Raw genomic sequence first — 230686 nt, 5'->3', positions numbered from 1 at the left:
GTGAACCCGGACGTCCGGGCTGCAGTGCGCGCCCCGGACGGCCGCTGACGTGCTCATGGGTGGACGACCTCATGGGTGACCGACGCGCTGCTCAGCGCACCTCCGGAGCCCGGCTCGTGGCCGGCGCGCCCGTCCGGGCAGGCGTCCTCGCCGTGCTCCTCGCCGTGATCCTCATGGGGCTCCTCGCCGCGTGCGACGCCACCGCGGGTCCGGCCACGGCCACCCCGGCCGCCTCGTCGGCCGCTCCGGGCGAGGTCGACGCGCCCACCGCCGCACCCTCCGCGGCGGCGCCGCAGACGCCGGCACCCAGCACCGCCGCCGGAGCGGACGCAGCCGGCGGCCTGCTGGTGCGCACCGAGTCGCAGGCGGTCACCGCCTGGAGCGCGGCCACGGGAGAGGAGAAGCGACTCCTCGCGACGATCGCCCAGACCCCGCAGGCCGCCTGGGTGGGCGACTGGGTCGACGCCGGCGTGGCCCGTGACCAGGTCGCCCGGCTCACGTCGGCCGCCGCCGACTCGGGCACCACCGCGGTGCTCGTGGTGTACGCGATCCCGGGCCGCGACTGCGGGCTGCACTCCGCGGGCGGCGTCGCCGCCGACGCGTACGCGGCGTGGGTCGAGGCGGTGGCCGGCGGGATCGTCGGGCACCCCGTCGTCGTACTGGAACCCGACGCGCTCGCCCAGCTCGGCGACTGCGACGGCCAGGGCGACCGGGTCGCGCTCCTCGCCGCGGCCGCGCGCACCCTCGACGAGGCGGGCGCACGCGTCTACCTCGACGCCGGCCACAGCGGGTGGCTGCCCGTCGGCGAGGCGGTCGCGCGCATCCGCGCGGTCGGCACCGCGCACCTCGCGGGCTTCGCGCTCAACACGTCGAACTACCAGACCACCGCCGACGAGCGCGCGTACGGCGAGCAGGTCGCGGCGCAGCTCGACGGCCTGGGCTTCGTCGTCGACACCTCGCGCAACGGGAACGGCTCGAACGGCGAGTGGTGCAACGCGCGCGGTCGCGCGCTCGGCGAGGCGCCGCGGCTCGTCGACGACGGCACGGCGCTCGACGCGCTGCTGTGGGTCAAGTCTCCCGGCGAGTCCGACGGCACGTGCAACGGCGGGCCCGCCGCCGGGCAGTGGTGGCAGGAGATCGCCCTCGAGCTGGCGCGCAACGCGTCCTGACGTCGGTGCTCGGCCTCTCGTGCCGGGGGTCGGAAATGGAGCGGACGGGCGCGGGTGCGTCGGCCTACCGTCGGCGGTATGTCCTCCTCGCAGCGATGGCGTGTGGTGCGCGCCGACAAGGGTGCGGTGCTCGTCGTGCCCGACCTCGGCGTCCACGGACCCGCCCTCGCGGGGGTCGCCCCGGCACAGCCCGCCCCGACACAGCCCGCCCCGGCAGAGCCCGTGCGCGCGGCGCTCGCGCGCGACGGGCTCGCGGAGCACGACGAGGGGCGCGTCGTCCCCGCGGTCGGCGACTACGTCCAGCTCGACGACGCGGGCTGCGTCGCGCGGGTGCTGCCGCGCTCGTCGGCGCTCGTGCGGGACACCGCGGGCCGCACGTCGCTGACGCAGGTGCTCGCGGCGAACGTGGACGTCGTGCTCGTCGTGGAGCACCTGGACCCCGACCCGGACCTCGGGCGCGTCGAGCGGCTGCTGACCCTCGCGTGGCGCTCGGGCGCGACGCCGGTGGTGGTGCTGACCAAGGCGGACCTGGTCCCCGACCCGTGGGGGATGGCCGCTGACGTGCAGCGCGTCGCGCTCGGGGTCGACGTGCACGCGGTCACGGCGACCGCCGACGAGGGGCTGGGGCCGCTGCGCGCGGTGCTCACGCCGGGCACGACCCTCGTCGTGGTCGGACCCTCGGGAGCCGGCAAGTCGACGCTGGTCAACGCGCTCGCGGGCCGTGCGGCGATGCCGACCGGTGAGCGCCGCGCGGACGGCCGCGGCCGGCACACGACGACGCACCGGGAGCTGGTGCCGCTCGCGGGCGGCGCGGTGCTGATCGACACCCCGGGGCTGCGTGCGGTGGGTCTGGTGGCGGACGCCGAGGCGCTCGAGCACACGTTCGCGGACGTCGCCGCGCTGGCCGCCCGGTGCCGGTTCTCGGACTGCGCGCACCGGTCCGAGCCGGGGTGCGCGGTGCAGGCCGCGCTCGACTCGGGCGAGCTCGACGAGCGCCGGTTCGACAGCTGGCGCCGGCTCGAGCGTGAGGCGGCGTACCAGGAGCGGCGCGTGGACGTGCGGCTCGCGGCGGCCGAGCGCGCCCGCTGGAAGAAGCTCACGGCCGAGCACCGCCGCGGCCACCGCCCGGTGCCGCGGGCCTAGCCGGGGCGCCTCCCGCCCGGGCCGGTGCGGGCTGGCGAACGGGCGACGGACCTTGGGCCTACGGGCAGGAGCCCCGCGGTCGACCAGGCTGCTGCTCGTGTCGGAGCGCTCCCACACCGGCGGCGCCGGCGCGCGGACCGTCCCGACCCGGACCGAGATGGCGCGACGACAGGACGAGCGGTGACCGGCCTCTACCTCAGCACCCGGACGAAGGCGTACGCGGCCTGGCAGGCGTCGCACGGCGCGGACCGAGAGGCGCTCGAGCTGCTCGCGACGACCCCGCAGGCCACGTGGCTCGACGACCCGTCCGACCCGGACGCGACGCGCGAGCAGGTCCGCGAGCTCACCCGTGCCGCGCACGACGAGGGCAGCACGGCGGTCCTGGCGGTGTACGCGATCCCCGGCCGCGACTGCGGGCACTACTCCGCGGGCGGTGCCCCGGCGGAGCGGTACGGGCAGTGGGTGCGGGAGGTGGCCGCCGGCATCTGCGGTGCGCCGATCGTCGTGCTCGAGCCGGACGCGCTGCCGCAGCTCGGGGCCGGGGACCACCAGGGCGACCGCGTCGCGTACCTCGCGGACGCCGCGCAGGTGCTGCACGACGCCGGTGCGCGCGTCTACCTCGACGCGGGCCACTCGTCGTGGCTGACGCCGCGGGAGGTGGTGCGGCGCGTCGAGCTGGTGGGCACGCAGCACCTGACGGGCATCGCCCTGAACACCTCGAACTACCAGTGGACGGCCGACGAGCGCGGGTACGGCGAGGCGATCTGCGCCGAGCTGGACCTGCGGTTCGTCGTCGACACGTCCCGCAACGGCCGCGGGAGCGACGGGGAGTGGTGCAACGCGCGCGGCCGCGCGGTCGGTGACCTGCCGCGGCTGGTCGACGACGGCACGGCGTGCGACGCGCTGCTGTGGGTCAAGCCCCCGGGCGAGTCGGACGGCACCGGCAACGGCGGGCCGGCGGCCGGCGCGTGGTGGCAGGAGATCGCGCTCGAGCTCGTGCGCAACGCGACCTGAGCCGGGCCACCGGGCCGTGGCACCCGGCGGTGGGGGAGAATCGCGGGGTGCCTCCTCGCCGTCGAACCGATCCCGCCACGGGACGTGCGGCGCTCGCCGCGTGGCGAGCGGACCCCTCGTCGGTCCCGGACCGGCGCACGGCCGTGCGGTTCACGCTCGAGGAGCTCGCGGACGTCGCGCCCGGGCACACCGTCGAGGTGCGGGTGCCACCGGACGGTGCGGTGCAGGCCGTCGCAGGGCCGCGGCACACGCGCGGGACGCCGCCGAACGTCGTCGAGATGGACCCGCAGACGTGGCTCGAGCTCGCGACCGGCGCGCTGACGTGGGACGACGCGGTGCGCGACGCCCGGGTGCGCGCGTCGGGCGAGCGCGCGGACCTCGCGGACTGGCTGCCGCTCCAGGCGGCGCGCGAGCGCCCGGGCCGCTGACCGGCCCGGCGCGAGCCGGGACCCGCGGCGGGCTGACCTAGGATCGCGGGGTGTCGCACGACCCGCAGGACCCGCAGCGCCCCGACGAGCCCGCGTCGCCCCAGGGCGGTGACCCGGCCCCCTCGGAGGACGAGCTCGCGCGCCTCGCGGTGCCCGCGCGGGTGCGGCGGGCGCCCAAGTACGGGGTGTTCATCGTCGCGGGTGCGCTCGTCGGCGTCGTCGTCGGGCTGCTGCTCACGCTGTTCCTGGGTGCGGGCTCGGACGGCACGGGCTCGTCCGACGTGGCGTCGGGGACGGGCTTCATCTCGTTCCTCGACGGGCAGGGCTCGATCCGGCTGGTGATGGGGACCGCGGGTGCGGTCGTCGGCGGGTTCGTCGGCGGGGCGTTGGCGGTCCGCGCGGACCGGCGCAGCCGCGACCCGCTGGGCTGACCCGGGACCGGTCCCGTGCCGCGCGTCCGTGCTGCGGCGGGACGCGGCGCGGCTGACCTGCACTTAAACGATGTGGGCGACCGCCCGGTGTGGCCGGGGCGGGTGGACGTCGGGTTGCCTGGTCGCTACCGGCCCAGGGGCGTGCTCGCGCATCGACGTCGACGTCGACGCGCAGCGGCAGCGCACGTGCCGCAGCGTGTCCGCCGGACGCGCCCTGGGTCCGGTGCCCGTGTCCGCCAGTCCGAGGAGCATCCATGTCCGCCCGCAGAACCGCGTCCGCGCTGCTGACCGCCGCAGCGTTGTCCGTCACAGGCCTCACGGCCGTCGCGAGCACCGCGAGCGCAGCCGACGGCTGCCGCGTCGACTACACCGTCCAGAGCCAGTGGAACTCCGGGTTCCAGGGCGACGTCAAGATCACCAACCTGGGGTCCCCGCTCTCGTCGTGGACCGTCGCGTGGACGTTCCCGTCCTCGGGGCAGCGCGTCTCGCAGTCGTGGAACGCGAACGTCACGACGAGCGGCTCGCGCGTCTCCGCGTCGAGCATCGGCTGGAACGGCTCGCTCGGCACGGGTGCGTCGACCCAGTTCGGCTTCATCGGCTCGTTCACCGACTCGAACCCGGTGCCGACGTCGTTCACGGTCAACGGCGTGACGTGCACGGGCACCGTCACCCCGACGCAGGGCCCCACGCAGGGTCCGACCCAGGGCCCGACCCAGGGCCCGACGCAGGGACCGACCCAGGGCCCCACGCAGAACCCGCAGCCGTCGGGGGACCTGTACGTCGACACGGAGAACCAGTCGTACGCCGCCTGGCAGGCCGCGTCCGGCAGCACCAAGGACCTCCTGGCCAAGATCGCGCTGACCCCCCAGTCGGTGTGGATCGGCAACTGGAACAGCCCGTCGGTGTCGCAGCAGCAGATGCGTGACGCCACGAGCCGCGCCTCGGCCGCCGGCAAGACGGTCTCGGTCGTCATCTACGCGATCCCGGGCCGCGACTGCGGCTCGTACTCGGGCGGCGGCGTCGCCGAGAGCGAGTACGCGCAGTGGATCGACACGGTCGCGAGCGGCATCGTCGGCAAGCCGATCGTGATCCTCGAGCCGGACGCGCTCGCCCAGCTCGGTGACTGCGGCGGTCAGGGTGACCGCGTCGGCTTCCTGCGGTACGCGGCGAAGTCGCTCACGCAGGCCGGCGGCCGCGTCTACATCGACGCGGGCCACTCCGGCTGGCTGTCGGTGGACACCGCGGTGAACCGTCTGAACCAGATCGGCTTCCAGTACGCGGTGGGCTTCGCGCTCAACACGTCGAACTACCAGACGACGTCCGCGTCGCAGCAGTACGGCGAGCAGATCTCTCAGCGCCTCGGCGGCAAGGGCTACGTCATCGACACCTCGCGCAACGGCAACGGCTCGAACGGCGAGTGGTGCAACCCGCGCGGTCGCGCGCTCGGCGACAAGCCGCGCCTGGTGAACGACTCGACGGGCCTCGACGCCCTGCTGTGGGTCAAGCTGCCGGGTGAGTCGGACGGCACGTGCAACGGCGGCCCGGCCGCCGGCCAGTGGTGGCAGGACATGGCCCTGGAGCTCGCGCGCAACGCCAAGTGGTGACCACCTGACGACAGGTGAACGGGGGGCCATGCGTCCGCGGTCGGTGTGCGACCATGGACGCGTGGCCCCCCGCGCTGACGGACGACTGAACCACGACCTCCTCCCGGGCGAGAAAGGCCCCCAGGACGCCTGCGGCGTCTTCGGTGTCTGGGCACCGGGCGAGGAGGTCGCCAAGCTCACCTACTTCGGCCTCTACGCGCTGCAGCACCGCGGCCAGGAGTCCGCGGGCATCGCGACGAGCAACGGCAGCCAGCTCCTGGTCTACAAGGACATGGGCCTGGTCTCGCAGGTGTTCGACGAGACGGCCCTCAACGCCCTGCAGGGGCACATCGCCATCGGGCACGCGCGGTACTCCACCACCGGCGCGAGCAACTGGGAGAACGCCCAGCCGACGCTCGGCCCCACGGCCGCCGGCACCGTCGCGCTCGGCCACAACGGCAACCTGACGAACACCGCGGAGCTCGTCGAGCTCGTCGCGGAGCGGTACGGCAGCCAGCGGCGCGGCGAGCTCGCCCGCGGCAACACCACCGACACGGCGCTCATCACCGCGCTGCTCGCGGGGGACCCGGACCACACGCTCGAGGCCACCGCGCTCGAGGTCCTGCCGCGCCTGCGCGGCGCGTTCTCGCTCGTCTTCATGGACGAGCGCACGCTGTACGCGGCGCGTGACCCGCAGGGCGTGCGCCCGCTCGTGCTGGGCCGTCTGGAGCGCGGGTGGGTCGTGGCGTCGGAGACGCCGGCGCTCGACATCGTCGGCGCGAGCTTCGTGCGCGAGGTCGAGCCGGGCGAGTTCATCGCGATCGACTCCGACGGCCTGCGGTCGACGAAGTTCGCGACGCCCGAGCGCGCGGGCTGCATCTTCGAGTACGTGTACCTCGCGCGGCCGGACACCACGATCTCGGGCCGCTCGGTGCACGCCGCGCGCGTCGAGATGGGGCGTCGCCTCGCCGTCGAGCACCCGGTCGAGGCGGACCTCGTCATCCCGGTCCCCGAGTCGGGCACGCCCGCCGCGGTCGGCTACGCGCAGCAGTCGGGCATCCCGTTCGGGCAGGGCCTGACCAAGAACGCGTACGTGGGCCGCACGTTCATCCAGCCGTCGCAGACCCTGCGCCAGCTCGGCATCCGGCTCAAGCTCAACCCGCTGCGCGAGATCATCCGCGGCAAGCGGCTCGTCGTCGTCGACGACTCGATCGTGCGCGGGAACACCCAGCGCGCGCTCATCCGCATGCTGCGGGAGGCGGGTGCGGCCGAGGTGCACGTGCGGATCTCGTCGCCGCCCGTGAAGTGGCCCTGCTTCTACGGGATCGACTTCGCCAGCCGTGCCGAGCTCATCGCCAACGGCCTCACGCCCGACGAGATCGGCGCGTCGCTCGGAGCGGACTCCCTCGGCTACATCTCCGAGAGGTCCCTCATCGAGGCGACCGAGCAGCCCGCGAGCCAGCTGTGCACCGCGTGCTTCTCGGGCCGGTACCCCATCGAGCTCCCGTCGGCCGACCAGCTCGGCAAGCACCTGCTCGAGCAGAACGAGCTGCCCCTCGGTGCCCCCGAGGACGGCCTCGTCGCGATCATCCCGGGAGCGGGCGGCGCCACGGCGCTCGACCACCCCTGACCCCGCCGAACCCCGGCCGTCGCGCCGCGCCCCGCGCGTCCGCGGCCGACCCGACCACCCTTGGAGCGCCCGTGACCCAGCCCGACGAGAACGCCCCGCTGACGTACGCCGCGGCGGGCGTCGACACGGAGGCGGGCGACAAGGCCGTCGAGCTCATGAAGGACGCCGTGCGCGCGACGCACGGCCCGCGCGTCCTCGGCGGGGTCGGCGGTTTCGCGGGTCTGTACGACGCGAGCTTCCTCACGCGCTACCGCAAGCCGCTGCTCGCGACGTCGACCGACGGCGTGGGCACCAAGGTCGCGATCGCGCAGGCGCTCGACGTGCACCACACCATCGGATTCGACCTGGTGGGCATGGTCGTCGACGACATCGTGGTGGTCGGCGCCGAGCCGCTGTTCATGACCGACTACATCGCCACGGGCCGCGTGGTGCCGGAGCGGATCGCGGACGTCGTGCGCGGCATCGCGGACGCGTGCCGGGTCGCGGGCACCGCGCTCGTCGGTGGCGAGACCGCGGAGCACCCCGGCCTGCTGGCACCCGACGAGTACGACGTGGCGGGCGCCGCGACGGGCGTCGTCGAGGCCGACGAGCTGCTCGGCCCGGAGCGGGTGCGCGCGGGCGACGTGCTGGTGGCGTTCGCGTCGTCCGGCCTGCACTCCAACGGCTACTCGCTCGTGCGCGCGGTCGTGCGCCAGGCGGGCTGGGGCCTCGAGCGGCACGTCGACGAGCTGGGCCGCACCCTCGGCGAGGAGCTGCTCGAGCCGACGCGCGTGTACGCGTCCGACTGCCTGGCGATCGCCCGCCGTGCGGGCACGGCGGGGGTGCACGCGTTCAGCCACGTCACGGGCGGCGGGCTCGCGGCGAACGTCGCGCGCATCCTGCCGGCCGGGCTGGTCGCGGACGTCGACCGTGGCGGCTGGCTCGTGCCGCCGGTGTTCTCGATGGTGCAGAGGCTGGGTCAGGTGCCGTGGACGGACCTCGAGGGCACGCTCAACCTGGGCGTCGGCATGGTCGCGGTCGTCGCGGCCGACGCGGTCGACGGGGTCCTCGCGCACGCCGGCGAGGTCGGTCTGCCCGCGTGGGAGCTCGGGACCGTGCGCGCGGCCGGTGAGCGCGACGTCGTCGGTGCGCCCGGGTTCGTCTCCGGGACCAAGGGCGTCGAGGGCGGCGCCGTGAGCCTGACCGGGGAGTACCGCACCCGCTGACACGTCAACGGCGCTGCGGGGCTCACCCGCAGCGCCGTCAGCACGACTCGTGAGCACGACTCGTCGACGAGAGTCGACGACGAGACGCGTCGACGCGAGACGTCAGCGAAGGTCGACGACGAGAGTCGTCGACGAGACACACGTCAGCGGGAGTCGGAGGACGACGAGCGTGGCAGGTGCGCGCTCAGCGCCCCGGCACCGCGGGGGTCACCGCTCGTCGTCGAGCCAGCGGCGGTAGTCCTCGGGAGGCTCGTCCTCGGTGTCCAGCGCGGCCACACCGCGACGGTCCACGGGATCGTGGTTGCGAGACGCCAGCTCCTGCTCGAGGGCTCGGTAGTTGGTCTCCGGGCTGAAGTACTTCAGCTCCCGGGCCACCTTCGTCTGCTTAGCCTTCTGACGGCCGCGCCCCATGGCATCGACCCCCTCTAACGTGGAAGCGGGGCGGCACCGTGCTCACACGTGCGGCCCCGGGGTGCTGAATCGTCTGTTCGTGCCGTAACGCTACATGGAACTCAGTTGTTCCGGCCACTCACGGGAGGGCGACTCGCATCACGTTCACTCAGGGCGCACCGGTCCGACACCGTGTCGGGCGGAGCGCGGGGGCGGCGTCGTGCGCCCGCGTGCGACACCGGGCCCGGGGGCGCGCGGCGGCGCGGCCTTCCGGGGTCGAGACCGCCTCGTCTCGCATGGGCGAATCGCCCGGTTTAGTGTGGGTGATGCGGGCGCTGGCCTGCCGAGTCGTCGGATCCCAGGGCCGAGATGTACTATTTCGTAATGAAATCGTAGCCCGGAATGCGCTGCATGCCGGGTTCGCACATGCTAATGGTGCGGGCCGCGCGGACGTCGTCCGAACGGCATCCAGGTCCGTGCTGACACACCAGCCACCACACCGGTGGCCCCGGTGGGAGGGGAGTCCCACCCGGCCGCCCGTCCGCCAGGAGGCATCCGCATGACCGCCAAGCCCGCAACGTCCGAGAACCTGCTCACCCCGTCCGAGGTCGCAACCCTGTTCCGTGTCGACCCGAAGACCGTGACCCGCTGGGCCAAGGCCGGCAAGCTGTCGTCGATCCGCACCCTCGGCGGGCACCGCCGCTACCTCGAGTCCGAGGTGCAGGCCCTGCTCGAGGGGATCCCGCAGCAGCGGGTCTCCTGACACCGCCGGCGGGTCCGCACCCGCCGCAGCGACGAGGACCCCGGACGCGTGCCCGCGTCCGGGGTCCTCGTGCGTCGTCGGGCGTGACGCGCGGTCGTGCGCGTGCGCTCGTCGTGCGGGTGCCTGTCGTGCTGGTGCTCAGCGGCGGGCGAGCCGCAGCACCACGATCGCGGTCACGAACGCCACGCCCACCCCCACGCCGGCCAGCACCTTGCGGGCGTGCGCCCGGTCGGCCGGATCGGCCTCCGGGCTGGTCGCGTCGGACGCCAGCCGACGCGCGGTGGCGATCGCCGCGTCCGCCTGCGCGCGGGGTGCCAGGCGCGCGGTGAGCTCGTCGACGGTCGTGGCGAGCTGGTGCCGCGTCGCGGCGATGTCCGCCTCGACCGCGAGCATCGCGGGCGTCGTGAACCGCTCCGGTGTGCTCTTGTCGTCGCTCATCGGGCGTCTCCTTCCAGTGGCACGGTCCAGGGGCGCGGCGCGCTCACGACGCGGCGCCCTTGAGGGCGTCGACGTCCGCCTGCACGCTCGCGATGGCGGCCTGCGGGCTCGGCGGGGCGCCCTTCTTGACGGCCCTGAGCCCGACGAGCGCGAGCACCACCACCGCGACGAGCAGCAGGAGCGTCACGACGAGCGCGGCGACCCACAGGGGCATCCAGAGGTCCAGCACGATCACGAGCGTCATCAGGACCGCCGCGAGCAGGTAGAGCGCGAGCACGCCGGCGGCCGCGAGAAGCCCCGCACCCGCGCCCAGCAGCTTCGCGCGCTCGGCGATCTCGGTCTTGGCCAGCTGGATCTCGGCGCGCACCAGCCGCGAGGTCTGCTCGCTCAGGTCGCTCACGAGCTGACCGAGCGAACGCTGCCCCGGGGGATCCGCGTGCGTCGTCATGGTGTGCCTCTCCTCGTCGTGCGCGCCCGTCCCGCACGCGGTGCGTTCGGGGCCTTGTCGTCAGGCTCTCCAGTCTGGTGGCGGCCTCGTCGTGCCGCGAGGCGAGACGACCCGCCGTGCCGCGACGAGCCTCCGTCCCGCGACGACCCGCCGTGCCGACGCGTCAGTCGGCCCAGGGGTGGACCTGCTCGCCCGCGGGGTGCGTGGGCTCGCGGATCTGGGTGAGGTCGACCATGGGGGTCCGCGGCAGGTGGCTGCGGCCCCAGGCCGCGAAGCCGGCGGCCAGGAGCACGAGCGCGAGGCCGACGAGCAGCGCCGAGAGCCACGGCTCGACGACGTGCGCCAGGCCGATGACGGCGGCCGTGACGAACAGCGCGAGCCCGAGGAACGTGAGCACGGCGGCCGCCGCGAACGCGATCGCGGACGGGCGGACCTCGACGGCCCGCGTGCGGACGCTCGCGCTGACGGCGTCGATCTCGGCCTGGATCGACGCGCGCACGCGGTCCTCGGCCTGGCCGATCTTCTCGCGGGCGCGCTCGGCGATCGGCTCGGTGAGCCGGTCGAGCAGTCGGCGGCGTTCGGGGCCTGTCTCGCTGGTCACGGGCTCCTCCTCGCGGGGCACGGTGTGCCGCCAGCCTAGTCAGGAGGAGGGCCCGTGGGCCCGGATCACGCGCGCGTCGTCGCAGGTCGCGTCGGGGGTGGCCGCGCGGCTGCGGAGACGACGAAGCCCGCCAGGCTGCTCCCTGGCGGGCTTCGTGCGGTGGCTCCGACCGGCGTCGATCCGGTGACCTTTCGATTTTCAGTCGAACGCTCTACCAACTGAGCTACAGAGCCGTGAGGGCGTGCCCTCGAACGACGATGCCGGCCACGAGTGACCGGCATGTGTCGAGCGACCCCGACGGGACTTGAACCCGCGACCTCCGCCGTGACAGGGCGGCGCGCTAACCAACTGCGCTACGGGGCCTCGTGGTGAGACCTGTACTGCGTTTTCACCTGCACTTGCTCGTACCCCCAACGGGATTCGAACCCGTGCTACCGCCGTGAAAGGGCGGGGTCCTAGGCCGCTAGACGATGAGGGCGTCGCCCCTGACGTCGAGGCGTCGGTTGACCGTGGATGAGCATACGGGGTCACGGGCCGGATCCCCAAACCGGTTCGTGGGCGGGCTTGGTCACACCGGTCAGGGGGCAGGATGGGGTCGTGGTCGAGATGTCGCGCGAGGAGTTCGAGGACGCCGTCCGGGACGCGCTCGACGAGATCCCGCCGGAGCTCGCCGAGGTGATGGACAACGTCGTCGTGCTCGTCGAGGACGACCCGCCGCCCGGGGACGAGGACCTGCTGGGCCTGTACGAGGGTGTGCCGCTCACCGAGCGCACGCACCAGTGGGCCGCCGGGTCCCTGCCGGACCGCATCACGGTCTTCCGCAACCCGACGCTCGAGATCTGCGAGACGCGCGAGGACGTCGTGGAGGAGGTCGCCATCACGGTGGTGCACGAGGTCGCGCACCACTTCGGCATCGACGACGACCGGCTGCACGAGCTCGGCTGGGCGTAGATGGCCCGGCGCACCGGTCGGCCCTAGGGTCGGCGCATGAGGTCGGTGCAGGTCGGGGTGGTGATCCTGCCGCAGGAACGGTGGGCCACGCAGCGCGAGAAGTGGCGCCGCGCGCAGGAGATGGGGTTCGCGCACGCGTGGACCTACGACCACCTGGCGTGGCGCAGCCTGGCCGACGAGCCGTGGTTCGCGACCGTGCCGCTGCTCGCGGCCGCGGCCGAGGCGACCGACCGGATCGGGCTCGGCACGTTCGTCGCGTCCCCGAACTTCCGGCACCCCGTGCCGTTCGCCAAGGACGTGATGGGTCTCGACGACGTCTCGGGCGGGCGGTTCCTGCTCGGGGTCGGCGCCGGCGGCGAGGGGTTCGACGCGTCGGTGACGGGTCCGGCGCCGAGCCGGGGAGAGCGCACGCGCCGGTTCGAGGAGTTCGTCGGGCTGCTGGACACGCTGCTCACGCAGCCCGTTACCGAGCACGCGGGGGAGTTCTACACGGCGCACGACGCCCGCATGGTGCCCGGGACCCTCGCGCGGCCGCGCACGCCGTTCGTCGTCGCGGCCGCCGGTCCGCGCACCATGACGCTCGCGGCGCGGTACGGGCAGGGGTGGGTCACCTACGGTGCGGCGTACGCCACCGAGGACGTCGAGGACCAGCCCGCGCGGGCGCAGGAGCGCTGGTGGGCGGCGCTCGAGCAGCAGGTCGCGCAGTTCGACGAGATCGAGCGCGCGCACCGGCCCGGCGACGTGCCGCTGCGGCGGTACCTGAGCCTCGACGGCGCCCCCGTCTACTCGTTGACGTCCGCACAGCTCGCGGCCGAGGGGGTCGAGCGCGCGGCGGCACTCGGCTTCACGGACGTCGTGGTGCACTGGCCGCGCGCGCACGGCATCTACGCCGGGTCGGAGCGCGCGCTCGAGGAGCTCGCGGCGACGCTGCGCTGACGCGTCAGTGCGCCGTGCGGGCCTCCCAGGCGCTGCGCACCATGTCGTCGATCGTGTGCGTCATGCGCCAGCCGAGGTCGCGCGCCGCGAGCTCGCCCGACGCGACGATGCGTGCCGGGTCGCCCGCGCGCCGCTCGGTCACCTCGGGCGTGAAGTCGATGCCGGTGGCCGCGGCGACGGCGGTCATGATCTGGCGCACCGACAGCCCGTCACCCGAGCCCAGGTTGTAGACGCGCTCGAGCGCGCCGCCCTCGGCGAGCATGCGCGCGGCCGCGACGTGCGCGTCCGCGAGGTCCGCGACGTGGATGTAGTCGCGCACGCACGTGCCGTCGGGGGTGGGGTAGTCGTCGCCGCGGATCTGGGGCGTGCGGCCGGCGAGCAGGGCCTCGAACACCAGCGGGAACAGGTTGTGCGGGCTCGTGTCGTAGACGTCCGGGGTCCCGGAGCCGACGACGTTGAAGTACCGCAGGCTCGTGTGCTTGAGGCCGGTGGCACGGCCCTGGTCGCGCAGGAGCCACTCGCCCACGAGCTTGGACTCGCCGTAGGGCGACTCGGGCGTCGTCGGCGTGTCCTCGGTGACGAGCTCGACGTCGGGCGTGCCGAACACCGCGGCCGACGAGGAGTACACGATCGCGTCGACCCCCTGCTCGGCCATGACCTCGAGGAGCGTGAGCGTGCCCGCGACGTTCTGCCGGTAGGTGTGCAGGGGGCGGTCCACCGAGACGCCCGCGTACTTGAAGCCCGCGAGGTGCACGACGCCCTCGACGCCGTGCCGCGCGAGCGTGTCGGCGACGACGTCCGCGTCGTCGACCGAGCCGCGCACGAAGGGGACGCCCGCCGGGACGAACTCCTCGTGGCCGCTGGACAGGTCGTCCAGCACGACGGGCTCGAGCCCGACCTTCGTGAAGGCGCGCACCACGTGCGCACCGATGTACCCCGCCCCGCCGGTCACCAACCACGTCATGCGTCCGAGGGTAGCCGTCCGGGCCGAGGGAAGCGACACAAGGTCGATCAGAAACCAACATCATCCGACAGGATCGCGCGGGCGGCTCGCGCATGATGCCACGGATGGGTGAACCTGCGGTGTTCGGATCTGATCGAACGCGCCCGGGCGAGAACGCCGAGAAGCGGCGCGTGTGACGAACCGGACGGCGGGAGGGCCCGCGGCGCGGACCGCCGGTGGCGCGGATGTCGGTGGCGGTCGCGATGATCGGGGCATGCCTCGCGAGCGTCCGGCCGTCGTCGGTGTCGTCGACACCGCGCAACGACGCGCGCGCCTCGCGCGTCGGCACGGGCTCGTCGAGCCGCTGCCCGACCTGCACGCCGCGGTCCGGGCGCTCGTCGTGCTGCACGGCACCGACGCGTCCGGCCCGTACCTGGCCGCGTGGGCCCGGGTGCCGGGGTTCGCGACGAGCGACCTCGACGACGCCCTGTACCGCGACCGCACGGTCGTCCGGCAGCTCGCCATGCGCCGCACGCTGTGGGTGGCCGGCACCGACCTGCTGCCCGCGCTCGTCGCGTCGCCGGGGGCGCGGGTCGCCGGCGCCGAGCGGCGCCGGCTGCTCAAGGAGCTCGCGCAGGACGGCCGCTACCCCGACCCGCAGGGGACGCTGACGCGCGCCGAGGCCGGCGTGCTCGCGGCGCTCGCGGACGGCCGCTCGCGGACCGCGGCGGAGCTGCGCGACGAGGTCCCCGAGGCCGGTGGTGTGTTCCGGGCCGCCGGCGGCACCCGGTGGGCGCAGGAGCTGGCGGTCATGCCGCGGCTGCTGACGATCCTCGGCGCGAGCGGGCTCGTCGTCCGCGCCGAGAACCGCGGCGGGTGGACCGTGTCCCGGCCCTCGTGGGCGCTCGCCGAGCGATGGCTGGGCGGCCCGCTCGTGCTGCCCGACGCGGCCGCCGCGCACACCGAGGTCGTGGCGCGCTGGCTGCGGGCGTTCGGGCCCGGGACCGAGCGGGACCTGCAGTGGTGGCTCGGCTCGACCCTGACCGCGGTGCGCCGCTCGCTCGCGGACGTGGGCGCGGTCCCGGTCGGGCTCGAGGGGAGCCAGGACGTGGGGTGGCTGCTGCCGGACGACCTCGAGCCGGTCGAGCCCGCCGGGCCGTGGGCGGCGCTCCTGCCGGCGCTGGACCCGACCACGATGGGCTGGGCCGCACGCGACTGGTACCTGGGACCGCACGCGAGGCAGGTGGTCGACGCGGTCGGCAACGCCGGGCCGACCGTGTGGGTCGACGGGCGCGTCGTCGGGGCGTGGTCCGCGAGCAGCGGGACGGTCGAGGTGGCGCTGCTCGAGGACGTGCCCACGCCCGCCCGCGCCGCGATCGCCGACGAGGTCGAGCGCCTCACCGCGTGGCTCGCGGGCGGCACCGTGTCGCCCACCTTCCCGTCGCCGCTGTTCGGCGGCCGGCGTCACGCGCCCGAGCCGGCGGCGGCCGCCTCGTCGGCCGTGCCCGCCGCACCGCGGGGCTGAGGTCGGCCCGGTGGTGGAGCAGCTGTCCCGGCGCGACGCGAGGTGGATCGCCGTGCGGGCGCAGGACCCGGTGGACGGGGAACCGTGGGACAGCGAGGTGCGCGGCGCGGTGCACGCGCAGCTCAGGGACCTCGGGGAGTGGTTGGGGCTGCGGATCGAGCGGTGACGGGTCATGGTGGTCGTCACACGGTCGGGTGACGACAAACCCTCCAGATCGTGCGCGCGTGTGCCGAACAACGACGTGAACCCACTCGCGAGGAGACCCTCCCATGCGCTTCCGGACGCGTACCTCGAGCCTCGGTGCGCTCGGCACCGCCGCGGTCGTCGCGGCCGCCGTGATCGGTGCCGCACCCGCGACCGCCTCGACCATCGACCCGCCCCCGCCGTCGCTCACGCGCGCGGCGGAACGTGCGGCGGCCACGAGCGACGCCGCGAGCGAGAAGCGCCTCGACGCGGCCGCGGCCGTGCCGGACGACCTCACGACGCGGCGCACCGCGAGCGGACGCGTGCTCGCCCTCCCGCTCGTCGACGAGTCGTACGCGCTGACCTCCGCGTGGGGTGCTCGGTGCATCCCCGTCAAGGGTGCGTCCACGTTCCACTACGGGCTGGACATGGGCACGGGCGACAAGAAGCCGATCTACGCGGTCGCGAGCGGCGTCGTCACCCACGTCGTGCCGCCGACGAAGGGTGCCGCGGGCTACCTGACGGTGAAGTCCGAGATCGAGGGCGTGCCGACGTGGATCGCGTACGTGCACCCGTGGGACCCGGGCAAGTACGTCAAGGTGGGTACCAAGGTGAAGGTCGGCAACCGCATCGCCGAGGTCGGCGCCTCCGGCCCCGCGACCGGGCCGCACCTGCACCTCGAGGTGTGGCAGAACGCGTTCTACGGCTCGGGCACGTCGGTCGACCCGAAGACGTGGTTGTCCGGCTTCAAGCTGCCGGTGGTGGACCGCGCGACCGCGGACAACACGCAGCCGGCGCCGACGCGCTGCTACTACTACCCGACGACGAGGCTCAACCTGCGCGCCGGTCCGTCGGTCGGCAACACGCTCCTCGCGACGCTCAAGCCGAACACGCGCATGCTCAACACGCCGGGCATCAAGCGCAACGGCTTCATCCCGGTGACGGTCGCGCTCGACGGTGCGCGCGTGCGCGGCTGGGTGCACACCGACTACATCTCGCAGGTGAAGACCTACCACCTCACGGTCGACGCGACCGTGCGCGCCGCCGCGAACGCGCAGGCCAAGGCGCTGTTCCTGGGCAAGAAGGGCACGCCGGTGAGCATCAAGGAGGCCTCCGGCGGGTGGCGCAAGGTGATCATCAAGGGCACCACGGGCTGGGTGCCGCGCACGTCGGTCGGCGCCGGGCTCGGGTGACGCCCGTGCCGCAGGCCGCGCCGCGCGGCCGGCCCGGTCACCCGGGCGCTCACCGTGCGTACTGGCCGTACCCCGTCAGGTACGCGCTGGTGGCGGCCTTCGCGGTGCAGCCGGTGACCGACCCGGTGTAGCCGATGCGGCCCGTGGTGGCGTTGCGCTGCTTGACCAGCGACTCGCCCGGGGCCTCGTGGTAGGACTTCGAGTAGCCCGCGAACAGGTTGCGCTTGACCGAGACGAGGTCGTGGCGCTCGAGCTCCCACGTCTTGACCGCGGCGTCGTACGACGTGCGGGTCGCGGGCTGGTTGGCGATGAGGTTGCGCCACAGCGAGACGTCCTGCGCGGCGACCCCGACCGTCACGCCGGCCGCGCCGCCGAGCATCGTGTTGTACCGGATCGTCACGTGGCGCGGGCTGTCCTGCCAGGTGTCCCACGTCGACGCCGAGGCCTTGATCTGCGCGCCGTTCGGGGCGGCCGCGAGAAGGTTGCGCTCGATCATGCCGCCGCTCGAGTAGATGCCGGCCATCAGGTAGATGTTGTGGTCCATGCCGTGCGCGTGCGTCCCGTTGTTCGTGCGGATGCAGTTGTAGGCGATGGTGTAGTCGTTCGGTCCGGCGGCGCGCTGCGTCGAGGGTGACGCGCCCCGCGCGCCGGGCGTCACCATGAGGTTGGCCGTCTCGCGCGAGCCGCTGACCTCGTTGTTCGTGAACACCCAGCCCGTCCCGCCCTGGATGTGCACGACCGCCTGACCGCGGCCCTGGATGGTGCGGTTGTACGTGAAGTGGATCCCGCGGACCGTCCAGTGGCTCGCGTTCTTGAGCTGGAGCGTGCCGTTCAGCTCGACGCGCTCGCCCGGCTGGCTCTGCAGCTCGATGGGCTTGGTCGCGGTGCCCACGGCGGCGCCGTAGCCCGCCGCCTCGCGGTACGTCCCGCCGCGCACGACGATGACGTCGCCCGGGCGGCCCGCGCGGATCGCCGCGGTGATCGTGCGCAGCGGGCGTGACCTCGTCGCGGCCGGGCACGTCGCCTGGTCGCGGGAGTTCTTGCGCAGGCACACGTGCCGGTCGACCGTCTTGGTGCCCCACGACGTGGCGTACGTGTACGTGTCGGAACCGTTGGTGGCGACGTACATCGTGCGGGCGCCGGAGGTGGCCTTCGCGACGACCTTCGAGCGCACGCCGTAGTACGGGTCGGACGTCGCCGCGGTCGCGGTCGTCGCGGGGAGCGCAACGAGCGTCCCGACGAGCGCGGCGACGAGCGTCCCTGCCGTGAGCAGGCGGCGGCCGGTGGTGCTCGGCCGGGTGCGCGGCGGGCGGCGCATCTCGGTGGTGGCGGGCATCGCGTCTCCTCGTCGTCCCGGTCCGGCGCGCTCGTCGGACCGGTGCGTGCCGCTCGGCGAGGCTAACCCCGGGCCGGGAACGTTCGAAGGGCTGCGCGGACAGGACGTCCGCGACGTGCCGGACGAACCGGGGCGAGCCGGGACGGACCGACCGCAGCGACCGAGGGTGAGGTTGCGCCCGGCACCCCGGGGCGTCCACCAGGCGGACGCCCCGGGTCGTCCCGGCGGACGGCTCAGGTCACGCGGTGCGGGCGCGTGCGCCCCGAGGCGCGGGACGCGGTGCGCCGGGAGAGGGCGGGGTCCGTCACCGCGCGTGCGGCTTGGTGGCGCGGACGACCGCGCTGTGCATGCCGTCGGCGACGGCGTGGGTGAAGCGGACCTCGGCGTCGTGGAAGCCCGCGGCCGCGAGCCCCTCGAGGTACTCGGCGCGCGAGAGCGCACCGGCGATGCAGCCGACGTACGAGCCCCGCTCGGCCCGGTCGTCGGGCGACAGGTGGTCCTCGGCGACGACGTCGGAGATGCCCAGCCGGCCGCCGGGTGCGAGCACGCGGAACGCCTCGGCGAGCACCGCGGGCTTGTCCGGGGACAGGTTGACCACGCAGTTGGAGATGACCACGTCGACGCTGGCGTCGTCGAGCGGCAGGTCCTCGATGACGCCCTTGCGGAACTCGACGTTCGTCGCACCCGCCTTGGCCGCGTTGGCGCGGGCCAGGTCGAGCATCTCGTCGGTCATGTCGACGCCGTAGGCGAAGCCCGTGGGGCCGACGCGGCGGGCCGAGAGCAGCACGTCGATGCCGCCGCCCGAGCCCAGGTCGAGCACGCGCTCGCCCTCGCGCAGCTCGGCGACGAGCAGCGGGTTGCCGCAGCCGAGCGAGGCGGCCAGCGCCTCGGCGGGGATGCTCGCGGCGTCGTCCGCGCCGTAGAGGCCGGCCCCGAACCGCTCGTCGACGAGCGCGTCCGTGCCGCACCCGCCGCCGCAGCAGCCGGCGTCTGCGGTCGCGGACGGGGCGCTCTGGACGGCGGCCTGTGCGTAGCGGGCCCGGACCTGCTCGCGGATGTCCTGCATGATGACTCCTCCAGACATTGATGGGTGTCGATGGCAGGAGCGTCGCGCAGATATCGACCAGTGTCAATATCGACCGTTGTCGATGCGTGAGGCATGATGGGGGCGTGCCTCTCGAGCTGCTCCCCGTGACCGCCGCACCGTCGGCCGCGTGCTGCACGCCGGCGCGCGGACCGGTCCTCAGCGCCCAGGACGCGGAGGGCGTCGCGCGCACCCTCAAGGCGCTCGCGGACCCCGCCCGCCTCCGGCTGCTGTCGATCCTCGCGGCGCACGACGAGGGCGGGGCGTGCGTGTGCGACCTGACCGAGCCCGTCGGGCTCACGCAGCCGACGGTCTCCCACCACCTCAAGGTGCTCACCGAGGCGGGCCTCGTGACGCGGGAGAAGCGCGGGGTGTGGGCGTACTACGCGCTCGTGCCGGGAGCGGTCGACGCGATCGCCTCGCACCTGGCGACCCACCTGACCCCCCGCCCCCCGGCCTGACGACACCGTCCGCCGACACCGCCCCCCCACCGCACACCGCGCACCGCCCCCGCACCAACCCGCCGAGCGCGCACGCTCCGGCGCGAGTGCGGACGCCGTTCGTGCGCGGTCGCGTGCCACCGTGCGCGCTCGGCGGGGTAGCGCTTGCCCGATGGGAACGGGTCCGGGCGGTCCGAACCGTTTCATCGGTGAAGACGAGGCTTCCCTGAGGGGCGAGCGCACGCGATGTTAAGGCTCACATCGCGCGGAGACCGGGTCTGCGCGACACCGCGACCGGGCCGCATCCCGGGGCGCGGTCGACCTCGCACCTGACTCGAAGGAGAGCAGCATGAGATCACGCGTCCAGGGGCCGGCCCACCGGGCCAGGCGGTCCGAGCGGGGGCGCCGGCGTCTGCGTTGGGTGTCGACGGTCGTCGCCGGCGTCACCGCAGCGTCGGCGGGCGTCCTTGCGCTCGTCGTCGCACCCGCCGCCACGGCCGCGACGGTGGACACCAACGCGTCCTACGTCCTGGTCAACCGCGGCAGCGGCAAGGCCCTCGACGTCTACAACCTGTCGATGGCCGACGGCGCCCGCATCGCGCAGTGGACGCGCAACGACGGCGCGCAGCAGCAGTGGCAGTTCGTCGACTCCGGCAATGGCTACTACCGGCTGAAGTCGAAGCTGTCGGGCAAGGTGCTCGACGTCTACAACTGGTCGACGGCCGACGGCGGCGCGATCGTCCAGTACGCCGACTACAACCAGACCAACCAGCAGTTCCGTCTGCAGGACACGTCGAACGGCTACGTCTCGCTGATCAGCCGGCACTCCGGCAAGGCCGTCGAGGTGCAGGGCGCCTCCACCGCCGACGGCGCGAACGTCGTCCAGTACGCGAACTGGGGCGGGAACAACCAGCAGTGGCAGCTGGTGCGCGTGGGCTCGTCGCCGACGACGAACCCGACCACGAACCCCACGACGAACCCGACCCAGAACCCGGGCACGTGCGAACTGCCGTCGTCGTACCGCTGGTCGTCCACGGGTGCGCTGGCGCAGCCGCGTTCGGGGTGGGCGTCGCTGAAGGACTTCACGGTCGCGCCGTACAACGGCCAGCAGCTCGTCTACGCCACGACGCACGACTTCGGCAGCTCGTGGGGCTCGATGAACTTCGGGCTGTTCTCGAGCTACTCGCAGATGGGCTCCGTGAGCCAGAACCAGATGCCGTTCTCGGCGGTCGCCCCCTCGCTGTTCTACTTCGCGCCCAAGAACATCTGGGTGCTCGCGTACCAGTGGGGCGGCCCGGCGTTCTCGTACCGCACGTCGACCAACCCGGCCAACGTGAACAGCTGGTCGTCCGCCCAGACGCTGTTCTCGGGCAGCATCTCCGGCTCGGGCACCGGCCCGATCGACCAGGCCGTGATCGGCGACAGCCAGAACATGTACCTGTTCTTCGCCGGTGACAACGGCAAGATCTACCGCGCCTCGATGCCGATCGGGAACTTCCCCGGGTCGTTCGGCTCGTCGTCGACCGTCGTCATGAGCGACACGACGAACAACCTGTTCGAGGCCGTGCAGGTCTACAAGCTCCAGGGCCAGAACAAGTGGCTCATGATCGTCGAGGCCATCGGCTCGCAGGGCCGGTACTTCCGGTCCTTCACGACGACGAACCTGGGCGGCTCCTGGACGCCGCAGGCGACCAGCGAGTCCAACCCGTTCGCGGGCAAGGCGAACAGCGGTGCCACGTGGACGAACGACATCAGCCACGGTGAGCTGCTGCGCACCAGTGCGGACCAGACCAACACGGTCGACCCGTGCAACCTGCGGCTGCTCTACCAGGGCCGCAGCCCGAGCTCCGGCGGCGACTACGGCCAGCTGCCGTACCGCCCGGGCCTGCTGACCCTCCAGCGGTAGTCCCTCCAGGCGGGCCTGGCTGGACCCGCCCTGAGGCGCCCGCCTCGCGCCACCGCTCCCGGCTCTGCCGGGCTGGCGCGAGGCGGGCGCCTCGGCGTCCCTGCCGCACGCTCGGTGCCCGCCGACGCTCGGGCCGGTCTCGGGCGGCGAATCGATTCGGCGGCGTCCACCCCCTTCGGGGGCGCTCCTCGCCGGTGCAATGTGAAGGCTCACATCCGTGGTTCGACCGGTGGTGGGACGGCACCGTGGCCGTCTCCCGACCACCGGGACGGCCCGTGTCCATCAGACCGAGGAGCGTCCAATGACCACCCGTACCAGGTCCACCCGGGCGGCAGCCGCGCTGCTGTCCGCCGCCACGCTCGTGATCGGCGGCCTCACCGTCGCGGCGAGCTCCGCGACCGCGGCCGAGGGATGCCGCGTCGACTACACCGTCCAGAACCAGTGGCCCGGCGGGTTCCAGGGTGACGTCAAGGTCACCAACCTCGGTTCGGCGATCTCGTCGTGGAAGGTCACGTGGACGTGGCCGTCCTCCGACCAGAAGATCCAGCAGGCATGGAACGCCGACGTCACCTCGTCGGGCTCGCAGGTGTCCGCCTCCAGCGTCAGCTGGAACGGCGCGCTCGGCACCGGCGCCAGCGCCTCGTTCGGCTTCCTCGGCAGCGCCGGCTCGTCGAACCCCGCGCCGACGAGCTTCGCCGTCAACGGCGTCGCGTGCACCGGCACCGTCCCGACGCAGACCCCGACGCAGACCCCGACGCAGACCCCGACGCAGACGCCCACGCAGACCCCCACGCCGACCCCGACACCCACCCCGACGCAGACCCCGCCCCCCACCACGTGCCAGCTGCCGTCGTCGTACCGCTGGTCGTCCACGGGCGCGTTGGCGCAGCCGCGTTCGGGGTGGGCGTCGCTGAAGGACTTCACGGTCGCGCCGTACAACGGCCAGCAGCTCGTCTACGCCACGACGCACGACTTCGGCAGCTCGTGGGGCTCGATGAACTTCGGGCTGTTCACCGAGTACTCGCAGATGGCCTCGGCCAGCCAGAACCCGATGCCGTTCAGCGCGGTCGCGCCGTCGCTGTTCTACTTCGCGCCCAAGAACACCTGGGTCCTGGCCTACCAGTGGGGCGGTCCCGCGTTCTCCTACCGGACGTCGTCGAACCCGGCGAACGTCAACAGCTGGTCGTCGGCGCAGACGCTGTTCTCGGGCAGCATCTCCAACTCCGGGACGGGCCCGATCGACCATGCGCTGATCGGCGACGACCGGAACATGTACCTGTTCTTCGCCGGTGACAACGGCCGGATCTACCGGGCGTCGATGCCGATCGGGAACTTCCCCGGCAGCTTCGGGTCGAACTACACGACGATCATGACCGACTCGACGAACAACCTGTTCGAGGCCGTACAGGTCTACAAGCTCCAGGGCCAGCAGCGGTACCTCATGATCGTCGAGGCCATCGGCAGCCAGGGGCGCTACTTCCGGTCCTTCACGGCGACCGACCTGGGCGGGTCCTGGACCCCGCAGGCGGCGTCCGAGTCGAACCCGTTCGCGGGCAAGGCGAACAGCGGTGCCACGTGGACGAACGACATCAGCCACGGTGAGCTGCTGCGCACCAGCGCGGACCAGACCATGACGGTCGACCCGTGCAACCTGCGCCTGCTCTACCAGGGCCGCAGCCCGAGCTCGGGCGGCGACTACGGCTTGCTGCCGTACCGCCCGGGCCTGCTCACGCTCCAGCGCTGACCACCTGGCGCTGCACCGGCGCCCCACCTGGACCGCCCCGTACCGCTCGGCCACGACCTCTTCCCTGGTCGACGCGGTGCGGGGCGGTCCGCCCGTCGGGGGACCGGTCAGGCGGTCGCCGGGACGAAGACAACCGCCTTGTCGCGGTACATGAGGGCCCCGTACTCGTTCACGGCGACGAACGAGCCCGGCACGTCGACGGTCACGTCCTCGCCGGTGCGCCCGTCGAGCACGACGCTCGCGCCGGGCACGCGCCCGTACACGTGACCGCCGAAGACCACGGGGCGCTCGACCGCGACGCGCCCGTCGGTCGGCAGGGTCCACAGCGGCTCGAGCGTGCGGGGGTCGAGCGCGCGCAGCCCGCCGCCGACGTCGTACAGCAGGTCGCCGTCCCGCACCGGCCGCTCGAGCGTGACGTCCAGGTCCCGCACGACCTCTCCCGTGCGGGGGTCGATCACGGCGGTCCACGGGTCCGCGCCCGTGTACGGGCCGGCGGTCACGACGAGGCCCTCGTCGGTCGCCAGCGCCGCGGCCGACGAGACCGCCGTCGCCACCTCGTCGCCGCCGCTCCACAGGACGTCGCCGGTCGTCGGGTCGAGACCGAGGAGCTGCGGGTATCCCGGACCGTCGCCGCCCTCGGGGACCTCCGCGACGACGAGCACCGCGTCGGCCGTCACCGCCTGCACCGTGCCCGGGCGGGACCACAGCACGGTTCCGTCCACGGCGGACAGCGCCGCGGCCTGGCCCGCCGCGCTCACGACCACGCGCTCGTCGTCGACCGCCTCCACCCGGACCGGCCCGGACTCGGCGAGCACGGTGTCCTCGTCGTCGACCTGGGCGTCCCACACCGGTTCCCCGCTCGCGGCGGTGACGGCGAGGACCTCGAACGCGTCCCGAGCGGCGGTCGTGCCCGAGCCGGGGACGTGCACGGGCAGGACGGCGTAGAGCGTCGCGCCGTCGTCGCTCGGCACCGGGGCTCCCGGCCGGCGGTCGCTGTAGAACACGTCGGCGGGAGCGTCGTCGGGCGCGTGCGGGAAGCGTGTCTCCCACGCCGTGCCGCCGGTGGCGAGGTCGACCGCGCCGACGCTGGTCGCGGTGACGCCGAACGCCGTCGGGCCGGACAGCAGGAAGCCGCTGGTGAAGTCGCCCGCGACGTTCGCCTCGAGTGCGGGGAGCGTGACGGGCACGGGGTCGCCCTCGAAGCGGGTCGGCGAGTCGAACGTGCGCAGCGTGATCGGGGCGGGCGTCGGCGTCGTGCGCGCCGTCGTCTGCGAGGTGGCGGGTGCGGACGGTTCCGGCGACGCGGTGCACGCCGCGGTCGCCAGGACCAGTGCGACGAGACCGGCGGTGCCCAGTTTGTGGTGATTCACGCGCGTGACTATGGCATGTCCCGTGACGCGGCGGCGCCGGCGCCCGGAATGCGCCCGGCCCCCACCGCCGACTGCGCACGTCCCGACTCGACCGCGCACGCTCGACGTGAGCAGTCGCGTCGGAACGTCCGCGCTCGCGCGGGTGGGGTGGGATGTGGCCCAGGTCGGGAGTGCCGGTGCCCGGGTCAGAGGGGCTTCTTGAAGAAGACGGCGGAGTCCTCGTAGCCGAGGGCGGTGTAGAAGTCCCCTGCACGGCGGCTCGCGAGGGCGAGGTAGGCGGCGCCGGACCGGTGCGCCCAGTGCTCGGCGTGGCGCATGAGCTCGCGCCCGACGCCCGACCTGCGGTGGGGCTCGACGACCATGACCTCCTCGACCCAGGCGACCGGGCCGTTGGCGAGGAACGTCAGATGGCGGTGGGCGAGCAGGTACCCGACGACCTGGCCCTCGGACTCGGCGACCACGACGAGCGCGTCGGGGACGTCGCGCAGGTGCTGCCAGGTCGTGTCGAACGACTCCCGGCGCGGGGTGAACGACGTCGCGAAGTCGCGGGCGAGGGGCCAGACGTGGTCGGCGTCGTCGGGCCGCGCGGCGCGGACGAGCAGGGTGTCGGGCACCGACGCAGTCTCCGGGTGCGCGCGCAGGCGCGGCAAGGGGTTTGCGCGGTCGTCGTCGGGACAGGGGAAGGCCTCCGGGGCGCGCGGTGCACGTGCGCGCCCCGGAGGCTCGGGTGAGTCAGACCCAGGTGGTCCAGTCGGACTTGCGGATCAGGCAGTGCACGCCCTTGACGGCGTCGACGACCTGGCTGACCTCGAAGTCGCCCGCCGCGGACAGGTACGCCAGCGCCACGGAGCGCGGGACACCGAACCGGCCGTGCAGGAACGCCACCGCGTTGCGCACGGCCTGGCGCATCGCCTCGTCGAGATCGGGGTCCATGCCGGTCGGGATCCAGTGGGTCGCGGTCTCGACGACGGGTGTGCGCACGCCGCCGAGGACCCCGGGCAGCTGCGCCGCAGGGATCACGCTGAGGCGGACCGTCGCGCGCAGCGACGCCTCGAGCGCGGTCAGCGCGACCTCGCCGTTGCCCTGAGCGAAGTGCGGGTCACCCGCGTAGAACAGGGCACCGTCGACCGACACCGGGAGGAAGAGCGTGGCGCCCACCCCGGCGTGCTTGATGTCGATGTTGCCGCCGTGCTCACCCGGCGGGACGGACGGGACGGGGTCGCTCGTCGCGGAGGCCGTGCCCATGAGGCCGAGGAACGGGTCGAGCGCGAACTGCACGGTGCGCCCGGAACCCGCGTCGATGAGCCCGACGTCGTACCCGTCGCGCGCCTCGACCCACGAGAAGTGGCTGACCGTGCCGTCGCTGACCATCGCGTCGACGTGCCGCGTGGGCGTCGAGTCCTGGTCCTCCGGGAACTCGCCGGCGAGCGCGCCGAACCCGTGCCGGTTGGACACGAACCCGTAGGGCACGCGGTAGGTGAGGTCGAGGACGTCGACGCGCAGCACGTCGCCGGGCCGCGCGCCGGCGACCGCGATCGGGCCGGTCACGACGTGCGGGCCGTCCTCGGCGGTGTTCACCAGACCGCTCGCGGCGATCTCGATCGCGTCGTCGAGCACGTCCACGTCGCCGAACTGGCGGATGTAGCGGGCGGGGTCCCGGCCCTGGTCGCCGAGCAGACCCTCGTGGGAGAGGGTGTCGATGGTGACCGTGGCGCCGTCGGCCACGCCGAGCACGGGGGAGGACTCCGCGTTCGGGAGCCAGCCCCAGCGGACCTCGTCGGCCCGCGACGGCAGGTAGTGCTCACCGAGCACGGGCCCCTGGCCCGGCTGCAGCGTGGGGAAGCCCGTCAGGGTCGTCGTGCTCATGCCGCACCTCCAGCAATCCCGACCACGAGGTCGATCTCGACGAGCGCGCCGACGGCGAGCCCGGTGACGCCCACGCACGTGCGGCTGGGCAGGGGGTCGTCGAACCAGGTCCGGTACTCCGCGTTGAACGCGTCGTAGTCGTCGAAGTCCGTCAGGTAGGCGCGGACCATGAGCGTGTCGCTCAGCTCGGCGCCGGCTGCGCGGACCACGGCCTGCAGGTTCGACATGACCTGACGGGTCTGCTCGACGAGCCCGCCGGCGACGAGCTCGCCCGTCGCGGGGTCCGTCGGCATCTGACCCGTCACGAACAGCAGGTCGCCGAAGCGCACGGCGTGGCTGAACGGGCCGACCTGCGGCGGCACACCGGCCGACGCGGGGAAGACGTGGTGCGTGCGCTGCGTGCTGGTCGGGCTCGTCGCGCTCGTCGTGGTTGTGGTGCTCATCGTGCTCAGACCTCCGCCGAGTCCATCGCGTTGACGAAGCGACGCGTCGCCTCGACCTGCGGGTTGCCGATCACCTGGTCCGCCGTGCCCTGCTCGACGACGACCCCGCCGGCCATGAACACGACCCGGTCGGCCACCTCGCGCGCGAACCGCAGCTGGTGGGTGGCGATGATCATCGTGAGACCGCCCTGGCGGGCGAGGTTCTGGATGACCCCGAGGACCTCGGCGACGAGCTCGGGGTCGAGCGCGCTCGTCGGCTCGTCGAGCAGGAGGACCTTGGGGTTCGAGGCGAGCGCCCGGGCGATGCCGACGCGCTGCTGCTGGCCGCCGGACATGTGGCGGGGGAGGGCGTCGGCGCGGTGCGCCATGCCGACCTGCGCGAGCAGCTCGTCGGCGCGGGCGTCGGCGTCCTCGCGGGACCAGCCGTGCACCCAGCGCAGGGGAGCGGCGACGTTCTCCCGGGCGGACAGGTGGTGGAACAGGTTGAACTGCTGGAAGACCATCCCGACGCCCGCATCGACGCGCTGGCGGGCGACGTGCCGTTCGACGAGCTCGTCGCCGCGCTCGCCGTAGCCGATCGCGGTGCCGCCGACGAGCACCGAGCCACCGTCGAGGCCCTCGAGGTGGTTGATGCAGCGCAGCAGCGTGCTCTTGCCCGAGCCCGACGGGCCGAGCAGGGCGACGACCTCGCCCTGGCGGATGTTCAGGTCGATGCCGCGCAGCACCTCGTTCTCGCCGTAGGACTTGCGCAGGGCGAACGCCTCGATGAGCGCGTCGCCGAAGCTGCGCGGCGGCGGGTCCGCGTGGGTCAGGGGCGCGGGGGTGCCGATGCCGGTGTCCGTGCGGTCGGGAGCGCGGCGGGGGTCCGCGTCCACGCTCGTCGGGACCGCGGTCGCCGGGCGGCTGAGGCGGGCGAACCACGTCCGCAGCGACGCCTGCGCGGGGCGGTCCAGGTCCAGCGCGCGCTCGACCGCGAGCTGGACCAGCGTGAGCGCACCGGTCAGGACCAGGTACATCGCGGCGGTCGCGAAGTAGATCTCGAAGTAGTCGAACGTCGCCGACGCGAGCTGCTGCGTGCGCAGCGTCAGCTCGGGGACCGCGATGATCGACGCGAGCGCCGAGTTCTTCATCGTCGAGATCGCCTCGCTGCCCAGCGACGGCACGATCGACCGGAACGCCTGCGGGCCGACGACGCGCGCCATGAGCATCGCCGGGCGCATGCCCAGCGCGCGGCCCGCGGCGACCTGGCCCGGGTCGACGCCCTTGATGCCGGACCGGAAGATCTCGGCGAAGAACACGGCCTCGTTGAGGGCCAGCGCAAGGCCACCTGCCACGAGCGGGGTCAGGGTGATCCCCGCCCGTGGCAGGACCGAGAAGACGAAGACGAGCTGGAGGATCAGCGGCGTTCCCCGGTACAGGGTCACGTACGCCCGGGCGACCCAGGTCAGCGCCTTGAAGCGCGTGAGCTGCATCGCCGCGAGGAACAGTCCGAGGACCATGCCTCCGGCGAAGCCCATCCCCGTGAGCCGCAGCGTGAAGCTGATGCCCTCCAGCAGGTAGGGAAGGGTCAGGTAGTGCAGGAACTCGCTCATGATCGGCGCGCCCTCCAGTCGTCGTTCTCGGTGGCCTGGCGGAGGGTCAGCCGACGCTGAGGATCGAGGGCTCGGCCACGGCGTTCTCGTCGAGCTTCCACTTGGTGGCGAGCTCGGCCTGCAGCCCGGAGTTCTGGATCTCGAGGAGCGCGGCCTGGACGGCGTCGCGGAAGGCGTGGTCGCCCTGCAGCACGCCGATGCCGATCTCGTAGTCGAGCATCACGGTCTCGGCGGAGTCGAGCTCGTCCGGGTGCTCGGCGATGTAGCCCTTCACCGTGTTGATGTCGTTCATGTACGCGTCGGCGCGGCCGGCGAGGATCGCCTGCACGCAGTCGGCGCTGGAGTCGAAGAGGCTGACCGTGGGGGCCGGCAGGCCGGCCTTCTCGCACTCGGGGCCCATGGCCTCGACGAGCGGGACCTCGACGTAGCCCTTGTTCAGGGCGACCGTGGTGCCGCACACCGAGGTGTCGATGCCGGTGATGCCCTTGGGGTTGCCGGTGGTGACGAGGATGCCGTCGAACACCTTGGAGTAGCTGATGAAGTCGACGCCTCCCTGCGCGCGCTCCTCCGTGGCGTACAGGTTCGAGACGATCCAGTCGGCCTGGCCGCTCGCGACGGTCGGGATGAGCTCGGCGAAGCCGACGGGGATGTAGTCGACCTCGAAGCCGAGGCACGCGCCGATCGCCTCGCCCAGGTCGATGTCGAACCCGATGTACTGGTCCGGGTTCTCGGGGTCGATGACCTCGTAGCCCGGGGTGTGGGGGTTGAGCGCGTTGGTCTTGGTGGTCCCGACGAGGTCGGGGTTCGTCTCGCGGAGGTCGACGCATGCCGACGAGTCCGCGAGGGACTGGTAGGCGCCGGCCGCGGGGGCGGCGGTCGTGGCGTCGTCAGTCGCGGAGCTGGAGCTGGAGCAGGCGGACAGGGCGAGGAGCGCGGCGAGGGCGCCGCTGGCCAGACCTGCCGTGCGGAGGGACTTCGAGGGGAGCATCGCGCATGCCTTCCGGTCGCTGAGCGGGGCGGCGCGGACCCTCCACGGACGGCGGGATGCGACGCCGCCGTTGGTGTCGTCGGTCGGCTGGTCTGACCGATGGAGCAGGAACGTAGCCCCAGGTCGTCGGCACGATCCAGACAGTTCGGACGCGGTAACGCACTGTTTACGCGACCGACCCAGAGCGAAACATTGGTCAGACCATCTGACCGAGATGCTGCTACCGTGCCGCCCACGCAGATCCGCTGCGACGCACGACGCACACCCTTCAGGAGCACCCGTGCCGACGCCCGTCCCACCGCTCGCCCGCAGGTCGCCGACCATCTCCGTGACTCTGGCCGCCCACCTCGAGCGGCTCATCGCCACCGGCGAGCTCGCCCCCGGCCAGCGCCTCCCCGGCGAGCGCGAGCTCGCCGAGCAGCTCGCCGTCTCCCGCGCCACGCTGCGCGAGGCGATGTTCGAGCTCGAGTCGAAGCACCTCATCGAGCGCCGCCCCGGGAGGGGCACCGTCGTCGTCGAACCCTCCGCCGAGCAGCGCGACCTGCAGGAGCTCACCGCCGCCGCTCTGGGCGGCGCCGAGAACGCCGACGCCGCCGAGCTGCGCCTCGTCGTGGAACCCTCCGTCGCCGGGCTCGCCGCTCGCCGCGCCACGCCCGCGAACCTGCTCCAGCTCCAGGACGTGCTCGCAGCGTCCGAGCCGCCCCTGACCGCCGCGCGCTCCGTCGAGGTCGACCTCGAGTTCCACCTGCTGCTCGCGCAGGCCGCCCGCAACCCCCTGCTCGTCACGCTGCACGGCCTCATGACCGAGTGGACGCTGCCCGTGCGCCGCCGCTCCCACGCCACCAAGGCCGGCCGCGCGCACTCGCTCGCCGGGCACCGCGCGATCTACGCCGCCGTCGCCGCGCACGACGCCGAGGCCGCCACCGCCGCGATGCGCGAGCACCTCACCGACATCCACACGCTGCTCAAGGAGACCTGATGCGGCGCGCCACCACCGCCGGTCTGTTCACCACCGGCCTGCTCCTGCTCACCGCCGCGACCGGCGCCATCGACGCCGTCAGCTACCTCGCGCTCGACGGCGTGTTCACCGGCAACATGACCGGCAACGTGCTGTTCCTCGCGTTCGCGCTCGTCGGCGTGCCCGACATGCCGCTGCTCAACAACGCGCTCGCGCTCGTCGGGTTCGTCGTCGGCTCGATCCTCGGCGGACGTCTCGTGCGCCGCGGGCACCCCGTCGGGCTGCCCGTCCGCAGCGCGTGGCTGCTCGGGGGTGGCGCCGCGCTGATCGCCGTGCTCGTCGTCGTGTGGCTCGTGGTGGGCGACCTGACGCCGACCGGTCAGGCCGTGCTCACCGCGGTCCTCGCCGCGCTCATGGGCGCGCAGGTCGCCGCCGTGAAGCCCGTCGGGAACACCGACATCACGACCGTCGTCGTCACCAGCACGCTCGCCAACGTCTCCCGCGAGAGCCGCCTCGGCGGCGGGCGGCAGACCCCGGGCCAGTGGCGTGACCGGTCGCTCGCGGTCCTGTCCATGGGCGTGGGTGCCGCCATCGGCGCGGCCGTGCTGCGCGCGGCCGACGGGCCCGTCGCGCTCGCCGCCTCCGGTGTCCTGTTCACCGCCGGTGTCGCCGCGCTCCTCGTCGCCCGGCGCGACCAGCGGCGGCGTCCGCGCGGCAGTGCCGACGTCCCGACGAGCGCGCGGGCCGACGAAGCGCTCGTCGGCCCCTGACACGACCGGACCTGCCTCCGCGCGTCTCCGGCTCAGCGCGCCGCTGCGGACCGGTCGAGGTCGGCGTTCGTCGCGACGACGCAGGCGTCGACCACCGCGCGATACAGAGCACCCGTCACGGCGTCGTACCGGGCCTGCGCCTCGTCGTCCTGCATCCAGACGTCGTTCCACGAGCCCATGCCACCGAACACCCACGACCGCGCGGCCACGCCGAGGAGGTGTCGGGCCTCGGGCGTGACCGGCGGGCACGGCGCCATGTCCGCGTGGTAGGGGATCTCGGCGTGACCCGACCGGGCCTGCTCGAGAGCTCCCGCGAACCACGTGGCCCACGAGTCGAGGTCCTGCTCACGCGCCAGCGCCTCCGCCGCCTCCAGGACGGTCGTCAGGCCCGCAAGAGCGGTGCCGACCGGGGCCCGCTGCGGGGGTGCCACCCCCTCCGCCCACGAGCCGACCAGCCGCACGTCCCAGATCCGGCGGTCCGCCCGGTGGGCGTCCCCCACCTCCCAGCGCGGCACCCACACGCTGGAGCGGCGGCCCGTCGCCAGCACAGCCCACTGGCCGCCGTTGGCGAACGCCGCACCGACGTGCGGTGCGAGTGGCCCGCGCACCCGGTCGGGGGTCGCCAGCCACAGCCGCTCGACCCCCTGCTCCCGCAACCAGCGGAACCACGTCGCCCCGTCCATCGTCGCGTCGCGCTTCCACCGCCGCGGCGGCGGCTCGACCTGGAACGCGCCGACGAACTGGAACGTCGAGCTCGTCCGCTCCAGCTCCGGCGGCGGACCCGACGGGTCCGCGAGCCAGGCCGATCCGTGCAGCGCCAGGGCGATCACGTTCGCCAGCTCTCCGTTCACGGGTCAGACCGTATCCGCCGTTGTGGGCCCGGCGTGCGGTCTTCCGCGACCGCCGCGCGGCACCGCCCCGCGTCGGCCGAGGTACCCGCGGCGGGCGTTGCGGGCCCTCGACGACCGGCGAAGAGTGCCGACATGCCGCGGATGCACTTGCTCGAACGCCGCTTCGCCACCTTCCACCGCACCCCGCTGTCCATACGCAGCGCCATGGCGGTCATCGTCACCGCGACCGCCGCGAGCGTCATCCTCGGCGGCGTCCTGGTCCGTGTCCTCGCGCCCGAGGACTTCGACGACCTCGGCACCGCGATGTGGTGGGCGCTGCAGACGGTGACCACCGTCGGTTACGGGGACGTGATCCCCTCGAACGGCATCGGCAAGGTGCTCGGCGCGATCTTCATGCTCGAGGCCATCGCGTTCATCGCGATCGTCACCGCCGCGATCACGTCCAGCTTCGTCGAGCGCGCCCGTCACGAGCGCCTGGAGGCCGGCGTCACCGACGCCCCGACAGCGCAGATCATGGAGCAGCTCGCCGCGATCACCGCCGAGCTCGAGGCCCTGCGACGGGCGGTCGAGCACGAACAACGCCCATAGGGTCGGGCGGCATCGCGAGCCCCCATCTCCTCCGCCAGCGTGGTCGGCGCGTGCCGTATCGTCAGGGCGCAGACGCGGTGGGGCGGTGCCAGCCGTCGGGCATCGACAAGGTGCTGTCCGTACTCCGAGTCGTCGACCGGGGCCTCTAGCTCAACTGGCAGAGCAGCGGACTTTTAATCCGCGGGTTGTGGGTTCGATCCCCACGGGGCCCACTGAGGTGTCTGCGCAGGTCAGGGCCGCTATTGGGGGCTCGGTAGGAGGTCCCGCTGGGCGACCATCTGGGCTGCTAGTCCGCATCTAGTCCGCACTTGGATCGCAACGGCCGTCCGCGCATGGCCGGACGCTGGGAGTCGGCGGCACCAGAAGGGGGCTCGCCTTCGCGAGGTCGGTGCTTCACCCGCTTAGGAGACGGTTCCGTGCGGAGCGCCCTCCCCGCACCCGCACGGTCAACTCGCGCCACGGAGACCTGTCGTCCGACCAGTCCAGCCACATGCTCACGTCAGCGACGTCGTCGAACGGTTCGACGGCCCAGTGCACGTCCGGGCGCGGTGCACCCGAGGAGCCGTGTGGCAGTCGGCACGTGAGCACGAGCGCTGTGTGGTTGTTGCGTGCCACCTCACGTAGCCACCGGACGCCGGCCAGCCGCTGCTCTCGGGTGTGGCTCCAGTGCTCGGGGCGCCACATCTCGTCCCACGTGTCGAGTACAACCACGTCGGCGCGCTCGCAGTCACCGTCCCAGGAGTTGTCGCCGAGGTTCGGGAGCGGAAGCCACGAAGCCAGACGAGGCATTGCCAGCGAGGCCTGAGGTTCGGTCTGGCCGACGCGGCCTGCGATCTGCTGCGCCTGTCGCGCCAGGGAGCGGCTCGGGACGTGGCCGTTGGCGAGGATCACAGTGCCGCTCGCTCCAGCTGCGGTCGCGAGCCTCGTGGCGAGAGTCGTCACCCCGACGCCCGTCGCACCCAGGACCGTCCAGACGGAACCGGGTGCAACCCCGCCGGTCACCTGGTCGATCCACTCGACGCCCCTCGACAGCGAGGGTGGACCCGGGGACACGAGCAGTTCGTCGACGCTGTACGACAAGCCACCCGCGACCATGGGGCCGTCGAAGTGGAGGGACGTCACAGCGATGACCGTCCCACCGCCCGCCGACAGTTCACCCGATCAGCGGCACCGCCTCACCCCGGCCGCGGGGACGCTTGCGCCATGAACGCGCCCGCCTCGCCCCAGCGCCACGACGTGCCCGATGACTGGCCGGCGCTCGACGCCGCCGTCCGGTACCAAGCGATCGCCCAGGCACTCGAGGCACTCTCGGGGGAGTCGCGGGCCGGGGCGGTTCAGAGGCTCGTCTCCTACTATGCGGTGGACGGCAACTACGCGGGCGCCAGCTTCGCGACCCTCCCGCCGGTCCAGCCGAGCGCCATCACTGCCACCGACCTGCACGCCACGTCGCTGCTCAGTGTCGACGTGGGACCGGGAGCGACAAGACGACTGCTGAACCCGTCGCCCGATCGAGATCGCGCGGTCGCGGTGCTGGGCAACCTGCCCGAGATCAACCTCGCCGACGCCGGCGCGGAGGTTCTCATCTCGATGGAGGAGTTCTATCGCTGGGTGAAGGGCGCGCTCTCCTCGCCGGCCGCCAAGGACCCGAATCCGTGGGTCACGGCAAGCAAGGTGTGTGCGCGCAAGCGCCCGCATCTGTTCCCAGTTCGGGATCGGAACGTGTGCGCCTTCTTGGGGGTCTTGGGGCTGAAGGACTTCCGGCTGGACTGGCTCGTGTTCCGCGAACTCGTGCGGAGTCCTGATGTCGCGCAGGAACTCGCACTCCTGCCCGCCCGGGTGCTGGCGGCCGCGGGCGAGCGCGCCGTCGTGATCGACGAGTCACCCCTGAGGCTGCTCGATGCGGCGCTGTGGACCCACACGGTCTGGACGGACTAGCCAGCCCAGCGTTGCCCGACCCCTGGACGTCGCGCCGAGGCTGCGCGGCTCGCCTTCCTCAGCGGCTCGGACCCGAAGCGACTCCGGACCTGAGCCGCCTGGTCTGCCGAGAGCTGCCAGCGCGCGTAGGGGATGCTCTGCCACCCCTGCTCCCTCGGCCAGTGGCGGATGCGCCGCGCACTGACGCCGAGCTCGCGCGCCAGCTCGGTGGGGGTGACGGTCTGCTCCATGCAACGACGATACGGCGAGCCTCCCGAGGTGCGGCAGGGGTCGGCGGTGCCCTGCGGGCAGACTGCTGAGCAGCCAACAGCGGCCCATCGACCGACTGGATGGCGAACGGCGTCGCGCGGTCTGCGAGTCCTAGGCCGTTGGCTGCACCGACGGCGCTTCCAGCCGCTCCACATCTGCAATTACTTCAGCGACGGTCTGATAACGAAGCCCCAGGTCGTTGATCGCGCACTTGTGGATAATCCTTCCCACGTCATCGCTGGCCGGCGGCAGAGACTCTCGGCCCTTGAAGATGTACGCAAGGACCCAGGCAATCGTGTACACCTCGTTAACGACCGCGTAGTCCTTGAAGGACTCCAGCATCGGGTCGACGAGCGTACCCTTCATCTCGGTCTGCGTCCGCGTGAACTCTTTCGACTGATCCTTGACGAGGCCGAAGTCCGAGAGCTTAACCAGCACGGCGCCAGCGTCGAACACCTTCACAAGCACGTTCTGAAGGCTGATGTCGCGGTGCAGGAGGCCCTGGTGATGTAGGAAGTTGATGCCGTACAGGAACTGCAGGGCGATGCGCTTCCGAGCGGCGAAGGACAGAGTCGAGTTTTTCCGGCTGACGTACTCACGCAGCGTCGTGTCGCAGTACTCCATCCGGTACTCATTGAGCGTCGCGTCGTACCTGTAGACCTCCACCACGTACGGGTAGCTCAAGCCCTTAAGGACCTCATACTCCTGCTTGAACCGCTCAAGGTCCCGCCCACCAAGACCCCTCTTCGCTCGCTTCACCGCGAACTGGATGCCGTAGTCGGGATCAAGGTATGAGTACACGTGGGCATAGGAACCGCTCCCCACCATCTTGAGTGGCACCGGCTTCGGCTGCTTCTCAAGCCTGATGTTGGACGCTGCGTAAACGAAGACCGGGTCGTAGGTGACGACTCGAATTGGATCGAAGTCGTCCGGCACGTGACTTCCGCCGCTCGGCGATAGCCAGGGCCGGCACCGTTCCAGCGCGTCTTCATACGGGCCGATCAACTCGACCTCACGGCCAGAACGATTCAGAAGGTGAAGTTCGGCCTCGATGTCGTCTATGAGCGTCAGCAAGTCCCGGCTGTTGTCTGCCCAGTAGTGATGCGTGGACTTCGCGCGGCCATTGATAGCAGTGAAGTGGTCGTTCAGCCGCTTGTGGAGAACTGCGAACATGTGGCCCCACTCGGGGTCGTCGTACAAGCGGGCAAAGCTCCGCGCAGTCGGCAGGGCCTCGTACTTCTCCCGAAGGTCGGCCAGCATCAGCTCCATCGGGTCGGTCACCGCATCCCCCGCTCACTCAGGCGTCGCTCCTCGTCATGATCGCATCGCAGCCCGACATCGCAGGCGGCTTTGGATGACAAGCGCACGATCGAGGAGCCCGGACGGGTCGACGGGGGGTCTGCTGCACGGATTGGTGACAGCGGGTAGTCACGCGGCCTGGGCGGCCGGTGCGGTCATGATGATCTCGTACTCGATGGGGGTCAACCGGCCCAGGCGGTCCTGCCGGCGCCTGCGGTGGTAGGTGCGCTCGATCCAGGTGACGATCGCGATGCGGAGTTCCTCGCGCGTGGTCCAGGAGCGGCGGTCCAGGACGTTCTTCTGCAACAGCGAGAAGAAGCTCTCCATGGCGGCGTTGTCCCCGGCGGCGCCGACCCGGCCCATCGATCCGACCAGGTCGTGGCGGTGCAGAGCGCGGACGAACTTCCTTGATCGAAATTGACTGGGTTCAACCGGTCGATGCAACACCTGCCCGTTGGAGCGACCGTAGCTGCTCATCGAGGACCTCGGCCGGTGTTCTCCAGCCGAGGACCTTGCGGGGTCTGCTGTTGATCGCGGCCTGGACGGCCAGGAGGTCCTCGGCCGGCCAGCGGGACAGGTCGGTGCCCTTGGGGAAGTACTGGCGCAGCAGCCCGTTGGTGTTCTCGTTCGTGCCGCGCTGCCAGGGTGAGTGCGGGTCGGCGAAGTAGACGGCGATCCCGGTGTCGATCGTGAACTGCGCGTGGGCGGACAGCTCCTTGCCGCGGTCCCAAGTCAACGACCGCAACAGCTCGGACGGCATCGTGGTCATCGTCGCGGTCAGGGCGTCCTTCATCGCGATGGCGCCGTAGCCGCCAAGCGCGGGCCCGTTCTTGACCGGTGGGACTGTCCCGTAGCCCTCGAGACGTGGCAGGTGGACCAGCAGGGTGTAGCGGCTCGTGCGTTCTGTCGATGCCGCGTGAAGACTGACCCCCTGGCGCCGAGCGAATGTTGACCCCCCTTCGCTGAAGAGTGGAGGAGTGATCACTGTGGAGGACTGGGCTGAGATCCGTCGGCTGCATCGAGCTGAGGGGTTGGGGATCAAGACGATCGCGCGCCGGTTGGGTATCGCGCGGAACACGGTGCGGGTCGCGTTGGCCGCGCACGAGCCGCCGAAGTACCACCGCAAGCCTGCGGGTTCGGCGGTCGATGCGTTCGAGCCGGCGATCCGGGAGTTGCTCGGGCAGTTCCCGGACATGCCCGCGACGGTGATCGGTGAGCGGGTCGGGTGGACGGGCTCGTCTTCGGTGCTGCGGGCCCGGGTCGCGTTGCTGCGCCCGTTGTTCCGCGGCGCGGACCCCGCCGACCGCACGACGTATGCGGCCGGGCATATCGTGCAGTGCGACCTGTGGTTCCCGGCCAAGGTGATCCCCGACGGGGCCGGGGCGTGGATCGCGCCGCCGGTGCTGACGATGGTCGCGGCGTACTCCCGGTTCGTGATGGCGGTCATGCTGCCCTCGCGGCTGTCGGGGGACCTGCTGGCCGGGATGTGGCAGCTGCTGGCCGGTCTGGGTGCGGTGCCCAAGACGCTGGTCTGGGACAACGAGGCGGGCATCGGTCAGCACAAGCGCCTGACGTTGCCCGCCCGGACGTTCGCCGGGACGTTGGGGACGCGGATCTATCAGACCGCGGCCCGGGACCCGGAGGCCAAGGGCGTCGTCGAGCGAGCCAACCAGTACTTGCAGACCTCGTTCATGCCCGGGCGCTCGTTCACCGGCGGCGTCGACTTCAACGCCCAGCTCGCGGCGTGGCTGCCGCGCGCGAACGAGCGCAAGGTGCGGGCCACCGGCGCCCGCCCGGTCGACCTGCTCGGCGCGGACCTCGCCGCGATGGGGGCCCTGCCACCGGTCGCGCCGACGAGCGCCCCACCGCTGCGGGTGCGCCTGGCGCGGGACTACTACGTGCGGGTCGCGGGCAACGACTACTCGGTGGACCCGCAGGTCATCGGCCGGTTCGTGGACATCCATCCCGGGCTGGACCGGGTCATGGTCACGTGCGCGGGGCAGGTCGTGGCCGACCACGCCCGGTCCTGGGCGTCCCGGCAGGTCATCACCGACCCCGCGCACGTCGCCGCCGCCGCTGAGCTGCGGACCGCGTTCAAGGACCGCTGCGCCGCGACCCGCGGCCCCGTCACCGCGACGGACGTGGGCTTGCGGGAGTTGAGCGACTACGACGAGATGTTCGCGTTGCCCGTCCCCGCCCCGCGCCCGAACCTGCAGGTCGTGCGGTGAGCGCCACCGGCAAGGACACCGCCGGGCAGATCACGTTCTGCGCCCGTGAGCTCAAGACCCCCGTGATCGCCGACACGTTCGCGACCCTCGGCGACCAGGCCCGCACCGAGGGCTGGACCCACGAGGAATACCTCGCCGCCGTCCTGGGCCGCCAGGTCGCCTCCCGAACCGCGAACGGCACCCGGATGCGGATCTCGGCCGCGCACTTCCCCGCAGTCAAGACCCTGGAGGACTTCACCTTCGAACACCTGCCGGCCGCACCCCGGGACGTGATCGCGCACCTGGCCACGACCACGTTCGTGGCACGCCGAGAGAACGTCGTGCTGCTCGGGCCACCCGGGACCGGCAAGACCCACCTCGCGATCGCGATGGGCATCAAAGCCGCCGAAGCCGCGTTCCCCGTCGCGTTCGACTCCGCGAACGGCTGGCTGACCCGCCTGAGCGACGCCCACGAGCGCGGCAACCTCGAGCGCGAGCTACGCCGCCTGAACCGCTACCGGCTACTGATCATCGACGAGGTCGGCTACCTGCCGTTCGACCCAGCCGCAGCCGCCCTGTTCTTCCAGCTCATCGCGTCCCGCTACGAGACCGGGTCCGTGATCGTGACCTCGAACCTGCCCTTCTCCCGCTGGGGCGAGACCCTCGGCGACGACGTCGTCGCAGCCGCGACCATCGACCGCCTCGTCCATCACGCCCACGTCATCCCCCTGGACGGTGACTCCTACCGCACACGCGCCCACCGCAAGACCAAGTAGTCAAGACCATCAGGGGGGTCAAAGTTCAACCAGCACCAGGGGGTCAAGATTCGCCCGGCGTTGACACGTTCCACGACGGTGCCGATCGCGGACCGGTTCAGCCCGATCATCAAGTCGCCCTCCCAGTGCCCGGGCACTGCCCGGTCCTCGGCCTCGGCGGGCCGCTCGGCCAGGACGACGTCAGCCGTGACGTGCCCCTGGGGCCTGTTGCGGGCCCGCTCCCGGGGCTTGCGCAGCGCCCGGCCGGTCCGCAGGCAGGCCACCAGCTCGCGCTGCAGCGCCCCGCGTCCCTGGATGTAGAGCGCCTGGTAGATCGCCTCGTGGCTGATGCGCATGTCCTCATCGTCGGGGAAGTCGATGACCAGCCGCCGCGAGATCTGCTCCGGGCTCCAGGCCGTCGCCCACCGCCGGTCGCTGCGGTGCGGCTTGTTCAGGCCCTTCCAGGTCGTCGCCGGCCCTGCCGCCAGCGTCCCGTCCGGTCGGCGCAACTGGCCGCTCAGCCGGACCTGGACGTACTCCTGCAGACGAGCGTTGATGACGAGCTTGGCTGGCTTGGGGCGCCGGGCGGCGGTCTGCGCCTTCCACTGCGCGACCGTCGCCCGGTACTCGGGCTTGCCGCCCCGGGTCGCCGCGTTGCGTCGCAGCTCCCGCGAGATCGTCCCCGGATCACGCCCCAGCTCGCGGGCGATCGCGCGAACACCAAGCCCGCGCGCTTTGAGAAGTGCGAGCTCCTCGCGCTCGTGGAACGACAGGTAGCGGCCGGTCGGCTCGGCCAGCGGCAACGGCGCCATCCCGCCAGCGTGACGAAACCACCGCGACCCGACCGGCCACGACACACCAACCCCGGCCGCGGCCTCCTCGGAACTCTTGCCCGCCGCGATCAACCGCCAGAACTCCCGCTCCACATGCCGAGCGGGAATCGGCCGCCCCGGTGAACGCATCGCCGGTCGCAACGCCCGGTCCGCCTGCTGCTGCCGTCGCACCACCTGACACCTCCGTGATCACGAGGTGTTGCGACGACCGGTTGAGTCCGCCTTGGCTGCCGCGGTCCGAATGCACCACGCACCCGGCCACGTCACCGCGCCGGGCGATGGCGTTCTCCAGTGCGGTGACGGCGATCCGGGACTTCATCCGCGAGTCGATCGAGTACCCCACGATGCGGCCAGAGAACACGTCCTTGATCGCACAGAGGTACAGCTTGCCCTCAGCGGTCCGGTGCTCGGTCAGGTCGGTCAGCCACAGCCGGTTCGCCGCGGTCGCGGTGAAGACCCGCCCGACCAGGTCGTCATGGACCGGTGGACCGACCTTCGTGCCCTTGCCGCGGGCCTTCTTCTTGCCGAACACGCTCCACCACTGGTTGTCCGCGCAGATCCGCCACGCGGTCCGGGTGGACATGACCTGGCCGGCGTCGTGGGCCTCCTCGGCCAGGTATCGGTAGCCGAACTCCGGGTCGTCGCGGTGAGCGTCGAACAGCGCGTTCGCCCGGTACGCCTGCGTCAGTTCGGCGGGGGTGACGGGGTTGGCCAGCCACCGGTAGTAGGGCTGTCTGGCGAGCTTGAGGACCCGGCACGTCACCGCGACGGGGATCCCGTCGCCGGCGAGCTCACTCGCGAGCGGGTAGAGCCTTTTCCCGGCAGGTTCGCCTGGGACAGGTAGGCCGCCGCGCGGCGCAGGACCTCGTTCTCCTGCTCCAGCAGCCGGATCCGCTTGCGCGCCTCGCGCAGCTCAACGCCCTCGACCCGGCTGGTTCCGGGCCGCGCGCCGTCGTCGACGTCGGCCTGTCGCATCCACTTGAACAAGGTCATCGGGTGGACCCCGAAGTCCTTGGCGATCTGCTCCACGCTGACACCGGGCTCACGGTTGCGGGCCACACGAACCACGTCGTCACGGAACTCGCGAGGGTAGGGCTTGGGCACGGCAACATCCTCCCCGGCCGCCGCAAGGCAAGCCAGATCAGGTGTCACCTATCCGTGCAGCATGACGCGTTGGCCGTATGGCGACGGTTGGCTCGTCAGAGCGGTGCATCTTCATAGTCGAAGAAGGCTGCCCTCGGCAGAATCTGCCTCTCGCGAAGGCTCTTCTTGTCTGCGGCGCTCAAGCGCGCGACCTCTGCAGCGTCGTTCCAGTTGTCGCTGATGGCAGACACGAGATGGTCGATGATGTCCCGAGCTTGTGCCGCGCTGAGCCCGTAGGTCTCCGACTCGCGTACCAGGGCCGCAAAGTTGGACACCTTCGCGCCGTGGTCGCCTCGCCCGAAAGCCATCGCCTGCTCGAATGTGTCTCCGGACCTTTGCCCGGGCGCGAGGTCGTAGGCAGGGGTCAGCTCCAGGTGCCTCCCGTCCCAGAATGCGGCGTGATTCCGGGCGTGGTCATCGTTGTTGCTGATGGCGATGTTCATCGCGATGCGCCGGAAAAGCTCAGGCCCGGGCTGAGCCGCATCCTTCGCGTACAGACGAAGCACATCGAGGATCTGCGGGTAGGACACGTACCGCGCGTACATCTCGTCGGTCTGCGCCATCGTCAGACCGGATACCACGTGGCGCCGTCCTCCTGTGGCATCTCGGTCGAACCGCCGGACAAGAAGAACCTCTTTACCAAGAGACGACACGACCTTGCTCTCAGGAACGTTGATACCCGCCCTGCGCGCAAGCTCAAGCATCGCGCCTTCGGCGTTCACCACTGAGAACACGCGATCGTCTGATGACGCGAACTTCGCGAGCCACTGGCTCCCATCGTCACTGGTGAGGGTCGCCTTCGGCCGTGCGCCTCCCAGGCTTGTGCCATGTATCAGCGCGGCGTCGAGGCCCGCCGATAGTTCGCCGCCCTCGTCGAGGATGATGGCTGCCTTGTGCAGCTCATCGAGGGTCGCCGAGTCATCCCGCGGAACGTAGGTCTCGCGACTGGCTTGGAAGTCCAGTGCTCCGAAGCGATTCGAGCTGGAACTCAGCATGTAGTCGATTTCGCTGAGGGAGTTCGGTGTGGCACCTCGTCGGCGTTCGATGACACCCCGCCCCCACCTGTCGGGACTCCCGTCCCTGAGGACGCCCGCTATGGTCAATCCATCTGCCGGCTCCTGGATGCCGGGGCGCAGCGGAAGCTCCGGCGCGAACAGACTGATGGCATCCGGCCTCGATCGGTACCTCAGCGCGTAGATGAAAGTGAAGAGCGGCCCAGCCTGGTCCACCCTCCCGGCCAGGACGGGCTCGGTCTGGCCTGGCAGCCACGTCCAGACATAGAGATCCTCAGAAGTCGTCATCGATGGTTCCTGCCTTCGACCGGCGAACACGGCTTGGGAGCAGAGCGAGCATCTCCTCGCCGCGTCGACGACGGATTGCGATCTCGGAGCGGTCTTCGATACCGAAGAGGGGGATGCCGACGAGGTCGGCCAGATCCATCATCGTGCCGACGGCGGTGCCACGGTGGCCGGCCTCTGCGGAGAGGACGGTCTGCTCCGAGACGTTCGCGCGGGCCGCGAGATCCTTGGCCGTCCAGGCGCGGTCGAGCCGACCGCGCCTGATGAGCTGTCCCCACACGCTGAGGGCGTCCTGCACGTGCGGTCGCAACGGGACAGTGCGCTTCGCCATCACAGACCTCCTTAAAACATATCCAGACGCCTCTAGAGATGTTTTATCATAGCAGTGACGTCGGCTCGTGAAGTGTCTCCGCGGTGCGGACCCGGTCTGCCGGGCGCCCCTCCGACCTGAGGCCGAGGCCCCCAGGGCGCCTTCACGCACGCGTCAAGCGCTCATGCAGGAGAAGGCCTGGCGCACATCAGGTCGCCGCTTGAACACGACGACCACTCGGGCGGATCGCGACCCCCTCGGCCGCAAGCGCACGGCGCACCGTCTGCTGGCTGACACCAAAGCGCAACCCCACCTCCATGAGCGTCAAGCCTTCGGAGTACAACTCGCCCGCTTCGGCGAGGTGCCGTTCATCCAGGCCTCGCGTGCGGATCGGGACTGACCGGCGGACAAGGTGGGCGGGGCCCTACCCCCGGATCTTGGACACGGGGTGTGATTACGCAGCGGTGGGCAGCGTAGTGGCCCGGCGGGCCTCGTAGTTGGAGGGGGACAGACTGGGTTCAACCGGTCGATGCAACACCTGCCCGTTGGAGCGACCGTAGCTGCTCATCGAGGACCTCGGCCGGTGTTCTCCAGCCGAGGACCTTGCGGGGTCTGCTGTTGATCGCGGCCTGGACGGCCAGGAGGTCCTCGGCCGGCCAGCGGGACAGGTCGGTGCCCTTGGGGAAGTACTGGCGCAGCAGCCCGTTGGTGTTCTCGTTCGTGCCGCGCTGCCAGGGTGAGTGCGGGTCGGCGAAGTAGACGGCGATCCCGGTGTCGATCGTGAACTGCGCGTGGGCGGACAGCTCCTTGCCGCGGTCCCAAGTCAACGACCGCAACAGCTCGGACGGCATCGTGGTCATCGTCGCGGTCAGGGCGTCCTTCATCGCGATGGCGCCGTAGCCGCCAAGCGCGGGCCCGTTCTTGACCGGTGGGACTGTCCCGTAGCCCTCGAGACGTGGCAGGTGGACCAGCAGGGTGTAGCGGCTCGTGCGTTCCACGACGGTGCCGATCGCGGACCGGTTCAGCCCGATCATCAAGTCGCCCTCCCAGTGCCCGGGCACTGCCCGGTCCTCGGCCTCGGCGGGCCGCTCGGCCAGGACGACGTCAGCCGTGACGTGCCCCTGGGGCCTGTTGCGGGCCCGCTCCCGGGGCTTGCGCAGCGCCCGGCCGGTCCGCAGGCAGGCCACCAGCTCGCGCTGCAGCGCCCCGCGTCCCTGGATGTAGAGCGCCTGGTAGATCGCCTCGTGGCTGATGCGCATGTCCTCATCGTCGGGGAAGTCGATGACCAGCCGCCGCGAGATCTGCTCCGGGCTCCAGGCCGTCGCCCACCGCCGGTCGCTGCGGTGCGGCTTGTTCAGGCCCTTCCAGGTCGTCGCCGGCCCTGCCGCCAGCGTCCCGTCCGGTCGGCGCAACTGGCCGCTCAGCCGGACCTGGACGTACTCCTGCAGACGAGCGTTGATGACGAGCTTGGCTGGCTTGGGGCGCCGGGCGGCGGTCTGCGCCTTCCACTGCGCGACCGTCGCCCGGTACTCGGGCTTGCCGCCCCGGGTCGCCGCGTTGCGTCGCAGCTCCCGCGAGATCGTCCCCGGATCACGCCCCAGCTCGCGGGCGATCGCGCGAACACCAAGCCCGCGCGCTTTGAGAAGTGCGAGCTCCTCGCGCTCGTGGAACGACAGGTAGCGGCCGGTCGGCTCGGCCAGCGGCAACGGCGCCATCCCGCCAGCGTGACGAAACCACCGCGACCCGACCGGCCACGACACACCAACCCCGGCCGCGGCCTCCTCGGAACTCTTGCCCGCCGCGATCAACCGCCAGAACTCCCGCTCCACATGCCGAGCGGGAATCGGCCGCCCCGGTGAACGCATCGCCGGTCGCAACGCCCGGTCCGCCTGCTGCTGCCGTCGCACCACCTGACACCTCCGTGATCACGAGGTGTTGCGACGACCGGTTGAGTCCGCCCAGGTAGCCGCACCAGGAGTGACGGCGGCGGGTGTTGTAGCGGACGAGCCACGTGAAGACCTGTCGGCGGCAGGTCAGCTCGTCGGGCCAGCAGGCGGCGTCTTGGAGGACCTCGCGCTTGATCGTGGCGTTGAACGATTCCGCCAGTGCGTTGTCGGCCGAGGAGCCGACGGCGCCCATGGACTGGGTGAGACCGAGCTTGCGGCACAGCTTGGCGTAGGCCTTGGAGCAGTAGACCGACCCGTGGTCGCTGTGGAACACGGCGCCCTTGAGGCTGCCCCGGGTTGCGGCGGCGGCCTTCAGGGCGTCCTCGACCAGCTCGGTGCGCATGTGGTCGGCGATCGCCCAGCCGACGAGCCGTCGGCTGTAGCAGTCGATCACGGTCGCCAGGTACAGGTTCGTGCCGTCCGCGATCGGGAGGTAGGTGATGTCCCCGACGTAGCGCTCGTTGGGGCGCTCGGCGGTGAAGTCGCGGTTGACCAGGTCGGGGTACTTCTGTCCCGACGGCTCGGGGATCGTGGTCCGCGCCCGGCGCTTCTTCACATAGCCCCGGATGCCCTCGACCCGCATCACCCGCGCGACGCGCTTGTGGTTCACCCGCTCACCGCCAGGACCGCTGTCGCCGAGCTGAGCGTTGAGCTCGACGGTGATCCGCGGCGCGCCCTGGGTGTTGTCGACGGCATGAATGGCCCTGATCCGCTCGGCCAGCGCGGCGTCCGCGGCCGCCTTGGCTCCGCGGGCAGGGGCCGCCTTGAGCCAGGCGTAGTAGGACGAGCGCTCGATCTCGACGAGCTCGCACAGTCGCTTCACCTCGAAGGTGGTGGAGTTGTCGGCGACGAACTGGAAGCGACTCACCAGCGCGTCTCCCCGGCGAAATACTTGGCCGCCCGCTGCAGGATCTCCCGCTCGGTCGTGAGCTTGGTGGTCTCGACCTCGAGCTCGTTCACCCTGGCCTCGAGCCGGGCGATCTTCTGCTCCGGCGTCTCCCCGGCCGGCGCGGACGACCTCGCCGGGGACGTCTTGGACTGCAGCGGGCTGGAGGTCAACGTCCCGTCAGCGGCGGTCTTCTTGCCGGTCCCGTAGACCTCGAGCCAGTGCCGCAGCGTGCCGCGCACAATGCCGAGATCCTCGGCGATGCCGCGGACCGTGGCGCCCGGGATGGACTCGTACAAGTCGACAGCCTGACGACGGAACTCCTCGGAGTAGTTCTTCCTGGCCATGGTTCCTGAATCATCTCGCTTCCCCAGCAGATGCTGGATTCAGCGTGTCCAAGAACCGGGGTCAAGCCCCGCGGCCGCCGTGCGACGGTGCACGCCGAACCGTTCACCCAGTTCCACCAGTGTCGCGCCCGCCTCGTAGAGGGCCGCCAGCTCGTCCACCTGCGTCGGGTTCAGAAGGGTTTGAGTCATCCCAACTGCGCGCACCAGCCGCCCTCGCAAATCCACCACGGACGGCTCCAGCGGCCTCCGATCCCGTCGGTAGACTCCCCGCGACCTCCGAGAAGCCACCGTTTTCAAGGCCGAGCAAGGGTTCTCGAACTCTCTACGGAGGTCCACCTGACCTCGGGTTTTTCCTGTCCTTTGTTTCGAGTCACGACTCAGAGTCGCTCTCACCGCGATCGATGACCGCTGCGGGTGGAACCGCCCGGGAGGGTGAGCGCACCGCCCGCTGGCGACGTCAGGCGTGGCGCAAGCGCAGGGTGAGCGTGCGGGTCTGCGGCCGCAGAAGGTGGTCGGGCCACACGTCGGGACCGCAGGCCCGGGAGCCGAGCCCGTTCTGGGCGGCGTCGAGGTAGAGGTACGTGCGGCCGGTGTCGGGCAGCTCGTGCGGGTGACGCGCCGCGTCGAGCTGCTGCGCGGTGTGCCGGGTGAGCGTGAAACCGGGCCTGCGGCCGCTGGTGTCGGCCGCGGCGTCCACCTGGAGCCACGCGGCTCCGCCACGCGTGAGCGTGAGTGTGCGCAGGTCGCTGCGGTGGCCGCTCTCCTGAGGTCTGGAGTAGCGCTCCGTGAGGTCGTCGATCGCCGCCGCGAACCGGCCGACCCGGGCGGCGTGGCGGCTGTCCGGGTAGGACTCGCGCGGCCCGGTGCCGAACCAGGACGCGCCGTCGACGTCGCCCGGCAGGTCCAGGCGCAGGCCGATCCGGGGCCAGACCATGTCCCAGCCCCGGCTGGGCTCGATCTCGGCGCGCAGCCACAGTTCGTCGTCCACCAGGTGCCATCGCTCGTCGGTGACGACCGTGGCTGCCTGGTCCGCAGCGGACCAGCGGCGCCGGAGGTGCACCGTCTCGCGCGTGGTGCGGACGAGCTCGACCCGGGCGGTGAGGCGGTCGAGGCCCGCCGCGCGCCAGATCTGGTCGTAGGGGGGCGCGGGCACGCCGTTGCCGTTGTTCTCCCAGGGGTCGGCCAGGTCGTACGAGCCGCCGCCCTGGCCGCGGTCGTTGTCGGTCGGGCCTCGCCACAGCTCGAGCCGCGGCCCGGACACCGGCTGGCCCGCGAGGCGTACCAGGCGACCGTGCGCGAACTCGGCGGGCCCGAGGGTGAGGAGCTCGGCGGGTGCGGCCGCCACCTGCGCGGGCATCACGAGCCGTGGCGCGGTGAGGCCTGCACGCCGGGGGGTGAGGGCGTGCTGCGTGAATACGATGCCGTGCCCCGCGGGCGCCCAGGGGGTCGCCTCGCGCAGCTCGGCCTCGACGGTCAGCCAGACCTCGCCGGTGGTCGGCACGGCGAGCTCGGGGAGCGGGACGGTCGCGGTCGCACCGGCGGCGACGACGGCGTCGAGCACGCCGGTCGCGGTCGGGACGCCGTCGGCCTCGACCCGCCAGCGCAGGACCAGGTCGCTCGTGTCGGCGGCGTGCCGGCGGTTCGTCACAGTCAGCGCCAGGCCGCTCGCGTCGTCGGAACGGCCGATCACGGCCAGACGCACGGGCGCCACCACCTGCTTGTACTCGAACAGGCCGGGCGTCGGGGTCGAGTCGGGCAGGACCATGCCGTCCATCACGAAGTTGCCGTCGTGCACGACCTCGCCGAAGTCCCCGCCGTAGCCGAAGAACTCCGTGCCGTCGGCGGCGCGCGTGCGCACGCCGTGCTCACGCCACTCCCAGACGAACCCGCCGTGCAGCCGCGGGTGCTGCCAGACGAGGTCCTCGTACTGGTCGATCGCCCCGGGACCGTTGCCCATCGCGTGCACGTACTCGCACAGCAGGAACGGCTTGGTGCGCTGGCGGGCCGACTCCGCTGCGGTGCACCCGAGCAGCAGCGAGCGCGGGCCGTCGCTGCCGATCGCGGCGGTCTCCGGCACCGAGGAGTACATGCGCGAGTACACGTCGGTGTAGGCGCCGGTGTGGTCGCCCTCGTAGTGCACCGGGCGCTCGGGGTCGCGGGCGTGCACCCAGGAGGCCATCGCGGCCAGGTTCTGGCCCGTGCCGGACTCGTTGCCGAGCGACCAGATCACCACCGACGGGTGGTTCTTGTCCCGCTCGACGGTGCGTTCGATCCGGTCGAGGTACGCGTCTCGCCACGCCGGGTCGTCGCTCGGGTTGCCCGCCCAGCCGACGCGCTCGAAGCCGTGCGTCTCCAGGTCGCACTCGAGGATCACCCAGAAGCCGAGCTCGTCGGCGAGGTCGAGCAGGCGCGGGTGCGGCGGGGCGTGGCTGGTGCGGATCGCGTTCACGTTGAACCGCTTCATCAGGGCGAGGTCCTCGCGCGCCCACTCCTCGTCGAAGACGCGTCCGCGGTCGGGGTGGGTCTCGTGCCGGTTGACCCCGTGGAACACGACCCGTTCGCCGTTCACGAGGAACCGGTCGCCGTCGATGCGCACGGTGCGGAAGCCGAGGCGCAGCGAGAGAGTCTCGGCGGCGCTCGACACGGTCGCGCCGTACAGCCGGGGGACCTCGGCCGACCACGGCTCGACGGCGTCCACGCGCACCGGTGCGACGTCCGCGGGCGACGACCACTCGACGTCGACGCCGAGCTCGGGGACCCGCAGGGTGATCGGGTACGACTCGTCGGCCGCGGTCAGCTCCGCCGTGACGAGACCCGAGCCGTCCGGCTCGACGCCCGCCCGCAGCCACACGTCCTCGATGCCGCCGACCGGGCGCGCCTGCAGCGTGACGTCGCGGAAGATCCCGGGCAGCCACCACTGGTCCTGGTCCTCGAGGTAGCTCGCCGCGGACCACTGGTGCACGCGCACGACGAGGACGTTGGTACCGGGCCGCACGGCCGCGGTCACGTCGAGCTCCTGGGCGAGTCGGCTGCCGGACCCGACGCCGATCTCGGTGCCGTTGACCCACACCTTGTACCGGGACTCGACGCCCTCGAAGCGCAGCACCACCGCCTCGGCGTCGGACCACTCGTCCGGGACCTCGAAGCTGCGGCGGTAGTCACCAGTCGGGTTCTCGTCGGGCACGTGCGGCGGGTCGAGCGGGAACGGGTACTGCACGTTGGTGTAGATCGGCGCGCCGTGGGGTCCGCCCGCGGGCAGCACCCAGTGCGACGGCACGGGGATGGTGTCCCAGGCGCTGTCGTCGAACGACTCGAGGGCGACGTCCTCGATGCCCTCGCCCGCGGGGAGGACGCCGTGCCCACCTGGCTGCCCCGGTGCGCCGGGCAGCAGCCGGAAGCGCCAGTCGCCGCCCAGCGACAGGGTCGGGGCGTCGGTGTGCAGCCAGGAGCGCGGGCGGCGCCGCGCTCCGGTGCCCGGTCCGCGATCGGTGAGATATCCGGTCATGCCGTGACCGATCCTTCCATGAGGCCAGCGCGTCGGCGCCCGGCCTGGCCGAGCCCGCCGTTCAGGCCGAGGGTAACGGGGCCGGGCGGGGAGGCGTGCTGTCGCACGCGTGTGCGCGCGACGGGGCTCGACGTGAACGCGTGCGGGTCACGACGAGCACGACGGCGGCGGACGCGACGACCGTCACCACGTCGCCGGGGTCGGGCTGGATGACGACCGGGACGGGGGAGTCGGCGCCCGTGAGCAGCGCGTCGGCCGGGTAGCGGAGCCGGTGAACGACGGTGGCCTACACGTCGCGCGCGGGGTCCGAGAGCTTGACCGCGGCGAACGTGGACGCCGTGACGACCGCGGCGACCCAGGCCGACCGGGCAGTCGGCGGACGTCGCAGCAGGACGTCGCGAGCGGCGAGCAGGAGGAACGGGAAGAACGCCATCCCCGCGAGGTCCGAGAGCTTGCCGGTCACGACCCCGGGCGCGGCGGCCTTCAGGACGTGGTCGTTGAGCAGCAGCACGACGAGGCCCGTGAGGGCGACGGGGTGCAGGACGAGGTCGCCCCGCACGTGGTCGTCGGACCGCGCGGTGTTCGTCATGGTCGCGCGTGCGGAGACCGCGCGCCCTCGAAGCCGAGCTCGACCGAGACCGTGACGTCGGCGTCGTCGGCCGCGGTGCAGCCGGGGGCGTAGACGCTCACGTGGGCGGGGACGGTGCGGCCGTCGACGTCGAACGACCACGAGCCTGCGGTCCAGCCCTTCCCGCCCTCGTGCTCCTGCGGCCCGTAGAACGCGCTGACCTCGCCGTCGGCGGGCGGGTGGGGGCAGCCCTCGCGCGGGGGAGTGGTCGCCAGGGTCGCACCGGCGCCGACGAGGAGCGTCGCGACGACCGCCGCCGCGCGCCACCGCCGCCCTGCCCGGTCCGTGGTCATGGGGGCACGGTAGGAGGTGGAGTCGCAGGTCGGGTGCGGTGTGGCCGTACTGGCACCGTGTCGATGCGCGTTCGAGGCGCCGACCCGGACGAACCGGGCGTCGTCGTGATGTGCTGGGGGCGGCGACGGGAGGCCGGGTGGACGGGCGGGACTACTGGGACGGGCAGGCGGCGACGTACGACCGTGCGACGGCGTGGCTCGAGCCGCGCCTGCTGGCGCCCGCGCGGCGGTGGGTCGCGGAGCGTGTTGCTGCGGCTCGCGGAGGCCGGGCTCGACCTGGTGGAGCACGAGAGCAGCCGGTACCGCCTGGTGGAGCGGTTGGCGGCCCGCCGCGCGTGAGAGTGGGTCAGGCGGTCGTGGTGCTGTCGGCCGGGACGAGGACGGTGGAGAACAGTCGCCCTGGCGTGTGCCGGGGCGCGTCACCCGCACGGGGGGCGGTGAGCTCTCGACGGGCGCGCTTCGACCGGGGGACCTAGATTCCGGGTGTCGGACCGAGAGGTCTTCGCTCATCTGGAGGTTGACATGACCATTTCCGGGATCATCTCCGCGATCATCATCGGCCTGATCATCGGGGCGCTCGGGCGACTGTTCGCTCGGGGCAAGCAGGACATCCCGATCTGGCTCACGATCGTCGTCGGGATCGTCGCCGCGCTGATCGGCTCCCTCATCGCCGGGCTGCTGGGCGTCAAGGACACCGACGGCATCGACTGGATCGAGCTCATCATCCAGATCGTTCTCGCGGTGATCGGTGTCTCGATCGCCGCGAACATGCGTGGCCGCCGCTGACACCGGCGTGGTGAGACCCGCCCGGTGAGGGCGGGCACGGGAGAGCCCCGAGGACCGTAGGTCCCCGGGGCTCTCCCGTGTCGTCCTGCTAGGTGGTGGTCAGCTGCACGAGGCGCCGTTGAGCGTGAAGCCCGTCGGAGCGTTGTTCGTGCCGTTGTGCGCACCGTTGAAGCCGATGTCGGCGGTCTGGCCGGGGGCCAGCGAGCCGTTCCACGCGGCGTTCTTGGCGGTCACGGTCGAGCCGGACTGGCTCCAGTCGGCGCTCCAGCCCTGCTGCAGCGTCTGGCCGTTGGCGTACTGGAACGTCAGCGTCCAGCCGTTCAGCGCGGTCGTGCCGGTGTTGGTGACCCGGATCGACGCGGTGAAGCCGCTGTTCCAGCTCGACGCGTTGTACACGACCTTGCACGAGCCGGTCGTGGTGGTCGACTTCGTGGTGACCGACAGCGCGGAGGACGGCTGCGAGACGTTGCCCGCCGCGTCCTTGGCCCGCACGGTGTACGAGTACGCGGTCGCGGCGGTCAGGCCGGTGTCCGAGTACGTCGTGCCGGTCGAGGAGCCGACCTTGGTGTCACCGCGGTAGATGTCGTAGCCCGTCACGCCGACGTTGTCGGTCGAGGCGGTCCAGGACAGCACCACCGAGGTCTCCGTGACCGTGCCCGCCGTCAGGCCCGTGGGCGCCGTCGGCGCCTGCGTGTCGACGACCGTGCCGGTCTTCGTCGTGACCGCGAGGGCCGACGACGCGCTGGAGACGTTGCCCGCGGCGTCCTTCGCCCGGACGGTGTACGAGTACGCGGTCGCGGCGGTCAGGCCGGTGTCCGTGTACGTCGTCGTGGTCGAGGAGCCGACCTTCGTCGTGCCGCGGTAGACGTCGTAGCCGACGACCCCGACGTTGTCGGTGGACGCCGTCCAGGACAGCGCGACCGACGTCTCCGTGACCGTGCCGGCGGTCAGACCCGTGGGCGCGGTGGGCGCCTGCGTGTCGGTGCCGGTGCCGGCCTCGGTGGTGACGGCGAGTGCCGACGAGGCTGCGGACACGTTGCCCGCGGCATCCTTGGCCCGCACGGTGTACGAGTACGCCGTGGCGGGCGTCAGGCCCGTGTCGGCGAACGACGTGGTGGTCGACGAGCCGACCTTGGTCGTGCCGCGGTAGATGTCGTAGCCCGTCACGCCGACGTCGTCGGTCGAGGCGGTCCACGAGATCGTGGCCGAGGTGCTGGTCACCGCGGTCGTCTTCAGACCCGTGGGCACCGACGGCGCCTGCGTGTCGCCCGGCGTCGTGCCGTCGCCGAACAGGCGGTCGTAGTCGGCCAGGGCCGCCGCGATCGCCGTCTGCGACCAGAACCGGTGGTACGTGAACTTCGGGGCCACGCCGGTGCTCAGCGCCGTCTCGATCTTCGACCACGCCGGGTCGTTCTTGTAGAACGAGCGGATGTCGAGGAACGACACGCCCGGCTTGATCGCGTCGCCGTTGGGCATGGTGCCCGACCAGCCCGACGGGATGTAGACGCCGTCGCCGCCCGCGACGTAGGTGTCGTCGAAGCGCAGGTAGTCGCCGCGCGTCTCCTCCGTGGCCACGCCGAGCGCGTCCTGGTTGTTTTCCCACATCGCGTCGAGCAGCGCCTTGGCGGTGTCACGCGACTCGGTGTCGCCGGACTTGGCGGCGTAGAAGAGCAGGGCACGGGCGGTGTCGCCGGCGACGCCGACGTCCTGGCCGTAGTCCTTGACCGAGACGGTCAGGCCCGGGTTGCCCGTGGGGCTCGTCGGGTTCCACGTGTCCGGCTTGCCGTTCCAGACGAGCGTGCTCGGGACCTTCCAGTCCGCGCCGTCCGTCGAGATGTTGTCGATCACCCAGGGGACCCACTTGTCGAGGATCGCCTTGGCCTTGGCGTTGCCCGACGCGTAGTAGAGCTCGGCGACGCGCTGCACGCCCCAGGCCTGCATGCCGAACCACTGGTTCGACGGCGGGTCCTTGTAGACGGGCGCCTCGGTGTAGCCCATGCCGTAGAACGTGGGCGTGCCGGCCGGCGGCGTCGCGTAGGCACCGTCCCAGCTGTTCGTCGCGCCACCGGCGATGCCGCCGTTGGACGCCTGCAGCCAGGTGTAGAACTCGAGCTGACGCTCGAGTGACTTCGCCCAGTCCTCCTTGGCGGTCGGCGACTTCGGCGTCAGGGCCGGGTCGGTCGACAGCGCGTACGCCGCGAGGGGGTTCTGGTAGCCGAAGTGCGCGTGCGACGAGCCGATGCGCCACGCCCAGCCGGCGCTCGTGTCGGTCGCGCCACCCCACGCCATGTACCAGGACAGGAGGTAGTGCGCGCTGTTCTTGCCGGAGCCCGCGGGGCAGGACGGCGAGGTGCAGCCGATGGTCTTGAAGTACTTGTCGAACAGCGTGTACCGCAGGTAGTCGCCCATCTTGGCGGCCTTCGCGACCGTCGCGGCGACCTGCGCCTGCTTGCCCTGCTCGGTGGCCCACTTGTTGGCCCAGTACACGGCCTCGACGGCACGCGCGTCGGCGTCGGACGCCGAGGTGTACTTCCACTGCTTGGCATAGGAGGCGTCACCTGTGAACAGGTCGAGGAAGCCGTTCTTGCCGCCGTACTTGAACTCCTCGCAGCTGGGCTGCGGGACGGTCTCCCAGACCGACTCCTGCGGGCCGCGCTGGAAGGTGTTGATGAACGACGTGCCGGTGGCCGTCGGGCCGAGCTCGCAGCCGGCACCCGGCGTGACGCCGAAGCCGTAGACGTTGTCCACGTCGGCGAGCCAGTGCATCTGGTAGATGTCCGACGTGCCGTACGTCGACTTGAGCTCGTTGGCGATCGGGTCGGTGCCGACGCTCGTGCCGCTGCTCAGCTGGCTCGGGTACTGGCTCGGGTGGTTGTACTCCGAGGCGTACGTCGCGGGGGAGGCCGGGTTGTAGAAGGAGTTCGTGGGCTGATCCACCGAACCGGGGATCATGTACTTCTCCATGGTGTCCCACGCGTGGTTCAGCGGCGCCCAGTCGCCCGTCACCTGGCCGTACAGCGCCTCGAGCCAGATCCAGTAGGAGTAGGCCTCGGACGTCGTCTCGTGCCCGTAGTCCGGCGCCTCGACGATGAGGGTCTCGACGGAGTGGTACGGGATGCCCTGCGGGGAGAAGTACCCGTTGGCCGGGTCCTTGATCTTGTCGTACTGCTCCAGGAAGCGCTGCGCGTACTCCCCGTCGACGGCGGCGCGCAGTGGCGACGCCGCGGGGACGGAGACCGTCGAGGGCAGTGCGCCCCCGCCGGTCGCGGCAGCAGCGGGAGTGATCCCGGCCGCCAGGAGTGACGACACGCTCAGGGCGGCGAGAGCCACCCAGGCGTGTCGCCGTCGGGTCGAAGAGGACATCGTCCGTACCTTTCTGGCTGGTGGGCGAGCCGGGCGCAGCCGTGCGCGAGGTCGCCCTCGCACCCGCCGGCTGGAACGGGTGCGGTGACGGAGGTGCACGAACCCCTGCGTGCGTCGACTGGGGCGGGCAACGATGCCGACCACCTGCGAGACACGGCGGGACGCGATCACCATCCCCAGTGGCCCCCGGGCCGTAAACCACCCAAATCGATTCACGTGGGAGCGTGACCACGGCGACGCGCAGGTCGCAGCGGGGGCAGGATCGAGGGATGGCTCCCGTCAGCGCCGGACTGCTCGTCTACCGCCTGGACGCTCGCGCTGCGGGTCCCGAGCCCGGGACCGGTTCCGGGCCGGGGGCAGCTGCCGGTGCGACCGCCGCCGGCCCGCCCGGCGACGTCGAGGTGCTCCTCGCGCACATGGGCGGCCCGTTCTGGGCCCGCCGCGAACGCGCGTGGTCCGTCCCCAAGGGCCTCGTCGAGGCCGACGAGGACCCGCACGCCGCCGCGCTGCGCGAGTTCGCCGAGGAGCTCGGGTTCGCGCCGCCGCAACCGCTGCGCGACGACGAGCCGCTCGGGGAGGTCCGCCAGTCCGGCGGCAAGCGTGTGCACGCGTGGGCCCGCGAGGGGGACCTGCCGGTCGCCACGCTCGTCGGCGGGCCCGGGGCGGACGGCACCGCGGGCGGCACGCCGGTGACGAGCAACCTCGTCCGGGTCGAGTGGCCGCCGCGCTCCGGCCGCACGCTCGAGGTGCCCGAGGTCGACCGGGTCGCCTGGGTGCGCCTCGACGACGCGCGCGGCCTCGTCGTCGCGGCGCAGGAGGGATTCCTCGACCGGGTGGCCGACATCGTGGCGCGCCGGGTCTAGGTTGCGCCCGTGGACATGCAGCGCGTCGAGCTCGACGAGGACGAGGACCGGGCTGACCTCGCCGCGCCCACCGGACCCGACGACGAGCTCGCCGCCACGGCGCGCCGGCCGCGCCGGTCACGCCGTGGCGCGGTCCTCCTCGGCGCGGGTGCCCTGCTCGTCGTCGGGAGCCTCGTCGGCGCGCAGGCCGTGCTCGACGCGCGCGAGCGTCGGGCCGTCGCCGCGCTCCAGGACGTCGACGGGGTGGTGCCGCCCGTCGGCGACCGGATGACAGCGGCCTTCTCGATCGCCAACCCGCTCGCGTTCGAGGCGGTCGACGACCTGTTGATGACGGTCGCGGCCGAGCCGGACGGCCGGCAGCGGGTCGCGGTGCACTCGGCGCAGGACGGGCGTGAGCTGTGGTCGGCGCCCATCGGTACCGCGCGGACGTCGGACGACGCCGTGCTCGCGCGGCCGCCGTGCGCCACCGGGACGTCGAGCGCCTGGGGCGACGTGGTGCTGTGCCTCGACACCGACGGCAGCGTCCGGTGGGGCGACACGGGCGAGCTCGAGCGGGACGAGGCGACCTACGCGCGCCTGCTCGTCCTCGGGCTCGCGGACGGGACGGAGCACGTGCGCCGCGACCTGGCGCCGGACGTCCGTGACGTCGTGCTGCTCGACGACCTGCTGGTCACGGCGAGGGAGGGCGCGGGCCAGGTGCTGCTCGTCGCGAGCGACGTGGACGGGACGGTGCGGTGGCGCAAGCGGCTGGCCGACGGCGGCGCGGGCGCCGCTGGCGCCGGCCCGATCAGCCTCTCGATCGCGGGCGGCGGCGTGTGGGTCGACGGCTCGTCGGGATCGCCGCTCGGGCTGGTGACACGCGAGGGCGAGGTCCTGGCGAGGGCGGTGGGGAACCGGTGGTCCTCCGACGAGCAGTCGCTGCTCCTCACCACGTCCCGCGGGTCCGCGACGCAGACGCGCGTGGTCCGGGACGCGGCCGTCGTCGCGACCGTCGAGGGCGATCCCGTGTCCGCCACCGTCGACGACGGGAGCCTGGGGGACGTGCTCCTGACGCACGACGAGGGCCTCACGCTGTGGGACGTGGCGACGGGTGAGCGGCGGTGGGTCGTGCCGGAGGGCGACGACGACGGCTCCGACTCCTACCGGCGGACGGCCTCGGGCTCGATGGTGCTGCGCGGCGTGGTCTACGTCTGGGACGACGCCGTGATCCGGGCGTTCGCGGGGTCCGACGGCCGGCTCCTGTGGACCGACGCGCCGCCGGGGTCCTCGGTGGCCGAGGTGCTCACCGACGGTCGGCGGCTGCTCGTGTCGCCGCAGTTCGAGGAGGGCTCGGACACCGTCATGTCGTTGCGCGCCCTCACGCTCGACGGGGAGCCGGCGGGACGGGTCGAGCTGCCCTCCGGTCTGCGGTGGACCACGTCGTTCGAGGGGATGTTCTGGGGCGTGCGGGAGGGCAACGGGGAGTACGACGTGGTGGCGCTGCGCTGAGCCGGGCCGTCTCGCCCAGCGGACCCTCCGGTTGCCCGGACGGCGACGACCTGGGCACGGTGGTGTCGACCGAAGGCGAGCGGCACCACCGCGCAGGACCCGCGTGTGGGTGGCGCTCGTCCCCAGGCGACGAGAGGAGAGCCCCGTGCTCACCCTGACCGACAACGCCCGCACCGCCGTCGAGACCCTCACCGCCCGATCGGGCCTGCCCGCCGAGTCCGGTGGGTTGCGCATCGAGGAGCAGGAGTCGGGGGCGTTCGACCTCGCGCTGGTCGCAGGACCGACCCCCGGTGACGAGGTCGTGGAGGCGGGCACGGCCCGCGTGTACGTCGACGAGCGCACGGCCGAGACCCTCGCGGCCTCCCGGCTCGACGTCGAGGCGTCGGGCACCGGCCCGGCGTTCACGCTCAGCGCGCAGTGATGCGCTGAGCACGGCGCCGACCGCCTGACATGACACGGCGACCGCCCCGGAGGTCCTGGCAGGACCGCACCGGGGCGGTCGTCGTCTGCGCGCTCGGGCCGGTGCTCGTCGCGGTCCTGGCGGTCGGCGCGTGCTCCGGGCCGACCGCCACCGTGACGGGCGGCACGACGGGCGGCACGACGGGCGGCGCGACGGGCGGCACGAGGGGGGCCACGCAGTCCGTCACGGGCACGCCCGGGACCAGCCCGGCGGCCCGCCCGACCTCAGCCCGGACCACGCGGCCTCCCCGCACGTCACCGACCCCGCCCGACGACCGACGCCCGCCGTTCCGCGCGAGCGTCTCGCGCGTCGACGCGGCGTTGGCGGCGCGCATGCACGCCTCGTGGCGACCGGGCTGCCCGGTGCCGTTGGCGGACCTGCGCCACCTGCGGCTGCGGTACGTGGACTTCGAGGGGCGGGTCCGGGACGGCGAGCTGGTCGTGCACGCGGACGTCGCGACCGGCGTCGTACAGGTCTTCGAGCGGCTGTACGACCTCGAGTTCCCCCTTCGCTCGCTGCGGCTCGTCGACGACTTCGGCGCGGACGACGAGGCGTCGATGGCCGCCGACAACACGTCGGCCTTCAACTGCCGAGCGGTCACGGGTGGCACCGCCTGGTCGGAGCACTCGTACGGCCGCGCGATCGACGTGAACCCGGTCGAGAACCCGTACGTGAGCGGCACGTACGTCGCGCCGCCCGCGGGACGGGCGTTCCTCGACCGGGTCGCGGGCCCGGGGGTGATCCTGGCCGACGACGAGGTGGTGCGGGCCTTCGCCGCGCACGGCTGGTCCTGGGGCGGGTACTGGACCCGTCCGGTGGACCACCAGCACTTCTCGACGACGAACCGCTGACGGGGACGCGGCCGCGGAGCTCAGTGACCCAGCAGGTCCTCGAAGCTCGGCACCGCGTCGTACAGGCCGACGGGCTTGGCGGGCTCACGCTCGGCGACGGTCTCGGCGAGCTCGCGGCCCGCGCGCCGGATGCGCTCCGGCAGCGGCTTGACGTCGTCGCCGCCCCCGTCGGCCCAGTCGTCGGTCGCGGCGAACACGCCGGTCCCGACGACGTCCGCGTGCAGGTAGCCGAACAGCGGCCGCAGCGCGTACTCGAGCACGAGCGAGTGCCGGCCCGTGCCGCCGGTCGCGCCGAGCAGCACCGGCATCCCGGCCAGCGCGTCCTTGTCCAGCACGTCGACGAACGACTTGAACAGCCCCGCGTAGGACGCCGTGAACACCGGGGTCACGGCGATCACGCCGTCGGCGGCGGCGAGCTTGGCGAGCGCGTCGGCCAGCGCGCCGGACGCGAAGCCGGTGAGCGTCATGTTGACCACCTCGTGCGCGAGGTCGCGCAGCTCGATCGTCGTGACGCTCGCGCGCAGGCCGCGTGCGGCGAGCTCGTCGGACGTCGCGGCGGCGAGCCGGTCCGCGAGCAGGCGGGTCGACGACGGCTGGCTGACGCCGGCCGAGATCACGACGAGCGAACGCTCCTGGCCCATGGGTCCTCCGATCGGGGGCGTGCTCATCGTGCCACCGCGTCCGCGGCCGCGACGTCGTCCTCGGCGGTCCTGCCGGTCCAGTGGTCGGCGGCGGCGACGGGCTGGGCGTGCACCTCACCGGCCGCGCGGGCGGCGGCGACGCGCTCGGCGTGGCTCGGGGGGTTCGCGGGGACGTGCGCGGGACGACGAGCCTCGGCCTCCTGGCGGAGCACGGGGACGACCTCCCCGGCGAGCAGGTCGATCTGCTCGAGGACGGTCTTGAGGGGCAGGCCCGCGTGGTCCATGAGGAACAGCTGGCGCTGGTAGTGCCCGACCTGCTCCCAGAACGCGCCGTACCGGTCGATGACCTGCTGCGGCGAGCCGACGGTCAGCGGGGTCTCGCGCGTGAAGTCCTCCATCGACGGGCCGTGGCCGTAGACGGGGGCGTTGTCGAAGTACGGGCGGAACTCGTCCCACGCCTTCTGCGAGTCCTTGCGCATGAAGACCTGGCCGCCGAGCCCGACGATCGCCTGGTCGGCGCTGCCGTGGCCGTGGTGCTCGTAGCGCCGGCGGTAGAAGTTCACCATCTGCGCGGTGTGCTCCATGGGCCAGAAGATCGCGTTGTGCAGGAACCCGTCGCCGTAGTACGCGGCCTGCTCGGCGATCTCGGGCGAGCGGATAGAGCCGTGCCACACGAACGGCGCGACGCCGTCGAGCGGGCGCGGGGTCGAGGTGAAGCCCTGCAGCGGCGTGCGGAACGTGCCGGACCAGTCGACGACGTCCTCGGTCCACAGGCGGCGCAGCAGTGCGTAGTTCTCGATCGCGAGCGGGATGCCCTGCCGGATGTCCTGGCCGAACCACGGGTAGACCGGGCCGGTGTTGCCGCGGCCCATCATGAGGTCCATCCGGCCGTCGGAGATGACCTGGAGCATCGCGTACTCCTCGGCCAGCCGGACCGGGTCGTTCGTCGTGATGAGCGTCGTCGCGGTGGACAGCGTGATCTGCTTCGTGACGCCCGCGAGGTAGCCGAGCATCGTGGTGGGGGAGGACGGGACGAACGGCGGGTTGTGGTGCTCGCCGGTCGCGAAGACGTCGAGGCCCGCCTCGTCGGCGTGCTTCGCGATCGTGAGCATCGCGCGCACGCGCTCGGTGTCGTCGGGCGTGCGGCCGGTGGTCGGGTCGGTCGTCACGTCACCGACGGAGAAGATGCCGAACTGCATCGCGGCTCGCCTCGTTTCGCTGGTCCTGGGCGGTCTCGTCGACCGTCAGATTTATGCGTTTGCATGTACTGCTGGCGACAACCCTAGGGCGGGGAGCCCTATTCCCCGCCCCCGCCACGGACCCATCCTCCCTGCCCGCCGCGCTGACGACCCGCGTCTCGACGCCCCGGTCGTCCCGGTTCGTCCACAGGTGCTCGCGTGAGACGCGCCGCTTCGCCCTCCGACCGTTTGTCGGGTGGCCCGTCCGGTGATGCGATGACCGCACGGAGACAAGGGGGGGCGTCGTTGGTGGACGGCCAGATCAAGGTCCTCGTCGTCGAGGACGACGCCGACACGGCGCTGTTCGTCCGGACGGTGCTCGAGCGCCGCGCCGGGATGTCCGTGACCGTCCTCACCGACGCCCTCGGGGCGCTCGCGCACGCGACGACCAGGCCCGTCGACCTCGTCATCACCGACATCCAGCTCCCCGGCATGTCCGGGCTCGAGCTGCTGCGCGAGCTGCGGCGCGCCGTGCCCGGCCTCCCCGTCATCGTCATGACCGCGTTCGCGAGCGTCGACTACGCCGTCGACGCGCTGCACGAGCAGGCCGACGACTTCCTGGTCAAGCCCGTGTCCGCGGCGGACCTCACCGAGCGCGCCACGCAGATCGCCGAACGCGGGCGCGCGCGGCGCGAGGCGGACCGCGGTGCGGTCGTGCTCGCCGTCGGCGCGCACCCCGACGACGTCGAGATCGGGATCGGCGCGACGCTCGCGTCCCACCGCGACGCGGGCGACACGGTCGTCGTGCTCACGATGTCCTGCGGGGCGGTCGGCGGCGCCGCCGCGGACCGGCGGCACGAGGCGCTCGCGGCCGCGGGCGTCGTCGGCGCGCGGCTGTTCCTGCTCGACTTCGTCGACACGCAGCTCGAGTCCGCACCGGACCTCATCCCCGCGGTCGAGCGGACCGTCGCCGAGGTCAGGCCCACGGTCGTCTACACGCACTCGGTGCACGACCGGCACCAGGACCACCGGGCGGTGCACCGCGCCGTGCAGGTCGCGTCCCGTGAGGTGCCCACGCTCGGCTGCTTCCAGAGCCCGTCCTCGACCATCGACTACCGGCCCACGCGGTTCGTGACGGTCGACGGGTACCTCGACGTGAAGCTCGAGATGCTCGCGGCGTTCACCTCGCAGTCCCACCGCGTCTACATGGACCCCGACGCGGTGCGGTCCGCGGCGCGGTACTGGGCGAGGTTCGGCACGGGGACCTACGTCGAGCCGCTCGAGATGGTGCGCGCCGCGGGCGGCGTGCCGTCGTCGGGCGCGCGTATGGCCGCCGACGAGCGCGCCGACGACAAGGCCCGAGGCAGGGCCGGCGGCGGCGCCGGCCGCGACACGCAGGACGGATCGGTGAACGCATGACGCGGGTGCTCGTGACCGGGGTCGGAGGACCCGCCGGGGTGGCGGTGGTCCGCTCGCTGCTGCGGCGCGGCGACGTCGAGGTCTACGCCGCGGACATGGACCGCTGGGCGAGCGGCATCTACCTGGTGCCGCCCGAGCGTCGCCGGCTCGTCCCCGCGGGGCTCGCCCCGCACTTCGTCGACACCGTGGTCGAGCTGTGCGCCGCGGACGGCATCGAGGTGCTCTACCCGACGGTCGACGTCGAGCTCCCCCGCATCGCCGCGCAGCGCGAGCGGTTCACGCAGGTCGGCACGCGCGTGGCGTCACCCGAGCTGCGCACGCTCGAGACCGCGCTCGACAAGCTGACGCTCGCGCGCGCGTGCGCGCACGTCGCGTACGTCCCGCGCACCGAGCTGGTCGGCACGCCGCAGGCGATCAGCGGCTGGCAGTTCCCCGTGATCGTCAAGCCGCGCCGCGGGGCCGGGTCGCGCGGTGTCCGCGTGATCGCGACGGCGGCCGAGCTCGACGCGGTGCACGACGACGAGGACCTGCTGGTGCAGGAGCTGCTGCCGGGCGAGGAGTTCTCCGTCGACGTGTTCGCGGACCTCGACGGCCACGTGGTCGCCGCGGTGCCGCGTTCCCGGCTGCGCGTCGACTCGGGCGTGGCGGTCGCGGGTGTCACGGTGCAGGACGAGCGGCTCGTCGCGGCGGCCACCGCCATCGCGGAGGCGATCGGGCTGACGACGGTCGCCAACGTGCAGCTCAAGCTCACGGCCGACGGCACACCCGGGCTGCTCGAGGTCAACCCCCGGTTCCCGGGTGCCATGCCGCTGACCATCGCCGCGGGCGTCGACATGCCGTCGCTCGTGCTCGACGCGGTCCTGGGCCTGCCGGTGCCGCGCCACGTGGAGTTCGTCGAGGTCGCCAACGTGCGCTACCTCGAGGACGTGTTCCTGCCCGCGTGCGACGTCCTGCCGTCGCTCGAGCCACCGCTCGAGCCACCGCTCGAGCAGCCCGCGCCGGAGGGCTGATGGTCGCGTCCGCGCCGCCGTCGCCCGCCGAGGACCACCACGTCCACTCGACGTTCTCCGACGACGCCGTCAGCACCCCGCAGGAGAACCTCGCGGCGGCGCTCGAGCGCGGGCTGCGCGTCGTGCGGATGGTCGACCACGTCCGGGCGACGACGGCGGACGTGCCGCAGCGGCTCGACGCGCTCGCGCGGCTGCCCCGCGCCGCGGGTCTGCGCGTCGAGACCGGCGTCGAGGCGAAGATCCTCGACGTCGCGGGCGGGGTCGACGCCCCGGCCGACGTGCTGCGCGCCGCGGGCGGCCCCGGCGGCGTCGACCGCGTGCTGCTCGCCGACCACCAGCTGCCCGGCCCGGACGGTCCGTGGAGCCCCCGCCGCACGCGCGAGGCGATGGCCGCGGGCGACGTGACAGCGGCCGACGTGCTCGCGATGCTCGTCGACGGGACGGTCGCCGCCCTGCGGCGCACCCCCGCCGCGCAGCTCGCGCACCCGCTGTCGCTCGTCCCCAAGCTCGGCCTGACGGAGGACGACGTGAGCGACGAGCACCTCGACGCGATCGCCGCCGCCGCGCTCGCGGCCGGCGCGCTCGTCGAGGTCAACGAGAAGTGGCGGTGCCCGGGACCGCGCGCGGTCGCCCGGTGGCGGGCCGCGGGTGTGCCGCTCGTCGCCTCGACCGACGCGCACGACGCGCGCGACGTCGGCCGCTACGACTGGCTCCGGCGGTCCGCCGGGGCGGGGGAGCCGTGATGGCGCACGACGCGCTCGTCGTGCTGCTCGTCGCGCTCGTCGCGGGCGGGGCGGTCCCCGTGCTCGTCGGGCTCGTGCAGTACCTGCTCGTCCCCGTCCACGCGGTGCGCAACCACCTGCGCGACGCCTCGCCGTACCTGCCGCGCGTCGTCGTGATCGTGCCCGCGTGGAACGAGGGGGCCGTGCTCGCGCCCTCGCTCGAGCGGCTCATGCGCCTGGAGTACCCGCCCGACCGGCTCAGGGTGTTCGTCGTCGACGACGCCTCGACCGACGACACCCCGCAGGTCGTCCAGGCCAAGGCCGCCGAGCACCCGGGCCGGATCGTGCACCTACGCCGCGCACAGGGCGGTCAGGGCAAGGCGCACACGCTCAACCACGGCATCGAGCGGGCGCTCGCGGACGACTGGATGCAGGCGCTGCTCATCATGGACGCCGACGTCATCTACCGCCCCGACGCGCTGCGCAAGATGACGCGGCACCTCGCCGACGAGCGCGTCGGCGCGGTCACCGCCTACATCCGCGAGGGCAGCGCGCGGCCCGGCTCGGTCGCACGGTTCATCGGCTACGAGTACGTGACGGCGCAGGCCGCGGCACGCCGCGCGCAGAACGTGCTCGGCGCGATGGCGTGCCTCGCGGGCGGTGCGCAGCTGCACTCGCGCACGAACCTCGCGTCGATCGGCGGCCGTGTCGACACCACCACCCTCGCCGAGGACACGTTCACCACGTTCCTCACCCAGCTCGACGGCCGCGAGGTGGTGTTCGAGCCCGCGGCGGTCGTGGCGGCCGAGGAGCCGGACTCCGTGCGTGCGCTGTGGAAGCAGCGCGTGCGCTGGGCGCGCGGCAACGTCCAGATCACGCGGCGGTTCTCCGACGTGTGGTTCCGCCGCCCGTGGCCGCTGCGCCGCGGCGGGCAGCGGCTCGGGTCCTGGACGTTCGGGCTCATCTGGTTCTCCGTCTACATGCTGCCCGTCGCGATCGTCCTGGCGACCGCCGGCCTCGTCGGGCTGCACCTGCTCGACTCGGCGGTCGCGCTGACCGCGTTCCGTGCCCTGTGGTGGCTCGGGGTCGTCGCGTACGTGTACATCACCGTCACGACGCTCCTGCTCGACCGCGAGACCGCGGGCCGGGCGTGGTTCCAGGCGTTCACGTTCCCGGGCCTGCTGGCGCTCGTCGTCATGACCGCCGCGTGGGTGCCCGGCCTGTGGGAGGAGCGCGTGCCGGCGCTGTTCGGCCTGCGGATGACCGACGAGGGGCGCGACGCGTGGCAGCTCGCGCTGTACGCGTGGCCGCTCGTCGCGATGCTCGTCGCGCCCGTCGTGCGGGCCGTCGACGGCGTGCGCGGCGTCAAGGTGCTCGCCACGCCGCTGCTGTACGTGATCGGCTACGGCCCCGTGCTGTGCGCCATCACGCTGGACGCGTACGTCAAGCAGTGGCGCGGGGCCTCCGCGCAGTGGGACAAGACCGAGAAGACGGGACGGGTCGTGGGATGACGGGTCGTGGCATGGCGGGTCCGACGAGCGGGCAGCCGCCCGTGCGGCTGGACCAGCGCGCCCTGGAGCGCGAGATCCGCGCCGACGCGCGCGCCGAGCGCCGGGTGCTCGCCGTCGGGCTCGTCGCGGCCGTCGTGACCCTCGCCGTCCTCGCGCTGCTGTCGACGCTGCGATGAGCACGCCACCGGCAGTGGACCGCCGCAGGCGCGGCTCGCGGTTCCTGCGGTTCGTCTCGCGGTACACCGGCCCCGAGGCGGGCGTCGTCGAGCGGCAGCTGCCGTTCGTGCTCTCCTTCGCCATCGCCATGGTCGTCCTGGCGGTCGTCGACGTGGTCGTCGACCCGACGCTCGTGCTCGCGTCCGCGGTCGTGACCGTCGCCGTGCTGGTGCTCGCGGTCACGCTGCCGTGGAGCCGGTGGCCGGCGTGGGCGGCGGACGTGCTGCCCGTGGTCTCGCTCGGCGCGGTCTCGCTGCTGCGGGCCGGCACGGGAGGGCCCGGCTCGGTGTTCGCGGCGCTGCTGTTCATCCCGGTGCTCACGCTCGCGTCCCAGCGCGGGCGACGGGGCGTGACGCTCGCGACGGTGTGCGTCGTCCTCGTCGTGTTCACGCCCGCCGTCCTCGACCCGAGCACGTTCACCTCCCTCACCGTCGCGCGCGCCGTCGTCGTCGCGCTCGTCGCGTTCGTCCTCGCGCTCGTCTCGCACGAGACCACCGAGCGTCTGCGGGTGCGCAACGCCGCGCTCGACCGGTTGCGCGTGGACCAGGACGAGCTGCTCGACCTGGTGCGCACCGACGCGGAGGTGATCGCGCGCGTCGCCGCGGCCCGCGAGTCCGCGCTCGAGCAGATGGTCGCGGTGATCGACTCCGCGACCGAGCAGGCGATCATCGCGACCGACGCCGACGGCGTGATCCAGGTGTTCAACGCGGGAGCCGAGCGCCTGCTCGGTCACGCGCAGGGCTCCGTGGTCGGCCGCCTGCGGCTCACCGCGCTGCACGACCAGGACGAGCTGCGCGAGCGGTACCGCAGCGCGACCGGCCACGACGTGCGCGGCGAGGGCGAGCAGGCCGACCGGCGTCTGCTCGACGTGGTCGTGTCCCCCGCGCGGGGCGACGGCTCGAACGTGCGCGACTGGACGTGGGTGCGGCGCGACGGCGAGCGCCGGACCGTGGGGCTCGCGGTCACGCGTCGCGTCGAGGGCGACGGGGCGAGCAGCGGGTTCGTCGTCGTCGCCACCGACGTCACCGCCGAGCGCGAGGCGGCCGCGTTCAAGGACCAGTTCGTCAGCCTCGTCAGCCACGAGCTGCGCACGCCCCTGACCGCGGTGCTCGGCTACCTCGAGCTCCTGCAGGACGGGCCGGACCCGCTGTCCGACGAGCAGCGCGAGTACGTGACGATCATCGAGCGCAACGCGCGCCGCCAGCTGCGGCTCGTCAGCGACCTGCTGCTGACCGCGCAGGTGGACGCGGGCACGTTCCAGGTCTCCCCCACGCGGATCGACCTCGCCGACGTGGTGCGGTCCTCGGTGGCCTCCGCCGCGTACGCCGCGCAGAACGCGAGCGTCACGCTCACGCAGGACGTCGCGCCGACCCCCGTGGTGGCCGACGCGACCCGGCTCGCGCAGGTCGTCGACAACCTGCTGACCAACGCGATCAAGTTCACACGGCCCGGGGGCATGGTCGTGGTGTCGGTCGCGCCCGGCCCTCCCGACGAGTCGGGGCGGACGGGCGCCGTCCTGGAGGTCAGCGACTCCGGCGTCGGCATCGCGCCCGACGAGATCGCACGGCTCACCCAGCGGTTCTTCCGCGCGGCGTCCGCGCAGCGCGGCGCCGTCCCGGGCGTCGGGCTCGGGCTGTCGATCGCCAAGGCGGTGGTCGACGCGCACGGTGGGACGCTGGGCGTCGCGAGCACCCTGGGGGAGGGCACGACGATGACCGTGCGCCTGCCGGCGCAGCCGGAGGCCCCGCGCGGCTGACGGGCGCCGCGGGCCGTCAGGGGGTCGCGCTCGGCGCCGGCGCGTCGAGCGGCGCGGGTGCGAAGTCGACCGCCGTGCCCACGGTCGCCGGGACCTCGACCGAGTCGGTGAACTGCGCGGCCGTGGGCGTCAGCCGGGGTCCGACGAGCGCGGCGAGGCCGAGCAGCACCGTCACGACGAGCCGGACCAGCGACCCGCGGTCGACCGCGAGGAACTCCCGGCGCGCACGCCCGTCCTCAGCGCCGTGCTCAGTGCCGTGCTCAGTGCCGTGCTCAGTGCCGTCCTCAGCGCCGTGACCGGCGCAGTGCTCAGCCGTGGAGGACCGCATCGAGGTACCTCTCGTCCGGTGGCGGTGTGCGGGGACGGTTGGCGCGCACCTCACGCACCGCGAGCAGCTCGAGGACGCCCAGGGCGAGCAGCGGCGGCACGAGCATCACGGCCCGTCCGACCGCGGAGCTCGCCCACTGCAGCACCCATCCCCACCCGGGGTGCACGTCGAGCACGATGCCGCGCACGCGCGTGTACGGCGTCGCGTTCGGGTCGTTCTCCGCGTTCGCGTCGCCCTTCGTCACGATGTACGGGCTCGTGATCACGTCGCCGGCGGCGTCGCGCACCTCGACCATCGTCCCCGTGGCGTCCTGCTCGAGCTTCGGCAGGCTGACCAGGTCGACGATGCGGTGGGTCACCATCTGCCGGGAGCCCAGCGGCCAGAACGAGATGATCTGGCCGACCTTGAGCTGGGACGGGTCGTCGACCTTGCGCATGACGACCGCGTCACCCGCGTCGAACACGGGCGACATCGACCCCGACGTGACGATGAGCAGGCGCTGGTCGCGCGCCTGGAACCACAGCGGGACGGCGAGCGACGCGGTGAACGCGAGCGTCCCGACCGCGACGACCGTCCACAGCGCCACGGACGTCAGCAGACGCCACCGGGGACGACGCCGAGCCGGCTCGGGGCGGGTCGGGCGGCGCTGTGCGCGCCGCTCGCCCTCGAGCCGGATCGGTTGCCGCGGCGGACGAGGCATCGCGCAGGGGTCAGGCGTCGGACTCGTCGGGGTCGGCCGGGTCGAACGTGATCTGGCGCGCGTCGAAGGTCAGCTCGAGCGTGGTCGACGTGTCCTGGAAGGAGTTGTCGGCGGTCTCGTCGAAGTCGATGCGGACGCACAGGTCCTCGGACGCGGTCGCGTTGAGGAACCGGTTGCCGGTCGCCTCGTCGACGCCGGGCGTCCCGACGATCGGGGTGTCGCTCGTCGCGAGCCCGAACGTGCCGGGAGCGCCGCTCTGGCCGATGCGGTCGGACGCCGTCGCGGTCCCCGCGAGCGTGCACGTCGACGTGTCGTAGATGCTGACGCGCAGCGCGCTCGACAGGTCCGCCGTGTCACCCGAGCGGTCGTCCGCGCGGTAGCTGATCGCGTACTGGTAGCGCAGCGAGCCGTTGTTGCTGACCGTGACCGGCGCGACGACCGACGCCCCGGGGAGCATGTTGTCGACCGGCACCGAGAACTCGAGCTGGCCGAGCTCGAGGTTCACGCGGCCGGTGGTGATCGCGTCGTTCGCCTTCTCCTGGTCGGTGAACAGCGCCGACGTGGTCAGCGAGGTGACGCCCAGGGCCGCCAGGCCGACGATCGTGACGGTCGCCCACAGGCGGCGCCGGCGGGCCTTGTCGGCCTGCGCCGGGGCAGGGTTGACCATCTCCTCGATCAGGTCGTCCATCATCGTGCGGTTCCCCCCTCGGGCGGGTCTCGGCTGACACCACGGGTATTCGGCTCATCGACGCGGCGGCCCCGTGACTTGAGCGGTTGGCCCGACTTCCTCCGGATGATCTCACGCGCCCCGGGCGCCCCGCACGCGTGGCGCGCGCGCGGGACGCTCCGCTGCGGGGACCTCCTCGGGCGGCACGGCGGGGGAGTACCAGAACCCCTGGGCGCGGTCGACCCCGAGCCGGCGCAGCGTCGCCGCGGTCTGCTCGTCCTCGACGCCCTCGGCGACGACGCGCAGACCGAACGAGTGCGCCAGGTCGACCATGGCCTGCACGACGACCTCGGACCGCTCGCCGTCGCCGTCGCGCAGGTCGGCGACGAACAGCCGGTCGATCTTGAGCTCGCCGACGGGCAGGTCGCGCAGCTGCGAGATGGACGTGTTGCCGATGCCGAAGTCGTCGATCGCGACGTGCACGCCCAGCGCGCCGAGCCGCTCCAGCACGGGCACGATGCGCGAGGGGTCCGCGACGAGCGCGGTCTCGGTGATCTCGACCTCGAGCAGCGCCGCGGGCACGTCGTGCTCGACCAGGAGCCTCTCGATCGCGTCGACCACCGCGGTCGTCGTGACGTCGTGCGCGGACAGGTTGACCGCGACCGGCAGCGGCGTGCCCGCCTCGCGCCACCGTGCGAGCTGGGTGATCGCGCTGGTCAGCGCGAACCGGGTGAGCTCGTGGATGAGGCCCGACTGCTCCGCCAGCGGGATGAACGCGCCCGGCAGCAGCAGCCCGCGCGTCGGGTGGTCCCAGCGCATCAGCGCCTCGTACCCGACGGGGCGGCCCGTCTCGAGGGACACCTTCGGCTGGTAGTGCATGACGAGCTCGGACTCGCCGACCGGCGCCTCGATCGCGTGGTGCAGGTCGCCCAGCAGGACGAGGCGCTGCGGCGAGGAGTGGTCCTCGTCGGGGTCGTACACCGCGACGCCCGTGCGGTGGTGCTTGGCGGAGTACATCGCGACGTCCGCGGTGCGCATGAGCGACGAGGCGTCGCTCGCGTGGTCCGGGATGCACGCGACCCCCACGGACGTCTCCACGTGCAGGGACATCTCCCCGAGCTGGAACGGCGGGATGAACAGCTGGCGCACGCGGCGGGCCAGCCGCTCGGCGTTCGCGACCGACCGCACGTCGGGCAGGAGCACCGCGAACTCGTCGCCGCCGAGCCGCGCGACGACGTCCTCGTCGCGCAGCGCGCCGCGCAGCCGCTCCGCGACCTGCTCGAGCAGCTCGTCGCCGTGGTCGTGCCCGAGCGAGTCGTTGATGTCCTTGAACCGGTCGATGTCGAGCAGCACCAGGCCGACCCGACCGCCGGACCGCAGCGCCTCGGCGACGTCGCGACGCATGCGGTCCGCGAGCAGGCGACGGTTCGGCAGGCCGGTCAGCGAGTCGAGCAGCGCGAGCCGCGCGTTCTCCATCGCCGACGCCTGCAGGCGCTTGGACGTCGCGTGCACGGTGCGGAACAGCAGGAGCCACAGGGCGACCAGCCCGCCGCCGACGACGAGCGTGACGGTGCCGCGGGCCTGCGCGAGCGTGGCGACCGCCTCGGTGTGGTCGAGCACGATCTCGGCCGCGCCGATCACCGGATCGGAGCCGCCCGCACCCGGTGCGGCGGAGGGCAGCGGTGTGCCGATCACCGCGCCCGCCAGGTCCCGCGCGTCCGACGCCCGCACGGGCACGTACACGTCGAGCACCTCGGTGACGGTCGCACCCGTGCCGATCGAGTCCACCTGGTTGACGTCGTCGAGCACCTGCGCGTCGGCCTCACCGTCGGCGAGCACCTGCGCGAGCCGCTCGGTGTCCGGGAAGCCCACGGTGGCGTCGGTCGAGCTGTACATCAGCGCGCCCGCGGTGCTCCACAGCCGCAGCTCGACGAGGCGCGACGAGAACAGCGAGGTCGCGCTGCGCACGGACTCGTGCTGCGCGTCGCTCAGCACCGCGATGTCGAACGCCCCGGGCGGCAGCGGTGCGGCGGCGTACGCCATGACCGAGGCCGCCGACTGCGTGCCGTCGCGCACCGACTGCTCGTGCATGACCCGCCCGGTCATCCACACGAGCGCGACGCCGAGGGCGGCCATGGCGAGGAAGCTCACGACGCCGAAGTAGCGCGTGAGCGACCAGCGTCGCCGTGCGGCGGCTCGCGCCACGGGGCCTCCCTCCGGTCCGCCCGGTCCCTACCGGAGGTTAGGCGGTGGCGGCCCCCGCGGCGAGCACCACCCGTCCTCGACGCGCGGGAACGACCGCGCACGTGGTCGTGTTGAGGGCGATGGACGGCGCGCACGACGCGCGTCGCGGGCGAGGAGGTGGGCACGTGACGTACGAGGTCACGAAGACCGACGAGCAGTGGGCGCTCGAGCTCGAGCCGCAGGAGTTCGCGGTCCTGCGACGCGCGGGCACCGAGCGCGCGTTCACGGGCGCGCTGCTCGACGAGAAGCGCCGCGGCGTGTACCGATGTCGCGCGTGCGGTGGCGAGCTGTTCTCGTCGGACGCGAAGTTCGACTCGCACTGCGGGTGGCCGAGCTTCTTCACGCCGCTCGCGGGCGACGCGGTCGAGCTGGTCGAGGACCGGTCGCACGGGATGGTCCGCACCGAGGTGCGGTGCGCCCGGTGCGGCTCGCACCTGGGCCACGTGTTCGACGACGCGCCCCAGACGCCGACGGGCGACCGGTTCTGCATGAACTCGGTGAGCCTGACGTTCGAGCCGGTGGACGCCCAGGGCTGAGGACCGGACCGTCAGCCGGACGAGGGCTCCCGACCCGCCGCCCGGGTGCCGGGAGCACCCGTCCGGGCCTCGTCGGCGGGGACCCGCCTGATCCGTTCGGTCGACACACCGGGCGAACCTGCGAGACGGGCTGAAGCCGGGGCCCGTACAAGCCGATAATGACCGCGTGGACGAGGTGCTCACGGTGCGACGGTGGCGGCGGTACGGCGCCGACCGGCTCTACGTGACCCACGAGACCGGTGCGCGGGTCGGGTCGATCGACCTGCAGTCGGGTGAGGTGGTCGTCGAGGAGCCGGAGCTCGAGGAGGGTCTGCGCCGGGCGGCGCAGGAGTTCCTGCGCGGCGACGGCAACGAGATCACGCTCCCGCTGCCCCGCCAGCCGTTCGGCGAGCCCGAGCGCACCGCGCTGCACGCATGGCTCGGTCCCACGGACGAGCCGCGCGCGGAGCGCGGCGCACCGCTGCGCACGCGCCTCGAGCGCCTGTACGCCGAGGGCTGGCACGTGGTGCACGACGTGCCGCTCGGCCGGCAGGGGACGGTCGTGGAGCACCTGCTCGTCGGCCCCGGCGGCATCCTGACCGTCGCGGAGCGCGGCATGCCCGGCGAGCGCGTGGTCGTGCGTGGCCGGCTCATGACGATCGGCGGGACGGCCGTCGGCCACCTGCACGCGGCCCGCATGGAGGCCGCGCGGGTGCAGGGGCTGCTGCTGCGCGCGGGGTGCGCCGACATCACGGTCCGGGCGCTCGTCGTCGTCCGCGGGGAGCTGCAGGTCGAGGCCCCGCCCGCGCCCGGGGAGGCCGTCGTCGTGACGCGTGGCGAGCTGCCGCGCGCGATCCGCGGGCTCCCACCCGTGCTCGAGCCGGACCGTGTCGCGGCCGTCGCGCACGTCGCCCGGCAGCGCGTCACCTGGACGCGATAGCACCCGGATGCACCCGATCCGGGCCATCGGGCACGGACCGGCGCAGAACGTTCACCCCTTCGGGCTCGACGTCGGCCCGGGCGAACCGTTCCCACAGGGGCACTTCACACGCCAAGATGTGCGCGTGATGGACGACGACCTGCAGCAGCTCGAGCGCGAGCTCGGCTTGTTCCTGCGCCGAGCGACCGCGTCCTCGACCGCGATGGCGCGGCGGGTGCACCCGGAGCTCGAGCCCTCGGCGTACGAGCTGCTCGCGCTCATCGAGCGGACGCCCGGGGTGCGCGCGAGCGACCTGGCCGCGTACATCGGGGTGGGTCGCGGGACGATGTCCCGCCAGCTCGCGCGGCTCGGCGCGCTGGGGCTCCTGACGCGCTCGCCCGACCCGGACGACTTCCGCGGCCAGCTCCTGGCGCTGACGCCCGAGGGGTCGTGCCGGCTCGCCTCCGCGCAGCAGGCGCGGACCGACTTCCTGGCCCGCGCGCTCGAGGACTGGGCGCCGGAGCAGATCTCCCAGCTCACCGCGCAGCTGGGCCGGCTCAACCGCGACCTGTCCTCGGCGTGGGCGACGCAGCCCGCGACGCCGGCCGCGTCGGCGGTGGGCTGACCTTCGAGCACCCCTCCCGCCCCTCGCGCCGGTCGTGAGCGGACGACCGGACCGACGACGACGGGGGCGGGCCCGGGTGGGCGCGCCCCCGTCGCGTCGAGGTGGGTCCGTCAGCGGCGTCGCGCGCCGTCCGCGAGCTCGTCGGTCACGGGCACGACCGTGGCCGCGGACTCCCGGACGACCTCGGCGACGGCCTCGCGCGCCGGCTCGTCGGTGACCTGCTCGTGGGTGGTCCGCTCGTCGGTGGCCTGCTCGTCGAGGAGCTGCTCGACGCCCGAGCGTCGGCCGAGCGGTACCTCCTCGAGGAACAGCACCGCCACCAGCGAGATGAGCGCGACGGGCGCGGCGAACAGGAACAGGTCGGCGATCGCGTCACCGAACGACTGCTCGACGACGGTGCGCACCGGGCCGGGGAGCGTCGACAGGTCGGGCAGCGTGCCGTCGCCGCCCATCGCGCCCGGGTCGATGCCCAGCTTGCTCAGGCCGGTGACGATGTAGTCCGTCGAGCGGTTCGACAGGACCGCGCCGAGCACCGAGACGCCGATCGCGCCACCGAGCGTGCGGAAGAACGCGACGGTCGAGGTGCCGGAGCCGACCTCGGAGACGTGCAGCGTGTTCTGCACGGCGAGCACCAGGTTCTGCATGAGCATGCCGACGCCCGCGCCGAGGATCACCATGTACGCGCTGACGAGCACGAAGCTCGTGTCGTAGTGGATCGTGCCCATGAGGCCGATGCCGGCGGTGAGCACCGCGGCGCCCCAGATCATGAACGCCTTGTAGCGGCCCGTCCTGGAGATGATCTGGCCGGACACGGTCGACGAGACGAGCACTCCCGCGATCATCGGGATCGTCATGAGGCCCGACTCGGTGGGGGTCTTGCCGCGGGCGAGCTGCATGTACTGGCTGAGGAACACCGAGGTGCCGAACATCGCGATGCCCACCGCGATGCTGGCGATGACGGACAGCACGAGCGTGCGGTTGCGGAACAGGTGCAGCGGGATGATCGGCTCGGCGGCGCGGGACTCGACCCACAGCGCGGCCGCGAGCGTGACGACGGCACCGCCGACCATCGCGGCGGTCTGCCACGAGGCCCAGTCGAACGAGCTGCCGGCGAACGTGATCCACAGCAGGAGCAGCGCGATGCCGACCGAGATCAGCGTGGCGCCCCAGTAGTCGATCCGCACCACGCGGCGCGCGACCGTGGGCAGGTGCAGCGTGCGCTGGAGGACGACGATCGCGAAGATCGCGAACGGCAGCCCGACGAAGAAGTTGGCGCGCCACGTGAGCGAGGAGTCGGTGATGACCCCGCCGAGCAGCGGACCGCCGACCATCGAGATGCCCATGATCGCGCCCATGAGGCCCATGTACCGGCCGCGCTCGCGCGGACTGATGATGTCCGCGATCAGCACGGTGCCGAGCGCCGTCATGCCGCCCGCGCCGATGCCCTGCAGGGCGCGCATCGCGATGAGCATGTCGGTGTTGTGCGCGAGGCCGGCCAGCGCGGACGACACGACGGTCACGGCCAGCGCGAGCTGCACGAGCAGCTTGCGGCTCACGAGGTCGGCGAGCTTGCCCCAGATCGGCGTGGAGATCGTGGTGGTCAGCAGGGTCGCGGTGACGACCCAGGTGAACGCCGACTGGCTCCCGCCGAGGTCGGTGATGATGCGGGGCAGCGAGGACGACACGACGCTCGTGGCGAGCATCGAGACGAACATCCCGAGCAGGATGCCGGAGAGCGCCTCGAGGACCTCGCGGCGGGTCATGGCGGGCGCGGTGGTGCCGGGTGCGCCGGGCGGGGTGGGGTGCTGGGACACGGTGTTCCTGGTTCTCTTCGTGCGGTCGGGGCCCGGCGTCGTCGGCGGGGTGCTGTGCGGCTGGTGCGAGGGGGAGCGCGAGGCGGCGTCAGGCGGGTGTGCGGTCGGGCAGGACGCTCGCGCGGTCGAACGTCGCGCTGAGCCGGACGAGCACCTCGGTGGCCGCCGCGAGGTCGCGCTCGTCCCAGTCGGCGAACAGGTCGGCGGTGCGCTCCGCGAGGGCCGCCTCGATCTCCTCGGCGCGCGTGACGCCCGCGGGGGTCAGGTGCAGCGTGCGGGCCCGGCGGTCGTCGGTGTCGACGATGCGCTCGACGAGGCCGTCGTCGACGAGCTGGCTGACCTGGCGGCTGGCGACGGACACGTCGACCCGCATGAGGTGTGCGACGTCGCCGACCTGGGTGGGGTTCCCCTCGCGGGCGCGTGTCGCGAGGGTGCGGATGAGCGCGGCGGTGGCCCGGCTGCAGTCGATGCCGCGGACGAGGGGTGCGCTCGCGTCGCGCAGCGTGCGCCAGAACGTCTCGGCGGCACGGAGCATCGCGAGCTCGGGGTTCTGCTGGTGGGCGGTCACGGGGTCCTCACTGGTGGTTGCTGCATGCAACTGTACGCGCCGATGTGTGCAGCATGCAACGAAACCGGGCGTCTCGTGGCTCACATGCCGAGCGCCGCCCCCGGCAGGGAGCGGCGCTCGCGACGGACGGCCCGGCGGGGCGCGTCAGGCGGTCTGCCCGCGGCGCTGGACCCGCACGCCCTCCATGTCCTCGAGCTCGACGCCCTTCGTCTCCGGCACGCGCCAGAGCGTGAACACGAACGACAGCGCCGCGAACAGCGCGTACATGAAGTACGGCACCGACGCGCCGAACGCCCCCAGCAGCGGCGGGAACGAGATCGTGATGAGGAAGTTCGCGATCCACTGCGCGGCCGCGGCGACGCCGAGGGCAGCGGCCCGGATGCGGTTGGGGAACATCTCGCCGAGCAGCACCCACACCAGCGGGCCCCACGTCGCGCCGAAGAACACGACGAACGCGTTCGCGGCGATCAGCGCGGTCGTGCCCCAGCCGTCGGGCAGCTGCGTCAGCACCTCGCCCGCGTTCTCCGGGTCGGGCACCTCGTAGGAGTTGAGGAACGCGATCGCCATGACCGCCAGGCACACCGCCATCCCCGCGGAGCCGATCAGCAGCAGCGGACGGCGGCCCACCTTGTCGACGAGCGCGATCGCGATGAACGTGACGACGACGTTGGTGACCGCCGTGATCGTCGAGATCGTGAACGAGTCGCTCTCGTCGAACCCGACGGCCTGCCACAGCGTGTTCGAGTAGTAGAAGATCACGTTGATCCCGACGAACTGCTGGAACACCGACAGCAGGATCCCGACCCACACCACCGGCAGGAGCCCGAACCGCGGCCCGCGCAGGCTCGCCTTGGGCGCGTGCTCGTCGCTGCGGATCGTGTTCTCGATCTCGGCGACCCGGTCGGCGGCCTCCTCGCGCGTGCCGAGCACGTCCGTCAGCACCGCCAGCGCCTCGTCCTGGCGGCCCTTGCTCACCAGGTAGCGCGGCGACTCGGGGATGCGCAGCGCGAGGATCCCGTACACCGTGGCGGGCACCACCGCGACGATGAACATCCACCGCCACGCCTCGAGCCCGAGCCACAGCTCGCCCGCCGCGTCCGCGCCCTCGCCCGGCGTCGCCAGCGCGAGCAGCTGGTCGGACAGCAGCGCGGCGAAGATGCCGATGACGATCGCGAGCTGCTGCAGCGAGCCGAGCCGCCCGCGGATCACCGCGGGCGCGATCTCCGCGATGTAGGCGGGTGCGATCACGGACGCGATGCCGATGCCGACCCCCGCGAGGAACCGCCACAGGATCAGGTCCCACACGCCGAACGCGATACCGGACAGGATCGACGAGACGAAGAACAGCACCGCGCCGATGAACATGACGCGCGTGCGGCCGTACCGGTCCGCGAGCCGACCGCCCAGCCAGGCACCGAGCGCGCAGCCCAGCAGCGCGACCGCGACCGCGAAGCCCGACAGCGCGTCGCTGAGGCCGAACTCGTCGGTGAACGCCTTGACCGCGCCGTTGATGACCGACGAGTCGAAGCCGAACAGGAACCCGCCGACCGCCGCCGCCACGGCGAGCGCGACGGCCTTCCCGTGGTGCGGGCTGCGCCGGGCGTCCGCGGGACCCCCGGCACCCCCCGGCCCGCCGCCCGCGCCGCTGCGGACGGTCTCCGGACCTGTGGACGCCTCCGGACCTGTGGACATGGTGTGCGCCCCTCTCGTCACGTCGCGGCCCCGTCGCGCCGCCCCGAGGTCCACCCTGACGCCGACGCCCGTGCGCTGCACGTCGAGAGGGTGCACGACGAGCGCTCGCGGTGCCGTCGCGGTGCCATCTGCGACGACGGCTGCGACGACGGCTGCGACGACGGCTGCAGCGTCGGCCGCGACGCCCGGACGGCCCGCGCGGGGGAGACTGGGCGCGGAGGTGACGATGTCCGACGAACCGCGCCGGCCCCGGCGTCCCGCGATGCTCGACCCCCAGGCGGCGGACGAGCTGCCCGGCGAGCTGGACCCCGCGCTGCGTGCCGAGGTCGCGCACACGACCGCTGCCGCGCTCGTCCACCAGGGCCGCGCCAACCAGGACCCGCAGGTGGTGGCCCGGCTGGTCGCGCTCGTCGAGACCGAGGGGCTGGACGTGGTCGCCGGGCTCTGGTCCGACAGCGCGCCCGCGACGCTGCCCGGCGCGCTGTGGCGGCTGTACGTGCTGCGCGAGTGGGTGCGCCGCGACCCGGAGACCATCGCCGATCGGTACCGGCAGGGCACCGCCGCGGTCCCGGTGCACGACGTGGTCGCGGGCGTCGCACAGGCACCGGGGCCCGCCGACGTGCGGGCGGTGGCCGACGCCGTGCTCTCGGGCGTCTACACGGGCGACCTCGACGTCGCGCTCGAGCGGGCGGGCGCGTTCTGCCGCGTGCTGGCCGCGGGGGCCGCGATCGACGCCGACCACCTGGACGCGGTCGACCCGCGCGGGGCGACGCGTCAGACGTTCGGCGCGTCCGCGCTGCTGCGCACGGCCGAGGAGCTCGAGCACGCCGCACAGCTGTGGCGCGCCGGCCGGCTCGAGTAGGGCCGGGGCCGCGTCGCGGTGCGGGTGGCCCGCCGCGCGGCGCGGGTCAGCCGAGGAACGGGTGCACGAGCAGCGTGAACACCGCGGCGACGAGCGCGGCCGCGGGATCGTCAGGATCCACGCGATCGCGATGTTCTTGGCCACGCCCCAGCGCACGGCGGACAGACGCTTGGTCGCGCCCACGCCCATGATGGCCGAGGTGATCGTGTGTGTCGTCGAGACCGGCGCGTGCAGCACGAACGCGTTGACGTAGAGCACCGTGGCGGACACCGACTCGGCGACGAACCCGCGCGCCGGGTCGAGCTCGATGATCTTGCGACCGAGCGTGCGCATGATGCGCCAGCCACCGGAGTACGTGCCCGCGGAGATCGCGGCGGCCGCGGCGAGCTTGACCCACAGCGGGATCTCGCCCGGCTCGGCCCAGCCGACCGCGGCGAGCGCCATGACGATGACGCCCATGGTCTTCTGCGCGTCCTGCAGGCCGTGCCCGAGCGCCATCGCGGCGGCGGAGACGGTCTGCGCGAGGCGGAACCGGCGCGTCGCGCGCGACGGGTTGGCGTTCTTCACGACCCACAGCAGCGCGACCATGATGAGGAACGCGAGCCCGAAGCCCACGAGCGGCGAGAAGATCATCGGCAGGACGACCTTGTCGACGATCGCGGAGCCGTACACGCCGAGACCGCCGGCGACCCCCGCGCCGACGAGCCCGCCGATGAGCGCGTGCGTCGACGACGACGGCAGCCCGAACCACCAGGTGATCAGGTTCCAGGTGATCGCACCGACGAGCGCGCACAGCACGACGACGAGCTGGGTGTGCGCGGGCGCGTCGCCGAGGTCGACGATCGACTTCGCGATCGTCTCGGCGACCTCGGTACCGAGCAGGGCGCCGGCGAAGTTCATCACCGCGGCCATGAGCAGCGCGATGCGCGGCGTCAGGGCGCGCGTCGACACGGACGTGGCGATGGCGTTCGCGGCGTCGTGGAACCCGTTGGTGTAGTCGAACCCGAGAGCGAGCGCGACGACGAGGATGGCGAGCGCGACCTCCACGACGCTCAGGACTCCTTGAGGGCGATCGTCTCGACCGCGTTCGCGACCTTCTCGAAGGCGTCCGCGGCCTCCTCGAGCTTCTCGACGATCTCCTTGAGCTTGAGCAGGAGGATCGGGTCGCTGATCTCGTCGAACAGCTGCGCGAGGAGCTTGCGGTAGGACTTGTCGGCCTGGTTCTCGAGGCGGTTGACCTCGACCCAGTACTCGGCGAGCGAGTCCATCGAGCGCAGGCGGGGCATGGCCTCGGCCGTGAGCTCGGCGGCGCGCTGGAGCACCTGGACCTGGTCGGCGACGCGCGGCGGCAGCTCGCCGATCTTGTACAGGACCATGAGGTCCGCGGCCTCGTCCATGAAGTCCATGCAGTCGTCGAGCGCGGACGCGAGCATGTAGATGTCGTCGCGGTCGAACGGGGTCACGAACGTCTGGTTGAGCCGACGCATGATCTGGTGCGTCGCCTCGTCGGCCAGGTGCTCGGCCTCCGACATCCGCTTGTTGAGCTCCTTGCGGGCGGCGCTGGACGCACCGAGCATCTCGCCGAGCAGGTTCGACCCTGTGACGAGGTGCTGCGCCGAGGCGGCGAACAGGTCGAAGAACGTGGTGTCGCGCGGTGTCAGGCGCAGGCGCACTTCAGGCTCCGGAGGAGGGGCGGCAGGTCGGGATCAGGCTAGTTGCACGACGACGCTCACGTGAAACGCGAGTGTCGCGGGTATGGACCCGGGGTGACAGCCGAAGTCTGCCACTGTCCGGGGCTCTCCTGGTCAGGACCTGGGTCGGGGGTTCCGGACGCGGGGGTGCATCCGGTCCCACGGCCGGGTGGTCGTGGGTGCGACGTCGGACCGGGAGCGCCTCTCGGCGCGCGGCCGCTCGAAGCGGCTGAAGATGGAGCCCGGGGCTACCGCGGTCCGACGTCGCCCGACCATCGTAAGACCCCGCAGCGGTGCGATCGACGCCGCGGGCGTGGGCACGGTCCAGGTCCAGGTCCAGGCCCCGGTGCCGCACGTCACAGCGGCCGGTGCACCTCGACGGCCACCACGCGCGGTCCCGCGGCGCGCTGCGCGACGTGCGCGACGAGCACCTGGCCGGGACGCAGGTAGGGGTCCGTGGGCGGGAGCGCCTCACGGGCGCCGCGTCGCGCGTGCGCGGCGAGCGTCTCGAGCACCGTGGGGAGTACGGGCCGGTGCGTGCACAGCAGGGCGTCCTGCGTGCGGTGCAGCAGGTCCGTGACGACCTCGACGACCGCGCCCGGGTCGGCCGCGTGCCCGTGCTCGGACAGCGCGGGGACGTGCTCGATCGGCACCTGCGCGTGCGACGCGTACGGCTGCGTGGTCTCGACGCAGCGCCGCCACGGGCTCGTCACGACGCGCGCGGCGCCGAACGCCGACACGACCGGCACCAGCCCCGCCGCCTGGTGGCGCCCGTCGGGCGTGAGCGGCCGTGAGGCCTCGTCGTCGGGCCACGCGGCGCGGGAGCGCGCGCTGCCGTGCCGGGCGACGACGAGCGCGCGCGTGTCCAGACGGCCGCGGGCGTGCTCCTCGACGAGCGCGACGAGCGGCACCCGGTCCGCCGGGCGGGTGAGCCGCGCCGCGGCGGCCTCGACGTCGTACCAGCGCACCTGGTCGATCTCGTCGCGCGACGCCCGCGGGACCGGCGGGCGGGCCCGCAGCGCGGCCGCGTCCTGGCGCCCGGCGACCTGCGCCGCCCAGTAGTGCACGCGCTTGAGCCGGCCGTCGGACAGCCGGTACTCGAGCGGGGGCAGCGGGACGCCCAGCACCACGTCGTGGGTGGTCTCCTCGGCGACCTCGCGCCACGCGGCCTCGACGACCGTCTCGCCCGGGTCGATCTTGCCCTTGGGCCACGACCAGTCCCGGTACCGGGGCCGGTGCACGAGCGCGACCTGCAGCCGGCCCGTGCGCACGCGCCAGACGAGGGCACCGGCCGCCTCCAGGACGGCCCCGCGTGCCGGTACGGTCACCGGCCCGAGCCCGGGCGCCGCCGCTGGCGCGTGATGAGGACGGACTGCAGGTCGACCAGCGGGGTGCCGTCCTCGGCGTGCGCGTGGCGCCGCCAGGCGCCGTCCGGGCCGAGGTGCCACGAGGACGTGGTGTCCGCGACGGACTCGTCGACCAGGTCGACCAGCTCGGCGACCTGGTCGGGGTCCGCGACACGCACGAGCGCCTCGACTCGGCGGTCCAGGTTGCGGTGCATGAGGTCCGCCGAGCCGATGAGCACCTCGGGGCCCGTGAAGCCGTCGTCGTCGGCGGGTGTCGCGTGCGCGAACGCGAAGATGCGCGAGTGCTCGAGGAACCGCCCGAGGATCGAGCGCACCCGGATCGTCTCGCTCAGGCCCGGCACGCCGGGCCGCAGTGCGCAGATGCCGCGCACCACCAGGTCGACGGGCACGCCCGCCTGGCTCGCGCGGTACAGCGCGTCGATCGTGGTCTCGTCGACCATCGAGTTGACCTTGATCTTGATCCACGCGGGCTGCCCGGCCCGCGCGGCCCGCGCCTCGCGGTCGATGCGCTCCACCAGGCCGCTGCGGACCGAGCGCGGCGCGACGAGCAGGCGGTGGAACCGGCTCTTGGGGGCGTAGCCCGAGAGCTGGTTGAACAGCCGCGTCAGGTCCTGGCCGACCTCCGGGTCCGCGGTCAGCAGGCCCAGGTCGGTGTACAGGCGCGCGGTCTTCGGGTGGTAGTTGCCGGTGCCGACGTGGCTGTAGCGGCGCAGGCCGTCGGCCTCCTGGCGGACGACGAGCGAGAGCTTGCAGTGCGTCTTGAGCCCGACGATGCCGTACACCACGTGCACGCCGGCCTGCTCGAGCTTGCGTGCCCAGGAGATGTTGTTCTGCTCGTCGAACCGGGCCTTGATCTCGACGAGCGCGAGCACCTGCTTGCCGGCCTCGGCCGCGTCGATCAAGGCGTCGACGATCGGGGAGTCGCCCGACGTGCGGTACAGCGTCTGCTTGATCGCGAGGACGCTCGGGTCGGCCGCCGCCTGCTCGAGGAACGTCTGCACGCTCGTCGAGAACGAGTCGTACGGGTGGTGCAGCAGGATGTCGCGCTCGCGGATCTTGGCGAACACGTCCGTCGGCGTGGCCGACTCCACCTCGGCGAGCTGGCGGTGCGTCGTCGGGACGAACCGCGGGAACTGCAGCTCCGCGCGGTCGAGGTCCGCGATGACGTTCAGGCCCGTCTGGTCCAGCGGCGCGGGCAGCTCGTACACCTCGTCCTCGGCCATGCCGAGCTCGCGGACCAGGAGCGTGCGGATGCGCGGGCTGATCCCCTCCGCGAGCTCGAGGCGCACGGGCGGGCCGAACCGCCGGCGCAGGAGCTCCTTCTCCATGGCCTTGAGCAGGTTCTCGGCGTCGTCCTCCTCGACCTCCACGTCCTCGTTGCGCGTCACGCGGAACGTGTGGTGCTCGCGCACCTCCATGCCCGGGAACAGGTGCTCGAGGTGCTCGGAGATGACGTCCTCGACGGGCACGAAGCTCGTCGGGCCCTTCTCGACCGTCGCCGACTTCTCGTCGGGCGCGCTCGGCCGGCCCGAGGCGTCCACCACGATGAACCGCGGCAGCAGCGGCGGCACCTTGACGCGCGCGAAGTGCTCCTTGCCGGTCGTGGGGTTCACGACGACGACCGCGAGGTTGAGCGAGAGCCCGGAGATGTACGGGAACGGGTGCGCCGGGTCCACCGCGAGCGGCGTCAGCACCGGGAAGATCTGCCGGCGGAAGAACTTGCGCAGCCGGTCCTGCTCGGAGTCCCCGAGGTCCTGCCAGCGCACGAGCGTGATGCCCTCGGCGGCGAGCGCGGGCTGCACCTGGTCCGCGAACACGCGCGCGTGCCGGTCCATCAGCTCGTGCGCCTTCTCGCTGATCGCCTCGAGCACCTGGCGCGGGCTCAGGCCGGACGCCGCGGTCATCGCGATGCCCGTCGCGATGCGTCGCTTGAGGCCCGCGACGCGGACCATGAAGAACTCGTCGAGGTTCGACGCGAAGATCGCCAGGAACCGCACCCGCTCGAGCAGCGGCAGGTCCGCGTCCTCCGCGAGCTCCAGGACCCGCTGGTTGAACGCGAGCCACGACAGCTCGCGGTCGAGGAAGCGGTCGTCGGGCAGGGGGGTGCTCTCGGCGTCCCGGTGCGCCTCCTCGGCCAGCGCGAGGTGCTCGGCGATGCGGGCCTCGAGCTCGGAGTCGAGGGCGGTCGCGTCGGTCATGCGCCCATCGTGGCATCCCCGGGTGAACGAGGCGTGTCGTCGCCGAACATCACGTCGACCGCGGACCGCTCGAACCCCGCACGGCGGTATGTGCGGATCGCGACCTCGTTCGAGGCCTCCGTGTAGAGGATCACCTCACGCAGCCCGGCCAGGGTCAGGTGCGTCAGCCCGAGGTCCGTCAGCGCGCCGCCCAGGCCGAGGCCCTGCGCGTCCGGGTCCACGCCGACGACGTAGATCTCGCCGACGGGCTCGGGGCCGTGCTCGCCGGCGGCGTGCACCTTCGTCCACACCGAGCCGAGCAGCATGCCGTCACGCTCCGCGAGCAGGAACCCCGCCGGGTCGAACCACGGCTCGGCCTCGCGCGCCCGCAGGTCCGCGCTGGTCATCCGGCCCTGCTCGGGGTGGTGCGCGAACGCGCGCGAGTTGACGCGACGCCACGCCTCCTCGTCCTGCCCGGGGACGAACCGGCGGACGCGCACGCCCGTCGGCAGGGTGCGGTCGGGCGCCTGCGGGCGGCGCGCGAGCTCCAGGCGCATCTGCCACAGCTCGCGCACCACCGCCATGCCGGCGGAGCGCGCGAGGGCCCGCGCCGCGGTCAGGTCGCCGTGCGCCCACACGTGCAGCGCCCGGCGCGGCGACTCGTCGGCCGTCGCGCGGGCGGCGTCCAGCAGCGCGCGGCCCAGCCCCGCGCGGCGGTGGTCCGGGTGCACGACGAGCTCCGCGCGCGCGGTCGTCGCGCTGCCGACGTCGACCTGCGCGTAGCCGACGACGTGCGCGTCGGCGACGTCCGTGGTGTCGTCCTCGGTGGTCGCGACGAGGTGCACGACGTGCGCCTCGTCGGACTCGAGCGACAGCAGCGGCTGCTCCGACAGCGGGGCGACCTCGTCGTGCACGGCCGCGGCAGCGGCCAGGGCCCGCACGGCGTCGGCGGTCACGGGTGCGAGCGGTGCGGGGCGTGCGGCCACCGCGATGCGCGCCTTCGTCGGCTCCACCATCCACCCATCCCACCACGCGAGACGGGTCAGGGGCACCAGGTCACCCGTGCGAGCGACACGTGGGCTGCGGCTCGACGCCGGTCGCGTCACGCCACCCGCAGGCGGTCGCCGAACCCCCTGTGGCACGACCCCACGGTGACGTACGTTGGTCCGATCATGGACCTCAGCCCCGACCTCTCGCGCGTGAGCGGACGGGACCGTGACCCGGTGCCCGCAGCAACCGCGCCCACGGGCGCGCCGACCAGGGAGGACGCCTCGCCGAGCAGGACAATGCCCCCGCTGCCGACGACCGCCGACCCGCTGGACCATCGGCCGGACGCCGGTGCGCCGACGAACCCGTCGGCCACCCGGCGCGTGACCCGCCGCAGCCTGCGCGAGGCGTCCGACGCGACCGGCGAGCAGGCGCGGGCGGACCCCGAGCAGGCCGCCCCGGCCACCGGCGCCCCGGGCCGGCGCGCCGCGCCGGACGTGCCGCAGCCCTCGCGCTCGACCCGCCGCTCGCGCCGGGCCGCCGCGACCGAGGCACCCACGCGCCCGGTCGTCGACGTCGACGTCGTCGTGATCGGCGCCGGCCAGGCCGGCCTCTCCGCGGCGTACCACCTCCACAAGGCCGGGCTCGTGCCCGTGGGCGACCGCGGCTGGCAGGACGCGGAGGCGACGTTCGTCGTGCTCGACGACGCCCCGGCGCCCGGCGGCGCGTGGCAGCACCGCCCGCCCGGCATGCGCGTGTCCGACGCGCACGGCGTGCACGACCTGCCGGGCATGCCCCTGCTCGTGCCCGACCCCGCCGAGAGCGCCGCACACGCGGTGCCGTACTACTTCGCGCAGTACGAGGAGGCGTTCGGCCTGCACGTGCAGCGGCCCGTGGCCGTGACGCGCGTCGAGGACGAGGACGCCGACGAGGCGCCCGCAGGCGGACGACGCCTCGTCGTGACGTCGCACCTCGTCGACTCGCCGGGCGAGGAGGTGCTCTGGCGCGCGCGTGGCCTGGTCAACGCGTCGGGGACATGGCGCAAGCCGTTCTGGCCCACCTACCCCGGGCGGGCCGCGTTCCGCGGCCGCCAGCTCCACTCGCGTGACGTGCTCGACCCCGGCGCGCTCGCCGACGGGCACGTCGTCGTGGTCGGCGGCGGGACCTCGGCCGCGCAGCTGCTGCTCGCGCTCGCGGACGTCACGACGACCACCTGGGTCACCCGCCGCCCGCCGGCCTGGCGCGACGGACAGCTCACGCCCGAGCTCGGGCGGGCCGCCGTCGCGCTCGTCGACGAGCGCACCCGTGCCGGGCTGCCGCCGGGCTCGATCGTCTCGGTCACCGGCCTCCCGCTCACCGACGCGTACCGCGCCGGCATCGACGCGGGCGTGCTGCGCGCCCGGCCCGCGTTCAGCCGGATCGTCCCCGACGGCGTCGTGTGGGACGACCCGGTGCCGCCGCCCGTGCCCGCCGCGGAGCCGTTCGACGGTGTCGTGCCGGGGCTCGGTGCGTGGGTCGGCGGGGACGCGCACGTCGCCGCCCGGACCCTCGTGTGGGCGACCGGCTACCGCCCCGCGCTGGACCACCTGGCGCCGCTGCGGCTGCGCGGCCCGCGCGGCGGGATCGTCATGGACGGCACGCGCGTCGCCGCCGACCCACGCCTGCACCTCGTCGGGTACGGGCCGTCCGCGTCGACCGTCGGCGCCAACCGCGCCGGGCGCGACGCGGTGCGCGAGCTGCTGGGTCACCTCGCCCTGCGCTGACGCGCCCGCACCCGCACGTGCCGGGGGCCCGGGCGCACGGTCCGGGCCCCCGGTACGGGGTGTGCGTCCGTCAGGAGCAGACGACCGGGACGGCGCCCGTCGGCGCGGTGCCCGAGCCGATGAACCCGTACTCGGCGCTCTGCCCCGGCGCGAGCGAGCCGTTCCACGCCGCGTTCGCGACCGTGACCGCGCTCGTGCCGGAGAACGTGCCGCCCCAGCCCTGCGCGACCGTCGCGCCGGACAGCGTGAACGACGTCGACCACGCCGCGATCGGCCTGGCGCCCGCCGTGACCTTCACCGAGCCCTGGAACCCGCCCGGCCAGCGCCCGACGACCGTGAACGTCGCCGTGCAGGTGCCGCCCGGCGTCGTCGTGGGCTCGTGCGTCGGCTCCTGGGTGGGCTCGTCGGTCGGGTCGACGGTGGGCTCGACGGTGGGCTCGACGGTGGGCTCGTTCGTCGGCTCCTGGGTCGGGTCGGTCCCGCCGCCGTAGACCTTCGCCGTCACGGCGGTCGCCTTGATGCCGTTCGCGCCGTCGAAGATGCGCGTACCCCACGTCGACTTCCGGGCCGGGTCGAACCCGGTCACCATGTCGAGGTACTCGACCCCGCCGCCGTTGCCCGACCACGACCAGCCGTAGTAGCCGATCCCGCGCGCCGCGGCCTCGGACATGATCGTGTCCTCGTCGGGGTCGCCGTCGGAGTGCATGTCGCCGAACTCGCCGATCACGAGCGGCAGGCCCTTGGCCTTGAACGCGTCGAGGTACGTCCGGATCGTCGACGCGTTGTTGTACACGCCGTACATGTGGACCGAGAACAGCACGTTGCCGTCGGGGTCACCCGCCGCGACCGTCTGGGCGTTGTCGCGCATGATCCCGGCCCAGTCCTGGCCCCACGACGGGGCGTCGACCACGATGTTGTGATGCAGGCCCGCGGCGCGCAGCTTCTTGATCGCCGCGACGGTGTCGGCGGTCCACGTCGCGTTCGCGGTGGCGTTGTTGCCGTACGGCTCGTTGCCGATGTTGATCTGGACGTAGTCCTCCTGGCCGATCAGCGCCGACCTGATGCCCACCCAGTAGCTCGCGGCGGTGTCGAGCGTGACGGCGCCGCTCTGCTCGCCGTACCCGGTGGTGTCGTGGTTCTCGAGCATGCAGATGAGCTTGTTCGCCTTGCACAGGCTGATGACGTTCGCGACGTCCGCCGCGTCGTTCTTGGTCCACCGGTCGCCGCCCGACAGGACGACGCGCAGCGCGTTCGCGCCCGCGGCCCGGATCGCGGGGATCGCGGTCGGGGTCTGCGAGGTGTACCAGGTGTGCGCGTGGCTCACGCCGCGTGCGACGAACGGGGTGCCGTCCTTCTCCACGAGCGTCGTGCCGGAGACGTGAAGCCCGGGCGGGGTGGCGGCGTGCGCCGAGGTGGCCAGGGCCGTCGCGCCGAGCGCGGCGACGAGGGCGGCCGCGGCGGCGCCGGCGAGCAGGGGTCGAGACCTCATGGAAATCCTCTTTCCTGAGAGCCTCGGCGACTGGGCTGTGGGGTCTGCCGAAGATCCACTGGTGTCCGTGGTCACGACGTCGTGACCGATGGGTTGGCTGAGTGCCCGCCGAGGCGCGCACGGGCGACACCCAACCACCCGCACGGTCCGACGAGGACCCGCTAATCGATTCCGTCCGCACCGGCCACGGACGGACGCGGGCACGCGTGCCTCGAGCCCGGGCCGTCTCGACGACGACCCGGGCCCGAGGGCGTGCGTGCTCAGTCCTGCGACGCGGCCGCCGGGGTGGAGAGCCCCTGGGCGATGAGGTCCATCACGGACGAGTCCGCGAGGGTCGTCGCGTCGCCGACCTGCCGGTTCTCGGCGACGTCCCGCAGCAGGCGACGCATGATCTTGCCCGAGCGCGTCTTGGGCAGCTCGGCGACGACGAGCACCTGGCGCGGCTTGGCGATCGGGCCGATCTCCTTGGCGACGTGGTTGCGCAGCGTCGTCTGCACGTCCTGCGCGGGCAGGTCCCCCGCCTCGGAGTCGCCGCGCAGGATCACGAACGCGACGACGGCCTGGCCGGTCGTCTCGTCGGCCGCGCCGACGACCGCGGCCTCCGCGACCCACGGGTGCGAGACCAGCGCGGACTCGATCTCCGTGGTCGACAGCCGGTGCCCGGAGACGTTCATGACGTCGTCGACGCGGCCGAGGAGCCAGATGTCGCCGTCCTCGTCCTTCTTCGCGCCGTCACCCGCGAAGTACAGACCCCGGAAGCGGGACCAGTACGTGTCGACGTAGCGCTGGCGGTCGCCCCAGATGCCGCGCAGCATCGCGGGCCACGGCTCGGTGAGCACCAGGTAGCCCCCGGAGCCGTCCGGCACCGAGTGTGCCTCGTCGTCCACGACGTCCGCGGCGATGCCCGGCAGCGGGACCTGCGCGGAACCCGGCTTGGTCTCCGTGACGCCGGGCAGGGGGCTGATCATGATCGCGCCCGTCTCGGTCTGCCACCACGTGTCGACGATCGGTGCCCGGTCCCCGCCGACGACCCGGCGGTACCACATCCACGCCTCGGGGTTGATGGGCTCGCCCACCGACCCGAGCACGCGCAGCGACGACAGGTCGAACTGCGCGGGGATCTCCTCGCCCCACTTCATGCACGTGCGGATCGCCGTGGGCGCCGTGTAGAGGATCGTCACCCCGTACTTCTGCACGATCTCCCACCAGCGGCCGCGGTGCGGCGTGTCCGGCGTGCCCTCGTAGATCACCTGCGTCGCGCCGTTCACCAGCGGGCCGTACACGACGTACGTGTGCCCGGTGATCCAGCCGACGTCGGCCGTGCACCAGTACACGTCCGTCTCGGCCTTGAGGTCGAAGACGTTGAGGTGCGTGTACGCCGCCTGCGCCAGGTAGCCGCCCGTGGTGTGGAAGATGCCCTTCGGCTTCCCCGTGGTGCCCGAGGTGTAGAGGATGAACAGCGGGTGCTCGGCCTCGACGTCGACCGGGGTGTGCTCGTCGGACGCCGTGTCGACGACGTCCGACCACCACACGTCGCGACCCTCGGTCCACTCCACCGGCTGGCCGGTGCGCTTGACGACGAGCACGTGCTCGACGCTCGGGGCGCCCTTCGCGAGCGCCTCGTCGACGGCCGGCTTGAGCGCCGAGGCCGCGCCGCGCCGGAAGCCGCCGTCCGCCGTGACGACGAGCTTCGCCTCGGCATCGAGGATCCGGCTGTGCAGCGCCTCGGCGGAGAAGCCGCCGAACACCACGGAGTGCGGCGCGCCGATCCGCGCGCACGCGAGCATCGTGACGACCGCCTCCGGGATCATCGGCAGGTACACCGCGACCCGGTCGCCGGTGGTGACGCCCAGCGACGTCAGCGCGTTCGCGGCCCGCGAGACCTCGCGCTGGAGGTCCGCGTACGTGAGCGTGCGCGTGTCGCCGCCCTCACCCTCGAAGTGCAGCGCGACCTTGTCCCCGCGGCCCGCCTCCACGTGTCGGTCCACCGCGTTGTGCGCGGCGTTCAGCCGACCGTCGGCGAACCAGCGCGCGACCGGCGCGTCCGACCAGTCGAGCGTCTGCTCGAAGGGTGTGCTCCACGTTAGCAGCTCACGCGCCTGCTCGCCCCAGAACGCGGGTCGGTCGGCGTTCGCCCACGAGTACAGATCGGCGCTCGCGTTCGCCTGGGCGGCGAACTCGGCGGACGGCGGGAAGCGGCGGTCCTCGGAGAGCAGGTTCTCCAGGCCGCCGGCGGTCGGGTCGGACACGCGGGCCTCCAGGTGCAGCGACATCGGTGCGGGTGTCGGAGTCGGGGACCAAAGTCCCTCCGCTGGGGAACTCTAGTCACGTCGCGGACCGAAGTGCCCGGAAGACCCGTGTTCCTGGTCCGCCGGGTGGTGCGGACGAGCGCGGCGCCGTGCCTCAGCGGTGCCGTTCGCGGAACGTGCCCAGCCGCACGCCCTGCCGGTGCGCGGCGGTCGCCACGACCCCCGCCAGCAGCACCAGGAAGCCCGCGACGAGCAGCGTCCCGGACGTGCCCGCGACCGTCACCTCGACCGCGGTGGAACGCCACTCGCTCCCCTCGACGACGTTCAGCACCTGCGTGCGCACCACGTCGGGCGACACCAGCGCCACACCACCCAGCACGCTGAGGATCGCCCCGCCCGTGTAGGGCGCGGCGGGCGTCCAGGCCGCGAGGAGCGCGACCCAGCCGAGCGCGAGCAGCCCGAGCGCGACGAGCACGACGCCCGACCAGTCGAGCGTCGCATCCCACCCGACGACCTGCGCCGCGAGGATGCGCGACTGCCCGAGCAGCAGCACGCCCGCGGCGAGCGGGGCGAGCACGAGCCCGACGAGCGCGCCCAGCACGTGCGTGCCCACGGACGCGCGCGCCGGGGCGTGGGCGTCCGGGAACAGGTCCGGCTTCTGCGCTGCGGGCTCGCGCGTCGGTGCGTCGGTCGCGGGCAGGACGCGGGTGCCGTCGGCGGGCGTGCCCGCGGGCCCGGTGACGACCGTCGGGTCGGCCGGCTCGGCCGGGCCGGCCGGTGCTGCGGGTGCGGCCGGTGCGGCCGACGCCGCGGGTACGGCCGGGCTCGGGCGCGCGCTCGTGCGGGCCGGCGGCGGGTCGACGGGCGCGGGTCGGACCGCGGCGTGGCGGCCCGTGTCGAGCTCCGGCTCGGGTGCGGGGGAGGAGGCGGCGTCCCGTGCCGGCCGCTCGTCGGGACCGGTGCGGTCGGGGCGACGCTCGTCGTCAGAGGTGCTCATCACGGCTCTCCCGGGTCGAGGCGGTGCCGTGCTGCACCGCCACCGCGATCACCGTAGGGCGGGCTCCTGCGCCTGCGCAGCCCGGACGGGTGCGACCCCCGGCGTGTCGACGGACCCGTCGAGGGGCTCGTCGGCGGACGCGGCCGCCGTCAGCGGTGCGGTCGGGCCGTCGTCGGACGCGCTCGTCGTCGCGACGAACCCCGGCTCGGCCACGCGCGGCGTCGCCCGGTACGCGTAGGCCGCGCCGACGAGCAGCGCACCGCCGATGGTGTTGCCGACGCCGACGAACAGCACGTTGCGCGCGAACTCGGCGACCGTCGCGCCCGGCAGGCCGCCCATGAGTCCCAGCGACATCGTCGTCATGTTCGCCACCACGTGCTCGAAGCCCGAGGTGATGAACACCATGACGCACGCGAAGATCGCGGCGATCTTCGCGGCCTCGCTGCGCAGGCGCGTCGCGCACCACACGGCGAGGCAGACCAGCAGGTTGCACAGGATGCCGCGCACGAGCAGCTGCGCGTTCGTCTCGTGCGCCTTGTGCTCCACCATGCGGGCGATCTGCTGGCCCGCGGCGGTGTCGGGCGCGGTCACGCCGGAGACGTGCACGAGCGCGGCGAACAGGATCGACCCCAGCAGGTTGCCCGCGAGCACCGCGAGCAGCGTCAGCCCACCCATGCCCCAGGTGATGCGGCGGCGCATCGCGCCCTGCGTGAGCATCATCATCGCGGAGGTCGCGAGCTCGCCCCCCGCCACGACGACGATCGTCAGCGCGACGCCGAACACCATGCCCTGCACGAGCGGGGCGAACGGGTTGCCGGCCGCGACGAGCGGGCCGCCGGCCTCGACCATGATCACCACGCCGATGCCGATGTATGCGCCCGCGAGCATGGTCCGCACGGCGAACAGCCACGGGGTCGACAGCAGGTGGACCTTGTGGTGCGCGGCCTCGACCTGGGTCTCGACGGCCTCCTCGATGCTCAGCACCCGACCAGGGTCGCAAGGCCGGGCGTCCGGCTCGTGGGACGAAAGGGCCGCCCGGACGCCCGCGCGCCCGCGCGTCGTATGTTCGTCCGCGTGACCCACCTGTTCAGCCCGCTCACGCTGCGCGGCACCACGTTCACCAACCGCGCCTGGCTCGCCCCGATGTGCCAGTACTCCTCGAGCGACGGCTTCCCCGACGACTGGCACCTGGTCCACCTGGGTGCGCGCGCCGCGGGCGGCTTCGGGCTGCTGCTCACCGAGGCGAGCGCCGTGGTGCCCGAGGGTCGCATCTCGCCGCAGGACGCCGGGCTGTGGTCCGACGAGCACGCGGTGGCGTGGCGCCGCGTCACCGACTTCGTGCACGCGCGGGGCACGCGCATCGGCGTGCAGCTCGCCCACGCCGGGCGCAAGGCCTCGGTGCACCGCCCGTTCGGCCACGGGTCCGGCTCGGTGCCGCCCGCCGAGGGCGGCTGGGCCACCGTCGCGCCGTCCGCGCTCGCGTTCCCCGACCTCGCGACGCCCGCCGCGATGACGCCCGACGAGGTCGCCGCCGTGCCCGCGGCGTTCGCCGCAGCCACGCGCCGTGCCGTGACCGCCGGGTTCGACGTCGTCGAGGTGCACGCCGCGCACGGGTACCTGCTGCACCAGTTCCTCTCGCCGCTGTCCAACACCCGCGACGACGAGTGGGGCGGGTCGCCCGAGAACCGCGCGCGGCTGCTCGTCGAGACCGTCGACGCCGTGCGGGCCGTGTGGCCCGACGACCGGCCGCTGCTCGTGCGGGTCTCGGCGACCGACTGGACCCCCGGCGGGCTCACGGTCGACGACGTCGCCGAGGTGGTGCGCGGGCTCGCCGGCCACGGCGTGGACCTCGTCGACGTCTCGTCGGGCGGTAACGCGCCCGCCTCGATCCCGGTCGAGCCCGGCTACCAGGTGCCACTGGCGCGGCGCGTGCGGGAGGTGGGCGGTCTGCCCGTCGCCGCCGTCGGGCTGCTCGACGAGCCGCGCCTCGCGGAGGAGGTCCTCGCGGCGGGCGACGCGGACGCCGTGCTGCTCGGGCGCGTCGCGCTGCGCGACCCGTCGTGGCCGCTGCGCGCCGCGTACGAGCTCGGCGAGCGGCTCGACGCCCTGCCCGCGGGTGACGACGCGGGCGGCAGCGTGCCGCTCGAGGCGGTCGGCTCGACGGGCTACCAGCCGCAGTACGCGCGCGGCGCGTTCCGCTGAGCGTCCGGCCGGCCGGCCGTCGGGCTCGCCCTTCGGTCAGTCGCCCCGGGCCGCCGCCGCGACCGCGGCCGCCACGCGCGTCGTCACCTCCGGGTTGAAGACGCTCGGGACGATGTAGGTCGGGTTCAGCTCGTCCGGCCGGACCACCGCGGCGAGCGCGCCCGCGGCCGCGAGCAGCATCGCGTCCGTGATGCGGTGGCCCTGCGCGTCGAGCAGACCGCGGAACACGCCCGGGAACGCGAGCACGTTGTTGATCTGGTTCGCGAAGTCCGAGCGGCCCGTGCCGACGACCGCGGCGTACTGCGCGGCGTCGTCCGGGTCGACCTCCGGGCGCGGGTTGGCGAGCGCGAACACGATCGCGTCGCCCGCCATGCGGGACACCTCGTAGCCCGTGATCACGTCCGGCGCCGACACCCCGATGAACACGTCCGCGCCGACGAGCGCGTCCCCGATCGTCCCGGAGACGCCGCGCGGGTTCGTCGCCGCCGCCGTCCACCGCAGCTGCGGCGTCAGGCCCGGCCGGTCGGGGTGCACGACGCCGTCCACGTCCGCCACCACGACGTCGTCGGCCCCCGCCGCGAGCAGCAGCTTGAGCACCGCGGTGCCGGCCGCACCCGCACCCGAGAGCACGATCCGCACGTCCTCGATCCGCTTGCCCACCACCTGGAGCGCGTTCGTCAGCGCCGCGACCACGACGATCGCCGTGCCGTGCTGGTCGTCGTGGAACACCGGGATGTCCAGCCGCTCCCGCAGCCGGCGCTCGACCTCGAAGCAGCGCGGCGCGCTGATGTCCTCCAGGTTGATGCCCGCGAACACCGGCGCGATCGCGCACACCGCCTCGACGATCTGGTCCACGTCCGTGGTGTCGAGCGCGATCGGGAAAGCGTCGATGTCCGCGAACCGCTTGAACAGCACCGCCTTGCCCTCCATCACCGGCAGCGCCGCCAGCGGGCCGATGTCCCCGAGCCCGAGCACCGCCGTGCCGTCCGTGACGACCGCGATGGTGTTGCGCTTGATCGTGAGGCGGCGTGCGTCCTCCGGGCGGGCCGCGATCGCCTCGCACACGCGCGCGACGCCCGGCGTGTACGCCATCGACAGGTCGTCGCGGTTGCGCAGCGGCACCTTGGACGTGATCTCGAGCTTGCCGCCCAGGTGCAGCAGGAACGTGCGGTCCGAGACCCGGTCGACCGCCACCCCGGTGAGCGCGCCGAGCGCGGCGACGATCTGCTGCGCGTGCTCCTCGCCGAGGGTCGCGCACGTGACGTCCACCTGCATCTGCTCGTGCCCCGAGGCGGTCACGTCCAGCGCCGTGACGATGCCGCCCGCCTGCTCGATCGCCGTCGTCAGCTCGCTGACCGCGGTGGGCCGCGCGGCGACGTGCAGGCGCGCGGTGATGGACGACGACACGCTCGGCCCGACCATGGCGCCAGTCTGTCGCCGCCCACGCCCCCCGTCGCGCCGAGCGCCCGCCCCCGCCGCCCGCCCCCACCCCCGTGCCGTGAAGTCGCGGATCCCCCGCGGGGGCGTGCGTCTCTCGGTCAGTCGCGCGGTCATCCGCGCGACCCACCGGCAGACTCACGACCTCGCGGGCGGGGGTGGGGGCGGCGGGGGTCCGAGGGTGGTGGGGGCCGGTAGGTTCGAGCGGTGACGCAGGATGCGCTGGCCGGGTGGGTCGACGTGACGGCCGACGCCGTCGGACGAGCACGCTCCGCGTGCGCCGAGCTGCGATGGCACGAGGCGTACCGGCGGCGGTGGCGCGAGGTGCGCGCCGAGGCCGGGCTGCGTGCCGCGCACGCCAGTGCGGCGCTCGAGGGCGCCCGGCTGCCGCTCGAGCTGGTGCGCTCCCTCGCGACGGGCGGCACGGCGCTCGGGCACACCGACGCCTCGGCGCGCTCGGACACCGACGCCTCGGCGCGCGGGGGCACCGGCGGGCCGGCGCGCGAGGCGGGCGCCGAGGCCGTGCTCGTCGGGGCCCTTCGCGGAGCCTCGTTCGTCGACGCGCTCGTGCCCGACCTGGGCGCGCAGCAGGCCGCCGCGCTGCCACCGCTGCCGCAGCTCCTGGCGCGCGCGCACACGCTCGTCGGTGCGGGCTGGCTGCCCGTCGAGCAGCTCGGGCGCCTGCGCACCGACGAGCCCGCCCTCGACCAGCGCGGCCTCGGCCGCGCACCCACCGGCCGCGAGGTCGCCGCCCGGGTCGACCTGCTGGCCCGCACGATCGCGACCACGCAGGCCCCCGCGCTCGTCGTCGCCGCGCTCGTGCACGCCGAGGTGCTCGCGGTCCGGCCGTTCGTCGCGGGCAACGGGCTGGTCGCGCGGGCCGTCGCGCGCGCGCTCGCCACGACCGGCGGGCTCGACCCGACCGGTTCCGTGCTGCCCGAGGTCGTCTGGGCCGCGGCGCCGCAGCAGTACGTCGCCGCGGTCGCCGGCTATGCGACCGGTGAGCCGCAGCGCGTCGCTGCCTGGTTCGGCACGTACGCCGACGCCGTGGTCGCGGGTGCTGCGCAGGCGCGCCAGGTGGCGGACGCCGTCCTCGCGGGCCGCCTGACCCCACCGCAGTGACATCACCGCGCTGACGTCACCGCTCTGACGTCAGCGCTCTCGTCGTGTGGACGCAAGACGACGGCGTCCCGGAGGACGCCGTCGTCGGAGCTGCTGCCGCGAGGGTGATCATGCGTGCACTCGAATGGTTCGCAACGGGACCAGCCCGGTCGACCTGCCCGAAGGTGGGCAACACCTGCGCGTGGGTGCCTTCGCGGCTCTGCAGTTGTGCTCACTGTGATACGCCGGTTCCCGCCGCGGCGGTAGTGGGACGCGCGTCGTCGCAGGTCAGCGACGAGCCCGGCGTCGGATGGCAAGACTCACGTCCGGCATGCGGACGCTGATCCGCGCGAACCGGTCATCTCGGGCGCGTGCGCCGGCGCCACCACCACCACCAGGCCACCACGCCTGCGACCGCTGCGCCGACGACGACCGCGCTCGCGACACGGGCCTCGCGGTCGAACGCGAACAGCGGCACGGGCCGGCGGAACGTCAGCACGCCCCACCCGGACTCCGCCGCGAGCCGGCGCAGCGCCCGGTCCGGGTTCACGGCGAACCCGTGCCCGACCGTCCCCAGCATCGGTGCGTCCGTGATCGAGTCCGAGTACGCGAAGCACTCCGCCAGGTCGTAGCCGTGCGTGCCCGCGAGATCGCGGATCGCCCGGGCCTTGTTCTCGCCGTACGCGTAGAAGTCGATCTCGCCGGTGTACCGGCCGTCGACCACCTGCATGCGCGTCGCGACGACGTGGTCCGCGCCCAGCACCGCCGCGATCGGCTCGACGATCTCGCTGCCTGACGCGGAGACGATCACGACGTCACGGCCGGCCGCGTGGTGCTCCGCGATGAGGTCCACCGCCTCGGCGTAGACCGTCGGGTCGATCGCCTCGTGCAGCGTCTCGGCGACGATCTGCGAGACCTGCTCGGTGGGCCAGCCGGTGACCGTGCGCGACAGGCTCGCGCGCAGGCGCTCGGTCTGGGCGGCGTCCGCGCCACCCATGAGGTAGAGGAGCTGCGCGACCGCCGTGCGCAGCACGTTCCGGCGGGTGAGCAGCCCCTCGGCGAGGAAGCCGCGCGAGAACGCGGTGGCCGACGACGTCGCGATGATCGTCTTGTCGAGGTCGAAGAACGCGGCGGAGCGCGGGTGCGACCCCCGGTGCGCGTCGGGCGCGGAGCGGTGCGCGGGGGCGTCGTCGGACATCCGCACTCCTCTCGTCGGGCTGTCTTGTCGGCTGTCTCGTCGGGCTGTCTCGTCGGGCTGTCTCGTCGGATGCGCTCGTCGGATGCGCCCGTCGGATGCGCCCGTCGGATGCGCTCGTCGATCGAGCCGGACCCCGCGAGCGTAGCGAGGGCCGCCCACACCGCACCCCCGTTCGGCTCCGGTCCGCCCACCCGACCCCAGCCCCCCGACGCGCACCGTCCGTCCACAGCCGGCGCCCTGCGTGCTTCGGCCGTGCGCGGCGTGCGGCAGCGTCGGCGTCGTCCGGGACGTGACGGAGGTGGACGGTGACGCAGCTCCCTGGAGCGACATGGCGAGGTCGGGACGGCGGCACCCCCCGCCCGGTGCTCGACGCGCCGGTCGCCGTCCCGCCTCGTGGTCCGGACGGCGCGGCGGCGGCGTGGGGCGCGCCGTCGCCGCGTCCCACGACGCCCGCGCTCGCCGCACCGCCCGCCTGGCCCACCCCGGTCGGGGCGCGCACGGAGCGTGGCCGCGCGCTCGTCGTCGGCGTCGTGGGGGCGCGTGGGGGAGCCGGGGCGTCGACGTTCGCGGCCGCGCTCGCGGCGCGCTTCGCGCGGCGGACCGCCACCGCGCTCGTCGACCTCGACCGCTGCTCGGCGGGGGTCGACGTGCTGCTCGCGCTCGAGGACAGCGACGGTGTGCGCTGGCCCGACCTGACCTCGGCGCGCGGCGACGTCGACGGTGCCCAGGTGCTCGCCCTGCTGCCGCGCTGGGGTCCGTGCGCCGTGCTCTCCGCGGACCGGCACCGGCCGGGGCTGCCGGACGCCGGCGTGCTGGCCGACGTGCTGCACGCGCTCGGCGGCGTGTGCGGGGTCGTCGTGCTCGACCTCGAACGGGTCGGCGTCGTCACCGGTGACTCGTTCGCGCCCGTCTGCGATGCGGTCGTCGTCGTCGCGCCGCGCGATCTGCGGTCCGCCGCCGGGCTCCTCGCGCTGCGCGGGACGCTCGTCGCGCACGGTGCGCTCGTCGGGTTGGTGACGACCGGGCCGTCGCCCGGAGGGCTGGGGTCCGACGAGCTCGCGCACGCCGTCGACCTGCCGGTCCTGGCCCGCCTCGGGGTCGACCGGCGGACCGCCGCGGCGACCGAGCGAGGTGGTGTGCCGCTCACCGGCGCCGTGGCGCGGGCCGCCGCGCGCGTCGCCCGCGCGGTCGTGCGGGACGCGCCGTCGCCCGGCAGCCCGGTCGCGGTGCGCGACGAGCCCGCGGCCGTCGTGCGAGGGCCCTGGTGAGCGGCGGTGCGCACGCGACCGGTGCCCTGGCGGCCGGTGCGCTGGCGGCCGGTGGGCTCACGACCGGTGCGCTCACGACCGATGCGCGCGGGGTCGGTGGGCGCGCGGGCGGTGGACCCGGGGTCGGTGGGCTCCCGCCGGCCGGGTCCCCGGTGCTCGCCGGCGAGCTGGTCGACGCCGTGCGCGAGCGGCTGCGTGGCACCACGCCGGGCGACCACGAGCTCGCCCGCGCCGTCGAGCAGGTCGCGCGTGAACGCGGGACGGTGCTCGGCTCGGCAGCGCTGCCCACGGCGGTGCAGGCCGTGCGCGCCGCGATCCTCGGTGCCGGGCCGCTGCAGCCGTTCCTCGACGACCCGAGGGTCAGCGACGTGCTCGTCAACGGCCCGCGGGACGTGTGGGTCGAGCTCGACGGGCGCCTCACCCGCACCGACGTCGACCTCGGGGCGCACGACGACGTGCGCGCGCTCGCGGTGCGGCTCGCCGCCGCCGGCGGGCAACGGCTCGACGACGGGGCGCCCACGGTCGACGCACGCCTGCCCGACGGCACGCGCCTGCACGCGGTGCTGCCCCCGGTCGCGGGCGGGTGCACGCTGCTGAGCCTGCGCGTGGTGCGGCAGCGCACGCTGTCCATGCCCGAGCTCGTGCGCGTCGGGACGGTCGCGCCCGGTCTCGTCGGCGTGCTGCACGCCCTGGTCGAGTCGCGCGCCAACCTCCTCGTCTCCGGGGCCACGGGCGCCGGGAAGACGACGCTGCTGGCCGCGCTGCTCGCCTGGGCGGGGCACGACGAGCGGATCGTCGTGATCGAGGAGTCCGGCGAGCTCGCGCCGCAGCACCCGCACGTCGTGCGGCTGCTCGCGCGCCGGGCGAACGTCGAGGGCGTCGGCCGGGTGGACCTCGCCGAGCTCGTGCGCCAGTCGCTGCGCATGCGGCCCGACCGGATCGTGCTGGGCGAATGCCGCGGCGCCGAGGTGCGCGAGGTGATGGCCGCCCTCAACACCGGCCACGACGGCGGTTGCGCGACCGTGCACGCCAACGCGGCTGCCGACGTGCCGGCCCGGCTCGAGGCACTGGCCGCGCTCGCGGGGCTCGGCCGCGAGGCGACCGCCGCGCAGGCGTCGGCGGCGTTCGACGCGGTGCTGCACCTGCGCCGGACCGGGCCGGGGCGGACGCGGCGGATGCTCGCGGAGGTGGCCGTCGTCGGGCGCTCGTCCGACGGGCTGGACGTGCGCACGGCAGTCGAGGTGGACGAGGCCGGTGGTGTGCGCCGCGGTCCCGGCTGGCCACGGCTCGCGGCGCGCATCGGGCTCGGCGCGCGCATCGGGCCGGCCGACGACGCGGGCGCCGGTGACCGCGGCGGGCCGCCCGTCGCGCTCGCGCCGCCCGCTGCGCTCGCGCGGCCCGTCGCGCTCGCGCCGGCCGGGCGCGCCCCGTGAGCGTGGTCGTGGGGATGGCGAGCGCGGCCGCGGTCCTGGTGGTCGCGGGAGTCGGGCCGCGCCGGGCGCTCCTGCGGACGTCCGCGCCTGACCCGTCGCCACGCGGTGACGCCCCCGGCTCGGGCCGGGACCTCGAGGACGTGCTGGTGGCGGTCGGTGCGCAGCTGCGTGCGGGTCGTCCGCCCGGTGCCGCGTGGGCGTCGGCGCTCGGCCGCCCCGTCGACGGCGACGTGCCTGAGCTCGCCGCGCTGGTCGCCGCGTGCGGGCGCCGCGGTCGGCTGGGCCGGCGCGACGACGAGCAGCTCGTCGAGCGGGCTGCGGCCGTGGTCGCGGCCGCACGCACCGCGCACGAGCTCGGTGCGCCGCTGGCCGCGATGCTGCTGCACGTGAGCGACTCGCTCGCGGCCGACGCGGCCGAGCGCGACGACGTCGAGGCGGCGCTCGCCGGTCCGCGCGCGACGGCGCGGGTCCTGGGGTGGTTGCCGATGCTGGGTGTCGGTCTCGGTGCGCTGCTGGGTGCCGACCCGCTCGGGGTGCTGCTCGGCGGTGGCCTGGGGAGCCTGGCGGGCGTCGCGGGGGTGGTGCTCCTGCTCGTCGGGCGGGGATGGACGCGGCGTCTCGTCGCCCGGGCTGCGCGCGGAGGTGGCTGACGTGGTGCTCGCGGCCGTGGGTGCTTCGCTCGTGGTGATCCCGTGGGTCGTGGCGCGCCGGAGCCCGGGTGCGCCAGGAGGAGCCGCGCGCGTCGCGGCCGAGCGGGCGGCGCCACCTGTCGACCCCGTGCTGCTGCTCGAGCTCGTGGACGCGGCGGTGGCGTCGGGTGCGTCGCTGCCGCGCGCGCTGCGGGCGGTGGGTGCCGCGGCGGGCGGGGCCGCGGGCCGTGCGGTCGACGCCGCCGGTGCCGCGCTCGTGCTCGGGGCGTCCTGGGCCGCGGCGTGGGCGGACGCGCCGCCGGAGGTCCATGACGTGCGCGACTGCCTCGAACAGGCGTGGGCGACCGGTGCCGCGCCGGGACCGGCGGCGCGCGCCCGGGCGGCTGCGGTGCGGCGCGACCGTCGTCGTCGTGTCCGGACGGCGGGCGCCTCGCTCGGGGTGCACCTCGTGCTGCCCCTCGGTCTGTGCTTCCTGCCCGCGTTCGCACTGCTCGGCCTGGTGCCGCTCGTCATGGGACTCGGCGCCGGGCTGCTCGACGGAGTGCTCCCGTGACGCCTGCCCTCCACCCGACCACAGCCCGCCGACCGGGGCGGCCCGTCCCCAGATGCGCCGAGCACGCCGGCACACGCGCGGCGGGCGCACGACGCTGGCCGCGGCCGGGTCCGACCGGCCGGGCGACCACCGCCCACCGACCGTGCCCGACGGGCCGGCGGACGACCGACGCCGGCGCGAGCCGGCAGACAGGAGGTGCTCGATGGACGGCACGGCACTCGCGCAGCGCCCGCGCACCACGCCCGACGAGGGTGCGCGCGACGACCGCGGCGACGGGCAGCGACGCGCGCCGGGCTGGGTCCCGCAGCGCGTCGCGCGCAGGCTCGCGGCCGGGACCCGGGACGCCGGCATGGCGACCGCGGAGTACGCGATCGCGACGCTCGCCGCGGTCGGCTTCGCGGGGCTGCTCGTCGTGATCCTCAAGAGCAACGAGGTGCGCGGGCTGCTCAGCGGGATCGTCAAGCAGGCGTTGTCCCTGTGAGGCGCGGGCAGGCCGACCGCGGGGCGGTGACGGCGGAGCTCGCGGTCGGCCTGCCCGCGGTGGCCGTCCTGCTGCTCGTGGTGCTGGGCGTGAGCGCGGCGGGCGTGGTGCAGCAGCGCTGCGCGGAGGCGGCCCGCACGGCGGCCCGGCTCGCGGCGCTCGGGGAGGACGACGCGGCGGCCGTCGCGGGTGCGCGTCACGTCGCGGGAGACGCCGCCCGGGTCGACCTCGCGCGCGACGACGGCTGGGTCACCGTGTCGGTGGCGTCGGCGTTCCCCGTCGCCGGGCTGGGTGAGGCCCTGACCGTCCGCGGCGCGGCGACCGCCTGGGAGGAGCCGTGAGTCTCGAACGGTCCGGGGACCGCGGGCGGCACGCGCGCATCGGTTGGCGCGACGAGCGCGGTGCGGGAACCGCCCTGATGCTCGCGGTCGCGCTCGCGGCGCTGCTCGGCTGCGGCGCGGTCGCCACGGTGGTGGCCGCGCACGCGGCCCGCGGGCGGGCGCAGGCGGGGGCGGACCTCGCGGCGCTCGCAGCCGCGACCCGGGCCCAGCATGGTGCGGAGGCCGCGAGCGCGTGCGCGCACGCCGAGCAGGCCGCCGTGCGCAACGGGGTCGAGCTGGTGGCGTGCGCGCTCGGCGCCGGCGGGATCGTGACGGTGGACGTGCAGGCGCGGGCCGTCGGCTCGTCGGTCCGTGCGCACGCCCGCGCCGGACCGCGAGCGGCGCGCACGCAGTCTCGGTCAGCCGGCGGCGTGGGCGAGGACCGCGTCGAGCAGGCGCAGGGCGGCGGCCTTGTCGAGGGGGTGGTTCCCGTTGCCGCACTTGGGGGACTGCACGCACGCGGGACAACCGGTGGCGCACGGGCAGGAGGAGATGGCGTCGCGCGTCGCGCGCAGCCACGTGGCGCCCAGGTGGAAGCCGCGCTCGGCGAACCCCGCGCCGCCGGGGTGGGCGTCGTGGACGAAGACCGTCGCCTCGCCCGTGTCCGGGTGCAGGGCGGTCGACAGTCCGCCCAGGTCCCAGCGGTCGCACGTGGCGAGCAGGGGGAGCAGCCCGATGGAGGCGTGCTCGGCGGCGTGCAGGGCGCCGGGCAGCGCCTCGAGCGTCACGACCGCCTCCTCCAGCACGGACGCGGGCACGGTCCACCAGACGGACGAGGTGCGCAGCGTGCGGGCGGGCAGCTCGAGGTCCTCGTAGCCGAGCACGGCCAGGTCCGGCAGGTGCTTGCGCTGGAACCCGAGCACCTGCGACGTGACGTCGACGGTCCCGAGGTGCCAGGTGACCGGGCCCCACCGGCGCTCGTCGACGACGTCGACCACCGCGGTGGTGGTGAGCCAGCGCGCCCAGGTCCCGTAGTCGACGTCCCGCCGGGTGACGAGCGCGACGTCGTCGGCGTGGTGCAGGTCGTCCACGACGAACGTCGCGCCCTGGTGCACGTAGACCGCGCCGGGATGCAGCGTCGCGTCGGCGGACGCGGCGTCGACCGTGCCGAGCACGCGGCCGGTCTCCGACTCGACCACGCGCACCGGGTTGCCGCCCGAGCCGCGCAGGTCGGTCAGGCGCGACGCGGGCTCGGCGTGCGTCCAGTACCACCCGGACGGGCGGCGACGCAGCACGCCGTGCGCGACGAGGTCGTCGAGCACGGCCGCGGCGCGCTCGCCGAACAGGTCGAGCTCGTCGGTCCGCACGGGGCGCTCGGCCGCGGCGGCGCACAGGTGCGGCGCGAGCACGTACGGGTTGGTCGGGTCGAACGCGGTGGCCTCGACGGGGGCGTCGAGTGCGGCCTCGGGGTGGTGCACCAGGTAGGTGTCGAGCGGGTCCTCGCGCGCGACCAGGACGACGACCCCGTCGGCCCCCGCCCGTCCGGCGCGGCCCGCCTGCTGCCAGAACGACACCCGCGTGCCGGGCCAGCCCGCGATGAGCACGGCGTCCAGGCCGGAGATGTCCACGCCCAGCTCGAGCGCGTTGGTGGTCGCGAGCGCGCGCAGCGACCCGGTGCGGATGGCCTGCTCGAGCGCACGTCGCTCCTCGGGCAGGTAGCCGCCGCGGTACGCCTGGACCGTGCCGCGCAGCGCGGGGTCGACGGCCCCCACGTGCTCGCGCGTCGTGGTGGCGACCGACTCCGCGGCGCGGCGCGAGCGCGTGAACGCGAGCGTGCGCCCGCCGTGCGCGACGAGGTCCGCGAGCAGGTCCGCGACCTCGGCCGTCGCCGTGCGCCGGGGGCGGTCCTCGGGCTCGCCCGGGGTCGCCCAGGGGTCCTCGTCGGGCAGCAGCGACGCCCACGGCGTGTGCGCGTCGGACCCGTGACCGGGCAGCTCGGGGGGCTGCCACAGCACGACGGTCTTGCGTCCGGCGGGCGACGCGTCGACCGTGACGGCCTCGACCTCGGCGGGCGCGACGCCCAGGAGCCGCGCGGCGCTCTGCTCGGGGTCGGCGGTCGTCGCGGACGCGAGGACGAACGTCGGCGTGGCGCCGTACGCGGCGGCGAGCCGGCGCAGGCGTCGCAGGACCAGCGCGACGTGCGCGCCGAACACCCCGCGGAACGCGTGGCACTCGTCGAGCACCACGTAGCGCAGCGACGCGAGCAGGCGGGACCAGCGCTCGTGCTGCGGCAGGAACGAGAAGTGCAGGAAGTCGGGGTTGGTCAGGACGACGTCGGCATGGTCGCGGACCCAGCGCCGCTCGTCGGGCGAGGTGTCACCGTCGCAGGTCGCCACGCGCACGTCACGCACCTGCGCGGCCGCCAGGAGCCGCTCGACGGCCGCGAGCTGGTCGGCCGCGAGCGCCTTCGTCGGGCACAGGTACAGCACGCCCGCGCGGCGCCGGGCGGACTCGATGCGGCCCGGGTCCAGCGACGCCTCCGCGGCGCGGCCGCGCACCGCGCTGAGTGCGGGCAGCCAGTAGGCCAGGGACTTGCCGGACCCGGTCGAGGTCGCCAGGACGGTGTGCCGACCGGCCCACGCGGCCTCGGCCGCCTGCACCTGGTGCCGCCACGGCGCCTCGACGCCGAGCGCGCGGTAGCCGCGCACGAGGTCCGGGTCCGCCCACGTGGGCCACGGCCCGCGTTCGCCCGCGCGGGCCGGCAGGTGGCGCACGTGGGTCGCACGGTCGGCTCGTCGTCCACCGGCGAGCAGCACGTCGAGCAGCTCGTCGGACTCCACGCGACCATGCTCGCACCCGCGCAGGTGTGCTCCGGACGGGGTCGACGGCGGCACGTGGGCACGCCGACGCTCACCCGCGCAGGCTCCGCACGCGCCACACGGTCGCGAGCGCGGGGTCACCGCTCGGGTGCGGGTCGACGCGGTCCACCACGAACCCCTCGCGCTCGTAGAACGCGGCGGCGCGGCGGTTGGCGGCGACGTGCTCGACGAGCAGCCGGTCGACGTCCGCCGGGAGCCGGTCGACGAGCGCGGCGAGGAGCCGCGGGCCGAGCCGGCACCCGCGCAGGTCGGGTGCGACGTAGAGCTTGTAGACCACGTGGTCGGGCCCGGCCCGGCCGTGCTGCGCCACGCCCACGACGCGACCGCCCTGCTCGGCGACGACGACGTCGCCGGCGGCGACCGCCGCCTGCACGTACGGCGGGTTCCACCAGCGTCGTACCTGCTCGTCGGCGGCCGCCGCGCCGATCAGCGGCGCGTAGTGCGGCCGCACGTGCGCCTCGCCGAACGCGCAGACTCCCGCGACGTCGGCGTCGCGCGCGGCGCGGACCGCGACCTCGTCGCGCGGGGCGGGGCCCCTGGCGGCGGGGTCCGTGGCGGCGGAGCTCGGGGTGGCGGGGTCGTGCGCGGTCATCGTGCTCCCTCGGCCGGACAGGGGGACGGCGGCGGTCGTCGGGCACGGCGCGGTGGCAGGGTGGTGCCGTGGACCTCAACTGCGACCTGGGCGAAGGCTACGACGCGTGGGAGCCCGGCGTCGTGGGCGTCGACGAGGCGCTGCTGGGCGTCGTCACGAGCGCGAACTTGGCGTGCGGCGGGCACGCGGGTGACGAGCGCACGGTGGCGGCCGTCGCGCGTGTCGCGGCGTCGCGGGGGGTGGTGCTCGGCGCGCACGTCTCGTACGCGGACCGCGCGTCGTTCGGCCGGCGGTTCGTCGACGTCCCGCCCGACGAGCTCCGTGCACAGGTGGCGGCGCAGCTGGCGCTCGTCGTCGGGGTGGCTGCGGCGCAGGGCGCGCGGGTCGCGTACGTCAAGCCGCACGGGGCGTTGTACAACGCGCTGGTGCACCACGAGGCGCAGGCCGTGGCGGTGCTCGACGCGACTCGCGACCTCCCGGTGGTGGGGCTGCCCGGCGCGGCGGTGCTCGAGGCGGCGCGTCGGCGCGGGGTGCGGACGGTCACGGAGGCGTTCGCCGACCGCGGGTACCGCGCGGACGGCACGCTCGTGCCGCGTGGGCAGGAGGGTGCGCTCGTCATGGACGCGGCACAGGTCGCCGAGCGGGTCGTGCGGATCGCCACCCGGGGCGTGGTGCGCGCGGTCGAGGGCGTCGACGTCGCGCTCGACGTCGAGACGGTGTGCGTTCACTCGGACACGCCGGGTGCGCTCGCGCTCGCGCACCAGGTCCGTGCGGCGCTGACCGCCGCGGGTGTCGCGGTGCGGTCCTTCACGTGAGCGAGCAGGTGAGCGAGGGCGCGCCCGGCCCGGGTCCGACGCGCGTCGTGCGGTTCGGGGCGGCCGCGCTGCTCGTCGAGCTGGCGGACCTGGCCCACGTACGCCGCGCCGACGACGCGCTGCGCGCCGCGCGCCGGCACGACGAGCTGCTCGCGCTCGTCGAGGACCAGGTGCCGGCCGCCGAGTCCGTCCTGGTCCGCGTCCGCCCCGGCACGGACCTGCGAGCGGTCGCCGCGCGGGTGCGCGCGGTGCTGGCCGACGCGTCCCGGGCGGACGACGCGCCCGACGAGGGCCGGGTGCCCGGCTCGGCCGCGAGCGATGGTCCGGCGTCTGCGGGCGTCGCTCCGCCCGGCGCGCTCGTCGTGCTGCCGGTGACGTACGACGGGCCCGACCTGGCGGAGCTCGCGGAGCTGACGGGACGCACGGTCGAGGAGGTCGTCGCGCGCCATACGGCGGTGACGTACACGGTCGCGTTCGGCGGTTTCATGCCGGGCTTCGCGTACCTCGTCGGGCTCGACCCGGTGCTGCACGTGCCGCGCCGCGCGACGCCGCGCGAGCGCGTGCCCGCGGGGGCGGTCGCGGTGGCGGACCGGTTCGCCGCGGTGTACCCGGCGGCGACGCCGGGCGGGTGGCGGCTGCTGGGCACGTGCGCGACGGTGCTGTTCGACGTGCACCGCGACGAGCCGGCGCTGCTCACCCCGGGCACGCCGGTGCGGTTCGAGGCGCGATGAGTCCCGCCGGTGGGCGCCGTGCCGCGCTCGAGGTCCTCGACCCCGGGCTGCTGACGCTCGTGCAGGACCGTGGGCGTCCGGGCTGGGCGCACGTGGGGGTGGGCCGGTCGGGCGCGGCGGACGCGGGTGCGCTGTGCGCCGCGAACCGTCGGGTCGGCAACCACGACGACGCGGCGGGGCTCGAGGTGCTGCTGGGCGGTCTGCGCGTGCGTGCGGTCGGTGACGTGCGCGTCTCGGTCGGCGGCGCGGTCGTGGACGTGCGGGTCGACGGGCGCCCGGTGGGCCCGGACCTGCTGCTGCGGGACGGTGCGGAGCTCGTGCTCGGCCGGCCCGAGCGGGGTCTGCGGACGTACGTGGCGGTGGGCGGCGGCGTGGCGGTGGACCCCGTGCTGGGCTCGCGCGCGAGCGACCGGCTGGGCGGCCTCGGGCCGGCCCCGCTCGCCGCGGGCGACGTGCTGCCCGTGGGCGCCCCGCGGGCGCGCTGAGCACCGACGGCACGGGCACGGGCGGCATGGCCACAGCCGGCACGGGCACGCCGGGCGCGCGCCCGCACGTGCGGCCCGACGAGGGCCCGGTGGTGCTCCGGGTCGAGCCCGGCCCGCACGCGCACTGGTTCGACCCGCGCTGGCCGGGGGCACTGTGCGCGCCGGAGGGTTACGGCGTGCTGCCGGAGTCCGACCGTGTCGCGGTGCGGCTGGACGGGCCGCCGCTGGCCCGTGCGCGCGGCTTCGTCGGACGTGAGCTCGCCCCGGTCGGTCTGGTGCCGGGTGCGGTGCAGGTCCCACCCGACGGGCGTCCGGTGGTGTTCGGGGTGGACCACCCGGTGACGGGCGGGTACCCGGTGGTCGCGGTGCTGCACGCGGGGGACGTGGACGTGCTCGCGCAGGTGCGGCCGGGCGACGCGGTCCAGCTCGTGCTGCGTCTCGCGCTCTGACCCGGACGGCTCGACGCGCGGGGCCGGCGGCGACACGCCGAGGGCGTTCGGATGAATGTCCGCAGCGACACGCCGCGAGTTGGCGGCGGGTGCGCGCGCACCACCGGCCGCGTCGCCGCGGGGCGGGACCAACGTCCCAGTCGCGACGGGTCGGCGGTCATAGAAATGCCCACATCTTGTGAGCCGCGGACCAACGAACCACTACATCTGGTGATCGCGGCGAGATGCTGGAACCTGAACCCCAAGGAGCGCACACCATGCCCGAGCCCGCCGCCACGCCCGTCACCGTCGACGTCGCGTCCTCGATCGACGAGTACCTGGACCGCAGCGACTGGCGCGTCAACGCCAACGCCAACCAGGGCTACAGCCTCGGCGGCCTGATCCTGAACACCGCGGGCAAGGTCGTCGCGAACTACTGGCTCTCGGAGGTCTACCCGGCGCAGGTCGGGCAGGCGCACCGCGAGGGCGACCTGCACATCCACGACCTCGACATGCTGTCCGGCTACTGCGCCGGCTGGAGCCTGCGCACGCTCCTGCAGGAGGGCCTGGGCGGCATCCCGGGCAAGGTCGACGCGCGTCCCGCGAAGCACTTCTCGGCGGCGATCGGCCAGATCGTCAACTTCCTCGGCACGATGCAGAACGAGTGGGCGGGCGCGCAGGCGTTCTCGAGCTTCGACACGTACATGGCGCCGTACGTGCGCACCGACGAGCTGACGTACGAGCAGGTCAAGCAGGGCATCCAGGAGCTCGTCTACAACCTCAACGTGCCCAGCCGCTGGGGCACGCAGACGCCGTTCACCAACCTGACGTTCGACTGGGTGTGCCCGGACGACCTCAAGGACCAGGTGCCGATGGTCGGCGACGAGCCGTGCGACTTCACGTACGGCGACCTGCAGCCGGAGATGGACGTCATCAACCGCGCGTACATCGAGATCATGACGGAGGGCGACGCCACGGGCCGCGTGTTCACGTTCCCGATCCCGACGTACAACATCACGCAGGACTTCGACTGGCACAGCGCCAACGCGGACGCGCTGTTCACGATGACCGCGAAGTACGGCCTGCCGTACTTCCAGAACTTCATCAACTCGGAGATGAAGCCCGGGGACGTGCGGTCGATGTGCTGCCGCCTGCAGCTGGACCTGCGTGAGCTGCTCAAGCGCGGCAACGGGCTGTTCGGCTCGGCCGAGCAGACGGGCTCGATCGGTGTGGTCACGGTGAACTGCGCGCGCCTGGGGTACGTGTACCCGGGCGACGAGGCGGGGCTGCTGGTCCGGCTCGACGAGCTGCTGGACCTGGCCCGCACGAGCCTCGAGCTCAAGCGCGACGTGATCGGCCGGCTCATCGAGCAGGGCCTGTTCCCGTACACCAAGCGCTACCTGGCGAACCTCGACAACCACTTCTCGACGATCGGCGTCAACGGCCTCAACGAGATGATCCGCAACTTCTCGGGCGACGAGTACGACATCACCGACCCGCGCGGTCACCAGATGGCCGTGTGGCTGCTGGACCACGTGCGGCGCCGGATGGTCCAGTTCCAGGAGGAGACGGGCCACCTGTACAACCTCGAGGCGACGCCGGCCGAGGGCACGACGTACCGCTTCGCCAAGGAGGACCGGGCGCGCTTCCCCGGGATCCTGCAGGCGGGGACGGACGCCAACCCGTACTACACCAACTCCTCGCAGCTCCCGGTGGGCTTCACGGACGACCCGTTCGAGGCGCTCTCGCGGCAGGACGAGCTGCAGACGAAGTACACGGGCGGCACGGTGCTGCACCTGTACATGTCGGAGCGTCTGTCGACGCCGGACGCCGCACGCGAGCTGGTCCGCCGCTCGCTGTCCCGGTTCCGGCTGCCGTACCTGACGGTGACGCCCACGTTCTCGATCTGCCCGAACCACGGGTACCTCGCGGGCGAGCACCTCGAGTGCCCGAAGTGCGCGGACGCCGGACGCATGCAGGAGTGCGAGGTGTGGACGCGCGTCATGGGCTACCACCGGCCCGTCTCGTCGTTCAACGTGGGCAAGAAGGGCGAGCACGCCGAGCGTACGCACTTCCGCGAGTCCGTGGCGGCGCTGGCGTGACCCTCTCGACCAGCGGGCAGCCGCCCCTCACGCTCGGGCTGCCGGGCGTGGGGGCGGCGTCCGCCGTCCCGGTCCCCTCGCGGGAGCGCCGCGCGACGTGCGCGGGGGACCTGGTGATCGCGGGTCTCACCCCGATGTCGTCGTGCGACTGGCCCGGGCGGCTCGTCGCGACGGTGTTCCTGCAGGGCTGCCCGTGGCGGTGCACGTACTGCCACAACCACGCGATCCTCGACCCGCGCGCACCCGGTCAGGTGCCGTGGCGCGACGTGCGTGACCTGCTCGCCCGCCGTGCCGGCCTGCTCGACGGCGTCGTGTTCTCGGGCGGCGAGCCCACCCGGCAGCCTGCGCTCGCGGACGCGATGCGCGAGGTCCGCGCCGCGGGCTTCGGCGTCGGCCTGCACACCGGCGGCGCCTACCCGCGCCGGCTCGAGGCACTGCTGCCGCTGGTCGACTGGGTGGGCTTCGACGTGAAGGCGCCGCGGGACCTGTACCGCGCGGTCGTCCGCGCGGGCGGTGAGACCACCGCGGCGGACCAGGCGTTCGCGAGCCTGCGCCTGGTGCTGGACTCGGGCGTCGACGTGCAGGTCCGCACCACCGTGGACCCGACGGTGCTGTCCGACGACGACGTGCGCGGCCTGACCGCGACGCTGCACGCCCTGGGGGTGCGGGACCACGTCCTGCAGGAGGTGCGCCCGGACGGGACGACGAGCGAGTACCGCGCCGCGCTCGCGCGCGTCAGGGCACGCTGACCTGACGGGGCTCGCCGACCAGCACGGCCTGCCCGGGTGCGCCGGCGGTCGTCTCGCTCACGTCGGCCGCGACGACCGGCCACGCCTCGACCAGGCCGGTGGGCTCGTCGGCGTCGCACGCGACGAGGTGCACGGCCTCGTCGAGCTGGACCCACGTGTCGCTCGCCCCCTCGAGCCGGACCGTCCCGTCCTCGTCCGGCCACAGGTAGCCGACGACGACGCCGTGCTCGACGAGCGCGTACGTCACGGTCCGCGGGACCTGCGCCGTGACCCGCTGCCCGTCCCGCACCCCGACGGACACGGTGCTCGCGGGCGCGGCCTCGAGCGTGAGGCCCCGGGCCTCGGGCGGGGTGCCGAGCCGCACGGGCAGCCCGCAGTCGAACACGCCTGCCCACGGGGCCGGTCGGTCGGACGGCGAGGTGCCGGCGCCGGGCTCCGCGGTGCCGACGAACGCGGTGCTCGGCTGGGCCGTGGCGCGCGTCGCGTCCGGTCCGCTCGCACCGGGCGTCACGCGCGCGCCCCCGAGCCCGCCCACGTGCGACGCGCCGAGCGTGACCGCGCCGACCGCACCCGCGGCCGCGATCGTCGTGCCGGCGCGGCGTGCCGCACGGCGGCGGCGCACGCGGGACGTGACGCGGCCGACGAGCGCGCCGTCGAGCGGGCCGCGGGCCGATCCCGCGGCGTCCGCCAGGTCGGTGAGCAGCTCGCCCAGCGGGTCGCCGGGTGCGTGCGCGGGGGTGTGGTGGGTGCGGCTCATCGGGTCCTCCTGGCGTGGACGGCGATCCGTTCGAGGATCGGCGGCTCGGGTGGGGCGTCGGACGCGGGCGACGCGTCCGACGCGGGTTCGAGGTGGGTGCGCAGCGCCGCGCGGCCGTCGGACAGGTAGCGCTTGACGGTCCCGGTCGACAGGCCCAGGACCTCGGCGATCTCGCCGACGGGCAGGTCCTCGACGTGGTGCAGGACGACGCACGCCCGCTCGCGCGGGGTGAGGGTCGCGAGCGCCTGCGCCAGCGCGAGGCGGTTGCCGACCACCAGCTCGGGTGGTGCGTGCGGGCCGTCCGGCGGGCTCGTCTCGCGTGCCGCGGTCAGGTGCCGGATGGTCGCCCAGTGCCGCCGCCGGCGGAACCCGTCGACGAAGATCGTGTGCATCGCTCGTCGGACGTACGCCTCGGCGGAGCCGACCTCGTCCGCGCGCCGACGTCCCGAGAACACCTTGACCAGCGCGTCCTGCACCAGGTCCTCGGCGTCCCGCACGTCACCGGTCAGCAGGTACGCGTGCCCGAGCAGCGCGGGCCCGCGGTCGCGGACCAGCTCGTCCAGCACGCTCTGCCACGCCACGGCCCCGTCACCTCTCGTCGTCCGACCCTCTCACCCCACAGGACGGACGAGCGGTCGGGTCGGTTGGGGTCGGGTCGCAGATCGGCTAAACAGTGCGGCGTCCTGCGGCAGTCTCCTGGGTATGGACAGCGACGCGCTCACGCGACCACCGGTCGCGCCCGTGCACGACGAGGTCGCCCGGTTCCTCGCCGAGCACCGGCGGGCCCTCGTGCGCGTCGCGCTCGGCCTGACGCGCGAGCCCGCGGGTGCCGAGGACCTCGTGCAGGACACCGCGGTGCGGCTCCTGCGGCACTGGGACAAGGTGCGCGCCGCGCGCAGCCCGTTCGCGTACGCGCGGACCATGCTGGTGCGGCTCTACCTCGACCAGGTGCGCGGCACCGAGGTGGAGGTCGTGGGGGCCCGGCGGCGTGAGCCCGTCGCGCCCGACGAGATCGCGCACCTGGAGTCGGTGGACGCCGCCGTGTCGATGATCGCCGGCCTGCCGCCCCGGGCCCGCGCGGTGCTCACCCTGAGGTACGTCGAGGACCTCGACGACCGCGCGATCGCCGAGGTGCTCGGCATCACGCGGTCCACCGTGCGCGTGACCGCGCACCACGCGCTGCGCCGGCTCTCGGTGACCGAGACCGCACGCCGCGACCGGCAGGACCGTCCGGGACCGAGGGAGCCACGATGAGCATCACCGAGCACGAGCTCGCGGTCGCGTTCCGCGCGCGCGTCGACGACGAGGCGGACGCGCTGCTGAGCGCACACCCCGGGCCACTCACGCTCCCGGTGCCCGAGCCGGACCCGGCGGGCGCCGCCCCTGCGGCGGACCTCGCGGGCCCGGTGCCCGTGCGCCCCCTGCCCGTGGGCCCCGTGCCTGTGCGCCCCGTGCGTGTGCGCCGCTCGGCGCCCGGCGCGCCCGGCCTCCCGGGGCTCACCGGTCCGTGGCGGGCGGTCGCGCTCGCGGCTGCGGCCGCGCTCGTCGTCGCGGGGGCGGCGGCGGTGCTCGTCGGCCGGTCGGGCGACGTCCGCCCTCAGCCGGCCGCGCCGGAGCCCGAGCCGACGTGGACGGTCGGCGCGTGGACCATGCACACCGACGGTGGCATGGAGGCGCTCCGGGTCGCGCACCTGCAGGTCGTCGACGGCTGCCTCGCGGTGGGCCCGCGCACGCTGCTCGTCGTCGACCCGAGCAGCTGGCTGTGGCAGGACGGCGTGCTGCTGCACCGCGGCACGGGCCGCACGTTCGAGCTGGGCGACACGTTCCTGCTCGGCGGCGGTGAGGCGCCCGCGGCGCAGTCCCGCGCGGCGCAGCGCGACGTGCCCGCGTCGTGCGCGGACTTCGACGGCGGACTGTGGTCCCCGAGCGACCCGCAGGCGGGCCCCGCGATCGTCGACGGCTCGGGCACGCTGCCGGTCGCGGCGCTCGACACGAGCGGGCTCCGCGTCGAGCCCGTCGACGGGCTGCCGGCCGGTCCCGCGGTCGAGGGGCGGCTCATGGTGGTCGACGGCTGCCTCGCCGTGGCCCCGGACGTGCTCCTCGGCGTGGACCACGGGTGGCTCTGGGACGGTGCGACCGGTGCGCTGACCTGGGTGCCGAGCGCGCAGAGCGAGCCGCTGCGCCTCGGGGACGCGGTGCGCGTCGAGGGGATGCGCGTGCCGGCCGCGCGGGTGCGTGCCGAGGGCGGCACGCTGCCCGCCTCGTGCGCGGGCTTCACGGGCGACGTGCTGCTCGCGACGGGGGCTCATCCGGCCACCTCGGCCGGGTGAGCCCTCTGGGTGGACGTGCCCGTCGCCCTCACGCGTGCGGCGGACCGTGACGGTGCAGGTCCTGCCGCACGGCCTGCGGACCGGTCAGCGGACGACGACCCGCCACGGGCCCCCCGCGACGTCCCACGCCGAGGCCGGGTCCGGACCGCCCCCGGCGCGGTCCGGGATGACGTCCGTGACCGCCCACACCTCGTACTCGCCGGGGTCGAGCGCGGGCCCGGCGCTGCCGTCAGCCGAGCAGCCGAGCAGCCGCGCGCCCGCCTCGAGCCACAGGGACCCCCCGGGGTCGAGCGACACCACGTGCCCCACGGACTCGACCGCATCGAGCCCGCCCACGACGCGGCCGTCCTGCACCACGACGAGCGTCGGTGTGCTCGCGGTCGCGTCGAGACGCTCGGGCCCGTCGTTCGTGAGCTTGACCTGCACGACGAGCCGCTCACCGGCGCGCGCGGTCGTCGGGGCACCGGGTGCCGACAGGCGGGACGGTGCGGGGTTGGTCCGCGGGTCCGCGAGGTCCCGCAGCTCGTCGTCGCTCGCCCCGCACGTCGCCGGGCCGGTCGGTGCGGGAGGAGCGTCGTCGTCGGCCACCGTGACCGCGACCGGCTCGCTCGTCGCGCGGGCGACCCACTCGGTCGTGGAGTCCCCCTGCGACCAGCCCAGCGTGCGGGTCGCGACGAGCTCGTAGTCACCCGGTGCGAGCTCGGCGGGCTCGCCGGTGGCGCACGAGACGAACGTCGAGTCGATCTCGGTGTCGAGCGGGAACGGCTGGGGCTGGACGTCGACCGCGACCTGCGTGGCCTGCTGCAGCGACATGTCCTGCCACCCGTCGAGCACCGCGACCACGGCGCCGTCCTGCACCAGCACGAGCGTGCCCGCGATCGTCCACCCCTTCGGCGCGCTGACCAGCGACGCCGTCGGTGCGTCCACGTCCACGCGCACGAGGCCCTGCCACGCGCCGCTCGGCCTGAGCACGGCGTCGGCCTCGAGGCTCGTGGTGACGCGCCAGAAGTCCCCGTCCGTCGCCGCGTTCCCGCTCCCCGGACGGATGCCGTCACCCGCACGCAGACCGGCGAGGGTTCGGCGGCACTCGGCCGGCGCGTGCGCCGCGACCGACGCGTGCGCGGCGACCGGCGCGGGCGTCGTCCCCTCGCCGCGCAGCAGCGGCGGCACGGCGAGCGCGACGCCGCCGACGACGAGCGCGACGGCACCCGCCGCACCCGCCGTGCGCGCCCGCCGTCGGCGCCGCGCCCGCGTGCGGACCAGCTCCACGGGCACCTCGTACGCCAGTGCCTCGGGGGAGCGCTCCGCGTGCGGCAGCGCGTCGGCCAGGGGGTTGCGGTTCTCGTGCTCGGTCATGGCCGGGCCCTCCCAGGGGTCAGCGGCACCGTCTCGTCCGTCCCGTCCGGGAGCGGGCCGAGCAGCGCCTCGAGCTTGTGACCGGCGGTCGACAGGTACCGCTTCACGGTGCCGTCGGCCAGGCCCATCCGGGCCGCGACCTGCGGGACCGTGAGGTCCTCGCACCAGCGCAGCACCGCTGCCGCGCGCTCCTGCGGCGCGAGGGTAGCGAGCGCGGAACGCACGTCCAGGCCCGCACCCACGGCGGTCGCCGGGTCGCGCGCGGGCTCGTCGTGCCGCCCCAGCAGGTGCCGCACCGCCGCCCACCGCGTCCGACGACGCGCGTCGTCGAGGAAGACGGACAGGATCGCGCGGCGCACGTACGCCTCGGCGTCGTCGGGCGAGAAGCCCGAGCGACGCCGCGCGAACGTGCGCACCAGGGCCTCCTGCACCAGGTCCTCGGCGGCGTGCCGGTCACCCGTCAGCAGGTGGGCGTAGCCGAACAGCGCCCGCCCGCGCTCGCGGGCCAGCACGGCCAGCAGGTCCTCGTCGCCCACGTGTCCTCGTCCGTCCGTCCGGTCACGAGTCCGGCGGTCGCCGTCCTCATCAGCCAGGACGACGAACTCGTGCGAACCGTTGTACCGGAGCGTGCACCCTCGCGGGGCCGACTCGTCGTACCGCGGCCCGACGCCGGGGACGAAGGTCTGTCGACTCCTGGCCATCCGTCCGTTACTGAGCGGTATGAGCCCGTGGCTAGACTGCGCGGGTCGCACGGCAACGGGGCCGGGCGCGCGCGGGCGTGCAGGGGGTGCGCCCGAGGTCCGAGGAGGGTGCATGGTCGAGCTCGGTTCCACGAGCCTGACGATCGTCGGGGTCATCGCGGGGCTCGCAGTCGCCTCGCTCGTCGTCGCGGCGGTGCTGCGGCGGCAGGTCCTGGCGGCCGGCGAGGGCACGGCGTCGATGCAGCAGATCGCCAAGGCGGTGCAGGAGGGTGCGTCCGCGTACCTCAACCGGCAGTTCCGCACGCTGGCGCTGTTCGCGGTCGTCGTGTGCGCGTTGCTGTTCCTGCTTCCGGGCGACGGGGGCGTCAAGCTCGGCCGGTCGCTGTTCTTCCTGGTGGGCGCCGCGTTCTCGGCGTCCATCGGCTTCCTGGGCATGTGGCTGGCCACGCGCGCGAACCTGCGCGTCGCGGCGGCCGCGTCGCTGCCCGGAGGCCGGGCCGAGGGTGCGCGCATCGCGTTCCGCACGGGCGGCGTCGTCGGCATGTCCGTGGTGGGCCTCGGCCTGCTCGGCGCCGCGACCGTCGTGCTGATCTACAAGGGTGACGCGCCCGCCGTGCTCGAGGGCTTCGGGTTCGGGGCCGCGCTGCTCGCGATGTTCATGCGCGTCGGCGGCGGCATCTTCACCAAGGCCGCGGACGTCGGCGCGGACCTCGTCGGGAAGGTCGAGCAGGGCATCCCCGAGGACGACCCGCGCAACGCCGCGACCATCGCGGACAACGTGGGCGACAACGTCGGCGACTGCGCCGGCATGGCGGCCGACCTGTTCGAGTCGTACGCCGTGACGCTCGTCGCCGCGCTCATCCTCGGCCGCGCCGCGTTCGGCGAGCAGGGCCTGGTCTTCCCGCTCATCGTCACCGCGGTCGGGGCGCTCGTCGCGGCGCTGGGCGTCGCGATCACGCGCGTGCGCGGCGCCGAGAGCGGGCTCACCGCCATCAACCGCGGGTTCTACGTGTCCGCCGTCGTGGGCGTGCTGCTCGCCGCGCTCGCCGCGTTCGTGTACCTGCCGTCCACGTTCGCGGAGTTCACCGACGGCACCGCGGGACTCACCGACCACGGCGGCGACCCGCGGCTGATCGCGACCGCGGCGGTGGCCATCGGCGTCGTCCTGGCCGGCGTCATCCTGTGGGTCACGGGCTACTTCACGGGTACGACGAGCAAGCCCACGCTGCACGTCGCCGAGACGACCCGCACGGGTGCGGCCACGGTCGTGCTGTCCGGCATCGGCGTCGGGTTCGAGTCCGCCGTCTACACCGCGGGCATCATCTGCGCGGCGATCTGCGGCGTGTTCCTCATCGCGGGCGGCAACGTCGCGCTGTCGCTGTTCCTCATCGCGCTCGCCGGGTGCGGCCTGCTCACGACCGTCGGCGTGATCGTCGCGATGGACACGTTCGGGCCGGTCTCGGACAACGCGCAGGGCATCGCCGAGATGTCGGGCGACGTCTCCGAGGAGGGCGCGCAGATCCTCACCGACCTCGACGCGGTCGGCAACACCACCAAGGCCGTCACCAAGGGCATCGCGATCGCCACCGCGGTGCTCGCCGCGACCGCCCTGTTCGGCTCGTACGCCGACGCCGTCGCCAGCAAGATCGCCGAGATCGGGAACGCGCCGGCCGACGACCTGGTCGCCGCGATGATGGACTACGACATCATCAGCCCGGTGACGCTCGTCGGCGTCATCCTCGGTGGTGCGACGGTGTTCCTGTTCTCGGGTCTCGCGATCGACGCCGTCACGCGCGCCGCCGGCGCGATCGTGTTCGAGGTGCGCCGCCAGTTCCGCGACTTCCCGGGCATCATGACCGGCGAGGTCCGGCCCGAGTACGGCAAGGTCGTCGACATCTGCACGCGCGACTCGCTGCGCGAGCTCGCCACGCCCGGGCTGCTCGCGGCGTTCGCGCCCATCGCGGTCGGGTTCGGCCTCGGCATCGGCCCGCTGGCGGGCTTCCTCGCGGGTGCGATCGGCAGCGGCGTGCTCATGGCCGTGTTCCTCGCGAACTCGGGCGGTGCGTGGGACAACGCGAAGAAGATCGTCGAGGACGGCCGCCACGGCGGCAAGAACTCCCCGGCGCACGCGGCGGCCGTCATCGGTGACACCGTCGGCGACCCGTTCAAGGACACCGCCGGCCCCGCGATCAACCCGCTCATCAAGGTCATGAACCTCGTGTCGGTGCTCATCGCACCCGCGATCGTCGTGGTCTCGTTCGGCGAGGACGCCAACACGACGCTGCGTCTGTCGATCGCGGTGGTCGCGGCGCTCATCGCGTTCGGTGCGGTCATCGCGAGCCGCCTGCGGGCCGCGCGCGTGGACCGCGAGGGTGCGCTCGCGCATGCCCTCGAGGAGCCGGACGTCGTCACGGCCTCCTGACCCACCGGCTCACCGAACCGTTCCTCGACGAGCGCGGCACCCCCCCGGGTGCCGCGCTCGTCCCACGTCCCGGGGTGGTGGGGCCGTCGGCGGGCGCGGGACCGTCAGGGGTGCAGGAGCCAGGCGAGCTCGGAGGCGAGCAGCGCGCGGCGCGAGGGGGACGCCATGGAGCGGGCGTCGTGCCCGAGCGCGTCGTACAGCACCCGGCCCGCGCCCGGCACGGTCCACACCACCGGGTGCTCACCCGCGGTCCCGTGCGTCCCCGCCTCGTCGGCCGTCACGTCCGCGACGACCAGCACGTGGACGCCGGGGTCGACGGCGAGGTCGGCGTACCGCTCGTCGTCGGCGGTGACGGTGCGCAGGCTCCAGGTGACCGGGTGCTCGTCGTCGACGACGCGGAACGTCGTCGGCCCTTGGTCGGGGTGCCAGGACCGGCCGGGGACCCAGCGCCCGCCGATCGTCGCCGCCCACCGCGGGTCGTCCGCGAAGACGCACGCGGACGCGTGCAGCGCGAGGACCGCGGTGCCGCGCTCGACGAGCGCGTGACGGGCGTCGTGGAACGGCTGCCAGGCGGGTGAGTCCTGGTCGGGCTGCTGGCCGGGGTCACCGCTCGCGGCGACGACGAGCACGTCCGGCAGCCACGGCTCGCCGTCCGGACCGGGCTGCTGCGCGAGGTCGTCGAACGTCGACGGCCGGGTGCTGCGCACCCGCACCTCGTGCCCGAGCGCCCGCGCGACCTGTGCGACCTCGTCGCCCTGGGCGGCGTGGTCGTGCCACGGGTCCGCGTACCGACCGGCTCCCACGAGCACCAGAACTCGTCCCACGCCCCCACCCAACCACGACGACCGCCGTGCGCCCACCGGCTGCGTCGGACGTCGAGCGGCCGGGACCCGCGCCCCGCACCACCGACCCCGCGGTTGCTCCGGCTCGGGCGCCCGAGACCCGGAGGAAGGGCGGGGTCGTCGAGGTGCGGGCGGGGCAGGCGGGTCGAGGGCCGGTCGGTCGGCGCTCAGGTCGAGGCGGGCAGGAGGAGGCCGTCCTCGACGAGACCCCGCACGGTCGGCAGGACGTCCGCCGCGACCGCGTCCGCGCCCACGTCGAGCAGTGCTCCGAGCGCGCCGACGAGCTGCCCGACCGTGAGCTCGCCGTCGCACGCGCCGACGAACCCCGCCGCGGCGGTCCCGACCTGCACCGTGCGGCCGAACCCGCCGCCCTGCCGGAGCAGGACGATGCGCGGGTCCACGTCGCCGGGCGTGAGGTAGCGCTCCTCGGTCACGTCCGCGGCGACGACGAGCCGCTCGCGGGCGAGCGCGTCGTCGTCGCGCGCGGCGAGCCAGTCGTGCGCGGCCAGTGCCGCGGCGACCGCGGGCCCGAGCGGCTGGCGGACCGTGCCGGTGACCTCCTCGAGCCGGCGCAGGCGTGGCCGGTCGTCGTCGGCGGGGCGCCGCAGGGTGACGACCCCGAACCCGACGGCCTCGACGTCCCGGCTCGCGAAGTCGTCGAGCCACGCGTCGTAGCGCGCGGTCCAGCCGGCCGGGTCGCGCTCGGGGGTCGTGCCGCCGTCGCGGATCCAGGTCTCGGCGTACTGCGCGGGGTCGAGGAGCTCGCGCTGCACGACCCACCCGTCGAGCCCGGACTCGTCGACCCACGCCCCGACGCGCTCGTGCCACGCCTGGCCGCCGCGCACCTCCCAGTTGCCGAGGAGCTGGGCGACGCCGCCCGGCGCGAGCACGGCGCCGACCCCGGTGACGAGGTCGCGCACGAGGTCGTCGCCCGCGCGTCCGCCGTCGCGGTACTCGTACGCGGGGACGTCGGCGCGGCGGGGGGTGATGACGAACGGCGGGTTGCTCACGACGAGGTCGAACGACTGCCCGGCGACGGGCTCGAGCATCGACCCCTCGCGCAGCGTGACCCGGTCCGGCCGGACGCCCGCGAGCGTCGCGTTGAACCGCGCGAACCCGAGCGCCCGGGCCGAGATGTCGGTCGCGGTGACGTGCCGCACGTGCCGGGCGGCGTGCAGGGCCTGGACCCCGCACCCCGTACCGAGGTCGAGCGCACGGGCGCGCTCGTCGCGCACGGTGACCTGCGCGAGCGTCGTCGACGCTCCGCCCACCCCCAGCACGTGGTCGGTGCGCAGCGCGCCGCCGGTCGCGAGCTCGCCGAGGTCGGACGCGAGCCACCACGTGGCGTCGCCGCGTCCGTCGGTGGCCGCGTAGGGGCGCAGGTCGACGAGCGCGCGCACCTCGTCGTCGGCGCCCGCTCCCGCCGCCGTGACGAGGCCGAGCCGCTGGGCGCCGTCCACCCCGAGGCGGGGGAGGGCGCGTGCGACGAGCGCGGCCGGTACCGCCGTGCCGAGCACGAACAGGCGCACGAGCGCCGCGACGCGAGCGTCGGCTCCGGTCGCCGCGGCCGTGGCACGCAGCGCGGGGACGGTCTCCTCGCGGTGCAGCGCCGCGGTCGCGACCGGTCCGAGCATCTCCTCGACGTGCTCGACGTCGTACCCGGCGTCCTCGAGGTCGGCTCTCAGCGCGTCGACGAGCCGCGGCTCGGTCTGGGGGACGTCCACGCCCCCATCCTCCCCGACGGCCGTGCGCGCGCCCGACGACCCCGCGGTTGCTCCGGCTCGCGGGCTCCGGAGCCGGAGTAAGCGCGGGCTCGGCGGGCTGGGGGTGGGGGCGGGGCTCGGTAGGCTCACCGCGGTCCTCGCGGCGGCCCCGGCGGCCGACGACGGAGCGCGGACGGACCACGCAGCGGACCACGCAGCGGACCACGCAGCGACGAGGAAGGTGGCGTCACCATGACCGAGCAGGAGCGCGGCGCGAGCACGCCCGCGGTGGCGGTGCTGGGCGGGGGCGTCATGGGCGAGGCCCTGGTGGCCGCGCTGCTGGCGGGCGGGTGGCCCGCCGACCGGGTCGAGGTGACCGAGCAGTCGCGCCGGCGCGGCGACGAGCTGGCGCAGCGGCACGGGGTGCGGACGGACGGGACCAACGCCCAGGCCGCCGCGCGCGCGGACGTCGTCCTGCTCGCGGTGAAGCCCGCCGTCGTCCCCACCGTGCTCGACGAGGTCGCGGCGCACCTGAGCGCAGGTGCGCTCGTCGTGAGCGTCGCCGCCGGCGTGCCGATCGCGGCGTACGAGGAGCGATTGCCATCCGGGACGCCGGTGGTGCGGGTGATGCCGAACACGCCTGCCGTCGTCGGCAAGGGGGCGAGCGCGATCGCCGCCGGGACGCACGCCTCCGACGAGCACCTCGCGCTCGTGGAGCGGGTGCTCGCGGCGACGGGGCTGGTCGTGCGCGTCGCGGAGAAGGACCTCGACGCGGTCACGGCGATCTCCGGCTCGGGTCCGGCGTACGCGTTCTACCTGATCGACGCGATGGCGGAGGCCGGCGTGCTGCTCGGCCTCACGCGTGACCTGGCGACGCGTCTGGCGGTCGCGACGGTCGAGGGCGCGGGCGCGCTCGCGGCCGGTGGCGAGCACCCTGCGGTGCTGCGCGAGCGGGTGTCGTCGCCGGGCGGGACGACCGTCGCGGCGGTCGCGGAGCTCGACGCGCACGCGGTGCGTGCCGGTGTGGTCGCGGCGGCGCGCGCCGCGTACGAGCGTTCGCGCGAGCTCGGCCGCGCCTGACCACATCACGTCCACCTCGCCGGTCGGGGTGAGCGGGCCTGGCGTTCGGGGGAACGGGCGGATTCCTCGCGTCCGACGCTTGGCGTCGTGTTAGCGCTCACATATGCTCCGCGTGTCGACGGCCCCAGACCCCCCTGGGACCGCCCACCGCCGGCAGCGCCGCCGGCCCGATCGAAGGATGTCGATGACGCTTCCTCGAGCGGCCACAGCCGCACTCACGACCCTCGCGGTGACCGCGGGGACGTTGGCCGGGTTCGTCCCCGCCGCGTCCGCCGCCGCACCCACCACCGACCTGATCGCGCACTACGAGCTCGACGAGACCACCGGGAGCACGGTGGCGGACTCGTCGGGCAACGGCCACGACGGCACCGTCGTCGGCACCCCCACCTGGACGACGGGCGGCCTGCAGCTGTCCGGCGCACCCTCCAACGCGAACTACGTCGATCTGCCCGACGGCCTGCTGCAGGGCACGGCGTCGGCGACCGTGTCGATGCAGGTCCGCGCGGACGAGCTCGCGGGCACGACCGACAACTTCCTGTGGAACTTCGGCGGGTACTCCTCGTCGGGCGGCTCCGGCACGGGTGCGTGGTTCGTCGGACCGCGCAACGCGCTGCGCACCACGATCACCCCGAGCCACTGGTCGGGCGAGCAGAGCGCGACGTGGGCGGGCAACCGCCTGACCCCGGGCCGCTGGCAGAACGTCACCGCGACGATCGAGCCGACCGCGGACGCCCCGACGTCGACGCTCAAGCTGTACGTCGACGGTGCGCTCGTCGCGACGAACACCACCGTCACGACGTCCCCGGCGACCCTGCAGGACCACACGCGCAACCGCCTCGGGGGTTCGGCCTACGACGGCGACCGCGGCTTCCCCGGCACGATCGGCGAGACGCGCGTGTACGGCACGGCGCTCACGGCCGCGCAGGTCGCGGACGTCGTGGCCGACGACGCCGCGGACACCGCGGCCGACATCGTCGCGGGCATCTCGCTGGGCGACATCTCCGCGGTGACGCGCGACCTCGCGCTGCCCACGGGCAGCATCGCGTGGACGACGAGCGACGCCGCGGTCGTGACCGCCACGGGCGTGGTGACGCGTCCCGCGGCGGGCCAGCCGGACGCGACGGTCACGCTCACCGCGACCGCGACGGTCGCGGGCCAGGCGCGCACCCGGACGTTCGACGTGACGGTCACGGCGCTCGCCCCGGGCGAGGACCCGATGCCGGCGACGGCGGACCTGCGCAGCTACCTGCCGCTCAACGCGTCGTACCCGGGCACGCCGGCGCACGGCACGGCCACGTTCGTCGGCGCGACGAACGCGCCGGTGTGGACGTCGACGCACGTCGACCTCACGGGCGGCGGCTACATCGCGAACAACGCGGTGTCGGGCCTCGGCCTGACGGGCTCGTCCACCGCGTCGTTCGACGTCTTCCTGCCGTCGTCGGCGACGGGCACGTCGAGCAGCACGCTGTTCACGGTGGGCAGCAACGCGGTGTCGAACAACCTGTCGTTCCACCCGTTCTACTCGGGCGGCAAGCCCGCCGCGGTCGTGCGGATCGACAGCACGGTCGTCGCGACCGCGCAGCTCACGCAGGCCCTCCCGCGTGACGTGTGGGTCAACGCGACGCTCGTCCTCGACGACGCGGCGGACACGCTCACCGTGTACCTCGACGGTGTGCAGGCGGCGCGCGCCGAGGGCGTGACGGCGACGGCGTCGAGCATCGGCACGAGCGTCCTGCGCCTCAACCGCGAGGGCTGGGGCTTCACGAACCTGTCGCTGAAGGCCCGTGACCTGCGGATCTACGCGACCGCCACGTCTGCGGCGCAGGCCCGCGCGCTCGCGCGCCAGAATGCGCGGTTCGCGTTCGACCAGCTCGTCGCGAGCCTCGACGTCCCGGAGCTCGTGACGGGTGACCTCACGCTGCCGGGTGCGCCCGCGGTGACGTGGACGTCGTCCGACGAGGGCGTCGTCTCGCCCACCGGCCGGGTCACGCAGCCCGCGCCCGGCGAGGACGACGCGACGGTGACGCTCACGGTCTCGTCGGACCGCGGCGGTCTCGAGCTCACGCACGACGTCGTCGTGACGGTGCCCGCGGCGCTGAGCGACGGCGAGAAGGTCGCGCAGGACGCGGCGGCGCTCGCGGTCCCCGACGCGGACGGCCTGCGCAGCGTCGTGACGCTGCCGGGCGAGGGTACCGAGCACGGCTCGGACGTCACGTGGGAGTCCTCGGACGCGGCCGTGGTGACGGTCCTCGAGGACGAGGGCACGCAGTACGCGCAGCCGAACCGCGGCGCGTACGGCGACGACGCCCGCACGGCGACGCTCACGGCGACGGTGACGCACGGCGAAGCCTCGCAGGACGTCGAGGTCGAGGTCACGGTGCCCGCGCTGCCGCGTGCGGTCGACGACGAGGGGTACGCGTTCGCGTACTTCACGGCGAACACGGTCGCGGGCGAGAACATCTACCTCGCGGCGTCGGACGGCAACGACGCGCTGTCCTGGCAGACGCTGAACGACGGCCGGTTCGTGCTCACGTCGGAGCTCGGCGAGAAGGGCCTGCGTGACCCGTTCATCCTGCGCTCGCACGAGGGCGACAAGTTCTTCCTCATCGCGACCGACCTGTCGATCGGCCGCAACGGCGACTGGGGCCGAGCGCAGCAGTGGGGCAGCCAGTACATCGAGGTGTGGGAGTCCACGGACCTCGTCACGTGGTCGCAGCAGCGGCACGTCAAGGTCTCGCCGGACACGGCGGGCATGACGTGGGCGCCCGAGGCCTACTGGGACGACGACCTGGGCGAGTACGTCGTGTTCTGGGCCTCGCGTCTGTACACCGACACGACCCACACGTCGTGCATCACGACCGACAGCGGCGCGGGCTGCTACGCCCGCATGATGTACGCGACGACGAAGGACTTCCGGACGTTCTCGCCGCCGCAGATCTGGCAGGACACGGGCGCCGCGCGCATCGACTCGACGGTCCTCAAGGACGGTGACCACTACTACCGGTACACCAAGGACGAGGGCGGCCAGACGGGCTGCGTCGACATCATCGCGGAGCGCTCGAGGTCGCTGACCACGGTCACGACGAAGGCGAGCGCCGAGGCGGACACGGGGTGGACGCGCGTGAAGAACTGCGTCGCGCGCTCGGCGGGCTTCAACGCCGCGGTCGAGGGCCCGACGATCTTCAAGGCCAACCCGGGCGACACGTCGGCGTACGACTACTACCTGTACCTCGACAACTACGGCGGCTCGGGCTACTTCCCGCTCGGCACGAACGACCTCGCCTCGGGCGACTGGTCGATCGCGCAGGGGCAGCTGCCCGCGTCGCGGCACGGCACGGTCATGCCGGTCACGCTCGACCAGTGGCAGGTGCTCACGGGCGCCGAGGTCGAGCAGACCGCGTCGACGACGACCGCGTCGTTCGACGAGGACGCCCGCACGGTCACGGCGCAGGTGGTCGCGGCCGACGGGTTCGAGGTCGGCGGCCAGGTCACGGCCTCGGCGGGTGACTGGTCGCAGACCGTGCGCCTGACTCCGGGCGCGGCCGGCACGGCCGCTGCGGTGGTCGACGTACCGGACACGGTCACGGGCACGGTGACGGTCGCGTACGCGGGCACCGCGGAGATCGCGGCGAGCTCGGGCCAGGTCTCCGTCCCGGGCGCGACGCCCGTCTCGCTCGCGCTCACGAGCGGGCCGACGAAGGTCCAGTACGAGGTCGGGCAGCCGCTCGACCTGACCGGCCTCGCCGGGACCGTCACGTTCGACGACGACACCACGCTCGCGGTCGGGCCGGCCGACGTCACGGCGTCGGGCTTCAGCTCGGCGACCAACGGCACCAAGACGGTCCGGGTCTCGTACTCCGCGCAGGGCGCCACGGTGTCGGCGACGTTCACGGTGCGCGTCGTCAAGGCGACGTCGACGACGACCCTGTCGGTCTCCCCGACGACGGTCGCGCACGGCGGCACGGTGACGCTCACGGCCCGCGTGACGAGCGCGGTCCCGGTCACGGGCACGGTGACGTTCTACGCGGGCGCGGCGAAGGTCGCCACGGCGACCGTGAAGAACGGCGTCGCGACCGCGAAGGTCACGCTCCGGGGCGTCGGGACGAAGTCGCTGAAGGCGACCTACGGGTCGTCGACGACGGTGGCCGTGAGCTCGTCGCCGGTGGTGAAGGTGAGCGTCACGAAGACGCGGCCGAGGTCCGTCGCGGTGACCAGCACGTCGTTCGTCAAGGGCACGCGTCCGACGGTCGTGGTGACGGTCGGCACGCTCGCCGACGGCAGCCACCCGGTCGGCAAGGTCGTCGTGACGTACGGCTCCGCGACCCGGACGCTCGCGCTCACGGCGGCGGACAAGGGCGTCGTGCGGTTCACGGCGTCGGCCGCACGCACGACGTCGGTCACGGTGCGCGCGCGGTTCGTCCCGTCGGACACGGCGAACGTCGCGTCCGTGACGTCCGCGTGGCGGACGATGTCGCCGCGCTGACCTCGCGGCGTGGGTGGGGCCGTCCTCGTCGGGCGGCCCCACCCGCGTGTCACCCTCCGGTCACGTCACCGTGGACGGGCGGGTGGCCCTACGGTACGTAGGGGGCGATGCGCGGTACCTGGGGTACCCGCCGATCGCGGCGCGCGGCGTCGCACGAGGGAGCACACGGATGTCGACGGACTCGGGGAGCCGGCCGCCTGCCATGAGCGACGTGGCGCTGGCCGCGGGCGTCTCGCACCAGACGGTGTCACGGGTCCTGAACGGGCACCCGAGCGTGCGCCCGGAGACGCGGGACCGCGTCCAGGCCGCGATCGCGTCGCTGGGTTACCGGCGCAACAGCGCGGCGCGTGCGCTCGTGACGCGTCGCTCGGACACGCTCGGGGTGGTGACGCCGGCCTCGGCGCTGTACGGGCCGACGAGCACGTTCGTCGCGTTCGAGCAGGCGGCACGTGAGGCCGGCTGGTACGTCTCGGTCGCGACGATGCGCCGGTTCACCGCGGAGTCCATGCGCGGTGCGGTGGAGCACTTCCTCGACCACGGCGTCGACGCGCTGGTCGTGATCGCCCCCACGCGTGAGGTCGCGACGGCCGTCTCGGGCCTCGACGTGCCCGTGCCGGTCGTGCTCATCTGCTCCGCGCTCGAGCTGCGCGAGACCGAGGGTGTGCTGTCGGTCGGCGTCGACCAGCGGCTGGGCGCGCGGCTCGCGACGCGGCACCTGCTCGCGCGCGGGCACACGGAGGTGCTGCACGTCGCCGGCCCGCAGGACTGGTTCGACGCGCAGGACCGGCTGGCGGGCTGGCGTGAGGAGTGCGCGGCGGCGGGCGTCGTGGTGCGCGAGCCGATCGTCGCGGGCTGGTCCGCGGACGCGGGGTACGACGTGGGCCGTGAGCTCGCCGCGCGCGGGCGGGTCCCGGAGTCGATCTTCGCCGCGAACGACCAGCTCGCGCTGGGTCTCGAGCACGCGTTCTGGGACGCGGGGATCCGGGTGGGGCAGGACGTCGCGCTGGTCGGGTTCGACGACGAGGTCGGCTCGGCGCACTACCTGCCGCCGCTGACGACCGTGCGGCAGGACTTCGTGCGGCTCGGTACGCTCGCGATCGAGGTGCTGCGGGGTGCGCTGGGCAGCAGCGAGCGGCGCGGTGCGCCGCGGTTGGTGCCGCCGGAGATCGTCGTGCGGCGCAGCTCGGGCGTGTAGCTCCGGCACGAGCCCGCCCCCCGGGGGCGCGCAGTCCGGCGCCGGTTCGGGCCCGTCCGTACGCGTTCGGGGACGCCCGGCGGGTCACATGGTGTACGTCCACCGGTGTGAGCGGTAACATCTAGGGGTCGCCCTGCGGGGGGATGTGGACAGGGACGTGCGAAGGGGCGCGATGACCGAGAATGTGACGCCGCAGGGCGTCGACCAGGAGGCGCGAGCCGCGCGGATCCGGGACGACATCGTCGCCGGCCGCACGGCGCTCGGGATCGAGCTCGGCTCGACGCGCATCAAGGCGTGCCTCGTCGGGCCCGACTGCGCGCCCGTCGCCACCGGCGCGCACGAGTGGGAGAACCAGCTCGTCGACCGCCGCTGGACGTACGCGCTCGAGGACGTGTGGGCCGGGCTGCAGGACGCGTACGCGTCGCTCGTCGCGGACGTCGAGCAGCGCTACGGCGTGCGCCCGACGACGTTCGGCGGGATCGGCGTCTCGGCGATGATGCACGGCTACCTCGCGTTCGACGCCTCCGACGAGCTGCTCGTCCCGTTCCGGACGTGGCGCAACACCAGCACCGGACCCGCCGCAGCCGAGCTGTCGGCCCTGTTCGGCCACAACATCCCGCTGCGCTGGTCGGTCGCGCACCTCTACCAGGCGGTCCTCGACGACGAGCCGCACGTGCCGGACGTCGCGTTCGTCACGACGCTCGCCGGCTACGTGCACTGGCGCCTCACGGGCGAGAAGGTGCTCGGCATCGGCGACGCGTCGGGCATGTTCCCCATCGACACGGCGACGCACGACTACGACGCCGCGATGCTCGCGTCCTTCGACACGCTCGTCGCCGACCGTCGCCCGGGCACCCGCCTCGTCGACCTGCTGCCCGCCGTCCGCGTCGCGGGCCAGGACGCGGGCCGGCTCACCGCCGCGGGCGCCGCGCTGCTCGACCCGACCGGCACGCTCGTCGCCGGCGCGCCGCTGTGCCCGCCCGAGGGCGACGCGGGCACCGGCATGGTCGCGACCAGCTCGGTCGCGCCGCGCACCGCGAACATCTCGGTCGGCACGTCGATCTTCGCGATGGTCGTGCTCGAGAAGCCGCTGTCGCAGGTGCACGACGAGCTCGACCTCGTCACCACGCCGTCCGGCGACCTCGTCGCGATGGTGCACTGCAACAACGGCGCGAGCGAGCTCGGCGAGTGGGCGCAGGTGTTCGGCCGGTTCGCGCAGGTGCTGGGCCACCCCTCGTCGCCCGACGACGTGTTCGGCGCCCTGCTGCGCGAGGCGCTCGACGGCGACGCCGACGGCGGCGGCCTGCTCGCCTACAACTACCTGTCCGGCGAGCCCGTCACGGGCCTGACCGAGGGCCGCCCGCTGTTCGTGCGCACCCCCGACAGCCGGCTCACGCTCGCGAACTTCATGCGCGCGCAGGTCTACGGCGCGTTCGGCACGCTCAGCCTGGGCATGCGCGTCCTCGCCGCCGAGGGCGTCGAGCTCGACGCGATGTACGCGCACGGCGGCCTGTTCCGCACCGCCGGCGTCGCGCAGCGGCTCCTCGCGGCCGCCGTCGACGCTCCCGTCGCGGTCGGCAGCGCCGCAGGGGAAGGTGGTGCCTGGGGGATCGCGGTGCTCGCCGCGTACCTGCAGCACGCCGCCGACCGTGACCTGGGCACGTACCTCGCGCAGGACGTGTTCGGCGACGCGCAGATCGACGTCGTCGAGCCCGACCCCGACGACGTGCGCGGGTTCGCCGCGTACCTCGAGCGGTACGAGGCCGGCCTCGCCGTCGAGCGCGCCGCCACCGACGCGATCTGACCCACGAGCCACCATGACCACCAGCACCACGCAGGAGCGCACCCCGATGACGAGGACCCTCGCCGACCACCCCGCGTCCGTCCAGGAGGACGTCGCGCGCACCCGCGAGGTCGTCGCCCGCCTGCACGCCGAGCTCCCGCGGTGGGGCCTCGTCGTGTGGACCGCGGGCAACGTCTCGCAGCGCGTCGTCGTCGACCCGGCGGGACCGAGCGAGCGCGACCTGCTCGTCATCAAGCCCTCGGGCGTCACGTACGACGAGCTGACCCCCGAGGCGATGGTCGTGTGCACGCTCGACGGCGAGCTCGTCGACGGCGACCGTGCACCCTCGTCGGACACCGCCGCCCACGCCTACGTCTACACGCACATGCCCGAGGTCGGCGGCGTCGTGCACACCCACTCGACGTACGCGACCGCGTGGGCCGCGCGCGCCGAGCCCGTGCCGTGCGTGCTGACGATGATGGCCGACGAGTTCGGCGGCGACATCCCGATCGGCCCGTTCGCGCTCATCGGCGACGACTCGATCGGCCGCGGCATCGTCGAGACCCTGCGCGGCTCGCGCAGCCCCGCGGTGCTCATGCGCAACCACGGCCCGTTCACGATCGGCCGCGACGCGAAGGCCGCCGTCAAGGCCGCCGTCATGGTCGAGGAGGTCGCGCGCACCGTGCACGTCTCACGCCAGCTCGGCGAGCCCCTGCCCATCGAGCAGCACCACGTCGACTCGCTGTACGCGAGGTACCAGAACGTCTACGGCCAGGGCAACGCCGCCACGGTCACCAAGGAGGAGCACGCGTGAGCAAGCCGTACGCCGACCGCGAGGTCTGGTTCTTCACCGGGAGCCAGGACCTGTACGGCGAGGAGACCCTGCGCCAGGTGGCCCAGCAGTCGCAGGAGGTCGCGCGCACGCTCGACGCCAGCCCTGACGTGCCCGTGACGATCGTCTGGAAGCCCGTCCTCAAGGACTCCGACTCGATCCGCCGGGCGATGCTCGACGCGAACAGCGACGACCGTGTCCTCGGTGTCATCACCTGGATGCACACGTTCAGCCCGGCCAAGATGTGGATCCACGGCCTGTCCGTGCTCGACAAGCCGCTGCTGCACCTGCACACCCAGGCGAACGTCGAGCTGCCGTGGGACTCCATCGACTTCGACTTCATGAACCTCAACCAGGCCGCGCACGGCGACCGCGAGTACGCGTACATCGCGGCCCGCATGGGCGTCACCCGGACCACGGTGTCCGGGCACGTGAGCAACCCCGCGGTCGCGCGCCGCGTCGGCACGTGGGTGCGCGCCGCCGCGGGCCGCGCCGCCACGCAGTCGCTGCGCCTCGCGCGGTTCGGCGACAACATGCGCAACGTCGCCGTCACCGAGGGCGACAAGACCGAGGCCGAGGTGCGGTTCGGCGTCTCGGTGAACACCTGGGGCGTCAACGACCTGGTCGCCGCGGTCGCGCAGGTCGCCGACTCCGACGTGGACGTGCTCGTCAAGGAGTACGAGGAGCTGTACGACGTGGCGCCCGAGCTGCGGGCGGGCGGCGAGCGCCACGAGTCGCTGCGCTACGCCGCGCGTCAGGAGGTCGCGCTCGAGCAGCTCCTGTCGTCGCTGGGCGCCAAGGCCTTCACGACGAACTTCGAGGACCTCGGCGACCTGCGTCAGCTCCCGGGCCTCGCGGTCCAGCGCCTCATGGGCAAGGGCTACGGGTTCGGGGCCGAGGGCGATTGGAAGACCGCCGTGCTCGTGCGCGCGGCCAAGGTCATGGGTGCCGGGCTGCCCGGCGGTGCGTCGCTCATGGAGGACTACACCTACGACCTCACGCCGGGCGACGAGCTGATCCTCGGCGCGCACATGCTCGAGATCTGCCCGTCCCTCACCACCGCCACCCCGCGCGTCGAGATCCACCCGCTGGGCATCGGGGGCAAGGAGGATCCGGTCCGCATGGTGTTCGACGCGGACCCGGGCGTCGGCGTCGTCGTCGCGCTGTCCGACATGCGCGAGCGGTTCCGTCTCACCGCGAACGTCGTCGACGTGGTCCCGCCGCGCGCGTCGCTGCCGCACCTGCCCGTCGCGCGCGCCGTGTGGAAGCCGCGTCCGGACTTCACGACGAGCACCGAGGCCTGGCTGACGGCCGGCGGCGCGCACCACACCGTGCTGTCGACCGCGGTCGGTGTCGAGGCGTTCGAGATCTTCGCGGACCTGTCGTCGGCGGAGCTGCTCGTCATCGACGAGAGCACCACCCGGCGCGGCTTCCGCGACCAGGTCCGCTGGAACCAGGCGTACCACCGCCTGGCCCAGGGTTTCTGACCCCACCAGCTCGCCCGGGGGTCGTCCCGGGCGTACCGACGAGGCCCCGACCACCACGGTCGGGGCCTCGCTGTCTCCCCCCACCCGCCACCCCGCCCAAGCGCCCCACGCCACCCACGCGCCCCACCCCACCCACCCCAACCACCCACCCACCCCACCCACCCACCCACCCGCCCCACCCCCCGCGGTCGAGTGCGGTCGTCGGTGCTCGAGTGCGCACGCCGGGCGTCCGCACTCGAGCCGGAGCGTGCGCACTCGGCGGAGGGGGAGCGGGCGGGGCGGGGCGCGGGTGGCGGGTGCCGGGTGTGGAGTGCGGGGTGTGGGGGTGGGAGGGCGTACCGTCGGCGTGGCGGCGGCGGCGGCGGAGGTGGTGATGGCGGTCGCGGTCGCGGTGGTGCGGGGTGGAGGAGCGGGCGTGGCGCGGGTCGGTCACAGCTCGGTAACAGATCGTTCGAAGCCTGGCCCACCGGACGTGTGAGCGTTAACATCGCCAAGTGAACGCTCACATCGGGACGGATCGCGACGGTGCGACCGGCCGGTGAGGCCACACAGACGTGCTGGGCACGACTGGTTTCTCGAGGAGGAGAAAGCACGGTCAGCAAGAAGTTCCGGGCACGCGGCATCGCCGCGACCGTGGCCGTTCTCTCGCTCGGTCTGGCTGCCTGCAGCAGCGGCGGCGACGGCGACGGTGACGGCGACACGGGTGCGAAGGGCGGCGACGGCGACCTGATCAAGGTCGGCTTCTCGCAGCTGGGCGCCGAGTCGGGCTGGCGGACGGCCAACACGGAGTCGGTCAAGGCCTCGCTCACCAAGGAGAACGGGATCGACCTGACGTTCTCCGACGCGCAGCAGAAGCAGGAGAACCAGATCAAGGCCCTGCGCGACTTCATCGACCAGGGCGTCGACGTCATCGCGTTCTCGCCGGTCGTCGAGACCGGCTGGGACGAGGTCCTGCAGGAGATCAAGGACGCCGAGATCCCGGTCGTGCTCGTGGACCGCACGGTCGACACCACGGTCGAGGACCCGTACGTCACCTGGATCGGCGCGGACTTCCACTCGGAGGGCGTGAAGGCCGGCGAGTGGGTCAAGGAGAACTACCCCGACGCCAAGATCTTCGAGATGCAGGGCACGCTCGGCTCGGGTGCGCAGGTCGACCGTGAGGCCGGCTTCGACGAGACGGTCGGTGCGGACAAGATCATCGGCAAGGCGTCGGGCAACTTCACGCGCGCCGAGGGCAAGGCCGCGATGGAGGCCGCGCTGCAGGCGTACCCCGACATGAACCTGCTCTTCGCGCACAACGACGACATGGGCCTGGGTGCGATCGAGGCGATCGAGAACGCCGGCAAGGTCCCGGGCAAGGACATCGTCATCGTCACGGTCGACGGTGTGCGCGACGGCCTGCAGGCGCTCGTCGACAAGAAGTTCAACTTCGTCGTCGAGTGCAACCCGGTGTTCGGCGACCAGATCGTCGACGCGATCAAGAAGGTCCACGCCGGTGACGACGTCCCGAAGGAGACCATCGTCGTCGACAAGACGTTCGACCAGAGCATCACGCAGGACGAGGTCGACGCGCGCCTGTACTGAGGCGAGCAGCACGACCGAGCCGCCGACGCCGGCTCGAGGCACGGGCCCGGACCGCTGACGCGGGCCGCGTGCCGGTGACACCACCACAGCCGTGCGGCGGGGCCCCCCGCCCCGCCGCACGGCGCGTCGTCGCAAGGAGTGCACCGCCCCGCGGCCCGGCCGCTCGGCACGGTGCACGGCACCACGTCGCCGCCCTCGGCGGCCCCTCAGCAGGACGGATGACCAACGATGTCCCTCACGTCCGACTCCGCCCCCGTCGTGCAGATGCGTGGGATCACCATCGAGTTCCCCGGTGTGCGGGCCCTCGACGGTGTCGACCTCACGCTCCGGCCGGGTGAGGTCCACGCACTCATGGGTGAGAACGGTGCGGGCAAGTCGACCATGATCAAGGCGCTCACGGGCGTCTACCAGGTCGACGCCGGCGAGATCCGCGTCGCGGGCGAGCCGCACCGCTTCCACTCGACCGCCGAGGCGCAGGCCGCCGGCATCAGCACGGTGTACCAGGAGGTCAACCTCTGCGGGAACCTCTCGGTCGCCGAGAACGTGATGCTCGGGCACGAGGTCCGCGTCGGACCGTTCATCAATTGGTCCGCGACGCGGCGCAAGGCCAAGGAGTACCTCGCGCGCCTCAACCTCGACATCGACCCGCTGTCGCAGCTGAGCTCGCACTCGATCGCGGTGCAGCAGCTGTGCTCGATCGCACGCGCGATGGTCGTCGACGCGAAGGTGCTGATCCTCGACGAGCCGACCTCGAGCCTCGACAAGGCGGAGGTCGCGGAGCTGTTCACGGTCGTGCGCCAGCTGCGGGACAGCGGCGTGGCCATCTTGTTCGTCTCGCACTTCCTCGAGCAGATCTACGAGATCAGCGACCGGATGACGATCCTGCGCAACGGGCGGTTCGTGGGGGAGTACCTCACCGCGGAGCTGCCGCGCATCGAGCTCATCTCGAAGATGCTGGGCCGTGCGAGCGACGAGCTCGCGGCGATCGAGGCGGGCCCGCAGCGCGTCGCGCACGACGACGAGCGCGGCACGCCCCTGCTGAGCGCGGTGCGGCTGGGCCGCTCGGGCTCGGTCGAGCCGGTGGACCTCGAGGTCTACGAGGGCGAGATCGTCGGCTTCGCGGGTCTGCTGGGCTCGGGCCGGACCGAGCTCGCGCGCCTGCTGTACGGCGCGGACAAGCCCGACGCGGGCGAGCTGACGGTGTTCGGCGAGCAGGTGCGCTCGGCCGCGCCGCTGTCCTCGCTCAAGAACGGTGTGGCGTACTCGACCGAGGACCGCAAGAAGGAGGGGATCATCGGGGACCTCACGGTCCGCGAGAACATCGCCCTCGCGATCCAGGCGAACCGCGGCATCTGGCGGCGGATCCCCGCCAAGGAGCTCGACGACGTCGTCGACCACTACATGACGGCCCTGAACATCCAGCCGCCGAACCCGAACATGCTCATCAAGAACCTGTCGGGCGGCAACCAGCAGAAGGTGCTGCTGGCGCGCTGGCTCGCGACGTCGCCGAAGCTGATCATCCTCGACGAGCCGACGCGCGGCATCGACATCGGCGCGAAGGCCGAGATCCAACGCCTCGTCGTCGAGCTCGCGTCGCAGGGCATGGGCGTCGTGTTCATCTCCTCCGAGCTGGAGGAGGTGCTGCGCCTGTCGCACCGCCTCGTCGTGCTGCGCGACCGCGAGAAGGTCGGCGAGCTCGTCAACGGCCCCGACGTGACCTCGTCCACGGTCCTCGAGACCATCGCAGCGAGCGGGAGTGACGCAGCATGATGACCGGAACCGTCCAGACCTCGGGGCTCGCGTGGCTCACGCGGGTCACGCGGCACCACCTGTTCTGGCCCGTGCTCGCGCTCGTCGCGCTGTGGGTCGCGTGCGGGATCGTGAGCCCCGGCTTCCTCGACATCAAGGTCGTCGACGGGCACCTGTTCGGCCAGCTCGTCGACATCACGCGCAACTCGGTGACGTTCCTGCTGCTCGCCCTGGGCATGTGCCTCGTGATCGCGACCGGTGGCATCGACCTGTCGGTCGGCGCAGTGATGGCGATCTCGCTGTCGGTGGCCCTGACGTACATCGACAGCTCGGGCAACGGCGAGAACGCGACGGTCGCGCTGTCGGCGATCGCGATCGCGCTCGCGGTCGCGGCGGTCGTCGGGGCGTTCAACGGGTTCCTCGTCGCCGGGTTGGGCATCCAACCGTTCATCGCGACGATGATCATCCTCGTCGCGGGCCGCGGTATCGCGCTCGCGTTCACGAGCGGGTAGATCACGACGACGCACTCGGCACCGTTCAAGTCGATCGGGTCAGGCTTCGTGCTGGGCATCCCGACGCCCGTGGTGATCGGGGCGGTCGTGTTCGCGGTCGTCGCGGTCGTCGTGCGGCGCACGGCGCTCGGCATGCTGCTGGAGTCGATCGGCATCAACCGCACCGCGAGCCACATGGCGGGCGTGCGGTCGCGCAACATCACGTGGCTCGTGTACGTGATCTGCGGCGTCCTGGCCGGCCTCGCGGGCCTGGTCTACGGCGCGCCGACGATGGCGGCCGACGCGAACAACATCGGCCAGCTCATGGAGCTCAACGCGATCATGGCGGTCGTCATCGGCGGCACCAAGCTCGACGGCGGCAAGTTCTCCCTCGCGGGCACGATCGTCGGTGCGCTCATCCTGACGACGCTCGACCGTGCGGTGATCATCTTCCACCTGCCGTCGGAGTCGAAGGACCTGTTCAAGGCGATCGTGGTCATCGCGATCTGCATCGCCGGCTCCGAGCGTCTGCGTGAGCTGTCGGGCCTGCGGCGTGTGCCGCGTCTTCCGGGTGGCCCGTCGGCGGCCAAGAAGGTGGAGGTGGCGGCGTGACCGCGCAGACGGTGTCGGAGAAGCTGCCGACGAGGAAGAGGCCGGCCGGCGCGCCGGACGCGCGCTGGAAGCGGCTGCTGGACCGCCGGTACCTGCCGACGGCGGGCACGGTGGCGACGCTGCTGCTGCTCCTCGTGGTGGGCCAGCTGCGCTACAGCACGGACGACCGCAGCTTCATCAGCATGCGGCTGTTCTCCAACCTGTTCATCGACAACTCGTACCTGCTGGTGCTCGCGATCGGCATGACGTTCGTCATCATCTCCGGCGGCATCGACCTGTCGGTGGGTGGCGTGGTGGCGCTCGTCGGCCTGGTGGTGGCGAAGCTGCTGCTCAACGGGGTACCGCTGCCGGTGGTGCTCGTGGTGGGCGTGCTCGTCGGGACGGCGATCGGCTCGCTGATCGGCGTGATGGTCCAGTACTTCCGCATCCAACCGTTCATCGCGTCGCTCGCGGGTCTGTTCCTGGCCCGCGGGCTGGCGAACATGATCGGGACCACGTCGATCGGCATCAAGGACCCGGGCTTCGAGAAGCTGGCGTCCTGGAAGATCAAGTTCGGTGAGCGTCCCGACATCTGGTACGTCAACCTGTCGATGATCATCGCGGCCGTGGTGCTGCTGGCCGCGGTGTACCTGCTGCACTACACGCGGTTCGGTCGCACGGTGTACGGGCTGGGCGCGGGCGACGGCGGGCAGGCGGCGGGCCTGATGGGTCTGCGGCCGGGCGCGACGAAGATGTGGGTCTACGTCGTGTCGGGCACGTGCGCCGGCATCGGCGGCATCCTGTTCGCCTTCTACACGAAGTCCGGCTACAACCTGTCGGGCGTCGGCATGGAGCTCGACGCGATCGCGTCGGTCGTCATCGGTGGCGCGCTGCTCACCGGTGGCGTCGGCTACGTGCTCGGCACGTTCGCGGGCGTGACGCTGTACGGCCTGATCCTGGTGGTCTGCAACCGCGAGGGCCTCGAGCCCTGGTGGAACCGCATCCTCATCGGCGCGATCCTGCTCGGCTTCGTGCTGCTGCAGCGCGTCCTCGTCGCGAGACGGAACTAGGGGACACGACGGGCGCGGGACGACGTGGTCCCGCGCCCGTCGCGTCCACCCCGCACGGTACGGCTGAGCGCACGGCGCAGCCGTGCGCGCGGCGGACGAGACGTCGGGCGTGGCGCGCACCGAGTACCGGATCGGCACCGGCGCGTGGACGGCGTGGACGTCTCCGCTCACGATCGGCTCGGCGGCGACCGTCGTCCAGTACCGCGCGCTCGACGTCGCGGGCAACGTCGAGGTCGTCAACGGGGTCACGGTCCCGGTCGCGGGCTCGGTGCCCGTCGCGACCCGCACGGTCGCACTCGCGACGACGCCCGTGAAGTACGGCCGCCCCGTCGCCGTGACCGTGAAGGTCACGTCCACCAAGGGCACCCCGACCGGCAAGGTGCGCGTCCTCGAGGGCTCGAGGAACCTCGGGACGACGACCCTCTCGGGCGGCGCCGCGTCGTTCCGCCTGCGCGGGCTCGCGGTGGGCACGCACCGTGACCGTCAGGAAGGGGACCACGGTCGTCGCGAAGGTCACCGGCACGCTGCGCAGCGGCGTCGTCACGGTGACCCTGCCGAAGCTCGCCAGGGGCACCTACGCGGTGTCGGCGACCTACGGCGGGTCGACGACCATCACCGGGTCGACCGGAGGCACGACGCTCGTCGTGAACCCGCGCTGACCCGCCCGACGGGCCGTGTCCACCCCTCCGCACAGGGGCGGACGCGGCCCGTCGGTGTACCGGCGCGGCGCGACGCGGGCACGGGGTCGGTTGGTTGGATGGGCGCATGCTCGTGCACCTGCGCGCGGCGGGCGTGAGCCTGCTGCTGACCGCGACCGACGACCGCCTGCCGCACGTCCTGCACTGGGGGCGGGACCTGGGGGACGGCCTGGACGCCGACGCCGCGGCCGAGCTCGCGCGTGCGTGGGCGCCGCCGCGCGCGGGTGCGCAGGTCGACGAGCCGGTGCCGGTGACGGTGCTGCCGGGCCAGGCCGAGGCGTGGCTCGGGACGCCCGGCGTCGCGGGGCACCGGGACGGGCTCGCGTGGTCGCCGTCGTTCGTCGTGCGCTCGTCGTCCCTCGACGTGGCGCCGGCCGGGGGGACCGTCCGGGTGCAGGCGGCCGACGAGGACGCGGGGCTGGACCTCGAGCTCGTCGTCGAGCTCACGCCGCAGGGCGTGGTGCGCACGCGCGCGACGCTCACCAACACGGGCGCGGGCACGTACACGCTCGACGCGCTGCAGCCCGCGCTGCCGGTCCCCGCGCACGCCGCCGAGATCGTCGACCTCGCGGGCCGGTGGGGCAAGGAGCGCACGCCCCAGCGGCACGCGTTCACGGTCGGCACGCACGTGCGCGAGGGCCGGCGCGGGCGCACGGGCGCGGACGCGACGCTCGTGCTCGTCGCGGCCGAGCCCGGCACGGACTTCCGGCGCGGGGAGGCGTGGGGCGTGCACGTCGCGTGGTCCGGCAACCACCGCACGCAGGCCGAGCTGATGCCCGACGGCACGCGCCTGCTCGGCGGCGGCGAGCTGCTCCTGCCGGGTGAGGTGCGGCTCGCGCCCGGGCAGGCCTACACCTCCCCGTGGCTGTACGGCACGTACGGCGACGGGCTCGACGCGCTCGCGGGCCGGTTCCACGCGCTGCTGCGGGCCCGCCCGCACCACCCGCGCACGCCGCGACCCGTGACCCTCAACGTGTGGGAGGCCGTGTACTTCGACCACTCGCTGCCGCGGCTGCGCGAGCTCGCGGACCTCGCGGCGTCGGTCGGCGTCGAGCGGTTCGTCGTGGACGACGGCTGGTTCCGCGGCCGTCGGGACGACACGGCGGGCCTGGGGGACTGGTACGTCGACGAGGACGTGTGGCCCGACGGCCTGCGGGCGCTCGCGAAGCACGTGCACGGCCTCGGCATGCAGCTCGGGCTGTGGTTCGAGCCGGAGATGGTCAACCCCGACTCCGACCTCGCGCGGGCGCACCCCGAGTGGGTCCTGCAGGTGCCGGGCCGTACCCCGCCGCTCGTGCGCCACCAGCAGGTGCTCGACGTCGCACGGCCGCAGGTCGCGGCGTACCTGCGCGAGCGCGTCGTGAGCCTGGTGCGCGAGCTCGGCCTCGACTACGTGAAGTGGGACCACAACCGTGACCTCGTCGAGGCGGGCGGGGCGAGCGGCGCCGCGGGCGTGCACGCCCAGACCGCCGCGGTGTACGCGCTGCTCGACGCGATCCGCGCCGACTGCCCGGGGCTCGAGATCGAGTCGTGCTCGTCGGGCGGCGCACGCGTCGACCTGGGGATCCTCGAGCGCACCGACCGCGTGTGGGCGTCGGACTGCATCGACGCGCGCGAGCGGCACGAGATCCAGCGGTGGACCGCGCAGCTCCTGCCCCCCGAGCTCGTCGGGTCGCACGTCGGTGCGGCCCGGGCGCACACCACCGGTCGGGCGCTCGACCTGTCGTTCCGCGCGTCCACCGCGCTGCTCGGCTCGTTCGGCATCGAGTGGGACCTCGCGGCCGCGTCCGACGACGAGCGCGCGGAGCTCGCCGAATGGGTCGCGCTGTACCGGTCCGAGCGCGCCCTGCTGCACACGGGGGTCGTCGTGCGGGACGAGGCGCCGTCCGCCGGGCTGTGGGTGCACGGCGTGGTCGCCCCCGACCGTGCGCGGGCGTTGTACGCGCTCGTCCAGCGCGAACGGCCCGCGACGTGGCCGCCCGGGCGCGTCCGGCTGCCGGGCCTCGACCCGGACGCGCTGTACGAGGTCGCGCCGCACGGCCCGTACGCGCCGCACAGCACGTGGGACCGCCCGGCCTGGTGGTCGGCACCCGTCCGGCTGACGGGCCACGTGCTCGCGACGGTCGGCGTCGCGGCGCCCGCGGTCGAGGTCGACCACGCGGTCCTGCTCACCACCACGCGCGTCGCGGGGCGGGGCAGTCAGCTGGTCGACACCCCGTTGTGCCGGCCAGCTGACATCCGTGCGCGCGTCAGCGGGTGGCTTCCAGACGCGCGAGCTCGGTGGCCACGTCGAACGACGGCTGCGGCCAGGTCAGGTCGAGGTCGAGCAGCGCACGCAGCAGCAGCGCGCTCACGGCCAGGCGGGCGTACCACTTGTGGTCCGCGGGCACCAGGTACCAGGGCGCCACGTCGTACGACGAGCGTGCGAGCACCTCGTCGTACGCGGCCTCGTACGCGGGGCGCTGCAGGCGCACGTCCACGTCGTGCGGCGCGTACTTCCAGTGCTTGTCGGGGCGCTCGAGCCGCTCGTGCAGGCGCGTGTACTGCTCGTCGCGCGAGACCCACAGGACGGCCTTGACGACCGTCGTGCCGTTCGCGACGAGGTCACGCTCGAACGCCTCGATCTCGGCGAACCGCCGGTCGAGCTCGGCGGCGTCCGCCGTGCCCGACGCGTGCGGGACGAGGATGTCCTCGTAGTGCGAACGGTCGAACAGGCCGATCCGCCCGGCGGGCGGGAGCGCGTTGCGGATGCGCCACAGGAAGTGGTGCTCGAGCTCCTCGGGCGTCGGGCGGCCGAAGCCGCGCAGCGCGACGCCCTGCGGGTCGACCAGGCCGAGCACGTGCCGCGCGATGCCGCCCTTGCCGGCCGTGTCGAGCCCCTGGAGGACGACGAGCACGGAGCGTGTGCCCCCGGTGCGGCCCTCCGCGAACAGCCGCTCCTGCAGGTCGGACAGCTGCCCGCCGATGGCCTCGAGGGTCGAGTGCCCCTCCTGCTTGCCGCGGGTGTACCCGGGCGTGGAGGCGGGGTCGAGCTCCGTGACGGACCGCCCCGGGACGGCGCGCAGGGCCTCGGCCACGTGGTCGAGGCGCTCGCGCACCTCGTCGTCCGACGGCCGCTTGGCCACGGGGACCGCCTCTCTCGTCGGCGAGCGATGGGACGCGGGGCGTGCCCCGCGCTCGGATGCTATCGGCGCACGGCGTGCCGCGCGAGACCTCGTCAGGGGCGGGCGGCGAACCGCTCGAGGAGGTCGGCGTGACCCGAGACGATGATGATGTCGTTCTGCGAGATGCGGGTCTCGGGGGTCGCGTAGACGAACTCGGTACCGGGCGACTTCACGCCGACCACCGTGACCCCGTACCGCTCGCGGATCTTCGACTGCGCGAGCGTGAAGCCCTGCGTCTCCTTCGGCGGGCGCATCTTGACGACCGTGAAGCCGTCCTCGACCTCGATGTAGTCGAGCAGCTTGCCGGAGACGAGGTGCGCGACGCGCGAGCCCGCGTCCGCCTCGGGCAGCACCACGTGGTGCGCGCCGATGCGCTGCAGGATGCGCGCGTGCTCGTTGGAGACCGCCTTCGCCCAGATCTGGGGGATGCCGATGTCGACGAGGTTGCCCGTGATGAGCACCGACGCCTCGAGGTAGGACCCGACGCCGACGACCGCGACCGGGAAGTCCCGCGCGCCGAGCTGCTCGAGCGCCTCGGGGTTGGCCGCGTCGGCCTCGACGAGCGCGATGCGCCCCGCCCACTGGGCCACGAGCTCGGGGCTGCGCTCGACCGCGAGCACGTCCTGCCCGAGCCGGTCCAGCGTCGCCGCGATCGCGGACCCGAACCGGCCCAGCCCGATGACGAGCACACCCGAGTCCTTCTTGGGGGTGCGCGGGGCGCCCTGCGTGCCTGCGCGTGCGTCGCGCATGGTCTCAGCCAATGATCGGCCTCTCTTCCGGCAGCCGGATGACCCGACGACGGTTGCGCAGCGCGAGCGCGGCCGCAAGCGTCATGGTGCCGGTCCGGCCGATGAACATCAGGACGGTGAGCACGTACTTGGCGGCGTCGGGCAGGTCCGGCGTGATGCCGGTCGACAGCCCGCACGTCGCGAACGCGGAGATGACCTCGAACAGCACGACGTCGAGGCGCAGCCCCGTCATCGCGAGCAGCAGCAGCGAGGCGATGAGCACGAACGTCGCGGAGATGAGCGAGACCGCGATCGCGACCTGGAGCGCGTCGCGCGGGATGCGCCGGCCGTACGCCTCGACGTCCCGGTCGCCGCGGGCCTCCGCGACGATCGCGAGCAGCATGACCGCGAGCGTCGTCACCTTGATACCGCCGGCGGTCGAGGCCGAGCCGCCACCGACGAACATGAGCGCGTCCATGAGCAGCCAGGTCGACTCGTGCATCTGGCCCACGTCGACCGTGGAGAAGCCCGCCGAGCGGGGCATGACGCCCGCGAACAGGGACGCGAGCGCGGTGCCCGACGCGTCGATGGGCGCGAACGTGCTCGGGTTCGTCCACTCGAACGCGGCGACGAGCACGGAGCCCGCGACGACGAGCGCGAGGCTCGTCGTGATCGTCAGCTTGGCGTGCAGGCTCCACCGCCGCGGCTCGCGCAGGTTCCTGGCGACGTTGAGGATCACGGGGAAGCCGAGCGACCCGATGAACACGCCGACGATGATCGGCAGCAGCACCCACCAGTCGGAGATGAACGGCGCGAGCCCCTCGGGCGTCGGCACGAACCCGGCGTTGTTGAACGACGAGACGCCGTAGAAGATCGCGTGCCACGCGGCCGTGCCCCACGACTCGTCGTACATGTGGAAGCGGGGGAGCAGGACGAGCGAGATCGCGACCTCGAGGGTCGTCGAGGTCACGATGACGGTGCGCACGAGCGAGCCGACCTCGCCGAGCCGCGTGAACTTGGTCTCCGACGAGACCAGCAGGCGCTGCGTGAGGCCGATGCGCCGCGAGACCGCCATGCCCAGCAGCGACGCGAGCGTCATCACGCCCAGGCCGCCGATCTTGATCGCGACGAGGATGACGACGAGCCCCCATGTCGACCAGTACTCGCCGGTGGGGACCACGACGAGACCGGTGACGGTGCTCGCGGACGTCGCGGTGAACAGGGCGTCGACGAACGGGGCGCGGTGCCCGGACGCGGTCGCCCACGGCGCGGACAGCAGCACCGTGACGAGCGCGATCACCGCGGCGAACACGCCGAGCGCGAGGCGGGCGGGCGACTGGCGCGCGGACCGGTCGACGAGCTCACGCGCGCGCCACGCGACGCCGGGGCCGCTGCGCGCCATCCCACCTCCCGAGCTCGTCCCGACCAGCGTGCATCGCACACTCTGGCACGTTGCGCGCACCTGGGCCGCGCGCGGTCCGCGACGCGCCCGCGCGCGTCCGGCCTGCCGCCACGCGCCGCCGCGGGACGCCGGGGGACGCGGCACGGGCGTTCGACACCGCGCCGGTTCGGTGTTTGGGTGTGGTCATGACGCCGCGGCCGCGCGTGGAGTGGGCGCCCGAGATGCTCCGCTACGACTTCGGCACGGGGCACCCGATGTCGCCCGCACGGCTCGCCCTGACGATCGACCTGGCGGGCGAGCTCGGCCTGCTCGAGCACGTCGACGTCGTCGCCGCGCAGCTCGCGCCGGACGAGCTGCTGACCACGGTGCACGAGGCCGCGTACGTCGCGGCGGTGCGGCGCGCGGCCGACGAGGGCGTGCGCGACGAGGCCCGCGGCCTGGGCACGCGCGACGACCCGATCTTCCCGGGCATGCACGAGGCGTCCGCGCGCGCGGTGCAGGGCACCCTCGACGGGGCGCTCGCGGTGTGGCGCGGCGAGACCGACCACGCGGTGAACATCGCGGGCGGCCTGCACCACGCGATGCCGGGCGCCGCGTCGGGGTTCTGCGTCTACAACGACGCGGCGGTCGCGATCCGTGCGCTGCTCGACGCGGGCGCGGAGCGAGTGGCGTACGTCGACGTCGACGCGCACCACGGCGACGGCGTGCAGGCGGTGTTCTGGGACGACCCGCGCGTCCTGACGGTCTCGGTGCACGAGTCGGGCCGGACGCTGTTCCCGGGCTCGGGCCACGCGTACGAGACGGGCGGGCGGCACGCCGAGGGCTCGGTGGTGAACCTGCCGCTGCCGGCGGGCACGTCGGACGCGGGCTGGCTGCGTGCGATCGACGCGGTCGTCCCCCCGGTGCTGCACGCGTTCGGCCCCGACGTGCTGGTCACGCAGCACGGGTGCGACACGCACCGCATGGACCCGCTGAGCAACCTGCGGGTGACGGTGGACGCGCAGCGGCTCGTGGCGCAGCGGCTGCACGACCTCGCGCACGAGGTGGCGCACGGCCGGTGGGTCGCGCTGGGCGGCGGCGGGTACGCCGTGGTGGACGTCGTGCCGCGCGCGTGGGCGCACCTGCTCGCCGTCGCGGCGCACCGGCCGGTCGACCCGGACCGGGTGGTCCCGCAGGCGTGGCGCGACCGGGTCGCGCGGGACTTCGGGCGCGAGGGGCCGGTGTCGATGTCCGACGGTGCGGTGCCGGCGTTCCGCACCTGGGAGTCGGGCTTCGACCCGGCCGACGAGGTCGACCGGGCGATCCGGGCGACCCGGGCCGAGGTGTTCCCCCTGCTGGGTCTGGACGTCCACCACGAGTGACCGGCCTGCCGAGCGCGTCGCGGCGCTCGTGCTGGTCAGACGCCCGGGTGGGAGGGATCCGGGCAGACCGGTCGTCACACCCGTCACCCCTTTCACTCCTGTCCCAGGCGCCACTAAGGTTGGGCCAGCCCGTCGACGACGGGTCACAGGGCCGGCGCGTGAGCACCGGGGGACGGGTGCCGCAGGGCGCCCCAGGAGGACGATCCGCACCGATGAGCGACCAGCCGGGCCGCGTGCGCTACCTGACCGTCGTGGAGGTCGCGGACGTCATGCGCGTCTCCAAGATGACGGTCTACCGTCTGCTCCACTCCGGCGAGCTGCCGGGCGTGCGCGTGGGCCGCTCGTTCCGCGTCCCGCAGGACGCGCTCGACGCCTACCTGCGCTCGTCGATGTCGAGCGTGACCCCCGAGCAGGACACCGAGCGCCGCTCCTCCTGACGTCCTGTCCGACGCACGTCGCGGGCACCGGCCGTCATCGCGTAAGGTAGGCCCTCGGACTTTCCTTGTGCGGGCGGCCGTGCGCGAGCACGGCCGTGAGCCCTGACCGGGCGACCGCGCGTCGAACGACCAGCACAGGTCCGCTGCCGCGGGCCCCACCGGAAGCGAGAGTGGACCCATGGGCTCCGTCATCAAGAAGCGCCGCAAGCGGATGGCCAAGAAGAAGCACCGCAAGCTGCTGCGCAAGACGCGTCACCAGCGTCGCAACAAGAAGTGACCACCCGCTGCTCCGGCAGCGCGTGAGCGAGGGCTCGGCCGTCCGGCCGGGCCCTCGCTGTCTGTCCCGGCGCCTCGGACGCCCGAGCGGGATGTCTCAGAGCGCGCGCTCGAGGACGAAGTCGTCCTCGATGCGGGACCCCACGCGGAAGTGCTTGGTGCCGACCCGCAGGAAGCCGTGGCGCTCGTAGAACCGCTGCGCGCGCGCGTTGAGCTGGTTCACGCCCAGCCAGCACCCGAGCGCGTGGCGGCCGCGCGCGTCGGCGAGGGTCGCGGTCATCAGCGCGTCGGCCACGCCCCGCCCGTGGCGGTCGGGGTGCACGTAGCACTTGGACAGCTCGGCGGTCGGCCACAGCGACAGCGCGGAGCGCACGTCGGAGTCCGCGGGCATGCCGGCGACCAGCATCGTGTAGCCCTCGAGCGTGCCCGCCTCGTCGTGCGCGACGAGCACCGTGCGCCTGCCGTCCGCGAGGTAGCCCTCGAACGCGGTGTGCGACAGCACGGTCTCGACGAACGCCCGCTGGTCCTCGGGCGTCGACCCCGGGGGGCAGGCGAGCGGGAACGTCACGGCTGCCAGGTCGGCGAGAGCGGCGAGGTCGTCGAGCCGCGCGCGGCGAACGGTTGTCACGGAGGAACCCTAGGACGCTCGCGGGGTGCCTCCGGGGCCCGGGAAGGGCGCTGGCACCCAGGCCGGGCCACGTCGTGACGTCCGGCGCGTGTTCGTCCGACCTCCGCCCTGCCGGGACCGCGCGGAACGGCTCCTCAGCCTCCGGCGTGTCGCGTCAGCCCGCGCCGGGCGGCCCGCGCCGAGACGGCGGTCGCCCACACCGCGCCCGCCACGGTGGCGGCGCGGACCCCGCGCGTGAGCGAGCGCCGTGCGGGCCGGAAGTCGCGCACGGGCCATCCCTGGCGTGCCGCGTGCCGCCGCAGGCGACGGTCCGGGTTGATCGCGCACGGGCGCCCGACCGCGGACAGCAGCGGCAGGTCGTTCGTCGAGTCGCCGTACGCGGCGCAGCGCGCCAGGTCGATCCCGGTGCGCTCCGCGAGCGCCCGCACCGCGCGTGCCTTCGCCTCGCCGTGCAGCAGGTCGCCGACGAGCCGGCCCGTGTAGAAGCCGTCGACCTCCTCGGCGACCGTCCCGAGCGCCCCCGTCGTCCCCAGCCGGCGCGCGAGCAGGCCCGCGATCTCCATCGGCGACGCGGTGACGAACCAGACCTCGTCGCCGGCCGCGACGTGCGCGTCGATCAGCGCGCGAGTGCCGGGGTACAGGCGCAGGTGCAGCACCTGGTCGTACACGTCCTCCGCGATCGCGGTGACCTCCGCGACGGAGTGCCCGCGCATGATCGCGAGCGCCTCGCCGCGCAGCCGGTCGATCTGCCGGCGGTCCTCACCGACGAGCCGGTAGCGCAGCTGGTGACCCGTGAACCGCAGCAGGTCCCACGGCCGGAAGAACCCTCGTCGGTACAGCCCGACGGCCAGGTGGAACGCGCTCGCGCCGCGCACCACGGTGTTGTCGACGTCGAAGAACGCGGCCGTGCGCCCGGCACCCACCGCGGCACGGTCGTGCGTCGGCTCCGGCATCCGGTCACTGTAACCAGCCCCGAGCGGCCCGCGCCGGGTCGGCGGTCCGAGGCGCCCGCACGCGGGTCCCGCGCGCACTAGGGTCGGGCTCGTGCACGACGACGAGCCGACGACCACCGCACGCGTGGTCCTGTTCTCCCGCGCGGGGTGCCATCTGTGCGACGACGCGCGCGCGGTCGTCGCCGCCGAGGCGTCCCTCGCGGGCACCGCGTGGCGCGAGGTCGACGTGGACCGCGACGACGAGCCGGGCCGTGACCTGTCGCAGTACGGCGACCTGGTGCCCGTGGTCGAGGTCGACGGCGTGCGGCAGGGGTACTGGCGCATCGAGCCGGCGCGGCTGCGGCGCGCGCTGGCCGCCCGCTGAGGGCACGGGCGTGCGCACGACGCCGGACCGCGCGGAGCCGCCGGACGCGACCGTCGCCCGCCTGCCCGGGTACCTGCACGCGCTGGAGTCCGTGCGCGGCTCGCGGGTCGTGACGTCCGAGGAGCTCGCGGCGGCCGCGGGTGTCTCGCCGGCGCAGCTGCGCAAGGACCTGTCGTTCCTCGGCTCGTACGGGCGCCGGGGCGTGGGGTACGACGTCGCGCACCTCGAGCGCCAGCTCGGCGAGGTGCTGGGCGTGCAGACACGGCGCGCCGTGGTCATCGTCGGGATCGGATACCTGGGGCACGCCCTGGCCAGCTACGGCGGGTTCGCCGAGCGCGGGTTCGAGGTGGCGGCGCTCGTCGACGCCGATCCGCAGGTCGTCGGGACGACCGTCGCGGGGCTCGTCGTCGAGCCCGCCGACGCGATCGGCCGCGTGGTGGGGCGTACGTCGGCGTCGGTCGGGGTGATCGCCGTCCCGGCGCCGCACGCGCAGCCCGTGTGCGACGCGCTCGTCGGCGCGGGGGTGACGGCGCTGCTGACGTTCGCGCCGCGCGCGCTGCACGTGCCCGAGCACGTGACCGTGCGGCAGGTGGACGTCGCGAGCGAGCTGCAGATCCTCGCGTTCCACGACGCGCGTCGTCGCACGCGCTGACACCGCACGCGCTGACACCGCACGCGCTGCCGCACGTCCGGGGGCAGACGCCGCGGGCGGGCCCGGCGTGGTGCCGGACCCGCCCGCGGGTCACGCGGCGGCGTCAGGGGGTGCGCTGCCGCGGTGGTCGGGCGCCGCTGGGGCGCCCGGGCTCAGGCCTGCTTGATGGCCGAGACGTCGAGCGTGATGGTGACCTTGTCGGAGACGAGCACGCCGCCGGCCTCGAGCGCGGCGTTCCAGGTCAGGCCGAACTCCTTGCGGGAGATCGTCACCGACGACTCGAACCCGGCGCGCGTGTTGCCGAACGGGTCGACCGCGACACCGTTGAACTCGGTGGCGAGCTCGACCGGGCGGGTCTCGCCGTGGATCGTCAGGTCGCCGGCGATGACGTACGCGTCGCCCTCGGCACGGATCGCGGTCGAGGTGAACGACCACTCGCCGAACGCCTCCACGTCGAAGAAGTCGCCGCTCTTGAGGTGGCCGTCGCGGTTCGCGTCGCCCGTGGAGACGGTCGACGGGTCGAGCGTCGCGGTGACGGAGGTCGAGGCGAGGTCCTCGCCGACCGTGATGGCGCCGCCGGTCACGGCGACCGTGCCGCGGACCTTGGAGATGCCCGCGTGGCGGACGCTGAACGCCGCCTCGGTGTGCGAGGCGTCGATGGCCCAGGTGCCCGTGGTGAGGCCGGCGGGGAGGGCGGTGGTGGTCGTGGCGCTCATGGTGGTTCTCCCTGAGAGGTCGGTGGTGCCGGATGGTCCGGGCAGTCGGTCGAGTTGTTGAACTCTCAACTGCTGCTAGTTCAAAGTTGTACTACAGTGGGAGGCGGAGCGCAAGACCCAGCCGGGGACTCGTCGTGCACCCGGTCGGCTGGGACACTCGTCCGGCGAGCCGCCGGGCACCCGACGACGCAGCCCCTGACGCACGCACGACGCACGCACGCACACCGCCGAGCACGGCGCCGCACGAGAGGTGAGACACGTGGCCACCACCACACCGACGACGTCCGCACCCGCGGCCCCCACCGCCGACGAGGTGCGGTGGCTGACCGCCGAGGAGCAGCTGAGCTGGCGCGCGTACCGCAACGGCGTCGCGATGCTCAACGACACCCTCGCGCACGAGCTCGAGGCCGAGACCGGCCTGTCGATCCACGAGTACGAGGTGCTCGTGCGCCTGTCCGAGGCCCCCGAGCGCACCATGCGCATGTCCGAGATCGCGACCGGCCTCGCGCACTCGCGCAGCCGCCTCACGCACACCATCCGGCGCATGGAGGAGCAGGGCCTCGTCGAGCGGCACCAGTGCCTGCACGACGCGCGCGGCGTGAACTGCACGATGACCGAGCAGGGGTGGCAGCGCCTCGTCGCCGCCGCACCCAGCCACGTCCGGTCGGTGCGCGCGCACCTCGTCGACGTGCTCACCCCCGAGCAGTTCCGCGCGCTGGGCGAGGCGATGGACGCCGTCGCCGAGCACCTGTCCGGTGGCGCGTCTCACCCCGGCTGACCCCCGGCCCGGCCCCGAGCACACGGCTGCGTGAGGGACACTGGCTCCCATGGTCGCGACCACCGTCCACCTGATGCGCCACGGTGAGGTGCACAACCCCGACGGCGTGCTCTACGGACGTCTGCCCGGGTACCGCCTGTCCGAGCGCGGGCGCGCGATGGCGCGCCTCGTCGCCGCGCACCTGTCCGGCCGCCGGTACGAGGGCGAGTGGCTCAGCGAGCTGGGGCACGAGGACGCCGCCGCCGACGCCGTGGTCGCGAGCAGCGCCCTCGCGCAGGCCGCGGGCGCCGGGCCCCTGGCCGGGACGCGCCGGGACGTCGTCGCCGTGATCGCCTCGCCGCTCGAGCGCGCGCAGGAGACCGCCGCGCCCATCGCGGCCGCGTTCGGCGTCGAGGTCGGCACCGACCCCCGGCTCATCGAGGCCGACAACCACTTCCAGGGCAGGACGTTCGGCGTGGGCGACGGCTCGCTGCGGCACCCCGAGCACTGGCCGTACCTGCGCAACCCGTTCCGGCCGTCCTGGGGCGAGCCGTACCGCGAGCAGGTCGACCGCATGCTCGCGGCCGTCGACTCCGCACGCGAGCTCGCCCGCGGGCACGAGGTCGTGCTCGTCTCGCACCAGCTCCCCGTGTGGGTCACGCGGCTCGCGCTCGAGAAGCGCCGGCTGTGGCACGACCCGCGCCGCCGCCAGTGCTCGCTCGCATCGCTCACGAGCCTGACGTTCGAGGACGACACGCTCGTGGCCCTCACGTACACCGAGCCCGCCGCCGCGCTGCTGCCCGGCGCCGCGACCGTGGCAGGTGCGTGACGTGACGCCGCTCGCCGGGGCCCGGGCGGCCCGCCGCGCCCCGCGCGCGCTGGTCGCCGCCGCGCTCACCGTGCTGGTCGCGGGGCTGGTCGGGGTGCTCGCCGCGTGCGGCCCCGCGCAGGAGCAGTCCACCGACACCACGGACGACGGATACGTCTCGGGCGACGGCTCGACGAAGACGTGGGCCCCGGGCGACCGCCAGGGCCCCGTCGAGCTCGCGGGCACGGACTACGAGGGCACCGCGCAGGACGTCGCCTCCTGGCGCGGCGACGTCGTCGTGCTCAACACCTGGTACGCCGCCTGCCCGCCGTGCCGCGCCGAGGCACCCGACCTCGTCGCGTTCGCGAACGAGTACGCCGAGCAGGGCGTGCGCGTCCTGGGGCTGAACTCGACCGACGAGGCCGGTGCCGCGCAGGCGTTCCAGCGCACGTTCGACGTGCCGTACCCGAGCCTCGAGGACACCAGCGGGCAGGGCGTGCTCGCGCTGCAGGGCGTCGTGCCGCTCAACGCCGTCCCGACGACCGTCGTGCTGGACCGCGAGGGCAAGGTCGCCGCGCGCGTCGTCGGGCTGCTCGACGCCTCCACGCTGCGCACCGTCGTCGACGACCTCCTCGCCGAGCCGGTGCCGTCGTGACGCCGGGCGCGCTGTCCACGCTCGCGGGGTCGACGCAGGTGCTCGCCGCCGGCGGGTCGTTCGGGCAGACCGCCGCGAGCGGGTCGCTGCTGCTGGCCGTGCCCGTGGCGGTGGTCGCGGGCGTCGTCGCGTTCGCGTCGCCGTGCGTGCTCCCGCTCGTGCCCGGCTACCTCGCCTACCTGGGCGGCATGACGGGCGCGACGAGCACGCGGCTCGGCGCCGGTGCGCCGACCGGGCCGGCCGGGTCCGCCGTCGCCGGTGGCGTCGTGCGCGGGGTCGCGCCCGGGCAGCCGGTCGTCGGCGCCGACCAGGACGCGCCGCGGCGCCACCCGGCCCGCGCGCGTGTGCTCGCCGGGGTCGGGCTGTTCGTCGCCGGGTTCTCGCTCGTGTTCGTCGTGTTCGGCGTGCTCGCCGGGACGCTCGGCTCGGCGCTCGTCCAGTGGTCCGACGTGCTCTCGCGCGTGCTCGGGGTCGTCGTCGTGCTCATGGGCCTGGCGTTCTGCGGCCTCGTGCCGTTCCTGCAGTACGAGAAGCGCCTGCACCTCGCGCCGCGCGCCGGGCTGTGGGGCGCGCCGCTGCTGGGCGTGACGTTCGGGCTCGGGTGGACGCCGTGCATCGGCCCGACGCTCGCCGCGATCTACAGCCTGTCGCTCGACCAGGCGTCCGCCGGGCGCGGTGCGCTGCTCGCGGTCGCGTTCTGCGTGGGCCTCGGGCTGCCGTTCCTGCTGGTCGCGCTCGGCGTCGAGCGCTCCGCGCGTGCGCTGTCCTTCCTGCGCCGGCACCGCCTCGCGATCATGCGGGTCGGCGGCGGCCTGCTCGTCGTGCTCGGTCTCGCGCTCGTCACGGGCGTGTGGGACACGTGGGCGCAGTGGCTGCAGGGCGTGTTCACCGACGACTTCGTGCCGGTGGTGTGACGTGGCGACCTACCGCCCCGAGGGCCTCGAGGACACGTTCGCGACGAGCGCCGCCGCACCGGGCGCCGACGGCTCGTCGGACGCACCCGCCGCGCCGCCCCGGCTCCCGCGCCTGGGGCCCACCGGCTGGGCCCGCTGGGCCTGGCGGCAGCTCACGAGCATGCGCGTCGCGCTGCTGCTGCTCATGCTGCTGGCCGTGGCCGCCGTCCCCGGCACGATCTTCCCGCAGCGCGCGCAGGACGTCTCCGAGGTCGCGCAGTACATCGACGACCACCCGTCCACCGGGCCGTGGCTCGACCGGTTCGGGTTCTTCGACGTGTACTCCTCCGTCTGGTTCTCCGCGATCTACCTCATGCTGTTCATCTCGCTCGTCGGGTGCATCCTGCCGCGCACCCGCGCCCACCTGGGCGCGCTGCGCGGCCGCCCGCCGCGCACGCCACGCCGCCTCACCCGGTTCCCCGCGCAGGCGGGCGCCGAGGTCGCGGGCGCGCCGCAGGACGTCGCACGCCGCGCGGCGAGCGCGATGCGCCGCGGCCCCCGGTGGGCGCCGTTCGTGCGGTCCTACCGCGTCGACGTGCACGACGAGGGCGGCGGCGCCTGGTCCGCCGCGGGGGAGCGCGGGTACCTGCGCGAGACCGGCAACCTCGTCTTCCACCTCGCGCTCGTCGGGCTGCTCGTGTCCGTCGCGGCCGGTCAGATGCTGCACTACCGCGGTCAGGCGATCGTCGTGCAGGGCCGGGGCATGGCGAACTCCGTCAAGGAGTACGACACGTTCGAGAAGGGCACGGCGTTCAGCGAGGACAGCCTCGAACCGTTCACGCTGCGCCTCGACGACTTCACCGCGCGGTTCGACGACGAGACGCTCGAGCCGCGCGACTTCGCCGCGTACGTCACGGTGACCGACCCCGACGGGACGCCGAGCGCCGAGACCATCAAGGTCAACCACCCGCTCGAGCGGGACGGCGCCAAGATCTACCTGCAGGGCAACGGCTACGCACCCGAGCTCACCGTGCGGGACGCGGCCGGCGAGGTCGCGTTCTCCGGCGCGGTGCCGTTCCTGCCGCAGGACGAGGTCTACACCTCGCGCGGCGTCGTGAAGGTGCCGGACGTCTCCGGCGACCAGGCGCAGGTCGGCCTCGTCGGCTACCTGCTGCCCACCGCGGTGGAGATCACCGACGGGCTCTACCAGTCGGTCGACCCGCAGCCCGACGCGCCGCTGCTCGTGCTGTCGGTGTGGTCCGGCAACCTGGGCCTCGACACCGGCGTGCCGCAGAACGTGTACCAGCTCGACGAGTCGCGCATGGAGCAGGCCGTCGACGCCGACGGCAAGGCCGTGACGATCTACCTGCGTCCCGGCGAGAGCGTCGAGCTGCCCGACGGGCTCGGGAGCGTCTCGTTCGACTCGCTGACCCGGTACGTCGCGCTCGACCTGCGCCACGACCCCGCGCTGACGTGGGTGCTCGTGTTCGCGCTCGCCGCGTTCGCGGGCCTCGCGGCCTCGCTGTTCGCGCCGCGGCGCCGGCTCTGGGTGCGCGCGGTGCCCGGCACGCAGCCGGGATCTACAGTGGTGAGCGCCGCGGGCCTCGCGCGCGGCGACGACGTCGGCCTCCAGCCCGAGCTCGATCGCGTGCTCGCGGACGCGCTGACCACGTTCGACCCGGTCACGGTCGAGCACACGACGGCACCGGGCACGGCGACGGTGCACACGACGACAGCGGACACAAGGGTCCCGCCGACGACCTCGGCGGACCAGACGCAGCCGGACGCCCCGGACGCGCCGAGGGACGGGAGAGACCATGCAGGTCGGTGACCTGAGCACGCTTCTGGTGTGGGCCGCGGCAACCGCGTTCCTGATCGCGCTCGTCGCCTACACCGTCGACCTCGCGCGCCTCGCGGACAACGCGCAGCGCCTCGACGTGCCCGAGGGGGCGAAGGCCGAGGCGCGCGTCGAGGCCCTCGCGGGCGCGGGCGCGCGCGGCGGCACCACGGTCCTCTCGCGCGGGCCGGACTCGGCGATCGCGGGCGCCACGGTGGACGCGGCGCCGGGACGTTCTCCGCGCGCCGAGGGCATCGCGCGCTCGACCACCTACCTCGGCATCGCGCTGATGTTCGCCGCGATCGTCCTGCGCGGCGTCGCCGCGGGCCGCTGGCCCACGGCCAACATGTACGAGTTCACGCTCGTCGGCGTCTTCGTCGCGACCACGGTGCTCGCGGTCGTGCAGCGCCGTCGCGTCATCGCGTTCCTCGGCGTCGTCGTCATGGGCATCGCGGTGACCGCGCTCGTCGTCGCGATCGAGAGCTTCTTCGTGCGTGCCGACGCGGTGCGCCCCGCGCTGCAGAACTACTGGCTGGTGCTGCACGTCGGCGTCGCGATCATCGCGACCGGCATCTTCACCGTGGCGTTCGCCGCCGCCGTCCTCCAGGTGATGCGCTACGGCCGCGAGACCGACCGCACGCACCTGGGCCACCGGTGGTCGCGCGCCGACGGCCTGCGTCAGGCGTTCTCCGGTCTCGCCGTCACCGGCCCGCGCTTCCGCTGGCTCGACCAGGTCCCCGACTCGCGGCGCCTCGAGGCCCTGTCCTTCCGTCTCAACGCCATCGCGTTCGTGCTGTGGACCCTGACGCTCATCGGCGGCGCGGTGTGGGCCGAGGACGCGTGGGGCCGGTACTGGAACTGGGACCCCAAGGAGGTCGGCACCTTCATCGCGTGGGTCGTGTACGCCGCCTACCTGCACGCGCGCACGACGCGCGGCTGGAGCGGCCGCAAGGCGGCCTACTTCGTCTTCGCCGGCTACGCGTGCGTGATCGCCAACTTCACGGTGGTCAACCTGGCGATCAAGGGCCTGCACTCCTACGCCTTCTGACGGCCGCCCGGGGGAGCGCGCGTCCGCGCCTTCCCCCCCGTGAGGTCGCGGGTTCGTCGCCAGCTCGTGCAGTCGTCCGCGCGACCTGGCGACAGACGCGCGACCTCGCGTCGGACCCACGCCCTTCGATCCCCTCAGCGAGCCGGTCCGGCGGTGGCGTCCGGTGGTGGGGTCAGGCCGTGGGGCCGGGCTGGTCGTGGGGCTCGTCGTCGGGCTTGCGGGCCTCGCGGCGGCGGCGCTCCTGCTCCAGACGCCACAGGAACTCCGGGTCGTCGTCCGGGGCGACGGGCGCTCCGGGAGCCTGGGCCGTCTGCGTGCGGTAGGGGGTGCGCTGGCCGCGCTTCGTGCGGCTGACCGCGAGCCAGACCACGCCGCCGATCACCGGGAACAGCACCACGAGCAGCACCCACAGCGCGGGGTGCACGCCCAGGCGCTCGTCCTCGTCGCTGCGCACGATGTCGATCACGCAGTAGACGACGAATCCGATGAGCAGCAGCGTCCCGAGGTAGCGCACGCCCCCAGGCTAGTCGGTGGCGCGTGCCACAGGTGCGGGCGCGACCCCGAGGGTGGGCGGGGACCCCACGCCGCCTACGCTGGGACCGTGCCCGTCCTCGTCTACACGCTCCTGCGCCTGGTCCTGTTCGCCCTCGTGACCGTCCTGCTGTGGGCGGTCGGCATGCGCTCGTGGCTCGCGCCGCTCGCGGGGCTGCTGGTCGCGTGGGGGTTGTCGTACGTGCTGCTGGCGAAGCAGGGCCGCGCGGCCGCGGAGTGGGTCGAGCGGCGTGCCGCGCAGCGGGGGGAGCGGCGGCCCACGGCGGCCGACGAGGACGCGCGGCTGGAGGACGCGGCCGACGAGGCCGCGCGGGCCACCCCGGCCGACGAGGCCGCGCGGGCGGACCGCCCGGCCGACGAGGCCTGACGCCCCCGCTCGTCAGACGGCGAGCCCCACGCCCAGCAGCACGCCGAACGCGAGCTCGAGCATGCCCGTGCCGGCGAGCACGGGCACGAGCGCGCGGCCGCGCGCGCCGAGGAGCACGACGCCCGCGAGCAGACCGGCGGGGAACAGCAGGATCGAGACGATCAGCGCCCACGGCGAGGCGAACGCGCACACGATGCCGAGCAGCACGGGCACGACGACGAGCGCGGCGTACGCCCGGCGCGCGCGGCGGTCGCCGAGCCGCACGGCGAGCGTGCGCTTGCCGGAGACCGCGTCCGTCGGGATGTCGCGGACGTTGTTGACCATGAGCAGCGCGCACGCGAGCAGCCCGACGGCCACCGCGCCGACCCACGCCACCCAGGTCAGCCGCCCGGCCTGCGTGTAGGTGGTGCCGAGCACGGCGACCAGGCCGAAGAACACGAACACGCCGACCTCGCCGAGCCCGCGGTACCCGTACGGGTTGCGCCCGCCGGTGTAGCCCCACGCGGCGAGGATCGACACGGCACCGACGCCGACCAGCCACCAGGCGCCGGCCGCGACGGCGAGCCACAGGCCGAGGGCCGCGGCGACGCCGAACGCCGTGAACGCCGCGTTGCGCACGGCCGAGGGCCGTGCCGCGCCGGACGCGGTGAGCCGCATGGGGCCGACGCGCTCGAGGTCGGTGCCGCGCACGCCGTCGGAGTAGTCGTTGGCGTAGTTCACGCCCACCTGCAGCGCGAGCGCGACACCGAGCGCGAGCGCGGCGCGGCCCAGGTGCGACGCGTCGAGCTGCGCGGCCGCACCGGTGCCGACCAGCACGGGGGCCGCGGCGGCGGGCAGCGTGCGGGGCCGCGCGCCGGCGACCCATTCCTGCGGTGTGGTCACGCGGTGCTCCCTGAGGTGGTGGTCGGTCCCGCGTGCGGTGCGGGCGAGGAGACGTGGTCGACGACGAGCGCGGCGGCGGCCCGGCGGTCGGGCTTGCCCGGGCCGCGCAGCGGCAGCGCGCCGACCACGACGAGGTGCTGCGGGGCGTGCGCGGGCCCGAGCGCGGCGGTGACGTGCGCGCGCAGGTCGGCGAGGGTCGGTGGTGCGGCCGGGTCCGTGGGGACGACGAGCGCGCCGACGGCCTGCCCCCACGTCTCGTCGGGCACGCCGACGACGAGCGCCTCGGCGACCCCCGGTGCCGCGGCGAGCGCCGCCTCGACCGCCGCGGGCGCGACGTTCACGCCACCCGTGACGACGACGTCGTCGGCCCGGCCCAGGACGCTCAGCACGCCGTCGTCGAGCCGGCCCAGGTCGTTCGTGCGCAGCCAGCGCGTGCCGTCGAGCGTCACGAACGGGTCCAGGTCGGGGCGGCCGAGGTAGCCCGCGGTGAGCACGTCCCCGCCCAGCAGGACCCGCCCGGAGGCGTCGAGCCGGACGCGCACCCCGTCGAGCGGTACGCCGTCGTAGACGCAGCCGCCGCACGTCTCGGTCATGCCGTACGAGGTGACGACGCGCACCTCCGCGGCGCGGGCGCGCTCCAGCAGGGGGGCCGGCGCTGCGGCGCCGCCGAGCAGGACCGCGTCGAACGTGCGCGCGGCGTCGGTCGCCGCCTCGTCGTCGAGGACCCGGACGAGCTGCGTGGGGACGAGCGAGGTGTACGTCGGCGTGCCGGCGGGGGTGCCGGTGCGCAGGTCGGCGACCGCGGCCGCGAACCGCGTGGCGGTGAACGGCGTGCCGAGCGCGACGACCGGCCGCGTGCCGGCGAGCACCGAGCGCACGAGCACCTGCAGCCCCGCGACGTGCTCGACGGGCAGCACCAGCAGCCACCGACCCGGACCGGCGAGGCGCCGCTCGGTCGCCCGGCCCGAGGCGCGCAGGGCCGAGGCCGTCAGGAGCGCGGTGCGCGGCTCACCGGTCGAGCCGGACGTCGCCACGGCGAGCGCCACGTCGTCGTCGACCGCGACGGCCGCGGCGTGGTCCCACCCGGTCGCGGTCGCCACGCGCACGGCGGGTCCCGCGCCGTCGAGCGCGGGACCCAGCGCGTCGAGCAGGTCCTCGGCGCGCGGCGGGACGTCACGCAGCGGCCGGCTCACGGTCCCAGAGTAGGTCGCCACGCGCGCGCGGATGCACGCCGCGCGCGCGGTCCGTGGCACCCTGGACCCGCTACGACCCCAGGGGAGAGACCACATGACGTCCACGTCCCACCGTCGCGCGCGCACCCGGGTGCTCGGCCTGCTCGGCGCGTTCGCGCTCACGCTCACGGCGGCGTGCAGCTCGACGACGCCCGAGACGCCCGAACCGGTGACGGCGGCCCCCGTGATCACCCCGGACAAGCAGCCCGTGCCGACGCCCTCGCTGCCCGCGACGTGGCCCCTGACGGGCCTGCCGGCCGGTGGCGACCTGGTCGAGCGCCCGTCCCTGGCCGTCAAGGTCGAGAACACGTCCGCGGCGCGCCCGCAGTCCGGCCTCGAGCAGGCCGACGTGGTGTGGGAGACGATCGTCGAGTTCCAGGTCTCGCGGTTCATCGCCGTGTACCACTCGCAGGTCCCCGAGACGGTCGGCCCGATCCGCTCGGTGCGTCCCATGGACCCGCTGGTCCTCGCGCCGACGAAGGGCCTGCTCGCGTTCTCCGGCGGGCAGGGCGGCATCGTCTCGCTCGCCCGGCAGTCCGGGCTGCAGATCCTGTCGAACGACGAGGGCGTCGACGGCATGTACCGCTCGAGCGACCGCGCCGCCCCGCACAACGTGTACGGCGACATGAAGACCCTGTGGGGTCAGGCGGACGCGTCCCACTCGGCGTCCCCGGGCGAGCAGTTCCTGTTCGCCCGGACCGCCGACGAGGCCGCGGCCGTCACGGGCGGCACGCCCGCGTCGACGCTGTCGTTCCGGCTGTCGAGCGCGTCGAACCCGTCGTGGGCGTGGGACGACGCGACGGGCACCTGGCTGCGCTCGGAGGGCTCGTCGCCCGCCACGGCGCGCAGCGGCACGCGGCTGTCCGCGGTGAACGTCGTGTCGGTCGTCGCGAACCACCCGAACACGGCCTTCCCGGCCCAGGGCGGCGCGCGTGTGCCCACCTACGACCTGGTCGGCCAGGGCGAGGGCACCCTGGCCACGGGCGGCAAGACCGTCGCGGTGACGTGGAAGAAGGAGGCGCAGGACGCGCCCCTGCGGCTGTTCCTCGCCGACGGCTCGGACGCACTGCTCGCCCCCGGGAACACCTGGGTCGAGCTCGTCCCGCTGGGCTCGGGGTCGCTCACGACGAGCTGAACGTCCACCCTGCGGCGGCCGGGCCGTCCACCTGCGGGTGGAGGCCCGGCCGTCGTGCACCCGCCCCGGGACGGTCCGCGCCGCGGGCAGGACGAGCCCGGCGGCCGATGCCCGCACCGGCCGGCGCCGACGAGGCTGGTCGCATGACCACAGAACCTCTCACCGAGCCCGTCGAGCACGACATCGCGGCCGTGGGTGCCGTCGTCACCGCGGGGGTCGTCCTGCTCGCGTTCGTCGTCGGCGCCGCGTTCGTCGTCGCGCAGCTCGTCGACCTCGTGTCCTGGTTCGCCGTCGACTGACGACGCACCGGGACCGAGCGCACCGGGACCGAGCGCACCGGGACCGAGCGCACCGGCCGCGGCGCGCTCAGTACGCGTACGGGAAGCCCGACCAGTCGGGGTCGCGGCGCTGCAGGAACGCGTCCCGGCCCTCGACCGCCTCGTCGGTCATGTACGCCAGGCGTGTCGCCTCGCCCGCGAACACCTGCTGGCCCGCGAGGCCGTCGTCGGCCAGGTTGAACGCGAACTTCAGCATCCGGATCGCCTGCGGCGACTTGGTCGCGACGATCCGCGCGTACTCCAGGCCCGCGTCCTCGAGCTCGTCGTGCGGCACGACGTCGTTGACCGCGCCCCACGCGCACGCCTGCTCGGCCGAGTACTCGCGGGCCAGGAAGAAGATCTCCCGCGCGCGCTTCTGCCCGACCTGCCGCGCGAGCAGCGCCGAGCCGTACCCGCCGTCGAACGAGCCGACGTTCGCATCGGTCTGCATGAACCGCGCGTGCTCGCGGGACGCGATCGTCAGGTCCGCGACGACGTGCAGCGAGTGCCCGCCGCCCGCGGCCCAGCCGTTGACGAGGGCGACGACGACCTTGGGCATGGTCCGCATGAGCCGCTGCACCTCGAGGATGTGCAGCCGTCCGGCGCGCGCGGGGTCGATCGCCTCGGCGGTCTCACCCTGGGCGTAGCGGTAGCCGTCCCGCCCGCGGATCCGCTGGTCGCCGCCGGAGCAGAACGACCACACGCCGTCCTTCGGGCTCGGGCCGTTGCCGGTGAGCAGGACCGTCCCCACGTCGGAGGTCATGCGCGCGTGGTCGAGCACGCGGTACAGCTCGTCGACGGTGTGCGGGCGGAACGCGTTGCGCACCTCGGGTCGGTGGAACGCGACGCGCACGACGGGCAGGTCCCGCACGACCGTGCCGTCGGCCGCGCGCTCGACGCCGCGGTGGTACGTGAGGTCGGTGAGGGCGGTGCCGTGCTCGAACCCGTCGACCGTGCGCCAGCGCGCGGGGTCGAACGTGTCGGAGACGCGGGCGGGCAGCTCGTCGTGCGCAGTCACGGCCTCACCCTACGAGCCTCGCGCGCGGCGGGGCCGCAGGGCAGCGCACGTACGCTGGTCCGGTGCTCGCCCCGGACGTCGTCGTGTGGTCGCTGCCGATGCGCACGCGCTTCCGCGGTCTGACGTCCCGGGACGGCGTGCTCGTGCGGGGCGACGCGGGGTGGGCGGAGTTCTCGCCGTTCTGGGACTACGACGACGAGGAGTCCGCGGGCTGGTGGCGCGCGGCGCACGAAGCGGCCGAGCTCGGCTGGCCCGCGCCCGTGCGCGACCGTGTGCCGGTCAACGTGACGGTGCCCGCGGTGGACGCCGCGACGGCGCACCGGATCGTGACCGGCTCCGGCGGCTGCCGCACCGCGAAGGTCAAGGTGGCCGAGCGGGGGCAGGACGTGTCCGACGAGATCGCGCGCCTCGAGGCCGTCCGGGACGCGATCGGCCCGGGCGGGGCGATCCGGGTCGACGCGAACGCGGGCTGGGACGTCGACGAGGCCGTGGCGCGCCTGGCCGTGCTCGACCGCGCCGCCGGCGGGCTCGAGTACGCCGAGCAGCCCGTGCCCGGCGTCGCGGACCTCGCCGCGCTGCGACGGCGCACGCACGTGCCGATCGCCGCGGACGAGTCGATCCGCCGTGCCGCCGACCCGTACGCAGTCGCGCGTGCGCACGCGGCGGACGTGGTGGTGCTGAAGGTGCAGCCGCTCGGCGGGGTGCGCGCGTGCCTCGAGCTCGCGGAGCGCATCGGGCTGCCCGTGGTGGTCTCCTCGGCGCTCGAGTCGTCCGTGGGGCTCGCTGCCGGGGTGGCGCTCGCGGCCGCGCTGCCCGAGCTGCCGTACGCGTGCGGGCTCGCGACCGCACAGCTGCTCACCGCGGACCTCGTCGCGCAGCCGCTGCTGCCCGTGGACGGTGCGCTGCCCGTCCGCCGCACGCAGCCCGACCCCCCGCTCGTCGCCGCCGCGTCCGCCGACGAGGCCCTGACCGCGCGCTGGCGCACGCGCACGGCCGCGGTCCGCGCCGCCGCCGCCCGCGCGGACCGGGCATGATGTCCGGCGTGACGACGGCTGTCCCGGACCCCGCAGGCCACGCGACCGGCGCCGCGACGGGTCCCGGCGCCGGTGCCCCCGCCGTGGTGTCCGCGCGCGTGCTGGTGCAGGCGCTCGCGCGGCTGGGCGTCGAGGACGTCGTGCTCGCCCCGGGGTCCCGCAGCGCGCCGCTCGCGTACGCGCTCGCGGACGCCGCGCTGGGCGACGACGAGCGCCCCGAGCACGCGCCGGCCCTGCGGCTGCACGTGCGCATCGACGAGCGCGACGCGGGCTTCCTCGCGCTCGGGCTGGCGAAGGCGTCCGCGCACACGGACGGCTCGGGCGCGGCCCGCCCGGTCGCGGTCGTCACCACGTCCGGCACGGCGGTGGCGAACCTGCACCCCGCGGTCCTCGAGGCGCACCACAGTGGCATCCCGCTCGTCGTGCTCACGGCGGACCGCCCGCACGAGCTGCGGGGGACCGGCGCCAACCAGACCACCGACCAGCCGGGCATCTTCGGCAGCGCGGTCCGCCTGCTCGTCGACGTGCCCGCACCCGTCGGCCTGCCGCACGAGGCGCGCGACGTGCGGCACACCGCGGCGCGCGCCGTGGCGGCCGCGACCGGCGCGCGCACCGCAGACCCCGGCCCCGTGCACCTCAACCTCGCGTTCCGCGAGCCGCTCGTCCCGGGCGACGAGCCGTGGCCCGCGCCCGGCACGGCGGGCCTCACGCACGTGCAGTCCCGCCCCGGCCCGAGCGTCCCGACCGCGACCGGCGCCGTCCCCGCGGTCGTCGCGGCCGCGCAGCGCGTCGCCGACGACGACCGCCCCGCACGACGAGCACCCGGCCGACTCGGCGGCGTGCCCACGGTCGTCGTCGCGGGCGACGGTGCGGGACCCGCGGCGCGGCGCATCGCCGAGGCCAACGCGTGGCCCCTGCTCGCCGAGCCGTCGTCGGGGGCGCGCGGCGGCCCGTGCGCCGTGAGCGCCTACCGCCTGCTGCTCGCGCAGCCCGAGCTCGGCGGCCGCGTCCGCCGCGTCGTCGTGCTCGGCCGGCCCACGCTGTCGCGGCCGGTGCTCCGGCTCCTCGCGCGCGACGACGTCGAGGTCGTCGTGCTCGCCCCCCGCGGCGCCGACTGGTACGACGCCCCGCGCGCCGCCGACCAGGTGCTGCTCGAGACGTCCGCGCGCATGCGGCAGGGGCGCATGCCCGGGCCCGCGGGCTGGCTCGAGGCGTGGCTCGTGGCCGACACCGCCGCGCGCACCGCGGTCGACGCCGTGCTCGACGACGGGCCCGAGGCCGTGCGGGGCCGCCGCTCGCGCACCGGCGCCCGCATCACCGGCCCGGTGCTCGCGCGCGCGGTCGCCGCCGCGAGCACGCCGCAGGACGTCCTCGTCGCCGGGTCGTCGAACCCGGTGCGTGACCTCGACCTCGTCGCGCGCTGGGACGACCCGCCGCTCGTGCTCGCCAACCGTGGGCTCGCCGGCATCGACGGCACGGTCGCGACCGCGACGGGCGTCGCGCTCGCGCTCCCGCGGCGGCGCGTGCGCGCGCTCGTCGGGGACCTCACGTTCCTGCACGACGTCGGTGGGCTGCTGCGCGGCCCCGCCGAGCCGGCCGTGGACCTGCAGGTCGTCGTCGCGAACGACGACGGCGGTTCGATCTTCGCGACCCTCGAGCACGGCGAGCCGCACCGTGCCGCGGTGTTCGAGCGCGTGTTCGGCACGCCGCACGGCGCCGACCTCGCCGCGCTGTGCGCCGGGTACGGCGTGCGGCACTCGCGCGTCGTCGAGGTCGACGGGCTGCTGCCCGCGCTCGCCGCGCCCGGGCGCGGCGTGAGCGTCGTCGAGGTGCGCGTCGACCGCGCCGGGCGGCGCGCGCAGTCGGCGCTGCTCGCGCAGGAGGTCGCCGCGGCCGCCGCGCGCGTCCTGCGCACCTGACGAACTCCCAGGGAACTCTCAGGTCCGACGAAGGCTGCGCCCAGCACGAGGGCGTGTCATGGAGTCCGACCCGAGGAGGAGCTCACACCATGACCACCCCCACCCCTGAGAACCACCCGCAGGCGGAGCCGACCCAGCCCCTGCCGCCGGTGCCAGCCCCGCCGACGACCCCGCCGTCGACCCCGCCGACGACCCCGCCGACGACCCCGACGGCGCAGCTGCCGCAGGCTTCGGCCCCGCAGCAGCCGGCCGCGCCCGTCGGACCGCAGGCGGGCCAGCCGTACGCGCCGGCCGCGCCGGACGCCGGTCAGCCGGCCGCCGCCGGGCCGTGGACGCCGGCCGAGCAGCCGCCCGCGGACCCCGCGCGCCGCGAGCGCCGGGGCCGCGTCTGGATCCCCGTCACGTCCGCCGCCGCCGCCGCGCTCGTCGCGGCCGTCGCGACGCTGGGCGTCACGGGCGCGCTCGACGACACGGTCACCCCGGCCGCGTCGAACGGCACCAGCTCGTTCGCCGAGCTCGGCCACTCGTCCACCGACACCGTCCCGGTCGCCGGCTCGTCCGACGACGCCCCGGACTGGGCCGCCGTCGCGGCGGCCGTGCAGCCGTCGGTCATCGCGATCGAGACGACGACCTCGGGTGGCACCGCGCTCGGCTCGGGTGTCGTCATCGACGACGAGGGCCACATCGTCACCAACAACCACGTGGTGGCGGGCGCGCAGGGCGGCGAGGTGCAGGTGACGCTCACCGACGGTCGCATCTTCACCGCCAAGGTCGTCGGCACCGACCCGACGACGGACCTCGCCGTCGTCAAGCTCGTCGACCCGCCGAGCGACCTGGAGCCCGCCGCGCTCGGCGACTCGTCGCAGGTGCGCGTGGGCGCGGCCGTCATGGCGGTCGGCAACCCCCTCGGCCTGCAGAACACCGTGACCACCGGCATCGTCTCCGCGGTCGACCGGCCCGTCTCCACGCAGAGCGAGGACGGCTCGCAGGCCACCGTCACCAACGCGATCCAGGTCGACGCGTCGGTCAACCCCGGCAACTCCGGGGGCCCGCTGTTCGACGCGCAGGGCCGCGTCATCGGCATCAACTCGTCGATCGCGACCACGTCGCAGCAGTCCGGGTCGATCGGCCTGGGCTTCGCGATCCCGGTCAACCTCGTCAAGACCATCGCCGGTCAGCTCGTCGAGTCGGGTACGGCCCGGCACGCGTTCCTCGGCGTGGGGCTGGACGACGGCACCGCGACGGTCGACGGCGTGACGCGCGCCGGTGCCGTCGTCAAGCAGGTCAACGAGGGCTCGCCCGCCGCGAAGGCCGGCCTGCAGGTCGGCGACGTGGTCGTCGGCATCGACGGCAAGGCCGTGGGCGGCGCGGAGTCGCTGACCGCGTACGTGCGCTCGTACGCGTCGGGCTCGTCGGTGACGCTGACGGTCGTGCGGGACGGCAAGGCGAGCGACGTCGACGTCACGCTGGCGACGCGCGAGGACACCACGGCCGGCAGCCAGCAGGGTGGCGGCCAGCAGGGCGGTGACCAGCAGGGCGGTGACCAGCAGGGTGGGCAGGGCTTCGGCGGCCAGGACGGCTCGCAGCTGCCCGACCTGCAGAACATGACCCCTGACGAGCTGTGGCAGTGGCTCCAGGAGAACGGGGTGGGTCAGGGCCGCTGACCCCCCTGCGGACGCCCGGTCGGACGACCCCTGGTCCGGCCGGGCTTCCGCACGTCCGGGCTTGCGCACGTCCGGGGTTCGGCGCATCCCGCGGTCCGCGAGCCCGGCCGCGCGTCAGTCGGACGCGAGCGCCGTCCGCATCGGGACGAGCTTCGCCTCGGACTCGGCGAGCTCGGCCGCCGGGTCGGACGCGGCGACGATCCCGCACCCCGCGAACAGCCGCACGCGGGTCGGGTCGTCGGCCGACGTCTGCGCGGAGCGCAGCGCGATGCCCCACTCGCCGTCGCCGTCGGCGCCGAACCAGCCGACCGGCCCGGCGTACCGGGCGCGGTCCATGCCCTCGATGCGGCGGATGAGCGCCGCCGCGGCGCGCGTCGGCGTGCCGCACACGGCCGCGGTCGGGTGCAGCGCGGCGGCGAGCGCGAGCGACGAGGGGTGGGCCGGTGTGCCCACGACGCCCTCGGACGCGTCGGTCAGGACGCCGGTGACGTCCGAGGCCAGGTGCAGCACGTTGGGCAGGTGCAGGACGAACGGCACGTCGGGCACGTTCGTCGACGAGCAGAACGGCTCGAGCGCGTGCGCGACGGATCGCACCGCGTACTCGTGCTCCTCGAGGTCCTTGGAGGAGTGCGCGAGGATCGCGGCGCGTGCGAGGTCCGCGGCGTCGTCGCCCGTGCGCCGGATGGTTCCCGCGAGCACACGCGACGTCACCAGGCCCTTCTCGGAGCGCACCAGCAGCTCCGGGGTCGCACCGATCATGCCGTCGACGCTGAACGTCCAGCAGGACGGGTACCGGTCCGCGAGCCGGCCCAGCGCCCACCGCACGTCGAGCGGGCGCTGCGTGCGGGCGACGACGTCGCGCGCGAGGACGACCTTGTCGACCTCGTCGGCGTGCACGGCGGCGATGCCCGCGGCGACGACGTCGCGCCAGCCGTGGGCGGTCACGGCGCCGTCGGCGTACGTGACGCGGCCGGGGGAGGCGGGCGGGACGCGGTCGCCCGCGAGCTCGTCCAGATCAGGCACGGGCCCCAGCGCGGGGCCGGTGGACATGGTGGTGAGCCACGTGCGGCCGCCGCGCCGCCCGACGACCACGCGGGGCACGACGACGACGCCCCCGGCCGCGGACTCGTCGTCGAACGCGAACGAGCCGAACGCGACGGGACCCGAGCCGGGCAGGCGCACCTCGTCGCGCACGACGGCGTGCGCGAGCACGTCGTGCCACGCCCGCTCCGCGTCGGCGAACCGGTCCGCCCCGGCGACCTCGAAGCGCAGCACCTCGCCCCAGGCGACCAGCCCGTCACCGCGGCGCACCCACGCGAGCGGCGGTGCGCCCTGCGCGCGCTGCGCGCCGGGCGCCGGGAGCAGGTCCAGCAGGTCCGCGGGGTCCGGCAGGTGCTCACCCGACGGGTCGGCGACCGCGCCGGGCGCGAGCGCGTCCAGGGGGACGGTGCGGACGACGAGGGGGTGCGGGAGTCGCTCCGCGGGTGCGGAGGCAGTCGTGCTCATCGCGTCCCAGGGTATGCCCGCGCCCGCGCCGCGCTCGCCGTGGCCCCCGGCCCGTGGCCTGGTCCGTTCGTCACACCGTGGTCGGTGCCGGGGCCCGCGGGCTGGCACGATGGGGGCATGGCGCGAGCGAACCTGGACAAGAAGCCCGACGAGGTCGCGGCGATGTTCGACTCCGTGGCGCAGCGCTACGACCTCACGAACGACGTCCTGTCGATGGGGCAGGACCGCCAGTGGCGGCGCGCGACGCTCACCGCGCTCGCGGCGCAGCCGGGGGAGCGGGTGCTCGACCTCGCGGCGGGCACGGGCACGTCGTCGGAGCCGCTCGCGGACGCGGGCGTGCTCGTCGTCCCGTGCGACCTGTCCGAGGGGATGCTCGGCGTCGGCAAGCGCCGCCGCCCGGACCTGCCGTTCGTCGCGGGGGACGCGCTGCACCTGCCGTTCGCGGACGCGTCGTTCGACGCCGTGACGATCTCGTTCGGCCTGCGCAACGTGCCCGACGTACCGGCCGCGCTCGCGGAGATGCTGCGCGTCACGCGCCCGGGCGGGCGGCTCGTCGTGTGCGAGTTCTCGACGCTGACGTTCGCGCCGTTCCGCGCGGTCTACACGGGCTACCTCACGCGCGCGCTGCCGCGCGTCGCGCAGGCCGTCACGCGCGACTCGGAGGCGTACACGTACCTCGCGGAGTCGATCCGCGACTGGCCGGACCAGCGCGAGCTGGGTCGCACGGTCAAGCGCGCGGGGTGGGACCAGGTGGCGTTCCGGAACCTGTCGGGCGGCATCGTCGCGCTGCACCGCGGGACCCGGCCGGCCTGACCGGTGCCGCGGAGGACCTGGTCCGTGGACGGTCGGCCCGGGCGACCGACTGGCGGTCACGCGTCGTCCGTCAGGCGGACCGCGCCGTCGCGCCCGCGTCCGACGAGCGGCGACGGGTGCGCGAACCGGCTGTTCGCGGGGCGTTCTTCACCCGGTCGCCCGGCACCCGTGCGAGGTGAGGTAAGCCTTCGCAGACACCCTCCCGGACGCGTGACTAGACTCCCCGAGTCGCACGTGAACATCGTCACAAGTGAGGTCGCTCGTGGTGGTCGCAACCGATGACGCGGACGTCATCGTCGTGGGCGCGGGTCCTGCCGGGGCCGCGACCGCGTACCACTGCGCCCTCGCGGGGCTCGACGTCCTGCTGCTCGAGAAGGCGTCCTTCCCGCGGGACAAGGTGTGCGGCGACGGCCTGACGCCGCGTGCGGTCGCCGAGCTGGTCCGCATGGCCGTGCCGATCCGCGAGCAGGACGGCTGGATCCGCAACAAGGGCCTGCGCGTCATCGGCGGCGGGCACCGGCTCGAGCTGGCGTGGCCCGAGATCTCGTCCTACCCGTCCTTCGGCCTGGCGCGGGCCCGCACGAGCCTGGACCAGATCCTGGCCGAGCACGCGCGTGCCGCGGGCGCCAAGCTGCACGAGCTCACCAACGTCACGGGCGCGGTGCGCGACGAGCGCACGGGCCGGGTCGTCGGCGTGACCGCACGGCCGGTGGACGCCGACGGCAGGCGGGCCGGTGACGAGGTCACGTACCGCGCCCGCGTGGTCGTCGCGGCCGACGGCGTCAGCGCGCGGCTCGCGACCGGCGTCGGCCGCACCAAGCGTGACGACCGCCCGATGGGCGTGGCCGTGCGCACCTACTTCCGCACCCCCCGCCACGACGACGCCTGGATGGAGTCCCACCTCGAGCTGTGGGACGGCGAGCCGGGCCGCTCGAACCTCATGCCGGGCTACGGCTGGATCTTCGCCCTCGGCGACGGCACCGCGAACGTCGGCCTGGGCTCGGTGAGCTCGACGGCCGCGGCGACCAAGGTCGACTACAAGTCCCTGTTCGCGGCGTGGATGGCCAACGCACCCGCCGAGTGGGAGTTCACGCCGGAGAACCAGCTCGCGCCCGTGCGCGGCGCGGCGCTCCCGATGGGCTTCAACCGGGGGCCGCTGTACGCGGACGGTCTGCTGCTCGCGGGGGACGCGGCCGGCATGGTCAGCCCGTTCAACGGCGAGGGCATCGCGTACGGCCTGCAGGCGGGACGGGTCGCGGCCGACGCGATCGCGCAGGGCCTCGCGCGCGGCACCGTCGCGGGCCGCGAGCGCGCCCTGGCCACCTACCAGCGCCGCATGAAGGACGACCTGGGCGGGTACTACACGCTCGGGCGGGTCTTCGTGCGCCTCATCGAGCACCCCGAGGTCATGCGCATCTGCACGCGCTACGGCCTGCCGCGGCCCCTGCTCATGAAGTTCGTGCTCAAGCTCCTGTCCGACTGCTACGAGCCGCACGGCGGTGACGTGGTGGACCGGACGATCGCCGCCCTGGCCCGGATCGCCCCGGCGGCCTGACCGACATGACCAGCAGCACCTCAGCGCCGAGGAAGGACGCCTGATGACCAACCCGTACGTGCCGCTCCTGTGGCTCATGGGCATCGCCGCCGTCCTCGCCCTGGGCGGGGTCGGCGCCAGCGCGATCATCGGCCCCAAGCGGTACAACCGCGCCAAGCTCGAGGCGTACGAGTGCGGCATCCAGCCCACGCCGCACGCCGTGGGCGGCGGCCGCTTCCCGATCAAGTACTACCTGGTCGCGATGACGTTCATCGTGTTCGACGTCGAGGTCGTGTTCCTCTACCCGTGGGCCGTGAGCTTCGTGGAGCTCGCGCTGTACGGGCTCGTCGCGATGCTCGCGTTCCTGGTGCTCATCACGGTGCCGTTCGTCTACGAGTGGCGGCGCGGGGGCTTCGAGTGGGACTGAACCGGCTGGACGTAGGACGAAGGTCACGGGCCGCCCGGTCAGGGGCGGCGACGATCACGACGAGCACGACGACGAGGAGGTCCTGACATGGGGATCGAGGAGGCACCTTCCGGGTTCCTGCTGACGACGATCGAGGACCTCGTCGGCTACTTCCGCAAGGGGTCGCTGTGGCCCGTCACGTTCGGTCTCGCGTGCTGCGCGATCGAGATGATGGCCGCGGGTGCCCCGCGCTACGACCTGTCGCGGTTCGGCATGGAGGTGTTCCGGGCGTCGCCGCGCCAGGCGGACCTCATGATCGTCGCGGGCCGGGTGAGCCAGAAGATGGCGCCGGTCGTGCGGCAGGTCTACGACCAGATGTCCGAGCCGAAGTGGGTCCTGTCGATGGGCGTGTGCGCCTCGTCGGGCGGCATGTTCAACAACTACGCGATCGTGCAGGGCGTCGACCACGTCGTGCCCGTGGACATCTACCTGCCGGGCTGCCCGCCGCGCCCGGAGATGCTCATCAACGCGATCCTCACGCTGCACGACCAGATCCAGAACGAGCCGCTGGGCGTGAACCGCGAGGAGGCCGCCGCGGCGGCCGAGGCGGCGGCGCTGGCGGCCACGCCCACCTCGCACATGACGGGGCTGCTGCGATGAGCGACGAGCCGAAGAAGGACGAGCTGAAGAGGGACGCGGCCGAGGCGGTCAAGCCCGGCGACGGCACCACCGACGCGCAGCGCACGTCCGAGGCAGCGCTCGAGTCGGGCTCGCAGCACGTGCCCGCGACGTCCGGCGCGGCGCGCACGCCGCTCGACGTCGTCGACGTGCGCCACGGGCTGTTCGGAGCGCACGGGCCGGGGGACACCTCGGGCTTCGGCGGGCTCGTGACGACCGTGCTCCTGCCGGGGCCGAGCGAGCGTCCGTACGGCGGGTGGTTCGACGAGGTGGTCGACATCCTCGCCGAGCTGCTCGACGCGTCGGGGACCGGCTTCGCGAACGCGGTCGAGTCGGTCGTCGTGGACCGCGGCGAGCTGACGATCAACGTGGCGCGCGACCACCTCGTCGAGGTGTGCCGGCACCTGCGCGACGACCAGGACCTGCGCTTCGAGCTCGGCCTGGGCGTCTCGGGCGTGCACTACCCGCACGACACGGGCCGCGAGCTGCACGCCGTCTTCCACCTCACGTCGGTCACGCACTCGCGCCGCCTGCGCCTCGAGGTCGCGGTGAGCGACGCCGACCCCCACATGCCGTCGACGACGGGCGTCTACCCGGGCCACGACTGGCACGAGCGCGAGACGTTCGACTTCTTCGGGATCATCTTCGACGGCCACCCGGGCCTCGCCCGCATCGAGATGCCCGACGACTGGCCGGGCCACCCCCAGCGCAAGGACTACCCGCTGGGCGGCATCCCGGTCGAGTACAAGGGCGCGACCGTCCCGCCCGCGGACCAGCGGAGGTCCTACAGCTGATGAGCACCACACGCCCCGCCCCCCACGCCCCGCGCGCCACATCGGGCATCGTCGACGACGAGACCACCGGCATCCCCTCGTTCGAGGCGTCCGGCGGCGACTGGTCGGACATCGCCGAGGAGGCCGCCCGCCTCGGCGAGGAGCGCATCGTCGTCAACATGGGCCCGCAGCACCCGTCCACGCACGGCGTGCTGCGGCTCATGCTCGAGATCGACGGCGAGACCGTCACCGAGGCGCGCGCCGGCATCGGATACCTGCACACAGGTATCGAGAAGAACATGGAGTTCCGCACCTGGACCCAGGGCGTGACGTTCTGCACGCGCATGGACTACGTGGCACCCCTGTTCCAGGAGGCCGCGTACTGCCTCGCGGTGGAGAAGCTGCTGGGCGTCACGGACGACGTGCCGGAGCGCGCGAGCGTCATCCGCGTGCTGATGATGGAGCTCAACCGCATCACGAGCCACCTCGTGTGCCTCGCGACCGGCGGCAACGAGCTCGGCGCGACGACGATCATGACGGTCGGCTTCACCGCGCGCGAGGAGCTCCTCAAGATCTTCGAGCTGATCTCCGGCCTGCGCATGAACCACGCGTACATCCGCCCCGGTGGCGTCGCGCAGGACGTGCCGGCGGGCGGGGTCGAGGCGACGCGCGAGGCGCTGAAGAACGTCGAGCACTACCTGCGCCAGCTCGAGGACCTCATGCTGGCCAACCCCATCCTGCACCTGCGGCTCAAGGACGTCGGCGTCCTCAACCTCGCGGGCTGCATGGCCCTCGGGATCACGGGCCCGATGCTGCGCTCTGCCGGCCTGCCGTACGACGTGCGCAAGGCCGCGCCGTACAGCGGGTACGAGACGTACGAGTTCGACGTCCCGACCGTGACGAGCGAGGACGCCTGGGGTCGCGTCGAGGTCCGCCTCGAGGAGATCTACCAGTCGATCAAGATCGCGCGGCAGGCCCTCGACCGGCTCGAGAAGAACCCCGGGCCGGTGATGGTCGCGGACAAGAAGATCGCGTGGCCCGCACAGCTCGCGATCGGCTCGGACGGCATGGGCAACTCGCTCGCGCACATCAAGGAGATCATGGGCACCTCGATGGAGGCCCTGATCCACCACTTCAAGCTGGTGACCGAGGGCTTCCGCGTGCCGGCCGGCCAGGTGTGGCAGACGGTCGAGCACCCGCGCGGCGAGCTCGGCGTGCACCTCGTCTCGGACGGCGGGACGCGCCCGTACCGCGCGCACTTCCGCGACCCGAGCTTCAACAACCTGCAGGCGACGTCGATCGTGTGCGAGGGCGGCCAGGTGGCCGACGTCGTCGTCGCCGTCGCGTCGATCGACCCGGTGCTCGGAGGGGTGGACCGCTGATGTCCGTCGAGGAGCTGGTCCCGCGCGAGCCCGGCCGGGTGCACGCCGCGTCGTACGACGACGTGACGCTCGCCCGGCTCGAGGCCGACGCCACCGTGATCAAGGCGCGCTACCCGCAGGAGCGCTCGGCGCTGCTGCCGCTGCTGCACCTCGTGCAGTCGCAGGACGGCTACGTCAGCCCGCGGGGCATCGCGTTCTGCGCGCAGACGCTCGGGCTGACCACGGCCGAGGTGTCCGCGGTCGCGACGTTCTACACGCAGTACAAGCGCCACCCCAACGGCGACTACACCGTGGGCGTGTGCACCAACACGCTGTGCGCCGTCATGGGCGGCGACGCGATCTACGAGCACCTGTGCGACCACCTCGGCATCGGGCACGACGAGACCACCGAGGACGGCAAGGTCACGCTCGAGCGCGTCGAGTGCAACGCCGCGTGCGACTACGCGCCGGTCGTGATGGTGAACTGGGAGTTCTTCGACAACCAGACCCCCGAGTCGGCGGCAGCGGTCGTCGACGCGCTGCGCGCGGGGAGCCGGTCGCGCCGACGCGCGGCGCGGACCAGGTCGTCACGTTCAAGGAGATGTCGCGCGTGCTCGCGGGCTTCCCCGACGGCCGCGCCGACGAGGGTGTCGGGGCCGGTGAGGCGACGCTGCGCGGCACCGTGCTCGCGCACGAGCAGGGTTGGACCGCCCCGCCGCTGCCCGGCCAGGACGAGCGTCGTCGCACGAGCGCGCGGACCACGACGCGCGCCCGGACGGGGACCGCCCGCGCCGCTGCGTCCGAGCCCCGCACGGGCGACGAGCAGTCGAGCGCGGAGCGCCCGGTGACGGGCGAGCGCGACACGTCGTCGCAGCAGCAGGAGACCAAGCAGGCCTCGTCCGACGCGAAGGAGGACTGAGCGATGGCGACGACCCTCGCACCGGTGCTCACCGACCACTGGGACGCCGAGCGCTCCTGGAGCCTGGCGACGTACGAGGCCAACGGCGGCTACCGCGGCCTGCGGCGCGCGCTGGGGATGCCGGCGGCGGACGTGGTCACCGCGGTCAAGGACTCGGGCCTGCGCGGCCGCGGTGGCGCGGGCTTCCCGACGGGCATGAAGTGGGGCTTCCTGCCCGCGCCCGACGGCGGGCCGCGCTACCTCGTCGTGAACGCGGACGAGTCCGAGCCGGGGACCTGCAAGGACATCCCGCTCATGATGGCGAGCCCGCAGCACCTCATCGAGGGCGTGGCCATCACGTCCTACGCGATCGGCTGCCACCACGCGTTCATCTACGTGCGCGGCGAGGTCGTGCACGTGTACCGCCGCCTGCTGCGCGCGGTCGAGGAGGCGTACGCGAAGGGCTACCTCGGGAAGAACGTCCTGGGCTCGGGCTTCGACCTCGAGGTCACGGTGCACGCCGGCGCCGGCGCGTACATCTGCGGTGAGGAGACCGCGCTGCTCGACTCGCTCGAGGGCCTGCGCGGCCAGCCGCGCCTCAAGCCCCCGTTCCCCGCGGTCGCGGGCCTGTACGCGCGCCCGACGGTGGTCAACAACGTCGAGTCGATCGCGTCGGTGCCCGGGATCCTGGTCGGCGGGGCCGACTGGTTCAAGCAGATGGGCACCGAGCGGTCGACCGGCCACGGCCTGTTCTCGCTGTCGGGCCACGTCACGCGGCCCGGCCAGTACGAGGCACCGCTGGGCATCACGCTGCGTGAGCTGCTCGAGATGGCGGGCGGCGTCCGCGAGGGCCACGAGCTGAAGTTCTGGACCCCGGGCGGCTCGTCCACCCCGATCTTCACGGCCGAGCACCTCGACGTCCCGCTCGACTACGAGTCGGTGGGCGCCGCGGGCTCGATGCTCGGCACGCGCGCGCTGCAGATCTTCGACGAGACCACCTCGGTGGTCCGTGCGGTCACGCGGTGGACGGAGTTCTACAAGCACGAGTCGTGCGGCAAGTGCACGCCGTGCCGCGAGGGCACGTTCTGGCTCGCGCAGGTCATGCAGCGCCTCGAGCGCGGTCAGGGCACGCCCGCCGACATCGAGCTGCTGCTCGACCTGTGCGACAACATCCTGGGTCGCGCGTTCTGCGCGCTCGGCGACGGTGCGACGAGCCCCGTGACGAGCGCCATCCAGTACTTCCGGGACGAGTTCGAGGCCGGGTGCCACACGCCCGCGGACGTCCTGTTCCCGCCCGAGCGCAGCGCGCTGTTCGACTACACGCCTCGCCGTCGCGGCGCGGCACTCGCGGGGGTGCACGCATGACGATCACCTCGGACCGCTCGCAGACGGGGTCGCCGCTCGTCCCGGCCGCCCCGCCCGTCGCCGCGCCCGTGCCGGCGGACACGGTCACGTTCAGCATCGACGGCGTCGAGACGACCGTGCCCAAGGGCACGCTCGTCATCCGGGCCGCCGAGCAGCTCGGCGTGCAGATCCCGCGGTTCTGCGACCACCCGCTGCTCGCACCCGCCGGTGCGTGCCGCCAGTGCCTCGTCGAGGTCTGGGCGCCCGGCCGCGACGGCAACCTCGCCAAGATGCCCAAGCCGCAGGCCTCGTGCACGCTCGAGGCCACGCCGGGCATGCAGGTCAAGACGCAGCACACGTCGCCCGAGGCGGACAAGGCCCAGCACGGCGTCATGGAGCTGCTGCTCATCAACCACCCGCTCGACTGCCCGGTGTGCGACAAGGGCGGCGAGTGCCCGCTGCAGAACCAGGCGATGAGCAACGGCCGCGCCACGTCGCGGTTCGTCGACGTCAAGCGCACGTTCCCCAAGCCCATCGCGATCTCGACGCAGGTGCTGCTCGACCGCGAGCGGTGCATCCTGTGCCAGCGCTGCACGCGGTTCTCCGAGGAGATCGCCGGCGACGTCTGGATCGACCTGCAGAAGCGCGGTGCGCAGCAGCAGATCGGCACGTTCGACGTCGAGGTCCTCGGCTTCGCGGGCGACGTGCCCGTCGGCGCCTCGACGCTCGACACGAGCGGGCAGCCGTTCGCGTCGTACTTCTCGGGCAACACCGTGCAGATCTGCCCCGTGGGCGCCCTCACCTCGGCCGCCTACCGGTTCCGCGCACGCCCGTTCGACCTGGTCTCCACGCCCGGGGTGTCCGAGCACGACTCGCAGGGCTCCGCGATCCGCGTCGACCACCGCCGCGGCGTCGTCATGCGTCGCCTCGCGGGCGAGGACCCGGCGGTCAACCAGGAGTGGATCACCGACAAGGACCGCTTCGCGTTCCGCTGGCAGTCCTCGCCGGACCGCATCACCACCCCGCTGGTGCGCGACCGCAACGCCGACGGCACGCGCGGCGAGCTGCGCCCCGCGAGCTGGGTCGAGGCCTTCGGGGCCGCGGCCGCGGGCCTGCGCGACGCGCTCGCCGCGGGCGGCGTGGGCGTGCTGCCCGGCGGCCGGGTCACGCTCGAGGACGCGTACGCGTACGCCAAGTTCGCGCGCGTCGTGCTCGGCACCAACGACGTCGACCACCGGGCGCGCCCGCACTCCGACGAGGAGGCCGCGTTCCTCGGCCACCACGTCGCGGGCCGCACGCTGGACGTGACGTTCGCGGACGTGACGTCCGCGCCGACCGTGCTGCTCGTCGGCCTCGAGGCCGAGGAGGAGGGCGGCATCCTGTTCCTGCGGCTGCGCGACGCCGTCGTCAAGCGCGGCACGGCCGTGCTGTCGGTGGCCGCGCTCGCGAGCCGCGGGCTGGAGCGCCTGTCCGGCACGCTCGTGCCGGCCGCGCCCGGCACCGAGGCCGAGGTGATCGAGGGCATCGACGCCGGTTCCGACGAGCCGGTGCTCGCGCGCGCCGCCGAGGCGCTCGCCGCGCCCGGTGCCGTGGTGCTCGTCGGTGAGCGCGCGGCGTCGTCGACCGGTGCGCTCTCCGCGGTGCTGCGGCTCGCGGCCCGCACGGGGGCGCGCGTGGCGTGGGTGCCGCGTCGCGCCGGTGAGCGCGGTGCGGTCGAGGCAGGCACGCTGCCGACTCTGCTGCCGGGCGGTCGCCCCGTCGCGGACGCGGCCGCGCGCGTCGACATCGCCGCGGTGTGGGGCGTCGAGCACCTCCCGGAGGCCCCCGGCCGCAGCGTCACGCAGATCGTCGCCGCCGCGCGCGACGGCTCGCTCGCCGGGCTCGTCGTCGGCGGCGTGGACCCGGCGGACCTGCCGGACCCGGCGCTCGCGCGCGACGCGCTCGAGAAGGCCCGCTTCGTGCTCTCGCTCGAGGTGCGCCCGTCGGCCGTCACGGAGCGGGCGGACGTGGTGCTGCCCGTCGCGCCGCCGGTCGAGAAGCCGGGCACGTTCGTCACGTGGGAGGGCCGACCGCGGCCGTTCCCGCAGGCGCTCGTGTCCCACGCGCTGAGCGACCACCGCGTGCTGCACGGGCTCGCCGCGGAGCTCGGGGTCGACCTCGGGCTCGGCTCGGTGAGCGACGTGCACGCGGAGCTCGACCAGCTCGGCGGGTGGGACGGGACGCGGCTCGACGCGCCCGACGTCCGGCCCGGCGAGCCGCCCGCCGTGCCCGCGGGCCACGCGGTCCTCGCGACGTGGCACCAGCTGCTCGACGCGGGCCGGCTGCAGGACGGCGAGCCGCACCTGGCCGGCACGGCCAAGCGACCCGTCGCACGCGTCTCGGCAGCGACCGCGGCGTCGGTCGGCGTGGCCGACGGCGCGCCGCTCGCGGTGAGCACCGACGCCGGGACCGTGACGCTGCCGGCGCAGGTCAGCGACGTGCCGGACTTCGTCGTCTGGCTGCCGACGAACGCGCCCGGCTCGGCCGTGCGCGACACGCTGCACGCCGTCGGCGGTGACCTGGTGCGGCTCGCACCCGGCACCGTCGTCACGCAGGACGAGGAGGTCTGACGTGCACACGATCCTGCTCGCCGAGCCCGTCGCGCCGGTCACGGCCGACTTCTCGAACGACACGTGGTGGATCTGGCTCATCAAGGCCGTCGCGATCCTCGTGTTCCTGCTCACGAGCGTGCTGTTCGCGATCTGGTTCGAGCGCAAGGTCGTCGCGCGCATGCAGGTGCGCCCCGGCCCCAACGTGCACGGACCGTTCGGCCTGCTGCAGTCGCTCGCCGACGCCATGAAGCTCCTGTTCAAGGAGGACATGACGGTCAAGGCGGCCGACAAGGTCGTGTACATCGTCGCGCCGCTCATCGCGGTGTTCTGCTCGCTGCTGACGTTCGCGGTGATCCCGCTCGGGCCGACCGTGAGCATGTTCGGCGTCGAGACGCCGCTGCAGCTCACCGACTTCCCGGTCGCCGTGCTGTACATCCTCGCGTGCGCGTCGGTCGGCGTGTACGGCATCGTCCTCGGCGGCTGGTCGTCGAACTCGACGTACCCGCTGCTCGGTGGTGTGCGCTCCACCGCCCAGGTGATCTCCTACGAGCTCGCGATGGGCCTGTCGCTGGTCAGCGTGTTCGTGCTCGCCGGGTCGATGTCGACGTCGCAGATCGTGTCCTCGCAGACGCAGCTGTGGTGGTTCCTGCCGCTGCTGCCCGCGTTCGTGATCTACGTGATCTCGATGGTCGGCGAGACCAACCGTCTGCCGTTCGACCTCCCCGAGGCCGAGGGTGAGCTGGTCTCCGGCTACATGACCGAGTACTCGTCGATGAAGTTCGCGTGGTTCTTCCTCGCGGAGTACATCAACATGCTCAACGTCTCCGCGGTCGCGACGACGCTGTTCCTCGGCGGCTGGCGCGCGCCGTTCATCCCGGCCGACCACTTCCTGCAGCAGGGCTGGTGGCCCGTGCTGTGGTTCCTGGCGAAGCTGTGGGCGCTCATGTTCTTCTTCGTCTGGGTGCGCGGCTCGGTGCTGCGGTTCCGGTACGACCAGTTCATGAAGCTCGGCTGGAAGGTGCTCATCCCCGCCGCGCTCGCGTGGCTCGTCCTGGTCGCCGTCGTGCAGGGGCTGCGCCAGTTCCCCGAGTTCGCGGACCTCGAGCTGCGGACCATCCTGTTCGTCATCGCGGGCATCGTGGCGGTCGGCGTGGTGATCTCGCTGTTCGTCCCCGAGAAGAAGCGCCCGGAGCCGGCGACGCCGCCGCGCGTCCTCGACGCGTTCGCCGACGGCTACCCCGTCCCGCCCCTGCCCGGTCAGGTGCTCCCGCCGTCGCCGCGCCGGGCGCGCGTGCCCGCGGGTGCCCCGGGCGAGCCCGACGAGCCCGATGCGCAGACCGACACGAAGGAGGTGCACGGTGGCTGAGCCGCGCAAGAAGCCGCCCGCCCCGCGCCCGCAGCAGGCCGGTGCGCCCGCCGGGGGCAAGGCCGTCGCCCGCAAGCCCGCCTCGGAGGTGGGAGCGCCCGCGGCACCGCAGTACGAGTCGCTCATCCCGCAGTCGTCGGGCCTGCGCGCGCTGCTCGCCCCCGTCGGCGGGTTCGGCGTGACGCTGTCGAACATGTTCCGCAAGACCGTCACCGAGCAGTACCCGCGCGAGACGGTCCCGACGAAGCCGCGCTACCACGGCCGTCACCAGCTCAACCGCTACGCCGACGGCCTGGAGAAGTGCATCGGCTGCGAGCTGTGCGCGTGGGCGTGCCCCGCGGACGCGATCTACGTCGAGGCCGGGGACAACACCCCCGACGAGCAGTACTCGCCCGGGGAGCGCTACGGCCGCGTCTACCAGATCAACTACCTGCGCTGCATCTTCTGCGGGCTGTGCATCGAGGCGTGCCCCACGCGCGCGCTGACGATGACGAACGACTACGAGCTCGCGGGGCCGACGCGCGCCGGGATGATCTACGAGAAGCAGGACCTCCTCGCGCCGCTGCGTGACGGCATGCTCGCGGCGCCGCACCCCATGGCCGAGGGCACGACCGACACCGACTACTACCGCGGCGAGGTCACCGGGGCCACGCAGGCGCAGCAGGACTGGGTCCGCGAGCAGCGGCCCGACGACCCGACGCTGCCCGAGGGACCGGGGCTCACCCCGGCCGAGCAGGTCGGGCCCACCGCAGCGGCCATGGCCGCGAACGTCGCCGCCGCGCACCGCCAGGGCGGTGCCCGATGAGCGCAGCGCTCTCGGCGGCCGCGCTGGCCGCCGACCTCACCTCGAGCCTGCCCGCCGTCGGGGCGCTGCCCCGCGCGGTCGACTCGGCCGGGGACCCGTCCACCGCCGAGGCCGTCCTGTTCTGGGTGCTCGCGCCCGTCATGGTCCTCGCGTCGCTCGGGCTGCTCTTCGCGCGCAAGGCCGTGCACGCCGCGCTGTCGGTCATCCTCGTGATGATCTGCCTCGCGTTCATGTACGTCACGCAGGGTGCGGTCTTCCTCGGCGTCGTCCAGGTGGTCGTCTACACCGGCGCGATCATGATGCTGTTCCTGTTCGTCCTCATGCTCGTCGGCGTGAGCACCGCGGACTCGCTCGTCGAGACCATCCGCGGGCAGCGCTGGATCGGCTGGGTGGCAGGGCTCGGGCTGCTGGTCGTGCTCGCGGGCGTGATCGGGACCGCCGCGTACCCCGAGCCCACCGGGCTGGGCGGCGCCAACGAGGCGTCCAACCCCGTGGGCATCGCGCACCTGATCTTCGGCAGGTACGTGTTCGCGATGGAGGTGGTCGGCGCACTGCTCGTGACCGCCGCGCTCGGCGCCCTCGTCTACACGCACCGCCGCCGGCTCACCCCGCGCCTCGGCCAGCGCGAGCGCGCCGAGGCGCGCGTGCGCGACGGGCAGCACCTCGCGCCGCTGCCCGCGCCGGGCGTGTACGCCAAGCACAACGCCATGGACGTGCCCGCGCTCGACCCGTACGGGCAGCCGATCGAGAGCTCGGTGCCGCGCGTGCTGCGCGTGCGCGGCCAGGAGGCCGACGCCGCGGAGTACGCCGCGCGGATCGACCGCGTGCTCGCGGGCAAGGCGGCGGTCGACCGCGGCACGAGCGCGTCCGACGAGCAGGGCACCACCCCGCCGCCGCACGCCGAGCCGCAGTCGGCGCCGATCGGCGAGCCGCGCATCGCGGATGCGGTCGCGGGCGTGGACGCCGGCGCACCGGACTCGGAGGAGGGCAAGTGACGCTCACCCACTACCTCGTGCTGTCGGGGATCCTGTTCTCGATCGGTGCGGCGGCCGTGCTGCTGCGCCGCAACGCGATCATCGCGTTCATGGGCGTCGAGCTCATGCTCAACGCCACCAACCTCTGCCTCGTGACGTTCTCGCGCATGCACGGCGAGCTCACGGGCCAGGTGCTCGCGTTCTTCGTGATGGTCGTGGCCGCCGCCGAGGTCGTCGTCGGGCTCGCGATCATCGTGGCGATCTTCCGTACCCGTCGGTCGGCCTCGATCGACGACGTCAACCTGCTGAAGAGCTGAGGGGACGGCTGTGCACTCTCTTGCCCTCGCGGCGACCCTGCCCGCGGTGTCCCCGGTGGTGAACCCGGCCGGGGCGACCGCCTCCGGCGGTGTCTGGTCGTTCGCCTGGCTGGTGGTCGCCCTGCCGCTCGCCTCCGCGGCCGTGCTGCTGCTCCTCGGCCGGCGTGCCGACCGGTGGGGGCACTGGCTCGGCGTGCTCGCCTCCACCGGCGCGTTCGTCGTCGGCCTGCTCGCGATGCTCGAGGTCCTCGGGCAGGACGCATCCTCGCGGGTGTGGGACCTGCGGCTCGGGACGTGGATCGACGCGGGTGCGCTGCACCTCGACGCGGGGCTGCGGTTCGACCCGCTGTCGCTCACGTTCGTGCTGCTCGTGACGTTCGTCGGCACGCTCATCCACGTCTACTCCGTGGCGTACATGGAGCACGACACCGACCGTCGCCGGTTCTTCGCGTACCTGAACCTGTTCGTCGCCGCGATGCTCCTGCTCGTGCTCGCCGACTCGTTCGTGCTGCTGTTCGTCGGCTGGGAGGGCGTCGGTCTGGCGTCCTACCTGCTCATCGGGTTCTGGAACCACAACACGCCGTACGCGGTGGCCGCCAAGAAGGCGTTCGTCGCGAACCGTGTCGGTGACGTGGGCCTGCTCGTCGCGATGGGCCTGATGTTCGCGCACTTCGGCGCGCTCGACTTCGGGACCGTCCTCGCCGACCCGGCGGCGCACGCGAGCGAGGGGACGCTCACCGCGATCGGCCTCATGCTGCTGCTCGCGGCGTGCGGCAAGTCGGCGCAGTTCCCGCTGCAGTCCTGGCTGGGTGACGCGATGGCCGGCCCGACCCCCGTCTCGGCGCTCATCCACGCCGCGACGATGGTCACCGCGGGCGTGTACCTGATCGTGCGCTCGGGTGCGATCTTCGAGGCCGCGCCGAGCGCGCAGCTCGTCGTCGTGGTCGTCGGCGCGATCACGCTGCTGTTCGGGGCGATCGTCGGCTGCGCCAAGGACGACATCAAGAAGGCCCTCGCGGCGTCGACGATGTCGCAGATCGGCTACATGGTGCTCGCGGCCGGCCTCGGCCCCGTCGGCTACGCGTTCGCGATCTTCCACCTGGTGACGCACGGGTTCTTCAAGGCCGGGATGTTCCTCGGTGCCGGGTCCGTCATGCACGGCATGGACGACCAGGTGGACATGCGCCGCTTCGGCGGCCTGGCCCGCTACATGAAGGTCACCTGGATCACGTTCATGATGGGCTGGCTCGCGATCCTCGGGATCCCGCCGTTCTCCGGCTTCTTCTCCAAGGACAAGATCATCGAGGCCGCGTTCATCCCCACCGACGGCGCGCAGTGGCGCGCGTGGGTGTTCGGGACGGTGGCCCTCGTCGGCGCCGGCATCACGGCGTTCTACATGTCGCGCCTGTTCTTCATGACGTTCGAGGGCGAGCGCCGCTGGACCACCCGCAAGGACGGCTCCGAGCAGCACCCGCACGAGTCACCGGCCCTCATGACGTGGCCGATGATCGTCCTCGCGGTCGGCTCGGTCGGCCTCGGCCTGTTCCTCGCGCTCGGCAACCGGTTCACCGGCTGGCTCGAGCCCGTCACGGGGCACGTCGAGCACGAGGAGCCCGTCCTGCCCGCCGGTGTGCTCATCGCCCTCACGCTCACCGTGGTCGTCGCCGGCCTCGTGCTGGCGTGGCGCCGGTACGCGACCGCGACCGTGCCCGTCGTCCCGCCGCTCGGCACCGCGCTCACGCGCGCCGCGCGCGTCGACCTCTACCAGGACGCCGTCAACGACGCCGTGCTGGTCGAGCCCGGGCAGCACCTGACGCGCTCGCTGGTCTACGCCGACCACGCGGTCGTCGACGGCGGGGTCAAGGGGGTCACGCACGCGACCGTCGGTCTGGGCGCGCTGCTGCGCCGCCTGCAGACCGGATACGTCCGCACGTACGCCGCGACGATGCTCGGAGGCCTCGTGGTCCTCCTCGTCGTCGTGCTGGCCGTCCAGAGCTGAGGAGAGCGATGTCGCCCGACTTCCCCTGGCTGACCACGCTGATCGCGTGGCCGGTCCTCGGTGCGCTGGTGCTGTGGTTCGCGCCGAGGGCGCTGCGCCCCCGGGCGCGCGTCGTGGCGCTCGGTGTCGCGCTCGTCGAGCTCGTCCTGCTCGGCCTCGCGCTCACCGCGTTCGACACCGCCGACGCCGGCACCGTCCAGCTCACCGAGACGCACCGGTGGATCCCCGCGATCGGCGCGTCCTACGCGGTCGGGGTCGACGGCGTGGGCCTCGCGCTCATCGCGATGTCCGTGCTGCTCGTCCCGCTCGTCGTCCTCGCGGCGTGGCGCGAGCAGGGCTCGGGCACCACGACGAGCGACGCGCTGCGCCACTACCTCGCGCTCGCGCTCGTGCTCGAGGCGTTCATCGTCGCGGTGTTCGCCGCACGTGACGTCTTCCTGTTCTACGTGCTGTTCGAGGCCATGCTCATCCCCGTGTACTTCATGATCGGCGGGTACGGGGGAGCCGAGCGCCGGTACGCGGCCGTGAAGTTCCTGCTCTACTCGCTCGCGGGCGGCCTGATCATGCTCGTCGGCGTCATCGCGCTGTACCTGCAGGGCCCGCGCGGCGAGGACGGCTTCCTCACCGAGAAGCTCACCGGGCTCGACCTGTCGACCGGCACCGAGCGGTGGCTGTTCGTCGCGTTCTTCATCGCGTTCGCGATCAAGGCGCCCATGTTCCCCGTGCACACGTGGCTGCCCGACGCCGCCGAGCAGGCACCCGCCGGCACGTCGACCCTGCTGGTCGGCGTGCTCGACAAGGTCGGCACGTTCGGCATGCTCACGCTCTGCCTGCCGCTGTTCCCGCAGGCGTCGCGGTGGGCCGCGCCCGTCGTCATCGTGCTCGCGGTCGTGTCGATCCTCTACGGCGCGCTGCTCGCGATCGGCCAGAAGGACCTCATGCGGCTCATCGCGTACACGTCCGTGTCGCACTTCGGGTTCATCGTGCTCGGCATCTTCGCGTTCACGTCGACGTCGGTCGCGGGCTCGTCGTTCTACATGGTCAACCACGGGCTCTCGACCGGTGCGCTGTTCCTGATCGCCGGCTTCCTCGTCGCGCGCCGCGGCTCGCAGCGGATCGACGCCTTCGGCGGCCTGCAGAAGGTCGTGCCCGTCCTGGCGGGCCTGTTCCTCGTCGCCGGCCTGTCCGCCCTGTCGCTGCCGGGTCTGTCGACGTTCGTGTCCGAGTTCATGGTCATCGTCGGCACGTTCGCCCGGCACCCGGCCGCCGCGGTCGTCGCGACGCTCGGCGTCGTGCTCGCCGCGATCTACGTGCTGTGGACCTACCAGCGCATCTTCACCGGGCCGCCGCGCGAGGAGGTCGCGGGCTTCCGCGACGTCACCGCGACCGAGCGGTGGGCCGTCGCGCCGCTCGTCGCCGCGATGCTCGTGCTCGGCTTCGTCCCTGGCCCCGCGCTCGACCTCGTGCGTCCGCCCGCGTCCGTGACGCTCGACGTCGTCGGCGTGCAGGACGTCCCGGCCGCTGCTCTCGAAGGGAGCGACCAGTGAGCTTCACCGCACCGGAGATCGCCTGGGGCGCGCTCAGCCCCGTCGTGATCGTGCTCGTCGCGGGCATCGTCGGCGTGCTCGTCGAGGCGTTCGTGCCCGACCGCGCGCGGCGGGCCGCACAGCTCGTGCTCGCGTTCGGCGCGCCCGTCGGCGCGATCGTCGCGGTCGCGGCGCTGTGGGACGGCGTCTCGTCGTCCGGCGGGACGGACGTGCTCGACGGCTCGCTGCTCGTCGACGGCCCGACGCTCGTCATCCAGGGCGTCATCGCGGTCCTCACCCTGCTCGCGCTGCTCGTCGTCGCCGACCGCACGGCCACCGGCGAGGACGCGTTCGCGCCCACCGCGGCGTCGATCCCCGGCTCGGACTACGAGGAGCTCGCACGGCGCAAGGGGCTCACGCAGACAGAGGTCTACCCGCTGCTGCTCCTCGCGACCGGCGGCATGATGATCCTGCCCGCGACCGGCGACCTGCTCACGCTGTTCGTCGCGCTCGAGGTGCTCTCGCTGCCGCTGTACCTGCTGACCGGCATGGCGCGCCGCCGCCGCCTGCTCTCGCAGGAGGCCGCGCTCAAGTACTTCCTGCTCGGTGCGTTCGCGTCCGCGCTGCTGATCTTCGGCGTCGCGCTCGTCTACGGCTACTCGGGCACGCTGCGCTACTCGGAGATCGCCGCCGCCACGGGCACGCCCTCGGCGCTCGACCCGCTGCTGCTCGTCGGCGCCGTGCTGCTGCTCGTCGGCCTGCTGTTCAAGGTCGGCGCGGTGCCGTTCCACTCGTGGACGCCCGACGCCTACCAGGGCGCCCCGACCCCGATCACCGGCTTCATGGCCGCGTGCACCAAGGTCGCCGCGTTCGGTGCGCTGCTGCGCGTGTACTACACGATCTTCCCCGGCCTGCAGTGGGACCTCGACGTGTTCCTGTGGACCGTCGCGATCGCCACCATGGTCGTCGGCACGGTCGTGGCGCTCGTCCAGACGGACATCAAGCGCCTGCTCGCGTACTCGTCGATCGCCCACGCGGGGTTCATCCTCACGGGCGTCGTCGCGCTCGACGAGGCGGGCGTCAGCGCGGTGCTGTTCTACCTGCTGGTGTACGGCGTCGCGACGGTCGGGGCGTTCGGCGTGGTGTGGCTCGTGCGTGAGCGCACGGTCCCGCAGGCGACGACCGACGCGGCGGCCGACGAGCTCGCCGAGGCCGGGGACGAGGACCTGCGCACCAGCGTGCTCGGCGAGGCCACGCACCTGTCGCAGTGGGCCGGGCTCGGGCGCACGCATCCCGCGCTCGCGGGCGCGTTCGCGCTGTTCCTGCTGTCCTTCGCGGGCATCCCGCTCACCGCGGGGTTCATCGGGAAGTTCGCCGTGTTCTCCGCCGCGGTCGACGGCGGTGCCTGGCCGCTCGCACTCGTCGGCGTGCTGAGCTCGGCCGCGGCCGCGTTCTTCTACGTGCGGATCATCGTGCTGATGTACTTCACGCCCGCGCCCGGCCGCGACGAGGCCGCCGTGGAGCCGTCCGACGAGGACGCCGCCGCACCGGTCGTCGAGGGCCGCGCGTCCGACGAGAACGCCGCACCGGGCGAGGACGTCACGCTCGCCGGGGCCGACGGGTCGTCCGCCGTCGCGACGCTCGTGGCCGCGCCGACCGCGACGACCACGACGACGGTCGTGCCGTCCGAAGGGCTCGCCGCGGTCGCGATCGCGGTCGCCGCCGTCCTCACGGTCGTGCTCGGCGTGTTCCCGACGCCCGTGCTCGACCTCATCTCCGACGTCGCGAGGTTCCTGCCCTGACCAGGCCCGGTCCGGCTCCCGAGATCACCGTCCGGTTCGTCCGTTACGCCCGGTCGGGCGTGCTGGCGCACCCTCGTGGCCGGGATAGGTTCGTCTCGTGACTTCGACCGCGGCCATCCCGCTGGCCGACCAGGCCCTTGCCGACCGGCTCACCGCGCGCCTCGCCCTCGTCGAGGAGGCACTGCGTGACGCGGTCGGCAACGCCGACGCCCTCGCGGACTCGGCGTCGCGCCACCTGGTCAACGCCGGCGGGAAGCGCCTGCGCCCGCTGCTGACCCTGCTCGTCGCCGAGCTGGGTGACGGGGCGCGCCGGGAGGTCATCGACGCTGCCGTCGTCGTCGAGCTCACGCACCTCGCGACGCTCTACCACGACGACGTCATGGACTCCGCACCGCTGCGCCGCGGTGCGCCGTCCGCGCACGAGGTCTGGGGCAACTCCGTCGCGATCCTCACGGGCGACCTCCTGTTCGCCCGGGCCTCCACGACCGTCGCCGGCCTCGGCCCCGAGGCGGTGCGCATCCAGGCGCGCACGTTCGAGCGGTTGTGCCTCGGCCAGCTCCACGAGACGGTCGGCCCGCGCGAGGGTGACGACCCGGTCGCGCACTACCTGCAGGTGCTCGCCGACAAGACCGCGTCGCTGCTCGCGACGTCCGCGCGGCTCGGCGCGATGTTCGCCGGCTGCACGCCCGAGGTCGTCTCCATCGTCATGGAGTTCGGCGAGCGCATCGGTGTCGCCTTCCAGCTCGCCGACGACGTCATCGACCTCACCTCCGACGGTGCGCTGACCGGCAAGACCCCCGGGACGGACCTGCGCGAGCGTGTCCCGACGATGCCCGTGCTCCTGCTGCGAGCCCGCTGCGCGGGTCCCGCCGCGAGCGACGAGGACCGGGCGCTGCTCGCGCGCCTCGACGGGGACCTGTCCGACGACGCCGCGCTCGACGAGGCCGTCGCGCTGCTGCGGGCCCACGCCGTCCTCGACGAGACCCGGGACCAGGCGGTCGCGCTCGCGCACGACGCCGTGCGCGTGCTCGAGCCGCTGCCGGCCGGGCCGGTCAAGGACGCGCTCGTCTCCTTCGCCGACGCACTCGTCGACCGCGCCTCCTGACGACGGGCCGTCGCACCCCGCGCACCACCCGTGCGGGGGACACCTCGGGCCCCGCGCGTCTCGCGGTACGACCTGCTCGTGCGGTGCTGTGCACGGACCGGGCGAACGCATCGGGCGCATCTGGCACGATGCTCGCGGCAGGCCGGGGAGCGCGCGAGCGGACCGGCCACCGCGACGAGGAGGGTGGCGAGCGTGAGCGGCAAGCTGTGCGGGACGTGCGGGGCTGAGCTCGAGGCGGGGGCGATGTTCTGCGCCGAGTGTGGCGCGCGCGTCCAGGCCCCGCCCGCGCCGCCGGCGCCCGGACCCGTACCCGCCCCCGTACCCGCTGCCGTACCCGCTGCCGTACCCGCTGCCGACGACCCCGTCCGGACGTCGCGCGACGTGCCCCCGAGCGCGCCCGCCGCGACCGCCGCGCCGGCTCCTGCGCCCACGACGGCCGCGACCGCGTGGGGCTCGGAGCCGGTCACCGCCGCGTCGGTCGCCGCACCGCCGAGCGGCGGTGGGCGTCGCGACGCGCGTGCGGCCGGGACGTTCCCGGTCGTGCCGGGGAGCGTTGCGCCCGTCGGGCGCCGCGTCGCCGCGTACGCGATCGACCTCGCCGCGCTCTCGCTGCTCGCCGGGCTGGGCGTGGTGATCTCGCTGGCCGTCGCGGGCACCCCCGAGGCGGGAGCGCGCCCGAGCGCGGCGTCGTTCCTGCCGTCCCTGCTGGGCGGGCTCGGCGGGCTCGCGCTGTGGATCTGCGAGTCGGTCACCGGCGCGACCGTCGGTGGTGCGCTGCTGGGGATACGGACGGTGTCGGCCGAGACCGGCCGTCCCGCAGGTCTGCTGCGCATCTTCGTCCGGCAGCTCGTCGTGGGACTCGGCTACGTCGCGTGCCTCGTCGGGGAGTGGCTCGTCGTGGCGTCGGGCGTGTTCGACAAGACGCCCGCGCAGCGGGGCTGGCACGACAAGGCCGCGGGCACGATCGTCCTGCTCGCGAACGCGACGGGGGTCGCTCGGTCCGAGGACCCCGCGCAGGCGTGGGACCGGGCCGTGGCGCGCGCGGTCGGGCCCGTGCCCCCGCCGCCGCCGTCGTCTGCGCCGGCGCCTGCTCCCGCCCCTGTTCCCGCGCCGGTCGCCCCCGCACCCGTCGCCCCCGCACCCGTGACCCCCGCGCCCGTGACCGCTGCGCCCGTGACCGCTGCGCCCGTCACCACCCCGCCCGTCACCGCGCCGCCCGTCGCGGCTGCGCCCCCGGCGGAGCCGGCGGCGGGCGCCGCGGCAGCGGAGCCGGAGCCCGCCGCCACGATCGGTCTCGTGCCGCTCCCGCCGGGCGTCGGGACGGGCCGGCCCACCGAGCGCCCGCCGGCCGACGGCCTCATCACGGGCCCGCCCGCCCGCACGCAGCCCACGTCCGCCGAGCCGGCCCCGCCCGCGCCCACGTCGGGCTGGTCCGACACGCTCGCCGGTGAGGCGCGGCGCACGCCGGGCGACACCCCGCCGGCGGGCCATGACCGGGTCGAGCCCGCGGCCGCGCGCGTCGAGGACACGTCGACCGCCGCGCAGCCGATCGCGCGGGCGGCGGCGGACCACCCGCGCTGGACGGAGGAGCTCGACGACATCGAGCTCACGCGCCTGCGCACGCCCGTGACCGGTCAGCCGCCCGTGCCGCCCGGCCTGCGCCTGGTGTTCGACACGGGTGAGCGCGTCGACGTGCTGGGTGAGGGCGTCGTGGGGCGCGCGCCCCAGGGCGACGTCGAGCACGTCGTGGCGATCGACGACCCGGCGCGGTCGCTGTCGAAGACGCACCTCGCGTTCGGCCCCGCCGAGCCCGGGACGCTGTGGGTCGTGGACCGCGGCTCGACCAACGGCACGCTCGTGGTGCGTCCCGACGGGACGGCGGCGACCCTGCCGGCGGGCACGCGCGCGAGCGTCGGCCCGGGTTGGTCGCTGCGTCTGGGCGAGCGCACGGTGCGGATCGAGGCGCGCTGACTCAGGTCGTCGACGGCGTCCAGGCGAGCTGGACCACCTGCAGGCCCGCCTCGCGCGTGACGAGCTGGGCGCGTCCGGGCACCGACGGCACGGGCCGTGCGGCGCCGACGAGCGCACCCTCGTCGGGGCTGCCCGACATGACGATCCCGGGCGCCGCGAGGTCGCGCACGGCCTGCAGCACGGGGTCGTACAGCGAGCGTGACGCGCCACCGGTGCGTCGGGTGAGCACCAGGTGCAGCCCGACGTCGCCGGCCTGTGCGAGCAGCGGGACGAGCGACGTGAGCGGGTTCCCGGACGAGGTGGCGACGAGGTCGTAGTCGTCGACGAGGACGTACACCTCGGCACCGGTCCACCAGGAGCGGGCTCGCAGCTGGTCGGGTGTGACGTCGGGGCCGGGCAGCCGCCCGCGCAGGTACGCGGCGAGGTCCGACAGCTCGGCGGTCGCCTGCTCGTGCGTGGTCAGGTAGCTCGTGAGGTAGGTGTCGGGGATCTCGCCCAGCAGCGCGCGGCGGAAGTCCACCGCGATGATCTGGGCCTGCTGCGGCGTGTGCAGGCGCTGGATCTCGCTCGCGACGGCGCGCAGGAACGCGGACTTGCCGGCACCCGAGTCGCCGAACGCGTACAGGTGGTGCTCGTCGCGCACGTCGACGACGACGGGGGCGAGCGCTGCCTCGTCGATGCCGAGCAGGATGCCGGGCGCCTGAGGTGTGCGCGCGCGCAGCTCGTCGAGCGTGACCTGCTCGGGCAGCAGGCGCAGCTTGGGCGGGGGAGCGCCGCGCCACGACTGCGCGACGGTCTGCACGAGGTGCTGCACGCCGGCGCCGAGCGTGTCGGGCGACCCGTCGCCGTCGATGCGGGGCAGCGCGGTGAGCACGTGGTGCTTGGACGCGACGAGCCCGCGGCCGGGGCGCTCGCGCGGGACGGACGCCGCGACCTTGCGGTCGAGCTCGGAGTCCGTCGGGTCGCCGAGGCGCAGCTCGAGCCTCGTGCCGAACAGGTCCTTGATCTGGGTGCGGAAGTCCATCCAGCGGCTCGCGGACGCGAGCACGTGGATGCCGAACGTGAGTCCGCGCCCGGCGAGCGCCTGGAGGCGCGGCTCGAGCTCGTCGAACTCCTGGCGGATCGTGGACCAGCCGTCGACGACGACGAAGACGTCCCCGTACCCGTCGTCGACCTGGCCCGCGGCGCGCCGCTGGCGGTACGTCTCGACGGAGTCGACGCCGTGCGCCCGGAAGTACCGCTCGCGCGCGTCGACGATCCCCTCGACCTCGGCGACGATCCGCCGCACGACGTCGGGCTCGGCGCGCGTGGCGACGCCAGCGACGTGCGGCAGCCCGACGAGCGGCGTGAACGTGCCGCCGCCGAAGTCGAGCACGTACAGCTGCACCTCCAGCGGCGTGCGGGTGAGCGCGAGACCGGTCAGGACGGACCGCAGGACCGTGCTCTTGCCGGACCGCGGGCCGCCGACGACGGCGAGGTGCCCGCCCGCGCCCGCGAGCGACAGCGTGAGGTTCTCGCGCCGCTGCTCGAGCGGGCGGTCGACGATGCCGAGCGGGAACGTCAGCGCGCCGGCCTCGCGCCAGCCGCGCGAGACGAGCCCGAGCTGGGGGTCGACCGCGAGGTCCGGCATGAGCCGGTCGAACGTCTCGGGCACGACGAGCGGCGGGAGCCACACCTGGTGCGCGGCGGGGCCCTGGCCGCGCATGAGCGAGACCGCGATGTCGAACGTGGCGCGCTTCTCGTCGTCGTCGTCGAGGTCCGGCTCGTCGGGCTCGTCGCGACCCGCGGCGGCGGTCAGCACCGGCGCGGCGGTGAACGACTCGAGGCGCGCACGGCCCGTGGCGACGGGGCCCGCCCCGGCGGCCGTGCGGCGCCGCGCCTTCGGCGGACCCGAGACGTAGGACGCACGGAACTGGATCATCGTCGTCGGGTCGGGCTTGAGGTAGCCGACGCCGGGCACGGGCGGCAGCTCGTACGCGTCGGGCACGCCGAGGACGGCGCGCGACTCGGACGCGGAGAACGTGCGCAGGCCGATCCGGTACGACAGGTGGGACTCGAGGCCGCGCAGGCGACCCTCCTCGAGGCGCTGGCTGGACAGCAGCAGATGCATCTGCAGCGAGCGGCCGAGGCGCCCGATCGCGACGAACAGGTCGACGAACTCGGGCTTGGCGGCGAGCAGCTCGGAGAACTCGTCGGCCACGATCAGCAGCGCGGGCAGCGGCTGCAGGTCCGGCCGGTCGGTACGACGCGCCTTCTCGTAGTCCGCGACGTTCGCGAAGTTGCCCGCGGCGCGCAGCAGCTCCTGACGGCGCACCATCTCGCCCTGCAGCGCGTCCTGCATGCGGTCGACGAGCGTGAGCTCCTCGCCGAGGTTCGTGATGATCGCCGAGACGTGCGGCATGTCCGCCATGCCGGCGAACGTCGCGCCGCCCTTGAAGTCGACGAGGACGAAGTTGAGGTCCTCGGAGGAGTGCGTGAGCGCGAGCGCGAGCACGAGCGTGCGCAGCACCTCCGACTTGCCGGAGCCGGTCGCGCCGATGATGAGCCCGTGCGGGCCCATGCCCTGCTGCGCGGACTCCTTGATGTCGAGCGCGACGGGCTGTCCCTGCGGGGTCAGGCCGATCGGGACGCGCAGCCGGTCACGCGCGAGCCGCGGGCGCCACGCGCGCGACAGGTCGAGGTCGCGCACGTCGCCCAGGCCGAGCAGGTCGACGAGCTCGGCGGAGACCTGGCCCTCGTCGCGCTGCGGCCCGGCGTCCACGTACAGGGGGAGCAGGCGGCGCGCCGTGGCCTCCGCCTCCGGCAGCGAGAGCCGGTCGCCCTTGAGCCGCGTGGGCTCCATCCCCAGGCGCAGCACCTCGACGGGCACGCCACCGTCGGGCAGCGCCGCGCCGAGCAGGAACCGCAGCGTGTTCGCGTCCTCGAGCTCCTCCCAGTGCTCGGGCAGCTCGAGCACCGTGACGCCGAGCACGCCGTCGGGCGTGACGATGCCGTTGCCCACGGGGACGTGACCGCCGTCGACGACGACGAGCAGGTGGGGCACGGGCGTCGAGCCGACCGGTGCGCGGCCGAACCGCGGCCGGTCCGCGAGCCCCTCGGGCAGCAGCCCCTCGATCTCGGCGAGCGTCGTGCCGATCATCCGGGCCGCTCCGACGGCGTCGCGCTCGCGCGTCGAGTGGGCGTGCGGCAGCCACTTCACCCAGTCCCACGCGGGCAGCGCGCGCTCGCCCGCGAGGACGGCGATCTGCAGCTGGTCGGGGGAGTGGAACGTCGCGAGCTGCGCGACGACGGCGCGGGCGAGCCCGCGGGCCTCGTCCTCGGCCCCGGCGACCTCGATGCGTGCCGCGCTGCGCACGTCGACCGACAGCGGGATGTCCTGCTGCACGCGGTGCGTGACCAGGAACCGGTGCGCGGCCGAGGCCGCCACGGGGTCGAGCTGCGCGAGCGGGGGCGTCTGCGGCGCCTCGAGCTGCAGCGCGAGCTGCTGCGCGCCCGTCCCGAGCCGCGCGCGCAGGAACTCCGGGTGGTCGGGTGTGCGCTCCCACGCCCGCGAGCGCTCCTCGGCGATCGCCGGCAGCGCGCCGGGCTCGGGTGCGAACCACTGCGCCGCGCGCCGCTGCGCCCGGGCCGCCTGGCGCACGGTGCGGCGCAGGTCCGCCAGGTACGCGAGGTACTCGCGCCGCGCACCGACGACCTGCGCCTGGTGCTGCGCGCGCTGGCGCCACCCGTTGACCGCGACGAAGCCCAGCGACGCGACCAGGAACATGCCGCCCGCGATCATGCCCTTGCCGCCCGGCTGCGACATCGAGATGAAGACGATCGAGCCCACCGAGCCGAGCATCGGCACGAGGTTCGAGAGCACGCCGCTGACGCCGTCGGACGGCTGGATCTCCGGCGGCGGCTGCATGACGACCTGACCCGTGGGGACGGGCGGTGGGCCGGCCTGGACGCCACGGTCGGCGGTGATCGACATCGCTCTCCTCGCTGCCCGGAGCGTGCGCCGGGGTCGAGCATGCACGGGACCACGCAACGGTACCCGCACCGGGGCGATCCGGACCCGTAGCATGTGGGCGGCCACCCGACCGCCGTCGCAGGTGGCGGGCCCGCACGCGCAGGACGGACACGGACGAGGAGGTGGTCGTGGCGGCACCCGGCTCGGCCACCGACGCCCGCCCGCAGTCGCACGTGCGGCTCGTCGTCGCCGTGGGCGCCGAGCAGCGCCATGTCGCGCTGCGCCGTGACGTCGTGCTCGGTGACGCGCTGCGCGCCGCGCTCGTCCCGATCGACGACCCCGCGACCCTCGTCCTCGACTCCGCCGGGCAGCGGCTCGACGTGCGCGCCGCGGTCGGCCGGCAGGTCGCCGACGGTGGCGCGCTGCACGTCGTGCGCCCCGCGCCCCGGCCGCGTCGCCACCGGCCGGTCGACCCGGAGCTGCTCGCCCGCCGCCCCCGCCCGCAGGCGGGTCTGCTCGCGCTCGCGGGCGCGATCGGTGCGGTCCTGCTGCTCACCGCGATGCTCGGCCCCGTCCCGGACCTGCCCGCGTCGGCCTCGACCGGCGTCGCGCTCGCGCTGGCGCTCGTCGCGCTCGCCGTCGCCGCGGCGGGGCGCACCGGACGGGGGACCGCGCCCGCGGCGTCCGTCGCCGCGACCCTCGCCGCACCCACGCTCGCCGCCGCCGCCGGGGCGTGGACCGTCCTGCCCGACGACGCACCGGCGCGACGGCTCGCCGTCGTGGTCGCGCTGGCGTGCGCGACCACCGCGGGCGGCGTCCGCACCGTCGTCACCCGGCGCCTGCGCGACGGCGAGGACGTCGCGGTCGTCGTGCTCGGCGGGCTGACCGTCGCCGCCGCTGCCCAGTCCGCGACCCTCCTGCTCGACCTGCCGGTGCAGGCCGGGGCCGCGCTGCTGGTCGGCCTCGCACCGCTCGTGCTGCGCATCGCGCCGCGCCTCGCGCTCGCGATCCCCGACGAGCAGCTCGTCGACGTCTCGCAGGTCGCGCGCACCGCCGAGTCCGTGCGTGCCCCGCGGCCGCGCGCGCTCGGCCGCGTGAGCCAGCGGCTCGTCGCCCGCACCGTCGAGGGGGCCGAGCGGCGCGTCATCACCGCGACCGCCCTCGCGTGCGTCGTCGCCGTCGTGCTGCTGCCCGGCGTCGTCGCGGCCGCGCAGCGCGCGGACGGTCTCGCGGCCGTGTCGCGCTGGGGTGCGTACACGCTCGTCGCGTGCGTCCTGCTCGCGTTCGTGCTCGTCCCGCGCAGCTCACGCGACACGGCCGGGCGGTGGCTGCCCCGGCTCGCGGCCGGGGCGCTGCTCGTCGAGACCGCGCTCGCGGTGCCGCTCGCGTGGCGGATCCCCGTCGCCGTGGGCGCGCTCGCGCTCTGTGCGGTCGTGGCGGTGGTCGGGACCGCGCTCGCGCGCGGCTGGCGGTCCGTGGTCGCGTCGCGGCTGGCGGACATGATGGAGGGGCTCGCGGTGGCCGTGGCGCTGCCGGCGGCGGTCGTCGCGTCCGGGCTCGTCGAGGTGCTGCGGAGGACGGTGGGCTCATGAGCGAGCAGACCTGCGCGTCGTGCGGACGCGCGTTGCGGGAGGGCGCCCGGTTCTGCACGGGGTGCGGTGCGCCCGCGGCACCCATGATCGTCGTCGAGGCGCAGCCGCCGGTGACGCGGCGTCGCTCGTCGGGCCGCGCGCGGGGGGCGGCGCGCACGTCACACCCGCCCGTGGCGACGCCGGCCGCGGCCGGTCCCCGCGTCGTCGGCGCCCCCGCCCTCGCGGACGGCCTCGGGGCCGCGTTCGACGGTGTCCGGACCGTCGGCGTCGGGGCGCGTCTCGGCGCGTTCGCGATCGACACGCTCGTGGTCCTCGGCGTCGCGGGCGCCGTGCTCGGCGCGACGCAGCGGCCCGTGCTCGCGGCTCTCGTCGCGCTCGAGCTCGCCGTCGGGCTCGTCGTCTGGGAGGCCCGGACCGGGCGGACCGTGGGGAACCTCGTGCTCGGCCTGCGCGCGGCGCGCGTCGAGACGCCGTACGCGCCCGGCCTCGGCCGTGCGGTGCGCCGGGCCCTCGTCGTCGGGGCCGGGCACCTCGTCGGCGGGGTCGGGCAGTGGGTCGTCGTCGGGTCCGTCGCGGGGGACCGCTCCGCGCTGCGGCAGGGCTGGCACGACCGCGCGGGCCGCGCGGTGGTCGTCGACGTCCGCGGGCCGCGCGCCGGCGGCGCGGGGGTCGGGGCACCCGCCACGCCCGGCCTCGTCACCGTCGGCTCGGCAGCGCCCGTCTCCCGCCCGGCACCCGGTGCGCCGACAGCCGTGCCGACCGGTGCGCGGTCCGGTGCGCCGGCTGGCGCGCCGGCCGGTGTGCCGCCGACCGCCTCGGCGCCCGGCCCGGTGCCCGCCGCCGGTCCGCGTGCGACCCACGCTGGCGCGCACCCCGTGGTGCCCCACCCGTCGGCACCCCCGACGGCGCCCGTGCGGCCGCGCACGTTCGTGCTGACGCTCGACACGGGCGAGGCGATGAGCGTGAGCGGCCCGGGCGTCATCGGCCGCGCGCCGCGCCCGCGGGACGGCGAGCGGTGCGACCACGTGGTCACGGTCGACGACCCGCAGCGGTCCCTGTCGCGCACGCACGCGCGGTTCGGCATCGACGCGCGGGGGTTCTGGGTCGCGGACGCAGGGTCCGGCAACGGCACCGTCGTCGTGCTGCCCTCCGGGCAGTCGGTGGTCGTCGCACCGGAGCGGCCGACCCCCGTCCCGAGCGGCTCCACGGTGCGCATCGGCGACCGGACCGTGCTGGTGGAGCAGCTCCCGGGCTGACCGACGACGACGGCCCCCGCACCGGTGGTGCAGGGGCCGTCCGTCAGCGGTTCGTCACCAGGTCTCGTCGTCCGCGGGGGCGTCGACGGTCACGTTCGGTGCGTCCTCGCGCGAGCCGCGCGCGAGTCCCGCGGCGCGCGCGGTCGTCGTCGGCTCGTCCTCGTCGAGCTCGGGTGCCAGGTAGCCCAGCGAGCCCGCGCGACGCTTGCGCTTCGAGCTCCCGGCGGCTCCGCCGCCACCCGCTGCGCCGACCATGCCGCCCGCCGACCCGCCGCGACCGCCCGCGCCTGCGGCGCCGAGCGCGCCGCGGCCCGCGGCGCCCGCTCCGGCAGGGCCACCGCCCAGGACGGCCGCTCCGCCGGCTCCGCCCGGCGCACCGCCGAGCGCACCACCCAGGGCACCGGGGAGTGCGCCACCGCCGAGCCGCGCCGCACCCATCGCGCCGAGCGCGGTCCCGCCGACCACGGCGCCACCGGCGAGGGCACCGCCGGCCAGCCCGCCGGAGCCCGGACCGCCGATCGACCCGCCGCCCGCTCCAGGGCCGGTGGTCGAGCCGTCGCCGCCGGCGAACCCGCCACCGAGGACGGGCGACCCGACGCCAGGCCGGGAGGGCGTCCCGGTGCCGGGCAGGTCGTCGCCGTGCGTGTCGCCGGGGTCGCCGATGACGGGGCCGGGTGTGACCGGGCCGGGGTCGACAGGGGGCGGGGGCTGCCGGGGCGGCCACTCCGTCTGAGGCGGCTCGTACGGGGGCTCGTACGGCGGCACGGGCGGCAGGACCGGGGGCTGCTCGCCGGGGTCGCCGGGCACGGGCCCGACGACCCCGAACCGCGGCGGGCGCTCGGGGGCCGGGCCGGGGCTCGACGACGGCGGGTCGTACGGCGTCCGTGGCGTCCTCGGGCCCCCGGGGTCCGTGGGCCCGGGGCTCGTCGGGTCCTCGCGGTCCTGGTCCGCGAGGCCCCGGACCTGGTCCGTGAGGTCGTGGAGGCGTGAGTTCACCGTTGCCAGAGCGGCCTCTGCCTCGCGCTCGCGCTCCAGGGCGCGGGCGTTCTCGATGTAGGGGATGCCGGTCGAGGCACCGTTCGCCTCGAGCTCGCGGCGCTCGGCGTAGGTGAGCCGCCCGAGCGGCAGGGCCCGGTACTCGCGCTGTGCGGTCTCGACCGTGCTCGCCGCCTCTTTGACGACGGTCGCGATCGCCGCCAACGCGTCGACCTTCGCGAGCATCGACCTGGCGGTCTCGGCGATGCTCGCCTGCGCGGCGTCCCCGGACATGCCGTCGAGCCCGAGGTCGCTCGCCAGACGGCGCAGCTCGGTGCTGATCTCCTGCAGCGGCTCACCGAGCGCCTCGAGCCTCTCGGCGTCGGCGATCGCCGCGTCCGGGTTCGCGTCGAGCGCCCTCTGGAGCTCGGCGGAAGACTTCTCGGCCATCGTCACTTGCCCCCTTCAGTTGGGTCCGAGCCGTACGCCTGAGTGGCACCTCCGGTGCCCGGCCGGCTGACGCCGGTCGCGGTCGCGCCACGCCGGCGGAAGACGAGCACCGCGACAGCGGCGACGCCCACGGCCAGGAGTCCGCCACCGGCCGCGAGGAGCGCGGGTGCGGTCGAACCCGCGTCGTGGGCGACTGGCGTGGCGGGTGCAGGCGTCGCGGTCGCGTCTGCGGTGGGCGACGGCAGCGGGGTGGTTGCGCCCGCGCTGGGTGTCTCACGCCGCGGGGAGTCACGCAGCGTCGGGTCGTCCAGGAGCGAGAGGTCCTGCACCTGTTCATAGGTGGGGATGCTGTCGGGGTCGTGGTCGAGCAGAGGGTTCTCGTCCGGGTAGGTGGTCGGATCGTGCTCGAGCATGTGCCGGACGTTGACGACGCCGTACCCGGTGAGCGGGTCGTGGTAGAGCTCGTGGTCCTCGCCGTCGGTGTTGCGGATGAGGGTCTGGATGATCTGGTTGCCGGTCGCCTCGGGGTAAGCGGACCAGACCAGTGCGAGCGCCCCCGCGGTGAACGCGGTCGCGGCCGACGAGCCGTTCCTCAGGCGGTACGAGCTCAGGTCGTCGTCAAGGTGGCGGATCGCCTCGCCGGGTGCGACGACGTCCGCGCCGGGCCGCGACCCGGGACGCACCTGCACGTCCGGCCCGAGCGACTCGACCGTGACGACCCCGTTGAACGAGCCCGGGTAGGGCTGGTCGGGGTTGTCCGACAGCGCCACGACGACGACGACGCCTTCGTGCAGCGCCCGCGTGACGGCCCAGTAGTCCATCAAGACAGTGCTGCTCAGCGAGATCGAGATGATGTCCGCACCGTCGGCAACGGCCTGGTCGATCGCCTCGCCGAACACGAAGCGTCCAGCCTCGACGGAGGGTGAGTGGCACACCTGTTCGCCGTCCGGCCCGACAAGTGTCGAGTAGAACCAGACGTCCGCGTCCGGGGCGACCCCGAGGATCCCGGGGTGCCCGTTCTGGCCGCTCCCGGTGCCGACCAGGAGCGCGGTCATGTTGGTCCCGTGCGCTGCGCTGACCGTGCGCTGCGCGGCGGGCAGCGGATCACCGAGCGACTTCTCGGCGCAGAACGACGGTTCGTGCACGCGGACGGACGCGCCCGCGAGGTCACCGGCTTCGGGCCAGATCGCCGTGTCGACCACCGCGATCTGCACGCCCTTGCCGGTGGTGCGCTCATGCAGCTTGGACATGCCTGTGGCCGTGTAGTACCACATGCCGTCGTCGTCATCGAGGGCCGCGGCGGGGGCTGCGGCGACGATGGCCAGGAGCAGGCCCGACGCGACCGCGGCGTAGGTGCGCGCGGCCCTCATCGCAGGTCGTCGCCCGACCTCACGGGGCCCTGCGGGCCCAGCGGGTCGGTGCCGGGCGCGACCGGCCCGCGGTAGCCGGGCGGGAAGTACGGGGTCGTCGACGGCTTCGGGTCGAACCGCTCCAGCTGACCCTGGACGTCCTCGTCGGTGCGCGACTGCGCGCTCGCGCTGAGGCGGAGGTTGTCGCGGATCAGCTCGACGCGCTCGCGCAGGGTCGCGAACGTGGCCTCGAGTCGTGCGATCTCCGTGCGGTACCCCTCGGCGAACGTCTGGGCTGACGGCATCGTCGACCACGTGGAGGAGTCTTGGCTCGAGCGCACGTCACTCGCCTGGGTGATCACGACGTCGATGCGGTCGAACAGTCGTAGCAGGGTGCTGACCTGCTGCTCGAGCAGCTCGATGTCGACGCCGACGTCGTTCTTCGACACGGATCCCCCCAGGGTGCTCAGGTGATGCGGTGCGTGCGTCGGGCGGGTGCCGGTGTCCCGGTCACCCGCCCGACGCAGGTCAGGTCCGACGCAGGGTCACCAGCGGGCGGCGTTGGCCCGCTCGGTGGCCTGGTAGTCGTCGTTCGACGTGGCCACGGCGCGGCCGATCTCGGCCAGCAGCGCCTTCATGTCCGTGATCGCGGCGGTCCACTTGGCACGCGCGGCCTCGTACGAGCCGGCGGCCTCACCCGACCAGTTCGCGCGCAGCGGCTGCAGCGAGGAGTCCATGTCGTTCAGACGGGACTCGATGTGCGAGGCGCCGGACTGGATGTCGGCGGCGGCGGTGGACAGGCCACCGAAGTTCACCTTCAGGTCGCTCATGATCATCCCCTCGTTCAGCCCAGGCGCCCGGACAGGCGCGAGAACGTCGACTGCTGCGTCTCGTCCGACGCGGAGTACGTGGACTGCGACGTGAGCAGGTTCTGCTCGAACTCGTCGAGTGCGGCGACGATCTTCGACGCGTCGTCGCGCCAGCGGACCATCAGCTGGTTGAACGCGACCGCGCCCTGGCCCTGCCAGTGCGACCCGATCCCGGACAGCTTGCCCTCGAGCGCGGACAGCTCCGAGCGCAGCTCGCTGCGCGTACGCGCGACCACGTCCGCGCCCTGCTTGATCGCACCATCTGCTGCGGAGACCTCAGCGGCCATGACACCTCCCCCATGCCCGACCCCTGAGGGCCGACGCCGGCACGCGACCCGGACGAGCCACGTCGGTTCCGGACGAATGGTCGCGAAACCGGCCCCACCTTATCCGTAGGCGCCGGACCCTGCGGATCGGTCAGCCACCTGGTGGGCACTGTTCGCCCGATCGGTTGACCCGGCCGGCTGGTCCGACCGGCTGGTCCGACCGGCTGGTCCGACCGGTGCACGCCGAGACACGGTGCGTGCGTCGGGCGGGTGCCGGTGTCCCGGTCACCCGCCCGACGCAGGTCAGGTCCGACGCAGGGTCACCAGCGGGCGGCGTTGGCCCGCTCGGTGGCCTGGTAGTCGTCGTTCGACGTGGCCACGGCGCGGCCGATCTCGGCCAGCAGCGCCTTCATGTCCGTGATCGCGGCGGTCCACTTGGCACGCGCGGCCTCGTAGGAACCGGCGGCCTCACCCGACCAGTTCGCGCGCAGCGGCTGCAGCGAGGAGTCCATGTCGTTCAGACGGGACTCGATGTGCGAGGCGCCGGACTGGATGTCGGCGGCGGCGGTGGACAGGCCACCGAAGTTCACCTTCAGGTCGCTCATGATCATCCCCTCGTTCAGCCCAGGCGCCCGGACAGGCGCGAGAACGTCGACTGCTGCGTCTCGTCCGACGCGGAGTACGTGGACTGCGACGTGAGCAGGTTCTGCTCGAACTCGTCGAGTGCGGCGACGATCTTCGACGCGTCGTCGCGCCAGCGGACCATCAGCTGGTTGAACGCGACCGCGCCCTGGCCCTGCCAGTGCGACCCGATCCCGGACAGCTTGCCCTCGAGCGCGGACAGCTCCGAGCGCAGCTCGCTGCGCGTACGCGCGACCACGTCCGCGCCCTGCTTGATCGCACCATCTGCTGCGGAGACCTCAGCGGCCATGACACCTCCCCCATGCCCGACCCCAACGGGCCGACGCCGGCACGCGACCCGGACGAGCCACGTGAGTCCGCGAGCTCCTCGCGAACCGGTGGCAACGTAACCGAACCGGGCACCGTCGCGCCGATGACGGGTGACGCCCTGTGGACAACCGGCGCCCGGGCGTCACCCGACCGCACCGCGCGGGCCACGTCCGGACGTGCGTCCGGAGCCGAGGCAGGAGCCGCAGGTCACGAGCGCACCTCGGGGACGCTCGCGCGTGGCTATGCTGACCGGCGACCTGCCGACGACCACGAGGACGCCGATGACCGATCCGAGCACCCCGACGGCCCCCGTCGGCACCTTGCTGCGGATCTCGGTGACGGCGGGCGACCGCCGCATCGACCTCGGGGCACCGGGGAACGTGGCCGTCGTGGAGATCGTGCCGGGCCTCGCGCGCGCCCTCGGGGTCCTGGACGCCGCGTCGGTGTACGGCGGGTACCGCCTGGTGACCGCCGAGGGCGCGACGATCGACCCGGCGCGCAGCCTCATCGCGTCCGGCGTCGAGGACGGCGCCGTCCTGGCGCTCGAGTCCGGCGCGGAGCAGCCCGAGCCCCGGGTGTACGACGACGTCGTCGAGGCCGTCGCGGACGCGGTCGAGGCGCGGTTCCGCCCGTGGACGCCGCACGACAGCGCGCTGGGCGCGGCCTGGGGCGCGTCCGCGATCGTCGCCGCGACCTCGCTGCTGCTGCTCACCGCCGACCGGTCGTCGCAGCTCGCGCCCGTGGTCGCGGCGCTCGCCGCCCTGCTCGCGGTCGCCGCGGGCACCGTGGTCGCGCGCACGGGCCGCGACGCGTCCGCGGGGCGCGTCCTGGTGCTCGCGGCCGGTCTGCCCGCCGCGGTCGCGGGGCTCACCGCCGGGACCGGCTCGCCGACGTGGGGCTGGCCGGCCGCGCTGGCCGGTGCGGGCCTCGTCGTCGCCGGTCTGCTCGCGGTCGCGGCGCTGCCCGCGGGCCGGGAGACCGCGATCGCGCCCATCGGGCTGGGCCTCGCGCTCGGCGTCGTGGGCGCCACGGTCGAGCTCACCGGTGCGACCGCCGAGGACGTGCTCGCGGTGGTGGTCGCGGTCGTGCTCACCGCGAGCATCGGCGTGCCGTGGCTCGCGCTCGCGAGCACCCCGTTGCGCGTCGTCTCGCCGCGCAGCGACGCGGAGATCCTGCTCGACCCCGCGCCCGTCGACCCGGACGCCGTCCGCCGCCAGCTGGACGCCGGGTACCGCATCCAGCTCGCGCTGCGCGTCGCGGTCGGCGTGCTCGCGCTCGTCGCGACCCCGACGCTCGTGCCCTCCGGCCTGCTCGGCACCACGCTGCTCGTCGTGGGCTGGGTCGGCCTGCTGCTGTCGACGCGGCAGTCGTACGCGCGGGCCGACGTGCTCGTCGTCGTGTGCCTCGGGATCACGGGGCTCGCGCTGACGCTCGTCGTCGCGGCGCTCGTGCACCCCGGCTGGCGCACGGCGCTCGTCTGCGCGGCGGCAGCGGCCGTCGCGGCGCTCGTGGCGCTCGGGCTCGTGGCCCCGCGTCGGCGGGTCGCGCTCGCGCGCGTGGGCGACACGGTCGAGATGACCTGCCTGGCCGTCCTGCTGCCGCTCGGCGTCGCCGCCGCGGGCATGGTCTGACCCGGGAGCGGGCGTGGCAGCCAAGCGGGACCTCGTCGAGGCGCAGTCCTTCAGCCGTCGTCGGCTGCTGACCGCGTTCGTCAGCGGCGCGCCGGGCGGCCAGGAGCTCGAGCCGACCAAGCCCATGCGCGGCGTCGTCGCGGGCGTCTCGCTCGCGGTTCTCGTCGTCATCGGCTCGCTGGCGTGGGGTGCGATCCGCAGCGACCCGGCGGGGTGGGAGGCCAACCGGCTCGTCGTCGTCAAGGGCGAGGGGACGCGGTACGTGTCGCTCGCGGGCGTGCTGCACCCCGTGGTCAATACGACGAGCGCGCGCCTCGCGGTGGAGTCGGGCCAGTTCAAGGTGGTCGAGCTCGCGCCCGACGTCATCGCGGACACGCAGCGCGGCGAGACGATCGGCATCGTCGGGGCGCCCGACACGCCGCCCGCGGCGTCGTCGCTGGTCGCGGACGGGTGGACCGCGTGCGTGGCGGGTGACGCGCTGTCCGCGTCGATCGGCGTCGAGCTGCCCACCGAGGCGGGCGGCGCGCTCGTCGCGCGGTCGGCGGGGGAGACGTTCGTCGTGGCGGGGGGCCTGCGGCACCGCGTGCCGGCCGACGAGTCCGCGGTGCTGCGGGCGGTCGGGCTCGACACCGTGGCACCCGTGGACGTGCCCGCGTCGTGGCTCAACCTCGTGCCCGAGGGCTCCGACCTCCGCCTGCTGACCGTGGACGGCGCGGGCGACCCGCTGCCCGCCGGCTCGCCGCTCGGGGACCTGACGGTCGGCACGCTCGTGCGGGTCGCGGGCACGGGCACCGCGGACCGCTGGTACGTCGTCGACGACGAGGGCCAGGTCGCGCCGCTGACGCCGTTCGCGGTGGGCCTGTACCAGTCCCGCACTGAGGCGGTGACGCTCACGCTCGCGGACGTGGGTGCGGCGCAGACGACGACGGCGCTTGCCCCCGCGGACTGGCCGGAGCAGCAGGTCGGCGCGATCGCATCGGACGTCGCGCCGTGCGTCGTCCTGTCGCCCGGGGACGAGGGTGGGGTCGAGCTCGTCTCGACGACGCAGGAGCTGCGCCCCGGCGTGCACGTGGCCCCGGGTGGCGGTGCGCTGGTCCTGTCGCGGACGGGTGGCGGCAAGGGCGTGCACGCGCTGATCGACGAGACCGGCCGCCGGTTCGGGCTGTCGTCCGTGGACGCGGGTGACGACGACGTGCTCACGCGGCTGGGCTACTCCGCGCAGGACGTCACGGTCGTGCCGCCCGCCTGGGTCGACCTGTTCGAGACGGGCCCGGACCTCACGGTCGACGCGGCGCGCACGCCGGTGACGTCGTGACGCGAGCCCCTCACGCTCTGCGACGGGCGCGACGGGCGCGACGGGGCGTCGCGGCGGTGCTGCTCGGCTGCGCGGGCGCCGGGCTGCTCGCGGGTGCGCTCGTCGTCGCAGCGCCCGCGGCCCACGCGGCGCCGGAGCAGGGCTGCGGCGGCGAGGCGCCGCGGTACCTCGACGAGGAGCCGCCGGCGCTCGCGCAGCTCGGGGCGCAGCGCGCGGGGCAGCTCGCGACGGGCGACGGCGTGACGGTCGCGGTCGTGGACTCGGGTGTCGACGACAGCAACCCCCACCTGGCGGGTGCGGTGCTCGCGGGGACCGACGTGGTCCGGCCCGGCACGGCCGACGCGGGCCGCAAGGACACGTGGGGGCACGGGACGACGGTCGCGGGCATCATCGCGGCGCGCCCGGTGGAGGGCTCGGGCGTGCGGGGTCTGGCGCCGGACGCCCGCATCCTGCCGGTGCGGGTCTACTACGGCGAGGACTCGCAGGCCGAGCGGGACGGCACCGACCCGGACCCGGGCCGGATCGCCGAGGGCATCCGCTGGGCGGTCGACCACGGCGCGCAGGTGGTCAACGTGTCGATGTCGAGCGACGCCGACGACCCCGCGCTGCGGGCCGCGGTGGAGCACGCGACGAGCAACGGGTCGCTCGTCGTCGCGAGCGCGGGCAACCGCAACACGGCGGACGACGACGCGGACGGCCCCCGGTTCCCCGCGGCCTACCCCGACGTGCTCGCGGTCGCCGCGGTGGACCGTGACCTGAACGCGACGGACGCCTCGATCCACGGCGACCACGTCGACGTCGCCGCTCCGGGCCAGGACGTGCTCGGGGTGTACCGGGGCGCGGGGGACTGCTGGTTCGCGGTCGACGCCCCGGCGCCGAGCTGGTCCACGGCGTACGTGTCGGCGGCTGCGGCGCTCGTCGCGCAGCGGTTCCCCGACGAGACCCCGGCGCAGTGGGCGTACCGGCTCGAGGTCACGGCGGCGCGGGCGGTCGCGCACGAGCGCACGCGCGAGACGGGGTGGGGCGTGGTGCGTCCCGACCAGGCGTTGCAGCACGTGGACGACGGCACCGCGGTCGGTCCGCCGAACCCGACGAGCACGGACGGGCCGCCGGTCGCCGCGGTGACGCCGGTCGCCGTGCCGGCGAGCGTCGACCCGCTCGAGCCGGTGCGTGCGACGGCCGTGTGGTGGGTGCTGGCGGCGACGACGGTCGTCACGCTCGTGGCGTTGGCGTGGCGGCTCGTCGGCCCGCGGAGGTCGCGATGAGCGCGCTGCCGTTCGCGGTGCGCTGGGGGGCGGCGACGTCGCAGGGCGGCCGGTCGCACAACGAGGACGCGCTGCTCGCGGACACCGACGTGTTCGTCGTCGCGGACGGCATGGGCGGGCACGACGCGGGTGAGGTCGCGAGCGCGACCGCGGTCGAGGTGCTCCGTGCGCTCGTCGGGCGGGCGCCGGGTCCCGACGAGGTGCGCGCGGCCCTGGTCGAGGCGCACGAGCGGGTGCGTGCGCTCGCGAGCGAGGGCACGCGGCGCCCGGGGACGACGGCGACGGGCGTCGCGCTGACGGTCCACGAGGCGACGGTCTGCTGGGTCGTGCTGAACGTCGGCGACTCGCGCACGTACCGGATGGCCGGTGCGGTGCTCGAGCAGGTCACGCGCGACCACTCGGAGGTCGCCGAGCTCGTCGCGGACGGGGTGGTGCGGCCGGACGAGGCCGCGCACCACCCGTGGCGGCACGTCGTGACGCGGGCCCTGGGCGGCGGTGCGCCGACCGTGGAGCCGGACGTGGACGTGCTCGCGGTGAGCCCCGGGGACCGGATGCTGGTGTGCTCGGACGGCCTGACGGACGCCCTGCCGGACCAGCGCATCGAGGCGGATCTCAAGGCGGAGGCGGATCCTCAGGCGGCGGCGGACCGGCTGGTCGCGACCGCGGTGGCGGCGGGTGCGGCGGACAACGTCACGGTCGTGGTGGTCGACGCCCCGGCGGTCCTCCCGCGCTGACGCGCGGTCCCGTGCGGCGGGCGAGCGCCGCGGCGCGTGACGTGCGCACGGCGTCGACGGTGAGCACGACGAGCGCGAGCCACACGAGCGCGAACCCCCACCACCGTGCGGGTGGCATGGGCTCGTGCAGGACGACGACCCCGATGACCAGGTGCAGCAGGGGGGTGAGGTACTGCAGCAGCCCGACGACGGACAGCGGCAGCCGGGCGGCGGCGCTGTTGAACAGCACGAGGGGGACGGTCGTCGCGACGCCGGAGAGCGCGAGCAGCGCGGCGTGCCCGATGCCGTTCCCGACGAACGTGCCGGCGCCCTGGACGTGCAGCCAGACCAGCCACCCCGCCGCGAGGGGCGCGAGCACGAGCGTCTCGGCCGCGAACCCGGGGACCGCGGCGACATGCCTGCCGACCCGGCTCTTGATGAGCCCGTAGAGCCCGAACGAGACGGCGAGCGTGAGGGCGATCCACGGGACGCGCCCGTAGGCGAGCGTGAGCACGGCGACGGCTGCGGCGCCGCAGCCGAGCGCGACCCACTGCACGGTCCGCAGGCGCTCGTGCAGGACGGTGACGGCGAGGGCGACGGTGACCAGCGGGTTGACGAAGTAGCCGAGGGAGGCGTCGACGACGCGGTCGGTCGCGACGGCGAGGACGAACACGAGCCAGTTCGTGGCGAGCAGGACCGCGGCGAGCGTGAGCAGGCCGAGCGTGCGCCGGTCGCGCAGCACGACGACGAATGCGCGCCACGTGCGGGTCGCGGTGAGCAGCGCGGCGCACACGAGCAGGGACCACAGCGCGCGGTGCGCGACGATCTCGTCGGGTCCTGCCGGTGCGAGCACGGTGAAGTACAGGGGCAGCAGGCCCCACAGCGCGTACGCGGCGACGCCGCTCGCGAGGCCGCGCCGGTCCGCGGGTCCGCCGGCCGGTGCCCGCGGGCGGGCGGGGCCGGGGGAGGGGTCCGCGCGCATGGCGTGACCCTAGGACGACGCGCGTCGCCGGGCTGCGCGCGACACCCGGGCGTCCGGTTGACGGGGCTCCGCGCTGCCTCTACTGTCCGCTTGCAGCAAGTTTCACCGTCCTTGCGACTTCGTTGCAGGATGGTGCTGAGTGCGGGGCGCGCCCCGGACGCTCGTCGTCCGGTCACCTCCTCCTCGTCCGTCCGCGGACGTGGCGCCCCGAGCCGGCCACGGCCGGCGCACGGTCGCCGCGACGGCGCGGCGACCCGATCCGGCCGGCGACGACGCCGGCCCGAGCAGGAGGAGCTGCCGTGCGTACCACCACACGAACCCGCCCCCTCGCGCGTCGCGCGCTCGCCGCCCTCGTCGGCGCCGCGCTCGCACTCGGGGCCACGCTCGTCGCCGCGTCGTCGCTGGGCGCGTCGCCCGCGAGCGCCGCGCCGCCCGGCACGCGCAACGTCGGCGTCAACCTGTTCCAGTGGACCTGGGACGCGATCGCCGACGAGTGCACCACCCACCTCGGTCCCGACGGCTACGCCTGGGTGCAGACCTCCCCGCCCAACGAGCACCCGGTGCTCGGCGGGCAGTGGTGGACCTCCTACCAGCCCGTGAGCTACCGGATCGAGTCCAAGCTCGGCACGCGCGCCGAGTACCGGGCCATGGCCGACACCTGCCGGGCCGCGGGCGTGCAGGTCGTCGCGGACGTCGTCGTCAACCACATGACGGGGCAGACGAGCGGCACCGGCTGGGCCGGGACCTCGTTCACCGAGGAGCGCTACCCCGGCCCCGCCGGCGGCTACGGGCCGCAGGACTTCCACGCGTGTCGGTCGAACATCTCGAGCTACACCGACCGGTACCAGGTGCAGAACTGCCGGCTCGTCGGGCTGCAGGACCTCGACACCGGCTCGTCGTACGTGCGCCAGGAGATCGCGGACTACCTGAACGACCTCATCTCGCTCGGCGTGCGCGGGTTCCGCGTCGACGCCGCCAAGCACATCGCCGCGGCCGACCTCGCCGCGATCAAGTCGTTGCTCTCCGACCAGAGCGTCTACATCGTGCAGGAGGTCATCGGCGCGGCCGGCGAGCCCGTCCAGCCGAGCGAGTACCTGGGCATCGGCGACTCGCACGAGTTCACCTACGCTCGGCACCTCAAGAGCGCGTTCGCCGGTGGCAGCCTCACGTCCCTGCAGGGTCTGACCAGCGCGTCGTGGCTCCTGCCGTCGGGGAAGGCCGGCGTGTTCGTCGACAACCACGACACCGAGCGCAACGGCGAGACGCTCAGCTACAAGAACGGCTCGTCGTACCGGCTCGCGAACGTGTTCATGCTCGCCTATCCGTACGGCTGGCCCACCGTGTACTCGGGCTACGCGTTCTCGAACAACGACGCCGGTGCGCCGCAGACCGGCTCGGGCGAGGTGCTGGACGCGGTGTGCGGGCAGGGCACGTTCACGTGCGCGCACCGGTGGAACGAGACCGCGCACATGGTGGGCTTCCGCAACGCGGTCGGCACCGCGGGCGTCGTCGGCTGGTGGGACAATGGCTACGACCAGATCGCGTTCGGCCGCGGCGACAAGGGCTACGTCGCCATCAACCGCTCGGGCGCCCCGTTGACCCGCACGTTCACGACGAGCCTGCCGGCGGGCACCTACTGCGACGTGATCTCCGGCGGCGCGGGTCTCACGTGCTCGGGGACGAGCGTGACCGTCGCGTCCTCGGGCGCCGCGACGTTCACCGTGCCCGCGAACGGAGCCGTGGCGCTGCACGTCGGGGCCCGTCCCGGCACCGGACCCACCGCCACCGCGACACCCTCACCCACGGCGCCGACGAGCGCGGCCGTGTCGTTCGGCGTGAACGCGACGACGACCTGGGGGCAGAACATCTTCGTCGTGGGTGACGTCGCCGCGCTCGGCGGCTGGGACCCGGCGAAGGCGGTGCCCCTGTCGTCGGCGTCGTACCCCGTGTGGCGTGCGTCCGTGGCGCTCACGCCGGGCAGCACCGTGGCGTACAAGTACGTCCGCAAGGAGGCGAACGGCGCGGTGACCTGGGAGAGCGGGGCGAACCGCAGCGTGACGGTGCCGTCCGGCGGGACGCTCACGCTGACCGAGAGCTGGCGCTGGTGACCCGGCGCTGAGTGACGGCCGCGCGCCCCGGACCGGGGTGCGCGGACCGCGGGCGGGGTGGTGGGGCGCGTGGAGGTGCCCGCACCACCCCGTCGCCGCGTCCGGAGGGGCGCGGCCCGCATCGTGGGCGATTGTCCGCATGCTGGCGCGGGTGTCCAGCAGGTGGCTGAGGTCGGCCTAAGATGGCGCGCAGCAACCCGCCCTGCCTGCCGTGACCGCACCTGAGGGCCGTCCCGGGCGCACCTCGGAAGGCCGTCCGAGGGCTGGTTCCACGAGGACAAGCGGGGCGTCTGGTCCCCCGATCGGAAGGTCCGCCCGTGAGCACCCCGACCCTGCGCGTCGCCGTCGTCGGCGCCGGCCCCGCCGGCATCTACGCCTCGGACATCCTGTCCAAGACCGACCTCGACGTCAGCATCGACCTGTTCGAGCGCCTGCCCGCGCCGTTCGGCCTGGTGCGCTACGGCGTGGCCCCCGACCACCCGCGGATCAAGCAGATCATCGTCGCGCTGCACAAGGTGCTCGAGCGCGGTGACATCCGCCTGCTCGCGAACGTCGACTACGGCACGGACCTCAAGCTCGACGACCTGCGCCAGTTCTACGACGCCGTCATCTTCTCGACCGGCTCGATCCGCGACGCGGCGCTGCCGATCCCGGGCATCGACCTCGAGGGCTCGTTCGGCGCCGCCGACTTCGTGTCCTGGTACGACGGGCACCCCGACGTGCCGCGCACGTGGCCGCTCGAGCACCGGACCGTCGCGGTCATCGGCGCGGGCAACGTCGCGCTCGACGTCGCGCGCATCCTCGCCAAGCACGCGGACGACCTCCTGCCCACCGAGGTCCCGGGCAACGTCTACGACATCCTCAAGACGAACCCGATCAGCGACGTGCACGTGTTCGCACGCCGTGGGCCCGCGCAGGTGAAGTTCTCCCCGCTCGAGCTGCGCGAGCTCGGCCACGTCCCGGACGTCGACGTCATCGTCTACCCCGAGGACTTCGAGTTCGACGAGGGCTCGATGGCCGCGATCCACTCCTCGAACCAGACCAAGCAGGTCGTCAAGACCCTCACGGACTGGACGCTCAAGGAGCCCGAGGAGCTCACGGCGTCGCGCCGCATCCACCTGCACTTCCTGCACAAGCCGGTCGAGGTGCTCGGCGAGGACGGCAAGGTCGTCGCGCTGCGGACCGAGCGCACGGCGCTCAACGGCGACGGCAACGTCACCGGCACGGGCGTGCTGCACGACTGGCCGGTCGAGGCGGTCTACCGCGCGGTCGGGTACTTCGGCTCGCCGCTCGTCGACATCCCGTTCGACGACGTCGCGGGCGTCATCCCGAACCGCGAGGGCCGCGTCGTGGACGTCGACGGCGAGCACCTGCGCGGCGTGTACGCGACCGGCTGGATCAAGCGGGGACCGGTCGGCCTCATCGGTCACACCAAGTCCGACGCGTCGGAGACGATCCGCCACCTGACCGAGGACGTCGAGGCCGGCGGCGAGGCGTTCTACACCGCCGCGGAGCGGGACCCCGCCGCGGTCACCGAGTTCCTCGCCGCGCGCGGCGTCGACGTCATCGAGTGGTCCGGGTGGCAGCTGCTCGACGCGTACGAGCGTTCGCTCGGCGAGCCCCACGGGCGTGAGCGCGTCAAGGTCGTCCCGCGCGAGGAGATGGTCGACATCTCGCTCGGTCGCACGGCGAAGGGCTGACCCCGCCGCACCACCGAGCGGCCCGCGCCTCTCGTCGTCCGCGGGCGCCGCACCGGGGAACGCGACAGGATCCTGATGCGTTCTTCCAGGTGCGACGACCAGCGGAGGGAAAGCATGGGGACTCGGCACCACTTCAACGGCCTCAAGACGGCGGCCCTGTTCGGCGTCATGTGGGCGGTGCTGCTGGGGTTGGGCTGGATCCTGGGACGCGGCACGCCGAAGTTCGTGCTGCTGTTCGCGGCGATCGGCGTCGTGATGACGGCAGTGAGCTACTGGAACTCCGACAAGATCGCGATCCGCACCATGCAGGCGGTCCCCGTGACCGAGGTCGAGCAGCCCGCGATGTACCGCATCGTGCGCGAGCTCTCGACGCGCGCGGGCCAGCCCATGCCGCGTCTGTACGTCTCGCCGACCATGGCGCCCAACGCGTTCGCGACCGGCCGCAACCCGCGCAACGCGGCCGTGTGCTGCACGTCCGGGATCCTGCAGATCCTCGACGAGCGTGAGCTGCGCGGCGTGCTCGGGCACGAGCTCCAGCACGTCTACAACCGCGACATCCTCACGTCGTCGGTCGCGGCCGCCGTCGCGGGGGTCATCACGTCGGTCGCGCAGTTCGCCATGTTCTTCGGCGGCGGGGACCGGCGCGAGGGCGCCAACCCGATCGCCGGGCTGCTCATGGTGTTCCTCGCGCCGCTCGCCGCGATGATGATCCAGATGGCGATCAGCCGCACGCGGGAGTACGACGCCGACGAGGACGGCGCGTCGCTCACCGGTGACCCGCTCGCGCTCGCGTCCGCGCTGCGCAAGCTCGAGGCCGGCACCGCGGCCCGCCCGCTCCCGCAGGACCAGCGGCTCGAGAACGTCTCCCACCTCATGATCGCCAACCCGTTCAAGGGCGCCGGCGTCGCGCGGCTGTTCGCCACGCACCCGCCCATGGCGGAGCGCATCGCCAGGCTCGAGGCGCAGGCCGGTGCGCAGGGCGGGCTCACACGCTACTGAGCCCGGCCCTCGGACGCACGAGCGCCGCACACCGTCGCCCCTGAGGGCGCGGCTGTGCGGCGCTCGTCCGCGTCAGCGGTAGTTGGTGAACTGCAGGGCCGCGTCGACGTCGGAGCCCTTGAGCAGCGCGATCACGGCCTGCAGGTCGTCGCGGCTCTTGGCCGAGACGCGCAGCTCGTCACCCTGGATCTGCGTCTTGACACCCTTGGGGCCCTCGTCGCGCACGCGCTTGGCGAGCTTCTTGGCGACCTCCGACGAGAGGCCCTCCTTGATCCCGGCGGCCAGGCGGTACTCCTTGCCCGACGGCTTCGGCTCCTTGTCGCCCAGGTCGAGCGCCTTGAGCGAGATCCCGCGCTTGATGAGCTTCGACTCGAACACGTCGAGGATCGCCAGCACGCGGTCGGGGGAGTTCGCGATCATGAGGACCGACTCGCCGGACCACGCGATCGACGCCCCGACGCCCTTGAAGTCGTACCGCTGGGCGATCTCCTTCGCCGCCTGGTTGAGCGCGTTGTCGACCTCCTGCCGGTCGACCTTGCTGACGACGTCGAACGACGACTCGCTCGCCATGGGTAGCCCTCCCGTGCTGTGGCGGTGGCCGCTTCCCGGCCGCCGCTCGTCCTGCCAGGGCCGCCGTTTTCTCGGTGGGGCCCGGGTGTTGCTATCCTTCCACGGCACGCCGCGCGAGCGACGACTGCGATCACGGCCGTCCCCTTCGTGGGGCGGGCGTGGACACGGTCCGAGCATCGTCGGCAGGCACACCCTGGCGGGTTACCCGAGTGGCCAAAGGGGGCTGACTGTAAATCAGCTGGCAACGCCTACGGGGGTTCGAATCCCTCACCCGCCACCACCGAAGGGGCGTCCCACGGGACGCCCCTTCGCCATTCCCCCCATTCCCCCCGCCCCGCCCGCCCCGCGCGCCCGCCCCGTCCGCGCGCCCCGCCCGCCCCGACCGGGCCGGTCCCCGTCCCCGTCCCCGTCTCCTTCCCGGCCCCCTCCGCCGACTGCGCACGCACGTGCGCGAGTGCGCCTCTCGAGCGCACGCACTCGAGACAGGACGTGCGCACTCGCCACGCCGTCGTCGACTGCGCACGTCGGTGCGCGGGTCCGGACACCCACGCACCCACCCGCGGCGGAACGCGCGCGTCGGCCTCCCTCTGCCCGAGTGCGCACGTTCGTGTGCGAGTGCGCACGCACGGCGTGCGCGCTCGGAGTGGAACGTGCGCAGTCGGCGGGGCGGGGGTTGGGGTCGGGTGGGGGCGTGGGCTGGGGACGGCCGCCTACGGGGTGGCGGCGCATGTGCCAGGGTGCGGCGACGGTGCGGGCGGGCGGGTGGTCGGAGGGTGCGGTGGGTGCGACGAGCGGGCTCGTGGTCGGTGGTGGCGCGGCCGCGGCGCGGGACCCGGGGCTCGTGCGGGTGCGTCGCGGCGCGTACGTGGGACGCGAGCACTGGGACGGGCTCGGCGGCGACGAGCGCTATCTCCTCGTCGTGCAGGCGACGGCTGCGGTGGCCGTGGGCCGGCCGCTCGTGTCGCACTGGTCGGCCGCGGCGGTGTGGGGGCTGCCGACGGTCGGCCGGCCCGACGAGCGTGTCCACCTCACGGTGCCCGCCGCCCCGGGCGGGCGTTCCGCGCGTGGGGTGGTGCGGCACACCCGTGCCGGTGCGCGCGGCGAGGACCGCGCGGGCGGGTTGCGGGTGACGGGCGTCGCGCGCACGGTCGTCGACCTGGCCCGCGTCGGCGGCGTGGCCTCGGGTCTCGTCGCGGCGGACGCGGCGCTGCGGGCAGGCATGACCTCGTCCGACGAGATCGCGCGTGAGGTCGCGGCGGTCGGGTCGGGCCGGGGCGCGCTCGCGGCACGGACCCTCGCGCGGCTGGCCGACGGCGCGTGCGAGTCACCCGGCGAGTCACTGAGCCGGGCGCGGATGCACGAGCACGGTCTGCCGGCGCCCGTCCGCGCCGTGGCCCGCTGGACCTGGCAGGACGCGATGCGCGGCGGCCCCATGGCGGACACGCTCCATCGCGCAGGCGTCCGCCCCCGGGCGCGCCCACCCCACCGGCCCCCGCTCGACTGCTGACGTTCGCGTCTGACTGCTGCGGTCGTGCGTGCGCACCCGAGCCGGGACGTCCGCGCTCGGCGAGGGGTGGGGTGGGGGTGGGGACGAGGTCGAGCGGGGTCGAGCGGGGGTGGAGGTGGGGTGGCCGCGGGGGGCTGGGAGTGGATTTCGCGCCGGGCGGATGGCCGTGTAGCCTGTTCCGCGCTGCCCCGATAGCTCAGTCGGCAGAGCGTCTCCATGGTAAGGAGAAGGTCAAGGGTTCGATTCCCTTTCGGGGCTCTGTGGTGTGTTCGGGAGCGCGGCTCGGTCCGCGCTCCCGGCCCGCACCCGAGGCGGGGTAGCTCAGTTGGTGAGAGCGCACGACTCATAATCGTGAGGTCGCGGGTTCGAGTCCCGCTCCCGCTACAGACATCGAAGGCCCGCCGGTCCGCCGACGGGCCTTCGGCGTAGCCGGGGCCCGTGCACCGCGCCGACGCACCGCGCCGACGCACGGCACCGACGCGAGTCGTGCGGGCAGGGCCGGCCGGTGATCCGGGGTGACGGACGTCGCCGCGTGCGGGCCGGCCCCGGGTTCTGGCGGCGGTGTCCCGTGCGCTATTCTTGACGGCGGTCTGTGTGCGTGTGCATCGACGGCCGCCCGGGCCGGACCCGGGGCGTGCCGCTCGGGAGCGCAGTCGCCCGTGGGCGCGACACGACCACCGTTGACCCCGAGGGTGCCGCCGGTGCCCGCTGTTCGAACGCAAGCGCCGTGGTGGCGCGAGAGGTGGCAAGACCATGGCCAGCAAGAGCTCGGACGTCCGTCCGAAGATCACGCTCGCATGCACGGAGTGCAAGGAGCGCAACTACATCACGAAGAAGAACCGTCGGAACGACCCCGACCGTCTCGAGATGAAGAAGTACTGCCCGCGCGACAACCGCCACACGCTGCACCGCGAGACCCGCTGACCCTGGCGATGCCGGTCGACACCGGGTATGCCGGGCGCGTCTACCCGCCGAACGCGGTCTACGAGGTCGGGCGCGAGCACCTGCGGTCGTTCGCGGCCGCGGTGGGCGCGCAGCACCCCGCGCACACGGACGTCGAGGCGGCGCGTGCGTTGGGGTACCCCGACGTGGTCGCGCCCCCGACCTTCGCGGTCGTGGTCGCACAGCGCGCCGAGGCCCAGCTGTTCGAGGACCCCGCCGCGGGCATCGACTTCAGCAGGGTCGTGCACGCCGACGAGCGGTTCACGCACCACCGGCCCGTGCACGCGGGCGACCGGCTGGTCACGGTGCTGCACGTCGACTCGATCGTCGAGCGCGCCGGTCTGGCGATGATCACCACGCGCGCCGAGATCGCGGCGGAGGACGGCGAGGCCGTCGCGACCGTCGTGTCCACGCTCGCCGTGCGTCCCGAGGAGTCCTGATGTCCCCGCGTCTGCAGGACCTCGAGGTCGGTCAGGAGGTCGCGCGCAGCGAGGTCGTCGTCGACCGTGCGCGGCTCGTGCGGTACGCGGCGGCGTCGGGCGACTTCAACCCGATCCACTGGAACGACCGTGTCGCGTCGTCGGTGGGTCTGCCCGGCGTGATCGCGCACGGGATGTGGACCATGGGCGCCGCGGTCGGTCCGGTCGTGGACTGGGTGGGGGACCCCGGACGGGTCGTCGACTACCAGGTGCGGTTCACGCGCCCGGTCCCGGTGCCGGACCCCGGGCATGCGACGGTCGAGGTCGTCGGGGCCGTCGGTGCGATCGACCCGGACGCGGGCACGGCGCGCATCGACCTCACGGTGACGGTCGACGGGCAGCGGGTGCTCGGCAAGGCGCAGGCGGTCGTCCGCCTGTCCTGACCCGCCGGTCAGCGCTCCTCGTCGAACGGGCCCCCTCCGCGCTCAGCGCGGGGCGGGGCCCGTCGTCGTCCCGGGACGCAGCGCCACGGGCAGCACGGTGGGCTCGGGCATCTGGCCGGCGAGCAGCGACGCGACCGCGCGGCCGACGACGACGCCCTTCTCGGCCAGCGGCTGCACGACGGACGTGAGCACGTCGGGCGCGAGCCAGGGCAGGTCCAGCCCGTCGAACCCGGCGACCGACACGTCGCCGGGCACCGCGAGCCCCAGCTCGCGCGCCGCGAGCACGACGCCCGAGGCCAGCAGGTCCGACTGGCACACCACGGCGGTGGGCCGGTCCTCGCGGGACAGGATCGCGAAGCCCGCGGCCTTGCCGTGCTCGACGAGCGACGCGGGCGTCTCGTAGACCGACTCGGGGGTGACGCCGGCGTCCCGCACGCCGTCGAGGCGACGCCGGGTCACCTGCCACACGACCTCGTCCCACCGGGCGGGCTCGACGAACCCCTCGCCGCGCTGCCGGTCGAACGCGAGGGTCACGCACGCGAACCGCTCGTGCCCGAGGTCCTGCAGGTGGCGCACGACGTCCGCCATGCCGCGGCGGTCGTCGATACCGACGGTCGCGACGTCGGGCTCGGGGACGCCCTCGACGACGACGGTGGGCACGCCGCGGCGGCGGAGCGCGTCGAGCACGGGGTCCTGGGTGCCGCTGCCCCACAGGAGGACGGCGACGTCCATCGCGGCGGACAGCACGAGCGGGTCGACGGGTGCCTCGGCGGGGTCGCTGGGGCCGGGGATGAGCAGGACGCCCAGGCTCATCTCGCCGAGGGTGCCGACGAGGCCGTCGAGCACCTGGATCGAGACGGGGTCGCGGAACGAGCGGCGCAGCGCGTCGCCGACGACCACGCCGACGATGCCGGAGCGTCCGCTGCGCAGCTGGCGGCCGAGGGGGTTGGGGCCCAGGTAGCCGAGGTCGGCGGCCGCGGACAGCACGCGCTCACGCGTGGTCGAGGCGATGGGGCCCGCGCCGGAGAAGGCGAGCGAGGCGGTGGAGACGGAGACCCCGGCCGCGGAGGCGACGTCGGCGAGCGTCGGGCGCTGGGACGACAGCGGGCACCTCCGGCGGGCGGCTCGGTGACGAGCGGGACGTCGAGTGGTCGACCTGGACGGGTGTGACCTGGACGGTTCGTGTGACCTTGACGGTTCGTTTGACGCAGCGGCCAGCGTACCCGGAGAATGGCCGTCACCCATCAAATCGATTCGACCTGTGCTCCCGCGCTCCTCTCGAATCGATTCGACCTCATCCTTCCGTCCCCGCCCGGAGCAGACCGTGACCCTGAGCGCGCCCACGCGGCCCGCCGCCTCGAGCGCCGCCCCCGTCGCGCCCGTCGTCGCGCGCGCCCGCCTGCACCTGCTCGGGCTGTTCGCGCTGCTCGGAATCGTGTTCTCGAGCTGGCTCGCCCGCCTGCCCACCGTCCGCGCGGAGCTCGACCTGTCGACCTCCGCGCTCGGCGGGGTGCTGCTCGTCGGCTCCGTCGGCGCGCTCGTCACGGTCACGTTCGCCGGCATCGTCGTGCAGCGGTGGGGGAGCCGGGCCGCGATCCTCGCCTCGACCGTGCTGCTCGCCGTCGCGTACGTGCTCATGGGCGTCGGGCCGGGCGCCGGGTCGGTGCTGCTGCTGTCGGTCGGGGTGTTCCTCAACGGCATGTCGATCGCACTCGGCAACGTCCCCGTCAACGTCGAGTCCGCGCGCGTCGAGCGCGCGATGGGCCGGACCGTCATCCCGCAGTTCCACGCCGCGTTCTCGATCGGCGCGGTGGCCGGCTCGGGCCTCGGTGCGCTCGCCTCGCGCCAGGGCGTCCCGCTGCCGGTGCAGTTCACCACCGTCGCCGCGGTCGCCGTCGTGTGGCGGCTCGCCTCGCTGCGCAGCGTCGTCCTCCCCGCCGGCACGGGTGACCAGCCGCGCACGGTCACCCCCGCGCCGGCTTCCCCGCCCGGCGGTCGTCGCAGGGTCGGCACGGCGCTGGACGCGTGGCGCGAGCCCCGCACGCTCCTCGTAGGGGTCGTCATCATGGCCGCCGCGCTCTCCGAGGGCGCCGCCAACGACTGGCTGTCCATCGCCGTCGTCGACGGCTTCGACCGGACCGAGGCCGTCGGTGGCGTCGTCCTCGCGCTGTACGTCGCCGCGATGACGCTCGTCCGCCTCGCGGGGACCCGGCTCATCGACCGGCACGGCCGAGTCGCCGTGCTGCGCGCGTCCGGGGTCGTGTCGATCGTCGGCCTGCTGCTGTTCGGGTTCGCGCCGTCCTTCGCGCTCGCCTCCGTCGGCGTCGTGCTGTGGGGGTTCGGGGCCGCGCTCGCGGTGCCCATCGGCATCGCGGCCGCCTCCGACGACCCGCTGCGCGCAGCCGGGCGCGTCGCCGTCGTGTCGTCGTTCTCGTCGGTCGCCTCGATCGCGGCGCCGCCGCTGCTGGGACTCGCGGCGGAGTCGATCGGTGCGCGCCAGGCCCTCGCGCTCATCGCGGTCGCGATGGTCGCGAGCGTGTGCCTCGCGCACCAGGTCGCGCCGCCCACGCACGACGACACACCGACCCGCGCCTCGGACGACGACGCGGCCACCCGCACGCTCGTCGTCCCCGCGCAGCGCGCGCCGTCCGACGACGTCGCCGCACCCGCGCTCGTCGCCGCCGCGACGACCGCCCCGCACGGCCCGTACCCGCACGACCTGTACCAGCACGACCCGACGCACCAGGAGGTACGCGTACCGTGAGCAGCACGCGAAGCCACGACGAGGTGGAGGACAGGTCAGTGACCGCAGGGTTCCGACGCGACCCGGTGCGTGCCGCGTCGTTCGCGGTGTTCGCCGTGTTCTTCCTGTCCGGCTTCAACTTCGCCAGCTGGGCCTCGCGCCTGCCCGCGGTGCGCGACGGCCTCGAGCTGTCCGCGGGCCGCATGGGGCTGCTGCTGCTCGTCGGGTCCGTGGGGTCGCTCGTCGCGCTCCCGCTGTCCGGGACGATCATCGAGCACCTCGGTGCGCGCCGGACCGTCCTGTACTCCGCGCTCCTCAACGCGAGCGGTCTCGCGCTCGCCGCGGTGGGCGTCGCGGCCGGCTCGGTGGTCCTCGCCGCGGTCGGGCTCGTGGTCTACGGCGTGGGCACGGGCGTGTGGGACGCGGCCATGAACGTCGAGGGCGCGGTCGTCGAGCAGCGGCTCGGGCGCACCGTCATGCCGCGCTACCACGCGGGCTTCTCGCTCGGCACGGTGGCGGCCGCGGGGATCGCCGCGGTCGCGGCGTGGCTGCACGTGCCGGTCGTCGTGCACCTTCCCGTGGTCCTGGCGCTGTCGATGGTCGCGGTGGTGTGGTCGGTGCGGCTGTTCCTGGTGGACCACGAGGCGCAGGTCGTCGTCGAGCACCACGAGGCCGCGCGGGCCGGGTCCGGCCGTGCCCGACGAGCGTTCGCCGCGTGGCTGGAGCCGCGCACGCTGCTCATCGGCCTCGTGGTCCTGGCCGCCGCGCTCACCGAGGGCTCCGCGAACGACTGGGTGAGCCTCGCGGTGGTCGACGGGTTCGAGACCCCGCACGCGCTCGGCGCGGTCGCGCTGGGCCTGTTCCTCGCGTCGATGACGGGCATGCGCTGGTTCGGCACCGCGCTGCTCGACCGGTACGGGCGCGTGTTCGTGCTGCGGCTGTGCGCGGTCCTCGCGCTCGTCGGCCTGGCCCTGTTCGGGCTCGCGCCGACCATGTGGCTCGCGCTCATCGGGATCGTCGCGTGGGGTGCGGGTGCCGCGCTCGGCTTCCCGGTGGGCATGAGCGCGGCGGCCGACGACCCGCTGCGTGCCGCCGCGCGCGTGAGCGTCGTGTCGACGATCGGCTACTCGGCGTTCCTCGCCGGGCCGCCGCTGCTCGGCCTGCTCGCGCAGCACGTCGGCTACCGGCACGCGCTGCTGGTGATCCTCGTGCCCGTCGCGCTCGGCATCCTCGTCGCGGGTGCGGCCGCACCCCTGCGTGCCGCCACCGACGACGTCACGACGGACGCGGACGACGAGTCCCGCACCCGCCCGTAGCCTGGAGGCATGACCGTCGGCACCGCACCCCGTCTCGCTGACCTGACGACCCTCGGCGTCGGCGGGCCGGTCGCCCGGTTCGTCGCGACGACGAGCGAGGCCGAGCTGATCGACGCGGTCCGCACCGCCGACGAGGCGGGCGAGCCCGTCCTGGTGCTCGGGGGCGGCTCGAACCTCCTCGTGTCCGACGAGGGGTTCGACGGCCTCGTCGTGCGGGACACGCGCACGGGCATCGACGTGCCCGACCACTCGGCGTGCGCGGGCGTGACGTACACGGTGCCCGCGGGCACGCCCTGGGACGACGTGGTCGCCGAGGCCACCTCGCACCGCCTGTACGGCATCGAGGCGCTGTCGGGGATCCCGGGCTCGACGGGCGCGACGCCCGTGCAGAACGTCGGTGCGTACGGGCAGGAGGTCGCGCAGACCATCGCGACCGTGCGGGTGTGGGACCGCGAGCGCCTGCGGGTGCGGACCCTGCCCTCGTCGACCTGCGGTTCGGCTACCGCACGTCGCTGCTCAAGCGCTCCCTGCTCGCCGCCGACGACCCGCGGCGCGACCCCCGCGACCCGGTCGACGAGCGCGCGCCCTGGGGCCCGACGCCGCGCTACGTGGTGCTCGACGTGACGTTCCAGCTCCGTCAGGGCACGCTCTCCGCGCCGATCGCGTACGCCGAGCTCGCGCGCACGCTCGGCGTCGAGGTCGGCGAGCGTGCGCCGCTGCTCGACGTCCGCGCCGCGGTGCTCGAGCTGCGCCGCCGCAAGGGCATGGTGCTCGACCCGGCGGACGCGGACACCCGCAGCGCGGGCTCGTTCTTCACGAACCCGCTCCTCGACGAGGCCACGGCCGCACGGCTGCCCGCCGAGGCGCCCCGCTACCCGGCGGGCGACGGCGTGGTGAAGACGAGCGCGGCATGGCTGATCGAGCACGCCGGGTTCGCGCGCGGGTTCGGCATGCCCGGCCCGGCGGCGCTGTCGACCAAGCACACGCTCGCGCTCACCAACCGCGGGGGTGCCGGCGCCGCGGACGTCGTCGCGCTCGCGCGTCAGGTCCGCGACGGGGTGCGCGCCGCGTTCGGCGTGACCCTCGAGCCGGAGCCCGTGCTCGTCGGGGTGACGCTCTGAGGCGTCAGCGCGGGAGCACGACGCCGGTGAGCGCGGCGAGCCGGTCGAGCAGCTCGTCCTGCAGCGTGACGTCGGAGGCCTGCGGGTTCGCGTCGAGCACGGCGAACCGCTTGAGGTAGCGGCCGGTGACGCGCGCGGCGTCGTCGTCGGCGGTCGCGAGCCACACCTGGGTCGCGGCGCCGTCCCCGACCTCGTCCCACGCGTCCGGGCCGCCCAGCTTGGTCTTGATCCAGCCCGGGTCCACCGCGGTCGACAGGACGTCCGGCCACAGGCGCGCGACGGCGAACGCGAGCATCACGTCGTAGAGCTTCGAGTCCGAGTACGCCTGCATGCCGTCCCACGGGCGCGACTCCCACAGCAGGTCGTCGAGCACGGCGCGGCCGTCCGACTCGAGCCCGGACGTCAGGTACACGAGGCGGCCCGGGCGGGGCATGAGCGCGGTCAGGACGTACGGCGCGACCGTGTTCACCTGGACGATCCGCTCGAGGCCGTCGGCGGTCGGGGTCCGCGGCGCACCGCCGCCCACACCGGCGTTGTGGATCACCGCGTCGTACGCGCCCCCGGCGGCGGACGTCGCGGCGTCCGCGAGTGCCCGCGTCTGCGTGAGCGAGGTGAGGTCGCCGACGACGACGTCGCGCAGGCCCGGGAGGACGGCACGCACGTGCGCGGCACGCTGCGCGTCGCGGGCGTGCGCGACGACCTGGTGGCCCGCGTCGAGGAGACGGCGGGCGGACTCCAGGCCGATGCCGTCGGTGGAGCCGGTGACCAGGACGAGTGACATGAGGACCTCTCGGGGACGGTGCGGGCGGTGGTGGACCGGCCGCGGGCTCGGGCGGGGCGGTGCAGCGGGGCGGTGCGGCGGGACGGTCAGGGGGTCCGGTCCGCGCCGCCCGGGGCCGTCAGGACCGGGTCGGGTGCGGGCGCGGCGAGCCACGCGTCCACGCCCGCGAGCAGGCGCACCCGGGTGGCGTCGTCGGCGCGGCTCGCGCGGATCGACGCGCGCGCCAGGTCCGCGAGGGCGTCGTCGTCGAACCCGTGCACGTCCCGCGCGACCTCGTACTGCGCGACGAGACGCGACCGGAACAGCAGCGGGTCGTCCGCCCCGAGCGCCACCTGCGCGCCCGCGTCGACGAGCGCGCCCAACGGCACCGCACCCGCGTCGGGGTAGACGCCGAGCGACACGTTCGACGCGGGACAGACCTCGAGCGCGATGCCGCGCTCGACGACGTCGTGCAGGAGGCGCGGGTCCTCGCCCGTGCGCACCCCGTGCCCCAGCCGGTCCGGGTGCAGGTGCGTCACCACGTCGTGCACGTGCGCGGGGCCCAGCAGCTCGCCGCCGTGCGGCACGGCGGCCAGCCCGGCGCGGCGCGCGATCGCGAACGCCGCGGCGAACTCAGCGGTGTCGCCGCGACGCTCGTCGTTCGACAGGCCGAACCCGATCACGTCACCCGAGCCGTCGCCCGCGTACCGCGCGGCGAGCCGGGCGAGCGTGCGGGCCTCGAGCGGGTGCCGCATGCGGGACGCGGCGACGACGACGCCGACGGACACGGCGTGCCGCACGCTCGCGGCGCGCGCCTCGTCGAGCACGATCTCGAGCGCGGGGGTGATGCCGCCGACGAACGGCGCGTACGACGTCGGGTCGACCTGGATCTCGAGTCGCCCCGACCCCTCGGCAGCGTCGTCGGCGACCGCCTCCGCGATCACGCGCCGCATGTCGGCCTCGCCGCGCACGCACGCGCGCGCCGCGTCGTACAGGCGCTGGAACCGGAACCAGCCGCGCTCGGTCGCCGGCACGTGCAGCGGGTCGGAGTCGAGCAGCGCGCCCGGCAGGCGGATGCCGTGCTGCTCGGCGAGCTCGCCGAGCGTGCTCACCCGCATCGAGCCCGTGAAGTGCAGGTGCAGGTGCGCCTTGGGGAGCCGGGCCAGGTCGCGCACGGCGGTCAGTCTGCCACCCTGCCAGGTGAATTCCGGCGCGAGCGGGTCAAAGCGCTCCCGGCGCCCGGTTCGTCCCCCCTACAGTTGCCTGTTCGTCGCCCGCCGGCGGCGCATGAGCCCGACAGGGGGAGCCATGACCCACGACCCGACAGCCGCCGCTCTCGACGACCCGTCGACGTCGCCCGCCGAGCTCGCGCGGCTCGCAGCCGAGCGACCCGACCTGCGCGCGCGGATCGCCGCGCACCCCGCCGCCTACCCCGAGCTGCTCGGCTGGCTCGCGGCGCAGGGCGACCCGGCGGTCGCCGCCGCGGTCGCGGCGCGCGGCGCGGCCTCGCAGCAGGACGCCCCGCAGCAGGCCGCGCAGCCCACCGTGCAGCCGGCCGTGCAGCCGACCACGCCGGACGCCTTCCCGAGCCCCACCGGTCCGGTCGCCCCCGTCGTCCCGCAGGACGGCGTCGACGCGCCCGGCGCGGAGTTCGCCCCGGTCGGCGCACAGCCGCGCCGACGCCGCACGGGCCTGTGGGTCGGGGTGGCCGTCGCGGCGGTCGCGGTCGTCGGCGCCGGTGGCTACGCCGCCTGGGCGACGGTGCTGAGCAAGCTGGGCGGCGCCGCGTCGCCCGAGGCAGCCGTGACGCAGCTCGTCGAGGGCGTCGCGGACAAGGACGGCGTCGCCGTGTACGGCGTCCTCTCGCCGTCGGAGGTCGGCTCGTTCCGCGACGCGTTCGACGGCGTCGACGGGCTCGACGACCTGGCCGGCGACGGCAGGTCGGTCGACCCGGAGAAGCTGCGCGCCGCGCTGGACGCGCTCGCGATCGACATCGAGGGCCTGGACCTCCAGGTCGAGGAGGTCGACGAGGGCCTCGCGAAGGTCTCGATCGCGGGCGGCACGCTCACGGTCGACGCCGACGCGGCGGAGCTCACGGACCTCGCGATCGAGGCGCTCACGCCGGTGCTCGAGGCGTACGGCCAGCCGGTGCCGACGGGCGGCGAGCGCGACGAGGCGGTGCAGCAGATCGACGACGCGCTGCCGTGGTCGCTCGACGCCGCCGAGCTGACGTGGGACGCCCAGGGCGAGGAGCAGCTGCCGTTCCTGATGGCGGTCGAGGAGGGCGGTGACTGGTACGTCAGCCCGCTCATGACGATCGGCGAGTACGTCACGGTCGCGCAGGGCGGCACGCGCGGCGCGATGCCGTCCGACGACGGTGCCGCGCCGACCTCGGCCAAGGACGCGGGTGTCGCGTTCACCGAGGCGCTCGCCGGGATCAGCTCGGGCGACATGGACACGCTGTCCGGCACGCTCGCGGAGGGCGAGCGCCGGTTCATGGACGTGTACGTCTCCCAGTGGGTCGGTGAGCTGTCGGCGTCCGACACCGTGGTGACGGTCGACGAGGCGTCGTTCGACTCGCGCGACCTCGGCTCGGGTCGCCAGCTCCTGCAGCCCCGGCGGGTCGCGCTCTCGGGCGACGGTGAGACCGTCGTCGTCGAGGGCACGTGCGCCACGACGACCGGGGGCGACGCCGACGGCGAGAAGCGCTGCATCGCCGACAACCAGGGACTCGTCGAGCTGGGCCTGGAGGACCTCGGCCTCGTCGCGGTCGAGGAGGACGGCGGGTACCGCGTGTCCGTCCTCGCGACGTTCGCGCACGCCTACGGCACGATGCTCGAGAACCTGGTGCGCCTGCAGAAGGACGGCAAGCTCGAGGACCAGCAGTGGCTCGAGGAGAACTTCGGGGACCTGTCCTCGAGCCTCGGCATGGGGGCGCTCGGGGGCTCGGCGGTCTCGCCACGGTGCCCGAGCTCGAGGGCCTCGACGACCTGGGCGGCTCGCTCGACGACGAGTGGACCTACGAGGAGGAGGACGGCGACATCGACGTGGGCGGCGGCTCCGGCGACGGCACCGACCCTGGCTCCGGCGACGGCGAGGAGACCTGGGACTGGGACGAGGCGTCCTGGGCCGCGCAGAGCGACCTCTACTCGCTCGGCATCGAGGTCTCGGTGTACTACGTCGACCCGTCGGCGAGCCCGCTCACGCCGAACGCGCTGTCGATCGAGGGCGGCCGGTACGTCCTGACGACGGGCGACGGCTCGAAGGACGTCTCGGAGGTGACCTCGGGCGCCGAGCGCGTGACGTTCGACCCGGGCTCGAACGACGGCACGGACTTCTGCGTGGGGCTCGAGCTCGACGGTGGTGCGCAGTGGTCGTACACCCCGCAGGGCGGTGCGGTCGAGGGCGCCTGCGGCTGACGTCCGGTGCCTGCGACTGCGGTGCCTGCCGTCCGCGTGACCTCGGTCAGGCGGACGGCAGGATGCCGCGGGACATCGCGACCGTGACGGCGTGCGTGCGGTCGTCGACGCCGAGCTTGGCGAACACCCGCAGCAGGTGCGTCTTGACGGTCGCCTCGGAGATGAACAGCTCGGCTCCGACGGCGGCGTTCGACAGCCCGCGCGCGACGGCGGCGAGCACCTGCGTCTCGCGTGCCGTGAGGCGCTCGCCCGTGCCGCGCACCTGCTGCACGAGCCGCCGCGCGACCGACGGCGAGAGCGCCGCCTCGCCCCGCGCGGCGGCCCGCACGCCCGCGACCAGCTCGGCGCGCGGGGTGTCCTTGAGCAGGTACCCGGTGGCGCCGGCCTCGACGGCACGCAGGATGTCGGCGTCGGTCTCGTAGGTCGTCAGCACGAGCACGTGCGTGCCCGGGAGCTCGGCGACGACCCGCGCGGTCGCGCCCGCACCGTCGAGCCGCGGCATCCGCAGGTCCATGAGCACCAGGTCCGGGTGCAGCGCGTGCGCGAGCACGAGCGCTTCCTCGCCGTCGGCCGCCTCGCCGACGACGTCGATGTCGGGCTCGACCCCCAGCAGCCCCGCGATGCCCGAGCGCACCACCGGGTGGTCGTCCGCGACGAGGACCCGGAGCACCGTCCCCGCGGCCTCGTCGGACGTCGTGCTCATGCGATCGCCTCCGTGCGCACGTCCGGTGCCGACGGCAGGCGCAGCACGACGCGCGTGCCCGCACCGGGCGTCCCGGTCAGCCGGAGGTCGCCGCCGGCGGAGCGCGCGCGCTCGCGCATGCCGCGCACCCCGTTGCCCTCGCGGTCGTCGTCGCGCACACCGCGGCCGTCGTCGGCGACCTCCAGCTCCACGAGCTCGCCCGAGCGTCGCAGCCGGACCGTCACGCCGGCGGCGTCCGCGTGCCGACGCACGTTCGCCAGCGACTCCTGCGCGGCGCGCAGGAGCGTCACGGCGGTCTCCTGCGTCAGCTCGCCGACGTCCTGCGTCTCGACACGCACGTCCAGGCCCGTCTGCGCGTGCAGCTGGTCGCCCAGCCGGTGCAGCGCGGCCGCGAGGCCGTCGTCGAGCGCGGGCGGTGCGAACGCCGCGACGAGCGCGCGGGCCTCGGCCAGGTTGTCGCGCGCGACCGACTCGATCTGCGTGAGCCGCTCGCGCACGCGCTCGGCACCGAGCCCGGGTCCCGCGTCCGCCGGGGCGCCGGGCGCCGCGTCGAGCACCGTGTCGAGGACCGTGTCGAGCTCGGCCGACGCGGTCTGCGCGAGCATCACCACGCTCGTGAACCCCTGCGCGAGCGTGTCGTGGATCTCCTGCGCGAGGCGAGCGCGTTCCGCGTGCACGCCCTGCTCGTGGTGGCTCGCGGCGAGCGCGGCCTGCGTGGCGCGCAGGTCGTCGAGCAGCGCGCCGCGCTCCTCGCTCTGCTCGGCGACGTACGTGACCCACAGGCCCAGGCCGATCGAGAACACCATGCCGAGCGTCGCCTGACCGGCGATGGACGGCAGGTCCACCGGATCGGCGCGCACCCGCAGCGCGGTGGCGACCACGACGCCCGTGGTGAGCAGCACGGTCCACGCCACGCCCTGCAGGCGCGACAGCGCGAAGAACCAGATGTGGGAGTACGCGACGAACAGCAGCACGATGCCGAGATCGGCGGCCCAGGTCTCGTACGTCATGACCAGGACGACCACGACGAGGTACGCCTGCGTCACCCGCGCGTCGCCGCGGCGCGCCCCTCGTCGGCCGAGCCCGTAGTACGCGAGCGCCATGACGACGAAGCCGGCGAGCGTGCCGAGCGCCCGCGCGACGCTCGGGGCGCCGGGCACGGCGAACGCCGCGCTGATCGTGATCATGATCCAGAACGCGACGTCCCACGCCCGCATCGAGCGGCGCCAGAACTCGTCGCGGTGGCTCACCCGGCGGTCCTCCACGTCGCGCAAGCCTGCCAGGTCGGCGGGGCGGGGCGCCGACGGGCGGTCCGGCGCGTCGCCGGCACCGCCCGTCCGCGCGTGGTGCGCACCCATGGGCCCGGCGTCAGCCGTCGTCCCGGCGGCGCCACCGGAACGTGCGCACGCCGACGACGAGCCCGACGACGAGCCACGCCAGCAGGACCGCCGCGATCGCCCCGTGCTGCCACGACCCGGACACCTCGAGCTGCGCCGCCTCGTCGGGCAGGAACACCGAGCGCATGCCCTGGGCCATCCACTTCAGGGGGAACACGGAGGCGACCTGCTGCATCCACGACGGGAGCTGGTCGAACTGGAAGAACACCCCGGAGATGAACTGCAGGACCAGCACCACGGGGGTCACCACGGCGCTCGCGGACCGGCCGCTGCGCGGCAGCGAGGAGAACGCGACGCCGCAGATCGCGCCGCTGGCGGTGCCGAGCAGCAGGACCCACACGAACGTGGCCCAGTGGGCCGCGTCCTGCGGCATGGGGACGTCGAACACCACCGCGGCCACGGCGAGCAGCACGGCGATCTGCAGCGTGCAGTTGACCAGGACCTGCCCGATCTTGCCCAGGAAGTACGCCGTGGCGGGCAGGGGAGTGGCGCGCAGACGCTTGAGCCCGCCCTCGTCGCGCTCGACCGCGATCGAGATCGCGAGGTTCTGGAAGCTCGTGAGCATGACGCCCGTGGCGACCATCCCGGGCAGGAAGTACTGCGCGAACGGGACCTGCCCGCTGGGCAGCTCGATGCTCGCGTCGTCCTGCCCGAACACCGTCGCGAAGATCGCGAGCATGATCACGGGGTAGGCGAAGATGAAGATGACCGCGTCGCGCTCGCGGAAGAAGCTGCGCAGCTCGTAGCCCGTGCGGGCCAGGCCGAGCGCGAGCGTGCCCGGCACCGCGGCGCGGGTGCGCGGGGTGCTCCCGGCGTGGGTCGTGCTCATCGCGCCACCTCCACGGGCTCGACGGGGGCGGCGGGCGTCGTCGCGGACGCGTCGCCGATCAGGGACAGGTAGACGTCCTCGAGCGTGGGCCGCAGCACCTGCAGCCCGGGCACCTCGCCGTACCGTCCGGCGAGGTCGCGCACGAGCGCGGTCGGCGTGTCCGTCCGCTCCTCGCGCGGACCGTCCGGCGTGGTCCAGCGCACGAGCGCCTGGCGTGCGGTGCGCCCGCCCAGGTCGGCGGGCGCACCCTGCGCGACCACCCGGCCGGCGTTCACGACGACCACGCGGTCCGCCAGGTGCTCGGCCTCCTCGAGGTAGTGCGTCGTGAGCAGGATCGTCGTGCCGTCCTCGCGCAGCCCCGCGACGAGGTCCCAGAAGTCGCGGCGGGCCTGCGGGTCGAACCCCGTGGTCGGCTCGTCGAGGAACACCAGCTCGGGCCGCCCGACGATGCCGAGCGCGACGTCGAGGCGTCGGCGCTGCCCGCCGGACAGCTGCCGGGCCCGCGTGCGGACCTTCTCGCGCAGCCCGACCGCGTCGATGACCTCGTCGGCGTCCCGCGCCTGCGGGTAGAAGCGGGCGAAGTGGCGCACGAGCTCGCCGACGGTCGCCTCCGCGAGGTCGTCGGTGCTCTGCAGCACGACACCGAGGCGGGAGCGCCACGCGCGGCCCGCCCGGGCCGGGTCCTCGCCGAGCACGCGCACGTCCCCGCCGTCGCGCTCGCGGAACCCCTCGAGGATCTCCACGGTGGTCGTCTTGCCCGCGCCGTTGGGCCCGAGCACCGCGACGATCTCACCCCGGGCGACGACGAGGTCCAGCCCGTCGACCGCCTGCTTCTCGCCGTAGGCCTTGCGCAGCGCGCTGACCTCGACCGCTGGTGCTGATGTCATGTCCCCAGACTGGACCCGTCGTGCGTGCGCGCGACAGCACCGTCGGACGGGACCCGGGGTCCACCGATCGGTGGACCCCGGCGTCATCCCTCGTCCGGCGAGGTCAGCGCGCCTCGGCCAGCAGGGACTGGATGCGCGAGACGCCCTCGACCAGGTCGTCGTCGCCCAGCGCGTACGACAGGCGCAGGTAGCCCGACGGGCCGAACGCCTCACCGGGCACGACCGCGACCTCGACCTGCTCGAGGATGAGCGCCGCGAGCTCGGCGGAGGTCGTCGGGGTCACGCCGCGGATCGAGCGACCCAGCACGCCCTCGACCGAGGGGTACGCGTAGAACGCGCCCTGCGGCACCGGGACGACGACGCCGTCGATCGCCGAGAGCATCTCGACCATGGTCCGTCGCCGGCGGTCGAACGCCGCGCGCATCGCCTCGACCGCCGTGAGGTCGCCGGTGAGCGCGGCGATCGCGGCGCGCTGCGAGACGTTCGCGACGTTCGACGTGAGGTGGCTCTGGAAGTTCGTCGCCGCCTTGATCACGTCGGACGGGCCGATCATCCAGCCCACGCGCCAGCCGGTCATCGCGTACGTCTTGGCGACGCCGTTGAGCACGATGCAGGTGTCGGCGAGCTCGGGCACGACACGCTGGATGGGCGTGAACACCGCGTGGTCGTACGTGAGGTGCTCGTAGATCTCGTCGGTGATCACCCAGATCCCGTGCTCGAGCGCCCAGCGGCCGATCTCGGCGGTCTGCTCGGGGGAGTACACCGCGCCCGTCGGGTTGGACGGCGAGCAGAACAGCAGCACCTTGGTGCGCTCGGTCCGCGCGGCCTCGAGCTGCTCGACCGTCACGAGGTAGCCCTGGTCGGCGCCGGCGAACACCTCGACGGGCACGCCGCCCGCGAGCCGGATCGCCTCGGGGTACGTCGTCCAGTACGGGGCGGGCAGCAGCACCTCGTCGCCCGGGTCGACGACCGACGCGAACGCCTGGAACACGGCCTGCTTGCCGCCGTTGGTCACCAGCACGGCGGCCGGGTCCACGTCGTACCCGGAGTCGCGCAGCGTCTTCGCGGCGATCGCCTCGCGCAGCGCGGGCAGGCCGGCGGCGGGCGTGTACCGGTGGTTCGCGGGGTCGCGCACCGCGGCCACCGCGGCGTCGACGATCGCGCTCGGCGTCGGGAAGTCCGGCTCGCCCGCACCGAACCCGATGACGGGCCGGCCGGCGGCCTTGAGGGCCTTCGCCTTGGCGTCGACCGCGAGCGTCGCCGACGGCGCGATCGCGGCGAGGCGCTTCGAGACACGGGAACGGGGCTGCGACGTCTGCTGGCTCACCGGGTCATAGTGGCAGAGGTCACGTGCCCGGCGCGTGGGTGTCCCGGTGCGCGGATCGGTCCCGCGGGCGTCGGTGGAGAGGGCGGTTCGACCCGGGGCGCTCCGTCCCGTATGGTTGTCCACCGGCGGTTGACGTTCGCCAAGATGACCTGTGCCCGCACGGCACCCGGGAGCTCGCTCCCGAGCGCGTGAGGCCCTCGTCGTCCTGGACCGAGGCCGTCGTAGGGCAGTGGCGCAATTGGTAGCGCAGCGGTCTCCAAAACCGCAGGTTGCAGGTTCGAGTCCTGTCTGCCCTGCGCAATCTCCTGTCTGCACCCTCGTGCAGCGGGACAGTCCGAGCATCGACGAGACAGCAGAGGCCGACACGTGAGCGAAACCGCAGCCTCCGCGGCGTCCGGCGCCGAGGGCTCGGCGCGCAAGTCCGCGCCGCAGGCCCCGTCCGGCGAGCGCCGCGGCTTGTTCGCGCGCATCGCGCTTTTCGTGCGCCAGGTCGTCGCCGAGCTCAAGAAGGTGGTCCGCCCCACGCGGCAGGACCTCATCACCTACACGTCGGTCGTGCTGGTGTTCGTCGCCGTCGTCATGGCGTTCGTCACCGTGGTCGACCTGGGCATCGGCAAGGTCACGTTCTGGGTCTTCGGGGGCTGACCCCCGCGGCCCACGTGGCCCGCCAGGCTCGGTCGAGCCGCACCTCCGCACTGGAAGAAAGCAGGTTCGTACGTGTCCCACGAGTCGTCTGAGCCCACCCCGGCCGACGTCGAGCTCTCGGACGCCGTGGAGTCGGTCGAGGCCGTCGAGGCGTCGGCCGCGGACGAGGTCCCGAGCGACGAGGCCGTCTCGGACGAGGTCACGTCCGACGAGGTCGCGTCCGACGAGGCTGCGTCCGACGAGGTCGACCCCGACGAGGACCCGGTCGCCGCGTTCAAGGCGCGCCTGCGCAGCCTGCCCGGTGACTGGTTCGTCATCCACTCCTACGCGGGTTACGAGAACCGCGTGAAGGCGAACCTCGAGAACCGCACGCAGAGCCTCAACATGGAGGACTTCATCTACCAGGTGGAGGTCCCCATGGAGGAGGTCGTGGAGATCAAGAACGCGCAGCGCAAGGTCGTGCGCCGCGTCCGGATCCCCGGCTACGTCCTCGTCCGCATGGACCTGACCGACGAGTCGTGGGGCGCCGTGCGTCACACGCCGGGCGTCACGGGCTTCGTCGGCCACACGCACCAGCCCGTCCCGCTCACGCTGGACGAGGTGTTCTCGATGCTCGCACCGACGCTCGAGACGAAGGCCCCGACGGCTCCGGCCGCCGCTGCCAAGGCCGCCGCGGCGATCCAGGTCGACTTCACGGTCGGCGAGTCCGTCACGGTCACCGACGGCCCCTTCGACACGCTGCCCGCCACGATCTCCGAGATCAACGCCGAGGCGCAGAAGCTCAAGGTGCTCGTCTCCATCTTCGGCCGGGAGACCCCGGTCGAGCTGTCGTTCAGCCAGGTCGCCAAGATCTGACCGGACCGCCCCTCGGGGCGTCGCGTGCCCGCGCCGCGGGTACGCCCTGCAACCGGGTCATCGCCCACGGCGTCGGCCCACAAGCACGAAAGAGGTGGCGTCATGCCCCCCAAGAAGAAGGTCACCGGCCTCATCAAGCTCCAGATCAACGCCGGTGCGGCTACGCCCGCCCCGCCGATCGGCCCCGCGCTCGGTCAGCACGGCGTGAACATCATGGAGTTCTGCAAGGCGTACAACGCGGCGACCGAGTCGCAGCGCGGCAACGTCATCCCCGTCGAGATCACGGTGTACGAGGACCGCTCGTTCACCTTCATCACGAAGACGCCGCCGGCCGCCGAGCTCATCAAGAAGGCCGCGGGTGTCGCGAAGGGCTCGCCCACGCCGCACACCGTCAAGGTCGCCACGCTGACCCGCGAGCAGGTGCGCGAGATCGCGTCCACCAAGCTCGAGGACCTCAACGCGAACGACATCGACGCGGCCGAGAAGATCATCGCCGGCACCGCCCGGTCGATGGGTATCAAGGTCGAGGGCTGACCCCTCGTCCCCACCCCAGTGGCAGGGCCCTGTGCGGCCCGTGCGACCACGACTGCTCACCAAGGAGAAGCAGATGCCCAAGCACAGCAAGGCGTACCGCGCCGCCGTCGAGAAGATCGAGGCAGGCAAGGTCTACAGCCCCCTCGCCGCCGTCCGTCTGGCGCAGGAGACCTCCGTCTCCAAGTTCGACGCGACCGTCGAGGTCGTCTTCCGTCTCGGTGTCGACCCGCGCAAGGCGGACCAGATGGTCCGCGGCACGGTCAACCTGCCCCACGGCACCGGTAAGAC

Annotated in this window: 202 protein-coding genes, 8 tRNA genes and 10 pseudogenes (1 of these 220 cut by a window edge); 131 read left to right on the top strand and 89 right to left on the bottom strand. The window is 74.0% G+C overall.

The window, feature by feature from the left end; translation table 11 throughout:
* The first annotated feature begins 71 nt into the window (after positions 1 to 71).
* The 8 genes from CBP52_RS10760 to purM all read left to right on the top strand — a co-directional run bounded on the left by CBP52_RS10760 (position 72) and on the right by purM (position 8603).
* Positions 72 to 1169, top strand: coding sequence for a glycoside hydrolase family 6 protein (locus CBP52_RS10760; protein ID WP_232514446.1), 1098 nt, complete (start codon positions 72 to 74; stop codon positions 1167 to 1169).
* Positions 1170 to 1247: 78 nt separating this feature from the next.
* Positions 1248 to 2312 (top strand): ribosome small subunit-dependent GTPase A, encoded by a 1065-nt coding sequence (rsgA, locus tag CBP52_RS10755; RefSeq protein WP_094180939.1) that lies wholly within the window; start codon positions 1248 to 1250, stop codon positions 2310 to 2312.
* A 180-nt stretch (positions 2313 to 2492) separates the two neighbouring features.
* On the top strand, positions 2493 to 3326 hold the full coding sequence (locus CBP52_RS10750) for a glycoside hydrolase family 6 protein (protein WP_157732578.1): 834 nt from the start codon (positions 2493 to 2495) through the stop codon (positions 3324 to 3326).
* A 47-nt stretch (positions 3327 to 3373) separates the two neighbouring features.
* Entirely contained in the window at positions 3374 to 3754 is a 381-nt protein-coding gene (locus CBP52_RS10745; RefSeq protein ID WP_094180937.1) for a sterol carrier family protein, read from the top strand.
* A gap of 50 nt (positions 3755 to 3804) precedes the next feature.
* Positions 3805 to 4185, top strand: a complete 381-nt coding sequence (locus CBP52_RS10740; RefSeq protein WP_094180936.1) for a histidine kinase — start codon at positions 3805 to 3807, stop codon at positions 4183 to 4185.
* Positions 4186 to 4439: 254 nt separating this feature from the next.
* Positions 4440 to 5789, top strand: a complete 1350-nt coding sequence (locus CBP52_RS10735) for a glycoside hydrolase family 6 protein (RefSeq protein ID WP_094180935.1) — start codon at positions 4440 to 4442, stop codon at positions 5787 to 5789.
* Positions 5790 to 5850: 61 nt separating this feature from the next.
* A complete protein-coding gene (purF, locus tag CBP52_RS10730) occupies positions 5851 to 7398 on the top strand; it encodes an amidophosphoribosyltransferase (RefSeq protein ID WP_094180934.1) in 1548 nt (515 codons plus the stop codon).
* Positions 7399 to 7469: 71 nt separating this feature from the next.
* Positions 7470 to 8603 (top strand): phosphoribosylformylglycinamidine cyclo-ligase, encoded by a 1134-nt coding sequence (purM, locus tag CBP52_RS10725; protein WP_094180933.1) that lies wholly within the window; start codon positions 7470 to 7472, stop codon positions 8601 to 8603.
* A 207-nt stretch (positions 8604 to 8810) separates the two neighbouring features.
* Here purM and CBP52_RS10720 read toward each other — a convergent pair whose 3' ends face one another.
* Entirely contained in the window at positions 8811 to 9014 is a 204-nt protein-coding gene (locus CBP52_RS10720) for a DUF3073 domain-containing protein (RefSeq protein ID WP_094180932.1), read from the bottom strand.
* A 538-nt stretch (positions 9015 to 9552) separates the two neighbouring features.
* On the opposite strand from CBP52_RS10720, the gene CBP52_RS10715 reads away from it, so the two are divergent.
* Positions 9553 to 9756, top strand: a complete 204-nt coding sequence (locus CBP52_RS10715; RefSeq protein ID WP_094180931.1) for a BldC family transcriptional regulator — start codon at positions 9553 to 9555, stop codon at positions 9754 to 9756.
* Between the two features lie 138 nt (positions 9757 to 9894).
* Here the strand turns inward: CBP52_RS10715 and CBP52_RS10710 are convergent, their stop codons facing one another.
* From CBP52_RS10710 to CBP52_RS10685, 6 genes are all read right to left on the bottom strand, one after another.
* The gene (locus CBP52_RS10710; protein WP_094180930.1) at positions 9895 to 10194 is read right to left on the bottom strand and encodes a DUF3618 domain-containing protein; all 300 of its coding nucleotides are present in this window, start codon (positions 10192 to 10194) and stop codon (positions 9895 to 9897) included.
* 43 nt (positions 10195 to 10237) lie between these two features.
* Complete coding sequence (locus CBP52_RS10705) at positions 10238 to 10642, bottom strand: phage holin family protein (protein ID WP_094180929.1); 405 nt, start codon at positions 10640 to 10642, stop codon at positions 10238 to 10240.
* A 163-nt stretch (positions 10643 to 10805) separates the two neighbouring features.
* Complete coding sequence (locus CBP52_RS10700) at positions 10806 to 11243, bottom strand: phage holin family protein (protein ID WP_094180928.1); 438 nt, start codon at positions 11241 to 11243, stop codon at positions 10806 to 10808.
* A gap of 160 nt (positions 11244 to 11403) precedes the next feature.
* Positions 11404 to 11476, bottom strand: a tRNA-Phe gene (locus tag CBP52_RS10695).
* Positions 11477 to 11532: 56 nt separating this feature from the next.
* Positions 11533 to 11606: transfer RNA gene (locus CBP52_RS10690), tRNA-Asp, on the bottom strand.
* Between the two features lie 42 nt (positions 11607 to 11648).
* Positions 11649 to 11721: transfer RNA gene (locus CBP52_RS10685), tRNA-Glu, on the bottom strand.
* Positions 11722 to 11849: 128 nt separating this feature from the next.
* Here CBP52_RS10685 and CBP52_RS10680 point away from each other — a divergent pair.
* Both CBP52_RS10680 and CBP52_RS10675 read left to right on the top strand, forming a co-directional pair.
* The gene (locus CBP52_RS10680) at positions 11850 to 12194 is read left to right on the top strand and encodes a metallopeptidase family protein (protein WP_166772193.1); all 345 of its coding nucleotides are present in this window, start codon (positions 11850 to 11852) and stop codon (positions 12192 to 12194) included.
* A gap of 36 nt (positions 12195 to 12230) precedes the next feature.
* Complete coding sequence (locus CBP52_RS10675; RefSeq protein WP_094180926.1) at positions 12231 to 13130, top strand: LLM class flavin-dependent oxidoreductase; 900 nt, start codon at positions 12231 to 12233, stop codon at positions 13128 to 13130.
* Between the two features lie 4 nt (positions 13131 to 13134).
* On the opposite strand, the gene galE is transcribed toward CBP52_RS10675, so the two are convergent.
* The gene (gene galE, locus CBP52_RS10670) at positions 13135 to 14094 is read right to left on the bottom strand and encodes a UDP-glucose 4-epimerase GalE (protein WP_094180925.1); all 960 of its coding nucleotides are present in this window, start codon (positions 14092 to 14094) and stop codon (positions 13135 to 13137) included.
* Positions 14095 to 14347: 253 nt separating this feature from the next.
* Between galE and CBP52_RS10665 the strand changes: the two genes are divergently transcribed.
* The 3 genes from CBP52_RS10665 to CBP52_RS10660 all read left to right on the top strand — a co-directional run bounded on the left by CBP52_RS10665 (position 14348) and on the right by CBP52_RS10660 (position 16974).
* Entirely contained in the window at positions 14348 to 15598 is a 1251-nt protein-coding gene (locus CBP52_RS10665; protein ID WP_094180924.1) for a winged helix DNA-binding domain-containing protein, read from the top strand.
* Positions 15599 to 15608: 10 nt separating this feature from the next.
* Positions 15609 to 15764, top strand: a complete 156-nt coding sequence (locus CBP52_RS17590; RefSeq protein ID WP_157732577.1) for a hypothetical protein — start codon at positions 15609 to 15611, stop codon at positions 15762 to 15764.
* A gap of 103 nt (positions 15765 to 15867) precedes the next feature.
* Positions 15868 to 16974, top strand: coding sequence for a M23 family metallopeptidase (locus CBP52_RS10660; RefSeq protein WP_094180923.1), 1107 nt, complete (start codon positions 15868 to 15870; stop codon positions 16972 to 16974).
* Between the two features lie 49 nt (positions 16975 to 17023).
* On the opposite strand, the gene CBP52_RS10655 is transcribed toward CBP52_RS10660, so the two are convergent.
* Positions 17024 to 18310, bottom strand: coding sequence for a DUF1565 domain-containing protein (locus tag CBP52_RS10655; RefSeq protein ID WP_094180922.1), 1287 nt, complete (start codon positions 18308 to 18310; stop codon positions 17024 to 17026).
* Positions 18311 to 18614: 304 nt separating this feature from the next.
* Positions 18615 to 19376: an arsenite methyltransferase gene (gene arsM, locus CBP52_RS10650; protein WP_094180921.1), complete on the bottom strand. Its 762-nt coding sequence runs from the start codon at positions 19374 to 19376 to the stop codon at positions 18615 to 18617.
* Between the two features lie 104 nt (positions 19377 to 19480).
* On the opposite strand from arsM, the gene CBP52_RS10645 reads away from it, so the two are divergent.
* From CBP52_RS10645 to CBP52_RS18250, 3 genes are all read left to right on the top strand, one after another.
* Positions 19481 to 19855 carry a helix-turn-helix transcriptional regulator gene (locus tag CBP52_RS10645; protein ID WP_232514445.1) on the top strand — a complete coding sequence of 125 codons (375 nt, stop codon included), beginning with the start codon at positions 19481 to 19483 and terminating at the stop codon, positions 19853 to 19855.
* 328 nt (positions 19856 to 20183) lie between these two features.
* On the top strand, positions 20184 to 21740 hold the full coding sequence (locus CBP52_RS10640) for a non-reducing end alpha-L-arabinofuranosidase family hydrolase (RefSeq protein ID WP_094180919.1): 1557 nt from the start codon (positions 20184 to 20186) through the stop codon (positions 21738 to 21740).
* Between the two features lie 301 nt (positions 21741 to 22041).
* Positions 22042 to 23484, top strand: coding sequence for a non-reducing end alpha-L-arabinofuranosidase family hydrolase (locus CBP52_RS18250; RefSeq protein ID WP_094180918.1), 1443 nt, complete (start codon positions 22042 to 22044; stop codon positions 23482 to 23484).
* A 107-nt stretch (positions 23485 to 23591) separates the two neighbouring features.
* Here the strand turns inward: CBP52_RS18250 and CBP52_RS10630 are convergent, their stop codons facing one another.
* From CBP52_RS10630 to CBP52_RS10605, 6 genes are all read right to left on the bottom strand, one after another.
* Positions 23592 to 24854, bottom strand: coding sequence for a PQQ-binding-like beta-propeller repeat protein (locus CBP52_RS10630; RefSeq protein ID WP_198303433.1), 1263 nt, complete (start codon positions 24852 to 24854; stop codon positions 23592 to 23594).
* 185 nt (positions 24855 to 25039) lie between these two features.
* Complete coding sequence (locus CBP52_RS10625; RefSeq protein ID WP_094182321.1) at positions 25040 to 25468, bottom strand: GNAT family N-acetyltransferase; 429 nt, start codon at positions 25466 to 25468, stop codon at positions 25040 to 25042.
* Between the two features lie 118 nt (positions 25469 to 25586).
* Positions 25587 to 26720, bottom strand: a complete 1134-nt coding sequence (locus tag CBP52_RS10620; protein WP_094180916.1) for an acetamidase/formamidase family protein — start codon at positions 26718 to 26720, stop codon at positions 25587 to 25589.
* Positions 26717 to 27163 (bottom strand): RidA family protein, encoded by a 447-nt coding sequence (locus CBP52_RS10615; RefSeq protein ID WP_094180915.1) that lies wholly within the window; start codon positions 27161 to 27163, stop codon positions 26717 to 26719. The genes CBP52_RS10620 and CBP52_RS10615 overlap by 4 nt, the downstream gene beginning before the upstream one ends.
* Positions 27164 to 27168: 5 nt before the next feature.
* The gene (locus tag CBP52_RS18725; protein WP_094180914.1) at positions 27169 to 28755 is read right to left on the bottom strand and encodes an amino acid ABC transporter permease/ATP-binding protein; all 1587 of its coding nucleotides are present in this window, start codon (positions 28753 to 28755) and stop codon (positions 27169 to 27171) included.
* A 46-nt stretch (positions 28756 to 28801) separates the two neighbouring features.
* Positions 28802 to 29743 carry an ABC transporter substrate-binding protein gene (locus CBP52_RS10605; protein ID WP_094180913.1) on the bottom strand — a complete coding sequence of 314 codons (942 nt, stop codon included), beginning with the start codon at positions 29741 to 29743 and terminating at the stop codon, positions 28802 to 28804.
* Between the two features lie 328 nt (positions 29744 to 30071).
* On the opposite strand from CBP52_RS10605, the gene CBP52_RS10600 reads away from it, so the two are divergent.
* Complete coding sequence (locus CBP52_RS10600; RefSeq protein WP_232514444.1) at positions 30072 to 30722, top strand: FadR/GntR family transcriptional regulator; 651 nt, start codon at positions 30072 to 30074, stop codon at positions 30720 to 30722.
* The gene (locus CBP52_RS10595; RefSeq protein ID WP_094180911.1) at positions 30722 to 31471 is read left to right on the top strand and encodes a YoaK family protein; all 750 of its coding nucleotides are present in this window, start codon (positions 30722 to 30724) and stop codon (positions 31469 to 31471) included. Before CBP52_RS10600 ends, CBP52_RS10595 begins: the two co-directional genes overlap by 1 nt.
* A 32-nt stretch (positions 31472 to 31503) precedes the next feature.
* Here CBP52_RS10595 and CBP52_RS10590 read toward each other — a convergent pair whose 3' ends face one another.
* A complete protein-coding gene (locus CBP52_RS10590) occupies positions 31504 to 32322 on the bottom strand; it encodes a hypothetical protein (protein WP_094180910.1) in 819 nt (272 codons plus the stop codon).
* A 132-nt stretch (positions 32323 to 32454) separates the two neighbouring features.
* Between CBP52_RS10590 and CBP52_RS10585 the strand changes: the two genes are divergently transcribed.
* A complete protein-coding gene (locus CBP52_RS10585) occupies positions 32455 to 32910 on the top strand; it encodes a potassium channel family protein (RefSeq protein ID WP_094180909.1) in 456 nt (151 codons plus the stop codon).
* A 139-nt stretch (positions 32911 to 33049) separates the two neighbouring features.
* Positions 33050 to 33122, top strand: a tRNA-Lys gene (locus CBP52_RS10580).
* A gap of 181 nt (positions 33123 to 33303) precedes the next feature.
* Here CBP52_RS10580 and CBP52_RS10575 read toward each other — a convergent pair.
* Complete coding sequence (locus tag CBP52_RS10575; protein ID WP_094180908.1) at positions 33304 to 34032, bottom strand: hypothetical protein; 729 nt, start codon at positions 34030 to 34032, stop codon at positions 33304 to 33306.
* 81 nt (positions 34033 to 34113) lie between these two features.
* Between CBP52_RS10575 and CBP52_RS10570 the strand changes: the two genes are divergently transcribed.
* On the top strand, positions 34114 to 34845 hold the full coding sequence (locus CBP52_RS10570; RefSeq protein ID WP_157732576.1) for a DUF6308 family protein: 732 nt from the start codon (positions 34114 to 34116) through the stop codon (positions 34843 to 34845).
* A 360-nt stretch (positions 34846 to 35205) separates the two neighbouring features.
* Here CBP52_RS10570 and CBP52_RS10560 read toward each other — a convergent pair whose 3' ends face one another.
* The 3 genes and pseudogenes from CBP52_RS10560 to CBP52_RS10550 form a co-directional block, all read right to left on the bottom strand.
* Positions 35206 to 36375 carry a protein kinase family protein gene (locus tag CBP52_RS10560; protein WP_094180905.1) on the bottom strand — a complete coding sequence of 390 codons (1170 nt, stop codon included), beginning with the start codon at positions 36373 to 36375 and terminating at the stop codon, positions 35206 to 35208.
* 147 nt (positions 36376 to 36522) lie between these two features.
* Positions 36523 to 36816, bottom strand: a pseudogene (locus CBP52_RS10555) (integrase core domain-containing protein); the annotation flags it as partial.
* A 4-nt stretch (positions 36817 to 36820) separates the two neighbouring features.
* Positions 36821 to 37297: pseudogene (locus tag CBP52_RS10550) on the bottom strand (IS30 family transposase); the annotation flags it as partial.
* A gap of 73 nt (positions 37298 to 37370) precedes the next feature.
* Between CBP52_RS10550 and istA the strand changes: the two are divergent.
* Together istA and istB are read left to right on the top strand one after the other, a co-directional pair.
* Positions 37371 to 38621, top strand: coding sequence for an IS21 family transposase (gene istA / locus CBP52_RS10545; protein WP_094180904.1), 1251 nt, complete (start codon positions 37371 to 37373; stop codon positions 38619 to 38621).
* The gene (istB, locus tag CBP52_RS10540) at positions 38618 to 39376 is read left to right on the top strand and encodes an IS21-like element helper ATPase IstB (RefSeq protein WP_094180903.1); all 759 of its coding nucleotides are present in this window, start codon (positions 38618 to 38620) and stop codon (positions 39374 to 39376) included. The genes istA and istB overlap by 4 nt, the downstream gene beginning before the upstream one ends.
* 44 nt (positions 39377 to 39420) lie before the next feature.
* Here istB and CBP52_RS10535 read toward each other — a convergent pair.
* The 10 genes and pseudogenes from CBP52_RS10535 to CBP52_RS10480 form a co-directional block, all read right to left on the bottom strand.
* Positions 39421 to 40158, bottom strand: a pseudogene (locus CBP52_RS10535) (IS30 family transposase); the annotation flags it as partial.
* Positions 40043 to 40951 carry a DDE-type integrase/transposase/recombinase gene (locus CBP52_RS18240; protein ID WP_232514443.1) on the bottom strand — a complete coding sequence of 303 codons (909 nt, stop codon included), beginning with the start codon at positions 40949 to 40951 and terminating at the stop codon, positions 40043 to 40045. The gene CBP52_RS18240 and the pseudogene CBP52_RS10535, both read right to left, overlap by 116 nt.
* Complete coding sequence (locus CBP52_RS17925; RefSeq protein WP_198303432.1) at positions 40948 to 41292, bottom strand: transposase; 345 nt, start codon at positions 41290 to 41292, stop codon at positions 40948 to 40950. Before CBP52_RS17925 ends, CBP52_RS18240 begins: the two co-directional genes overlap by 4 nt.
* A 95-nt stretch (positions 41293 to 41387) precedes the next feature.
* Complete coding sequence (locus tag CBP52_RS10515) at positions 41388 to 42632, bottom strand: type II toxin-antitoxin system HipA family toxin (RefSeq protein ID WP_094180901.1); 1245 nt, start codon at positions 42630 to 42632, stop codon at positions 41388 to 41390.
* Positions 42619 to 42960: a helix-turn-helix transcriptional regulator gene (locus tag CBP52_RS10510; RefSeq protein WP_094180900.1), complete on the bottom strand. Its 342-nt coding sequence runs from the start codon at positions 42958 to 42960 to the stop codon at positions 42619 to 42621. Before CBP52_RS10510 ends, CBP52_RS10515 begins: the two co-directional genes overlap by 14 nt.
* Positions 42961 to 43457: 497 nt before the next feature.
* Positions 43458 to 44804 (bottom strand): IS30 family transposase, encoded by a 1347-nt coding sequence (locus CBP52_RS10500; protein ID WP_232514423.1) that lies wholly within the window; start codon positions 44802 to 44804, stop codon positions 43458 to 43460.
* Between the two features lie 94 nt (positions 44805 to 44898).
* Positions 44899 to 46118, bottom strand: a pseudogene (locus CBP52_RS10495) (IS3 family transposase); the annotation flags it as partial.
* A 457-nt stretch (positions 46119 to 46575) separates the two neighbouring features.
* Positions 46576 to 49623, bottom strand: a complete 3048-nt coding sequence (locus tag CBP52_RS10490; protein WP_094180899.1) for a glycoside hydrolase family 2 TIM barrel-domain containing protein — start codon at positions 49621 to 49623, stop codon at positions 46576 to 46578.
* Between the two features lie 286 nt (positions 49624 to 49909).
* Positions 49910 to 50212 carry a hypothetical protein gene (locus CBP52_RS10485; protein WP_094180898.1) on the bottom strand — a complete coding sequence of 101 codons (303 nt, stop codon included), beginning with the start codon at positions 50210 to 50212 and terminating at the stop codon, positions 49910 to 49912.
* A complete protein-coding gene (locus tag CBP52_RS10480; RefSeq protein WP_094180897.1) occupies positions 50209 to 50544 on the bottom strand; it encodes a hypothetical protein in 336 nt (111 codons plus the stop codon). Before CBP52_RS10480 ends, CBP52_RS10485 begins: the two co-directional genes overlap by 4 nt.
* A gap of 522 nt (positions 50545 to 51066) precedes the next feature.
* Here CBP52_RS10480 and CBP52_RS10470 point away from each other — a divergent pair.
* Positions 51067 to 51330 (top strand): GlsB/YeaQ/YmgE family stress response membrane protein, encoded by a 264-nt coding sequence (locus CBP52_RS10470; protein ID WP_094180895.1) that lies wholly within the window; start codon positions 51067 to 51069, stop codon positions 51328 to 51330.
* Positions 51331 to 51429: 99 nt separating this feature from the next.
* Here CBP52_RS10470 and CBP52_RS10465 read toward each other — a convergent pair whose 3' ends face one another.
* Positions 51430 to 54693, bottom strand: a complete 3264-nt coding sequence (locus CBP52_RS10465) for a glycoside hydrolase family 48 protein (RefSeq protein ID WP_094180894.1) — start codon at positions 54691 to 54693, stop codon at positions 51430 to 51432.
* 269 nt (positions 54694 to 54962) lie between these two features.
* On the opposite strand from CBP52_RS10465, the gene CBP52_RS10460 reads away from it, so the two are divergent.
* From CBP52_RS10460 to CBP52_RS18235, 4 genes are all read left to right on the top strand, one after another.
* Positions 54963 to 55556, top strand: a complete 594-nt coding sequence (locus tag CBP52_RS10460; RefSeq protein ID WP_094180893.1) for an NUDIX domain-containing protein — start codon at positions 54963 to 54965, stop codon at positions 55554 to 55556.
* Between the two features lie 9 nt (positions 55557 to 55565).
* On the top strand, positions 55566 to 57044 hold the full coding sequence (locus CBP52_RS10455; RefSeq protein WP_094180892.1) for a hypothetical protein: 1479 nt from the start codon (positions 55566 to 55568) through the stop codon (positions 57042 to 57044).
* A 145-nt stretch (positions 57045 to 57189) separates the two neighbouring features.
* Positions 57190 to 57465: an adhesin gene (locus CBP52_RS10450; protein WP_094180891.1), complete on the top strand. Its 276-nt coding sequence runs from the start codon at positions 57190 to 57192 to the stop codon at positions 57463 to 57465.
* Between the two features lie 29 nt (positions 57466 to 57494).
* Positions 57495 to 58355: a M15 family metallopeptidase gene (locus tag CBP52_RS18235; RefSeq protein WP_094180890.1), complete on the top strand. Its 861-nt coding sequence runs from the start codon at positions 57495 to 57497 to the stop codon at positions 58353 to 58355.
* Between the two features lie 20 nt (positions 58356 to 58375).
* Here CBP52_RS18235 and CBP52_RS10440 read toward each other — a convergent pair whose 3' ends face one another.
* Positions 58376 to 58996, bottom strand: a complete 621-nt coding sequence (locus CBP52_RS10440; protein ID WP_094180889.1) for a CE1759 family FMN reductase — start codon at positions 58994 to 58996, stop codon at positions 58376 to 58378.
* Positions 58997 to 59019: 23 nt separating this feature from the next.
* Positions 59020 to 60195 (bottom strand): LLM class flavin-dependent oxidoreductase, encoded by a 1176-nt coding sequence (locus CBP52_RS10435; protein ID WP_094180888.1) that lies wholly within the window; start codon positions 60193 to 60195, stop codon positions 59020 to 59022.
* 288 nt (positions 60196 to 60483) lie between these two features.
* Here CBP52_RS10435 and CBP52_RS10430 point away from each other — a divergent pair, with 288 nt between their 5' ends.
* Genes CBP52_RS10430 through CBP52_RS10410 form a run of 6 tightly spaced genes read left to right on the top strand, consistent with a single transcriptional unit; the run spans position 60484 to position 66808 of the window.
* Complete coding sequence (locus tag CBP52_RS10430) at positions 60484 to 61593, top strand: response regulator (protein WP_232514442.1); 1110 nt, start codon at positions 60484 to 60486, stop codon at positions 61591 to 61593.
* On the top strand, positions 61590 to 62603 hold the full coding sequence (locus CBP52_RS10425) for an ATP-grasp domain-containing protein (protein WP_094180886.1): 1014 nt from the start codon (positions 61590 to 61592) through the stop codon (positions 62601 to 62603). Before CBP52_RS10430 ends, CBP52_RS10425 begins: the two co-directional genes overlap by 4 nt.
* Positions 62603 to 63346, top strand: a complete 744-nt coding sequence (locus CBP52_RS10420) for a PHP domain-containing protein (protein WP_094180885.1) — start codon at positions 62603 to 62605, stop codon at positions 63344 to 63346. Before CBP52_RS10425 ends, CBP52_RS10420 begins: the two co-directional genes overlap by 1 nt.
* Complete coding sequence (locus CBP52_RS10415) at positions 63346 to 64836, top strand: glycosyltransferase family 2 protein (protein WP_094182320.1); 1491 nt, start codon at positions 63346 to 63348, stop codon at positions 64834 to 64836. The genes CBP52_RS10420 and CBP52_RS10415 overlap by 1 nt, the downstream gene beginning before the upstream one ends.
* Positions 64833 to 65012, top strand: coding sequence for a hypothetical protein (locus tag CBP52_RS17585; RefSeq protein ID WP_157732574.1), 180 nt, complete (start codon positions 64833 to 64835; stop codon positions 65010 to 65012). The genes CBP52_RS10415 and CBP52_RS17585 overlap by 4 nt, the downstream gene beginning before the upstream one ends.
* Complete coding sequence (locus tag CBP52_RS10410; RefSeq protein WP_094180884.1) at positions 65009 to 66808, top strand: cell wall metabolism sensor histidine kinase WalK; 1800 nt, start codon at positions 65009 to 65011, stop codon at positions 66806 to 66808. Before CBP52_RS17585 ends, CBP52_RS10410 begins: the two co-directional genes overlap by 4 nt.
* Before the next feature lie 16 nt (positions 66809 to 66824).
* On the opposite strand, the gene CBP52_RS10405 is transcribed toward CBP52_RS10410, so the two are convergent.
* From CBP52_RS10405 to CBP52_RS10390, 4 genes are all read right to left on the bottom strand, one after another.
* A complete protein-coding gene (locus CBP52_RS10405) occupies positions 66825 to 67136 on the bottom strand; it encodes a hypothetical protein (protein WP_094180883.1) in 312 nt (103 codons plus the stop codon).
* Positions 67117 to 67722 (bottom strand): signal peptidase I, encoded by a 606-nt coding sequence (locus CBP52_RS10400; protein WP_232514441.1) that lies wholly within the window; start codon positions 67720 to 67722, stop codon positions 67117 to 67119. The genes CBP52_RS10405 and CBP52_RS10400 overlap by 20 nt, the downstream gene beginning before the upstream one ends.
* A gap of 124 nt (positions 67723 to 67846) precedes the next feature.
* Positions 67847 to 68527 (bottom strand): TasA family protein, encoded by a 681-nt coding sequence (locus tag CBP52_RS10395; RefSeq protein WP_094180882.1) that lies wholly within the window; start codon positions 68525 to 68527, stop codon positions 67847 to 67849.
* A gap of 108 nt (positions 68528 to 68635) precedes the next feature.
* Entirely contained in the window at positions 68636 to 70708 is a 2073-nt protein-coding gene (locus CBP52_RS10390) for a bifunctional diguanylate cyclase/phosphodiesterase (protein WP_232514440.1), read from the bottom strand.
* Between the two features lie 164 nt (positions 70709 to 70872).
* Here CBP52_RS10390 and msrB point away from each other — a divergent pair, with 164 nt between their 5' ends.
* From msrB to CBP52_RS10375, 3 genes are all read left to right on the top strand, one after another.
* On the top strand, positions 70873 to 71283 hold the full coding sequence (msrB, locus tag CBP52_RS10385) for a peptide-methionine (R)-S-oxide reductase MsrB (RefSeq protein WP_094182317.1): 411 nt from the start codon (positions 70873 to 70875) through the stop codon (positions 71281 to 71283).
* Positions 71284 to 71449: 166 nt separating this feature from the next.
* On the top strand, positions 71450 to 72202 hold the full coding sequence (locus CBP52_RS10380; RefSeq protein ID WP_094180881.1) for a nuclease-related domain-containing protein: 753 nt from the start codon (positions 71450 to 71452) through the stop codon (positions 72200 to 72202).
* Positions 72203 to 72329: 127 nt separating this feature from the next.
* Positions 72330 to 72806 carry a MarR family winged helix-turn-helix transcriptional regulator gene (locus CBP52_RS10375; protein ID WP_094180880.1) on the top strand — a complete coding sequence of 159 codons (477 nt, stop codon included), beginning with the start codon at positions 72330 to 72332 and terminating at the stop codon, positions 72804 to 72806.
* Between the two features lie 110 nt (positions 72807 to 72916).
* On the opposite strand, the gene CBP52_RS10370 is transcribed toward CBP52_RS10375, so the two are convergent.
* The 3 genes from CBP52_RS10370 to CBP52_RS10360 form a co-directional block, all read right to left on the bottom strand.
* On the bottom strand, positions 72917 to 74569 hold the full coding sequence (locus CBP52_RS10370) for an MDR family MFS transporter (protein ID WP_094182316.1): 1653 nt from the start codon (positions 74567 to 74569) through the stop codon (positions 72917 to 72919).
* Between the two features lie 139 nt (positions 74570 to 74708).
* The gene (locus tag CBP52_RS10365; RefSeq protein ID WP_094180879.1) at positions 74709 to 75188 is read right to left on the bottom strand and encodes a MarR family winged helix-turn-helix transcriptional regulator; all 480 of its coding nucleotides are present in this window, start codon (positions 75186 to 75188) and stop codon (positions 74709 to 74711) included.
* A 144-nt stretch (positions 75189 to 75332) separates the two neighbouring features.
* Positions 75333 to 76880, bottom strand: coding sequence for a sugar porter family MFS transporter (locus tag CBP52_RS10360; RefSeq protein WP_094182315.1), 1548 nt, complete (start codon positions 76878 to 76880; stop codon positions 75333 to 75335).
* Between the two features lie 226 nt (positions 76881 to 77106).
* Here CBP52_RS10360 and CBP52_RS10355 point away from each other — a divergent pair, with 226 nt between their 5' ends.
* Positions 77107 to 77742, top strand: coding sequence for a hypothetical protein (locus CBP52_RS10355; protein ID WP_232514439.1), 636 nt, complete (start codon positions 77107 to 77109; stop codon positions 77740 to 77742).
* A gap of 46 nt (positions 77743 to 77788) precedes the next feature.
* Here the strand turns inward: CBP52_RS10355 and CBP52_RS10350 are convergent.
* The 5 genes and pseudogenes from CBP52_RS10350 to mshD form a co-directional block, all read right to left on the bottom strand.
* Positions 77789 to 78789, bottom strand: a pseudogene (locus CBP52_RS10350) (anion permease).
* 5 nt (positions 78790 to 78794) lie between these two features.
* Entirely contained in the window at positions 78795 to 79415 is a 621-nt protein-coding gene (locus CBP52_RS10345; protein ID WP_094180877.1) for a DUF47 domain-containing protein, read from the bottom strand.
* A gap of 374 nt (positions 79416 to 79789) precedes the next feature.
* Positions 79790 to 80761, bottom strand: a complete 972-nt coding sequence (locus CBP52_RS10340) for an NUDIX hydrolase (RefSeq protein ID WP_094180876.1) — start codon at positions 80759 to 80761, stop codon at positions 79790 to 79792.
* Complete coding sequence (locus tag CBP52_RS10335) at positions 80758 to 82998, bottom strand: RNA degradosome polyphosphate kinase (RefSeq protein WP_094180875.1); 2241 nt, start codon at positions 82996 to 82998, stop codon at positions 80758 to 80760. Before CBP52_RS10335 ends, CBP52_RS10340 begins: the two co-directional genes overlap by 4 nt.
* Positions 82995 to 83993, bottom strand: coding sequence for a mycothiol synthase (gene mshD / locus CBP52_RS10330; protein WP_094180874.1), 999 nt, complete (start codon positions 83991 to 83993; stop codon positions 82995 to 82997). The genes CBP52_RS10335 and mshD overlap by 4 nt, the downstream gene beginning before the upstream one ends.
* A 207-nt stretch (positions 83994 to 84200) precedes the next feature.
* Here mshD and CBP52_RS10325 point away from each other — a divergent pair, with 207 nt between their 5' ends.
* Positions 84201 to 85727, top strand: coding sequence for an NAD(P)-binding domain-containing protein (locus tag CBP52_RS10325; RefSeq protein WP_369826212.1), 1527 nt, complete (start codon positions 84201 to 84203; stop codon positions 85725 to 85727).
* Positions 85728 to 85797: 70 nt separating this feature from the next.
* On the opposite strand, the gene CBP52_RS18585 is transcribed toward CBP52_RS10325, so the two are convergent.
* The 4 genes from CBP52_RS18585 to CBP52_RS10305 all read right to left on the bottom strand — a co-directional run bounded on the left by CBP52_RS18585 (position 85798) and on the right by CBP52_RS10305 (position 91446).
* Positions 85798 to 87216 (bottom strand): cellulase family glycosylhydrolase, encoded by a 1419-nt coding sequence (locus CBP52_RS18585; protein WP_094180872.1) that lies wholly within the window; start codon positions 87214 to 87216, stop codon positions 85798 to 85800.
* A gap of 260 nt (positions 87217 to 87476) precedes the next feature.
* Positions 87477 to 89489 (bottom strand): acetate--CoA ligase, encoded by a 2013-nt coding sequence (acs, locus tag CBP52_RS10315; RefSeq protein WP_094180871.1) that lies wholly within the window; start codon positions 89487 to 89489, stop codon positions 87477 to 87479.
* Positions 89490 to 89619: 130 nt separating this feature from the next.
* Positions 89620 to 90462, bottom strand: coding sequence for a hypothetical protein (locus tag CBP52_RS10310; RefSeq protein ID WP_094180870.1), 843 nt, complete (start codon positions 90460 to 90462; stop codon positions 89620 to 89622).
* A 48-nt stretch (positions 90463 to 90510) separates the two neighbouring features.
* Complete coding sequence (locus tag CBP52_RS10305; RefSeq protein WP_094180869.1) at positions 90511 to 91446, bottom strand: formate/nitrite transporter family protein; 936 nt, start codon at positions 91444 to 91446, stop codon at positions 90511 to 90513.
* 90 nt (positions 91447 to 91536) lie between these two features.
* Between CBP52_RS10305 and CBP52_RS10300 the strand changes: the two genes are divergently transcribed.
* The gene (locus CBP52_RS10300) at positions 91537 to 92664 is read left to right on the top strand and encodes an NADH:flavin oxidoreductase/NADH oxidase (RefSeq protein ID WP_198303431.1); all 1128 of its coding nucleotides are present in this window, start codon (positions 91537 to 91539) and stop codon (positions 92662 to 92664) included.
* 36 nt (positions 92665 to 92700) lie between these two features.
* Here CBP52_RS10300 and CBP52_RS10295 read toward each other — a convergent pair whose 3' ends face one another.
* On the bottom strand, positions 92701 to 94086 hold the full coding sequence (locus CBP52_RS10295) for an NAD-dependent malic enzyme (RefSeq protein WP_094180867.1): 1386 nt from the start codon (positions 94084 to 94086) through the stop codon (positions 92701 to 92703).
* Between the two features lie 222 nt (positions 94087 to 94308).
* Between CBP52_RS10295 and CBP52_RS10290 the strand changes: the two genes are divergently transcribed.
* Positions 94309 to 95223: a Fic family protein gene (locus tag CBP52_RS10290; protein WP_166772185.1), complete on the top strand. Its 915-nt coding sequence runs from the start codon at positions 94309 to 94311 to the stop codon at positions 95221 to 95223.
* 337 nt (positions 95224 to 95560) lie between these two features.
* Here CBP52_RS10290 and CBP52_RS10285 read toward each other — a convergent pair whose 3' ends face one another.
* Positions 95561 to 96400, bottom strand: coding sequence for an HAD family phosphatase (locus CBP52_RS10285; RefSeq protein ID WP_094180866.1), 840 nt, complete (start codon positions 96398 to 96400; stop codon positions 95561 to 95563).
* A 362-nt stretch (positions 96401 to 96762) separates the two neighbouring features.
* On the opposite strand from CBP52_RS10285, the gene CBP52_RS10280 reads away from it, so the two are divergent.
* The 6 genes from CBP52_RS10280 to CBP52_RS10255 all read left to right on the top strand — a co-directional run bounded on the left by CBP52_RS10280 (position 96763) and on the right by CBP52_RS10255 (position 101126).
* A complete protein-coding gene (locus tag CBP52_RS10280) occupies positions 96763 to 97668 on the top strand; it encodes a pilus assembly protein FlpE (RefSeq protein WP_198303430.1) in 906 nt (301 codons plus the stop codon).
* A gap of 152 nt (positions 97669 to 97820) precedes the next feature.
* Positions 97821 to 99101 carry a TadA family conjugal transfer-associated ATPase gene (locus tag CBP52_RS10275; protein ID WP_094182313.1) on the top strand — a complete coding sequence of 427 codons (1281 nt, stop codon included), beginning with the start codon at positions 97821 to 97823 and terminating at the stop codon, positions 99099 to 99101.
* On the top strand, positions 99098 to 99751 hold the full coding sequence (locus tag CBP52_RS10270) for a type II secretion system F family protein (protein WP_094180865.1): 654 nt from the start codon (positions 99098 to 99100) through the stop codon (positions 99749 to 99751). The genes CBP52_RS10275 and CBP52_RS10270 overlap by 4 nt, the downstream gene beginning before the upstream one ends.
* 1 nt (position 99752) lies before the next feature.
* Positions 99753 to 100304, top strand: a complete 552-nt coding sequence (locus tag CBP52_RS10265; RefSeq protein ID WP_157732573.1) for a type II secretion system F family protein — start codon at positions 99753 to 99755, stop codon at positions 100302 to 100304.
* Between the two features lie 202 nt (positions 100305 to 100506).
* On the top strand, positions 100507 to 100785 hold the full coding sequence (locus tag CBP52_RS10260) for a DUF4244 domain-containing protein (RefSeq protein ID WP_094180863.1): 279 nt from the start codon (positions 100507 to 100509) through the stop codon (positions 100783 to 100785).
* Between the two features lie 26 nt (positions 100786 to 100811).
* Positions 100812 to 101126 carry a TadE family type IV pilus minor pilin gene (locus CBP52_RS10255; RefSeq protein ID WP_232514438.1) on the top strand — a complete coding sequence of 105 codons (315 nt, stop codon included), beginning with the start codon at positions 100812 to 100814 and terminating at the stop codon, positions 101124 to 101126.
* Between the two features lie 398 nt (positions 101127 to 101524).
* Here the strand turns inward: CBP52_RS10255 and CBP52_RS10250 are convergent, their stop codons facing one another.
* Together CBP52_RS10250 and CBP52_RS10245 are read right to left on the bottom strand one after the other, a co-directional pair.
* Entirely contained in the window at positions 101525 to 103945 is a 2421-nt protein-coding gene (locus CBP52_RS10250; protein WP_094180861.1) for a DEAD/DEAH box helicase, read from the bottom strand.
* Positions 103946 to 104015: 70 nt separating this feature from the next.
* Positions 104016 to 104576 (bottom strand): GNAT family N-acetyltransferase, encoded by a 561-nt coding sequence (locus tag CBP52_RS10245; RefSeq protein WP_094180860.1) that lies wholly within the window; start codon positions 104574 to 104576, stop codon positions 104016 to 104018.
* Between the two features lie 68 nt (positions 104577 to 104644).
* Between CBP52_RS10245 and CBP52_RS10240 the strand changes: the two genes are divergently transcribed.
* From CBP52_RS10240 to CBP52_RS10220, 6 genes are all read left to right on the top strand, one after another.
* Positions 104645 to 105391 carry a LamB/YcsF family protein gene (locus CBP52_RS10240; protein ID WP_094180859.1) on the top strand — a complete coding sequence of 249 codons (747 nt, stop codon included), beginning with the start codon at positions 104645 to 104647 and terminating at the stop codon, positions 105389 to 105391.
* A complete protein-coding gene (locus CBP52_RS10235; protein ID WP_232514437.1) occupies positions 105388 to 106122 on the top strand; it encodes an allophanate hydrolase subunit 1 in 735 nt (244 codons plus the stop codon). Before CBP52_RS10240 ends, CBP52_RS10235 begins: the two co-directional genes overlap by 4 nt.
* Positions 106119 to 106607, top strand: coding sequence for a hypothetical protein (locus tag CBP52_RS18485; RefSeq protein WP_255407168.1), 489 nt, complete (start codon positions 106119 to 106121; stop codon positions 106605 to 106607). The genes CBP52_RS10235 and CBP52_RS18485 overlap by 4 nt, the downstream gene beginning before the upstream one ends.
* 26 nt (positions 106608 to 106633) lie before the next feature.
* The gene (locus tag CBP52_RS18480) at positions 106634 to 107056 is read left to right on the top strand and encodes a biotin-dependent carboxyltransferase family protein (protein WP_255407167.1); all 423 of its coding nucleotides are present in this window, start codon (positions 106634 to 106636) and stop codon (positions 107054 to 107056) included.
* 257 nt (positions 107057 to 107313) lie between these two features.
* Positions 107314 to 109137 (top strand): ribonucleoside triphosphate reductase, encoded by a 1824-nt coding sequence (locus tag CBP52_RS10225; RefSeq protein ID WP_094180858.1) that lies wholly within the window; start codon positions 107314 to 107316, stop codon positions 109135 to 109137.
* The gene (locus CBP52_RS10220; protein WP_094180857.1) at positions 109134 to 109886 is read left to right on the top strand and encodes an anaerobic ribonucleoside-triphosphate reductase activating protein; all 753 of its coding nucleotides are present in this window, start codon (positions 109134 to 109136) and stop codon (positions 109884 to 109886) included. Before CBP52_RS10225 ends, CBP52_RS10220 begins: the two co-directional genes overlap by 4 nt.
* Here the strand turns inward: CBP52_RS10220 and CBP52_RS10215 are convergent.
* Both CBP52_RS10215 and CBP52_RS10210 read right to left on the bottom strand, forming a co-directional pair.
* Positions 109873 to 110643: a hypothetical protein gene (locus tag CBP52_RS10215; protein ID WP_094180856.1), complete on the bottom strand. Its 771-nt coding sequence runs from the start codon at positions 110641 to 110643 to the stop codon at positions 109873 to 109875. The two genes, CBP52_RS10220 and CBP52_RS10215, sit on opposite strands and share 14 nt — an antisense overlap.
* Entirely contained in the window at positions 110640 to 111224 is a 585-nt protein-coding gene (locus CBP52_RS10210) for an RNA polymerase sigma factor (protein WP_094180855.1), read from the bottom strand. The genes CBP52_RS10215 and CBP52_RS10210 overlap by 4 nt, the downstream gene beginning before the upstream one ends.
* A gap of 121 nt (positions 111225 to 111345) precedes the next feature.
* Here CBP52_RS10210 and CBP52_RS10205 point away from each other — a divergent pair, with 121 nt between their 5' ends.
* Both CBP52_RS10205 and CBP52_RS10200 read left to right on the top strand, forming a co-directional pair.
* On the top strand, positions 111346 to 111897 hold the full coding sequence (locus tag CBP52_RS10205; protein WP_094180854.1) for an RNA polymerase sigma factor: 552 nt from the start codon (positions 111346 to 111348) through the stop codon (positions 111895 to 111897).
* Positions 111894 to 112973: a hypothetical protein gene (locus tag CBP52_RS10200; RefSeq protein WP_094180853.1), complete on the top strand. Its 1080-nt coding sequence runs from the start codon at positions 111894 to 111896 to the stop codon at positions 112971 to 112973. The genes CBP52_RS10205 and CBP52_RS10200 overlap by 4 nt, the downstream gene beginning before the upstream one ends.
* An 84-nt stretch (positions 112974 to 113057) precedes the next feature.
* On the opposite strand, the gene CBP52_RS10195 is transcribed toward CBP52_RS10200, so the two are convergent.
* Both CBP52_RS10195 and CBP52_RS10190 read right to left on the bottom strand, forming a co-directional pair.
* A complete protein-coding gene (locus CBP52_RS10195; protein ID WP_094180852.1) occupies positions 113058 to 114329 on the bottom strand; it encodes a hypothetical protein in 1272 nt (423 codons plus the stop codon).
* Entirely contained in the window at positions 114326 to 114865 is a 540-nt protein-coding gene (locus tag CBP52_RS10190; RefSeq protein WP_094180851.1) for a sigma-70 family RNA polymerase sigma factor, read from the bottom strand. The genes CBP52_RS10195 and CBP52_RS10190 overlap by 4 nt, the downstream gene beginning before the upstream one ends.
* Positions 114866 to 115142: 277 nt before the next feature.
* Here CBP52_RS10190 and CBP52_RS10185 point away from each other — a divergent pair, with 277 nt between their 5' ends.
* Positions 115143 to 117452 carry a sodium-translocating pyrophosphatase gene (locus CBP52_RS10185; RefSeq protein WP_094180850.1) on the top strand — a complete coding sequence of 770 codons (2310 nt, stop codon included), beginning with the start codon at positions 115143 to 115145 and terminating at the stop codon, positions 117450 to 117452.
* Positions 117453 to 117556: 104 nt separating this feature from the next.
* Here the strand turns inward: CBP52_RS10185 and CBP52_RS10180 are convergent, their stop codons facing one another.
* Positions 117557 to 118276 (bottom strand): ThuA domain-containing protein, encoded by a 720-nt coding sequence (locus CBP52_RS10180; protein WP_094180849.1) that lies wholly within the window; start codon positions 118274 to 118276, stop codon positions 117557 to 117559.
* A 185-nt stretch (positions 118277 to 118461) separates the two neighbouring features.
* Positions 118462 to 120018, bottom strand: coding sequence for a methyltransferase (locus CBP52_RS10175; RefSeq protein WP_094180848.1), 1557 nt, complete (start codon positions 120016 to 120018; stop codon positions 118462 to 118464).
* A 231-nt stretch (positions 120019 to 120249) separates the two neighbouring features.
* Between CBP52_RS10175 and proC the strand changes: the two genes are divergently transcribed.
* The 13 genes and pseudogenes from proC to CBP52_RS10115 all read left to right on the top strand — a co-directional run.
* Complete coding sequence (gene proC / locus CBP52_RS10170) at positions 120250 to 121077, top strand: pyrroline-5-carboxylate reductase (protein WP_094180847.1); 828 nt, start codon at positions 120250 to 120252, stop codon at positions 121075 to 121077.
* 184 nt (positions 121078 to 121261) lie between these two features.
* Positions 121262 to 125560, top strand: coding sequence for an immunoglobulin-like domain-containing protein (locus CBP52_RS10165; protein ID WP_198303429.1), 4299 nt, complete (start codon positions 121262 to 121264; stop codon positions 125558 to 125560).
* Between the two features lie 202 nt (positions 125561 to 125762).
* On the top strand, positions 125763 to 126755 hold the full coding sequence (locus CBP52_RS10160; RefSeq protein ID WP_232514436.1) for a LacI family DNA-binding transcriptional regulator: 993 nt from the start codon (positions 125763 to 125765) through the stop codon (positions 126753 to 126755).
* A 172-nt stretch (positions 126756 to 126927) separates the two neighbouring features.
* On the top strand, positions 126928 to 128559 hold the full coding sequence (locus tag CBP52_RS10155) for a xylulokinase (protein ID WP_094180844.1): 1632 nt from the start codon (positions 126928 to 126930) through the stop codon (positions 128557 to 128559).
* 46 nt (positions 128560 to 128605) lie between these two features.
* Positions 128606 to 129352, top strand: coding sequence for an L-ribulose-5-phosphate 4-epimerase (locus tag CBP52_RS10150; RefSeq protein ID WP_094182311.1), 747 nt, complete (start codon positions 128606 to 128608; stop codon positions 129350 to 129352).
* Positions 129349 to 130857, top strand: coding sequence for an L-arabinose isomerase (araA, locus tag CBP52_RS10145; protein WP_094180843.1), 1509 nt, complete (start codon positions 129349 to 129351; stop codon positions 130855 to 130857). Before CBP52_RS10150 ends, araA begins: the two co-directional genes overlap by 4 nt.
* A 633-nt stretch (positions 130858 to 131490) precedes the next feature.
* Positions 131491 to 132441 (top strand): ABC transporter substrate-binding protein, encoded by a 951-nt coding sequence (locus CBP52_RS10140; protein ID WP_232514435.1) that lies wholly within the window; start codon positions 131491 to 131493, stop codon positions 132439 to 132441.
* A 228-nt stretch (positions 132442 to 132669) separates the two neighbouring features.
* Entirely contained in the window at positions 132670 to 134211 is a 1542-nt protein-coding gene (locus tag CBP52_RS10135; protein ID WP_094180842.1) for a sugar ABC transporter ATP-binding protein, read from the top strand.
* Positions 134208 to 135293, top strand: a pseudogene (locus CBP52_RS10130) (ABC transporter permease). The gene CBP52_RS10135 and the pseudogene CBP52_RS10130 overlap by 4 nt, the downstream one beginning before the upstream one ends.
* Positions 135290 to 136342, top strand: a complete 1053-nt coding sequence (locus tag CBP52_RS10125; protein ID WP_094180841.1) for a hypothetical protein — start codon at positions 135290 to 135292, stop codon at positions 136340 to 136342. The pseudogene CBP52_RS10130 and the gene CBP52_RS10125 overlap by 4 nt, the downstream one beginning before the upstream one ends.
* 82 nt (positions 136343 to 136424) lie before the next feature.
* Positions 136425 to 136805 (top strand): annotated as a pseudogene (locus CBP52_RS18720) (Ig-like domain repeat protein); the annotation flags it as partial.
* A 13-nt stretch (positions 136806 to 136818) separates the two neighbouring features.
* Positions 136819 to 137001, top strand: coding sequence for an Ig-like domain repeat protein (locus tag CBP52_RS18715; protein WP_369826351.1), 183 nt, complete (start codon positions 136819 to 136821; stop codon positions 136999 to 137001).
* A 106-nt stretch (positions 137002 to 137107) separates the two neighbouring features.
* Positions 137108 to 139225, top strand: a pseudogene (locus CBP52_RS10115) (alpha-galactosidase); the annotation flags it as partial.
* A gap of 64 nt (positions 139226 to 139289) precedes the next feature.
* Here the strand turns inward: CBP52_RS10115 and CBP52_RS10110 are convergent.
* From CBP52_RS10110 to CBP52_RS10100, 3 genes are all read right to left on the bottom strand, one after another.
* Entirely contained in the window at positions 139290 to 140165 is an 876-nt protein-coding gene (locus CBP52_RS10110; RefSeq protein WP_232514434.1) for a PPK2 family polyphosphate kinase, read from the bottom strand.
* 92 nt (positions 140166 to 140257) lie between these two features.
* Positions 140258 to 140953, bottom strand: a complete 696-nt coding sequence (locus tag CBP52_RS10105) for a TrkA family potassium uptake protein (protein ID WP_094180839.1) — start codon at positions 140951 to 140953, stop codon at positions 140258 to 140260.
* Between the two features lie 4 nt (positions 140954 to 140957).
* On the bottom strand, positions 140958 to 142334 hold the full coding sequence (locus CBP52_RS10100) for a TrkH family potassium uptake protein (RefSeq protein ID WP_094180838.1): 1377 nt from the start codon (positions 142332 to 142334) through the stop codon (positions 140958 to 140960).
* Between the two features lie 185 nt (positions 142335 to 142519).
* On the opposite strand from CBP52_RS10100, the gene CBP52_RS10095 reads away from it, so the two are divergent.
* From CBP52_RS10095 to CBP52_RS10085, 3 genes are all read left to right on the top strand, one after another.
* Positions 142520 to 143695 carry an acetoin utilization protein AcuC gene (locus tag CBP52_RS10095; RefSeq protein WP_094180837.1) on the top strand — a complete coding sequence of 392 codons (1176 nt, stop codon included), beginning with the start codon at positions 142520 to 142522 and terminating at the stop codon, positions 143693 to 143695.
* 212 nt (positions 143696 to 143907) lie between these two features.
* Complete coding sequence (locus CBP52_RS10090; protein ID WP_094180836.1) at positions 143908 to 144132, top strand: helix-turn-helix domain-containing protein; 225 nt, start codon at positions 143908 to 143910, stop codon at positions 144130 to 144132.
* Positions 144133 to 144310: 178 nt separating this feature from the next.
* Positions 144311 to 144409: a 30S ribosomal protein bS22 gene (locus CBP52_RS10085; protein ID WP_003792170.1), complete on the top strand. Its 99-nt coding sequence runs from the start codon at positions 144311 to 144313 to the stop codon at positions 144407 to 144409.
* Between the two features lie 96 nt (positions 144410 to 144505).
* Here the strand turns inward: CBP52_RS10085 and CBP52_RS10080 are convergent, their stop codons facing one another.
* Both CBP52_RS10080 and CBP52_RS10075 read right to left on the bottom strand, forming a co-directional pair.
* Complete coding sequence (locus tag CBP52_RS10080) at positions 144506 to 145036, bottom strand: N-acetyltransferase (RefSeq protein ID WP_094180835.1); 531 nt, start codon at positions 145034 to 145036, stop codon at positions 144506 to 144508.
* Between the two features lie 134 nt (positions 145037 to 145170).
* Positions 145171 to 145989: an HAD family phosphatase gene (locus CBP52_RS10075; protein WP_094180834.1), complete on the bottom strand. Its 819-nt coding sequence runs from the start codon at positions 145987 to 145989 to the stop codon at positions 145171 to 145173.
* A gap of 91 nt (positions 145990 to 146080) precedes the next feature.
* On the opposite strand from CBP52_RS10075, the gene CBP52_RS10070 reads away from it, so the two are divergent.
* The gene (locus tag CBP52_RS10070) at positions 146081 to 146353 is read left to right on the top strand and encodes a glutaredoxin family protein (RefSeq protein ID WP_232514433.1); all 273 of its coding nucleotides are present in this window, start codon (positions 146081 to 146083) and stop codon (positions 146351 to 146353) included.
* 10 nt (positions 146354 to 146363) lie between these two features.
* On the top strand, positions 146364 to 147005 hold the full coding sequence (locus CBP52_RS10065) for a redox-sensing transcriptional repressor Rex (RefSeq protein WP_094180833.1): 642 nt from the start codon (positions 146364 to 146366) through the stop codon (positions 147003 to 147005).
* Positions 147006 to 147157: 152 nt separating this feature from the next.
* Here CBP52_RS10065 and CBP52_RS10060 read toward each other — a convergent pair whose 3' ends face one another.
* Complete coding sequence (locus CBP52_RS10060; protein WP_094180832.1) at positions 147158 to 147721, bottom strand: YceI family protein; 564 nt, start codon at positions 147719 to 147721, stop codon at positions 147158 to 147160.
* Between the two features lie 259 nt (positions 147722 to 147980).
* On the opposite strand from CBP52_RS10060, the gene CBP52_RS10055 reads away from it, so the two are divergent.
* The 6 genes from CBP52_RS10055 to ccsB all read left to right on the top strand — a co-directional run bounded on the left by CBP52_RS10055 (position 147981) and on the right by ccsB (position 153719).
* Positions 147981 to 148499, top strand: coding sequence for a MarR family winged helix-turn-helix transcriptional regulator (locus CBP52_RS10055; protein ID WP_094180831.1), 519 nt, complete (start codon positions 147981 to 147983; stop codon positions 148497 to 148499).
* A gap of 49 nt (positions 148500 to 148548) precedes the next feature.
* The gene (locus CBP52_RS10050) at positions 148549 to 149307 is read left to right on the top strand and encodes a histidine phosphatase family protein (protein ID WP_094180830.1); all 759 of its coding nucleotides are present in this window, start codon (positions 148549 to 148551) and stop codon (positions 149305 to 149307) included.
* Between the two features lies 1 nt (position 149308).
* Positions 149309 to 149941, top strand: a complete 633-nt coding sequence (locus CBP52_RS10045; protein WP_232514432.1) for a TlpA disulfide reductase family protein — start codon at positions 149309 to 149311, stop codon at positions 149939 to 149941.
* An 86-nt stretch (positions 149942 to 150027) separates the two neighbouring features.
* Entirely contained in the window at positions 150028 to 150855 is an 828-nt protein-coding gene (locus tag CBP52_RS10040; protein ID WP_369826350.1) for a cytochrome c biogenesis CcdA family protein, read from the top strand.
* A 1-nt stretch (position 150856) separates the two neighbouring features.
* Positions 150857 to 152665, top strand: coding sequence for a cytochrome c biogenesis protein ResB (locus tag CBP52_RS10035; protein ID WP_094180829.1), 1809 nt, complete (start codon positions 150857 to 150859; stop codon positions 152663 to 152665).
* Positions 152652 to 153719, top strand: coding sequence for a c-type cytochrome biogenesis protein CcsB (gene ccsB, locus CBP52_RS10030; protein WP_094180828.1), 1068 nt, complete (start codon positions 152652 to 152654; stop codon positions 153717 to 153719). Before CBP52_RS10035 ends, ccsB begins: the two co-directional genes overlap by 14 nt.
* A gap of 172 nt (positions 153720 to 153891) precedes the next feature.
* Here the strand turns inward: ccsB and CBP52_RS10025 are convergent, their stop codons facing one another.
* Positions 153892 to 154233: a PLD nuclease N-terminal domain-containing protein gene (locus tag CBP52_RS10025; RefSeq protein WP_094180827.1), complete on the bottom strand. Its 342-nt coding sequence runs from the start codon at positions 154231 to 154233 to the stop codon at positions 153892 to 153894.
* Between the two features lie 87 nt (positions 154234 to 154320).
* Between CBP52_RS10025 and CBP52_RS10020 the strand changes: the two genes are divergently transcribed.
* Complete coding sequence (locus CBP52_RS10020; RefSeq protein WP_094180826.1) at positions 154321 to 154638, top strand: DUF4229 domain-containing protein; 318 nt, start codon at positions 154321 to 154323, stop codon at positions 154636 to 154638.
* A gap of 12 nt (positions 154639 to 154650) precedes the next feature.
* Here CBP52_RS10020 and CBP52_RS10015 read toward each other — a convergent pair whose 3' ends face one another.
* Positions 154651 to 155520 carry a 1,4-dihydroxy-2-naphthoate polyprenyltransferase gene (locus CBP52_RS10015; RefSeq protein ID WP_094180825.1) on the bottom strand — a complete coding sequence of 290 codons (870 nt, stop codon included), beginning with the start codon at positions 155518 to 155520 and terminating at the stop codon, positions 154651 to 154653.
* A complete protein-coding gene (menE, locus tag CBP52_RS10010) occupies positions 155517 to 156713 on the bottom strand; it encodes an o-succinylbenzoate--CoA ligase (RefSeq protein ID WP_232514431.1) in 1197 nt (398 codons plus the stop codon). Before menE ends, CBP52_RS10015 begins: the two co-directional genes overlap by 4 nt.
* A 94-nt stretch (positions 156714 to 156807) precedes the next feature.
* On the opposite strand from menE, the gene CBP52_RS10005 reads away from it, so the two are divergent.
* Together CBP52_RS10005 and CBP52_RS17915 are read left to right on the top strand one after the other, a co-directional pair.
* Positions 156808 to 157887: a DUF3048 domain-containing protein gene (locus CBP52_RS10005; protein ID WP_094180823.1), complete on the top strand. Its 1080-nt coding sequence runs from the start codon at positions 156808 to 156810 to the stop codon at positions 157885 to 157887.
* Between the two features lie 143 nt (positions 157888 to 158030).
* Positions 158031 to 158186, top strand: a complete 156-nt coding sequence (locus CBP52_RS17915; protein WP_166772189.1) for a hypothetical protein — start codon at positions 158031 to 158033, stop codon at positions 158184 to 158186.
* 67 nt (positions 158187 to 158253) lie between these two features.
* On the opposite strand, the gene CBP52_RS09995 is transcribed toward CBP52_RS17915, so the two are convergent.
* Positions 158254 to 159222, bottom strand: coding sequence for a 1,4-dihydroxy-2-naphthoyl-CoA synthase (locus CBP52_RS09995; protein WP_094180821.1), 969 nt, complete (start codon positions 159220 to 159222; stop codon positions 158254 to 158256).
* A 62-nt stretch (positions 159223 to 159284) separates the two neighbouring features.
* Here CBP52_RS09995 and CBP52_RS09990 point away from each other — a divergent pair, with 62 nt between their 5' ends.
* The 3 genes from CBP52_RS09990 to CBP52_RS09980 all read left to right on the top strand — a co-directional run bounded on the left by CBP52_RS09990 (position 159285) and on the right by CBP52_RS09980 (position 163839).
* Entirely contained in the window at positions 159285 to 160256 is a 972-nt protein-coding gene (locus CBP52_RS09990) for an o-succinylbenzoate synthase (RefSeq protein ID WP_094180820.1), read from the top strand.
* Positions 160253 to 162175, top strand: coding sequence for a 2-succinyl-5-enolpyruvyl-6-hydroxy-3-cyclohexene-1-carboxylic-acid synthase (gene menD / locus CBP52_RS09985; RefSeq protein WP_094180819.1), 1923 nt, complete (start codon positions 160253 to 160255; stop codon positions 162173 to 162175). Before CBP52_RS09990 ends, menD begins: the two co-directional genes overlap by 4 nt.
* An 89-nt stretch (positions 162176 to 162264) precedes the next feature.
* Positions 162265 to 163839: a S1C family serine protease gene (locus CBP52_RS09980; protein WP_094180818.1), complete on the top strand. Its 1575-nt coding sequence runs from the start codon at positions 162265 to 162267 to the stop codon at positions 163837 to 163839.
* A 114-nt stretch (positions 163840 to 163953) separates the two neighbouring features.
* On the opposite strand, the gene CBP52_RS09975 is transcribed toward CBP52_RS09980, so the two are convergent.
* The gene (locus CBP52_RS09975) at positions 163954 to 165345 is read right to left on the bottom strand and encodes an isochorismate synthase MenF (protein WP_094180817.1); all 1392 of its coding nucleotides are present in this window, start codon (positions 165343 to 165345) and stop codon (positions 163954 to 163956) included.
* Between the two features lie 117 nt (positions 165346 to 165462).
* On the opposite strand from CBP52_RS09975, the gene CBP52_RS09970 reads away from it, so the two are divergent.
* From CBP52_RS09970 to CBP52_RS18580, 18 genes and pseudogenes are all read left to right on the top strand, one after another.
* Positions 165463 to 166158, top strand: coding sequence for a demethylmenaquinone methyltransferase (locus tag CBP52_RS09970; protein WP_094180816.1), 696 nt, complete (start codon positions 165463 to 165465; stop codon positions 166156 to 166158).
* 262 nt (positions 166159 to 166420) lie between these two features.
* On the top strand, positions 166421 to 167713 hold the full coding sequence (locus CBP52_RS09965; RefSeq protein ID WP_094180815.1) for a geranylgeranyl reductase family protein: 1293 nt from the start codon (positions 166421 to 166423) through the stop codon (positions 167711 to 167713).
* A gap of 43 nt (positions 167714 to 167756) precedes the next feature.
* Entirely contained in the window at positions 167757 to 168119 is a 363-nt protein-coding gene (locus CBP52_RS09960; RefSeq protein WP_094180814.1) for an NADH-quinone oxidoreductase subunit A, read from the top strand.
* A gap of 87 nt (positions 168120 to 168206) precedes the next feature.
* Positions 168207 to 168758: an NADH-quinone oxidoreductase subunit B family protein gene (locus CBP52_RS09955; RefSeq protein ID WP_094180813.1), complete on the top strand. Its 552-nt coding sequence runs from the start codon at positions 168207 to 168209 to the stop codon at positions 168756 to 168758.
* Entirely contained in the window at positions 168755 to 169570 is an 816-nt protein-coding gene (locus tag CBP52_RS09950; protein ID WP_094180812.1) for an NADH-quinone oxidoreductase subunit C, read from the top strand. Before CBP52_RS09955 ends, CBP52_RS09950 begins: the two co-directional genes overlap by 4 nt.
* On the top strand, positions 169570 to 170931 hold the full coding sequence (locus CBP52_RS09945) for an NADH-quinone oxidoreductase subunit D (protein ID WP_094180811.1): 1362 nt from the start codon (positions 169570 to 169572) through the stop codon (positions 170929 to 170931). Before CBP52_RS09950 ends, CBP52_RS09945 begins: the two co-directional genes overlap by 1 nt.
* Positions 170931 to 171829: pseudogene (nuoE, locus tag CBP52_RS09940) on the top strand (NADH-quinone oxidoreductase subunit NuoE). Before CBP52_RS09945 ends, nuoE begins: the two are co-directional and overlap by 1 nt.
* Before the next feature lie 3 nt (positions 171830 to 171832).
* Positions 171833 to 173173 (top strand): NADH-quinone oxidoreductase subunit NuoF, encoded by a 1341-nt coding sequence (gene nuoF / locus CBP52_RS09935; protein ID WP_094180810.1) that lies wholly within the window; start codon positions 171833 to 171835, stop codon positions 173171 to 173173.
* Positions 173170 to 175761, top strand: coding sequence for an NADH-quinone oxidoreductase subunit G (locus tag CBP52_RS09930; protein WP_094180809.1), 2592 nt, complete (start codon positions 173170 to 173172; stop codon positions 175759 to 175761). Before nuoF ends, CBP52_RS09930 begins: the two co-directional genes overlap by 4 nt.
* 10 nt (positions 175762 to 175771) lie before the next feature.
* The gene (nuoH, locus tag CBP52_RS09925; protein WP_369826349.1) at positions 175772 to 177109 is read left to right on the top strand and encodes an NADH-quinone oxidoreductase subunit NuoH; all 1338 of its coding nucleotides are present in this window, start codon (positions 175772 to 175774) and stop codon (positions 177107 to 177109) included.
* Entirely contained in the window at positions 177102 to 177914 is an 813-nt protein-coding gene (nuoI, locus tag CBP52_RS09920) for an NADH-quinone oxidoreductase subunit NuoI (RefSeq protein WP_094180807.1), read from the top strand. Before nuoH ends, nuoI begins: the two co-directional genes overlap by 8 nt.
* Entirely contained in the window at positions 177911 to 178909 is a 999-nt protein-coding gene (locus tag CBP52_RS09915; RefSeq protein ID WP_094180806.1) for an NADH-quinone oxidoreductase subunit J, read from the top strand. The genes nuoI and CBP52_RS09915 overlap by 4 nt, the downstream gene beginning before the upstream one ends.
* Entirely contained in the window at positions 178906 to 179205 is a 300-nt protein-coding gene (gene nuoK / locus CBP52_RS09910; protein WP_094180805.1) for an NADH-quinone oxidoreductase subunit NuoK, read from the top strand. The genes CBP52_RS09915 and nuoK overlap by 4 nt, the downstream gene beginning before the upstream one ends.
* Before the next feature lie 10 nt (positions 179206 to 179215).
* On the top strand, positions 179216 to 181204 hold the full coding sequence (nuoL, locus tag CBP52_RS09905) for an NADH-quinone oxidoreductase subunit L (RefSeq protein WP_094180804.1): 1989 nt from the start codon (positions 179216 to 179218) through the stop codon (positions 181202 to 181204).
* An 8-nt stretch (positions 181205 to 181212) separates the two neighbouring features.
* Positions 181213 to 182751 (top strand): NADH-quinone oxidoreductase subunit M, encoded by a 1539-nt coding sequence (locus CBP52_RS09900; RefSeq protein WP_094180803.1) that lies wholly within the window; start codon positions 181213 to 181215, stop codon positions 182749 to 182751.
* Positions 182748 to 184532: an NADH-quinone oxidoreductase subunit NuoN gene (gene nuoN / locus CBP52_RS09895; protein WP_094180802.1), complete on the top strand. Its 1785-nt coding sequence runs from the start codon at positions 182748 to 182750 to the stop codon at positions 184530 to 184532. Before CBP52_RS09900 ends, nuoN begins: the two co-directional genes overlap by 4 nt.
* Before the next feature lie 97 nt (positions 184533 to 184629).
* Positions 184630 to 185637 (top strand): polyprenyl synthetase family protein, encoded by a 1008-nt coding sequence (locus CBP52_RS09890; RefSeq protein WP_094180801.1) that lies wholly within the window; start codon positions 184630 to 184632, stop codon positions 185635 to 185637.
* A gap of 192 nt (positions 185638 to 185829) precedes the next feature.
* Positions 185830 to 187608: an RDD family protein gene (locus CBP52_RS18580; protein ID WP_157732571.1), complete on the top strand. Its 1779-nt coding sequence runs from the start codon at positions 185830 to 185832 to the stop codon at positions 187606 to 187608.
* 1 nt (position 187609) lies between these two features.
* Here CBP52_RS18580 and eccCa read toward each other — a convergent pair whose 3' ends face one another.
* Positions 187610 to 191581, bottom strand: coding sequence for a type VII secretion protein EccCa (gene eccCa / locus CBP52_RS09880; RefSeq protein ID WP_094180799.1), 3972 nt, complete (start codon positions 191579 to 191581; stop codon positions 187610 to 187612).
* A gap of 167 nt (positions 191582 to 191748) precedes the next feature.
* On the opposite strand from eccCa, the gene CBP52_RS09875 reads away from it, so the two are divergent.
* Complete coding sequence (locus CBP52_RS09875) at positions 191749 to 193152, top strand: hypothetical protein (RefSeq protein ID WP_157732570.1); 1404 nt, start codon at positions 191749 to 191751, stop codon at positions 193150 to 193152.
* The gene (locus CBP52_RS09870) at positions 193149 to 194408 is read left to right on the top strand and encodes an RDD family protein (RefSeq protein WP_094180797.1); all 1260 of its coding nucleotides are present in this window, start codon (positions 193149 to 193151) and stop codon (positions 194406 to 194408) included. Before CBP52_RS09875 ends, CBP52_RS09870 begins: the two co-directional genes overlap by 4 nt.
* A 54-nt stretch (positions 194409 to 194462) precedes the next feature.
* Here the strand turns inward: CBP52_RS09870 and CBP52_RS09865 are convergent, their stop codons facing one another.
* From CBP52_RS09865 to CBP52_RS09835, 7 genes are all read right to left on the bottom strand, one after another.
* The gene (locus tag CBP52_RS09865; RefSeq protein WP_094180796.1) at positions 194463 to 195833 is read right to left on the bottom strand and encodes a hypothetical protein; all 1371 of its coding nucleotides are present in this window, start codon (positions 195831 to 195833) and stop codon (positions 194463 to 194465) included.
* A 2-nt stretch (positions 195834 to 195835) separates the two neighbouring features.
* On the bottom strand, positions 195836 to 197203 hold the full coding sequence (locus CBP52_RS09860) for a S8 family serine peptidase (RefSeq protein ID WP_094180795.1): 1368 nt from the start codon (positions 197201 to 197203) through the stop codon (positions 195836 to 195838).
* The gene (locus CBP52_RS09855; protein ID WP_094180794.1) at positions 197200 to 197631 is read right to left on the bottom strand and encodes a hypothetical protein; all 432 of its coding nucleotides are present in this window, start codon (positions 197629 to 197631) and stop codon (positions 197200 to 197202) included. Before CBP52_RS09855 ends, CBP52_RS09860 begins: the two co-directional genes overlap by 4 nt.
* Before the next feature lie 96 nt (positions 197632 to 197727).
* Complete coding sequence (locus CBP52_RS09850; protein ID WP_094182305.1) at positions 197728 to 198012, bottom strand: WXG100 family type VII secretion target; 285 nt, start codon at positions 198010 to 198012, stop codon at positions 197728 to 197730.
* A gap of 14 nt (positions 198013 to 198026) precedes the next feature.
* Positions 198027 to 198338, bottom strand: a complete 312-nt coding sequence (locus tag CBP52_RS09845) for a WXG100 family type VII secretion target (RefSeq protein ID WP_094180793.1) — start codon at positions 198336 to 198338, stop codon at positions 198027 to 198029.
* A gap of 299 nt (positions 198339 to 198637) precedes the next feature.
* Positions 198638 to 198922 carry a WXG100 family type VII secretion target gene (locus tag CBP52_RS09840; protein ID WP_094182305.1) on the bottom strand — a complete coding sequence of 95 codons (285 nt, stop codon included), beginning with the start codon at positions 198920 to 198922 and terminating at the stop codon, positions 198638 to 198640.
* 14 nt (positions 198923 to 198936) lie between these two features.
* Positions 198937 to 199248, bottom strand: a complete 312-nt coding sequence (locus tag CBP52_RS09835) for a WXG100 family type VII secretion target (protein WP_094180793.1) — start codon at positions 199246 to 199248, stop codon at positions 198937 to 198939.
* Between the two features lie 301 nt (positions 199249 to 199549).
* On the opposite strand from CBP52_RS09835, the gene eccD reads away from it, so the two are divergent.
* Genes eccD through CBP52_RS09815 form a run of 4 tightly spaced genes read left to right on the top strand, consistent with a single transcriptional unit; the run spans position 199550 to position 204213 of the window.
* Positions 199550 to 200899: a type VII secretion integral membrane protein EccD gene (gene eccD / locus CBP52_RS09830; protein ID WP_094182304.1), complete on the top strand. Its 1350-nt coding sequence runs from the start codon at positions 199550 to 199552 to the stop codon at positions 200897 to 200899.
* 13 nt (positions 200900 to 200912) lie between these two features.
* A complete protein-coding gene (gene eccB, locus CBP52_RS09825) occupies positions 200913 to 202214 on the top strand; it encodes a type VII secretion protein EccB (RefSeq protein ID WP_094180792.1) in 1302 nt (433 codons plus the stop codon).
* Positions 202211 to 203479 (top strand): S8 family serine peptidase, encoded by a 1269-nt coding sequence (locus CBP52_RS09820; protein WP_198303428.1) that lies wholly within the window; start codon positions 202211 to 202213, stop codon positions 203477 to 203479. The genes eccB and CBP52_RS09820 overlap by 4 nt, the downstream gene beginning before the upstream one ends.
* Positions 203476 to 204213: a PP2C family serine/threonine-protein phosphatase gene (locus CBP52_RS09815; protein ID WP_094182303.1), complete on the top strand. Its 738-nt coding sequence runs from the start codon at positions 203476 to 203478 to the stop codon at positions 204211 to 204213. Before CBP52_RS09820 ends, CBP52_RS09815 begins: the two co-directional genes overlap by 4 nt.
* Here CBP52_RS09815 and rarD read toward each other — a convergent pair.
* A complete protein-coding gene (gene rarD / locus CBP52_RS09810; RefSeq protein ID WP_094180790.1) occupies positions 204170 to 205174 on the bottom strand; it encodes an EamA family transporter RarD in 1005 nt (334 codons plus the stop codon). The two genes, CBP52_RS09815 and rarD, sit on opposite strands and share 44 nt — an antisense overlap.
* A 299-nt stretch (positions 205175 to 205473) precedes the next feature.
* Between rarD and CBP52_RS09805 the strand changes: the two genes are divergently transcribed.
* The 3 genes from CBP52_RS09805 to htpX all read left to right on the top strand — a co-directional run bounded on the left by CBP52_RS09805 (position 205474) and on the right by htpX (position 209981).
* Positions 205474 to 207282 carry a carbohydrate-binding module family 20 domain-containing protein gene (locus CBP52_RS09805; RefSeq protein ID WP_094180789.1) on the top strand — a complete coding sequence of 603 codons (1809 nt, stop codon included), beginning with the start codon at positions 205474 to 205476 and terminating at the stop codon, positions 207280 to 207282.
* Positions 207283 to 207599: 317 nt separating this feature from the next.
* Entirely contained in the window at positions 207600 to 208982 is a 1383-nt protein-coding gene (locus CBP52_RS09800) for an FAD-dependent oxidoreductase (RefSeq protein ID WP_094180788.1), read from the top strand.
* A 114-nt stretch (positions 208983 to 209096) separates the two neighbouring features.
* The gene (gene htpX / locus CBP52_RS09795; protein ID WP_094180787.1) at positions 209097 to 209981 is read left to right on the top strand and encodes a zinc metalloprotease HtpX; all 885 of its coding nucleotides are present in this window, start codon (positions 209097 to 209099) and stop codon (positions 209979 to 209981) included.
* Between the two features lie 72 nt (positions 209982 to 210053).
* Here the strand turns inward: htpX and CBP52_RS09790 are convergent, their stop codons facing one another.
* On the bottom strand, positions 210054 to 210551 hold the full coding sequence (locus tag CBP52_RS09790) for a YajQ family cyclic di-GMP-binding protein (protein ID WP_094180786.1): 498 nt from the start codon (positions 210549 to 210551) through the stop codon (positions 210054 to 210056).
* A 195-nt stretch (positions 210552 to 210746) separates the two neighbouring features.
* Between CBP52_RS09790 and CBP52_RS09785 the strand changes: the two genes are divergently transcribed.
* The 7 genes from CBP52_RS09785 to CBP52_RS09755 all read left to right on the top strand — a co-directional run bounded on the left by CBP52_RS09785 (position 210747) and on the right by CBP52_RS09755 (position 213862).
* Positions 210747 to 210831: transfer RNA gene (locus CBP52_RS09785), tRNA-Tyr, on the top strand.
* A gap of 447 nt (positions 210832 to 211278) precedes the next feature.
* Positions 211279 to 212058 (top strand): hypothetical protein, encoded by a 780-nt coding sequence (locus CBP52_RS09780; protein ID WP_094180785.1) that lies wholly within the window; start codon positions 211279 to 211281, stop codon positions 212056 to 212058.
* 185 nt (positions 212059 to 212243) lie between these two features.
* Positions 212244 to 212316: transfer RNA gene (locus CBP52_RS09775), tRNA-Thr, on the top strand.
* Between the two features lie 52 nt (positions 212317 to 212368).
* Positions 212369 to 212442 (top strand) — tRNA-Met (locus CBP52_RS09770).
* Positions 212443 to 212811: 369 nt separating this feature from the next.
* Positions 212812 to 212982, top strand: coding sequence for a 50S ribosomal protein L33 (rpmG, locus tag CBP52_RS09765; protein ID WP_094180784.1), 171 nt, complete (start codon positions 212812 to 212814; stop codon positions 212980 to 212982).
* Positions 212983 to 212990: 8 nt separating this feature from the next.
* Positions 212991 to 213440 (top strand): MaoC family dehydratase N-terminal domain-containing protein, encoded by a 450-nt coding sequence (locus CBP52_RS09760; protein WP_094180783.1) that lies wholly within the window; start codon positions 212991 to 212993, stop codon positions 213438 to 213440.
* On the top strand, positions 213440 to 213862 hold the full coding sequence (locus tag CBP52_RS09755; RefSeq protein ID WP_094180782.1) for a MaoC family dehydratase: 423 nt from the start codon (positions 213440 to 213442) through the stop codon (positions 213860 to 213862). The genes CBP52_RS09760 and CBP52_RS09755 overlap by 1 nt, the downstream gene beginning before the upstream one ends.
* A 42-nt stretch (positions 213863 to 213904) precedes the next feature.
* On the opposite strand, the gene CBP52_RS09750 is transcribed toward CBP52_RS09755, so the two are convergent.
* A complete protein-coding gene (locus tag CBP52_RS09750) occupies positions 213905 to 214966 on the bottom strand; it encodes a LacI family DNA-binding transcriptional regulator (protein WP_232514775.1) in 1062 nt (353 codons plus the stop codon).
* A gap of 220 nt (positions 214967 to 215186) precedes the next feature.
* On the opposite strand from CBP52_RS09750, the gene CBP52_RS09745 reads away from it, so the two are divergent.
* From CBP52_RS09745 to CBP52_RS09735, 3 genes and pseudogenes are all read left to right on the top strand, one after another.
* A complete protein-coding gene (locus CBP52_RS09745; RefSeq protein ID WP_232514430.1) occupies positions 215187 to 216626 on the top strand; it encodes an MFS transporter in 1440 nt (479 codons plus the stop codon).
* 38 nt (positions 216627 to 216664) lie between these two features.
* The gene (locus CBP52_RS09740) at positions 216665 to 217921 is read left to right on the top strand and encodes an MFS transporter (protein ID WP_232514429.1); all 1257 of its coding nucleotides are present in this window, start codon (positions 216665 to 216667) and stop codon (positions 217919 to 217921) included.
* Between the two features lie 9 nt (positions 217922 to 217930).
* Positions 217931 to 219042 (top strand): annotated as a pseudogene (locus CBP52_RS09735) (UDP-N-acetylmuramate dehydrogenase).
* 4 nt (positions 219043 to 219046) lie between these two features.
* Here the strand turns inward: CBP52_RS09735 and CBP52_RS09730 are convergent.
* Both CBP52_RS09730 and CBP52_RS09725 read right to left on the bottom strand, forming a co-directional pair.
* The gene (locus CBP52_RS09730; RefSeq protein ID WP_094180780.1) at positions 219047 to 219823 is read right to left on the bottom strand and encodes an SDR family NAD(P)-dependent oxidoreductase; all 777 of its coding nucleotides are present in this window, start codon (positions 219821 to 219823) and stop codon (positions 219047 to 219049) included.
* Between the two features lie 86 nt (positions 219824 to 219909).
* On the bottom strand, positions 219910 to 220977 hold the full coding sequence (locus tag CBP52_RS09725) for an adenosine deaminase (protein WP_094180779.1): 1068 nt from the start codon (positions 220975 to 220977) through the stop codon (positions 219910 to 219912).
* A 133-nt stretch (positions 220978 to 221110) separates the two neighbouring features.
* Between CBP52_RS09725 and CBP52_RS09720 the strand changes: the two genes are divergently transcribed.
* Positions 221111 to 223048 (top strand): hypothetical protein, encoded by a 1938-nt coding sequence (locus tag CBP52_RS09720; RefSeq protein ID WP_094180778.1) that lies wholly within the window; start codon positions 221111 to 221113, stop codon positions 223046 to 223048.
* Complete coding sequence (locus CBP52_RS17910; RefSeq protein WP_094180777.1) at positions 222973 to 223221, top strand: hypothetical protein; 249 nt, start codon at positions 222973 to 222975, stop codon at positions 223219 to 223221. The genes CBP52_RS09720 and CBP52_RS17910 overlap by 76 nt, the downstream gene beginning before the upstream one ends.
* A gap of 46 nt (positions 223222 to 223267) precedes the next feature.
* Here the strand turns inward: CBP52_RS17910 and CBP52_RS09710 are convergent, their stop codons facing one another.
* The 5 genes from CBP52_RS09710 to CBP52_RS09690 all read right to left on the bottom strand — a co-directional run bounded on the left by CBP52_RS09710 (position 223268) and on the right by CBP52_RS09690 (position 228364).
* A complete protein-coding gene (locus CBP52_RS09710; RefSeq protein WP_094180776.1) occupies positions 223268 to 223924 on the bottom strand; it encodes a response regulator transcription factor in 657 nt (218 codons plus the stop codon).
* Positions 223921 to 225174, bottom strand: a complete 1254-nt coding sequence (locus CBP52_RS09705; protein WP_232514428.1) for a sensor histidine kinase — start codon at positions 225172 to 225174, stop codon at positions 223921 to 223923. Before CBP52_RS09705 ends, CBP52_RS09710 begins: the two co-directional genes overlap by 4 nt.
* Positions 225175 to 225292: 118 nt before the next feature.
* The gene (locus CBP52_RS09700; protein WP_094180774.1) at positions 225293 to 226150 is read right to left on the bottom strand and encodes an ABC transporter permease; all 858 of its coding nucleotides are present in this window, start codon (positions 226148 to 226150) and stop codon (positions 225293 to 225295) included.
* Complete coding sequence (locus CBP52_RS09695) at positions 226147 to 227037, bottom strand: ABC transporter ATP-binding protein (RefSeq protein WP_094180773.1); 891 nt, start codon at positions 227035 to 227037, stop codon at positions 226147 to 226149. The genes CBP52_RS09700 and CBP52_RS09695 overlap by 4 nt, the downstream gene beginning before the upstream one ends.
* 103 nt (positions 227038 to 227140) lie before the next feature.
* Positions 227141 to 228364: a pyridoxal phosphate-dependent aminotransferase gene (locus tag CBP52_RS09690; RefSeq protein WP_094180772.1), complete on the bottom strand. Its 1224-nt coding sequence runs from the start codon at positions 228362 to 228364 to the stop codon at positions 227141 to 227143.
* 223 nt (positions 228365 to 228587) lie between these two features.
* Here CBP52_RS09690 and CBP52_RS09685 point away from each other — a divergent pair.
* From CBP52_RS09685 to rplA, 5 genes are all read left to right on the top strand, one after another.
* Positions 228588 to 228660 (top strand) — tRNA-Trp (locus CBP52_RS09685).
* Between the two features lie 70 nt (positions 228661 to 228730).
* Positions 228731 to 229009 (top strand): preprotein translocase subunit SecE, encoded by a 279-nt coding sequence (gene secE / locus CBP52_RS09680; RefSeq protein WP_094180771.1) that lies wholly within the window; start codon positions 228731 to 228733, stop codon positions 229007 to 229009.
* Between the two features lie 72 nt (positions 229010 to 229081).
* Positions 229082 to 229864 carry a transcription termination/antitermination protein NusG gene (gene nusG, locus CBP52_RS09675; RefSeq protein ID WP_094180770.1) on the top strand — a complete coding sequence of 261 codons (783 nt, stop codon included), beginning with the start codon at positions 229082 to 229084 and terminating at the stop codon, positions 229862 to 229864.
* A gap of 102 nt (positions 229865 to 229966) precedes the next feature.
* Positions 229967 to 230398: a 50S ribosomal protein L11 gene (rplK, locus tag CBP52_RS09670; RefSeq protein WP_094180769.1), complete on the top strand. Its 432-nt coding sequence runs from the start codon at positions 229967 to 229969 to the stop codon at positions 230396 to 230398.
* 73 nt (positions 230399 to 230471) lie between these two features.
* Positions 230472 to 230686, top strand: partial view of a 50S ribosomal protein L1 gene (gene rplA / locus CBP52_RS09665; RefSeq protein ID WP_094180768.1) — the start only. 502 nt of this gene lie beyond the right edge of the window; 215 of the gene's 717 nt are visible here — the first part of the coding sequence; it begins with the start codon at positions 230472 to 230474; its stop codon lies beyond the right edge, outside the window.

Source organism: Cellulomonas sp. PSBB021 (assembly GCF_002240455.1).
Lineage (GTDB): Bacteria > Actinomycetota > Actinomycetes > Actinomycetales > Cellulomonadaceae > Cellulomonas > Cellulomonas uda.
Note: the sequence above shows the minus strand (reverse complement) of the source record. Positions and strands in the feature narration are given on the sequence as shown.

Coding starts and splice junctions, on each gene's coding strand:
- CBP52_RS10760 (WP_232514446.1), top strand. CDS start 72: ATGGGTGACCGACGCGCTGCTCAGCGCACCTCCGGAGCCCGGCTCGTG.
- rsgA (WP_094180939.1), top strand. CDS start 1,248: ATGTCCTCCTCGCAGCGATGGCGTGTGGTGCGCGCCGACAAGGGTGCG.
- CBP52_RS10735 (WP_094180935.1), top strand. CDS start 4,440: ATGTCCGCCCGCAGAACCGCGTCCGCGCTGCTGACCGCCGCAGCGTTG.
- CBP52_RS10720 (WP_094180932.1), bottom strand. CDS start 9,014: ATGGGGCGCGGCCGTCAGAAGGCTAAGCAGACGAAGGTGGCCCGGGAG.
- CBP52_RS10715 (WP_094180931.1), top strand. CDS start 9,553: ATGACCGCCAAGCCCGCAACGTCCGAGAACCTGCTCACCCCGTCCGAG.
- CBP52_RS10710 (WP_094180930.1), bottom strand. CDS start 10,194: ATGAGCGACGACAAGAGCACACCGGAGCGGTTCACGACGCCCGCGATG.
- CBP52_RS10705 (WP_094180929.1), bottom strand. CDS start 10,642: ATGACGACGCACGCGGATCCCCCGGGGCAGCGTTCGCTCGGTCAGCTC.
- CBP52_RS10680 (WP_166772193.1), top strand. CDS start 11,850: ATGTCGCGCGAGGAGTTCGAGGACGCCGTCCGGGACGCGCTCGACGAG.
- CBP52_RS10675 (WP_094180926.1), top strand. CDS start 12,231: ATGAGGTCGGTGCAGGTCGGGGTGGTGATCCTGCCGCAGGAACGGTGG.
- galE (WP_094180925.1), bottom strand. CDS start 14,094: ATGACGTGGTTGGTGACCGGCGGGGCGGGGTACATCGGTGCGCACGTG.
- CBP52_RS10665 (WP_094180924.1), top strand. CDS start 14,348: ATGCCTCGCGAGCGTCCGGCCGTCGTCGGTGTCGTCGACACCGCGCAA.
- CBP52_RS10660 (WP_094180923.1), top strand. CDS start 15,868: ATGCGCTTCCGGACGCGTACCTCGAGCCTCGGTGCGCTCGGCACCGCC.
- CBP52_RS10655 (WP_094180922.1), bottom strand. CDS start 18,310: ATGCCCGCCACCACCGAGATGCGCCGCCCGCCGCGCACCCGGCCGAGC.
- arsM (WP_094180921.1), bottom strand. CDS start 19,376: ATGCAGGACATCCGCGAGCAGGTCCGGGCCCGCTACGCACAGGCCGCC.
- CBP52_RS10640 (WP_094180919.1), top strand. CDS start 20,184: ATGAGATCACGCGTCCAGGGGCCGGCCCACCGGGCCAGGCGGTCCGAG.
- CBP52_RS18250 (WP_094180918.1), top strand. CDS start 22,042: ATGACCACCCGTACCAGGTCCACCCGGGCGGCAGCCGCGCTGCTGTCC.
- CBP52_RS10620 (WP_094180916.1), bottom strand. CDS start 26,720: ATGAGCACGACGACCCTGACGGGCTTCCCCACGCTGCAGCCGGGCCAG.
- CBP52_RS10615 (WP_094180915.1), bottom strand. CDS start 27,163: ATGAGCACCACAACCACGACGAGCGCGACGAGCCCGACCAGCACGCAG.
- CBP52_RS18725 (WP_094180914.1), bottom strand. CDS start 28,755: ATGAGCGAGTTCCTGCACTACCTGACCCTTCCCTACCTGCTGGAGGGC.
- CBP52_RS10605 (WP_094180913.1), bottom strand. CDS start 29,743: ATGCTCCCCTCGAAGTCCCTCCGCACGGCAGGTCTGGCCAGCGGCGCC.
- CBP52_RS10595 (WP_094180911.1), top strand. CDS start 30,722: ATGCGGCGCGCCACCACCGCCGGTCTGTTCACCACCGGCCTGCTCCTG.
- CBP52_RS10585 (WP_094180909.1), top strand. CDS start 32,455: ATGCCGCGGATGCACTTGCTCGAACGCCGCTTCGCCACCTTCCACCGC.
- CBP52_RS10570 (WP_157732576.1), top strand. CDS start 34,114: ATGAACGCGCCCGCCTCGCCCCAGCGCCACGACGTGCCCGATGACTGG.
- CBP52_RS10515 (WP_094180901.1), bottom strand. CDS start 42,632: ATGACGACTTCTGAGGATCTCTATGTCTGGACGTGGCTGCCAGGCCAG.
- CBP52_RS10510 (WP_094180900.1), bottom strand. CDS start 42,960: ATGGCGAAGCGCACTGTCCCGTTGCGACCGCACGTGCAGGACGCCCTC.
- CBP52_RS10500 (WP_232514423.1), bottom strand. CDS start 44,804: ATGCGTTCACCGGGGCGGCCGATTCCCGCTCGGCATGTGGAGCGGGAG.
- CBP52_RS10490 (WP_094180899.1), bottom strand. CDS start 49,623: ATGACCGGATATCTCACCGATCGCGGACCGGGCACCGGAGCGCGGCGC.
- CBP52_RS10485 (WP_094180898.1), bottom strand. CDS start 50,212: ATGACGAACACCGCGCGGTCCGACGACCACGTGCGGGGCGACCTCGTC.
- CBP52_RS10480 (WP_094180897.1), bottom strand. CDS start 50,544: ATGACCACGGACCGGGCAGGGCGGCGGTGGCGCGCGGCGGCGGTCGTC.
- CBP52_RS10470 (WP_094180895.1), top strand. CDS start 51,067: ATGACCATTTCCGGGATCATCTCCGCGATCATCATCGGCCTGATCATC.
- CBP52_RS10465 (WP_094180894.1), bottom strand. CDS start 54,693: ATGTCCTCTTCGACCCGACGGCGACACGCCTGGGTGGCTCTCGCCGCC.
- CBP52_RS10460 (WP_094180893.1), top strand. CDS start 54,963: ATGGCTCCCGTCAGCGCCGGACTGCTCGTCTACCGCCTGGACGCTCGC.
- CBP52_RS18235 (WP_094180890.1), top strand. CDS start 57,495: ATGACACGGCGACCGCCCCGGAGGTCCTGGCAGGACCGCACCGGGGCG.
- CBP52_RS10440 (WP_094180889.1), bottom strand. CDS start 58,996: ATGGGCCAGGAGCGTTCGCTCGTCGTGATCTCGGCCGGCGTCAGCCAG.
- CBP52_RS10435 (WP_094180888.1), bottom strand. CDS start 60,195: ATGCAGTTCGGCATCTTCTCCGTCGGTGACGTGACGACCGACCCGACC.
- CBP52_RS10425 (WP_094180886.1), top strand. CDS start 61,590: ATGACGCGGGTGCTCGTGACCGGGGTCGGAGGACCCGCCGGGGTGGCG.
- CBP52_RS10420 (WP_094180885.1), top strand. CDS start 62,603: ATGGTCGCGTCCGCGCCGCCGTCGCCCGCCGAGGACCACCACGTCCAC.
- CBP52_RS10415 (WP_094182320.1), top strand. CDS start 63,346: ATGGCGCACGACGCGCTCGTCGTGCTGCTCGTCGCGCTCGTCGCGGGC.
- CBP52_RS17585 (WP_157732574.1), top strand. CDS start 64,833: ATGACGGGTCGTGGCATGGCGGGTCCGACGAGCGGGCAGCCGCCCGTG.
- CBP52_RS10410 (WP_094180884.1), top strand. CDS start 65,009: ATGAGCACGCCACCGGCAGTGGACCGCCGCAGGCGCGGCTCGCGGTTC.
- CBP52_RS10405 (WP_094180883.1), bottom strand. CDS start 67,136: ATGCGGTCCTCCACGGCTGAGCACTGCGCCGGTCACGGCGCTGAGGAC.
- CBP52_RS10395 (WP_094180882.1), bottom strand. CDS start 68,527: ATGATGGACGACCTGATCGAGGAGATGGTCAACCCTGCCCCGGCGCAG.
- CBP52_RS10375 (WP_094180880.1), top strand. CDS start 72,330: ATGGACGACGACCTGCAGCAGCTCGAGCGCGAGCTCGGCTTGTTCCTG.
- CBP52_RS10370 (WP_094182316.1), bottom strand. CDS start 74,569: ATGACCCGCCGCGAGGTCCTCGAGGCGCTCTCCGGCATCCTGCTCGGG.
- CBP52_RS10360 (WP_094182315.1), bottom strand. CDS start 76,880: ATGTCCACAGGTCCGGAGGCGTCCACAGGTCCGGAGACCGTCCGCAGC.
- CBP52_RS10355 (WP_232514439.1), top strand. CDS start 77,107: ATGTCCGACGAACCGCGCCGGCCCCGGCGTCCCGCGATGCTCGACCCC.
- CBP52_RS10335 (WP_094180875.1), bottom strand. CDS start 82,998: ATGACCGACGCGACCGCCCTCGACTCCGAGCTCGAGGCCCGCATCGCC.
- mshD (WP_094180874.1), bottom strand. CDS start 83,993: ATGGTGGAGCCGACGAAGGCGCGCATCGCGGTGGCCGCACGCCCCGCA.
- CBP52_RS18585 (WP_094180872.1), bottom strand. CDS start 87,216: ATGAGGTCTCGACCCCTGCTCGCCGGCGCCGCCGCGGCCGCCCTCGTC.
- acs (WP_094180871.1), bottom strand. CDS start 89,489: ATGTCGCTGCACCTGGAGGCCCGCGTGTCCGACCCGACCGCCGGCGGC.
- CBP52_RS10310 (WP_094180870.1), bottom strand. CDS start 90,462: ATGAGCACCTCTGACGACGAGCGTCGCCCCGACCGCACCGGTCCCGAC.
- CBP52_RS10295 (WP_094180867.1), bottom strand. CDS start 94,086: ATGGTCGGGCCGAGCGTGTCGTCGTCCATCACCGCGCGCCTGCACGTC.
- CBP52_RS10285 (WP_094180866.1), bottom strand. CDS start 96,400: ATGTCCGACGACGCCCCCGCGCACCGCTCCGCGCCCGACGCGCACCGG.
- CBP52_RS10260 (WP_094180863.1), top strand. CDS start 100,507: ATGGACGGCACGGCACTCGCGCAGCGCCCGCGCACCACGCCCGACGAG.
- CBP52_RS10245 (WP_094180860.1), bottom strand. CDS start 104,576: ATGACCGCGCACGACCCCGCCACCCCGAGCTCCGCCGCCACGGACCCC.
- CBP52_RS18485 (WP_255407168.1), top strand. CDS start 106,119: ATGAGTCCCGCCGGTGGGCGCCGTGCCGCGCTCGAGGTCCTCGACCCC.
- CBP52_RS18480 (WP_255407167.1), top strand. CDS start 106,634: ATGGCCACAGCCGGCACGGGCACGCCGGGCGCGCGCCCGCACGTGCGG.
- CBP52_RS10225 (WP_094180858.1), top strand. CDS start 107,314: ATGCCCGAGCCCGCCGCCACGCCCGTCACCGTCGACGTCGCGTCCTCG.
- CBP52_RS10215 (WP_094180856.1), bottom strand. CDS start 110,643: ATGAGCCGCACCCACCACACCCCCGCGCACGCACCCGGCGACCCGCTG.
- CBP52_RS10205 (WP_094180854.1), top strand. CDS start 111,346: ATGGACAGCGACGCGCTCACGCGACCACCGGTCGCGCCCGTGCACGAC.
- CBP52_RS10200 (WP_094180853.1), top strand. CDS start 111,894: ATGAGCATCACCGAGCACGAGCTCGCGGTCGCGTTCCGCGCGCGCGTC.
- CBP52_RS10195 (WP_094180852.1), bottom strand. CDS start 114,329: ATGACCGAGCACGAGAACCGCAACCCCCTGGCCGACGCGCTGCCGCAC.
- CBP52_RS10185 (WP_094180850.1), top strand. CDS start 115,143: ATGGTCGAGCTCGGTTCCACGAGCCTGACGATCGTCGGGGTCATCGCG.
- proC (WP_094180847.1), top strand. CDS start 120,250: ATGACCGAGCAGGAGCGCGGCGCGAGCACGCCCGCGGTGGCGGTGCTG.
- CBP52_RS10165 (WP_198303429.1), top strand. CDS start 121,262: ATGACGCTTCCTCGAGCGGCCACAGCCGCACTCACGACCCTCGCGGTG.
- CBP52_RS10160 (WP_232514436.1), top strand. CDS start 125,763: ATGAGCGACGTGGCGCTGGCCGCGGGCGTCTCGCACCAGACGGTGTCA.
- CBP52_RS10155 (WP_094180844.1), top strand. CDS start 126,928: ATGACCGAGAATGTGACGCCGCAGGGCGTCGACCAGGAGGCGCGAGCC.
- CBP52_RS10150 (WP_094182311.1), top strand. CDS start 128,606: ATGACGAGGACCCTCGCCGACCACCCCGCGTCCGTCCAGGAGGACGTC.
- CBP52_RS10135 (WP_094180842.1), top strand. CDS start 132,670: ATGTCCCTCACGTCCGACTCCGCCCCCGTCGTGCAGATGCGTGGGATC.
- CBP52_RS10105 (WP_094180839.1), bottom strand. CDS start 140,953: ATGCGCGACGCACGCGCAGGCACGCAGGGCGCCCCGCGCACCCCCAAG.
- CBP52_RS10100 (WP_094180838.1), bottom strand. CDS start 142,334: ATGGCGCGCAGCGGCCCCGGCGTCGCGTGGCGCGCGCGTGAGCTCGTC.
- CBP52_RS10095 (WP_094180837.1), top strand. CDS start 142,520: ATGACGCCGCGGCCGCGCGTGGAGTGGGCGCCCGAGATGCTCCGCTAC.
- CBP52_RS10090 (WP_094180836.1), top strand. CDS start 143,908: ATGAGCGACCAGCCGGGCCGCGTGCGCTACCTGACCGTCGTGGAGGTC.
- CBP52_RS10085 (WP_003792170.1), top strand. CDS start 144,311: ATGGGCTCCGTCATCAAGAAGCGCCGCAAGCGGATGGCCAAGAAGAAG.
- CBP52_RS10075 (WP_094180834.1), bottom strand. CDS start 145,989: ATGCCGGAGCCGACGCACGACCGTGCCGCGGTGGGTGCCGGGCGCACG.
- CBP52_RS10060 (WP_094180832.1), bottom strand. CDS start 147,721: ATGAGCGCCACGACCACCACCGCCCTCCCCGCCGGCCTCACCACGGGC.
- CBP52_RS10050 (WP_094180830.1), top strand. CDS start 148,549: ATGGTCGCGACCACCGTCCACCTGATGCGCCACGGTGAGGTGCACAAC.
- ccsB (WP_094180828.1), top strand. CDS start 152,652: ATGCAGGTCGGTGACCTGAGCACGCTTCTGGTGTGGGCCGCGGCAACC.
- CBP52_RS10005 (WP_094180823.1), top strand. CDS start 156,808: ATGACGTCCACGTCCCACCGTCGCGCGCGCACCCGGGTGCTCGGCCTG.
- CBP52_RS17915 (WP_166772189.1), top strand. CDS start 158,031: ATGACCACAGAACCTCTCACCGAGCCCGTCGAGCACGACATCGCGGCC.
- menD (WP_094180819.1), top strand. CDS start 160,253: ATGATGTCCGGCGTGACGACGGCTGTCCCGGACCCCGCAGGCCACGCG.
- CBP52_RS09980 (WP_094180818.1), top strand. CDS start 162,265: ATGACCACCCCCACCCCTGAGAACCACCCGCAGGCGGAGCCGACCCAG.
- CBP52_RS09975 (WP_094180817.1), bottom strand. CDS start 165,345: ATGAGCACGACTGCCTCCGCACCCGCGGAGCGACTCCCGCACCCCCTC.
- CBP52_RS09970 (WP_094180816.1), top strand. CDS start 165,463: ATGGCGCGAGCGAACCTGGACAAGAAGCCCGACGAGGTCGCGGCGATG.
- CBP52_RS09960 (WP_094180814.1), top strand. CDS start 167,757: ATGACCAACCCGTACGTGCCGCTCCTGTGGCTCATGGGCATCGCCGCC.
- CBP52_RS09955 (WP_094180813.1), top strand. CDS start 168,207: ATGGGGATCGAGGAGGCACCTTCCGGGTTCCTGCTGACGACGATCGAG.
- CBP52_RS09950 (WP_094180812.1), top strand. CDS start 168,755: ATGAGCGACGAGCCGAAGAAGGACGAGCTGAAGAGGGACGCGGCCGAG.
- CBP52_RS09945 (WP_094180811.1), top strand. CDS start 169,570: ATGAGCACCACACGCCCCGCCCCCCACGCCCCGCGCGCCACATCGGGC.
- nuoF (WP_094180810.1), top strand. CDS start 171,833: ATGGCGACGACCCTCGCACCGGTGCTCACCGACCACTGGGACGCCGAG.
- CBP52_RS09930 (WP_094180809.1), top strand. CDS start 173,170: ATGACGATCACCTCGGACCGCTCGCAGACGGGGTCGCCGCTCGTCCCG.
- CBP52_RS09915 (WP_094180806.1), top strand. CDS start 177,911: ATGAGCGCAGCGCTCTCGGCGGCCGCGCTGGCCGCCGACCTCACCTCG.
- CBP52_RS09900 (WP_094180803.1), top strand. CDS start 181,213: ATGTCGCCCGACTTCCCCTGGCTGACCACGCTGATCGCGTGGCCGGTC.
- eccCa (WP_094180799.1), bottom strand. CDS start 191,581: ATGTCGATCACCGCCGACCGTGGCGTCCAGGCCGGCCCACCGCCCGTC.
- CBP52_RS09870 (WP_094180797.1), top strand. CDS start 193,149: ATGAGCGAGCAGACCTGCGCGTCGTGCGGACGCGCGTTGCGGGAGGGC.
- CBP52_RS09865 (WP_094180796.1), bottom strand. CDS start 195,833: ATGGCCGAGAAGTCTTCCGCCGAGCTCCAGAGGGCGCTCGACGCGAAC.
- CBP52_RS09860 (WP_094180795.1), bottom strand. CDS start 197,203: ATGAGGGCCGCGCGCACCTACGCCGCGGTCGCGTCGGGCCTGCTCCTG.
- CBP52_RS09850 (WP_094182305.1), bottom strand. CDS start 198,012: ATGAGCGACCTGAAGGTGAACTTCGGTGGCCTGTCCACCGCCGCCGCC.
- CBP52_RS09845 (WP_094180793.1), bottom strand. CDS start 198,338: ATGGCCGCTGAGGTCTCCGCAGCAGATGGTGCGATCAAGCAGGGCGCG.
- CBP52_RS09840 (WP_094182305.1), bottom strand. CDS start 198,922: ATGAGCGACCTGAAGGTGAACTTCGGTGGCCTGTCCACCGCCGCCGCC.
- CBP52_RS09835 (WP_094180793.1), bottom strand. CDS start 199,248: ATGGCCGCTGAGGTCTCCGCAGCAGATGGTGCGATCAAGCAGGGCGCG.
- eccD (WP_094182304.1), top strand. CDS start 199,550: ATGACCGATCCGAGCACCCCGACGGCCCCCGTCGGCACCTTGCTGCGG.
- CBP52_RS09815 (WP_094182303.1), top strand. CDS start 203,476: ATGAGCGCGCTGCCGTTCGCGGTGCGCTGGGGGGCGGCGACGTCGCAG.
- rarD (WP_094180790.1), bottom strand. CDS start 205,174: ATGCGCGCGGACCCCTCCCCCGGCCCCGCCCGCCCGCGGGCACCGGCC.
- htpX (WP_094180787.1), top strand. CDS start 209,097: ATGGGGACTCGGCACCACTTCAACGGCCTCAAGACGGCGGCCCTGTTC.
- CBP52_RS09790 (WP_094180786.1), bottom strand. CDS start 210,551: ATGGCGAGCGAGTCGTCGTTCGACGTCGTCAGCAAGGTCGACCGGCAG.
- CBP52_RS09780 (WP_094180785.1), top strand. CDS start 211,279: ATGTGCCAGGGTGCGGCGACGGTGCGGGCGGGCGGGTGGTCGGAGGGT.
- rpmG (WP_094180784.1), top strand. CDS start 212,812: ATGGCCAGCAAGAGCTCGGACGTCCGTCCGAAGATCACGCTCGCATGC.
- CBP52_RS09760 (WP_094180783.1), top strand. CDS start 212,991: ATGCCGGTCGACACCGGGTATGCCGGGCGCGTCTACCCGCCGAACGCG.
- CBP52_RS09755 (WP_094180782.1), top strand. CDS start 213,440: ATGTCCCCGCGTCTGCAGGACCTCGAGGTCGGTCAGGAGGTCGCGCGC.
- CBP52_RS09730 (WP_094180780.1), bottom strand. CDS start 219,823: ATGTCACTCGTCCTGGTCACCGGCTCCACCGACGGCATCGGCCTGGAG.
- CBP52_RS09720 (WP_094180778.1), top strand. CDS start 221,111: ATGACCCACGACCCGACAGCCGCCGCTCTCGACGACCCGTCGACGTCG.
- CBP52_RS09710 (WP_094180776.1), bottom strand. CDS start 223,924: ATGAGCACGACGTCCGACGAGGCCGCGGGGACGGTGCTCCGGGTCCTC.
- CBP52_RS09700 (WP_094180774.1), bottom strand. CDS start 226,150: ATGAGCACGACCCACGCCGGGAGCACCCCGCGCACCCGCGCCGCGGTG.
- CBP52_RS09695 (WP_094180773.1), bottom strand. CDS start 227,037: ATGACATCAGCACCAGCGGTCGAGGTCAGCGCGCTGCGCAAGGCCTAC.
- rplK (WP_094180769.1), top strand. CDS start 229,967: ATGCCCCCCAAGAAGAAGGTCACCGGCCTCATCAAGCTCCAGATCAAC.